This window comes from Arsenophonus apicola (genome assembly GCF_020268605.1).
Classification (GTDB): domain Bacteria; phylum Pseudomonadota; class Gammaproteobacteria; order Enterobacterales; family Enterobacteriaceae; genus Arsenophonus; species Arsenophonus apicola.
The window spans coordinates 1,730,147-1,960,832 of sequence record NZ_CP084222.1; the positions used below are offsets into that span (position 1 = coordinate 1,730,147).

At 37.3% G+C, this 230,686-nt stretch carries 240 protein-coding genes, 3 tRNA genes, 16 pseudogenes, 1 riboswitch and 1 other annotated feature (2 of these 261 cut by a window edge); of the genes and pseudogenes, 91 read left to right on the top strand and 168 right to left on the bottom strand.

All coding sequences use genetic code 11. The features are described from left to right. From hrpA to LDL57_RS08105, 4 genes are all read right to left on the bottom strand, one after another. Positions 1 to 566, bottom strand: the start of a protein-coding gene (hrpA, locus tag LDL57_RS08090) for an ATP-dependent RNA helicase HrpA (RefSeq protein ID WP_225505363.1). It extends 3,334 nt beyond the left edge of the window; 566 of the gene's 3,900 nt are visible here — the first part of the coding sequence; the start codon lies at positions 564 to 566; the stop codon falls past the left edge of the window. Between the two features lie 107 nt (positions 567 to 673). Next, complete coding sequence (locus tag LDL57_RS08095) at positions 674 to 1,009, bottom strand: YdbL family probable chaperone protein (protein ID WP_310740091.1); 336 nt, start codon at positions 1,007 to 1,009, stop codon at positions 674 to 676. Positions 1,010 to 1,017: 8 nt separating this feature from the next. Next, the gene (locus tag LDL57_RS08100; RefSeq protein ID WP_180559858.1) at positions 1,018 to 1,212 is read right to left on the bottom strand and encodes a YnbE family lipoprotein; all 195 of its coding nucleotides are present in this window, start codon (positions 1,210 to 1,212) and stop codon (positions 1,018 to 1,020) included. Then, entirely contained in the window at positions 1,212 to 3,833 is a 2,622-nt protein-coding gene (locus LDL57_RS08105; RefSeq protein WP_225505365.1) for a YdbH family protein, read from the bottom strand. The genes LDL57_RS08100 and LDL57_RS08105 overlap by 1 nt, the downstream gene beginning before the upstream one ends. Positions 3,834 to 4,052: 219 nt before the next feature. Here LDL57_RS08105 and LDL57_RS08110 point away from each other — a divergent pair, with 219 nt between their 5' ends. Beyond that, positions 4,053 to 5,051: a 2-hydroxyacid dehydrogenase gene (locus LDL57_RS08110; RefSeq protein WP_225505367.1), complete on the top strand. Its 999-nt coding sequence runs from the start codon at positions 4,053 to 4,055 to the stop codon at positions 5,049 to 5,051. A 299-nt stretch (positions 5,052 to 5,350) separates the two neighbouring features. On the opposite strand, the gene LDL57_RS08115 is transcribed toward LDL57_RS08110, so the two are convergent. The 5 genes from LDL57_RS08115 to LDL57_RS08135 are packed head-to-tail and all read right to left on the bottom strand — an operon-like array spanning position 5,351 to position 8,389. Beyond that, positions 5,351 to 5,803, bottom strand: coding sequence for a GNAT family N-acetyltransferase (locus LDL57_RS08115; protein WP_180559855.1), 453 nt, complete (start codon positions 5,801 to 5,803; stop codon positions 5,351 to 5,353). A 13-nt stretch (positions 5,804 to 5,816) separates the two neighbouring features. After that, positions 5,817 to 6,248 (bottom strand): YcgN family cysteine cluster protein, encoded by a 432-nt coding sequence (locus tag LDL57_RS08120; protein ID WP_180559854.1) that lies wholly within the window; start codon positions 6,246 to 6,248, stop codon positions 5,817 to 5,819. Between the two features lie 20 nt (positions 6,249 to 6,268). Continuing rightward, positions 6,269 to 6,928, bottom strand: a complete 660-nt coding sequence (locus LDL57_RS08125) for a fumarylacetoacetate hydrolase family protein (protein ID WP_180559853.1) — start codon at positions 6,926 to 6,928, stop codon at positions 6,269 to 6,271. 38 nt (positions 6,929 to 6,966) lie between these two features. Then, a complete protein-coding gene (locus LDL57_RS08130; RefSeq protein WP_180559852.1) occupies positions 6,967 to 8,049 on the bottom strand; it encodes a lytic murein transglycosylase in 1,083 nt (360 codons plus the stop codon). Positions 8,050 to 8,086: 37 nt separating this feature from the next. Further along, on the bottom strand, positions 8,087 to 8,389 hold the full coding sequence (locus LDL57_RS08135) for a YcgL domain-containing protein (RefSeq protein WP_180559851.1): 303 nt from the start codon (positions 8,387 to 8,389) through the stop codon (positions 8,087 to 8,089). 134 nt (positions 8,390 to 8,523) lie between these two features. On the opposite strand from LDL57_RS08135, the gene minC reads away from it, so the two are divergent. From minC to minE, 3 genes are read left to right on the top strand one after another with little or no spacing between them, the layout of a single operon-like run. Beyond that, positions 8,524 to 9,210, top strand: a complete 687-nt coding sequence (minC, locus tag LDL57_RS08140) for a septum site-determining protein MinC (protein WP_180560071.1) — start codon at positions 8,524 to 8,526, stop codon at positions 9,208 to 9,210. A gap of 22 nt (positions 9,211 to 9,232) precedes the next feature. Continuing rightward, the gene (gene minD, locus LDL57_RS08145; RefSeq protein ID WP_180559850.1) at positions 9,233 to 10,045 is read left to right on the top strand and encodes a septum site-determining protein MinD; all 813 of its coding nucleotides are present in this window, start codon (positions 9,233 to 9,235) and stop codon (positions 10,043 to 10,045) included. A 3-nt stretch (positions 10,046 to 10,048) separates the two neighbouring features. Next, positions 10,049 to 10,318, top strand: coding sequence for a cell division topological specificity factor MinE (gene minE / locus LDL57_RS08150; RefSeq protein WP_180559849.1), 270 nt, complete (start codon positions 10,049 to 10,051; stop codon positions 10,316 to 10,318). A gap of 278 nt (positions 10,319 to 10,596) precedes the next feature. Here the strand turns inward: minE and LDL57_RS08155 are convergent, their stop codons facing one another. The 7 genes from LDL57_RS08155 to yoaA form a co-directional block, all read right to left on the bottom strand. Next, complete coding sequence (locus LDL57_RS08155; RefSeq protein ID WP_180559848.1) at positions 10,597 to 10,953, bottom strand: hypothetical protein; 357 nt, start codon at positions 10,951 to 10,953, stop codon at positions 10,597 to 10,599. A 10-nt stretch (positions 10,954 to 10,963) separates the two neighbouring features. Beyond that, the gene (locus LDL57_RS08160; protein WP_180559847.1) at positions 10,964 to 11,668 is read right to left on the bottom strand and encodes a two-partner secretion domain-containing protein; all 705 of its coding nucleotides are present in this window, start codon (positions 11,666 to 11,668) and stop codon (positions 10,964 to 10,966) included. Between the two features lie 160 nt (positions 11,669 to 11,828). Continuing rightward, entirely contained in the window at positions 11,829 to 12,953 is a 1,125-nt protein-coding gene (gene rnd, locus LDL57_RS08165) for a ribonuclease D (RefSeq protein WP_180559846.1), read from the bottom strand. 80 nt (positions 12,954 to 13,033) lie between these two features. After that, a complete protein-coding gene (gene fadD, locus LDL57_RS08170) occupies positions 13,034 to 14,755 on the bottom strand; it encodes a long-chain-fatty-acid--CoA ligase FadD (RefSeq protein ID WP_180559845.1) in 1,722 nt (573 codons plus the stop codon). Positions 14,756 to 15,146: 391 nt separating this feature from the next. Beyond that, positions 15,147 to 15,749 carry a Slp family lipoprotein gene (locus LDL57_RS08175; RefSeq protein WP_180559844.1) on the bottom strand — a complete coding sequence of 201 codons (603 nt, stop codon included), beginning with the start codon at positions 15,747 to 15,749 and terminating at the stop codon, positions 15,147 to 15,149. A gap of 40 nt (positions 15,750 to 15,789) precedes the next feature. Then, positions 15,790 to 16,485, bottom strand: a complete 696-nt coding sequence (gene tsaB / locus LDL57_RS08180) for a tRNA (adenosine(37)-N6)-threonylcarbamoyltransferase complex dimerization subunit type 1 TsaB (RefSeq protein WP_180559843.1) — start codon at positions 16,483 to 16,485, stop codon at positions 15,790 to 15,792. 110 nt (positions 16,486 to 16,595) lie between these two features. Beyond that, positions 16,596 to 18,509 carry a DNA repair helicase YoaA gene (yoaA, locus tag LDL57_RS08185; RefSeq protein ID WP_180559842.1) on the bottom strand — a complete coding sequence of 638 codons (1,914 nt, stop codon included), beginning with the start codon at positions 18,507 to 18,509 and terminating at the stop codon, positions 16,596 to 16,598. A 173-nt stretch (positions 18,510 to 18,682) separates the two neighbouring features. Here yoaA and LDL57_RS08190 point away from each other — a divergent pair, with 173 nt between their 5' ends. Beyond that, a complete protein-coding gene (locus LDL57_RS08190; RefSeq protein ID WP_180560070.1) occupies positions 18,683 to 19,033 on the top strand; it encodes a RidA family protein in 351 nt (116 codons plus the stop codon). A 168-nt stretch (positions 19,034 to 19,201) separates the two neighbouring features. Here the strand turns inward: LDL57_RS08190 and LDL57_RS08195 are convergent, their stop codons facing one another. The 4 genes and pseudogenes from LDL57_RS08195 to LDL57_RS18155 all read right to left on the bottom strand — a co-directional run bounded on the left by LDL57_RS08195 (position 19,202) and on the right by LDL57_RS18155 (position 25,090). Next, positions 19,202 to 20,485: a M10 family metallopeptidase C-terminal domain-containing protein gene (locus LDL57_RS08195; RefSeq protein ID WP_180559841.1), complete on the bottom strand. Its 1,284-nt coding sequence runs from the start codon at positions 20,483 to 20,485 to the stop codon at positions 19,202 to 19,204. A gap of 459 nt (positions 20,486 to 20,944) precedes the next feature. Next, positions 20,945 to 21,094, bottom strand: a complete 150-nt coding sequence (locus LDL57_RS08205; protein WP_180559840.1) for a hypothetical protein — start codon at positions 21,092 to 21,094, stop codon at positions 20,945 to 20,947. Positions 21,095 to 21,171: 77 nt separating this feature from the next. Then, a complete protein-coding gene (locus LDL57_RS08210; RefSeq protein ID WP_225505376.1) occupies positions 21,172 to 23,358 on the bottom strand; it encodes a lytic polysaccharide monooxygenase in 2,187 nt (728 codons plus the stop codon). A gap of 566 nt (positions 23,359 to 23,924) precedes the next feature. Continuing rightward, a pseudogene (locus LDL57_RS18155) lies at positions 23,925 to 25,090 on the bottom strand (RNA-guided endonuclease InsQ/TnpB family protein). 118 nt (positions 25,091 to 25,208) lie between these two features. On the opposite strand from LDL57_RS18155, the gene tnpA reads away from it, so the two are divergent. Next, positions 25,209 to 25,613, top strand: coding sequence for an IS200/IS605 family transposase (gene tnpA / locus LDL57_RS08220; RefSeq protein ID WP_225505377.1), 405 nt, complete (start codon positions 25,209 to 25,211; stop codon positions 25,611 to 25,613). A gap of 165 nt (positions 25,614 to 25,778) precedes the next feature. Here tnpA and LDL57_RS08225 read toward each other — a convergent pair whose 3' ends face one another. The 4 genes from LDL57_RS08225 to zwf form a co-directional block, all read right to left on the bottom strand. Then, on the bottom strand, positions 25,779 to 26,225 hold the full coding sequence (locus LDL57_RS08225; protein WP_180560682.1) for a hypothetical protein: 447 nt from the start codon (positions 26,223 to 26,225) through the stop codon (positions 25,779 to 25,781). A 743-nt stretch (positions 26,226 to 26,968) separates the two neighbouring features. Further along, positions 26,969 to 27,301: a multidrug/spermidine efflux SMR transporter subunit MdtI gene (gene mdtI, locus LDL57_RS08230; RefSeq protein WP_180560683.1), complete on the bottom strand. Its 333-nt coding sequence runs from the start codon at positions 27,299 to 27,301 to the stop codon at positions 26,969 to 26,971. 1 nt (position 27,302) lies between these two features. Beyond that, entirely contained in the window at positions 27,303 to 27,713 is a 411-nt protein-coding gene (gene mdtJ, locus LDL57_RS08235) for a multidrug/spermidine efflux SMR transporter subunit MdtJ (RefSeq protein ID WP_180560684.1), read from the bottom strand. A gap of 425 nt (positions 27,714 to 28,138) precedes the next feature. Next, positions 28,139 to 29,614: a glucose-6-phosphate dehydrogenase gene (gene zwf, locus LDL57_RS08240; protein WP_180560685.1), complete on the bottom strand. Its 1,476-nt coding sequence runs from the start codon at positions 29,612 to 29,614 to the stop codon at positions 28,139 to 28,141. 340 nt (positions 29,615 to 29,954) lie between these two features. On the opposite strand from zwf, the gene LDL57_RS08245 reads away from it, so the two are divergent. After that, positions 29,955 to 30,623: an SIS domain-containing protein gene (locus LDL57_RS08245; protein WP_225505378.1), complete on the top strand. Its 669-nt coding sequence runs from the start codon at positions 29,955 to 29,957 to the stop codon at positions 30,621 to 30,623. Positions 30,624 to 30,860: 237 nt separating this feature from the next. Then, entirely contained in the window at positions 30,861 to 32,303 is a 1,443-nt protein-coding gene (gene pyk, locus LDL57_RS08250; protein ID WP_225505379.1) for a pyruvate kinase, read from the top strand. A 489-nt stretch (positions 32,304 to 32,792) separates the two neighbouring features. Here the strand turns inward: pyk and lpxM are convergent, their stop codons facing one another. The 3 genes from lpxM to znuA all read right to left on the bottom strand — a co-directional run bounded on the left by lpxM (position 32,793) and on the right by znuA (position 36,241). After that, positions 32,793 to 33,767, bottom strand: a complete 975-nt coding sequence (gene lpxM, locus LDL57_RS08255) for a lauroyl-Kdo(2)-lipid IV(A) myristoyltransferase (protein WP_225505381.1) — start codon at positions 33,765 to 33,767, stop codon at positions 32,793 to 32,795. 135 nt (positions 33,768 to 33,902) lie between these two features. Then, positions 33,903 to 35,249, bottom strand: a complete 1,347-nt coding sequence (gene mepM, locus LDL57_RS08260; protein ID WP_225505382.1) for a murein DD-endopeptidase MepM — start codon at positions 35,247 to 35,249, stop codon at positions 33,903 to 33,905. Positions 35,250 to 35,272: 23 nt separating this feature from the next. After that, a complete protein-coding gene (znuA, locus tag LDL57_RS08265) occupies positions 35,273 to 36,241 on the bottom strand; it encodes a zinc ABC transporter substrate-binding protein ZnuA (RefSeq protein ID WP_180560690.1) in 969 nt (322 codons plus the stop codon). 74 nt (positions 36,242 to 36,315) lie between these two features. Here znuA and znuC point away from each other — a divergent pair, with 74 nt between their 5' ends. Together znuC and znuB are read left to right on the top strand one after the other, a co-directional pair. Beyond that, a complete protein-coding gene (gene znuC, locus LDL57_RS08270) occupies positions 36,316 to 37,080 on the top strand; it encodes a zinc ABC transporter ATP-binding protein ZnuC (protein WP_225505383.1) in 765 nt (254 codons plus the stop codon). Then, on the top strand, positions 37,073 to 37,858 hold the full coding sequence (gene znuB, locus LDL57_RS08275) for a zinc ABC transporter permease subunit ZnuB (RefSeq protein ID WP_180560692.1): 786 nt from the start codon (positions 37,073 to 37,075) through the stop codon (positions 37,856 to 37,858). Before znuC ends, znuB begins: the two co-directional genes overlap by 8 nt. A 100-nt stretch (positions 37,859 to 37,958) precedes the next feature. Here the strand turns inward: znuB and LDL57_RS08280 are convergent, their stop codons facing one another. Together LDL57_RS08280 and LDL57_RS08285 are read right to left on the bottom strand one after the other, a co-directional pair. Continuing rightward, entirely contained in the window at positions 37,959 to 38,513 is a 555-nt protein-coding gene (locus LDL57_RS08280; RefSeq protein WP_180560693.1) for an Ail/Lom family outer membrane beta-barrel protein, read from the bottom strand. 279 nt (positions 38,514 to 38,792) lie between these two features. Further along, positions 38,793 to 38,993 (bottom strand): annotated as a pseudogene (locus tag LDL57_RS08285) (lytic polysaccharide monooxygenase); the annotation flags it as partial. A 492-nt stretch (positions 38,994 to 39,485) separates the two neighbouring features. Here LDL57_RS08285 and LDL57_RS08290 point away from each other — a divergent pair. Continuing rightward, positions 39,486 to 40,241, top strand: a complete 756-nt coding sequence (locus LDL57_RS08290) for a BRO-N domain-containing protein (protein WP_225505385.1) — start codon at positions 39,486 to 39,488, stop codon at positions 40,239 to 40,241. Between the two features lie 24 nt (positions 40,242 to 40,265). Here the strand turns inward: LDL57_RS08290 and LDL57_RS18295 are convergent, their stop codons facing one another. The 3 genes from LDL57_RS18295 to LDL57_RS08300 form a co-directional block, all read right to left on the bottom strand. Beyond that, entirely contained in the window at positions 40,266 to 40,346 is an 81-nt protein-coding gene (locus tag LDL57_RS18295; RefSeq protein ID WP_445661345.1) for a hypothetical protein, read from the bottom strand. Continuing rightward, on the bottom strand, positions 40,325 to 41,071 hold the full coding sequence (locus tag LDL57_RS08295; RefSeq protein WP_225505387.1) for a phage tail fiber protein: 747 nt from the start codon (positions 41,069 to 41,071) through the stop codon (positions 40,325 to 40,327). The genes LDL57_RS18295 and LDL57_RS08295 overlap by 22 nt, the downstream gene beginning before the upstream one ends. A gap of 183 nt (positions 41,072 to 41,254) precedes the next feature. After that, a complete protein-coding gene (locus LDL57_RS08300) occupies positions 41,255 to 41,713 on the bottom strand; it encodes a hypothetical protein (RefSeq protein ID WP_225505389.1) in 459 nt (152 codons plus the stop codon). Positions 41,714 to 41,750: 37 nt separating this feature from the next. Between LDL57_RS08300 and LDL57_RS08305 the strand changes: the two genes are divergently transcribed. Next, complete coding sequence (locus LDL57_RS08305) at positions 41,751 to 42,056, top strand: TonB family protein (RefSeq protein ID WP_180559771.1); 306 nt, start codon at positions 41,751 to 41,753, stop codon at positions 42,054 to 42,056. On the opposite strand, the gene LDL57_RS08310 is transcribed toward LDL57_RS08305, so the two are convergent. The 6 genes and pseudogenes from LDL57_RS08310 to LDL57_RS08335 all read right to left on the bottom strand — a co-directional run bounded on the left by LDL57_RS08310 (position 42,037) and on the right by LDL57_RS08335 (position 48,282). Then, a complete protein-coding gene (locus LDL57_RS08310; RefSeq protein ID WP_180559772.1) occupies positions 42,037 to 42,702 on the bottom strand; it encodes a hypothetical protein in 666 nt (221 codons plus the stop codon). The two genes, LDL57_RS08305 and LDL57_RS08310, sit on opposite strands and share 20 nt — an antisense overlap. A 68-nt stretch (positions 42,703 to 42,770) precedes the next feature. Then, positions 42,771 to 42,968 carry a hypothetical protein gene (locus LDL57_RS08315; protein ID WP_225505391.1) on the bottom strand — a complete coding sequence of 66 codons (198 nt, stop codon included), beginning with the start codon at positions 42,966 to 42,968 and terminating at the stop codon, positions 42,771 to 42,773. Positions 42,969 to 43,060: 92 nt separating this feature from the next. Continuing rightward, positions 43,061 to 46,166: pseudogene (locus tag LDL57_RS08320) on the bottom strand (TipJ family phage tail tip protein); the annotation flags it as partial. A 61-nt stretch (positions 46,167 to 46,227) separates the two neighbouring features. Continuing rightward, a pseudogene (locus tag LDL57_RS08325) lies at positions 46,228 to 46,835 on the bottom strand (tail assembly protein). Then, positions 46,832 to 47,545, bottom strand: coding sequence for a C40 family peptidase (locus LDL57_RS08330; protein ID WP_225505393.1), 714 nt, complete (start codon positions 47,543 to 47,545; stop codon positions 46,832 to 46,834). The pseudogene LDL57_RS08325 and the gene LDL57_RS08330 overlap by 4 nt, the downstream one beginning before the upstream one ends. Before the next feature lie 4 nt (positions 47,546 to 47,549). Further along, a pseudogene (locus tag LDL57_RS08335) lies at positions 47,550 to 48,282 on the bottom strand (phage minor tail protein L). A gap of 112 nt (positions 48,283 to 48,394) precedes the next feature. Here LDL57_RS08335 and LDL57_RS08340 point away from each other — a divergent pair. Then, positions 48,395 to 49,525, top strand: a complete 1,131-nt coding sequence (locus LDL57_RS08340) for an RNA-guided endonuclease InsQ/TnpB family protein (protein WP_180559779.1) — start codon at positions 48,395 to 48,397, stop codon at positions 49,523 to 49,525. A 48-nt stretch (positions 49,526 to 49,573) separates the two neighbouring features. On the opposite strand, the gene LDL57_RS08345 is transcribed toward LDL57_RS08340, so the two are convergent. The 4 genes and pseudogenes from LDL57_RS08345 to LDL57_RS08360 form a co-directional block, all read right to left on the bottom strand. Beyond that, entirely contained in the window at positions 49,574 to 49,915 is a 342-nt protein-coding gene (locus LDL57_RS08345; protein ID WP_180559778.1) for a phage tail protein, read from the bottom strand. A gap of 279 nt (positions 49,916 to 50,194) precedes the next feature. After that, positions 50,195 to 50,560, bottom strand: a pseudogene (locus LDL57_RS08350) (phage antirepressor N-terminal domain-containing protein); the annotation flags it as partial. Then, positions 50,557 to 51,408, bottom strand: coding sequence for a phage antirepressor KilAC domain-containing protein (locus LDL57_RS08355; RefSeq protein ID WP_225505394.1), 852 nt, complete (start codon positions 51,406 to 51,408; stop codon positions 50,557 to 50,559). The pseudogene LDL57_RS08350 and the gene LDL57_RS08355, both read right to left, overlap by 4 nt. Next, the gene (locus tag LDL57_RS08360) at positions 51,383 to 51,559 is read right to left on the bottom strand and encodes an Arc family DNA-binding protein (protein WP_225505395.1); all 177 of its coding nucleotides are present in this window, start codon (positions 51,557 to 51,559) and stop codon (positions 51,383 to 51,385) included. The genes LDL57_RS08355 and LDL57_RS08360 overlap by 26 nt, the downstream gene beginning before the upstream one ends. A 112-nt stretch (positions 51,560 to 51,671) precedes the next feature. On the opposite strand from LDL57_RS08360, the gene LDL57_RS18160 reads away from it, so the two are divergent. After that, positions 51,672 to 51,938 carry an Arc family DNA-binding protein gene (locus LDL57_RS18160; protein ID WP_375141944.1) on the top strand — a complete coding sequence of 89 codons (267 nt, stop codon included), beginning with the start codon at positions 51,672 to 51,674 and terminating at the stop codon, positions 51,936 to 51,938. A gap of 172 nt (positions 51,939 to 52,110) precedes the next feature. Here the strand turns inward: LDL57_RS18160 and LDL57_RS08370 are convergent, their stop codons facing one another. The 8 genes and pseudogenes from LDL57_RS08370 to LDL57_RS08405 form a co-directional block, all read right to left on the bottom strand. Beyond that, the gene (locus tag LDL57_RS08370) at positions 52,111 to 52,470 is read right to left on the bottom strand and encodes a hypothetical protein (RefSeq protein ID WP_225505396.1); all 360 of its coding nucleotides are present in this window, start codon (positions 52,468 to 52,470) and stop codon (positions 52,111 to 52,113) included. Between the two features lie 181 nt (positions 52,471 to 52,651). Beyond that, complete coding sequence (locus tag LDL57_RS08375) at positions 52,652 to 53,248, bottom strand: Ail/Lom family outer membrane beta-barrel protein (protein ID WP_225505398.1); 597 nt, start codon at positions 53,246 to 53,248, stop codon at positions 52,652 to 52,654. Positions 53,249 to 53,423: 175 nt separating this feature from the next. Beyond that, the gene (locus tag LDL57_RS08380; RefSeq protein ID WP_225505400.1) at positions 53,424 to 53,813 is read right to left on the bottom strand and encodes a phage tail tape measure protein; all 390 of its coding nucleotides are present in this window, start codon (positions 53,811 to 53,813) and stop codon (positions 53,424 to 53,426) included. Next, positions 53,797 to 54,321, bottom strand: a complete 525-nt coding sequence (locus LDL57_RS08385) for a phage tail tape measure C-terminal domain-containing protein (RefSeq protein WP_225505402.1) — start codon at positions 54,319 to 54,321, stop codon at positions 53,797 to 53,799. The genes LDL57_RS08380 and LDL57_RS08385 overlap by 17 nt, the downstream gene beginning before the upstream one ends. 214 nt (positions 54,322 to 54,535) lie before the next feature. Further along, the gene (locus LDL57_RS08390) at positions 54,536 to 56,389 is read right to left on the bottom strand and encodes a phage tail length tape measure family protein (RefSeq protein ID WP_225505404.1); all 1,854 of its coding nucleotides are present in this window, start codon (positions 56,387 to 56,389) and stop codon (positions 54,536 to 54,538) included. A gap of 91 nt (positions 56,390 to 56,480) precedes the next feature. Then, positions 56,481 to 56,855, bottom strand: a complete 375-nt coding sequence (locus LDL57_RS08395) for a hypothetical protein (RefSeq protein ID WP_225505406.1) — start codon at positions 56,853 to 56,855, stop codon at positions 56,481 to 56,483. An 80-nt stretch (positions 56,856 to 56,935) separates the two neighbouring features. Continuing rightward, a pseudogene (locus LDL57_RS08400) lies at positions 56,936 to 57,298 on the bottom strand (phage antirepressor N-terminal domain-containing protein); the annotation flags it as partial. Between the two features lie 88 nt (positions 57,299 to 57,386). Continuing rightward, positions 57,387 to 57,536, bottom strand: coding sequence for an Arc family DNA-binding protein (locus LDL57_RS08405; RefSeq protein WP_225505408.1), 150 nt, complete (start codon positions 57,534 to 57,536; stop codon positions 57,387 to 57,389). A gap of 107 nt (positions 57,537 to 57,643) precedes the next feature. Here LDL57_RS08405 and LDL57_RS08410 point away from each other — a divergent pair, with 107 nt between their 5' ends. After that, a complete protein-coding gene (locus tag LDL57_RS08410; protein ID WP_310740096.1) occupies positions 57,644 to 57,838 on the top strand; it encodes an Arc family DNA-binding protein in 195 nt (64 codons plus the stop codon). Between the two features lie 92 nt (positions 57,839 to 57,930). On the opposite strand, the gene LDL57_RS08415 is transcribed toward LDL57_RS08410, so the two are convergent. The 19 genes and pseudogenes from LDL57_RS08415 to LDL57_RS08505 form a co-directional block, all read right to left on the bottom strand. Further along, positions 57,931 to 58,203, bottom strand: a complete 273-nt coding sequence (locus tag LDL57_RS08415; protein ID WP_225505409.1) for a DUF1799 domain-containing protein — start codon at positions 58,201 to 58,203, stop codon at positions 57,931 to 57,933. 26 nt (positions 58,204 to 58,229) lie between these two features. Continuing rightward, positions 58,230 to 58,535, bottom strand: coding sequence for a phage tail assembly chaperone (locus tag LDL57_RS08420; RefSeq protein WP_180560424.1), 306 nt, complete (start codon positions 58,533 to 58,535; stop codon positions 58,230 to 58,232). A gap of 13 nt (positions 58,536 to 58,548) precedes the next feature. Next, positions 58,549 to 59,199, bottom strand: coding sequence for a phage tail tube protein (locus LDL57_RS08425; RefSeq protein ID WP_180560423.1), 651 nt, complete (start codon positions 59,197 to 59,199; stop codon positions 58,549 to 58,551). A 49-nt stretch (positions 59,200 to 59,248) separates the two neighbouring features. Beyond that, a complete protein-coding gene (locus LDL57_RS08430) occupies positions 59,249 to 59,650 on the bottom strand; it encodes a phage tail terminator-like protein (RefSeq protein ID WP_225505411.1) in 402 nt (133 codons plus the stop codon). After that, entirely contained in the window at positions 59,647 to 60,132 is a 486-nt protein-coding gene (locus LDL57_RS08435; RefSeq protein ID WP_180560421.1) for a hypothetical protein, read from the bottom strand. Before LDL57_RS08435 ends, LDL57_RS08430 begins: the two co-directional genes overlap by 4 nt. Beyond that, positions 60,129 to 60,488, bottom strand: coding sequence for a hypothetical protein (locus tag LDL57_RS08440; RefSeq protein WP_225505413.1), 360 nt, complete (start codon positions 60,486 to 60,488; stop codon positions 60,129 to 60,131). Before LDL57_RS08440 ends, LDL57_RS08435 begins: the two co-directional genes overlap by 4 nt. Before the next feature lie 147 nt (positions 60,489 to 60,635). Beyond that, positions 60,636 to 60,905: a DnaT-like ssDNA-binding protein gene (locus LDL57_RS08445; RefSeq protein ID WP_225505415.1), complete on the bottom strand. Its 270-nt coding sequence runs from the start codon at positions 60,903 to 60,905 to the stop codon at positions 60,636 to 60,638. A 74-nt stretch (positions 60,906 to 60,979) separates the two neighbouring features. After that, positions 60,980 to 61,315 carry an Ig-like domain-containing protein gene (locus LDL57_RS18165; RefSeq protein ID WP_225507504.1) on the bottom strand — a complete coding sequence of 112 codons (336 nt, stop codon included), beginning with the start codon at positions 61,313 to 61,315 and terminating at the stop codon, positions 60,980 to 60,982. 57 nt (positions 61,316 to 61,372) lie between these two features. Then, positions 61,373 to 62,235 (bottom strand): annotated as a pseudogene (locus tag LDL57_RS08455) (major capsid protein); the annotation flags it as partial. 12 nt (positions 62,236 to 62,247) lie between these two features. Beyond that, positions 62,248 to 63,018 carry a hypothetical protein gene (locus tag LDL57_RS08460; protein ID WP_225505417.1) on the bottom strand — a complete coding sequence of 257 codons (771 nt, stop codon included), beginning with the start codon at positions 63,016 to 63,018 and terminating at the stop codon, positions 62,248 to 62,250. A gap of 114 nt (positions 63,019 to 63,132) precedes the next feature. Further along, a complete protein-coding gene (locus LDL57_RS08465) occupies positions 63,133 to 64,257 on the bottom strand; it encodes a putative phage head morphogenesis protein (RefSeq protein WP_225505418.1) in 1,125 nt (374 codons plus the stop codon). Next, a pseudogene (locus LDL57_RS08470) lies at positions 64,254 to 65,622 on the bottom strand (DUF4055 domain-containing protein). The gene LDL57_RS08465 and the pseudogene LDL57_RS08470 overlap by 4 nt, the downstream one beginning before the upstream one ends. Then, positions 65,622 to 67,106: pseudogene (locus LDL57_RS08475) on the bottom strand (terminase). Before LDL57_RS08475 ends, LDL57_RS08470 begins: the two co-directional pseudogenes overlap by 1 nt. A 2-nt stretch (positions 67,107 to 67,108) precedes the next feature. After that, on the bottom strand, positions 67,109 to 67,621 hold the full coding sequence (locus LDL57_RS08480; RefSeq protein ID WP_180560413.1) for a terminase small subunit: 513 nt from the start codon (positions 67,619 to 67,621) through the stop codon (positions 67,109 to 67,111). A 514-nt stretch (positions 67,622 to 68,135) separates the two neighbouring features. Then, positions 68,136 to 68,339, bottom strand: coding sequence for an NUDIX hydrolase (locus LDL57_RS08485; protein ID WP_180560412.1), 204 nt, complete (start codon positions 68,337 to 68,339; stop codon positions 68,136 to 68,138). After that, on the bottom strand, positions 68,336 to 68,923 hold the full coding sequence (locus tag LDL57_RS08490) for a BRO-N domain-containing protein (protein WP_225505419.1): 588 nt from the start codon (positions 68,921 to 68,923) through the stop codon (positions 68,336 to 68,338). The genes LDL57_RS08485 and LDL57_RS08490 overlap by 4 nt, the downstream gene beginning before the upstream one ends. A 180-nt stretch (positions 68,924 to 69,103) precedes the next feature. Next, positions 69,104 to 69,550, bottom strand: coding sequence for a lysis protein (locus LDL57_RS08495; RefSeq protein WP_225505420.1), 447 nt, complete (start codon positions 69,548 to 69,550; stop codon positions 69,104 to 69,106). Beyond that, positions 69,520 to 70,002: a lysozyme gene (locus LDL57_RS08500; RefSeq protein WP_225505422.1), complete on the bottom strand. Its 483-nt coding sequence runs from the start codon at positions 70,000 to 70,002 to the stop codon at positions 69,520 to 69,522. The genes LDL57_RS08495 and LDL57_RS08500 overlap by 31 nt, the downstream gene beginning before the upstream one ends. Next, entirely contained in the window at positions 69,962 to 70,183 is a 222-nt protein-coding gene (locus tag LDL57_RS08505; RefSeq protein ID WP_180560102.1) for a phage holin family protein, read from the bottom strand. Before LDL57_RS08505 ends, LDL57_RS08500 begins: the two co-directional genes overlap by 41 nt. 126 nt (positions 70,184 to 70,309) lie before the next feature. Here LDL57_RS08505 and LDL57_RS08510 point away from each other — a divergent pair, with 126 nt between their 5' ends. Further along, positions 70,310 to 70,531 carry a hypothetical protein gene (locus LDL57_RS08510; RefSeq protein ID WP_225505423.1) on the top strand — a complete coding sequence of 74 codons (222 nt, stop codon included), beginning with the start codon at positions 70,310 to 70,312 and terminating at the stop codon, positions 70,529 to 70,531. Here LDL57_RS08510 and LDL57_RS08515 read toward each other — a convergent pair. Next, positions 70,503 to 70,748, bottom strand: coding sequence for a hypothetical protein (locus LDL57_RS08515; protein WP_180560104.1), 246 nt, complete (start codon positions 70,746 to 70,748; stop codon positions 70,503 to 70,505). The genes LDL57_RS08510 and LDL57_RS08515 overlap by 29 nt on opposite strands. Positions 70,749 to 71,089: 341 nt before the next feature. On the opposite strand from LDL57_RS08515, the gene LDL57_RS08520 reads away from it, so the two are divergent. Continuing rightward, positions 71,090 to 71,353 (top strand): hypothetical protein, encoded by a 264-nt coding sequence (locus LDL57_RS08520; protein WP_225505424.1) that lies wholly within the window; start codon positions 71,090 to 71,092, stop codon positions 71,351 to 71,353. 222 nt (positions 71,354 to 71,575) lie between these two features. On the opposite strand, the gene LDL57_RS08525 is transcribed toward LDL57_RS08520, so the two are convergent. The 4 genes and pseudogenes from LDL57_RS08525 to LDL57_RS08540 all read right to left on the bottom strand — a co-directional run bounded on the left by LDL57_RS08525 (position 71,576) and on the right by LDL57_RS08540 (position 74,128). After that, a complete protein-coding gene (locus tag LDL57_RS08525) occupies positions 71,576 to 72,067 on the bottom strand; it encodes an antiterminator Q family protein (protein ID WP_225507506.1) in 492 nt (163 codons plus the stop codon). Positions 72,068 to 72,134: 67 nt separating this feature from the next. Beyond that, positions 72,135 to 72,608 (bottom strand): hypothetical protein, encoded by a 474-nt coding sequence (locus LDL57_RS08530; protein WP_225505425.1) that lies wholly within the window; start codon positions 72,606 to 72,608, stop codon positions 72,135 to 72,137. Positions 72,609 to 72,879: 271 nt separating this feature from the next. Then, positions 72,880 to 73,197 (bottom strand): annotated as a pseudogene (locus LDL57_RS08535) (Rha family transcriptional regulator); the annotation flags it as partial. Between the two features lie 487 nt (positions 73,198 to 73,684). After that, the gene (locus LDL57_RS08540) at positions 73,685 to 74,128 is read right to left on the bottom strand and encodes a recombination protein NinB (RefSeq protein WP_225507508.1); all 444 of its coding nucleotides are present in this window, start codon (positions 74,126 to 74,128) and stop codon (positions 73,685 to 73,687) included. Between LDL57_RS08540 and LDL57_RS08545 the strand changes: the two genes are divergently transcribed. After that, positions 74,056 to 74,340: a hypothetical protein gene (locus LDL57_RS08545; RefSeq protein ID WP_225505426.1), complete on the top strand. Its 285-nt coding sequence runs from the start codon at positions 74,056 to 74,058 to the stop codon at positions 74,338 to 74,340. The genes LDL57_RS08540 and LDL57_RS08545 overlap by 73 nt on opposite strands. Before the next feature lie 22 nt (positions 74,341 to 74,362). Here the strand turns inward: LDL57_RS08545 and LDL57_RS08550 are convergent, their stop codons facing one another. The 8 genes and pseudogenes from LDL57_RS08550 to LDL57_RS08585 form a co-directional block, all read right to left on the bottom strand. Then, the gene (locus LDL57_RS08550; protein ID WP_225505427.1) at positions 74,363 to 74,575 is read right to left on the bottom strand and encodes a DUF551 domain-containing protein; all 213 of its coding nucleotides are present in this window, start codon (positions 74,573 to 74,575) and stop codon (positions 74,363 to 74,365) included. Between the two features lie 89 nt (positions 74,576 to 74,664). Then, entirely contained in the window at positions 74,665 to 74,805 is a 141-nt protein-coding gene (locus LDL57_RS08555) for a DUF1187 family protein (protein ID WP_225505428.1), read from the bottom strand. 38 nt (positions 74,806 to 74,843) lie between these two features. Continuing rightward, a pseudogene (locus tag LDL57_RS08560) lies at positions 74,844 to 76,732 on the bottom strand (bifunctional DNA primase/helicase). A 114-nt stretch (positions 76,733 to 76,846) separates the two neighbouring features. Further along, positions 76,847 to 77,020 carry a hypothetical protein gene (locus LDL57_RS08565; protein WP_225505429.1) on the bottom strand — a complete coding sequence of 58 codons (174 nt, stop codon included), beginning with the start codon at positions 77,018 to 77,020 and terminating at the stop codon, positions 76,847 to 76,849. Between the two features lie 102 nt (positions 77,021 to 77,122). After that, positions 77,123 to 77,590, bottom strand: a complete 468-nt coding sequence (locus LDL57_RS08570; RefSeq protein WP_225505430.1) for a helix-turn-helix domain-containing protein — start codon at positions 77,588 to 77,590, stop codon at positions 77,123 to 77,125. Beyond that, positions 77,583 to 77,756: a DUF2740 family protein gene (locus LDL57_RS08575; protein WP_225505431.1), complete on the bottom strand. Its 174-nt coding sequence runs from the start codon at positions 77,754 to 77,756 to the stop codon at positions 77,583 to 77,585. Before LDL57_RS08575 ends, LDL57_RS08570 begins: the two co-directional genes overlap by 8 nt. A gap of 72 nt (positions 77,757 to 77,828) precedes the next feature. After that, a complete protein-coding gene (locus LDL57_RS08580) occupies positions 77,829 to 78,125 on the bottom strand; it encodes a hypothetical protein (RefSeq protein ID WP_225505432.1) in 297 nt (98 codons plus the stop codon). Between the two features lie 176 nt (positions 78,126 to 78,301). Beyond that, the gene (locus LDL57_RS08585) at positions 78,302 to 78,538 is read right to left on the bottom strand and encodes a transcriptional regulator (protein WP_225505433.1); all 237 of its coding nucleotides are present in this window, start codon (positions 78,536 to 78,538) and stop codon (positions 78,302 to 78,304) included. A 177-nt stretch (positions 78,539 to 78,715) separates the two neighbouring features. On the opposite strand from LDL57_RS08585, the gene LDL57_RS08590 reads away from it, so the two are divergent. After that, positions 78,716 to 79,021: a helix-turn-helix domain-containing protein gene (locus LDL57_RS08590; RefSeq protein ID WP_255653810.1), complete on the top strand. Its 306-nt coding sequence runs from the start codon at positions 78,716 to 78,718 to the stop codon at positions 79,019 to 79,021. Between the two features lie 442 nt (positions 79,022 to 79,463). Continuing rightward, positions 79,464 to 79,775 carry a hypothetical protein gene (locus LDL57_RS08595; protein ID WP_225505435.1) on the top strand — a complete coding sequence of 104 codons (312 nt, stop codon included), beginning with the start codon at positions 79,464 to 79,466 and terminating at the stop codon, positions 79,773 to 79,775. Between the two features lie 154 nt (positions 79,776 to 79,929). Here LDL57_RS08595 and LDL57_RS08600 read toward each other — a convergent pair whose 3' ends face one another. Then, on the bottom strand, positions 79,930 to 80,157 hold the full coding sequence (locus tag LDL57_RS08600; protein ID WP_225505436.1) for a helix-turn-helix domain-containing protein: 228 nt from the start codon (positions 80,155 to 80,157) through the stop codon (positions 79,930 to 79,932). 141 nt (positions 80,158 to 80,298) lie between these two features. Here LDL57_RS08600 and LDL57_RS08605 point away from each other — a divergent pair, with 141 nt between their 5' ends. From LDL57_RS08605 to LDL57_RS08685, 19 genes and pseudogenes are all read left to right on the top strand, one after another. Continuing rightward, a complete protein-coding gene (locus tag LDL57_RS08605; RefSeq protein WP_225505438.1) occupies positions 80,299 to 81,009 on the top strand; it encodes an XRE family transcriptional regulator in 711 nt (236 codons plus the stop codon). A gap of 502 nt (positions 81,010 to 81,511) precedes the next feature. Continuing rightward, positions 81,512 to 81,853, top strand: a complete 342-nt coding sequence (locus LDL57_RS08610) for a hypothetical protein (RefSeq protein ID WP_225505440.1) — start codon at positions 81,512 to 81,514, stop codon at positions 81,851 to 81,853. 10 nt (positions 81,854 to 81,863) lie between these two features. Continuing rightward, entirely contained in the window at positions 81,864 to 82,388 is a 525-nt protein-coding gene (locus LDL57_RS08615) for a beta clamp domain-containing protein (protein ID WP_225505442.1), read from the top strand. A 50-nt stretch (positions 82,389 to 82,438) separates the two neighbouring features. Beyond that, positions 82,439 to 82,726, top strand: coding sequence for a hypothetical protein (locus LDL57_RS08620; RefSeq protein ID WP_225505446.1), 288 nt, complete (start codon positions 82,439 to 82,441; stop codon positions 82,724 to 82,726). A 108-nt stretch (positions 82,727 to 82,834) separates the two neighbouring features. Continuing rightward, a complete protein-coding gene (locus LDL57_RS08625) occupies positions 82,835 to 84,571 on the top strand; it encodes a DUF262 domain-containing protein (RefSeq protein ID WP_225505447.1) in 1,737 nt (578 codons plus the stop codon). A gap of 220 nt (positions 84,572 to 84,791) precedes the next feature. Further along, entirely contained in the window at positions 84,792 to 85,238 is a 447-nt protein-coding gene (locus tag LDL57_RS08630) for a pentapeptide repeat-containing protein (RefSeq protein ID WP_225505448.1), read from the top strand. Between the two features lie 15 nt (positions 85,239 to 85,253). Then, entirely contained in the window at positions 85,254 to 85,532 is a 279-nt protein-coding gene (locus LDL57_RS08635; protein ID WP_225505449.1) for a hypothetical protein, read from the top strand. A 42-nt stretch (positions 85,533 to 85,574) separates the two neighbouring features. Further along, a complete protein-coding gene (locus LDL57_RS08640; protein ID WP_225505450.1) occupies positions 85,575 to 85,859 on the top strand; it encodes a hypothetical protein in 285 nt (94 codons plus the stop codon). Between the two features lie 72 nt (positions 85,860 to 85,931). Further along, positions 85,932 to 86,066: a hypothetical protein gene (locus tag LDL57_RS17750; RefSeq protein ID WP_255498959.1), complete on the top strand. Its 135-nt coding sequence runs from the start codon at positions 85,932 to 85,934 to the stop codon at positions 86,064 to 86,066. A 9-nt stretch (positions 86,067 to 86,075) separates the two neighbouring features. After that, positions 86,076 to 86,225: a hypothetical protein gene (locus tag LDL57_RS08645; RefSeq protein WP_225505451.1), complete on the top strand. Its 150-nt coding sequence runs from the start codon at positions 86,076 to 86,078 to the stop codon at positions 86,223 to 86,225. Continuing rightward, positions 86,222 to 86,521, top strand: coding sequence for a hypothetical protein (locus LDL57_RS08650; RefSeq protein ID WP_225505452.1), 300 nt, complete (start codon positions 86,222 to 86,224; stop codon positions 86,519 to 86,521). Before LDL57_RS08645 ends, LDL57_RS08650 begins: the two co-directional genes overlap by 4 nt. A 2-nt stretch (positions 86,522 to 86,523) precedes the next feature. Then, the gene (locus LDL57_RS08655) at positions 86,524 to 87,204 is read left to right on the top strand and encodes an ATP-binding protein (protein ID WP_225505453.1); all 681 of its coding nucleotides are present in this window, start codon (positions 86,524 to 86,526) and stop codon (positions 87,202 to 87,204) included. Beyond that, positions 87,201 to 87,760: pseudogene (locus LDL57_RS18170) on the top strand (DUF669 domain-containing protein). The gene LDL57_RS08655 and the pseudogene LDL57_RS18170 overlap by 4 nt, the downstream one beginning before the upstream one ends. 197 nt (positions 87,761 to 87,957) lie before the next feature. Further along, a complete protein-coding gene (locus LDL57_RS08665) occupies positions 87,958 to 88,221 on the top strand; it encodes a hypothetical protein (protein ID WP_225505454.1) in 264 nt (87 codons plus the stop codon). 88 nt (positions 88,222 to 88,309) lie between these two features. Continuing rightward, on the top strand, positions 88,310 to 88,852 hold the full coding sequence (locus LDL57_RS08670) for an antA/AntB antirepressor family protein (RefSeq protein ID WP_255653812.1): 543 nt from the start codon (positions 88,310 to 88,312) through the stop codon (positions 88,850 to 88,852). Positions 88,853 to 88,872: 20 nt separating this feature from the next. Further along, the gene (locus LDL57_RS17755) at positions 88,873 to 89,034 is read left to right on the top strand and encodes a phage antirepressor KilAC domain-containing protein (RefSeq protein WP_255653813.1); all 162 of its coding nucleotides are present in this window, start codon (positions 88,873 to 88,875) and stop codon (positions 89,032 to 89,034) included. A 164-nt stretch (positions 89,035 to 89,198) separates the two neighbouring features. After that, entirely contained in the window at positions 89,199 to 89,441 is a 243-nt protein-coding gene (locus LDL57_RS08675; RefSeq protein WP_225505456.1) for an excisionase, read from the top strand. After that, on the top strand, positions 89,398 to 89,952 hold the full coding sequence (locus LDL57_RS08680) for a phage integrase Arm DNA-binding domain-containing protein (RefSeq protein WP_225505458.1): 555 nt from the start codon (positions 89,398 to 89,400) through the stop codon (positions 89,950 to 89,952). The genes LDL57_RS08675 and LDL57_RS08680 overlap by 44 nt, the downstream gene beginning before the upstream one ends. Positions 89,953 to 89,968: 16 nt before the next feature. After that, a complete protein-coding gene (locus LDL57_RS08685; protein ID WP_255653921.1) occupies positions 89,969 to 90,442 on the top strand; it encodes a tyrosine-type recombinase/integrase in 474 nt (157 codons plus the stop codon). A 56-nt stretch (positions 90,443 to 90,498) separates the two neighbouring features. Here LDL57_RS08685 and LDL57_RS08690 read toward each other — a convergent pair whose 3' ends face one another. The 7 genes from LDL57_RS08690 to aspS all read right to left on the bottom strand — a co-directional run bounded on the left by LDL57_RS08690 (position 90,499) and on the right by aspS (position 96,660). Beyond that, the gene (locus tag LDL57_RS08690; protein WP_225505462.1) at positions 90,499 to 90,942 is read right to left on the bottom strand and encodes a lytic polysaccharide monooxygenase; all 444 of its coding nucleotides are present in this window, start codon (positions 90,940 to 90,942) and stop codon (positions 90,499 to 90,501) included. A 401-nt stretch (positions 90,943 to 91,343) separates the two neighbouring features. Further along, entirely contained in the window at positions 91,344 to 92,360 is a 1,017-nt protein-coding gene (gene ruvB, locus LDL57_RS08695) for a Holliday junction branch migration DNA helicase RuvB (protein ID WP_225505469.1), read from the bottom strand. Positions 92,361 to 92,382: 22 nt separating this feature from the next. Beyond that, positions 92,383 to 92,997, bottom strand: a complete 615-nt coding sequence (gene ruvA, locus LDL57_RS08700) for a Holliday junction branch migration protein RuvA (protein WP_180560696.1) — start codon at positions 92,995 to 92,997, stop codon at positions 92,383 to 92,385. A gap of 71 nt (positions 92,998 to 93,068) precedes the next feature. Continuing rightward, positions 93,069 to 93,590 (bottom strand): crossover junction endodeoxyribonuclease RuvC, encoded by a 522-nt coding sequence (gene ruvC, locus LDL57_RS08705; protein ID WP_180560697.1) that lies wholly within the window; start codon positions 93,588 to 93,590, stop codon positions 93,069 to 93,071. Between the two features lie 89 nt (positions 93,591 to 93,679). Continuing rightward, positions 93,680 to 94,423 carry a YebC/PmpR family DNA-binding transcriptional regulator gene (locus tag LDL57_RS08710; protein WP_180560698.1) on the bottom strand — a complete coding sequence of 248 codons (744 nt, stop codon included), beginning with the start codon at positions 94,421 to 94,423 and terminating at the stop codon, positions 93,680 to 93,682. Between the two features lie 30 nt (positions 94,424 to 94,453). Beyond that, positions 94,454 to 94,891 (bottom strand): dihydroneopterin triphosphate diphosphatase, encoded by a 438-nt coding sequence (gene nudB / locus LDL57_RS08715; RefSeq protein ID WP_180560699.1) that lies wholly within the window; start codon positions 94,889 to 94,891, stop codon positions 94,454 to 94,456. Between the two features lie 5 nt (positions 94,892 to 94,896). Then, positions 94,897 to 96,660 (bottom strand): aspartate--tRNA ligase, encoded by a 1,764-nt coding sequence (gene aspS, locus LDL57_RS08720; protein WP_180560700.1) that lies wholly within the window; start codon positions 96,658 to 96,660, stop codon positions 94,897 to 94,899. Between the two features lie 272 nt (positions 96,661 to 96,932). On the opposite strand from aspS, the gene LDL57_RS08725 reads away from it, so the two are divergent. The 3 genes from LDL57_RS08725 (at position 96,933) to cmoB (ending at position 99,186) form a co-directional block, all read left to right on the top strand. Continuing rightward, on the top strand, positions 96,933 to 97,331 hold the full coding sequence (locus LDL57_RS08725) for an MAPEG family protein (RefSeq protein WP_180560701.1): 399 nt from the start codon (positions 96,933 to 96,935) through the stop codon (positions 97,329 to 97,331). Between the two features lie 128 nt (positions 97,332 to 97,459). Beyond that, positions 97,460 to 98,215, top strand: coding sequence for a carboxy-S-adenosyl-L-methionine synthase CmoA (gene cmoA, locus LDL57_RS08730; protein ID WP_180560702.1), 756 nt, complete (start codon positions 97,460 to 97,462; stop codon positions 98,213 to 98,215). Beyond that, positions 98,215 to 99,186: a tRNA 5-methoxyuridine(34)/uridine 5-oxyacetic acid(34) synthase CmoB gene (gene cmoB, locus LDL57_RS08735; RefSeq protein ID WP_180560703.1), complete on the top strand. Its 972-nt coding sequence runs from the start codon at positions 98,215 to 98,217 to the stop codon at positions 99,184 to 99,186. The genes cmoA and cmoB overlap by 1 nt, the downstream gene beginning before the upstream one ends. 42 nt (positions 99,187 to 99,228) lie before the next feature. Here cmoB and cutC read toward each other — a convergent pair whose 3' ends face one another. Beyond that, entirely contained in the window at positions 99,229 to 99,987 is a 759-nt protein-coding gene (gene cutC / locus LDL57_RS08740; protein WP_225505470.1) for a copper homeostasis protein CutC, read from the bottom strand. Positions 99,988 to 100,510: 523 nt separating this feature from the next. Between cutC and argS the strand changes: the two genes are divergently transcribed. Further along, positions 100,511 to 102,241, top strand: coding sequence for an arginine--tRNA ligase (argS, locus tag LDL57_RS08745; RefSeq protein WP_180560705.1), 1,731 nt, complete (start codon positions 100,511 to 100,513; stop codon positions 102,239 to 102,241). 116 nt (positions 102,242 to 102,357) lie between these two features. On the opposite strand, the gene cydH is transcribed toward argS, so the two are convergent. Beyond that, a complete protein-coding gene (gene cydH, locus LDL57_RS18355; RefSeq protein ID WP_510516328.1) occupies positions 102,358 to 102,441 on the bottom strand; it encodes a cytochrome bd-I oxidase subunit CydH in 84 nt (27 codons plus the stop codon). 266 nt (positions 102,442 to 102,707) lie between these two features. On the opposite strand from cydH, the gene purR reads away from it, so the two are divergent. Continuing rightward, entirely contained in the window at positions 102,708 to 103,733 is a 1,026-nt protein-coding gene (gene purR / locus LDL57_RS08750; protein WP_180560706.1) for an HTH-type transcriptional repressor PurR, read from the top strand. A 19-nt stretch (positions 103,734 to 103,752) separates the two neighbouring features. Here purR and punR read toward each other — a convergent pair. Then, positions 103,753 to 104,656, bottom strand: a pseudogene (gene punR / locus LDL57_RS08755) (DNA-binding transcriptional activator PunR). A gap of 120 nt (positions 104,657 to 104,776) precedes the next feature. Here punR and punC point away from each other — a divergent pair. Beyond that, positions 104,777 to 105,982 carry a purine nucleoside transporter PunC gene (punC, locus tag LDL57_RS08760; RefSeq protein WP_180560708.1) on the top strand — a complete coding sequence of 402 codons (1,206 nt, stop codon included), beginning with the start codon at positions 104,777 to 104,779 and terminating at the stop codon, positions 105,980 to 105,982. 381 nt (positions 105,983 to 106,363) lie between these two features. Here punC and LDL57_RS08765 read toward each other — a convergent pair whose 3' ends face one another. Further along, the gene (locus LDL57_RS08765; RefSeq protein ID WP_180560709.1) at positions 106,364 to 106,990 is read right to left on the bottom strand and encodes a riboflavin synthase subunit alpha; all 627 of its coding nucleotides are present in this window, start codon (positions 106,988 to 106,990) and stop codon (positions 106,364 to 106,366) included. Positions 106,991 to 107,187: 197 nt separating this feature from the next. On the opposite strand from LDL57_RS08765, the gene LDL57_RS08770 reads away from it, so the two are divergent. The 3 genes from LDL57_RS08770 (at position 107,188) to LDL57_RS08780 (ending at position 108,905) form a co-directional block, all read left to right on the top strand. After that, positions 107,188 to 108,561 (top strand): MATE family efflux transporter, encoded by a 1,374-nt coding sequence (locus tag LDL57_RS08770; RefSeq protein ID WP_180560710.1) that lies wholly within the window; start codon positions 107,188 to 107,190, stop codon positions 108,559 to 108,561. 165 nt (positions 108,562 to 108,726) lie between these two features. Further along, positions 108,727 to 108,803 (top strand) — tRNA-Val (locus tag LDL57_RS08775). 25 nt (positions 108,804 to 108,828) lie between these two features. Then, positions 108,829 to 108,905: transfer RNA gene (locus LDL57_RS08780), tRNA-Val, on the top strand. 137 nt (positions 108,906 to 109,042) lie between these two features. Here LDL57_RS08780 and murJ read toward each other — a convergent pair. Both murJ and rimJ read right to left on the bottom strand, forming a co-directional pair. Then, complete coding sequence (gene murJ / locus LDL57_RS08785; protein WP_180560711.1) at positions 109,043 to 110,578, bottom strand: murein biosynthesis integral membrane protein MurJ; 1,536 nt, start codon at positions 110,576 to 110,578, stop codon at positions 109,043 to 109,045. Between the two features lie 144 nt (positions 110,579 to 110,722). Further along, positions 110,723 to 111,301: a ribosomal protein S5-alanine N-acetyltransferase gene (rimJ, locus tag LDL57_RS08790; RefSeq protein WP_180560712.1), complete on the bottom strand. Its 579-nt coding sequence runs from the start codon at positions 111,299 to 111,301 to the stop codon at positions 110,723 to 110,725. Positions 111,302 to 111,424: 123 nt separating this feature from the next. Between rimJ and mdtH the strand changes: the two genes are divergently transcribed. Together mdtH and LDL57_RS08800 are read left to right on the top strand one after the other, a co-directional pair. Then, complete coding sequence (gene mdtH, locus LDL57_RS08795; RefSeq protein ID WP_180560713.1) at positions 111,425 to 112,630, top strand: multidrug efflux MFS transporter MdtH; 1,206 nt, start codon at positions 111,425 to 111,427, stop codon at positions 112,628 to 112,630. Positions 112,631 to 112,674: 44 nt separating this feature from the next. After that, the gene (locus LDL57_RS08800; protein WP_180560714.1) at positions 112,675 to 113,235 is read left to right on the top strand and encodes a lipoprotein; all 561 of its coding nucleotides are present in this window, start codon (positions 112,675 to 112,677) and stop codon (positions 113,233 to 113,235) included. 85 nt (positions 113,236 to 113,320) lie between these two features. Here the strand turns inward: LDL57_RS08800 and LDL57_RS08805 are convergent, their stop codons facing one another. Continuing rightward, a complete protein-coding gene (locus LDL57_RS08805) occupies positions 113,321 to 113,866 on the bottom strand; it encodes a TorD/DmsD family molecular chaperone (RefSeq protein ID WP_180560715.1) in 546 nt (181 codons plus the stop codon). Positions 113,867 to 114,087: 221 nt separating this feature from the next. Here LDL57_RS08805 and LDL57_RS08810 point away from each other — a divergent pair. Then, positions 114,088 to 114,177 (top strand) — tRNA-Ser (locus LDL57_RS08810). 44 nt (positions 114,178 to 114,221) lie between these two features. On the opposite strand, the gene mnmL is transcribed toward LDL57_RS08810, so the two are convergent. From mnmL to hemA, 6 genes are read right to left on the bottom strand one after another with little or no spacing between them, the layout of a single operon-like run. Further along, complete coding sequence (mnmL, locus tag LDL57_RS08815) at positions 114,222 to 115,124, bottom strand: tRNA modification radical SAM protein MnmL/YtqA (RefSeq protein ID WP_180560716.1); 903 nt, start codon at positions 115,122 to 115,124, stop codon at positions 114,222 to 114,224. A 10-nt stretch (positions 115,125 to 115,134) separates the two neighbouring features. Further along, a complete protein-coding gene (gene kdsA, locus LDL57_RS08820; protein WP_180560717.1) occupies positions 115,135 to 115,989 on the bottom strand; it encodes a 3-deoxy-8-phosphooctulonate synthase in 855 nt (284 codons plus the stop codon). A 46-nt stretch (positions 115,990 to 116,035) separates the two neighbouring features. After that, on the bottom strand, positions 116,036 to 116,845 hold the full coding sequence (gene sirB1 / locus LDL57_RS08825) for an invasion regulator SirB1 (RefSeq protein ID WP_180560718.1): 810 nt from the start codon (positions 116,843 to 116,845) through the stop codon (positions 116,036 to 116,038). Next, entirely contained in the window at positions 116,829 to 117,680 is an 852-nt protein-coding gene (prmC, locus tag LDL57_RS08830) for a peptide chain release factor N(5)-glutamine methyltransferase (protein WP_180560719.1), read from the bottom strand. Before prmC ends, sirB1 begins: the two co-directional genes overlap by 17 nt. Next, positions 117,680 to 118,762: a peptide chain release factor 1 gene (gene prfA / locus LDL57_RS08835; protein ID WP_180560720.1), complete on the bottom strand. Its 1,083-nt coding sequence runs from the start codon at positions 118,760 to 118,762 to the stop codon at positions 117,680 to 117,682. The genes prmC and prfA overlap by 1 nt, the downstream gene beginning before the upstream one ends. Before the next feature lie 29 nt (positions 118,763 to 118,791). Then, positions 118,792 to 120,054, bottom strand: coding sequence for a glutamyl-tRNA reductase (gene hemA, locus LDL57_RS08840; RefSeq protein WP_180560721.1), 1,263 nt, complete (start codon positions 120,052 to 120,054; stop codon positions 118,792 to 118,794). 244 nt (positions 120,055 to 120,298) lie between these two features. Here hemA and lolB point away from each other — a divergent pair, with 244 nt between their 5' ends. The 3 genes from lolB to prs all read left to right on the top strand — a co-directional run bounded on the left by lolB (position 120,299) and on the right by prs (position 122,829). Beyond that, positions 120,299 to 120,952 carry a lipoprotein insertase outer membrane protein LolB gene (gene lolB, locus LDL57_RS08845; RefSeq protein ID WP_180560722.1) on the top strand — a complete coding sequence of 218 codons (654 nt, stop codon included), beginning with the start codon at positions 120,299 to 120,301 and terminating at the stop codon, positions 120,950 to 120,952. Beyond that, positions 120,949 to 121,815, top strand: a complete 867-nt coding sequence (gene ispE / locus LDL57_RS08850) for a 4-(cytidine 5'-diphospho)-2-C-methyl-D-erythritol kinase (RefSeq protein WP_180560723.1) — start codon at positions 120,949 to 120,951, stop codon at positions 121,813 to 121,815. Before lolB ends, ispE begins: the two co-directional genes overlap by 4 nt. 66 nt (positions 121,816 to 121,881) lie before the next feature. Next, a complete protein-coding gene (gene prs, locus LDL57_RS08855) occupies positions 121,882 to 122,829 on the top strand; it encodes a ribose-phosphate diphosphokinase (protein WP_032115929.1) in 948 nt (315 codons plus the stop codon). Between the two features lie 199 nt (positions 122,830 to 123,028). Here prs and ychH read toward each other — a convergent pair whose 3' ends face one another. Further along, positions 123,029 to 123,286: a stress-induced protein YchH gene (ychH, locus tag LDL57_RS08860; protein ID WP_032115930.1), complete on the bottom strand. Its 258-nt coding sequence runs from the start codon at positions 123,284 to 123,286 to the stop codon at positions 123,029 to 123,031. A 295-nt stretch (positions 123,287 to 123,581) separates the two neighbouring features. Between ychH and pth the strand changes: the two genes are divergently transcribed. Then, positions 123,582 to 124,172: an aminoacyl-tRNA hydrolase gene (gene pth / locus LDL57_RS08865; protein ID WP_180560994.1), complete on the top strand. Its 591-nt coding sequence runs from the start codon at positions 123,582 to 123,584 to the stop codon at positions 124,170 to 124,172. A 118-nt stretch (positions 124,173 to 124,290) separates the two neighbouring features. Beyond that, positions 124,291 to 125,382 carry a redox-regulated ATPase YchF gene (ychF, locus tag LDL57_RS08870; protein ID WP_180560724.1) on the top strand — a complete coding sequence of 364 codons (1,092 nt, stop codon included), beginning with the start codon at positions 124,291 to 124,293 and terminating at the stop codon, positions 125,380 to 125,382. A gap of 277 nt (positions 125,383 to 125,659) precedes the next feature. Here ychF and LDL57_RS08875 read toward each other — a convergent pair whose 3' ends face one another. From LDL57_RS08875 to LDL57_RS08895, 6 genes are all read right to left on the bottom strand, one after another. Continuing rightward, complete coding sequence (locus tag LDL57_RS08875) at positions 125,660 to 128,899, bottom strand: type I restriction endonuclease subunit R (protein ID WP_180560725.1); 3,240 nt, start codon at positions 128,897 to 128,899, stop codon at positions 125,660 to 125,662. Between the two features lie 63 nt (positions 128,900 to 128,962). Continuing rightward, positions 128,963 to 130,051 (bottom strand): restriction endonuclease subunit S, encoded by a 1,089-nt coding sequence (locus tag LDL57_RS08880; RefSeq protein WP_180560726.1) that lies wholly within the window; start codon positions 130,049 to 130,051, stop codon positions 128,963 to 128,965. A gap of 32 nt (positions 130,052 to 130,083) precedes the next feature. Beyond that, positions 130,084 to 130,218, bottom strand: a complete 135-nt coding sequence (locus tag LDL57_RS17760) for a hypothetical protein (RefSeq protein WP_255499001.1) — start codon at positions 130,216 to 130,218, stop codon at positions 130,084 to 130,086. Further along, complete coding sequence (locus LDL57_RS08885; RefSeq protein ID WP_180560727.1) at positions 130,215 to 131,762, bottom strand: type I restriction-modification system subunit M; 1,548 nt, start codon at positions 131,760 to 131,762, stop codon at positions 130,215 to 130,217. The genes LDL57_RS17760 and LDL57_RS08885 overlap by 4 nt, the downstream gene beginning before the upstream one ends. Positions 131,763 to 132,014: 252 nt before the next feature. Next, complete coding sequence (locus LDL57_RS08890; protein WP_180560728.1) at positions 132,015 to 133,100, bottom strand: SGNH/GDSL hydrolase family protein; 1,086 nt, start codon at positions 133,098 to 133,100, stop codon at positions 132,015 to 132,017. A 735-nt stretch (positions 133,101 to 133,835) separates the two neighbouring features. Continuing rightward, a complete protein-coding gene (locus LDL57_RS08895; RefSeq protein WP_180560729.1) occupies positions 133,836 to 134,519 on the bottom strand; it encodes a PAS and helix-turn-helix domain-containing protein in 684 nt (227 codons plus the stop codon). 100 nt (positions 134,520 to 134,619) lie between these two features. Between LDL57_RS08895 and LDL57_RS08900 the strand changes: the two genes are divergently transcribed. Further along, positions 134,620 to 135,909, top strand: a complete 1,290-nt coding sequence (locus LDL57_RS08900) for a cytosine permease (RefSeq protein ID WP_225505471.1) — start codon at positions 134,620 to 134,622, stop codon at positions 135,907 to 135,909. A 67-nt stretch (positions 135,910 to 135,976) separates the two neighbouring features. Here LDL57_RS08900 and LDL57_RS08905 read toward each other — a convergent pair whose 3' ends face one another. The 8 genes from LDL57_RS08905 to LDL57_RS18310 form a co-directional block, all read right to left on the bottom strand. Beyond that, a complete protein-coding gene (locus LDL57_RS08905; protein ID WP_180560730.1) occupies positions 135,977 to 136,348 on the bottom strand; it encodes a VENN motif pre-toxin domain-containing protein in 372 nt (123 codons plus the stop codon). Between the two features lie 258 nt (positions 136,349 to 136,606). After that, entirely contained in the window at positions 136,607 to 141,034 is a 4,428-nt protein-coding gene (locus LDL57_RS08910; protein WP_225505473.1) for a DUF637 domain-containing protein, read from the bottom strand. Continuing rightward, positions 140,989 to 142,371: a filamentous hemagglutinin N-terminal domain-containing protein gene (locus LDL57_RS08915; protein WP_180560731.1), complete on the bottom strand. Its 1,383-nt coding sequence runs from the start codon at positions 142,369 to 142,371 to the stop codon at positions 140,989 to 140,991. The genes LDL57_RS08910 and LDL57_RS08915 overlap by 46 nt, the downstream gene beginning before the upstream one ends. A 289-nt stretch (positions 142,372 to 142,660) precedes the next feature. Continuing rightward, positions 142,661 to 142,798 (bottom strand): hypothetical protein, encoded by a 138-nt coding sequence (locus tag LDL57_RS08920; protein WP_225505476.1) that lies wholly within the window; start codon positions 142,796 to 142,798, stop codon positions 142,661 to 142,663. Between the two features lie 101 nt (positions 142,799 to 142,899). Next, positions 142,900 to 143,691, bottom strand: coding sequence for a phosphate starvation-inducible protein PhoH (gene phoH / locus LDL57_RS08925; RefSeq protein ID WP_225505478.1), 792 nt, complete (start codon positions 143,689 to 143,691; stop codon positions 142,900 to 142,902). Between the two features lie 456 nt (positions 143,692 to 144,147). Then, positions 144,148 to 144,324 carry a sunset domain-containing protein gene (locus LDL57_RS18300; protein WP_180560734.1) on the bottom strand — a complete coding sequence of 59 codons (177 nt, stop codon included), beginning with the start codon at positions 144,322 to 144,324 and terminating at the stop codon, positions 144,148 to 144,150. A 170-nt stretch (positions 144,325 to 144,494) separates the two neighbouring features. Beyond that, entirely contained in the window at positions 144,495 to 144,812 is a 318-nt protein-coding gene (locus LDL57_RS18305) for an endonuclease (protein ID WP_304488597.1), read from the bottom strand. 54 nt (positions 144,813 to 144,866) lie between these two features. Next, positions 144,867 to 145,157: an endonuclease gene (locus LDL57_RS18310; protein ID WP_304488598.1), complete on the bottom strand. Its 291-nt coding sequence runs from the start codon at positions 145,155 to 145,157 to the stop codon at positions 144,867 to 144,869. Positions 145,158 to 145,373: 216 nt separating this feature from the next. Here LDL57_RS18310 and LDL57_RS08940 point away from each other — a divergent pair, with 216 nt between their 5' ends. After that, positions 145,374 to 145,550, top strand: a complete 177-nt coding sequence (locus tag LDL57_RS08940; protein WP_180560735.1) for a hypothetical protein — start codon at positions 145,374 to 145,376, stop codon at positions 145,548 to 145,550. Here the strand turns inward: LDL57_RS08940 and LDL57_RS08945 are convergent. The 4 genes from LDL57_RS08945 to LDL57_RS08960 form a co-directional block, all read right to left on the bottom strand. Continuing rightward, entirely contained in the window at positions 145,547 to 146,017 is a 471-nt protein-coding gene (locus tag LDL57_RS08945) for a threonine/serine exporter (RefSeq protein WP_180560736.1), read from the bottom strand. The genes LDL57_RS08940 and LDL57_RS08945 overlap by 4 nt on opposite strands. Further along, positions 146,008 to 146,811 (bottom strand): threonine/serine exporter family protein, encoded by an 804-nt coding sequence (locus LDL57_RS08950; RefSeq protein ID WP_180560737.1) that lies wholly within the window; start codon positions 146,809 to 146,811, stop codon positions 146,008 to 146,010. The genes LDL57_RS08945 and LDL57_RS08950 overlap by 10 nt, the downstream gene beginning before the upstream one ends. A gap of 254 nt (positions 146,812 to 147,065) precedes the next feature. Next, positions 147,066 to 147,503, bottom strand: coding sequence for a universal stress protein (locus tag LDL57_RS08955; protein ID WP_180560738.1), 438 nt, complete (start codon positions 147,501 to 147,503; stop codon positions 147,066 to 147,068). 138 nt (positions 147,504 to 147,641) lie between these two features. Then, on the bottom strand, positions 147,642 to 148,070 hold the full coding sequence (locus tag LDL57_RS08960; RefSeq protein ID WP_026821621.1) for a universal stress protein: 429 nt from the start codon (positions 148,068 to 148,070) through the stop codon (positions 147,642 to 147,644). Positions 148,071 to 148,415: 345 nt separating this feature from the next. Here LDL57_RS08960 and LDL57_RS08965 point away from each other — a divergent pair, with 345 nt between their 5' ends. After that, complete coding sequence (locus LDL57_RS08965) at positions 148,416 to 148,637, top strand: DUF2594 family protein (RefSeq protein ID WP_180560739.1); 222 nt, start codon at positions 148,416 to 148,418, stop codon at positions 148,635 to 148,637. A gap of 40 nt (positions 148,638 to 148,677) precedes the next feature. Here LDL57_RS08965 and htpX read toward each other — a convergent pair whose 3' ends face one another. The 4 genes from htpX to msrC all read right to left on the bottom strand — a co-directional run bounded on the left by htpX (position 148,678) and on the right by msrC (position 153,614). Then, positions 148,678 to 149,562 carry a protease HtpX gene (gene htpX, locus LDL57_RS08970; RefSeq protein ID WP_180560740.1) on the bottom strand — a complete coding sequence of 295 codons (885 nt, stop codon included), beginning with the start codon at positions 149,560 to 149,562 and terminating at the stop codon, positions 148,678 to 148,680. A gap of 680 nt (positions 149,563 to 150,242) precedes the next feature. Next, positions 150,243 to 152,285, bottom strand: coding sequence for a carboxy terminal-processing peptidase (prc, locus tag LDL57_RS08975; protein WP_180560741.1), 2,043 nt, complete (start codon positions 152,283 to 152,285; stop codon positions 150,243 to 150,245). 19 nt (positions 152,286 to 152,304) lie between these two features. Beyond that, entirely contained in the window at positions 152,305 to 153,021 is a 717-nt protein-coding gene (proQ, locus tag LDL57_RS08980) for an RNA chaperone ProQ (protein WP_180560742.1), read from the bottom strand. A 95-nt stretch (positions 153,022 to 153,116) separates the two neighbouring features. Then, a complete protein-coding gene (gene msrC / locus LDL57_RS08985; RefSeq protein WP_180560743.1) occupies positions 153,117 to 153,614 on the bottom strand; it encodes a free L-methionine (R)-S-oxide reductase MsrC in 498 nt (165 codons plus the stop codon). A gap of 563 nt (positions 153,615 to 154,177) precedes the next feature. On the opposite strand from msrC, the gene LDL57_RS08990 reads away from it, so the two are divergent. After that, a complete protein-coding gene (locus tag LDL57_RS08990; RefSeq protein WP_180560744.1) occupies positions 154,178 to 154,411 on the top strand; it encodes a DUF1480 family protein in 234 nt (77 codons plus the stop codon). Positions 154,412 to 154,804: 393 nt separating this feature from the next. Here the strand turns inward: LDL57_RS08990 and LDL57_RS08995 are convergent, their stop codons facing one another. Both LDL57_RS08995 and ftnA read right to left on the bottom strand, forming a co-directional pair. Further along, on the bottom strand, positions 154,805 to 155,155 hold the full coding sequence (locus LDL57_RS08995; RefSeq protein WP_225505480.1) for a YebY family protein: 351 nt from the start codon (positions 155,153 to 155,155) through the stop codon (positions 154,805 to 154,807). A 176-nt stretch (positions 155,156 to 155,331) separates the two neighbouring features. Then, positions 155,332 to 155,835 carry a non-heme ferritin gene (gene ftnA, locus LDL57_RS09000; protein WP_180560746.1) on the bottom strand — a complete coding sequence of 168 codons (504 nt, stop codon included), beginning with the start codon at positions 155,833 to 155,835 and terminating at the stop codon, positions 155,332 to 155,334. Positions 155,836 to 156,097: 262 nt separating this feature from the next. Between ftnA and LDL57_RS09005 the strand changes: the two genes are divergently transcribed. Beyond that, positions 156,098 to 156,328 (top strand): DNA polymerase III subunit theta, encoded by a 231-nt coding sequence (locus tag LDL57_RS09005; protein WP_180560747.1) that lies wholly within the window; start codon positions 156,098 to 156,100, stop codon positions 156,326 to 156,328. 47 nt (positions 156,329 to 156,375) lie between these two features. Here the strand turns inward: LDL57_RS09005 and yebF are convergent, their stop codons facing one another. Together yebF and LDL57_RS09015 are read right to left on the bottom strand one after the other, a co-directional pair. Then, on the bottom strand, positions 156,376 to 156,753 hold the full coding sequence (gene yebF, locus LDL57_RS09010; RefSeq protein WP_180560748.1) for a protein YebF: 378 nt from the start codon (positions 156,751 to 156,753) through the stop codon (positions 156,376 to 156,378). Between the two features lie 97 nt (positions 156,754 to 156,850). Beyond that, positions 156,851 to 157,021, bottom strand: coding sequence for a YoaH family protein (locus LDL57_RS09015; protein WP_180560749.1), 171 nt, complete (start codon positions 157,019 to 157,021; stop codon positions 156,851 to 156,853). Positions 157,022 to 157,145: 124 nt separating this feature from the next. Between LDL57_RS09015 and pabB the strand changes: the two genes are divergently transcribed. From pabB to LDL57_RS09060, 9 genes are all read left to right on the top strand, one after another. Beyond that, entirely contained in the window at positions 157,146 to 158,507 is a 1,362-nt protein-coding gene (gene pabB, locus LDL57_RS09020) for an aminodeoxychorismate synthase component 1 (protein WP_180560750.1), read from the top strand. Further along, positions 158,507 to 159,082, top strand: coding sequence for a CoA pyrophosphatase (locus tag LDL57_RS09025; protein WP_180560996.1), 576 nt, complete (start codon positions 158,507 to 158,509; stop codon positions 159,080 to 159,082). Before pabB ends, LDL57_RS09025 begins: the two co-directional genes overlap by 1 nt. Before the next feature lie 168 nt (positions 159,083 to 159,250). After that, positions 159,251 to 160,615 (top strand): L-serine ammonia-lyase, encoded by a 1,365-nt coding sequence (locus LDL57_RS09030; protein ID WP_180560751.1) that lies wholly within the window; start codon positions 159,251 to 159,253, stop codon positions 160,613 to 160,615. Between the two features lie 503 nt (positions 160,616 to 161,118). Further along, positions 161,119 to 162,033 (top strand): PTS mannose transporter subunit IIAB, encoded by a 915-nt coding sequence (gene manX / locus LDL57_RS09035; protein ID WP_375141960.1) that lies wholly within the window; start codon positions 161,119 to 161,121, stop codon positions 162,031 to 162,033. A gap of 73 nt (positions 162,034 to 162,106) precedes the next feature. After that, on the top strand, positions 162,107 to 162,907 hold the full coding sequence (locus LDL57_RS09040) for a PTS mannose/fructose/sorbose transporter subunit IIC (RefSeq protein ID WP_180560753.1): 801 nt from the start codon (positions 162,107 to 162,109) through the stop codon (positions 162,905 to 162,907). A gap of 15 nt (positions 162,908 to 162,922) precedes the next feature. Next, entirely contained in the window at positions 162,923 to 163,780 is an 858-nt protein-coding gene (locus LDL57_RS09045) for a PTS mannose transporter subunit IID (protein ID WP_180560754.1), read from the top strand. A gap of 99 nt (positions 163,781 to 163,879) precedes the next feature. Further along, complete coding sequence (locus LDL57_RS09050; protein ID WP_180560755.1) at positions 163,880 to 164,338, top strand: DUF986 family protein; 459 nt, start codon at positions 163,880 to 163,882, stop codon at positions 164,336 to 164,338. Positions 164,339 to 164,478: 140 nt separating this feature from the next. Next, positions 164,479 to 164,619: riboswitch (yybP-ykoY riboswitch) on the top strand. A gap of 47 nt (positions 164,620 to 164,666) precedes the next feature. Next, on the top strand, positions 164,667 to 165,230 hold the full coding sequence (gene mntP, locus LDL57_RS09055) for a manganese efflux pump MntP (RefSeq protein WP_225505483.1): 564 nt from the start codon (positions 164,667 to 164,669) through the stop codon (positions 165,228 to 165,230). Between the two features lie 354 nt (positions 165,231 to 165,584). Next, a complete protein-coding gene (locus LDL57_RS09060; RefSeq protein WP_026821639.1) occupies positions 165,585 to 165,941 on the top strand; it encodes a helix-turn-helix domain-containing protein in 357 nt (118 codons plus the stop codon). A gap of 160 nt (positions 165,942 to 166,101) precedes the next feature. Here the strand turns inward: LDL57_RS09060 and lplA are convergent, their stop codons facing one another. The 18 genes from lplA to LDL57_RS09150 form a co-directional block, all read right to left on the bottom strand. Beyond that, entirely contained in the window at positions 166,102 to 167,097 is a 996-nt protein-coding gene (gene lplA, locus LDL57_RS09065) for a lipoate--protein ligase (protein ID WP_180560757.1), read from the bottom strand. A gap of 71 nt (positions 167,098 to 167,168) precedes the next feature. Then, positions 167,169 to 167,651: a C40 family peptidase gene (locus tag LDL57_RS09070; protein ID WP_180560758.1), complete on the bottom strand. Its 483-nt coding sequence runs from the start codon at positions 167,649 to 167,651 to the stop codon at positions 167,169 to 167,171. 138 nt (positions 167,652 to 167,789) lie between these two features. Continuing rightward, positions 167,790 to 168,182, bottom strand: coding sequence for a 4-amino-4-deoxy-L-arabinose-phosphoundecaprenol flippase subunit ArnF (gene arnF / locus LDL57_RS09075; protein ID WP_180560759.1), 393 nt, complete (start codon positions 168,180 to 168,182; stop codon positions 167,790 to 167,792). After that, positions 168,179 to 168,517 carry a 4-amino-4-deoxy-L-arabinose-phosphoundecaprenol flippase subunit ArnE gene (arnE, locus tag LDL57_RS09080; RefSeq protein WP_180560760.1) on the bottom strand — a complete coding sequence of 113 codons (339 nt, stop codon included), beginning with the start codon at positions 168,515 to 168,517 and terminating at the stop codon, positions 168,179 to 168,181. Before arnE ends, arnF begins: the two co-directional genes overlap by 4 nt. Beyond that, a complete protein-coding gene (arnT, locus tag LDL57_RS09085; protein WP_180560761.1) occupies positions 168,514 to 170,178 on the bottom strand; it encodes a lipid IV(A) 4-amino-4-deoxy-L-arabinosyltransferase in 1,665 nt (554 codons plus the stop codon). Before arnT ends, arnE begins: the two co-directional genes overlap by 4 nt. Before the next feature lie 6 nt (positions 170,179 to 170,184). Beyond that, positions 170,185 to 171,078, bottom strand: a complete 894-nt coding sequence (gene arnD / locus LDL57_RS09090) for a 4-deoxy-4-formamido-L-arabinose-phosphoundecaprenol deformylase (RefSeq protein ID WP_180560762.1) — start codon at positions 171,076 to 171,078, stop codon at positions 170,185 to 170,187. Continuing rightward, positions 171,078 to 173,078, bottom strand: coding sequence for a bifunctional UDP-4-amino-4-deoxy-L-arabinose formyltransferase/UDP-glucuronic acid oxidase ArnA (gene arnA, locus LDL57_RS09095; RefSeq protein WP_180560763.1), 2,001 nt, complete (start codon positions 173,076 to 173,078; stop codon positions 171,078 to 171,080). The genes arnD and arnA overlap by 1 nt, the downstream gene beginning before the upstream one ends. Continuing rightward, the gene (gene arnC / locus LDL57_RS09100) at positions 173,078 to 174,070 is read right to left on the bottom strand and encodes an undecaprenyl-phosphate 4-deoxy-4-formamido-L-arabinose transferase (RefSeq protein ID WP_180560764.1); all 993 of its coding nucleotides are present in this window, start codon (positions 174,068 to 174,070) and stop codon (positions 173,078 to 173,080) included. The genes arnA and arnC overlap by 1 nt, the downstream gene beginning before the upstream one ends. After that, complete coding sequence (arnB, locus tag LDL57_RS09105; protein ID WP_180560765.1) at positions 174,070 to 175,215, bottom strand: UDP-4-amino-4-deoxy-L-arabinose aminotransferase; 1,146 nt, start codon at positions 175,213 to 175,215, stop codon at positions 174,070 to 174,072. The genes arnC and arnB overlap by 1 nt, the downstream gene beginning before the upstream one ends. 405 nt (positions 175,216 to 175,620) lie before the next feature. Further along, complete coding sequence (ihfA, locus tag LDL57_RS09110) at positions 175,621 to 175,917, bottom strand: integration host factor subunit alpha (RefSeq protein WP_026821649.1); 297 nt, start codon at positions 175,915 to 175,917, stop codon at positions 175,621 to 175,623. 4 nt (positions 175,918 to 175,921) lie between these two features. After that, the gene (pheT, locus tag LDL57_RS09115) at positions 175,922 to 178,309 is read right to left on the bottom strand and encodes a phenylalanine--tRNA ligase subunit beta (RefSeq protein ID WP_225505484.1); all 2,388 of its coding nucleotides are present in this window, start codon (positions 178,307 to 178,309) and stop codon (positions 175,922 to 175,924) included. Positions 178,310 to 178,323: 14 nt separating this feature from the next. Continuing rightward, positions 178,324 to 179,307, bottom strand: coding sequence for a phenylalanine--tRNA ligase subunit alpha (gene pheS / locus LDL57_RS09120; protein WP_180560767.1), 984 nt, complete (start codon positions 179,305 to 179,307; stop codon positions 178,324 to 178,326). Positions 179,308 to 179,372: 65 nt separating this feature from the next. Then, positions 179,373 to 179,495, bottom strand: a sequence feature (Phe leader region). Beyond that, entirely contained in the window at positions 179,447 to 179,542 is a 96-nt protein-coding gene (gene pheM / locus LDL57_RS18180; RefSeq protein WP_180560768.1) for a pheST operon leader peptide PheM, read from the bottom strand. (Overlaps the previous feature by 49 nt.) A gap of 45 nt (positions 179,543 to 179,587) precedes the next feature. Next, on the bottom strand, positions 179,588 to 179,944 hold the full coding sequence (rplT, locus tag LDL57_RS09130; RefSeq protein WP_026821652.1) for a 50S ribosomal protein L20: 357 nt from the start codon (positions 179,942 to 179,944) through the stop codon (positions 179,588 to 179,590). Positions 179,945 to 180,000: 56 nt separating this feature from the next. Next, positions 180,001 to 180,198, bottom strand: a complete 198-nt coding sequence (gene rpmI, locus LDL57_RS09135; RefSeq protein ID WP_180560769.1) for a 50S ribosomal protein L35 — start codon at positions 180,196 to 180,198, stop codon at positions 180,001 to 180,003. Positions 180,199 to 180,289: 91 nt separating this feature from the next. Next, positions 180,290 to 180,829, bottom strand: coding sequence for a translation initiation factor IF-3 (gene infC / locus LDL57_RS09140; RefSeq protein ID WP_225507514.1), 540 nt, complete (start codon positions 180,827 to 180,829; stop codon positions 180,290 to 180,292). A gap of 3 nt (positions 180,830 to 180,832) precedes the next feature. Further along, a complete protein-coding gene (gene thrS / locus LDL57_RS09145) occupies positions 180,833 to 182,755 on the bottom strand; it encodes a threonine--tRNA ligase (RefSeq protein WP_180560770.1) in 1,923 nt (640 codons plus the stop codon). 445 nt (positions 182,756 to 183,200) lie between these two features. Then, the gene (locus tag LDL57_RS09150; RefSeq protein ID WP_225505487.1) at positions 183,201 to 183,749 is read right to left on the bottom strand and encodes a transglycosylase SLT domain-containing protein; all 549 of its coding nucleotides are present in this window, start codon (positions 183,747 to 183,749) and stop codon (positions 183,201 to 183,203) included. Between the two features lie 325 nt (positions 183,750 to 184,074). Between LDL57_RS09150 and LDL57_RS09155 the strand changes: the two genes are divergently transcribed. The 4 genes from LDL57_RS09155 to LDL57_RS09170 are packed head-to-tail and all read left to right on the top strand — an operon-like array spanning position 184,075 to position 187,620. Further along, complete coding sequence (locus LDL57_RS09155; protein ID WP_180560772.1) at positions 184,075 to 184,983, top strand: metal ABC transporter substrate-binding protein; 909 nt, start codon at positions 184,075 to 184,077, stop codon at positions 184,981 to 184,983. A gap of 2 nt (positions 184,984 to 184,985) precedes the next feature. Then, positions 184,986 to 185,870, top strand: coding sequence for a manganese/iron ABC transporter ATP-binding protein (locus LDL57_RS09160; protein ID WP_180560773.1), 885 nt, complete (start codon positions 184,986 to 184,988; stop codon positions 185,868 to 185,870). A gap of 3 nt (positions 185,871 to 185,873) precedes the next feature. Then, a complete protein-coding gene (locus LDL57_RS09165; RefSeq protein ID WP_180560774.1) occupies positions 185,874 to 186,764 on the top strand; it encodes a metal ABC transporter permease in 891 nt (296 codons plus the stop codon). Further along, positions 186,757 to 187,620: a metal ABC transporter permease gene (locus LDL57_RS09170; RefSeq protein ID WP_180560775.1), complete on the top strand. Its 864-nt coding sequence runs from the start codon at positions 186,757 to 186,759 to the stop codon at positions 187,618 to 187,620. The genes LDL57_RS09165 and LDL57_RS09170 overlap by 8 nt, the downstream gene beginning before the upstream one ends. A 493-nt stretch (positions 187,621 to 188,113) precedes the next feature. Here the strand turns inward: LDL57_RS09170 and LDL57_RS09175 are convergent, their stop codons facing one another. Next, complete coding sequence (locus LDL57_RS09175; RefSeq protein ID WP_180560776.1) at positions 188,114 to 188,653, bottom strand: YniB family protein; 540 nt, start codon at positions 188,651 to 188,653, stop codon at positions 188,114 to 188,116. 177 nt (positions 188,654 to 188,830) lie between these two features. Here LDL57_RS09175 and hxpB point away from each other — a divergent pair, with 177 nt between their 5' ends. The 3 genes from hxpB (at position 188,831) to LDL57_RS09190 (ending at position 191,803) form a co-directional block, all read left to right on the top strand. Next, positions 188,831 to 189,496: a hexitol phosphatase HxpB gene (gene hxpB, locus LDL57_RS09180; protein WP_180560777.1), complete on the top strand. Its 666-nt coding sequence runs from the start codon at positions 188,831 to 188,833 to the stop codon at positions 189,494 to 189,496. 187 nt (positions 189,497 to 189,683) lie between these two features. After that, on the top strand, positions 189,684 to 190,277 hold the full coding sequence (locus LDL57_RS09185; RefSeq protein WP_180560778.1) for a metal-dependent hydrolase: 594 nt from the start codon (positions 189,684 to 189,686) through the stop codon (positions 190,275 to 190,277). 161 nt (positions 190,278 to 190,438) lie between these two features. Next, positions 190,439 to 191,803 (top strand): L-cystine transporter, encoded by a 1,365-nt coding sequence (locus LDL57_RS09190; protein WP_180560779.1) that lies wholly within the window; start codon positions 190,439 to 190,441, stop codon positions 191,801 to 191,803. Positions 191,804 to 192,046: 243 nt separating this feature from the next. Here LDL57_RS09190 and thiD read toward each other — a convergent pair whose 3' ends face one another. Beyond that, a complete protein-coding gene (gene thiD / locus LDL57_RS09195) occupies positions 192,047 to 192,844 on the bottom strand; it encodes a bifunctional hydroxymethylpyrimidine kinase/phosphomethylpyrimidine kinase (protein WP_180560780.1) in 798 nt (265 codons plus the stop codon). 1,627 nt (positions 192,845 to 194,471) lie between these two features. After that, positions 194,472 to 194,795 (bottom strand): winged helix-turn-helix domain-containing protein, encoded by a 324-nt coding sequence (locus LDL57_RS09200; protein WP_180560781.1) that lies wholly within the window; start codon positions 194,793 to 194,795, stop codon positions 194,472 to 194,474. A 435-nt stretch (positions 194,796 to 195,230) separates the two neighbouring features. On the opposite strand from LDL57_RS09200, the gene LDL57_RS09205 reads away from it, so the two are divergent. The 7 genes from LDL57_RS09205 (at position 195,231) to LDL57_RS09235 (ending at position 202,086) form a co-directional block, all read left to right on the top strand. Further along, on the top strand, positions 195,231 to 195,530 hold the full coding sequence (locus tag LDL57_RS09205; RefSeq protein ID WP_180560782.1) for a phage holin family protein: 300 nt from the start codon (positions 195,231 to 195,233) through the stop codon (positions 195,528 to 195,530). 918 nt (positions 195,531 to 196,448) lie between these two features. Beyond that, a complete protein-coding gene (locus LDL57_RS09210; RefSeq protein WP_180560783.1) occupies positions 196,449 to 198,014 on the top strand; it encodes a trypsin-like serine peptidase in 1,566 nt (521 codons plus the stop codon). A gap of 275 nt (positions 198,015 to 198,289) precedes the next feature. Beyond that, positions 198,290 to 199,027: a DJ-1/PfpI family protein gene (locus LDL57_RS09215; RefSeq protein WP_225505488.1), complete on the top strand. Its 738-nt coding sequence runs from the start codon at positions 198,290 to 198,292 to the stop codon at positions 199,025 to 199,027. A gap of 84 nt (positions 199,028 to 199,111) precedes the next feature. Further along, on the top strand, positions 199,112 to 199,687 hold the full coding sequence (locus LDL57_RS09220) for a chorismate mutase (protein ID WP_180560785.1): 576 nt from the start codon (positions 199,112 to 199,114) through the stop codon (positions 199,685 to 199,687). Positions 199,688 to 199,748: 61 nt separating this feature from the next. Continuing rightward, a complete protein-coding gene (locus tag LDL57_RS09225) occupies positions 199,749 to 200,579 on the top strand; it encodes a hypothetical protein (protein ID WP_225505489.1) in 831 nt (276 codons plus the stop codon). A 206-nt stretch (positions 200,580 to 200,785) separates the two neighbouring features. Then, positions 200,786 to 201,100, top strand: a complete 315-nt coding sequence (locus LDL57_RS09230) for a PsiF family protein (RefSeq protein ID WP_180560787.1) — start codon at positions 200,786 to 200,788, stop codon at positions 201,098 to 201,100. A 440-nt stretch (positions 201,101 to 201,540) separates the two neighbouring features. Then, entirely contained in the window at positions 201,541 to 202,086 is a 546-nt protein-coding gene (locus tag LDL57_RS09235) for a DUF924 family protein (RefSeq protein ID WP_180560788.1), read from the top strand. A gap of 53 nt (positions 202,087 to 202,139) precedes the next feature. Here LDL57_RS09235 and LDL57_RS09240 read toward each other — a convergent pair whose 3' ends face one another. The 4 genes from LDL57_RS09240 to LDL57_RS09255 form a co-directional block, all read right to left on the bottom strand. Further along, the gene (locus LDL57_RS09240) at positions 202,140 to 202,736 is read right to left on the bottom strand and encodes a molecular chaperone TorD family protein (protein ID WP_180560789.1); all 597 of its coding nucleotides are present in this window, start codon (positions 202,734 to 202,736) and stop codon (positions 202,140 to 202,142) included. Positions 202,737 to 202,857: 121 nt separating this feature from the next. Further along, entirely contained in the window at positions 202,858 to 203,622 is a 765-nt protein-coding gene (locus LDL57_RS09245; protein WP_180560790.1) for a dimethyl sulfoxide reductase anchor subunit family protein, read from the bottom strand. Next, positions 203,615 to 204,241, bottom strand: a complete 627-nt coding sequence (locus LDL57_RS09250) for a DMSO/selenate family reductase complex B subunit (protein ID WP_180560791.1) — start codon at positions 204,239 to 204,241, stop codon at positions 203,615 to 203,617. Before LDL57_RS09250 ends, LDL57_RS09245 begins: the two co-directional genes overlap by 8 nt. An 11-nt stretch (positions 204,242 to 204,252) precedes the next feature. Then, complete coding sequence (locus tag LDL57_RS09255; protein WP_180560792.1) at positions 204,253 to 206,679, bottom strand: DMSO/selenate family reductase complex A subunit; 2,427 nt, start codon at positions 206,677 to 206,679, stop codon at positions 204,253 to 204,255. A gap of 587 nt (positions 206,680 to 207,266) precedes the next feature. Here LDL57_RS09255 and LDL57_RS09260 point away from each other — a divergent pair. Next, on the top strand, positions 207,267 to 208,070 hold the full coding sequence (locus tag LDL57_RS09260) for a glycosyltransferase (RefSeq protein WP_180560793.1): 804 nt from the start codon (positions 207,267 to 207,269) through the stop codon (positions 208,068 to 208,070). Between the two features lie 81 nt (positions 208,071 to 208,151). Here the strand turns inward: LDL57_RS09260 and LDL57_RS09265 are convergent, their stop codons facing one another. Further along, entirely contained in the window at positions 208,152 to 208,952 is an 801-nt protein-coding gene (locus LDL57_RS09265; RefSeq protein WP_180560794.1) for a glycosyltransferase family 25 protein, read from the bottom strand. A gap of 595 nt (positions 208,953 to 209,547) precedes the next feature. Between LDL57_RS09265 and LDL57_RS09270 the strand changes: the two genes are divergently transcribed. After that, positions 209,548 to 210,555, top strand: coding sequence for a glycosyltransferase (locus LDL57_RS09270; protein WP_180560795.1), 1,008 nt, complete (start codon positions 209,548 to 209,550; stop codon positions 210,553 to 210,555). A 103-nt stretch (positions 210,556 to 210,658) separates the two neighbouring features. Here LDL57_RS09270 and LDL57_RS09275 read toward each other — a convergent pair whose 3' ends face one another. From LDL57_RS09275 to gnd, 3 genes are all read right to left on the bottom strand, one after another. Next, positions 210,659 to 211,618, bottom strand: coding sequence for an aldo/keto reductase (locus LDL57_RS09275; protein ID WP_225505490.1), 960 nt, complete (start codon positions 211,616 to 211,618; stop codon positions 210,659 to 210,661). A gap of 143 nt (positions 211,619 to 211,761) precedes the next feature. Beyond that, positions 211,762 to 213,234, bottom strand: coding sequence for a DASS family sodium-coupled anion symporter (locus LDL57_RS09280; RefSeq protein WP_180560796.1), 1,473 nt, complete (start codon positions 213,232 to 213,234; stop codon positions 211,762 to 211,764). Positions 213,235 to 213,862: 628 nt separating this feature from the next. Then, a complete protein-coding gene (gnd, locus tag LDL57_RS09285) occupies positions 213,863 to 215,281 on the bottom strand; it encodes an NADP-dependent phosphogluconate dehydrogenase (protein WP_180560797.1) in 1,419 nt (472 codons plus the stop codon). A gap of 232 nt (positions 215,282 to 215,513) precedes the next feature. Here gnd and LDL57_RS09290 point away from each other — a divergent pair, with 232 nt between their 5' ends. Next, positions 215,514 to 217,094: a TerC family protein gene (locus LDL57_RS09290; RefSeq protein ID WP_180560798.1), complete on the top strand. Its 1,581-nt coding sequence runs from the start codon at positions 215,514 to 215,516 to the stop codon at positions 217,092 to 217,094. Between the two features lie 63 nt (positions 217,095 to 217,157). Here LDL57_RS09290 and asmA read toward each other — a convergent pair whose 3' ends face one another. The 4 genes from asmA to apbC all read right to left on the bottom strand — a co-directional run bounded on the left by asmA (position 217,158) and on the right by apbC (position 221,705). Beyond that, positions 217,158 to 218,981 (bottom strand): outer membrane assembly protein AsmA, encoded by a 1,824-nt coding sequence (gene asmA, locus LDL57_RS09295; protein WP_225505491.1) that lies wholly within the window; start codon positions 218,979 to 218,981, stop codon positions 217,158 to 217,160. A 140-nt stretch (positions 218,982 to 219,121) separates the two neighbouring features. Further along, entirely contained in the window at positions 219,122 to 219,724 is a 603-nt protein-coding gene (dcd, locus tag LDL57_RS09300) for a dCTP deaminase (RefSeq protein WP_180560800.1), read from the bottom strand. Between the two features lie 41 nt (positions 219,725 to 219,765). Continuing rightward, positions 219,766 to 220,407 carry a uridine kinase gene (udk, locus tag LDL57_RS09305; RefSeq protein ID WP_180560801.1) on the bottom strand — a complete coding sequence of 214 codons (642 nt, stop codon included), beginning with the start codon at positions 220,405 to 220,407 and terminating at the stop codon, positions 219,766 to 219,768. Between the two features lie 185 nt (positions 220,408 to 220,592). Further along, positions 220,593 to 221,705 (bottom strand): iron-sulfur cluster carrier protein ApbC, encoded by a 1,113-nt coding sequence (gene apbC / locus LDL57_RS09310; protein WP_225505492.1) that lies wholly within the window; start codon positions 221,703 to 221,705, stop codon positions 220,593 to 220,595. Between the two features lie 216 nt (positions 221,706 to 221,921). Here apbC and metG point away from each other — a divergent pair, with 216 nt between their 5' ends. The 4 genes from metG (at position 221,922) to sanA (ending at position 226,292) form a co-directional block, all read left to right on the top strand. Further along, positions 221,922 to 223,949 (top strand): methionine--tRNA ligase, encoded by a 2,028-nt coding sequence (gene metG / locus LDL57_RS09315; protein ID WP_180560803.1) that lies wholly within the window; start codon positions 221,922 to 221,924, stop codon positions 223,947 to 223,949. Between the two features lie 133 nt (positions 223,950 to 224,082). Next, positions 224,083 to 224,538 (top strand): CidA/LrgA family protein, encoded by a 456-nt coding sequence (locus tag LDL57_RS09320; RefSeq protein ID WP_370520704.1) that lies wholly within the window; start codon positions 224,083 to 224,085, stop codon positions 224,536 to 224,538. Positions 224,539 to 224,543: 5 nt separating this feature from the next. After that, positions 224,544 to 225,239, top strand: a complete 696-nt coding sequence (locus tag LDL57_RS09325) for a CidB/LrgB family autolysis modulator (RefSeq protein WP_180560804.1) — start codon at positions 224,544 to 224,546, stop codon at positions 225,237 to 225,239. A gap of 357 nt (positions 225,240 to 225,596) precedes the next feature. Beyond that, positions 225,597 to 226,292, top strand: a complete 696-nt coding sequence (gene sanA / locus LDL57_RS09330; RefSeq protein ID WP_180560805.1) for an outer membrane permeability protein SanA — start codon at positions 225,597 to 225,599, stop codon at positions 226,290 to 226,292. Between the two features lie 11 nt (positions 226,293 to 226,303). Here sanA and LDL57_RS17770 read toward each other — a convergent pair. The 5 genes and pseudogenes from LDL57_RS17770 to LDL57_RS09355 form a co-directional block, all read right to left on the bottom strand. Continuing rightward, a pseudogene (locus LDL57_RS17770) lies at positions 226,304 to 227,088 on the bottom strand (DUF418 domain-containing protein). Positions 227,089 to 227,450: 362 nt separating this feature from the next. Beyond that, positions 227,451 to 228,119 carry a GTP cyclohydrolase I FolE gene (folE, locus tag LDL57_RS09340; protein ID WP_225505494.1) on the bottom strand — a complete coding sequence of 223 codons (669 nt, stop codon included), beginning with the start codon at positions 228,117 to 228,119 and terminating at the stop codon, positions 227,451 to 227,453. A gap of 448 nt (positions 228,120 to 228,567) precedes the next feature. Beyond that, positions 228,568 to 229,077, bottom strand: a complete 510-nt coding sequence (locus LDL57_RS09345; protein ID WP_180560807.1) for a protein disulfide oxidoreductase — start codon at positions 229,075 to 229,077, stop codon at positions 228,568 to 228,570. Continuing rightward, complete coding sequence (locus LDL57_RS09350) at positions 229,074 to 229,796, bottom strand: DsbA family protein (RefSeq protein WP_180560808.1); 723 nt, start codon at positions 229,794 to 229,796, stop codon at positions 229,074 to 229,076. The genes LDL57_RS09345 and LDL57_RS09350 overlap by 4 nt, the downstream gene beginning before the upstream one ends. Beyond that, positions 229,793 to 230,686, bottom strand: a pseudogene (locus LDL57_RS09355) (protein-disulfide reductase DsbD family protein) (it continues 1,129 nt past the right edge of the window). The gene LDL57_RS09350 and the pseudogene LDL57_RS09355 overlap by 4 nt, the downstream one beginning before the upstream one ends.

The window sequence follows — 230,686 nt, forward strand, 5'->3', positions numbered from 1 at the left end:
GTGTCATATTGTAGTAATAATTTATCATTATGTAATTCTGCTAATAGAATTCCATCTGTCATTAATTTAATGAACGTATTATCGCCTATCTGATCATTAAAACGAACTTTATAACCAACAGCACTACCTAATGGAACATTAAGCTCTTCAGCAATCCTGTTAGCCACCGAGCGAGCAGCCAATCTTCGAGGTTGGGTATGGCCAATTAAGCCTTTTACTCCTCGGCCAAGTTCTAAACAAATTTTCGGGATCTGAGTTGTTTTACCCGATCCGGTTTCACCAGCAATAATGACGACCTGATGATCACGAATTGCCTGATAAATTGCCTGTTTTTTCTCAATGACAGGTAGATTTTCTGGATAAATAATCGCCGGACGAGCCCTTTGCCGGTCGGCGATTTTTTTTTGTCCGGTGACGATATCCGTTTTAACTAATTCAATAACCGATTGACGGGATTTCTCATTTTGTATCTTTTTTATCCCGGCTAAGCGCTTTCTTAATAACAATTGATCACGCAATAATAGCTGATCAATATCAGCATATAATGCTGTTAAATCAGATTTCACTTTTAATAAGACCTTACTGAAGGGGCTTGTTTGCTGAGTTGCCCATCAAAGCACGACATAACTGACACTTACACTTCTTCGCCTAAATATTAAAGTACTATAATAACTTATTTTTGTGTCCAGCGGCAATTTATACCTAACACATACTCACCCTCTTTTGCCCCGTCTATTAATTTTTCGCCAGCGATTTTTGCTATTTGCTCAGTCTTGAGTTGATTACTTTGCGCAATTTCAGCATATTTTTGTTCACGAGCCTGATTAATACTAGTAACCAATGAGTTAACTTCAGCATTATCTTTTACCACTGCTGCCAAATAACCGGTTAGTGTTTCACCGACCAGCCCACGCTGCTTAGCCTCGCTAATTGACAAACTCAACGCGGAAAAACTGACAACAATACTCATTAATATCAATAAAAAATGTAAAATATATTTTTTCATCATCTCATCTATTATCCAAAAAGATCGCTATTATTTTTTAATAACCCCTCAACCTGGCGATCAACTTTAATTTTAATTTCATGTTCAATTTTGACATTCATATTAATATTTATTGGCTTATCCGGTGTGGCTACCTCTAACCGAACACAACTTATTAATAAAAATGTCGCAGAGAACATCAGCATATACCAAATTTGCGTTTTCATTACTGGTTTTCACCTTTTTTTAGCGAAATATTTTTTTCTAACCAATCACCCAAATTATTACCAAACTGTAAACTACGCCACAATTGAAAGATATTTTCTTGATGGTAATAATTTAAGTGAACTTGCCGATTTTTGCTTTCTAAAGGATTAAAGCCATAAATTTGAGCGTTGATGTTAATATCACCCAGATTACTTAGGCTAATTTTGGCATGACTACGATTTATTTCCAAATAACGTAACCAGGCCATAGCAACTCTAGCAGATAAATTATTTTCACCGATAGAATCGACTAACTCTTTTCCTAATCTTAAAGTAATATTGCCTGAATTTGCTAACCACCCTTCTTTGACGATCCAATCAGGATTATCCAGAAAGAAAGGTAACTGGCCACTTATTTTGCCTGACATCGCAACCTGAGAAGTGGTTCTAAGGCGAGTTAATAGTTGACTTAAATCTATTCGATCAATCGTCAGTGTAGCCGGGGTTGTTTGTGGCCATCGTAATTTAGCCAATCGGACAGAACCGCCTAACAAATCAATGTTAACTGCCCGTAACACTAATGGAAATTGTGCCGTTGCCGGATAATAACCATTCAGATCAGCCGCGACATTACGCATATTAAACAGACTATTAATCTGTTTGATCCTAATTTTCACTGGCGATTTAGTGCCCAACTGCCAGCGACTATTTTGTAAACGCCACGGTAAAATAAAATCAATCTCATCAATACTGCCATCTTTTAACCATAATCCAGCATTATCAACCGACCAATGCCCACCAGCAATCACCCCCTGGCCTTGTGCCACCGAAAACGCAGCCTGAGCATAAAAATTACCCTCTCGCAATGTAATACCTAAATCTGGTGGGATCAGAGATTGAAAAGCTAATACACTCTGCTTTTGCCAACGGGCATTTCCTCGTAATCGTATGCCATCCCAACGGATAAAATATGGGATCGGACCGATTTGTTGGGCTGAAAGTGCACCGGTTAATTGGAAATCAGCTGGATTGCGGCCAACTAATTTAGATGTGATCGCTGAGGCAGGTAAAAAACTATCATTACCAAACCTTATTCTATTAGTATGTAAAATAAGTTCACCGGCAAAGTTAGCTTGCTCAGCATCGCGCTGCCATTTTAATGGTTTTAAAAGTGTTAAACGGGGTTGAATCATATTCACCATGCCATACTGAATTTTATCAAATCCGGTATTTAATCTGTTTACGACCAATAAAGAGTTAATCCAGTAACCATCTCCACTAAGATCCCAATTAGCCTTAAGGGGGTGCAAATGGGCATTTCCCCAATAATGCCATCGCCATTCACCTTGATCTGGTTTAAAATTATTGGCTTGACCATCAAAATGTAATTTTACTTTACCCCAATAGCTATCTGTTGTAGCTGCAATTGCCTGCAAACGCCCAGTTACACCTTGTGACGTCAAATAAGTGCCGGCTAGCGGCAAACGTAGTTCATCAAGGGTTAATGTTTTATTTATCTTGCCATACATTCTAATTAATGATGATGGTAAAAAAGTAATACGCGGCGAGAGCAATGGACCAGAAAGCAGGGTTGGTGTTCGCATATCAATAATCAGATCATTAATCTTAACCTGTCCCATTAATTGAAATGGAATATGGCTATTGAGCCAATCTAATTTACCCTGCTCAACTGTCAGCACTAAATTAGCTTTACCTTTCTCCCCTGTCGTCAACATATTAGCGCGACCACTAATACGCATATTCGCTAAACTGTCGCGCCAATTAGCTAAACGCAAATCAATTTTTCCTGATAATAATTGCTCACCATTTTGCCAACGCCATTTTCCCTGCTTAATTGTTAAATACTGATCATCTAATTGCCAGGGCAGATCGAGTAATGGAAATTGAGACTGTTGCGTTGTTAATTGTAAAGTCCCTGAGCGACTCGACCAATTTAATTGCGCAACCAACGGTTTAGCATAGCGATTAGTGATTAAAGTCGCGTCAATTTTTCCATGTTCTGGTATTAATGTTGCGCTCAACGGTAGCGCAACATTGCCAGTTAAATTAACCGTATCGTCATTTAGACGAAGAAAAAAATGCTCAATATTTAAATAGTCTGCCGCTGTTGTTCGTGCAACAAATTGTATATTTTGCCCTTGATAATTGATATCCAAGAGATGACTTTGGCTGACTTGTAACTCAAGTTTTCCAGCTAAAAATGGCCAAGGCTGTAAAACCAGTTGCTCAATAGTGAATTCTAATGCCGGAATTGCTGTTAGGATCTGTTTTATATCTATTTCAGCTGGTGCGGTTTGATTATCTTTTAACCGGGATAAGCAATTATTATCACTCACTAAAGATTGAGTATGAATTATCCATTTTGTTGGCCATTTAGCCCTAGTAGAAGCGGTTAATTGATTTACCTTGATCCATTCACAGTTGCCTAATGTGACTTTAATATCGGCCACCACAATTCCTTTACCTGTGATTTTTGGTACAGACAATGATAGTATGGCACCTTTGGGTAGCCATAGTTGACTGACTCTAGGTAGCCAATGAGGTATTGAAAGCCAGCTGGTAATAGTAATAAAAAGTAAGATAATGAATAGCAAAATAATATATTTTATTAATTTAGGCATTCTACTATTCCTTTGTTTTAATCAATCGCACTAAAACCATAATAATGGAATTTTGATATTCATCCATCATATTGATACTTGATCACTTGCACTAGCGATAATATCAACAATTTTTTATCCATCAATTCATATTATCCACTATTTGTGCCATTCTATTAACAGCCAGCACATTATCGCTACAGGTACAAAAGTTATACTCATTTTATATTGGAGCCTGCAATGAAAGTCGTTTCTTATAGTACAAAACAATACGACCGCATCCATTTCGATCAAATCAACAAACAGGGTAATTTTAATTTTGATATTGAATACTTTGATTTTCCACTCACACCACAAACCGCTAAAAATGCCGCTGGCGCTGATGCTGTTTGTATATTTGTTAATGATGATGCCAGTCTCGCAGTACTGAAAGAGCTGGCAAAGCTGGAAATCAAAATTTTAGCTTTACGTTGTGCCGGATTTAATAATGTCGATTTAGCGGCAGCAAAAAAACTGGGGATTCAAGTTGTGCGCGTACCCGCTTATTCTCCCGAGGCAGTTGCTGAACATACAGTGGGTTTAATGCTTTGTTTGAATAGACGTATTCATCGTGCATACCAACGTACTCGGGATGCCAATTTTTCACTGGAAGGATTAACCGGTTTTAACATGCATAATCGTACCGCTGGTATTATCGGTACAGGTAAAATAGGTTTAGCAACATTACGTATTCTTAAGGGTTTTGGTATGAAATTACTGGCTTATGATCCCTATCCAAGTGAGGCAGCATTAGAGCTTGGTGCTAAGTATGTTGATTTAGATACTTTATTAAAGCATTCAGATATCATTAGCCTCCACTGTCCATTAACCAAGGAAAATCATCATTTACTTAACGAGCAGTCTTTCAATAAAATGAAAGACGGGGTTATGGTGATCAATACCAGCCGTGGGGGCTTAATTGATTCTAATGCTGCCATTGAAGCACTAAAAAAACAAAAAGTTGGCGCCTTAGGTATGGATGTATACGAAAACGAACGTGAACTATTTTTCGAAGATAAATCGAATGATGTGATCCAGGATGATGTTTTTCGCCGTTTATCTGCCTGCCATAACGTTCTATTCACTGGTCATCAAGCTTTTTTAACCGAAGAAGCGCTCAATAATATTAGCGAAACAACCCTACAAAATATTAAACAGATCGCTCAAGGAAAGCCGTGTGTTAATGAAATTGAAGGTTAATTCTTAACATTACATCAATATTTATTAATACGATTTCTATTAGGTTATTGCCATGAGTGTTTTATAGCACTCATAGCAAAACTATGGCTGGTCAACCTATGGATAGTCCAAGGTGCCAAATACCATCAGCAATCGCTGATAACCTAATTCTTGCCTTTATACACTAGTAATCGTAACTACCATAATTGATAATTAATTTTTATTTAATTGAGCGAATTAGCAGCATTAACTGCTGTCACAGCAATCCTGTTGGCGCTGTAAATTTGAGGGTTATTAACTAGATAAAGAGATTGAAAATATTAATCAATCAACTTTTCAAATCGTATTTCTCCATTTTGTAAATTCTCAACCGGCAACCAACCCAGTTTTTGATAAAAACCGCAGGCACGGCTTGCCGCATCAGTCGTTAACCAAATTTTTTTATGTTGTTGAAAAAGAAATGTTTCAGCTTTGGTCAATAAAGTTTTACCAAAACCTTGCCCGGCAAACTCCGGACGAACAAATAAAGCAAAAATACTGCCTTGCTGCCTATTGGCCATAGAAAAGCCGATAGGATTGCCAGCCATTTCAGCAATCCAAGCACAAGGAGCCGCCAGCAAAATATCGCGTAATGTATCAGGCGTAATTCCTTTATCAATAAGTTGTTTTCTGGAAAGGTGATTTTCTTTTACGCTGGTTCGAATAGCAAAAAGTGACGCAATATCATTAACATTAGCTAATCTTACAAATTGCTCTAAATTATGGTTTGTCATTTTTTCTCTAACATCAAATGGTATTAATAATATGATCTTCCCAATCCATTACTTCAATTTCTCTAACCGCAATATGCCGAACAGAAATTTTAGCCTGATGCATAGCTAATTTTGAACCGGTTTTTAATGGATGCCAGGCTGGCAGCGATTTTCCTTCCGCAATTAAACGATAGGCACAAGTGAGCGGTAACCAACGAAAAGTTGCCAAATTATCCCGTGTTAGTTTGATACAATCCGGTTCATAACGAAATCTTTCTGCATAGTGTTTACACTGACAGGTTTTAAGATCTAATTGATCACATGCCACGTTGGTGAAGTAAATTTCATCGCTATCTGCATCAAGCAATTTATGCATACAACATTGCCCACAACCGTCACATAATGATTCCCACTCTTCATCGGTCATCTGTTCTAAGGTTTTGCGCTGCCAAAAAGGTTGAGACATATAAAATAAAAATCCTCTTATTAGATAACACGTGTTTTTAATACACGATCGTTTAAATGAAGGGTAAGTTCGTCATTAACTTTTAGCGGGCCGACCCCTTTAGGTGTGCCAGTCAAAATAACATCACCTGGGCGTAAAGTAAAAAAACGCGATATATAACTGATCAACGGTAATATGGTTGTCAGCATATCGGCAGTATTGCCTTCCTGTCGTATTTCGTTATTAACCAATAAACTTAAACACGCTTTTTGAGGGTCACCGAACTCATGAGCAGCAATAAATCCAGATATTGGGCAAGCACCATCAAAAGCTTTAGATTTTTCCCATGGCTGACCCGATGCTTTTAATGTTTGCTGTAAATCACGTAAGGTCAAGTCAAGTGCTACCGCAAACCCTTTAATTGCTGTTTTAATTCTCTCTTGATCATTTTCTTGTTTTAATGTTGTACCAATTAAAACAGCTAACTCGATTTCATGATGCACTGTCCCTAGTCCTTTTGGCAGTAAAATAGGCTGAGTAATATCACAAAGCGCGGTTTCCGGCTTAATGAAAATGACCGGCTTTTTATGCTGCTTTCCGCTCATTTCTTGTACATGTTCGGCATAATTACTACCAACACAAACCACTTTATTAGCGGATACATCAAGTAAAGCTCCCTGCCAATCATGATGCTGATACATAGACTTACTCCTATTTATAGTTCGCTATACTCAATTTATTAGATTTGTTGAGCAATACCGTCAGCCATTAAACAGACTGACAATGAAAAATAGTAAGAACGATTCCAGTGCATGATAGTGCGAAAATTATCCGTCACCAAATAGCTCCTGCCTTGCGGATCTTTTGGCATAATTAACCAAGTCTGGGTCGTTAACGCCAAATTAGCCATCACAGGAACTTCTACGCCAAGTTTTTTCCATTGTTCAACGGATTTTCCTTTTTTATTCACCCCCGCCAAGCCAACATTAAAACCTATTGGTAACTTAACCTGTGTCCCCCAAGGTAAAGAGGTTTGCCAGCCTTCATACCTGAGGTAATTAGCAATTGAAGCAAAAACATCTGCTTTATTGTGCCAGATATCAATCTGGCCGTTACCACTACCATCTATAGCATATTGTAGATAAGAAGTTGGCATAAACTGAGTTTGTCCCATTGCTCCAGCCCAAGAGCCTTTTAAACGACGGTTTTTTGGCACAGAGCCATTATCCATAATTTTGAGTGCAGCCATCAGTTGTTTACTAAAAAAACGTTCTCGGCGGCCATCAAAAGACAAAGTGACTAACGCGAAAATCACATCTTCTTGACCTTGAATTTCACCAAATTTACTCTCTAATCCCCAAAGCGCAACAATATATTGTACAGGAATGCCAAACCGCTTACTGGTTATATCCAATTGATGTCTATTAATATGGTATTGCTGTATTGCCATGCTAACACGTGATGGTGGTAAAACTTTTTGTAAGTAATTTTCTAAATTGACGTTAGCACGTCTTTCCGGTTGTCCGCGATCGGCAGCCACGATTCGCTGAACAAAATAAATATTGGCGAAAGCTCGTGTAATCGTTGCTTCGCTTATTCCGCGTTGCCTTGCCATGTGCTTTAAATAGGCAACATAAGCTGGAAATTGAGCCAGGCTACGTTTTTTATGCGGGAATGCCTTACTTAAAGAAATTTCACTGGATAGCGCAGCTATTGCTTGCGGTACTGATATTAATAAAACCACGTTAGGCAGCATTGCTATAAGCAAATTACCTATCAATAAGAAACTACCAATAACTGCATAAATAAGTTTGAGTCTCATACAGATAATCCTCAAAAATTTTTAAGTCAGTATTATCTTATTTTTGCTCTGCCAGTAGTTGAGTTTCCAATTTATCAATCAGGTAGCAATAATTTTCCATTATACTTTCAACCGGAGGAGGAAACTGGAGATAATAACCAACCTCAATGAGCTCCCTTTTAACTTTATCAATATCAGCATTGGCTAATTTTTTTCGTTTCGTCAAACAGAGGGCCATGACAAATCGCGGAGTACCAAATTGCTGTAATAATGGTTTAGGAACTCGTGAAAAATTATCTTTTTTTTCTACATAAAGATAAGTTTGTTCTCTTTTTGCACTACAATAAACTACACAAAACATTCAATTTAGCTCTTTTTTATTAACATGTTTGACTTGCCTGACTAACTAAGTAACTATAACATAATATTGTGTTTCCTAATATCATCATCCAAAATTCCACTATGGGTCAGTTCAATATGCTGAGTCGAATGCAGATGGCACAATCATCAATCGAACTAAAAGGCAGTAGCTTCACTCTAACCGTTCTTCATATTCATAATGAAGATCCGCAAGCTATTAAAAAAGCAATTCAGGAAAAAATTGACCAAGCGCCTGAGTTTTTGAAAAATGCCCCTGTTGTTTTCAATGTCACTGGTCTATTAGATGCAAATACAATTTTATCTTGCTATAAAATTATTAGTGAGGCAGGTTTAAAGATAGTCGGTGTCAGTGGATGTACCAATACCAAATTGCGCCAAGCTATTACTGATATTGGTCTACCTTTACTTAGTGAAGGTCAAAATCAAAAAACACAAAATAAAAAAACTGCCAATATAGCTGCCACTGAACATGGCAAGACCCGTATTATTACCACCCACGTTCGTTCAGGGCAACGCATATATGCGGCTAATTGTGATTTGATTGTTAACGCTAATGTTAGTGCTGGTGCTGAATTGATCGCTGATGGCAATATACATATTTATGGAATGATGCGCGGTAGAGTACTTGCCGGCGCATCTGGCGATAATAATTGTCAAATTTACTGTACCCACTTACAAGCTGAACTAGTATCTATTGCTGGCCAATTTTGGTTAAGTGAACAAATTCCTGCTGATTTTATCGGGAAAGCAGCTAGACTTTGTTTGGTAAATAATGAATTGACGATTGATAATATCATTTAGACCTTATTACAGGAATGACTCCATGGCACGCATTATTGTTGTAACCTCGGGTAAAGGTGGCGTAGGTAAAACCACATCCAGCGCAGCCATTGCTACCGGTCTGGCCCAAAGAGGAAAAAAAACCGTTGTGATCGATTTTGATATTGGTCTACGTAACCTCGATTTAATTATGGGATGCGAACGCCGGGTAGTGTATGATTTTGTAAATGTGATCCAAGGTGATGCCACGCTCAATCAAGCACTTATTAAAGATAAAAGGACTGAAAATCTTCATATACTTCCAGCTTCACAAACGCGTGATAAAGATGCATTAACACGCGAAGGCGTCGAAAAAGTGCTAAATGGACTGAAAAAATTAGATTTCGAATTCATTATCTGCGATTCGCCCGCAGGCATCGAAAGTGGTGCATTGATGGCACTTTACTTCGCCGATGAAGCAATTATTACCACCAACCCTGAAGTCTCTTCTGTACGTGATTCAGATCGCATTCTTGGTATTATCGCTTCTAAATCACGCCGTGCAGAACGTGGCGAAGAACCCATCAAGGAGCAACTTTTGCTTACCCGTTATAATCCCGGTCGTGTCACCCATGGTGATATGCTGAGTATGGAAGACGTACTGGAAATTCTATGTATCCCACTTATTGGTGTGATCCCTGAAGATCAATCCGTTCTACGTTCTTCTAACCAAGGAGAACCTGTTATTCTTGATCCTAAATCCGATGCAGGCAAAGCATACAGTGACTGTGTTGACCGAATTTTAGGTAAAAACCGCCCTATTCGTTTTATTGAAGAAGAAAAAAAAGGCTTCTTAAAGCGCTTGTTTGGAGGATAGAACATGGCCTTATTAGATTTTTTCCTGTCGAAAAAAAAATCAACGGCCAATATTGCCAAGGAAAGGCTACAAATTATTGTTGCCGAACGCCGACGTAATGACAGTGGACCGGCTTACCTACCTGCAATGAAACGTGATATTTTAAAGGTTATCTGCAAATATGTCCAAATTGATCCGGAAATGCTCACGGTACAATTTGAGCAAAAAGATGATGATATCTCGGTTTTAGAGTTAAATGTAACTTTACCGGAAATGGACGAAAAAACAAAATAGCCAGTTTTTAACACCAAAGTGCCCATCAATAGTGATGGGCTAATGCGATAAGAATTAATATTAATATGCAGTTTTGTTATTAAATATGATCCAATATCTAAAGTAATTTTGCCAACTTGGCTTGATTCGGGGGAGATAAATATATCATTGGTCATTAGAAGCATTATTCCCATTATAAGATGATAGGGAATAAATTTTAGAGCCATTTAAATGAATTATTTTAATACCGTAAATGTTTTATAATAATTGATTAAATTCTATCTAATTAATTAAAATAACTATCGACATTTTTTATATTCAATGTAAAATCGCCCATTTTGTTTGTTTTCTATTAGATTATGATCCATATAATATAGATCATCAAAGGTATTAGTAAAAATATTTCCTGTATTAATATAACTAGAATCTTTTGAGCCATAAACATCAAAATAGAATAATCCCTTATTATTGATTGTACCATGATTATTAAATGAACCCATAGATATGTACATACTTATGTTTTTTGCATTAATAACACTGTTTTCTTGATTATTAAATTCAGCACCTTTGAAAGAATATATAAATGGGACATAGTGACCAAAGTTGACATGCGCCATTTTATCATCAATATTGTTATAATCAATTGCAAGTGGCATATTACTAATTCTATAAACTATTTTTATCAGCCATTAAGCTAGTTTTACTGACAGTAGTATACTTACTTGCCACAATATTAACCGTATCAACATTAGTAAGAGGTATATTACCTGAAAAAGTCACCGCTTTATTTTTCGCTGGACTGATGATCGCATTATTTTCATTATTATAAGCAATATTACCGGCCAGTAAGGTTAAATTATTTGTGCGAGTAAATCCACAGGCCGAACATTCAATGCCATTAGGATTAGCAACAATAAGCACTGCTTTTTTGCCTAATATGCCCAATTTACCCGCAAGCTTGCTAGCCTTAGTATCATTCACCTCGGTAATAATCACTGAGGCAGGATTAGCTAAGTTGAGATTATTCAAATAAACGCCTAATTCACCAATATCCATTTGTTTAAATACCGTATGTGATATCCTTTTATCATTAGCCTTATTAATATTAATAACGGGTTTATAGCCATTACGTTTATTCGGTGCCAGGTTATTTATTTCACTATAGACTTCATAACTAATAATACTTGCTGTCAAATTTTTCTTATTATCTTTATCAATAATAATATTAGTTCCCAACTTATTATGATATTCATTAGTCCCCTTTAATCGTCGATCTTCAGTATTTACTTGCTGTGGTGGAAAAGATATATCATTAGCATAACCAGAAAAAGATGAGGTTATAAGCGATAAAAATATTAATTTCCTTTTCATTTTATTCTCCTTAATAAAATAATATTGTTTTTAACAATAACAATTAGATCACTTTAATTAAAAAGAAAGAAGATACATATAAAATATATCTTAAAATAAATGACTTTAAATAGATAAGGCATAACCATGCTATAATTTATTCTAAGCCAGAATAAATTAACTAAGGATATAGTTCTAATAACTTTTTTAAAGGATTATTCAGCAGCTGTCCACGCCATCCAGCAAGCAGATCTGGTGTATTATGGCTCTTTTTTAATCCCCAATGAACGGCCAATAACTGATTAATTTGACGCCGTGAGGCTAACAACTCACTATTCAATTTTTGTTGCTCACCAACTTGTTTGGTTAATTCTTTAATGGCCTTAAACGCTTCTCGATATTTAGGGTGATCGATAAGATGATAAAGTGGCGCTGGACACGCTTTTTCTTCCAGGTCATAACACTTGCTAACGATTCGCAATAGTTCCTGCCCATGACAACGGATCTCCTGTCCAGTTAACCCTATTGTCTGTAGTTCCGCTGAAGAATTAGGTAAGTAACGCGCTATTTTCCACAGATGCTCTTCTCTAACAACAAAATTAACCGCCAAATCACGTCGACGAGCCTGGTTAAGCCGCCAGGCAGCTAATTGTTTAAGACAGGCCAGCTGTTGAGCGCGCAGTTGCCAACTATTTTTGATACTTTTATATGCATCTTCCGGGGTTAATATCTCTTGCCGACGTAGTAAAATACGCTGGCATTCATCAGTTGCAGCCGGTAGATAACCTAATGTGTCAATAAGCTGTTGTAGTTTTTCAGCTAAAGGTAATAAAAAAAACACATCAGCGGCCGCATATTGACACTGTTTATCACTCAATGGCCGAACAAGCCAGTCTGTCCGTGACTCACTCTTATCTAATGCAATAGTCAAATATTCATTTACTAAGCTAGCAAACCCGGTTGAAATTGGATGGCCAACAAATGCCGCCATAATCTGTGTATCTAACATCGGCTGGGGAACACAAGCCAAATGATGAAAAAATACTTCTATGTCCTCACTACCCGCATGTAAGATTTTAGTAACTTTGCCATCGGTTAATAAATTTTTAAATGGATCCAAATTAGTAATGGCAATAGGATCAATTAATGAAACTTGCTCACCATCATATAACTGAATAAGACCAAGCTGTGGATAGTAAGTTTTTACCCGAACAAATTCTGTATCAAGTGCTATTTTGTTAGCTTTCGATGCTGCTTGACAAACTTCTTTAAGTTGAGCATCTGTCGTAATCAACTGATAATTCAAAACATCTTCTCTTTATGATTATTTTTTACAACACCGGTTTAGCTCACCAGCAACCGATGTTGTTTATTTGATTAGTTAAATTAACGTTCTAATGGCTGTGTTACTTGATGATTTTCTGAGGAATTTTTATATTTTTTCTGCTCTTCTTCTCTTAATTGTCGCCTTAGTATTTTACCTACATTCGATTTGGGTAATTCAGTACTACGAAATTCAAAAAATTTAGGTACCTTATAGGCAGTCAAATATTGACGACAATAAATTTTTAAATCATCGGCAGTCAAATTCGGATCACTTGATACCACAAAGACCTTTACTGCTTCACCTGTATGTTCATCTACCACGCCAATGGCTGCATTTTCAATGACCTTTGGATGATTAGAGATAACTTCTTCAATTTCACTCGGATAAACATTAAAACCAGAAACCAAGATCATATCTTTTTTGCGATCAACAATTTTAATAAAACCTTTTTCATCAATTGTCGCAATATCACCGGTCGCTAACCAACCATCCTGCAGCACTTCGTTAGTCATAATGGGGGTGCGCCAGTAACCCTTCATGACTTGAGGACCTCGTACCAATATCTCGCCTGGCTGGCCTATTGCAACTTCATTACCCTTGTCATCAACAAACTTAACATCAGTTGAAGGCATAGGAAAGCCAATACTACCATTATATCGCTTTAAATTGTATGGATTGACCGTTACTAATGGTGAGCACTCAGTTAAACCATAACCCTCCAGTAAACACTTACCCGTTATTTGTTGCCACTCTTCTGCTACTGCCTTATGTACCGGCATTCCACCACCAATAGAAACATGCAAATGAGAAAAATCAAGCTTTCTAAATTCTTCATTACTTAACCAGGCATTAAATAATGTATTAACGCCTGTAATACCTGTAAAAGGATAGCGAGCAAGTTCTTTAACGGTTGCTGGAATATCTCGTGGATTAGTGATCAATAAATTTGTACCGCCAATCTTTACAAACAATAAACAATTTACGGTTAAGGCAAAAATATGATATAGCGGCAACGCCGTCACAATAATTTCTTTACCTAACTGCATAGCCGGCAGGTAAGTTGCTTTGCCCTGCTCAACATTTGCCAACATATTATAATGGGTAAGCATTGCCCCTTTCGCTGCACCCGTGGTTCCGCCGGTATACTGGAGAAAAGCTAAATCTTCACCAGAAATTTCGGGCTTCACATATTGCATACGATAGCCCAATTGCATAACACGGCGAAAAGAGATCGCTTGTGGCAAATAATATTTAGGTACCAAACGTTTTATATATTTAACAACAAAATCAACAATTGTTGCTTTTGACCGAGAAAGTTGATCGCCTAAACGGGTTAGAATAACATGTTTAATTTGCGTATTAAAAACTACTTTCTCTAACGTATGGGCAAAATTTGATACAATAACAATTGCAATGGCTTCACTATCATTGAGCTGATGTTCTAATTCTCTTGGGGTATAAAGCGGATTAACATTAACAACAACCATTCCTGCACGTAAAATACCAAAAAGTGCAACCGGATACTGTAATAAATTGGGTAGCATAAGCGCTACCCGATCGCCTTTTTGCAGACCGAGACCATTTTGTAAATAGGCCGCAAACGCTCGACTACGTTCTTCCAATTTACGATAGGTCATTATTTCACCCATATTAATAAAAGCTGGGCGATCAGCATATTGCGTAACCATATTCTCTAATAAGTCTGCTAATGATGTTTCCGATACCGGTTCTATTTCTGCCGGAACATCAGATGGATAATTTTTTAGCCAGATTTTTTCCACTGTAATACTCCTGATTTGAAACTAAGTGAAGTACCGACAAAAATTAATTTGTTAACAAAATACTAACTCAGCATACTAGTTTGAGAACCGTTCTATGTTAATGCTGAGATATGTATCACTATTTAATTTCAAATCTCGAATAAGTTTAAACTAAGCTAACTTATCAACTGCTATGTTTTGATTAGTTTTAAAATAATTATAAAGGTTAGCAAAATAATTATATATAATATTAATTATAAACTGCTCTGCTTTTGCTCGAAAAAGCTAGCTGCCTTTTATCATTTTAATGCACAACCACTCTTTATAGCACGGCATAATTTTGCTCAGCATAAAAATTAATCAGGGTAAATATTTTGCCATATTTACCCTGCCTAATTGATAAAAATAACAATTATTCGGTTAGATAAGTGCGTATTTCAGCCTCACCAACAGGATAACCCCAAGGACCCCAATTCCAATAATAAGGCGAATTAGGATAATTTGGATACCATGGCGATCCATATCCCCAACCTGAAGGTGGTAATACAACTGATTGCATTTGATTCCAGCGTTGATAACCTGATACTGCAATTTTGACATACTGATAGGAAACTAAATCAATTTTTCCAGCTTCAATGCCAGTAATAGTTCCAACGACCGTAATATAGCGCCCGTTAAAATCGGATGGCTCTAAAAAACGACCGATATATGCATATATACGTCCAACCGATGGTGTATTTAATCTTGGTGCCGCGTCATATTTACTCAATGGCATTACTGCAATCTCAAGCCGAGTTTGGTTGTTACTATTTAAAACTGAGATCACCTTACCGCCAAAGCGCCCTTCTTGACCAATATAAAGCTCAGGAGCCTCGCGCACTGCTGATAAATTTTCAACTGGTGTTTGCGTGCTTCCTTTAATTGAAGCAGGAATTGATACACACCCAGTTAATAAAACAACACCAGCCAACAGAGCAACCTTTGTGGCAACCTGGTAGTTTAACTTTATTTTCATAAACCACCTCTTAAAACGGCATAATAATTTAAAACAACTATCAACGACCGGGTAACTTTTTCCAACTAACTTCATTACGTAAATAAACCGGCTGGGCTTCTTCAACCTGAACTGTTTTACCTTTTTGCCACGCTTGTAAGGCTAAAAGCAACATATCTTGCGCATCAGGTAAACAAATACCACTTTCCAATATATTTAAATTTGTCATTCTTAATATAGGATAGGCTGACCAACCTGTCCCGGCAATAGCCCACTGCCCACTTAAGCTATTTATTTTGGCTAAAAACTGTTCTGGTTTTAGTACCGCTTCCGTCTCTTCGCCTTGCCAATCACCATCTGGTTTAAGTTCATAGCAAGCAGAATAAATTTCTCCCATTCTTGCATCTATCGCTACCAATACTTTTTTTGCCCCTGATTGACGATAAGCGCCTTGCGCCATAGTTAATAAAGAAGAAATACCTACCATAGGCAAATCAGCCCCAAAGGCCAAACCCTGAGCAATACCTACCGCAATCCGGACACCGGTAAAACTACCTGGCCCACGGCCAAAAGCTAAAACATCGATATCTCGTAAATCCAGATGTGCATCAATGAGACACTGTTCTACCATTGGCAATATTTTTCTGGTGTGTTCCCGCGGTGAAACGGCAAATTGAGTAAAAATTTCACCATCGTTCCACAGTGCGACAGAACACGCTTCAGTGGCCGTATCAATCGCTAATATATGGGTTGCCATACTTTATATCCTGGCTATTTTCATGACTAAATAATTGCTAATACTAACATATTTTGTTGAATAAAATGGTGTTAGCAAGAAAAAAGCTATATGTTAATGGCACTATTTATTTAATTAGTTGATGGCGCTTTTGCTAAAAAGTTAATTGCCGCTTGCAAACTACGCGTTCTAGGCGAGGGTGGTAAACTATTCAAAAAAATTTCACCATAAGGTCGCGATACTAATCGGTTATCACAAATAATAATCACTCCAGAATCATTAACATCACGTACTAGCCGGCCAATCCCTTGCTTTAAATTAAGCACCGCATCAGGTAATTGAACATCATAAAACGCATTGCCACCATGTAGTTGACAATCTTGCATACGCGCTCGCAATAATGGTTCATCTGGCGATGTGAAGGGTAATCTATCGATAATGACACAAGAGAGAGCGTCACCTTTAACATCAACCCCTTGCCAAAAACTGTTGGTGGCTATCAACAATGCATTACCTGCTGCGGTAAATTGGGTCAACAATCGGGCTTTACTGGTCTCTCCCTGCATCAAAACAGGTAAGCTCAAACATTCACGAAACATGGCTGTTAATTCACGCATCATGTTAAGTGAAGTACATAAAAAGAAACAACGCCCTTGATTATGCTCAATAACTGGCTTTAGCATAACAACTAATTGCTCAGCAAAGTCAGCCTGATTAATATCTGGCAAATAACGCGGCACACAAAGTAATGTTTGGCTCTGATAGTCAAATGGACTCGGTAAGATTAAACTATTGGCTTTTTCCAATCCTAAACGTTGGCTAAAATAGCTTAATTTATCACTGACTGCTAGTGTAGCAGAAGTAAAGATCCAGCTCCCTTTTTCCGTCGTTATCATGTCATGAAATTTATCCGCCACCGTTAAGGGGGTCAATGCTAATAAAAAATGACGGCCAAAACTTTCAAACCAATAACTAAAGCCGGGGATAGTTGTCTCTTTTAACCGATTTAAACGATTACGATAAGTTGTGGTTCGATCAAAAATAGCATCTAAAGCGGCAGAACGACCCAGCGACAGTTTTATCACTTCGTAGCTAAATTCCAACGCATCCTCAAGACGCTGCAACGCACTACTAACTGACTGTTGATTAAGTAATTGTTGTAAATCACCCCTAAATCCATTTTCACCTAATGTTAATCGAAAATCTAAAGTAGCCTGGCTAATACTATCAGCGCACTTTTGTAATTGTATCTGATCACGAATTTCCGTTCGATAAACTAGGATAATATCACGAGCAAGTTCAAATAATTGGCGGCTGCTAAGCTGTTGGCCAAAATATTGACTGGCAATATCAGGGATCTGATGCGCCTCATCAAAAATAATTACCTCTGATGTCGGAATTAACTCACCAAATCCAGTATCTTTTACGACCTTGTCCGCCATAAATAGATGATGATTAATAACCACCACATCGGCTTCTAACGCTTTTTTGCGTGACTTAAGTACAAAACAACGCTGATAATAGGGGCAATGGCTACCGATACAGTTATCATTAGTGCTGGTTACCAATGGCCAAACAGCGCTGTCCTCTGCTACCTGATGACAATTACTTATATCACCATCCTCAGTTTCTATTGCCCAACGACGTAGGCGTACAATCTCTGCAATCATTTCAGCAGCAAGTTGTTCTCCTGCTAATGTTTGCTGTTCAAGCCGCTCTAAACACAAATAATTAGCACGCCCTTTTAATAAAGCAACATGACCTGAGTAGGCTAAAGCAGCTTTAATAATCGGTAAATCACGATAATAAAGTTGATCCTGGAGAGTTTTTGAACCGGTTGAGATCACAACTTTTTTATTAGAACGTAAGGCCGGTACTAAATAAGCATAAGTTTTACCCGTTCCTGTACCTGCTTCAACCACAAGCGCCTGTTGAGATTGAATTGCCGTCGTAATAGCACGAGCCATTTCAATTTGCGCATCACGTGGTCGAAAGCCAGGTATGACATCAAACAGTGGGCCTTTAATAGAAAAATCGTCTAACACTTTAATCTCATTATTTAAATTAGCTAAAATATTTTACTGATGGCTAGGTTAGTGGTAATAAAAGCCCACTTAGCACTCTTCATTATTAAATAAATAAACGCATACCATGACAAAAAATAGATTTTAGTAGACAATATAGCAATGACTTTATGTTTAAAAAATCAGGAACAATGATGTCTATTCAATATATTGATCCAGAAAATCGCTGGTCAGAAGCTACTCTATTTAACAATATCCTCTATTACACTAGTGTTCCTGAAAATCTTGAGGGTGATATTCTTCAGCAAACAACCAGTGCTTTGCAGGCTATCGATAACATTTTAACCCGCGTCGGTTCAAATAAAAGCAATATCCTTGATGCAACTATCTTTCTCGCTGATAAAGCTGATTTGGCTGGCATGAACCAAGTCTGGGATAGCTGGGTTGTACCGGGTAAAGCGCCTGTTCGCTGTACAGTGCAAGCTATTTTAATGAATCCTAAATATAAAATTGAAATCAAAATTGTTGCCGCAATCGCGGACTAATAATTTTAAAAGCATTTAATAGAGCCGGCAAGCCGGCTCTGTTTGCTTGATAAAGATAAACCATCATGTTGTTAAATAGAGAAATAATTTTATCTTAGTTATGTTGATAAACAATAGAGTGAACAAGTTGCTAATAACCGACTTTTGCGCCTATAACAAATAAGCGCTCTATTGATGTAAGATAAAGTCAGTGAGAGGATTAATATAACCATAAACATCAATAGCGAAATCAGCTATATCATCATTATTTACAGTGAGTAGCACCCTACTCCATTGACTGCTAGGTTCGTAAGTGATTTTTATTTGTCCTGGTTGGCCGTTAAATTCATTAACAAAAGTAAGGGAACTTTGACCATTAGAGTTATCATACAACTTTTTATTCAGATAAGACAGGTCAATTTTATCTTCTCCTGTTTGAAAATCCATGATCCTATCAGATCCACTCAAGGTTGAATCTTCAAACGACAGATAAACAAAAGTATTTCTTTCTGCTGGGCCAGTTCTCAATGGTGAGGAATGCGTTTGCTGGTCACTATTTTCTACCTTATCAGTATAATAACTGTAAAACGAAGACGGATTGGCAGAACGATTATTCGTTGCTATCATCTGCCTTACTGTTTCATCTCTACCCCAAAGTATGTCTTGCCCTAAACCGCCATAAATAATATCTTCGCCAGCACCACCTTTAATTATATTATCGACACTATTACCAATTATAGTGTCTTGCCCATAACCACCGAGCGCGTTTTCAATAACCGTATTTTTAGCGATTGAGACATTCTTTATCCATCCACCCACATTTGAAAATGTACCCGAATTTAAATTAATAAGTTGCTGATGAGAGTAACCAGAAAAATCTAATGTATCATTACCACCTGCGTCCCATACCGAGAAAATACAACCGATACGTGGGTCGCTAATTGTGTACCAATCTTTATTGGTAGTTGAATTGAAGCCATAGACATCATCGCCAGTTCGTGTACGCATATTCGCGCCATACAGCGCTTGAGCCGCAGCAATATCATCGATAAGCGGCGCCGAAGCATAAGAACCATAAAAATAACCTCCAGTATTGTTTTCTGGCCAGTAACTCATGACACTAAATTGACGACTATCTTCTTCATATGGCGCGTTGTTTGCATAACCAAACTCTTCTTGGGCATTGGCATTCCAGCCAAGTGTCTGGGTTTGCTGATTAATTGATGCTGCATTGTAGTCACCCGGGTGGGAAAGCCCTATTGCATGACCTATTTCATGTACAAGTACTAATCTACCGTAATTTCCCGGATAAGGAGCTAAATTTTCATGATTTTGCGCATTAAACCAGCATTGCCCTGCAAGTGGCCCACTATCAGGTAAATAAGCAAATGCCTGACCTTTAATGCTGTGAAAATTACCAAAATTAATATTTGTTGTTTGCGTGGCATCTTCAGTAAAAGTGATATTAGCCACATCAGCCCAGCTATCCAGTGCAATTTTGCCTGCAACTGCTGGTATTCTGTTAGTTGGTAGTAAGCATTATAATACTCATGCCATCGGCTAAAAGAATAAGTAACCGCTGCGGCTTGCCCAATCTGATGCTCACTATTCCAGGTAGCATGTTGACGTATTATTTGTTGAGCGGCTTGATCGATATCATAAGAATCTTTCCACTTTTTGATTTTATCTTTGCCACGTATATTTTCACGCAAAGCATTATTTACCCATTGCGATAGATCTGAGACTTGAAAAGGTGGTAGGGATTGAGATGATGATGATGATGATGATGATGATATTAATACAGTCCCATTCTGTTTAAAATAGGTATGTGCCCCTTGGATTACCGTCATAATCATCCCCCCTTCAATAAATATTGAAAAAATAAATTATTTATTAAATTTATGCTTATTTTTTTATTTTTTCCAATTTTAGTTATATTTTCTCGATTTGTTGTAGGGTTGACGGCAAATTAATTCCTAACAACACATTGTTTTGCCGTTGACAATTACGACACTCAGGGAACAATTTAATATCAAATAACATAGTGACGGTACTAAGTAAATCAGCGACCTTTATTGTCAATGAACACCATATAAAGGTAGCTATTTTGATATATCATTACTCATTATTGCTCTGTATCAAGTCATCATCCCACCTCCTCACATAGAGTAATGAGGCAGGATATCTATTTCATTATCATCTAAAGTAAGAACAGAATTATTAGCCGTAGCCGGTGCAACAGTTGGTGTTGTATTCGCTAAGGTATTCAACGACGTATTCGAACCCGAATTCAGTGTGGTGTTCGAACCGGTATTCAGTGTGGTATTAGAACCGGTATTCAGTGTGGTATTCGAACCGGTACTCAGTGTGGTATTCGAACCAGTACTCAATGTGGTATTCGAACTAATTGTTAGTGTAGTATTTGAACTAGTTGTTAGTGGGATAACTGTTTCAGTTGGTTGACTAGCTGTCGTTACTGTCGGCTGTGTAACTACCGATCCGGTTGACGGTTTGGTGCCAGTTACTGCCGTATCCGTGATAACCGGCTCATCCGGTTGATTGGCTGTCGTTACGGTTGGTTGCATGACTACCGATCCGGTTGCCGGCTTGGTGCCAGTTACTGTCGTATCCGCCACAACCGGTTCACCCGGTTGATTGGCTGTCGTTACGGTTGGTTGCGTGACCACCAATCCGGTTGCCGGCTTGGTGCCAGTTACTGCCGTATCCGTGATAACCGGCTCATCCGGTTGATTGGCTGTCGTTACGGTTGGTTGCGTGATCACGGATTTGGTTGGCGACTTGGTGCCAGTTACTGTCGTATCCGCCACAACCGGTTCACCCGGTTGATTGGCTGTCGTTATGGTTGGTTGCGTGACCACCGATCCGGTTGCCGGCTTGGTGCCAGTTACTGCCGTATCCGTGATAACCGGCTCATCCGGTTGATTGGCTGTCGTTACGGTTGGTTGCGTGACCACCGATCCGGTTGCCGGCTTGGTGCCAGTTACTGCCGTATCCGCCTCAACCGGTTCACCCGGTTGATTGGCTGTCGTTACAGTTGGTTGCGTGACTACCGATCCGGTTGCCGGCTTGGTGCCGATTACTGCCGTGTCCGCCACAACCGGTTCACCCGGTTGATTGGCTGTCGTTACAGTTGGTTGCGTGACTACCGATCCGGTTGCCGGCTTGGTGCCGATTACTGCCGTGTCCGCCACAACCGGTTCACCCGGTTGATTGGCTGTCGTTACAGTTGGTTGCGTGACTACCAATCCGGTTGCCGGCTTGGTGCCGATTACTGCCGTGTCCGCCACAACCGGTTCACCCGGTTGATTGGCTGTCGTTACAGTTGGTTGCGTGACTACCGATCCGGTTGACGGTTTCGTTACGGTTACTGTCGTATCCGCCACAACCGGTTCACCCGGTTGATTAGTTGTCGTTACAGTTGGTTGCGTGACCACCGATCCGGTTGTCGGTTTCGTTACGGTTACTGCCGTATCCGCCACAACCGGTTCACCCGGTTGATTGGCTGTCGCTACGGTCGGTTGGGTGACTACTGATCCGGTTGGCGACTTGGTGCCAGTTACTGTCGTATCCGCCACAACCGGCTCATCCGGTTGATTGGCTGTCGTTACGGTTGGTTGCGTGATCACGGATTTGGTTGGCGACTTGGTGCCAGTTACTGTCGTATCCGCCACAACCGGTTCACCTGGTTGACTGGTTGTCGTTACAGTTGGTTCTTTAATATCTGGTTCGGTAGGTTGCTTCTTATCATTATCAGGAAAAATCGCATCTATCACTTGATAGAAACTATTACGCGTATCAGCAATCTGCCAAACACCATAAATGATATGATAACCAATACGATCAACAGGCACTTTACAAATTATGCTAACGTCTGCTTTGGGTATTGCGCCACCATCATATTGGGTACAGAAAGGTTTTAAATCAAATGCCGCACGGGCCAATGGTACATTAGGATCCCAACCATTCTTGGTAAGATAAAAACGCCAATTAGCTGTACTGTGTCGAGCGTTAAGATGCCAAGAAAAAATATTGTCTCCCACTTGCATTTGAGTTTTATGCCATCTGTTTTCACCCGCTTCATCTAGTTTACCAAATCGTTTAATACCCCCACTGGCTAATTTACCATCCTGTGGGAAATCCTTATCAGGAAATCCGGAGCGTTGTTCTACACTATGCGGTTCATATTTTATATCACCACATGTTTTATTTATTCCCTGTGCGCATTTATATGCTCGGCTTGCCGGCGATTTTATATAGCCATGAGCCCATAGACTTGAAGATACAGTTAATATAAAGCTCATGATAAAAAAATTTTTTAATTTCATATGTTTTCCTATTTAAACATTAAATTATTTTTATATATTAATTAATAAATTTTTTTACCAAAAATATTATCATTAACATATTGGCTTTAAGGTTTTTAAAAGAAATCCCCATAAAATTCACAACAAAAAAATTATTAATCCGTCATAAAATTCCCATCCAAAAATTTTATTTATTTTATAGAATAATTTTTTCATTTAATCATATTATAGCCTAATTATTTTAATTGGTGTCATAACACTATTTCCTCGAATAAAATATTCGCTGGCAATCAATTTATTATTGGACAATTGTTATTCTCATGATGACAAATATTTTTTATAATCTTCAATTATTTTTTAATTCAAACTTAGTAATAAAAAATATTTTTTGCCATAACAATTGGTGATTATATAAAGTTAGCGGTATAGCTGATTTATTGTATTAAATGAATATGGAATAGGGAGCATCACTGATATAATTTATAAAAATGACAAATAAAATAAAAACCCTGACCATTATAATAAATTTATACTTTTTGACATCCTCCCCCACCTTCACACTTCGTGACTCAGGAGGGGGATTCCCGTTAGTCGGAGACTATCTGATCGCTCAGAAGCCTGGTTCCTGCTGCTGACGGCATTACTGCACCGTTCACTTCACAGGCTAACACGGCATGTCCTGCCGCTAAAATGTTACGAGCTCCGTTGATATCTGCGTTCTCTGTATACCCGCACTCAAGGCACTCGAATCTACTTTGTGATTGACGATTTTCTTTCGCTGTATGACCACAACATGCACACCGTTGACTTGTATATGCCGGAGGCACAGCTAATACCTGACCACCGCGCCATAGCTGCTTGTACTCAAGCTGACGGCGCATTTCATACCAACCCTGATCCAGTATCGAACGGTTAAGTCCTGATTTTGCCCTGACATTCCGTCCGTGCTGCTCTTGTGTACCTTTTGCCGATTTCGACATGTTACTGACCTTTAAGTCCTCAATGACGATCATCGCGTGGTTTTTGCTGATTTCACTGGTGACTTTGTGAAGGTAGTCTTTGCGGATATTGGTTATATGCGAGTGGAGACGTTGGATTTTTCGCTTCTGTTTTTCCAGTTATTGCTGAATTTAACTTTACAGCTTAACTGACGCTGGAATTTCGCCAGCTTTTTTTGGTTGGTTTTAAAACTGTTTACAGGTTCAAACACTGTGCCGTCTGACAGCGTGGCGAGTCTGGTTACACCTGCATCCAAACCAATCATTGTTGCTGACGAATGAGGCTGAATGTCCATTTCCAGTTCGACCTGAAACGATATATACCAGTGTCCCGCATGTTGGCTAACGGTTGCGTTTTTAATCTTACCGTACAGCTTTTGCGACTGCCGGAACTTTACCCATACCAAACCTGACGGTAATCTCACTCTGCCATTATCGAGCTGACAATATTTATCAAAATTAACAAAACGAACTGAATCACGCCCGTCATTTTTTCCTTTTAAATACAGGAGCTTTTGCTGCCAGTTTTTTATCAAAGCAGCGTTTCCATGCCCCGTGCAGATCTTTGAGTTTCTGCTGAAGATTATCCGTGTAGGCTTCTTGCAAAAGGAATGTTCCGGCTTTTTTTTCCATTCTGTGAGCATCCGATTTAGTTCAAACGCTGACGGTAGTTTACCGCCGGATTCAATAATGCGTTGCGTCTCTGCTAGCCCGTAATTCCAGATAAAACGAGCGCATCCGCACAACTGCCGCAAACGTTGCGACTGTTTTTCGGTTGGTTCGAGTCTGAATTTGTAGGCTTTTAGAATTAGCATTATTACTCAGTGTGTAGTAAATTATCTCACTATCTTACCGTATATCCGGTTAATTTCAATGCAAAAATATAAAATCAACCGTTCAAGACATTCAGCGTTTCTTTTACATGTTCACCTTGTCTTTGTGACTAAGTACCGAAAGAAAGTACTCAGTGGCTTGCACTACAAAGCATTTCATCAGTATGCAGGTGAAGTGTGTCGCGACTTTGGGGCTGATTTAAAGGAAAGTAACGGAGAGTCCGATCACGTTCATATGCTGATCGAGTACCCGCCCACAGTGCAGTTGTCAGTACTAGTAAACTCGCTGAAAGCGGTAACGTCTCGTCGTCTGCGTAATGAGTTTCTAGACTTGCGTGGGGCTTACGGCAAGCCAGTGTTGTGGTCTCGATCATACTTTGCAGGTTCGTGCGGGGGAGCACCGCTGGAAGTTGTTAAGCAATACATTCAAAATCAGCGTGGCTGATCATTCTTCGGGCTTTTCAAGCCCGACCAAATTCCCCTCCCACCTTATGTCGGTGGGAGTACCCTTTGGAGGTTAAGATGGTCAGGATTAATTATGATACTGATTGGTATCTTATATTGTTATAATAGTAAAATATTATTATTTATTAATATTAGATTATATGCTTTAGCATGCAGTTATTGTCATTAAAAAATCCCAGTTAGGATCTTGATCACTACCTTCAAACAGTGGTTCTAAAACCAGTTTAAGTCCACTATTGGTATCGTATTTGAAATCAATAATTTCAACTTTATCTGAATCTTTATTTTTAACAGATGTGTAGCTGCCGGTAATTAAGTCATTACCATTTGGATTATATTCTGTACTGATAGAAAAACTAAAAGATGCCACTTTACTGTCTTCAATAGTGAATGTATGAAGTACGGTTGCACTGGTATCTTTTTTAGGTTGCGCAATAAAATCGTGTCCAGGCGTCACACTTCCATCTCTATGTATTTTTACGCGAAATCCTTGCCAAATATTTAATGCATAATCATAAACTGCCATACCTACATTATAGTGTTTAAAACTATTATTACTAATTTCTTTTTCTTGTATATATATTTTTTCCATCGATAAAATCCTATTTAAAATTTATTTATTAGTAATTGCATACATGAGTAAAAATAATTTAAACCTTTTATATTAGCCTATTCTATTATTGAACTCACACATTGATTATATTATAAATAAAGAGTTATAAAACATATTATTGCTTATATTTAAATAATATAAATAAAAAAAGAACCAATCTAAGTTATAAAAAATTTTCAAAACAATATTAAATATTATAATAAAATCATATTATTATTTATATATAATTCAAACAAATAACAAATTAAAATAACATATAATGATAAATATAATATTATAATAACATTGAAATAATAATTAATATAATAAGAAATTATAATAATAACAAAGAAGATAGTTGCCAAATAAGCATAATAAATAACAATTAGATTTGTTATCCATTCAAGAATAGAAAATATTTTAATTAAAAGATTGAGAATAAATAACTAAAATTTATTAAATCTCTAAATAATTGAAATCATAAGGGCAATCAAAATCTGACAGAATAGAAAACAACTTGTTAAACCTGCGTAAAAAATTAGTCTGCTATTATCTTCTCGCAGATAAATTTCAATACTAAATTGTATCTATAGAGTTTTAACTAATAAAAATAACCCCGCAATAGCAGGGTTATTTATTGTTATAAATGGCCAATATGTAGACAGCGGTAAAAATAAATCCTCTACATTTATCAGCTATCACTAAACCGTATTCTGTCCTATGTCCTAGCAAATGAAATAAGATTATGCCAGTTTGATAACGACCATGCCGGTGATTAATAGAATAATACCGCCCCAACCTTTGTAATTTAACCGTTGATTAAATAAGATCCAACCAGCGGCAACCGTAGCTACCACACCAAAAGCTCCCCAAAGTGCATAAGCAATGGAAAGTTCAATTCCATTTACCGCTACAGCTAATGCACTAAAGGCACCCAAAACGGCAATTAAAGATAAGACGCCAATCCAAAGTCGCTTGAATCCATTTGAAAACTTTAAAAAAATATTAGCTACTATTTCTAAAATAACGGCTAGAAACAGAAAGGCACCATGCCACCATTGATATTCTGCTAACATGTTATGCCTCCTTTACGACTTTAGTCATTCTATTTAATGGCATTTTTGGCGTAATTTTTTTTTCCTGCTTAATCGCCTGTAATGAACTTGCTTTTTTTGTACCTGATTTTATAAGCGCTATCCCCACAATAAGTAACGCTAATCCAATAATTTTCATTGGCGATAATGATTCATTAAATAACAGAACACTAAATGCTGTTATAAAAATTACTCCAATACCTTCCCAAAGAGCATAAGCCACTCCAAGAGCAACCTTTTTTACCGCCATCGCCAGTAATATATAAGATGACGCAATCATAAAATACATTACCAATAAACCAGTCAGATCACCGCTGACGCTGGAATGTTTCATTGATAAAGTACCAATAACTTCTGTGACAATAGCTAATGCTAAAAATATCCAATAAATCATTATATTCTCCTTTTATTGGCAATCATCAAAGCAATAGATAAATACCTAAGTTGCCAATAACTAAGTGATGATTTAAATTAAAAACCAATTATCGATAAAACCGATTAGCGACAGGAGACGCTACAAAGCACCACACCAGTGATGTTCACTAGAAATAATGGATATATTTGATAAGAAAAGATGATAGCTACTACGTTGATTTTTGACGCTTTTGGCGCTAGACATAATATTTTATTCATGCATCACACGGCCCATCCGTATGATATACTATGAATCCTCACTATTGATAGAATAAATACTAAGCTATTTATATCATAACCATTGTATTTACTCAAATAATTATAATAAATTCCAGCTAAAATGCAAAAATCCTACCACTGTAAGGGTAATAAACCTCAGCATATTACCCTACAAATAGATAAAAACTATTCAAACGCATTCCATGAGCGATCATCTTTGGTGATCATCACATCAGAAGCATCCGGCCCCCAGGTACCAGCTTGATAGGGTTTAGGCGGTTGATTATCCTTTGCCCAAGCCTCCATAATAGAATCTACCCATTTCCATGCTTCTTCTACTTCATCTCTACGGACAAACAGTGCTTGAATGCCCCGCATAGCTTCTAGTAATAAGCGTTCATATGCATCAGCCAAGTGGATTTGATTAAAAGTTTCAGAAAAACTCAGATCTAATTTTGTCGTCTGTAAATGATGTTTATGCTCAAGTCCCGGCGCTTTATTTAAAATTTCTATATCTATTCCTTCATCAGGCTGTAACCGAATAGTTAATTTATTTTGTGGTAGATCCTGATAAGAATCAGAAAAAATATTTAACGCCGGTTTTTTAAAATAAACCACCACTTCAGAACATTTTGCCGCTAACCGTTTGCCTGTTCTTAAATAAAATGGTACACCCGCCCACCGCCAATCATCAATATCAACCCGAATGGCCACAAAAGTTTCGGTTTTACTTGATGTATTTGCGCCTTCCTCTGCAAGATAGCCGACCACTTTTTTGCCTTGAACAGAACCTGATGTATATTGACCTCGTACGGTTTTTTCACGCACATTACTATAATCAATGCGTCGTAATGAACGCAATACTTTAACTTTCTCATCCCGTATACGATCTGCAGTTAATTCCGCAGGCGGTGACATAGCAATCATCGTCAGGATTTGTAATAAATGATTTTGAACCATGTCACGCATCTGCCCAGCCTGGTCAAAATAACCCCAACGGCCTTCAATACCAACCTCCTCAGCAACGGTGATCTGTACATGATCAATCGCGCGATAATCCCAATTATTGATAAATAAAGAGTTGGCAAAACGTAATGCTAATAAATTGAGCACTGTTTCTTTACCTAAATAGTGATCAATACGATAAATTTGACTCTCTTTAAAATATTTAGCAACTTCATTATTTATTTGTTGGGAAGAGGCAAGATCACTACCTAAAGGTTTTTCCATGACCACCCGATTGGGTTTTTTATTAAGGCCAGCATGTCCTAGACCATGGCAAACAGCACCAAAAGTTGTTGGGGGCATAGCAAAATAATAGATAGCTGGTTTGTGATCGCCCTTAAGATATTTTGCTAGTGAATTAAATTTGTTCAAATCCTCAACATCTAAATTAAAGAAATCAAGACGTTCACTTAATTTTTGCCATAAACCAAGCTCGATTTTCTCATTTAAAAAAGTTTCTAACGCTTCTCTAACTTCCTTTATATAGGCAGCAGCATCCCATTCAGCTCGGCCAATACCTATAATACGTGTATTAGGATGGATATAACCCGTTTTTTCCAATTGATAAAGGGAAGGCAATAATTTGCGGCGAGCCAAATCTCCTTTTGCGCCGAAAATAATTAAATTACATGCCTGAACAGCTTTATTAATCGCCATGGTAAAGAATTCTCCTTAAACACCAATTTTATAGTGCTGTGATAACTTCAATCGAGAAAATTAATGTACCTTTTTGACTCGATCAGGTAAACAAAACCACGATATTTTATTTTGCTCAAAAAATAATTCGCAATAAATTTGATTAGTTATATATAATTTTTACTTTTTCATATTTATTAAACTAAAATGCCAAGTAAATTAGACGCCCGTCATATTTTTAATAAAATCCAGTTAATAACTTTCTTTTTTTCATTACTGACCAAACAACGCGTAGTATATTTTGACTTAAGTAACAAGACGCCACTTTTTTGCAATATTAGTAAAACAGGTCGCTTTCCGTATGAACATATTAGAACCAATAAATAATAGCTTTGAATATCTCAGAAAATTAGAAAAGAAAGTTGCCAATTCAATACCTACAAGCCCGCAAAAAGCTATTCACCTCAGTATTGCAACCCTAACTAAATTGACTAATGTGAGCAACCCTGCTGTAAACCGTTTTTGCTGTAGAATGGAAACTAAAGGTTTTCCTGATTTTAGATTACGATTAGCACAAAACCTTATCAATAGAACATCTTATGTTAGCCGTCTGCTTGATCCAGATGATACTTACATTCCCTTTAGGCAAAAAATCGCTGAATCAGTCATCATTGAATTAGGTATTTTAAAAGATAACCTAAATACCTCAAGCATTAATCGTGCTATAGCTCTATTCACCCATGCAAAAAAAATGGTTTTCTTTGGTTTAGGTTGCTTAGTAGCAGTTGCTCATGACAAGATGGGTAAATTTTTACCTTTTAATATTACAGTGATCTATTTCGATAATGTCATAATACAACGCCTATATTGTATCAATTTTCGAGATAGCGAAGTTGTGATTTTCATTTCTCATACTGGACATACTAACAACTTGATTGAACTAGTTAAACTTGCTAAAGACAATGATGCTGTCGTCATTGCTATTACCACTTCTAATTCCATCGTGGGGAAAATTTTAGCGATAACCTAAAGCGCGTAAAGATATATTACATGATACATGTCCTGATAAACTCTAGTGCTATTTACATTTAGCAAAGCAGATCAATATCAGCAAACTATAAATTTGTTCGTTTTATTACAAAAAAATATTCTCTCTATCTAAGGCATTTAAATGATACAACAGCACACTTTAATAAAGGGATTGATTTCATTTCTATGTAATAACCTATCAACCAACACCAATTTTAATAAGTCAACGGAGTTATAAATGTTGAGACGACTTAGAAGAACAAAAATTGTTACTACTCTCGGTCCTGCAACTGATCGTGATAATAATTTGGAAAAAGTGATTAAAGCCGGTGCAAACGTTGTACGTCTAAACTTTTCTCATGGTTCACCGGCAGATCACTTACAACGGGCAAAAAAAGTACGTGAACTTGCAAAATCGTTAGCACAACATGTCGCTATTCTTGGTGATTTGCAAGGACCTAAAATTCGCGTTTCAACATTTAAAGAAGGAAAAATTTTCCTTCATATCAGCGACAAATTTATCTTAGATGCCAATTTAGCCAAAGGTGAAGGTAATCAAGAAAAAGTCGGCATTGACTATCAAGGTTTACCCAATGATGTGGCATCAGGCGATATTCTGTTACTTGATGATGGACGTGTTCAATTAAAAGTACTTACGGTAAAGGATCAGCAAATTCTAACCGAAGTGACGGTTGGTGGACAACTCTCAAATAATAAAGGGATCAATAAACTCGGTGGAGGCCTATCTGCAGAGGCATTAACAGAAAAAGATAAAGCCGATATCTTAACCGCATCGCAGATCGGTGTCGATTATTTAGCGGTTTCTTTCCCCCGCTGCGCTGAAGATCTAAACTATGCTCGTCGCCTGGCTCAAGAAGCCGGTTGTGATTGTCAAATTGTCGCTAAAATAGAGCGAGCTGAAACGGTTGCCAGTGACAAAGTTATCGACGAAATTATTTTAGCCTCAGATGTGGTGATGGTTGCTCGAGGCGATTTGGGCGTTGAGATTGGTGATCCGGAATTGGTCGGTGTACAAAAGAAACTGATACGCCGAGCACGTCAACTAAACCGTATCGCCATCACTGCTACGCAAATGATGGAATCAATGATCACAAATCCGATGCCAACTCGAGCTGAAGTGATGGACGTTGCTAATGCTGTGCTGGATGGCACTGACGCAGTTATGCTATCTGCCGAGACAGCAGCAGGCCAATATCCAGCTGAAACCGTTGAAGCCATGGCTCGAGTTTGCCTTGGCGCAGAAAAAATGGCTGGTATCAATATTGCCAAACATCACCTCGATGATCTATTTGACAGCATAGAAGAAGCAATTGCTATGTCAGCTATGTATGCAGCCAATCATTTAAAAGGGGTAAAAGCAATTATTGCCATGACAGAATCAGGTCGTACTGCTTGTATGATGTCTCGGATCAGCTCAGGTTTACCGATTTTTTCTATCTCTTATCATGAAAAAACATTAAATCAGTGTGCACTTTACCGTGGCGTAACACCAATTTATTGTAATAAGGATACTAATACAATTAATGCTGTAAAAAATGCCATCCAATGTTTGCGGGAAAAAAATTATATTCAATCCGCTGATTTAGTTTTAGTCACACAAGGCGATCAAATGGGTCAGATTGGAAGTACCAATACCTGCCGAATATTAAAAGTCGAATAATTATATGCTGTTAATATATTTAACCCCCGTTATATATACGGGGTTTTTATTATCTGAAATTATCACTATCTTGATTTTACTGGTAAAGGGATCAAGCCTGGCGAAAAAATAGTAATAAAATTTACCATCGGCAAAGGCAGTCAGATTTACGTTAATAAATTGACTTTTTTAATGGTCAGAGTTTAAGTTTACATAATCGAGGTTCAATCGCACGCATAATATTATGAATGTTAATGTGGATCATATTATCAATGAAGCTAGCATGATGGCATATAAAAACACTAATACATCACATCCATCGGGTAGATATATTTCTATTAAACGTCTGGTTAATTATTATAATGAAAGGCTTAGCGTAACTAAAGGCGAAATCAGTTTTTAACCGACCTATTCGCCATTAGGTTAGCAGGATAAAAATATAAAGATAACGAAATTAACTTACTAAAACAGCAACAATTTAACCGCTTGATAGTTTATCAAGCGGTATCTTTATCGATAAAGATCATCGCGACAATATGGCTCTATTTCATCGGCTTTACGTGTTTTTAATAATTTTAATATCCAGGTATATTGCGCTAGATAAGGTTTAACTAAATATTCCAACTCTTCGTTCATGCGCCTGGCAATATAGTGATTACTCTGCCCGGCAATATCGACCATTGGTTGACGGATATAAATATGTAATTGATGAGTTTTATAATCATAAACCGGAAATAACGGCACAATCTCTGCTTGGCATACCTTCTTCAACCGCCCTAATGCCGGTAAAGTTGCTTTATAAGTTGCGAAAAAATCAACAAATTCACTATGTTCTTTACCATGATCTTGATCAGGTAAATAAAATCCCCAATAACCTTGCCTAACACTAGCAATAAACGGTTTGATACCTGCTTCGCGAGAGTGCAAACGACCACCAAAATGATGACGTGCTTTATTCCATAAATAATCGGCCACTGGATCATTTTGATGATGAAACATGGCCGCCATTTTTTGACCTTGAGTTGCTAATAACATGGCTGGTATATCAACCGCCCAACCATGAGGTACCATAAAAATGATATTACGCTGTTGTTCTTTCAGTCGTTCAATAATTTGCATATTATGCCAATGCGTTCGCGATAAAGTTTTATCTACACCGCGTAAAACTAATTCGGCCAATATAGCAAACGCTTGCGGCGCCACAGCAAACATTTCATCAATATATTTTTCTCTTTGGTGCTCTGTCAATTCAGGAAAACAATAGAGTAAGTTAATTTTTGCCCGCCTACGGGAGCCTGTTGCTAATCTACCAATTAACTTGCCTATTTTTGCCAGTAATGGATCGCGTATCTTAAGAGGTAAATAAGCAGTAATTGCTAATAGCAGCGCACCCACCCACATCCCCCAATATTTGGGATGTAGGTAAATACGATGAAAGGTAGGAATATAACCAAGTTTACTATCTGTATCCTGTTCTTTATTCATTAGTACACTCAAATACAACGTATAAAAATCTAAAGTCTAAGACACATTATAATATTAACCTTGTGATTTATAGAAAAATAATTACGGCAGTAAATAAAATATCATTTCACAACCTAATTAACTCACAAAATTAGATTAATTGGTTGCCAGTTTCGATTTATTCTCTTTAACCGATGCCAGAAAAAGTTGGCGATCTTTCCCTGCTAAACCACCTGAGTGAGGTAAATTAGCCGTTAATGGATTAACTGCGCGCTGATTAAACCATAATTCATAATGAAGATGGGGTCCGGTAGTACGTCCAGTATTGCCAGATAATGCAATGCGTTCACCTCTTTTGACTTTCTGACCTGGTTTAACCAATAATTTACATAGATGCATATAACGAGTGGTATACTGACGCCCATGGCGAATTGCAATAAAATTACCGGCCGCTCCACTATATTTCGCCACAATAACTTCACCATCACCAACCGCTAGGATCGGTGTCCCAACAGGCATAGAAAAATCTACGCCCTGATGAGGAGCAGGACGTCCTGTTACTGGATTGACACGACGCAAGCTAAAAGGAGAAGAGACTCTAAAAGTTTTAGCGGTAGGATAACGTAGGAAACCTCGCTCTAGGCCATTAGCTTCACTATCATAATAACGACCATTTTCAGCTCGAAAAGCATAGTAATTCTTACCATTAGTTAATAAATGAACACCCAACAAGCGACTTTGTTCACTGTGCCCATCAAGCATTTCGCGACTTAGTAAGACTGAAAACTTATCGCCAGACTTTAGTTTACGTAAATCAATCTGCCATTGTAGTGCTTTAGACACTCCACGCGCTTCGTTATAAGTTAAGCCTGCATTAACTGCACTGGAGGTAAAATTACCGTTTATTTTACCTTGGATAATCTTATCAGCCCAAACGCCTTGACGAATTTGTTTCTCTTCATTAAAAGTACTAGAGCTACCTTGACGAGTATAGACGTGTGTTTCACGCTGCGAAATAATCCATGTAAGTGTCTGTAATTCGCCATCTTTATTTAATTCCCAGCTTAACGTCTGCCCTATTTGCAAATTACGTAAAGCTCGGTGTTGATTAGAAAGTGCCGCAACATCACCAGCATCTAAACCATACTGAGTTAAAATACTAGTCAGATTATCACCGTTTGAAACAACATGCTCATCGGGTGTATCAGCCCCTTTCTCATCAGTTACCCCTTCATCAGGTAACTGTTCGCTGCTATCGGTAATAATATCATCAGTATCTGAGTTATCGACCTGGCTGCTATTAGTTTCACTATTATCTTTATTACCAAGAATTATACCCGGTTTTATTGGCGATTCTTGTGAGACATTTTCATCTTTATCATCGGGCTGAATAACAACTGGCCGCCAAATTGCGACAGCCAAGGTTGCTATGGTCAATGTGCCTAGCATAATTTTATGCGGTTTAGGCAAATTGCCATATACCTGAACGATAGTCTTCGCCATCTGCTGCACGTATTACATTCCTTCTAGTTTTTATCCAGGCAGCTCTTAAATTGATTAGATAACGCTGTTAAAAATTCTACATAGCTATCCTTATTTAATCCGATGCCACTCCCTAATGGATCTAATGTCCCCATTCGTACATCGGTATCTTTTATAACAGCTTTAATCACCGCTGGCCTGAATTGTGGTTCAGCAAAAACACAAACTGCTTTTTTCTGAGCCAACATTGTTCTTATTTGATATAGTCTTTGGGCGCCCGGCTGAATGATAGGATTAATAGTAAAATAACCTAATGAGGCTAAATGATAGCGCTTTTCAAAGTAACCATAGGCATCATGAAAAACAAAATATCGCTTATCTCCAACCGACTGTAACATCTTAGCAATATTTTTATCAGTTTGCGTCAATTTCTCATCGAATTTACGAAGGTTTACGTCCAACTGTTTTTTATACTTAGGATATAAAGCCACTAAATGATGGTGAATAATGTTAGCGGTAATCCGCGCAATCTGTGGTGACAACCAGATGTGCATATTATACTCACCATGTGAATGATGGTTATGAAGTGCATCATGATGGTGACCATGAGCGTTTTTATTATTTGCCGGTGTAGTTTCATCACTACTTTTCAACAAAAGTGCTTTAATAGCCGGATCATTGGTTAATGCGATCCGTTTTTGAATGGGTAACTGTGCTAATGGTTTCTCTAAAAAAGTTTCCATGTCTGATCCCACCCAAATAAAAAGATCGGCGGTTTTGATCTTTGCCAGATCGGAGGGTTTTAAGGAGTAATCATGGGGTGAAGCACCATCAGGCAATAATATTTTTACATTAGTGACACCATCGGTAATCGCTGCGGCAATAAAACCTAACGGACGAATTGAAGTAACAACATCAGCATGAGCAGTAGATAAGAAACTGAGTAACAGTCCAGCAAGAATGCGTTTTTTTCCCATAATTTTTTGAACAATTTTTTTTGTTTTGTGTAACATAGGATAGTTTCCATAGACTAATTTTGATAATGTTATATTATAACATTTTAACCATCCTGCAAGAATTATTTATCATGCAAACGCTATTAAGCCTAAAAAATATTGCTGTGAGTTTTGGTACACACCAAATTGTCGAAAACATCTCCTTTGATTTACATACGGGAGAAATATTAACATTATTGGGGCCAAATGGTGCTGGTAAATCTACGCTGGCAAAAGTAGTCCTCGGCCTAATTACTCCCAGCGAAGGAGAAATAATTTACCAGGCTAAATTACGCATTGGTTATGTACCGCAAAAATTGTCACTAGATAGCACGATGCCATTGACAGTTAAACGTTTCATGACATTAAAACCGGGGGTAAAAACCACTTATATTATTCCTGCTTTAATCCGTGTCGGTGCCGATCATCTTATCGAACAACAAATGCAAAAATTATCAGGTGGTGAAACTCAACGTGTTCTCCTTGCTCGTGCCCTACTTAATCAACCACAATTACTGGTTTTAGATGAACCTACGCAAGGCGTAGACATCAATGGTCAAGTCTCTTTATATAATCTGATTGATGATATTCGCACTGAATTAAATTGTGCGATTTTTATGATCTCACATGATCTCCATCTAGTAATGGCAAAAACTGACAAGGTATTCTGTATTAATAAACAAATATGCTGTTCTGGTCGACCTGAGGATGTGGCTTTAGATCCCGAATTTATTGCCATGTTTGGCCATCGTGGAGTAGAACAAATAGGTATCTATCGCCATCATCATCATAATCATCAATGCGATTTAGATAATGATATTGATGATAAACCTACAGGGAGCTGTCATCATGATTGAACTATTACTACCGGGTTGGTTAGCCGGTATGTTGTTGGCCATTGCCGCAGGACCACTTGGCTCTTTTGTTGTCTGGCGGCGTATGTCATATTTTGGTGACACTCTCGCTCATGCTTCATTACTGGGTATTGCGTTTGGCTTATTACTCAATGTAAATCTGTTTTATGCTGTTATTGCTATCACGCTTATTCTTGCCATCTTATTAGCCTGGCTAGAAAAGCGGCCACAACTGGCAATTGATACCCTATTAGGCATAATGGCACATAGTTCCCTGTCACTTGGATTAGTAGTCGTTAGTTTAATGGCCAATGTGCGTATGGATTTGATGGCATATTTATTTGGTGATTTGTTATCGGTAACCACGGAAGATATTTTTTCAATTGCGATAGGTGTTGCTATTGTATGCTCAATTATTATCTGGCAATGGCGTAATTTACTGTCAATAACGGTTAATCAGGATTTAGCTTTTGTTGATGGAGTAAAAATACAGCAGCTTAAAGTACTATTAATGCTGGTTACAGCCCTTACCATAGGTATTGCCATGAAATTCGTTGGCGCTTTAATTATTACATCATTATTAATTATTCCTGCCGCTACTGGCAGACGATTTGCCAAAACACCAGAGCAAATGGCAGTAGCCGCTATAATTATCGGTATGTTTGCTGTGACAGCAGGATTGGGATTGTCTGCCTATTACGATACACCAGCTGGTCCTTCGGTTGTGATCTGCGCAAGTGTTTTATTTGTATTAAGTTTATTTATAAAAATAAAAAACTAATCTATTAATGAGTTAAATCAATCGTAAAGCACACTTTCTCACTATAAATCATTTGGGGATAACTTATAGTGAGTTTTTGTTTTGCTAACTAGATTCCAAATTAGAACCGGTAACCAACACCAAGCATCCAGGTACCGAATTTGATATCTCTTAAATTAGAATGTTCAAAAGATAATTTGCTGTATTCATAAGCAACATCAATAGCGATGTTTTTTACCGGATTAATTTGTAGACCAACCCCGTAAACTAATTCAGTTTCCGTATCTTTAAAAGTAGAAATTTGGGGTGATTTTGCCTCAATTCTAGCACGAGCTGCACCAACTAACCCATAGATGCTAATATTTTTATTAAAACGATAGCTTGGACCAAAATTCAATGAAGAATAAAACATATCTACATCAGCGAGCGTAATATTATTTCGTTTTAAATAATCTTCTTGATGGGTATAAGTCAATGAACCTATAAAGCCCCAATGATTATCAATTTCATGACGATATTTAATATTAATACCTTTTGGTCTATCTTTAAATTCTTCATCTTTAAATTGCAAATGACTTTGCGCATAATCCAGTGATAGAGTATTTTTATCTGCAGCATAAACAGTTATATTGGTAAAAATGGTGACAACAACAGCAGCAATTAATATTTTTTTCATTTCTCTTCTATTCCCTGAAGCAATAATTATTTTTATTAAAAATAACACGAACTTAATAGTCGTCGAATATAGTGAATAAATTGATTCTGTGATATATAAAATCAAATAACTTTTTGTCAAATTTTATTTATCTAGCCAAAATAAATTATTTTATAAAAATAAAAAAAAATTCTCTGATACTCGTAACAGAAAATAACATGGAGGCAAATTTTCACTTGCCTCCAACATAATTAATACTGTCATTAAATATGATGATATTTAGTTTTTTGTAAAAAATAACTAAGGTTTCATATTAGCATCTATCACTTGGTAAAATGCATTTCCGGTATCGTAAATTGTCCATACACCTAAAATAACCTGATAACCAGTGCGATAGGGTACATTACAGTCAATTGTTACTTCAAATGAAGGCATTTCACCACCATCTGTTCGGCTACAAAATGGTTTCAGATCAAATGAGCTACGGGCTAAAGGCGCATTAGATGACTTTAAATACAAAAAACCATAAATATCAATCATTTATAAAAATATAGCTCATTTAATATACGCATTTACACGCGAAAACAAACGATTTCACTCACTATAAATCAATTAGTTACGGCTTATAGTGAGTTCTAATTTTAGCTCATTTCGGCTAAAATCTCAGTCTAAATTCACACTCATTTTCAATTCCAAAAACACCCTAACCATTCGTTTAACTACGAATACAAAATACCCATTGACGAAAGAAGAAATCATGCGCTATAGTTTGTGTGCATCTGCAAAATCAGATGTCGGGTTTGACAGCCCAAAAGCTTAGGCGCACGACGCCATTAAGAGGCGTTTTTTTATGCTCAATTATGGTGGATCGTGCGTGGGAGAGTATAATCTCTGCCGGATCCCTAAGCTCCGGTCTGTCAACCCGCGTACGGTCTACCGCCCATCGTTTGACAGCGATTTTGGTAGGCTCCATAAAGCTTAGGAGTCAAAATAATGAAAAATTTCGGTCCTGTTTTATTTAATTTTCATAATAACAATGTTCGTGTTTTATTGATAAACGATCAACCTTGGTTTGTTGCATCTGATATTTCAAATTCCCTTAATTATCTTTCAGCAAAGGATATGGTACGTAACTTAGATGATGACGAAAAGGATAGGCATATTGTGCCCACCCTTGGAGGTCATCAAGAAATGTTAATAATCAATGAGTCTGGACTATATTCATCTATACTGCGTAGCCGTAAGCCAGAAGCTAAGCTTTTTAAAAAATGGGTAACAAATGAAGTCCTTCCATCAATCCGCAAAACGGGTAAATATGAGCACCCAAAATACCAACCCGAAGCTCACGAAAAGTTCAGCAGCAAAGATACCCAAAATCTCGCCCGTATCATTGCACTGATGACACAAAACTTTCGTTTCAAACAAGCATGGAATAATGCTATCTGGTATGCATTGAGAGAAGTCACCGGCATTCCCTCACCTTATCCAATGGAAGTCAGACTGGTCCCTTCTATAGCTACAGAGTGTGAACGTATCTGGCATGTCACGGAAGCGCTTCAAGATGTAATAGCCGATGCAGAGAAGTTAGCAATTAAACGTATTATTCGCAAACGTGAAAATGCAGATAGAGTTATCACTGAGATTGAAAATTTACTATCTCAGACTACACAGGATAACCAGCTAATGCTTAATGGGGCGCTATCAAACTGGCATAAAGCGGAATTGACCCATTTCCTCCAACGCTGCTAATAGGATGCCCCTGTCATGGGGCTATTAGTTTTGCGCATGCTGCCGATTCCAGATTGAATCAACGGGCATTTCTACACGGATATCTAGCCATGTTGAAGGTGGAATATCAACTTGTTCACCGTCAGCGTAATAAACTGGTTTTCGTTAATAATTTCTTTAACTCGCCAATTCTGAAAATCTTCTGGCAAATGACTGTGCTGACGGTGGAATGTTTGTATTTCAATATTACCGTCAGGTAGGATTTTATCTTTAATATAAATAAGCTCCAAACCATTATTATTTTTAGGTACTGATGCGCCGGAGTTTGTACCCCATCCACCATCCGAGTTATAGCCCATAACACCTGAGATGAAATAGACTCCTAATCCAGTTCGCTGGACATTGACTCCTGCTGATTCTTCGTTAGTTTCAAAGCTTCCGGATGGATGGATTTTGACTATTGGCGATGCTCTTTTTAAAAACCCATTTGCATCAAATGTTGTATTTGCTTTAGTTAAAATATTTACCCATGCAGACCATACGTTTTTTTTCTTAATGCGCAACTTCAAGTCATTAGTTAAATTTTCCTTTCCTATTTGAAAACAATAATTATCACCATTGGACTGTATGAAATTTGTTCCGCCTGCGCCACTCGGTACACCAGTAGCATTTCCATTAGCACTATAAAATCCTGCTTCAAGTGTTACATTTATATCTTTAAGGGAGGCTGGATTAACAATACCGATGCCAAAATCTCCGACATGCATCAATGTACCGTTCTTATCTTGAAAAACATGATCAGTAACATTGTTTGCATTCTTTGCTTTTATTTTTCCTGTGTTTAATTGCACATCGCCGGTTATCTGACCGCCAGTTTTATCATACTTTTTATCTAAGTTTTCGCTAATTTCAGTAACACTACTCGCATCAGCTTTTCCTTCTACTGCTGTTTTATCTCTTCAACACTACTCGCATCAGCTTTTCCTTCTACTGCTGTTTTATCTCTTCAACACTACTCGCATCAGCTTTTCCTTCTACTGCTGTTTTATCTCTTCAACACTACTCGCATCAGCTTTTCCTTCTACTAACTCTTGTAGTGCTTTAATCGACTCTAACTTGACTGTTTTACCGCTCGGTAACGTTATTTCAACGACACCGTTGTCCCCCATCCAGGTATCCATGTTTTGCAGAAAGTAAAGGATGTAAGTGTTAGCTGCAACTAGTGCTCTTGCCGCATCAGAATTATTATTGGGTTCAGTGAGATTAATGCTGTAAGTGGTATCTGTTGCGCTAAAAGTCGGCTTATCTGCTAACGTTAATTCAGTGTCACTATTAACTGCCAATATCATGTAAGGATAGTTTATATCGCCGTTTTTAATCAGCATTAACATGCCTGGTGATACGAGTGGATTATTACTATTCCATTTCGTGCCTGTGCCTTTGACAACAGAAGACCCTGACGCGGTTGTAATTGTGCCTGTGTTGTATATCATGTTACATATCCAAATATATTTAGAAAAAGGAAAGTCTATGAAATCAGTTTTGATCTTGTTAATAGCGTATTTATACCACTCTTTTTGCACTGCCATTGAAGTTGACTACCCAGATAGAGCATGGCATTTAAACCAGAATGGATATGTTAAGGTTGTTTACGATATTGACGAAAATGGCTCAGTTGAGAACATAAAGATTTTAGAATCTAAACCAGCATTTATGTTTGATCAGGCTGTGAAAAAAGCTTTATACAAACAAAGATTTGAAAAAAACAAACCAAAAAAATTTGTTAATTTAACTGTTGTTTTTGATAAAAAAGACATTAGTAATCGTAATTACTAGCTTTTATATAGTAGTAATTGTTAGAGTAAAATTGATCATAACCTGAGCTAGATGAATTAATATTGTCAACTATGTATGATGATATAACATTTCCATACGCCTTCCAGGCGTTAGTAATCCATATATAGACTGGGGGTTTACCGGGGATAAATCCTGCTGTGTAGGATGCAGAAAAATAAGGCGCAACTGCACAAGTAAATCCTACATCAACCTTGTAATTACTATCGTTAGGAGCTACTCCAGAATAAACTTCTAAAGGTATCATGTCTCCAGTCCAAGTTAGCTCTCCTTTCGCATTAAAGTATTGAATACCCCAGTCTGAACTTACATCTTTAGGGACAAAATTACTAAATATGTAAAACCTTATTTTCACTGATTCCGTTGTACCTTTTGCATTTCTTGCGGCTCTTATTTCTAAGCTCCATTGCCCATTACTATTGAGTGGCACTGCTGCTACTCCTATTTTGTCAGAGAAGACACGAGTAAAAAAAACAATGGGTCTATTATTTGGTATTTCTGTTTTTATAATTTGACCGAATGTGCCAGTTGTAATAGTCAAATCAACGCGTTTTACTAAATTAAGGGGCGTTACATCAGGCGATATCCACACTGTGCCTTTTTCTGAAATTATCTTTCCTCCATACATAATTTACTCCGCAATAACCAATAATGGTCTTTCTTCTGATGTGTTTCTGTAAGTTATTTTATTTCCTTTTATATCTGCTTCAGTTTTTTAGCGCTACCATCACTAAAAGTATTTGAATGCAAGACTTTAAGGGATCGATTTTCTGGTATTGTGTATGTCTTTTCGCCATTTCCATTTGTTATAAGGTCTAAAAAGAAAATGGGCACGACTAATGTCTCTATGTTAGCACCATTTTTTAAAAAAACTTGGCAACCAAAATTACTCATAACTTACCTATCCTCACTCTTAGCGCACCAGATCCATCAAACACATCAATTTTATTATTATTAATAACCATCCGACCCTGCCCTTCTTCATAACTATTCATCTCCATAATCCCATTAGCAAAATCAATTTTTATTCCTTTTTTGTCTTTCTCATAATTATCTGATTCTAACGACTCTACTATTTTGGCTCTTGTGATTGCTCCATTTTTAATTTTTGCATTTGTTATCGTTCCATCACCAATAAAAACTGAACTCATAACAACCTGACCGTTTTTGATGGCAAAAACCGGCTCCATCTTGCCATTGGCCGGATTGTATACGATGAATGTTTGGGCGCTAAAGCCAATCTGTGTACTAACTTTACCGTTTTTGAGCTCAGCGCCAATCACCATTCCTGCATCATAAGAGACGCCGTCATAGTGAATCTTGACTAACGATGTCCAAGTTGCAGAAGCCTCACCCTTTTTCATGTCGTACTTAGCTTGTAGTGAATTCTGAGCGGCTGCCCATGACTTATCCGCTGTCGCTCTGACCTGATGGATAGACTCGGCTAAGGCTTTAGTCTCGGTTACCACATAATTATCAACCCTGACAATTTCCGCTTTCATTTTGCCGTTTTGACGCATGAAATACTGCGTATTGCCGTTGAGTCCCTTCGCGTTTTCCAGTATCGCTTCTGTGCTACTGTCTATCCCTTTCTTTAACTGCTTAATCGCTTCCGTATCGTTAATTTTTTTGTCTATTTCATCAATGATACTGCTAGCATCAAATTCTGCCTCACCCCGCACAAATTCTGTCCACGGTGACTGGTTACCGGATTTATCAACCAGTCTTGCGCGAAAATAAAAGTCTGTCCCTGCGGCCAACCCTGACATTTCATGGCTTTTTGAAGGATAAGGTATATCAGCCAGTAACATCAAACCTTCACCGTCATTGGTTTCGCTGTACTGAATCTCTGTTTTTAACGTGTCTTCCGTATTTTCGTTAAATCCCCAGTCTAATTTTATCCCAAACACCAATGTGGAAGCCCTGAAGTTAACAGGTGCAGGAGGTTCGCCTTCCTTACCTTTCAGTATTGTCTCAGGAGCATTCGCCCAGATAGATGAGATATCCGATGAGTTTATGGCTCTTACTCTTACCTGATAGCGTCCGGCATATATCCCTTGAACTTCAAAACTCGGTGTTGACGTTCGAGGTATACTTACCCAGTTATTATTCCCTCTTCGCCATTGTGCCTCATAGGCAATCGCATTTTCTGTGGCATCCCAGTCAACTCTTAACGTTGTAACAGCAATCCCTTGATTGATATGGGTATAAGCAGAGATATGTACGTTCTTTGGAGGTAATTGGACACCAGGGGGGATGACAGTAATGGGTCTTTTATCAATCCTGGCTCCAGCATCAATATGCGCATATTTATCTGGATTATGGAAAGTCCCCGTGATGGTATAGGTATTATCGGCATTGTCCTGAATGCTAATTACGCGATAAAGCTGAATTGCCAGGTCGTTGGCATCTATTGTCCAAACCGCATTTTTTTCAATGGGTTGAGAATAACGGGCTGTTACAGTGATAATATTGTCGTTAACCGTCTGGACTGTTCTTGCTTCTGATTTTCCATCAGGTAAGTTAATGATAAGTCTGTCACCCGATTTAATATCTGCCTTCCTGTCGAGCGTAATTTTTCTCTCATCAACAGATGAAATCCTGCCACCAATAATACGGCCAGCAAGATTTGCGTCTGCCACGCCAATAATCTGCCCAGGCGTTGGGATAGCACCTTCCAGCCCAGTTGAAAAGGTTATCGTCCTGTCATAAGCATTCGTTAATAATATCCAGCGTCCGCGTCGGTTTGCTTCTGATTGTCGAGTGCAACCAATCGCCGAAATATCCGTTTTACGCACACCATAACGACGCTGCAGTTTGCTATCAGAGACCGCCTCAATAGCATCATGACTGTGATTATCGGCATCCGAATAGGAAACCAGTACCTGCGTATAACGGTTTTGCTGACTACCGCCTGAATAGGTCACCTTTCCATCGACGATATTTGCTTGCGTGAAAATCCGAAAGATATCCGATGGCATATCAGCCACCGCTTTGACAGAATTATCCGCCCAAAACGTCATACCCCTAAAAATACCCGCAATATCACGCAATACCTGATAAGCCGATTCCTGAGACTGAATATAAATATCACATAAAAAACGAGGCTCTTTACCTGAACCACCCTGACCGTCAGGGACGTATTCATCGCAATACTGGGCTATCTGGTATAAATCCCACTTATCTATCTGTGTGCTATTAATCCGTTCTCCACAACCGTAACGGTTATTTAAAACCAAGTCATAAAAAATCCAGGCTGGATTGTTCGTCGCGGCTAGCTTGAAAGTTCCATTCCAGACACCCGAATAAGTTCGGTTTACAGGGTCATAGTTTGAGGGTACTTTTACCAGTAAACCACCTTTGGGACGCAAGCTGACTTTGGGGATGCGATTATTAAATTGTCTTGCGTCAAAGGTGATAAACAATAAAGCGGTATTAGGATATCTTAATTTTGCGTCAATCACCTCAGTAATGGCTGCAACAACCACTTTATCGGCAATTCGCGCCGTATTTTTGTTAGGAGTGAGGCGACGAACACGCAATTGCCAGCCGGTTTTGGCTACAGGCAAATCGATACGGTGCGTCCGCTGATATTCGCTGGTTGTTTTTCCATCAAAGGCAGCCCGCAACACTTCTTTGTAGCCACTCCCATCCGCTGACAGGTCAATGGCATAATCAATACGGTAACCGGAGGTATCGCCATTATCGTGTTGTTCTAGAAGTTGTGGTACAGAGAAACGTAACCGAATAGCTGACAGCTGGATATTATTTATCGACCTGATATACAGTTGTTCATCTTTTAATTCCCTGCTTATGCTAATCTCATTGTCAACTGACGGAATGCCTTTGATGTATTCTTGTTGCTCACTGCCCGGTCGAAACTCCCACGTCACGCCCTCGAAGTTTTTACTGCCGTCAGCATTACCAATAGGCGTACCATCAAGAAAAAATACGGGTAGCATCTAGTCCGCCAGCAATTTCTCCCTCAGAGATAGCAAAGAGTAATTTTGCGGTTGATTCTGATAGCAAGCTATCGGGTGACTCTACGGGGTTATGCCCACCGCCATCACCACCTTTTGCCCCAAAAAATAAGGTTTGTCATATTTTACCCATAGAAAAAGCCGCCTCAGCGACTCAAAGTTCTTGATTAATGCTATCTTTGGTCTTCGGTGTAAATCCCTGCGGATATAATTGCCCCACCTATCTCTTTTCTATCCAAGGTATACAGCAACGGCACTGGATTACCCTGGGCAGTCGTATTCACTGCACCACCAAACGCATAAGACGGTTTATTATCGGCATCCTGACGAACCGAAGCTCCTGGCGGTTGCGGTGACAACATTTGTGCTATACCGCCTAATGCCATTGATGCCCCACCTAACGCTAAAGCACCGCCCATAAAACCGCCTGCCCCAAAGGCTGCCCACCCAACAGGCCCCAACATCATTGCTGCGCCTATCATGGCTACCCCTAATATAGTTTGGAACAGTCCTCCGTTTTGCTTCCCTTAATTATCGGGGCAATACGAATATCCTGTGTTGTATCAAGGTGAAACTCATCTTCGCCGATATTATGCTTTCCCTTGAAGACCGCAAACTCGACGCCTCTCAAATGGGCATCAGCCAGATAACGCTCAAAACCTGAGTAAAGCACACATAATGCTTTAATGGCTTCTTTTGGGGAGCTGATGGCCAGTTGATGGACGCGTCCATATTTTGTGCCCAGTTTTCCATATAACCTGACGGTTCTCAGTTCACTCATGCCCATTCTTTCCTTCTGACAATCTTGACGGTTCGGTCACGCCAGTAATCACTGTAGGGCGTGACACGGCTTAATTGCCCGTACAAATGATGCAGTAGCATGCCGTTATCCAGCAAAATACCTGCATGATTGGCGACATCAGACTGAACCTGCATAATGACCACATCACTGACTTTGGATATGTCATTAATTTCAACAAAACCTTCTTTGATGAAATTCTCCATATAACGATTTTCACCTTGCTCCCACCAAGGATAAGTGACACTATAATTATTCAATGTAATACCGTGTTCTTGCCGAAAATAATCAACAATCAGCGTCCAGCAATCGGAGTAACCCAAAACAAACGTTCTTCCCGTTAATTCACGCTCACCTCTTGGTTGAATTATACGCAAATCCCCCTCAGGCCACGACACAATTACCCACGGTAATTCACTAGCATCGCATTGCAGATTATCTATTTCACTTGGGTGTGTTGTCACGCCATCGCCACAATGAGAATGGACGATAGCAACCGGCAGTCCCCAGTCTTCCGCATTGGCATAGTCTTCTGGTGATAATTCGAATTGTTCAGTGGGATTTGCAGCAAGATTACGGCAAGGAAAATAGCGTTTCACACGACTCTTTTGGCAAATTACCCCACAGGCTTCCTGCGGAAATACCTTTTTAACGTGGTTGAATATTGCTTCAGTAAGACTTTTTGTTATCATCTTATCAAACCTGCCGCAGGAATCCGCCAAAATCCAAGGGCACATTTTCACCAAATCGTTTTTTACAATCGCTCATCAGACCACCACAAACATCTAAGGCGGGGTCATCCACCGAATTGCCTTTCTCATCAAAATAGCGTTTACCATTATAGGCACACCCATTACCTGAACGATACCAACCCCGCATGCACCAGTAACAGAGATTATGAATTTGACGTACTGGCAACATAACGCCTTGTAAATCAAACGGGCAAGCCAGTTCAAACTGAATAATTCCCCCCGCTTCTTCATGACTTTTTCGGTCAACATAAAATACTTGCTTAAAGCATTCATCAGGATTCTCAGTAGGATTATCATCAGGAAATTTTTCCTATCCAGATAATGCGAAAAGGTCTCATAAATGGTTACTTTTGCCTGAACCATATCATCAAATTCCAGGCACAGTGATGATATCAGACTATCAATATTACCCACTTTCAGTATCGGTCTGGCTTGGCTGCCTTCACTACTTTTGATAAACCCGAAATTTCATAAGGCCATGCGCCATATTCGTTACCTTGCCACCAGATAGGCTTCGGTTTTAATTTATCTTCTGCCTTTTCAATTTCCTCGGGTGTGTAACGAAGGTTGTAAGCATGAAAACGCAAAACAGGGCCACCAAATGCATTGCCGTCTACTTCCACCAACTGGATTTTTTCACCGGGTTCTAATTTTTGCACATCTGAATGGATTATCATCAATAATGCCCTCTGGAAACCTTGCCCTTCAGGGGGAGGAGGAAAGAGGGAACTAACATTACTTTTACTATATACATTTACAACCTCACATATTTAATGTGATAATGTGAATATGAAGCGCGCCTATAAATATCGGTTTTACCCAACATCTGAACAAGTTGAGCTTTTAGCTAATACGTTCGGCTGCGTGCGTTTTGTCTATAACTCAATTCTTCGCTGGCGCACCGATGCCTACTACGAAAGAAAAGAAAAAATTAGCTATATTCAAGCCAACGCACGATTGACTGCCTTAAAGAAAGAAACGGATGTACAATGGCTTAACAGTGTTTCTTGCGTACCGTTACAGCAGGTTTTACGACACCAACAAGCAGCTTTTTCTAACTTCTTTTCAGGGCGCGCCAAATACCCGACCTTTAAAACCAAACACCACAAACAATCTGCTGAATTTACCGCTAGTGCGTTTAAATACCGTGACGGCAAGCTGTACATAGCGAAAAGTAAAGAACCTTTAGATATTCGCTGGAGTCGAGAACTACCTTCAGCACCTTCAACTGTTACCATCTCTAAAGACGCATCTGGACGATACTTTGCGTCCTGTTTGTGTGAATTTGAACCAATATCACTACCTGTTTCTGAAAAAATGACAGGTATTGATATTGGCTTAAAAGACTTGTTCGTCACCGACACCGGATTAAAAACCGGCAATCCCCGCCACACCACTAAATATTCGAAACGATTAGCTTTACTACAACGCCGTTTGAGCAAAAAGAAAAAAGGTTCAAACAATCGTACTAAAGCACGTTTAAAAGTTGCAAAACTCCATGCGAAAATAACTGATTGCCGACTGGATAACTTGCATAAGCTATCCCATAGACTGATTAACGAAAACCAAGTTGTCTGTGTTGAATCCCTGAAAGTAAAAAACATGATCCGAAATCCTAAGCTATCTAAAGCGATAGCTGACGCAAGTTGGGGCGAATTTGTTCGCCAAATTGAATATAAGGCTAATTGGTACGGGCGCACTATTGTTGCCATCGATCAGTGCTTTCCTTCGTCAAAACGCTGTAGCGATTGCGGATATACACTATCTAAATTAGCGTTAAATATTCGGTCGTGGCGCTGTCCTGAATGTGGCGTTAATCATGACCGAGATATTAACGCTGCTAAAAACATAAAAGCCGCTGGTCTAGCGGTGTTAGCCCTTGGAGAGCCTATAAGCCCTAAATCGCTTAATGCGGCTTAGGTTAGGCTCTGTGAATTGGGAATCCCCTTCCTTTAGGTAGGGGAGCAGTCAAGCTGAGAAAGCCTCCTCAAACGTGGCTGATATTTTCATGACATCACGCGCAACCGGAGTCATCTTGATCGAATCAGCTTTTACCCGATACACTCCCTTGACACCAAAAGGGGGAATCCAGATAAAAGACTTTGAAGTGTGTTGGCGAATAAAATCAAAGATAGGCATCACTTCGGCTTTTTTACCTAAATAAGAAAATGGCCAGGATTGCGATTCGGGATGAATGCCATCGGCTGCTACCTGTTTGTAACCATCACCAAATTCAACTTCTTTGATTCGGTGCCTGTACTCGCCCGTTGGGCTGTCTTGTATCTGGGTTCGCCATCTAAATTCATCCATTAACTTGACTCCATAAAAAAAGGCCACCTGAGCAGTGACCTGTAAATTATACGATGATTGATTTGTTACGTATTACCACTCATTGTGCAGTGACAACAGTTTATCCTTACGAATAATTAAGTACCCTGCACGATGAGCCAACTCCAAGAAAGAGTCCAGTGTTAACAAATGCTCATTTTCGAGCACCATGTCCGTGCGATAAATTTGATTATTTTTTATCGTAATCAAAATTCTACCACTTTCTCCTGAAAAGCGATTAAGCACCAATAATTTATCTTCTTTTTTCCTGACTTCTCCGGTCATCCAATACTCATAGAGAACATCATCACACTCATCCTGATAACGGACAACTTTATCCCTGATTTCTGCTTTTACTTTATTCGGGCTAATAGTCGATAGCCAGCCCGCAAGTTTACGAAGAGCAAGACAAATCATACTCCGTTCTTTGCCATCTCCAGCAACCATGGTGATTTCCACCATAGTTGATTTGAAACGCTGTTTAATCTTAACAAACTGACTTTTCCAGTCTAATCCCATACCTTCAACAATGGGCTTCATGGGTACATATGGCTCGTTATTGTAATTCACCACATACAAATCATCACCGTAAAATGAGACATTAATTGTAGAGAGAGCGTTATTCATGCTGCCACCTCCACGCTTAACAGTTTTGCCAATTTAGCAATTCCTTTTGGTGTGATACGAACCTGTGTTTTAGTTTCATCAATCCCATCATTTCGGGTAATCATTGTCACTTTATGCTCAATCAACCCCTGTTGAATCTTTTCCTGATAACCAATCCACGGGCTGCCTAATCGTCTGTAAATCCATTTATTTTCACTTAAGAAATCAAACAGGGCTTTGGGACGTATTTGTAGTTGCTTGGCTGTATCAGTCACACACATAGCACCATCGGATTTTGCTATACGTTCTAATGCTTCTACATCGGGCTTCATTACTGCTATTTGATGATCACGCTCAAGGATTTTTTCACTATAATTTAGCAATAAGCCTCTCATTACGGCCGGATCATTTAATGCAACCATAGGGTCTATCACAACAGGCGCTAATTTTCCCGCTTTAAAATCTAAAAAAGTTTGATTAACTTTGATACGAAAATCAGGACGTATCCATCCAGCATATTCAATAGCAATAATTTCATGGGCAAACGTACCACCATTTTTTCCCTCAAAGCTAACTAGACAAATTTGTCCAGTTTGTTTTTCTAATTCTAAAATCAATGCTTTGGCCGTTTTATTACGCAGAAATTTAGCAGGAGCTTTCTCTTCTCCTAAACCACTCGCTTTGTGTAATGCATTCAAATTAAAACGACCTTCGATATCAGTACTAATTTCAACTCCAGAAATGACAGGAAGATTTTTATTTGCTATAGTCATAGTGTTGATCTCTTCATTCGTGGTTAACATTTTATAAACCCCAATGGTTGCCGCCGTTGGGGTTTTTGCTTTATTTCCCAAACATTTTTTTATCATAATTAATGCTCCAAACAAGTCTTTGAATAATTGCTGAATTTAAAGACAAACCTTCTTCTTTTGCTTTTCTTTCAACTTGAGCTTTTACTCCCTTTGGTAACCGTAATGTTAACTTTTCTGTTGCTCTTTGAGTATATAGTGAATCATTCATTTCTTTTCTCCTTTATAATGGCTATTTGCCATTAGAGTCAATTTAACACGATTGACAATAAAGTCAAGTAGCCACCATACTATTTTTATTAAAAATGCTATTGGTCTAAAAAATGAAAAAATTCCCAAGTCAAACTCAAGATAAGTTTACAGTCAGATTTCCTGATGGAATGCGAGATGCTATAGCTAAAAGAGCTGAAGCTAACGGACGTTCAATGAATTCAGAAATAATCAAAATCTTGCAAAATACATTAGATAATAAAAATCAAATTAATTTTTCTGAAGATACGGTAAAATTCGTTGCCATTAATATAGGAAATAAAGGCGAGCATTTGTTAACTATTGATTTGGATAAAATAAAAAAGTTTATAAAAAAATAAACGCACATGTGCTCCAGATATTCTGTAAATGAAACTTACAGATTGGATTGAAGTTTTTTAATCAATAAGTGAGTTATTTTTATTTTCTCAAAACTTTCACTCATCCTGAAATCAGGTTAATAATACAATTTATTAACAATAAAACTTTTCTATAAATATCCACTTCAAAAACCTACTTACAAAGTTTAATGACTTCTTTTCTATTAATTTCTAAAGCGTATGCCCCGCCAGTTGTTTTATACATTTTTGCTAATGATCCTTCTTTTAACTTTGTTATATCAACAAAAATTATATCGTGCCAACTAAAGACTGTTATAATATCTCCAAAATTTTCAGTATGAGTCGTATTGTCCCTTTCCATTAGCGTCCTTGTATTTGTCCAACCATCATAAATACATTTTGCTAATTCTTGAGGAGATTTATTGCTATAAACTTCAAACAAAGGCTTATCTAGCCTCACTTCATTTGGTGTTGACATACATCCATTCAAGGCTACGATAGAGATAAATCCAATAATTAACTTTTTCATCATTCCTCTATTATATGTTCATGTTCATTTTTCAATTTATAGTCTTCTTAGAATTTTCATTATATTGTTGCTAAAAAAATAAACAACTTAGCGGGTAAAACTTATAATGTAGGTAACTTTGTTGCCTTAAGTTAACCTGACAGTTATCACATTAATAGCGAGTAACTGTCAGGTGAGCTACAGCTTAAAACTTATATCCTAAACCAACCGTGAATGCATCCGTCTTCCACTCGCCACTGCCTGAACGTTCATAGCCTACATCAACGGTAACTCCCTCGTAAACATTCACTTGCATACCAACGCCGTAGGCCAGGTCATTTCTACTGTCACTATTTGAGCGTTTTTCGTCTTTAATTAACTTACCGTTTTTAAAAGCATTCCCACCAAATTCATAAGACATTTTTTTGTTTGCCAATCCGACTAGCGCATAAACGTTAATATATTCATTAAATCGATAAGTAGGACCAACCATCAATGAGATATATTTTCCCTTCACGCGCCCATCAACTCTAGAATTGTCTTTCCCTTTATTTGTGGTTCCAAACGCTGAAGTACCGAAATCACTCTCAGAGTAAGATGCTGAACCAATAACACCGAACCCATCATTTAACTCATACGTGTAGCGTATAAAGGCACCGCCTGGATTAGAATAATCATCAGAATCAACTCTAGCTGAAACCCCTAAACTGTTAGAAATAGCATCACCAGCAAGTTTGTTTGACTGATTTAATAAATTAACATCCTTTTTAAGTCCATCTGATTTAATCTGTATGTATCCCATCGAAAGCGTACTCTCACCACCCTTTGCGATTACAGCGCCAGAAAATAGGGTTGGGATTAAAAACAGTAACGTTTTTTCATTGTTTTTCCTTTGATTTTACGTTTGGCCAATACTGACTTAGTCTAAATTGATGCCAAGCATAACAAAAGTGAAATTTTTTCCTATCAAAATGCGCTCATCGATTAATACCCCGCCCATTGACTGCCTTGATAATTTTATGCAAATCACCTCCATCTCGACTCTCTGCCACTAAGACCGATTTGATTTTCTGGGTTAAGGATTGCTCCGCTGCGCGCATATCGACATTGGAAGGGCTGGACTGCTGCGGTTGACCGTCAACATGAATACCGCCTAAATTGACATTAACACCGTTTGTTACGGGTTGCATGCCGTACATGGGCGTTGAAGATGTGCTCACATATCCGCCAGACGCATAACCTCGCTTACTTCCATCCATCAGGCGATACAGGTTAGCGATACCTAACCGCTGAGTCGCTTCTTTGGTAAATACAAATTCCCCACCGTGAACGATACCTTTCGGGTCATATTTACCCCCACCGCCCACATATCCGCCTGATGAAAAACCAAAATATTAGCAATCGCTCCTCCAACTCCGCCTGTTTGTCCACCAAAGCCGCTTTCATCGCCTGAAGCATCGCCATTTGCGTCATTAACTTCACAATCATCTCAAGTAATGATTTAGTGAAGTCAGCAAAATTAGACTTCCCCGTCACTAAAAAATCCGTCAGTGATTGACTCATTCCTTCAAAGGCAAATTTGGTAACATTCGCAACATTGCCATAAGCATCCCTCGCTTGTTGTTCAAAATTTGAAAATCCTTGCTTAATCCCTGCTTCCCAGTTTTTCCGCAATGACTCCTCATTTTTGTATTTCTCATCAATCAGTGAAAGTCCTCGACCATACTCAGGATTTTCTTGCTCAATCCCTTTACGGGCCATTTCTTCACGATATTTCTTTAGTTCTTGCTCCTTCGCTATTTGAATCTCGGTTTTGCCAATGCTCTCCAGCCTGAGTCTTATTTCTTCTTGCAATCCATCATTCGATAACCGCAAGGCATTGAGTTGTTTTGTTTCTCAATTTTATCGCCTATCTGTGCAGCTTCACGCTTCTCAGAGAGAATGGCTTCTTTTTAATAATAATGACCGCTCATCTTCACTCAGACGGCGTTTGTTTGTGCCACTTTTGGCCTCTTCAAGAATGACTAGCTGGTTTTCTGTTTTGAAAAGTTCCCTGCGTTGCTGGCTGATAATCCCAACATATTGACTTTCATCCTGTAATGTTCGTAATTCTGCCTGCAGTGCTCTGTTTCTGGCTTGCGCTTCTTCTTCCCAACGTGTTGCCTAAAGATGGGCGGTATGCATCAGCTTTTGAGTCTGAACTTGATTTTTCTTTCGCATAACGGGCATTTTCACGCCTTATCGCTTCATCGATAACGGATTTTGAACCACCCGAATTTCTTATTCTTTCAAGCTCACTTTGATGCTTTTCTTCCGCATTTTCAAATTTGTGTTTGAGCTCCTGGTCAACCCTAAAACGTGCTTTCTCTGCCTCTTGAGCCCTTACCGCCGCTTGTTTTCTCTGATTTTCAATATCCTGTTGATATTTTTTCTCTTTCAGTAAATCAAGTTCACGCCTTAAATCTGTCGCTGTTTTCCCTGAGGCATTATAATAATTTAATCTTGCAACCGGATTTACCTGGAATGCAACTAATTTTTCCTCGTAATCACGTATCTTCTGGTCTAATGTGTGTTCACGACCAATATCTAACATGCTATCCCAAGCGAGTCTTGCTTTATCTTTAACCACTGCCCAGGCTGACTCAAGATAACCTAAATTCGCTTTTATCTGCTGAGTTCTATTTTTCGTTGCAGTCGCATAGGCTTCCATGGCAACTTTAGCGGCTTCATGCTTTCTTCCCTGTTCCTGTAATGTCGATATTTGCGCTAGTTGCGTTGTAGTCAGAAAATGTAGGCTTTTGTCAAGTTCGTTAATCGCTTTAACTGGGTTATCTTTAATGCGCTGGAACTGTTTTATTGTTTCATCAACAGATTGACCCACCAATTTTTCCATTCTGGCAGCGACATTGGCAATATTATCAATTTCATTGCCAGAAAATGAACCTGACCCCACAACTTTAGTTATTACATCCGCCATTCCACCTTGTGTTATGCCATCTGCTGACAACTGTTTGGCCAACATAGCAAGTTGCCCTGCCGTTTTCCCTGCATACCCACCCGTTAAAATGAGTTTATTGTTAAATTCACTAAACTCTTGTGAGCCTTTATAAGCGGCGATGGCAACAGCTGCCGTAACACCTGCCAATCCTCCCATCAACAATCGGGTAGGGGTTAATATTGAGCCTATTGCTTTAAAGGCATTACCAACACCACCAAACGAGTCTTTAATCTGTCCACCTTGCTGCACCAATACCATCCAGGCCGGTATACCGGAAGCCAATGAGGTCACCACATCGGTCATCTGCATAGGTAACATACGCATTGCATGACGATATTGCCCCATCGTTACCGCGCCATTCATAAACGCTTTTTCTTGTTCTTTTAATTTGGCAATCATCGGCGCTGCCTGTTGAGAAATGCCCATCTGCGCCGCTTTTAGTTCAAGAACTTCAGTTCGCGTCTTGCCTATCGTGTCTGATTGCTGTTTTAATGTGTTTAGAAAATTATCAGCGGCTAACTTCGCTCGTTTTGAAGCTTCTTCCTGTGCAAGTAGCGCCCTCCCTTCTGCGGTCAGCGCCAGATTCATCCGGCTTAGCTTATCTCTCGACTCTTCTAGTATCGTGTTGTAATCAATAAACTGGTCAAGGGGGAGTAAACCTTTTTGATGTGAAGCGGCGAGTTTACGGCTAATTTTATCCAGTTCATCAAACGCTTTATTGGTGGGATTAATTCGATTTAACAGGTCATTAAGTTCACTTTTTTGCGTCTTAATGGTTTCAGTATTTCTCAGTGAGGCCAGGCTGACTTTTTTTAATCCGCCTTCCAGATTTGAGGAAGCCTTTTCAACCTTTTCCGCTGTTCCCTGAAAGGACTTTAACTTCTGTTCACCTCTTTCCAAATCCGCCGTGTTTACTTTTAATGAAATCGTGGCGATATCGGTCATACCGGATTCCTTGCAACAAAAAGCCAGCACAGGGCTGGCGTAGTAATTGATTTATACCTTAAGGTGCTCAATTGATTGATGTATCGTTTTCTCAGTTGATTAATCGCAAGAGATTCTCTTTGACAAAGTTTCGGCGTTCCGTTTCATCAGCAAGCACGACAACCCCGCGTCTTTCTAAATATTCCATTAATGTCTCAATATCCCCGATAAAATAATTAGAAGGGACGACTTCTGTCCGAGTTACACTACCGTTTTCATAGTCAAGAATAATTCTTCCACAAATAGCGGGTAAATTATTTTGCAAAGGAGCTTTGCCGATGAACTCACCCTCAATCGGTACACGAGCAGCAAGAGACAGTGCCTCAGTAAATTTTTCTTCGGCGATTTCTTTGTAGCTGCAACCAAAATGGCTTTTCAATGCTGACCAGAGTGTGATGGTTGCCTTGCCCTGATGTTCATGTGGCACGCTTTTACCACGCGTAAGCACCAGTTGTTTGATGGTCTCTTGCTGTTCTACTGTAATACATCCAGCAATTTGCTTAACTTTTTACGTGGTTTAGCTTTAACCTCACCCGTAGTCCAATACTCATAGAGCACATCATCACACTCTTCTTGATACTGAATAACTTTGTCACGGATTTCTGACTTAACTTTGTTTGGACTAATGGTTGCCAACCATCCAGCAAGTTTACGCAGAGCTAGGCAAGTCATATTGCGCTCCTTGCCATCCTCAGCAACCATTGTGATTTCCGCAATAGTTGAATTAAACTTTTGTTTTAACTTAGTAAATTGGGATGCCCAATCCATTCCCATGCCATCAACAATAGGTTTCATTGGCACGTACGGTTCGCCATTATAATTTACTACATATAAATTGTTACCGTGGAAAGGTACGTTAATTGTTGATATAGTATTCATAGTTCGTTTCTCTAAAGTTTCGGACTAAAACTGAAGCCCTGACTACCACTAATAGTTGGGGCTTCGACCATTTAAGCAATTACAACCCTTCTTTCTTCAAACTCTCTTTCAGTCTTTGGACTATTTCTGAGTTTAGCGATCTTCCTTGCTCTTTTGCTACTTTCTTTAATGCCTCTTTTACTTCTGACTGCATCCTCACGCCTATCGGCGCAATATCTCTTGTTTTCATAACCATTAATCCATACACAAAGATATCATTATAGTAACACGGTGATAATATGAAGTCAATTTTTTATTGGCTACACTGTGCATTCAATTCACAATATAGGTGGAACTATGAAAGGAATGAGAAGCATTACTCCATTTGGTGTAAGAATGCCAGACGATCTTAAAGAAAAGCTAACAGTAAGAGCTGCCCAAAATGGCCGTTCCTTAAACTCTGAAATAGTTATGATATTACAGTCAGCGGTAAATGAAACCTCTACAAGTAAAACGATTGAATCTATAGCAAAACAGAAGCAGATAAAATAAAAGAAGCTTTAGAAGAAACTTTAACTAAATTATATAATGATAAAAAATAACTAGCATAACGATTAATAACTTATGGGTATTAGTAATCAGGTTTATTGGTGCATTATCGCTAAGGCTTTCGCTTCCATCACCCGTATATCATTAAATAAAGCGCCTTTATCCTGATTAATACCCAAATAATCGATGACGTCGGATAACACGCTGTAATCCAGCCCTGTGGGGCCATTCGCCCCCATTCGCCACTGAGTACGAAGCGCATTAAAAGTAAGATAAGCCTCCCAGACATCTGGCCAAACTTCGACCTCGCTGTCTTCCGGCGTAAAACCAAAGGCAGCTTCAAAGTTGCGGATATCGGTCTCGGTCATGCCGCCATACATGGCCTCAACGACCGCTAGAAGTTTTTTTCGCGTTGGCCTAATAGTTCGCTATAATACGTTGTACTAATGGCGCTGGCAGCTGAGGGATAGTTGTCAAATAGCAGCTTTAAATTATCAGCGTGATAAGGCTCTTCAATCGCCCAGTCAGCAATAATCTGCTGGTAAAACTCATCAATCGGCATTTCACGCATGGTTTCCAGTTCACTCATGGCTTTGTGATTAAAGGTGAAGGTCACCACCTCTGGCTCTTTTTTGCCTGCCACCGGAATGAGGACATTGGCTTTAAACGTTGGCTTGGGTATCAATGTAAATTTCGCCATGCTGCATCCTTAATTATACTGCATAGATTTGCAAATCAGATTTAAGTGAGAAACGGGCTACCACGTTTTCAACCTCGTTGATGGCCGTATTGGGCACGCGCTGGAAAGAGACCGAAGCAGTAAAATAACGATCCTCACTGGCACGTTTATTGAAAAAACGCATTGCCGTAATTTGCTTGCTGTCATCCAGTTTCATCAATAACTTACGAATAGGTAATTTTGCATCATGTGCAAAGGTATAAACCTGCGTGATACCGTTTTTAAAGGTATCAACGGTTTCTGCCTGTTCATCTTCCAAAAACTGAATTTCCTGCGTTTGCTGCTCACCGCCCTCCGTCGATAATGTCATGACTTGCGGCATCGCCTCCCATTCTTCCACTTTCTTCAAGCTTCCTTTAGCCCCACCAACGGGAAAAACGGCTTTATCGGTGGTATCGATTGATTCCAGTGTAATACTGGTATCAGCTGCTTTTTTCACTTTGAAAGCGCCTGACATTTTTTTCCAGCCACAATCAATCTGGACAATATCGCCCGTTTTAATACTGCCAATCGAATTGACAGTTAATACCGCCTCTGTCGCATTGGTAGCCGCCGTAATTGTTATCTCATCCGCATATTTACTAGCTACATAAACACGCGAACCATTAGGAATATTATATGCCATGATAAAACCTCATTATTGGCTGTTGAAAAACCACCATATGGCGGCAATGTTATATTGTAGAGTGACAACGATAAGGAACGCTGACAGGAAGGATATAATTTACCTGATCACAGATTGCTGGAAATAAACATGGCTCGCCGTTTAAAAAAAGATTATCGGTCAACGAAAAACCGTTTGTTAGAAAATTTATTAAACGATTAGCGACATTCATGACCAATGCGTCGCCCGTTCCTGCTTTGCCAACTACATTTATCTGTATGACACCGCTAAATACAGGCATATCGAGCGATAAACTCAAATTATTCGTTGTCGCTGGCATGGTGTGTAGTTGTAAATAGGGTTCATTGATATCATCGAATTCACAATTTGGCCAGGCAACCTTGATATTTTCAGACTCAGCAAATTGAGCAATATGTGCCCGTATCGCGGTATTAATGGTTAATGGGTTCATCCTTTACGCTCTGCGATGGCCTGATGAAAAAACTGCTGAAATTCTTGTGCCGTGAGCCGTACCATACCTTTCGGTGCCTGTTTTGAATGCCCCATCTCAAGTCGATAAGCATAAGGAACCACATTGGAAAAATAGACTGACTTCATGCCCACTTTAAACTGACCAATAACATGATTGCCCTCAGCTTGTGTTACCTCGCCACTTTTATCTATTCGTCCCGTTTCTTTCATTGGTACTTCATCAAACGTCACTTGCCAGTTGCCACGAAACCTTCCCCCCGTATACCCTGCAGGCTTCCTTTCTTTTCCTTTTCCCTTTCCGGCTATTTTAGCATTCACTTGCCAGATAGAAGGATTACCGACAGGCGACATCATGACTAACCTTGCAAGTATCTTAATGAATGTCACCTTTGTAACCACTTCCATTTTTTCTTCTGCTTTACTGACAAACGCATTAATGGCGGCTGTAAAATTGTTTGTCATATCAAGCTCCTCAATTGTGCAATGAAACAAATAGTTTGGCGTTGGGGCTTTATCTCTTTTACAGCAATCACTCGATGATTTCTGTTATCGATGATAATGATATCCCCCTGTTGAATATTACTCTTTGCATGCGCAATGAATTTAATATCACTGGTTAAAACGAGGGAATTGTCCACTTCATTGATAGCAAACTGTGTCTTTACTCCGACCGCCTTTAATACCATATCGGGTTCGATAATTTCCTGACCCTTTTTATCAACATAAAATTTGCCTTTTCTTTTTAAGACATACTCCATGCCGTACTGCTTTATCAAGCGCTCAGTCGTTTTACCCATTCGAGTATAAAGATTCATCATCACCTCACCGAAAAGGTGTTGATGGCAAATCCAGAACGTATATCTAACAAGCCATTAAGCAAACCATTTAACCAGGCAAATTTGGGTAAACCCGAATTTGTCCCCGAGGCATATTGGACCGTGATAGCCCCTCAATACGTTCTGTGGTCACTTCGCCCCTAACGTTGGCTGTAAATCTTCGTTCTCTGACTCAATCGCCAGCCGACACTGGGCCATAATGAGTTGCTTAGGGATGGCGTCATTCTCAATAGGCACACCGTCATAAAATAACCCTGTGCGTGGGAAGGATAGCGGTTGGGTTAAGTGGGTTCGTTTTCCTAACCATGGCTGTGACGTTAAATAGTCCATCGCACTCCACCAGCATCGACTCAATATGTGAGCCATCAGTGGGTATATCAATTCCTCTTTCACGGGCATAGCGCTTTAGATCCTCAACGCTGGCATAACTATTAAATGTTGGCGAATTTTTATCCGAATCAATCATATTCACCTCAAAAAAGGGACAAAAGTCCCCTTAACTTTATTTTTTCTTTATGAAAAGTGATACTTTCTGTGGTGCGCATCTCACCATCTACTGTCGCAGTGACGGTAAATTGTCCTGCTGTACTGGCGGTTAATTTGACGCTGGACTTACCCTTTGCATCGGTTTTAGTCGCCGCTTTACTCAATTTTCCACCTGTGCTTGACCACTCAACATTGCCACCCTGAACAGGTTGATTATCTTTTGAGTAATCAAGTGAAATGGTCACCGCATCGCTGTTATTGGCTGTCGCGGTGGTTTTATCCACAGATAACCCTAAACTCGCTTCATGCTGCAATTTTATCATTACGCCTGCCGTTAATTTGTTACTGGTGAAATGTTTCTTCCAGTTGCCAGCTGTGCCCAATTTTGTCAGATCAGGATTAGTCCCTTTTGATTCATCCCAGCTGTAACCGAGCACGCCCACATTTACCACGCCTTCACCCCGATAGCCAACGCCTAAATTTTCCTGATCGTTGATTTCATAAGAGCGAAAATTAGGTTCCTGTGATTCCGTGATAGTGATAGCCCTGGGACTAACCCAAATATAGCATCAACAGGCGCAGTATCGGTGACTAATACGGGTTTACCTAGCGTTCCAGGTTGGCCGCCGTAAATTACCACGCCTGCTTCTTCATAAACCTTGTTATCAATCGCCTGATCAACAATGTCAAAATAGGTTGTTGAGTGCATGACAAACAGATTGACACGGTTGAATTTATCCCCGTATTTGCGTAACCCCTTAGTGAGGGTCTTCTTGCCATCGGTAGCAATATTAGCTGTGACCATCATATCCGTATTAGCGCCAATCGCAGCCCCCAATGCTGCTAGGGAATACTTGATATAGCCCTCAAGCGAAGCATCAGCAGCATCCGTACCCACAAGCTCAGAAAATTCTGAAACATCCCTGCCACGTCGTTTAAATGACTCTTCGGTGATTTCATAGGGCCATATTTCCAAGGGGCTTTAACGTCAACGGATTCTCCCGCACCAATTTTTCTTACCGGTAACTTTATCCGTAGAATTCACGTCACGATGTTCAATCGAACCGCTTATCTGATAAAATGCCCGTTTACGTAAATCGCCTTCAATAAAAACATTATCCAGTACAATTGCGCCATTTGATGCCTGATTAAACACCTCAAGATTATCTTGTCTGCGCTCTAAAAATGCGGTTTGAGCCAAATCATTATAAATAATTAAATCACTATTAACCGTCGTTGCCATTATATTAATTCCTTACTTTGGTAATCCCAGATAAGCTTCACGACCGAATCGCCGGATATATGCGGCCTTATCAGATGAAGACATCTGAGAACGTTTAAAATGTGCGCCCCCTGACTTACTATCCCCTGAACCTGTACCGGATGCAGAAGGAAATAAATGGGGGGCACTTTCTTTTAGCGAATCAATCCACTCAGCGGGGGTTAAAGGTGTACGGCCATCTTTACCCATAATCGGATTGTTTTCCTCATCAACAGCGACGGCCTGACCTTCGTCATTGATTTTAAATATGCCCTTGGCACGTAATATTAAATCTTCCTGAGCACTGGCTAACGCGCCGGATTGACTTGCAGCTGCACGAATTTCATCGCCTAAAACCCGACTGCGGAATTTATTGGCAAATTCTTCTGCCTTTTCCGCCCGTCGCTTCTCAGATTGTAGTTTTTTTTCTACATCATGGCGCAATCGTTCCGTGCGCTTATTGATAACCTCGTCAATCTTGCCTTCGGCAATCAACTTCGCTTCTTCATCATTGTCAAAACGTTGCAAAATGCCTTTGACCTGTTCAGGATCGATTCCTTCAAAGCGCTTTAAATTATCAGTTTGCTTTTTGAGCAAACCGAGTAATTCACTATTTTTTGCCTTTAGTCCTGTCACCTGCTCATTAATCTGCTTATCAATAATAGCCTGAACTTCCGGTGTGATTGCTGTGCCGCTAGCCCCGCCACCACCATTCGGGTCTTCTACTGATGAATGATAGTTGCTACCGATGTTTAAAATGCTCATTATGTCCCCTTGGGATTTTATCTATGCGCCTTGCGCGTTAAATTACCTCAGCCCTAGGCCGAATTTAGCAAACAAAAAGGCCACCGAAGTGACCTTGATTGCTATGTATACTGGTTAAATTCCCATCCCAGCTTCTTTAAATGCCTGTCCATCTATCTTTCGTAATTGTGCCAAAGTAATAAACTCACCTTTATCGCTATAAAACTGGGCCGGATGCATGCCACCCTCTTTCATTAGCCGGTAGCGTACTTCACCAAATACCTGCTTTTGTCGCCAAGCGGATTGTCGTTGTATCCATTGAAGAAAGGTTGTCTCGGCTGGTGTTTGTCCATCCATCGAGGCCCGAGTGTTTTCGTCCATTTCATCAACATCAATTCCCAATTGACGCCATGATTTAGTGATCAATGTTTCAGTCGAACGACAATTCCAGTGAATTTTTCCTGGTCCTTGCAAATAGGGCACTTTATGGCCGATTGGCTTACTTTCAAGGGTATATTTCAATCGATCGCGAACAATACAGGCATGAGAGGTTTTGTTGTCCAGCGTCGATAACCACTGCTTACCCTCAAGGAGTTTTTTATTAGCCTCTGCAAACTGATTTCGGGCGGTGGCTTGTAGGTGATTAATTGCGGTTTTGGCAATACTGGTTGCATTTGCCCGACTGATTTGTAGTGCACCGTCTTTATAGCCTTGCTTGACATTACCACGTATTTTACGACCCATTTCTACAGCGCTATCGCCATTCAAATACCCATTGCGAACGGTATTATTAATGCGCGTCATGCGGTCTTTTTCCAGACCCTCAGCCCACTCAGATAACAGTTTTCCCTGCAATGGGCGCGCCATCACCGCTGCATAAAGCATATCTGTGGTGAGACTCATCAATGGATATTGACGAAGAACAACCTCTGGCATTAGAAAATCAAATAAAGCGGGATAATAATCTACCTCATATTGTGCATGCGCCTTCATCTCGCCCTTTAAAAGGAAAACGCGTTGGCTACCGCATTTTTTATTAATAGCCTTAACACTGGCGAGCAAAGATTCTAATCGCCTGACAGTAAAACTATCAGCATCGATATTGGCATCATCCAGTGCCACAATTAAGGATGCACTGAGCTGAGCGTCAAATGCATTCAGGGTGTTAACCATCTTTTTAGCAACCCCACTAGCATAACGACCAGAAAACAGCGAGTGAGCAAGTAATTCATCCATCAGGCGCTCATTCACCGTTCTCATCGCTCACCTATCATAGTGGGTTGCTGATTATTGAGTTCATCCACCACCACATCAACCTCATCAGCCGGATTGATAATGTCAAATTTTTGCAAGTTACGCACCAGGTCAGATTGACGAATGGCGCTAGATTGCCAGGCTGACACTATCTCACGTATCATCGTGCTATCGGCAATGTGATTGACCAAGTCCCTATTAATTTCAAATACGCATTTATCAGGTTCAGCACCCGCATATTCAGCGCACCACTTTAACCCTTTAGTTAAACCTTCTGAGACATTCGCGCAACAGATACTCAGGACAGATGTTTGTGCACTTAATTCACCCACTGATTGAATAACGGTTTTCACTTTATTATCAGCAGAAACTAATTGAGCGCCCAACCCCACCATATAATCACGCTTACTGTCCATCGCTTCTTTCGCTAGCATGTTAGGCTGTGCTTGAATGTAACCACAGGAACCTTGCTCAGGTAACAAAATGGGTGAGCGGGAGCCGACTAATATACCCTTTTCTCTAACCAGTCACGCCATTCATCTTTCAAGCCGCTAATATAGGGTTGCACCTGACCACAGAAAAAAACCGAATCTTCATAATCGGCGGAATTTCGATAATGACCCAAATTGATTTTGGCGAGTCAAGTAACGGCGCTTCATCAATAGTGTGATCATTATTTTGAGCACCTATAAAGGTAAACGGGATCTCCTCCCAAGCACCTGAGCCACCGCGATCAGGGATATATTCAACATCTATTTGGTAAACACTGTTTCCTGCAGGTTTTCGATAAACGCGACAGATAAATTTCCCTTTTTCAATAGCCAGAACACGATATTGAATGGTATCCTTGAATCCAAAACCGTCTTGTTCTTCTACTGTTTCACGTAATACCACCAGAGTTAAGCGATTACGACCATTAATGCGTTGCATTCGCCAGTTGATAATATCTTCGGCTTTGTATTGAAAAAAATAGACTTGCTTTGACTCGTTATTATAATCGACATATAAGCCATGTCGTCCCACTTCCAAGACGGATTCCAATGACGATTGGGCTAACTGATAAAGACTTGAACCCGCTCCATCAGCATCCTCTTTCAGATAAGCCAGTCTTTCATCAATCTCAACCAGCGGATCTTTTTTAAAAGCCATTCCTATCATCCCATTACGGGTATGACCGGTTATCGGATAAAACACCGCACGATCTTGATAATCGCTATTACGTTTCCTTTTGCGTTCTTTATTCGATTCTTCTAATATCGGCAGATAGTTTTTTACTGAATCATCCCCTTTACAAACTGTCCGAACTAATGCCCATTGCAACACAAACAATTTATATTCAGGACGGGTAAAATCAACACTAGACATACTCATTAGAATGTGGTTCCTAAATTAATCTCAAAGGCGGGACGCTGTTTATTTTTCGGCTAATCGCAAAATATCGAAATGCATCAGCATCATGTGACGTAAAATCATGTAGGGGTTTATCTTTCCAGCAACCCAGCTTGTCATCCCACTCTTTGCGATAAGCTTCTAAATGAGCAACTCCATCGGCACATCGATGTTCATCAAATACACAATTTGGCAATATTTCACGTACCGCCTCAATCCCTTCATCAATGGAAAGTTTTGGCACTACATCAAATCGTATTGCATATTTCTGCCCATCAATCTCATAGCCTTCTCTGGCAATTTCACGCCTGGATTTTGCGTCAGAACCAAATTCACGATTATCAATATCATGAGGTGCATTGTGACTGGCGTAGGTATAGCCTTTATCTTTCAGTATCTTCATGTAATGCCGCAACCCTTCACCACTATTTGAGTAATGATCAATAATATGAAATTCATTTCCCACTTCACGTACAAACCATATTGACGTTGAATCACCTACCCCAATATCCCAATATGTATGTACTGGCAAATGGCTGTTATTAGGCAATGTCCCAATGCGTTTATTTTGATAAAGATAACGAAACTGCCTGGCATAGTAGGCGCCTTCTACTGATTGTTGGAAAGCTTCAGCGGGAAGTGAGGGATATTCCCGCTTCATATCATCACCAAGCGTTTTCTCTTTGCGTAATACCAGGCTTTCTGTTTGTCGGTTAACCAAATGCCATGTTTGCCGGACAGCTCAGTGAAATAATCAATTAGCCGCTTTGGAATGGGCTCAACCGGATCAATTGCATAATTATTGTTTTCCCACCATGGGAAGAAAAAGAATTTCCAATCGAGCTGTGAAAGTTTTTTTACTTGAAGTTGTGCTTTTCAGCAGACTGACAATAATCATAAAAGTAACCAGATCTTCCCTCGCCCGTGCTTTCTATAGTGACAAAGCAATCATTGGATACCGCTTCAAAAGCACCAGTTACAATTTCACGTGCCTTATCAGGATATTTTGCACAAATCTTGCCAAATTCAGAAACATGCAGATAACGCAATGTACCACCGCGAAATGAAGTACTAATGTAAAGTGAACCCCCTTTATGGAATACCAGCTCACCCGCTGAATCATTACTGGCTGGGTTAGCCGCTTTTATTTCATCCGGTAGTCGCTCATAAGCGTATTTGGTTTTTTCTCTGAATAATCGCCTAGCATCATTAAGAGTATGCGCAATTAATGCACACCTGGCAGATTCAAATAACGCCGCATCAAGCTGAATAATACACACTTCAGTCGTAAACCCTAGCTGACGCGCCTTTAGAATGATATTTCTGGTATGCATTCCTTCAAAATAGAATAACTGCTCAGGGGTCATGTCAAATCGAATTGGTTTTCCGGTTTTATCCGTTATCCAATAAAGATGATTTAGTCGCCAAAGCTTATCGCGCAATAAAGCTAAATGTTGTGGCTTCATAGTTATTTTTGTGAAAGTTCGTCCATAAGATTAGATAACGTTCCGACCACATCATGCTCATTTTTTACTTGTTCTCTAAAAGCCTGTACTGAGACATGCTTGCCAAGTAACTCAAGGTTTTTAACTTTATCTGGCCACTTTACTTTTTTGAGCAATGCTTCTGCACCATCAACTCGTATGGCTGCAATATCTAAACCGCTTAATGTTGTCCGCCAAACTTTAGGCCAATCTTTGATCGGTCTTAAATCGCCAGAATCGGTCAGAATATCGAGTACATCCATTTGGTCGATCTCAACCAGCCGCTTAAGCACGTAGTCAGCATTAACCTCAATGCGATTCTTACGTTCTTCCATGAGGGTTTGTATGCGTTTTTGAATGTTGAGTTTTGCTAAGTTTTGGCATGCGATATCTTTTGCTGTTTTTTCACTGTACCCGGCTCTAATTGCTGCCTGAGTCGCATTCAAATCAATCAGGTACTCGCGACAAAATGCTTCCTGCTTGTCTGTGAGTGCCATATCTTTACCTTGTTTGTTTTAATTTAAAAAATTTCACAATATGATCAGTGTATTTAATGAATGCCAATAAGAATATTATGCTGGTTTGATTTGTGTAACATCGGGAATATTTGAGACAGCACATCGAATAAACTTACATAAAATGCTGATAATTTCACTTTTATAGAATTTTTATTATTTTACAAAAAAGTTATTTAAATGTTAAATTAAAGAGATATTATTAGTAATAATATTCATTTTCTTCTGGGGGATAAAACATGAAATCATTATCCAATGCATTGATTATTTCGATTGGTTTTTTAAGCATTAGTCCTTTTTTTTGCTGTAACCCAAGAGCCAATAATCGATTATCCTACTGAAGGTACAAATAACGCTGAATGTTTAAAATTATATCATAAGAAACATAAGTGCTTTCTTTGTCCTGAAGGTCACGGTTATTGCGCTAGCCCATCTAGACAGAAACAATAATAAACCAATCATAACTATTCTTACTTTGAAGAGGTTCATCACAAATCTACCACTGTTTTACTGAATTTCTTCCCACCCACTGTTTAGCTACATCAAGACAGTTGGCCATCATTTTACCGCGTTGTGTTGATTTAGATTGTCGATAGTATCTAATAGCTTCATTTGTTGCTAAACTGGCTACAGATAGAGAAAAACCAAGCTTCATTAACTCGGCCTTGACATTCGTCTCAATGAATTGTTCAGGAGTCATGCTTGACTTTCTCCATTTGGCGTATCATCAAATCCTGGTAGTCTTAATTGAGAAAGTGCCATAATTGTTTTTTCTGCTTTACGTATCTTATTCAGATGACGCTTACGTAGGTTCATTAAGTCGCTTCCCTTTCTACCAAAATTGTCAAACGACCATTTATTTGCAGCAACCAACCTGTTTTGCATTTCGCCAATCGTTAATGATTTCAATCCTTCCATATCTAACAGAGCAAGATTTGCTGGGTGGCTTTCTTTTTCCGCTAAATCCAGTAACCACTTACGCAGTGCTTTAGCAACTTTGGTTTTAGATAACATTCCGATTAGATGAGCGCCACGTAAAGAAAATATCCTAACTTCCGTTTCCCAATTATCGTAACCCTTTGATTTATCGCAGGTGGTCATTTTGACCACCCGAGACATCTCATCAGTAAACTCATCTTTGTTTCTGCTATAAATCTTACTCACTGACTTAACGTCTGCATATTCGAGTAGGGATGCTAGCGATGTAGAAGTAAACCAGATTTTTCCATCCCTATTATCAAATGGCATAACTTCAATGTTTTTAAATACTAATGTTTTAGACATAACGTATTACCTTCTTTATAAAATGAACCTTTGACGAAATAGGAATGCCAGCCCACCGAGGCTCGCCAGCTCTGCTGACACCCTCAAAGGCTCATTTCTATAAAGTCAGGTTCGGTGGAGTATTTAGATGCGCTTTCGTTGCGCTAGAATTGTTAAGATTTGAACCTGCCAATGACCGATTCATTGACATTGTGTATTGATGTACTGCTGTAGATATTCCGTCTGCTTCTCATTCTCAATCATCATCGCTCTGAGACGGAAATAATCTTGTCTAGCTGCTTCGCCAAATTGTGGGGTGGCTTCATCATATCGGCTCTTGGCGGTAGTGGTTTTGGATGTATGACACACGGCGTTGACCCGCAACCGCTTAGTGCCAGCACGAACAGCATCATTGAGCTTGGTAATTTGAGCTTTTGCATTATTGAGTTCCTCGGTGTGTTCAATATCGAGTTGGTGCAAGGCATCTATCTTCTGCTGCTGCAATTTCAACGCTTCAATTTGCGCTTGATATTGCTGTTTTAGCGTGTGGTAGTTTTGCTTGACGGTTTGATAACGGCTGTTGGTGAAAATGAGTGATAAAACCAATCCAATAATCGCTACGCCAAATGCGTAAGGTCTCCATAACATATTACGCTCTCTATTTCCCGACGGGTCATTAATCCTTTCCACTTTCTGCCATCGACATAAACCCAGCGTTTCATTTCTTCACAAGCGCCTTTTCGGTCATCAGCGTTGAGCTTTTTGAGTAATGTCGATTTGGCAAAATTTCCCACACCCACGTTGTAAGCAAATGAATAAAGCGCTGCTTGAGTCAGTGTGTTGATATTGACCTTGACCAGCGGGTCAACATACCGTTTAACCACCTTCAAATCGTCATCAAGCCACTTATCACAATCTTCTTGTGTGTAAGTCCGGTTACGGTGAATATCGTTACCTGTGTGACCGTAACAAACAGAAAGCACACCGCCACCATCGAAATAGGGCTTAAGTCTCAGCCCTTCGAAATGGGTTATCATGCTTGACGCTAAAAGCAATGCACTACCGCCTGTTGCCATCAATATTTTTTTCGGTATTTTCATATTGACGCTCCTTAAGTTTGTACTCCTTTTTGCGGTAGTACACGTTGATTAAAAATGTCCCTATCGTGCAGACAATACCGATTACTGCCACCCACTGCTCAAGGGTAAAGAAACCTAGAACAGTCGTCATGATGCCCCAAAGGTAGGCGGTAGGTGTTGAGTATTTTTCAGACATACGCATATACCCTCCTATTGAGGGTTCCATTGCTTTGAATAAATGTTAATTTGATTAAATTAAGCTAAGATTGCGATACAGCTAATTGATGAATTAGCTGATACTTAAATTAATAAACTAGAGAATGAAAAAATGATTGAGAAAAAATTTTACCCATTTAAATTTAACATGAATAAATCTATTCCAGAACCCATTGCACACGAGCTTGTAGCTATTAAGCAAGTTTTATTGGCGATAATTGCAACTGACTATGAGAAAAGACAAGTTGTGTTAGATGGGCTGTCAGAGATTAACTCACCAATAATGAAAGACGTAGTTAAAAATATTAAGCTGATTGACGCAAATCAGCTTTAATACACATCCCCGCATCGACACTGTGTTGATAATTGACTTTACAATTTGTTTTAAAATTGGATGTAGCCTTTTTTACTCGGGTTAAATCTAAAACGTTTTGAACAATAGCATTAACACCATGTTCTGATTTAGTACAGCAGTTCACCTTATTCATCTCTGTGAACTGTTTTTCCAATTCAGCTATTCTACTTTCTAATACTTCTATACGTTCGTCCATACTTTAACCTCATGTTTAACAATTAAACAGGAAGACAGCCGCCTTACTTGTTTAAGCTATTTGAACTGACAGTTTTGCGGCGGCGTAAACGAAATGCCCCACCATCAACAAGGGGTGTTTCTTCGTAAGTCGATCTTTTCGTTGATCTTTTTTTGCTCAAGAATATAATAACGACATATAGTATATGTTTTGAATACTAAATACTATATATAGGAATCCCTGATAGCGACAACTATCAGGGACGGAAGATAAAACGACAAGGTTTTACATGTGATCACGCATTTAGTTTATTTCACTTGGTGATCTGTGTAAAGCCCTGTTTATATACAGGACTGATTTTAATGAATAAGAATATTTGTCAAAAGCCTCATCGCTACAACCAGTTATTTACATCTCTTTCTAATAATCAAGGTCAAAATAGTCGTCATAAATGTGCGGGATGCGCCTATGAATTAGGTCGTCACCATGCGCTTACTGGAGCGCAAAAAGCTTATGACGACTCAGTTTTAACTCAAATTTCAGATAGTCAAGCTGGCGCTGTTCGTCATAAAGATGCTTTTGAGTCATATAATCACGGCTATCAATCCGTTTTCAAAATAGCATAAAAAGTAAAACCCCACGCTTTCACGTGGGGCTATGCACTACTGCCTTATTTACCTATATGTACCATACGAGCTTACAAAAAGTAGTGCGTTGATAGGATATTATTATTTGGTTAATGAAGCAACAAAAAACCCCGCAAAAGCGAAACTTTATGATTTTTTTATACAACTACATCAGCTTACCTTGAAATTGTTGCTCATTTGCTCATTAAAGTCAAGCCATAATTAGGTATAATTAATCATTTTATCAACAGTGTTTGGATTTTTCATGACTGTTATTAGCCGATTGTGTATTAAATACACGCTGGCATTGAGAATGTCATCAATCTCCCTTCGACATGTTATGCGTGATGGCTTTTTCCACCTGCCCCCCGCTCTGGTCTTCATCCTTCTGGGTTTCGCTATATTATGATAATAGGTGGCTATGCTTAATTTTGATTTTCCGTAAACGTAATAACTTAATAGAATTTGGTAGGCTTTTTCATCAATACGCATGACAGCATCAACCACTTGAGAAATGAGCAATCCTTCATCATCGTTACACATTGGCCTGGAAGGTATAACTTCCCCTTTCGCTTTTTGCATGAATCGCCAGATAATATTGAATTGCCGTTTATCAAGCTCTCCTGAGCTTACCCAAGCCCCCCATAACTCAAGCCAACCATTTACCCAGTCATGCTGTGCTTTGGTTAGTTCCAGTGACTTAACCGCTCTCATCTCTCCTCCGGCAAAAACAGGAATAGGGGCATGGTTTAAATGCCCTGCGTTGAATAGTAATGGTGGTTTAAAGTGTGTGGGCTTTTTCTTCGCCCATTCGAAAGGTAATGCCTGCCTGATACCAATCCGGTAAGAAAAACTCAATGCGCCCTATAAATCCATCAAGTCGCATCGTTTTCATTCTTTTTAGCTCACTTTTCATTTGACGGTAGATTTCATCCATTTCACCCACCTTGAACCTTACAGGGGTATTTGCTAGCATCGCTATTTTGGCAATGGTCATCTCACCATAAGTTATCTCTGCATGCGCGGTAAACTCGTAAGGGTCTTCGCCTAATTTACGATGACAGCCTTGACAGTGCGAAAAACTATTTAAGGGGTGATAACGGGTGGCTTTATGTCGTCTTGATTTGAAGTGTGAGCAGTGCAGCTTAGCGCGTTCATGCTGAAAATGTCGTCCGCAATAATCACATATCCAGTTTGTTCTTTCGCGAACTAATTCAGAGAACACAGCATCGTATTTATCCCTTTTTAGTGCCATTAAAATTATTTCTCCCAATAAAAAACCCCTCATTTGAGGGGCTATAAATGATGATTAAATTTAGGGTGATTGATTATTCAGAGAGTTTTTTGATTAATTCATCTTTGTGAATAATCATGTAACCAGCACGACGACCAATTTCGAACAATGACTCTAGTGAAGCGACATATTCATTATCATGAATCACTCTTGCGCTATCTACTTTGCCATTGGGTAGTAAAGTGAGAAGAACTTTATTGGATGCTCCAGTTACAGCGATCGCACTATTGAGTTCTGATTCCATTTTATCAAACTCAGCAATGTATGCCTCTTTAAATTGGGCTGCCTTTTTGCCTGTGAATCCCATCACCAAGAAAATAAAGCCGTTTTTTGTCATTTCATAAGCATCATAAGTATTACCTTTGTGTTCAAATTGAACCCGCCAAAAATTGCGGGTTAAAAATTGCTCAGAACAATCAAGGTTAGATATTTTTAAAACAACTTTTTGATGCTCTTTACCAAAGTAATCAGCGACGTCTTTAGACGTGGTTACAGCTTTATTATTGTTAATAGTAACTTTAGGGGTGATAGTAGAAAGCTGAAGTGTCATATGACCTCCGATGGTTTCGTCTGTGAAACACCACCTGAGAGGCTAATCTCGTATGGTGGTGAACTGAACAGGGTTAGCCTTACCAGTGAAACCAACTGGCGGATCTTTACGATCCCCCCATCCAGCCCACCATTGAGATGTAACTGAATTTTATCAATAAAAAACACGCTCACGGCGTGTACATTGACGTGGTCTCACTTATCAGGAGGCTAACCCTGACATCTGATTTTGCAGATGTACTGAAAATATAACCTGAACTATTGATAACGTCAAATTGAATACTCACTGCTCCTATTTTGTATTGCATAAAAGTCTTTTCCTGCTAACATTGCTAATGTCTCCTGCGTTAATCAGATTGATGATTAGCTGACAGGCTCCAAGACTACTCTACGGTGCGTCCATTGTAGCCAGCGTGACAGAAAGCGATTGCAAACGAAGTCAACGCTGAGAATAAGCCCCCTTTCATGGGGGTTTTGCTTTTGACTGCTCACTGTTCCTGCCCCTGTTTTAATTTCATATACTCCGAGCTTTCCGGTACTGTCACGAAACAACGTATGCCAATTGCCCAGCATTCCACTTTTTGCATAAAGATATGCATCTCACCCGTATCTAACTTTGATGTCCTCCTGAGCGTTCTGACGCGCTCTGGCTGCTGTGTGGTCACATCGATACGCTCTACCACTTCATAGCCTAAGAATGTATGTTTCAGCATTTCCTTCACCTGCTCTGGAGTGTAATTAGCGTCATTTGCACACAGATATTTACTTATCTCAGATGTCCACAAATGAAAAAGTGCATTTTGCGATAGGCTTCGAGTCTGCTTGAAGGGCTTGATAATAAGTTGATGCGGTTGGTTTGTTGCAAGAACAGCTTTTAGTGTTTGCCAGACGGATTGTTTCGTTGATTCGTGTAAGAGTAATTTGTCTTCCAGATATACCTCCTGTTCTTTTTCATTTCAAGAAAACATGGTTAAACAAGAAAGAAAGGATATATACCATTGTGATAGCTAATGATGTGACTGCCACTATTGATAAGAGCCTCAAAGAAGCAATAAACCACGTACTGTTGTCAATTTTGATAGTCAACATTATCATTGATATCACAACACCTAAAAAACAAAAGATATTCATGCTAATTTTGTAAATAAAGTTAATTATTTCATGCATTACCAGTCTTCCTTAGGCGGCTCAGGTAATGGCATCCAATAATCCGGCTCGAAAGTTAATTTTTCATCTTTATTACAATGATAAATGAAAGTACTATTCTCATTCTCTCGCCAGCCAACTTCAATTTCAAAGTCATCATTACAACGCTTACAAATTAAAACCAGTTCGTCTACTAATGGCAATCGTTCTTCACATTTAATCCACTCCATCATTAATCTCCTTACAGATAAAATTTATCAACTTGATTTGAGCTTGCTTTCCAGCTTTTACATTGATAGCAGTCCAGTAGTAACCTATCTCGCTAAATTGCATTTTGAACATGGACGGCTGGGATAACATTTTCAGGCAATCTTTTTTCTGATAGTGCTTTGTCGCTAAAGCGCTGCCAATGCACAGGTTCGCCGCCATCCTTAACAAGGGTTGCTTCAATTTGGTATTTCATTGGGGTGTCCTGATTATTTGAAGATGTTAAAGCTGAGTTTAATCTCTAGATACATTGTTATTCATCCAAACCTGGTCATAATCACTGTTTGGCATGTTGGCGATGTAATTATAAGGGCTTGTATTTTCTTCTGCTAAAATTGATGCGCCTGTTTATCCAGATACAATGAGATTTTTCCTTCCCACCCCTCACCATTGCGCTGTTTTTCTAAACACAATATGGAAGCTGGCTCTTTTAGATATTCCTGCTCTTTTTCAGTTAATAGTTGACTGGCTTCTAGCTTCTGTAGCGCTCGCTCTCTGCGTTTATTTCGCCAAATAATGAAAAGGTTATCGGCAAGGTCGGTGATTGAACCTGAGCCTTTTACGTCCATTTTCCCTGTGGGTTTCTCCTCACTTTCCGATTTACGGCTGTGTGTCACTAGAATAACGTGGCATGAGGTTTTGTTTTTAAAATCACATAGTGCATCCATGAAGGCTTTTTGCCCGTTGTAATCATCATCTGCAAGCCCACACTTCATCAGGCTGTCAATGATAAACAGGTTGATACCATATCGGCGGTTAGCATATCTGAAGATTTCCAATAATCGTGATGATTTCGCTGTCCCTGTTAAGCCAAATAACCAGAGCCTATCTTCATAAAACTTAAAAGCGGACTCAATTTCTAATTGTGAGGGTAATTTAGCACATGTCGCCTGACGGGTCAGACGCTTTAAAAACGTTGCGGGTTTTAACTCAAACGAAGCAACACAGGCTCTCATTCCCTGACGCATTGCTTCACACAGAACATGCCCCAAAATTTCACTCTTACCGTGCCCATTGACTCCATTAAGTAGCGTTAACTCAGATTCACGATAACTGAAATGCCGATTTAATGACTCCCAAGGTGTTTTGAACAAATATTCCTCTTTGCCGTAAAATGCATCAAGCGTGCTTTGATAAAAATCTCGCGCTGTGCAGAGTTCTTCTGGGTCAAAATAAGCTGCTGTTTCAAGGCAATGTACAATTTCCTGCTGCGTCATACCAGCCTGTAAACATTCGTTGATGTCCTTGTGGGGCAGTTTAACTAAACGACACCGATATTCTCCTAATCGACGGGCGATTTCCAGGGCTGCCTGTTGTCCCACTTCGTCATTGTCCATCGACAACCAGATTTCAGTAAAGCGGTCAAGGTTGTGAAATTCATATTCAATCCACTGTTGTTTGGCTCCGCAGCCACCGCCAAAAGGAACCGACAATGCACTCAACCCATACTGGTGATAACTCATGCAGTCAATTTCACCCTCGCACAATATGACTGCACGGGTTGCTTTGGGTAGCGCTTGCCAGCCGAACAAACACGGTTCACAATCCGCTTCAACTGAAATAACTTTCTTCCCATCAGGTCTTGCTGTGCTAATGCGTTTAACCTGTATCAGCTCGCCATCTCGCTTGTAAGGGAACGCGATAGCGGGTAATTCCCTGTTATCTTCAGGTGACCAGACAATCCCATCACTGACCTGAAATTCTTTCGCCGTTTTTCGGCCTATGCCTCGTGATTGAAGATATTCGTAACAGTCTTGTGGTTTTACGGACGGTTTTTTTAGTGATGCGGGTTGTGGACGTTTAAACTGTTTTTTCCGTTTTGCTTCAAATGTACCCGATTCATCCGCTATCCCTAGAAACTGCTTTGCTTCCGCCATCGCCTGATGCAAACTACAGCCCCTGACCTGAACCCACAAATCGAGTAAATCGCCCCCTGTTCCCTCTGCAAAATCTGACCAGACCTTTTTGCCAGAGAGATTAACTTTTAAACTTTTTCCCTGCTCACCATGCACAGAGCCAGCCACCCACTCGTGCCCCTCTTTTTTGCCTTCAGGTAAAAGATATTTAGCCACTCTGACAACATCAAGCCACAACCTCTCAGATAATTCCGTAATGCTAATCATGCTTCCCTCAGATTAAATTTGTCAAACCCGTATTGTACAATGCCCGCGCTCAGCCAGCCGTGGTTGTACCCACGGATGAGTATTGATTTGATAATTGATTTCATGATGATTTTGTTAGAAAAATACCAAGCCGTTTTTAGCGATGGTCATTGTTGATTGATTGGGTATAGGTTGTCTTTGCTGCTTGCGTTTGCGTGCCGTCTCGTTTTGATAATTCAATTTTGCACTCAGTGCTGAAAACCAGTTTTTAGGTTTTTCTTTGCTGAATTCAACATCAAACCGTTTCAATTCCTGCAATAAATCAATATCTGAAAATATCGACGCCCATTGTTCAAAATCTTTTGGTTGAGTCGAATCACTTCACCTTCAAACGCATAACGAGATATTTTTTCAATCGATTTTTTTTTGAACAGTTTTTTGGGTGTTAAGATCTTTAGATTCTATGTTAGGTTCTACTGATAGATTCTGAGTACCGTTTTTGGGATCCTTCAAAGTACCGTTTTGGTACTGTTCAAAGTACCGTTTTGGGATCGTTACCAATTTCGGTACTGTTCCCATTTTGGTACTGTTTATCATCCCGTTTTGGTACTCTTCTTCGGTTATATTTAACCGTAAAACTTTAACTTGTTTTGTTGCTCCTTTTCTCTCTCCAGTATCGATTATTAACCCTTCAGCTATCATTTGGTTAATTTGTCGGCAAATAGTTTTTCTATCTAACCCAGTATCATTTGATAGCCTCTGAATACTGGGATAGCAACAATGATGTTCATCAGCTCTGTCAGCTAGAGCTAGTAATAACAACTTCTGAGAAGCTTTTAAATTAATTTTCCATACCCAATTTGTTGCTATTCTACTCATACTGATTACCTCTAATGGATTCTTCGCGATGTTTAAGCCTTAATTTTGCATTTTCTAATGCGGCTTTTAGCTTCTTGGCGGCTAACTCTGTGAAAGAGCGATTGACTCTCTCTCTAATAATGTTTTTATGAATATTTGACTGGTAAAATCGGCGTTTATTTGCCATAATGACCTCGCTGAAATTGAAAGAAAAAAGGGAAAACTGGCGTTTCCCTTCTCCTTGAAAGGTAACCCAAACTTAAAGTTGGATATGATGTTTGCAGGCTCCATTGTTTTTTAACTCTGGAGCTTCTTTTTTTGGCAATCTCAAATGTTCCAGCATATCTATCAGCTTGCGTATCTCTTCACCTGAGATATTTGTGATGACCACTTCCTGCGTCGATGAATTAGGCACACTCACCACATGCTTAGGCAAGCCGTATTCTGAAACGACCTGACAGGCTAATTTAAATATTCTGGTTTTATCCCGACTCGCTGTTGATGGGTGAATTCCTAGTGATTTGGCAAACCCGTTATTACCCCCTTCTGATGCCATCTTCTGGTAGAAGTAAGATTCTAGATGCTCTGGTTTGCAAGTGATTTTGATAGTATTTGAATATTCCATGGTTATAATCCTTAAATAATAAAATTCCCTACCTCGATATTCCTATGAGGTTGTGGTGGCTCTAACGCTTATTCAGAGCGAGTCAAAATGTTAAAGAACGGTGTTACTCAGATAGTATTTTGCTTATCAGCAGGGATACCATCTGTTGGGTTTGGGTAAAGATCTGGCCTAATTTCATGTGGCTTTATGCCTGTAAGTTTATAAATTGGTAATAAACGCTCAGGTGGAGCTTTACCAGCATTCTTTTTGACCCATCTATTCAAAGAAGCTGGTGTAACTCCTAAAGCAATAGCCAATTTTCGCTGGCTTCCAAATTGTTTAATGGCTTTATCAAGTCCGTTCATAAGCACTCCTTGATTCTTAAAGATTAACAATTGTAAGCATTTGGCTAACTAATGTCAACAATATGCTAGATTGAGTGATGTTAGTATCTTGCTTATACTTTAATTATGAAAAAAATGAATATCGAAAAAGAATCGTTGATAACACAACGTCTTGATGAATTATTAAAAACTAGGCATATGTCTAAATCTGACATGGCCAGGATTACTGGTGTAAGTCGTGCTTCAGTCAATGGTTGGTTCAAACGCGGCAGTATAAGCAAAGAAGCAGCATTAAAACTATCATCTGCAACTGGGGTGTCATTAGCATGGATATTGGGAGAGGACGCTAGTAACTTGGTCGAATTATCACAAGATGAAATGAAACTCTTAGATCTATTTCGAGAATTACCTAATGCTGAAAAACTGAATATGTTATCAGCATTTGAAATGCGCTTAAAAGAGTTAAAAGAATACTACAATCGTTATGTAATTAAAAACAATTAACCCTTTTACGCATAAATACACTTACTAAATAATAAGCCGCATCAAGCGGCTTTTTTTATTTATCATACATTAATTGCTTGCTTTAAGTTGACAAATGTTAGCTAGTTGCTTACACTCATTTCCATCAACTCACTGCAACAGGCAAACGCCAGACAATACCACCAGTTATCTGAAACTTTGCCAAACGTTGCTAAGTAGCCAGCCCGAGGCATATGAACATGAAGGCAAGTGTAGTTCATCAGTAACTAAGTCATTCGCTCTTTAACATATTGGAATCACCGCTCTGAATAAGCGTTAGAGCAACCCCACCAAGTGAGTTTTGGGGTGTGTGAATATAACAGAACAGTCAAATCTCGTTTTTACATCAGGGAATAAACAGACTGTGAGTAAAAACCGTAAGCATCCCGGCACACACCACTAAAACTTATTTAGGAGAAACAAAATGGCAACCATTATCTTTAAACCTAAAAAAGACAATGCTAAATCCCGTCGCCTGGCAAAACAAATGGCATTCTGGGATAGAAAACGCGCTGAATACGAAGCGAAACCTAAGCCACGTACTACAGAGCAAATCCTTGATTCCATATTCAACAAGCAAGATGACACCGTTAATACCATTGCATCACTCACTCTCAATCTAAAAGACAAAAAGCTTCAGCCTTCATTTGATAACTGTTGCTTACCGAATACTTATCTCTATTCTGCGAGAAGATACTCAAAAAACCGCAAATCAAATAGCATACAGACAAAATGATTTGATAGTCTTTGCAGCAATCTTATCCTACACTTAATTCCATAAGTTTCAGATAATAGTATTCCCTCCCGATGGGCTGGGAATTTATAAATCTCCCAATTTCAGGGAGGCCAAGTTGTTAAAGAGCGGTGGTGTTAAAAATCGTAATTATTTATTATTCACTTTCAGGATGAGGGAATAACTTTGGTAAATCAGGTCTAAAAAGGTAAGCTGGAACTTTACCTTCAGTAGCTTCAACTAAATCAGGTACGTACTCTGGCGATATTCGCTTTTTACCACTTAACCAATCGCAGATAGTCGATTGAGCTAAACCGCATTTTTTTGCTAAGGCTTTTTGGGTGCCTACAATTTCAATTGCGGTTTTGACTGCAATATTTTTCATAATATCACCTTATCTATTTAACTTTGGTGATTTTATTTATCACAATGGCGAATGTCAATAGCTATAGGCTCTTTGCTTTTATATCGCTTAAGCGATAAAATTGGAATAAATTTAAAATATTACTTATAGAGGTTATTGACGTTGAATTTTTCAGAGCGATTGAATTTTGCTATGCAAAAAGCAAAAGTTACTCAAGGAGCTTTAGCAAAGTCTGTTGGTATGGCTCAATCTAGTATTTGGAAATTAACATCAGGAGCAGCAAAAAGCTCTACAAAAGTAGTTGAAATAGCAAAGGTATTAGGTGTACGACCAGAATGGCTCGCCAGCGGTATCGAACCAATGACTGATAATAATAATAAATTAAAGCATTCAGAATTAAAAAATACGCGGTTAAAACTAAACATTTTCGAAGAAATGAAGAATCAAGATTTAGAAGAATTTGTCGAAATTCCTCTTTTAGATGTAAAATTATCAGCAGGTAATGGATCCTATGAGACTGACGAAAGATCAAAAATTTGTTTATTATTTAGACGTTATTCACTGAAGAAAATGGGAGTTCATCCTCAATCTGCTAGATTAGTGAGAATTTCTGGTAATAGCATGGAACCAGCCCTAAATGATGGCGATGTAGTTGGAATTAATACCGACAAGACCTCTATTGAAGATGGAAAAACATATGCCATATCTCATGATGATGTGCTACGAGTAAAAACTTTAATATCAGCTCCAGGAAAAATAATTATCCGATCCGTAAACAGAGAAGAATACCCTGATGAGATTATGACGTTAATAGATTTTAAACAATACATTCGAATTATCGGCCAAGTATTTTGGTCTTCTCACGCTTGGTAGCTATTTTAGTACCATAACATATTCCTTTCTTTTTAATTTTTTTAAATTAATTTCACCTACCCTAAAGCTATTATTTGTTACTACATGTCTTGTTTTTTTAGTCTAAAAATCACTATATCTAATAATTAAACCCCAAAATAAATCACTTTAGGCTTGACTTAATTTATCGCTATAGCTATTATTCATCCCATCAACTCACTGCAACAGGCAAACGCCAGACAATACCATGAGTTATCTGAAACCTTGCCGGACGTTGCCAAGTAGCCAGCCTGAGGCATATGAACATGAAGGCAAGTGACGACAGTTGAATACTACCGCTCTTTAACACTCTTTCGCTGAAAAAGCGTAACCACAAAACACCCAAACAGTCGGTTTTGGGGTGTGTGAAATTGCCAAAATACAGTCATTCTTCTAATGCCAATACCAGGGTACCACCAAGATGACTGTAAATTTGACGCTTAGCCCTATCACACACCACCAAAACTTATTGTCAGGAGGTAATATGTGTAACTTTCATGGTTATGATAATGCTCGTCGTCGTAGAAATGAGCGTAGAAGAGCCAGGCAAGCAGCTTATGAATATAACAAAGCACTTAATATGGCACTGAAAGCAGCCTTAAATCGAAGCAAACCCTCTCAGCAACAAACACCAACAAACACTAAACGCCCTATCCTTTCACTAAAAAGAAAAGTGATAAATCGTGTAGAAAAAGCAATATCAATTCGTCCTACTAAAGTTTATGACGCATTTAATAACTGCTGTTTGCCTATAGCAGCTTTGTATACTTCTAGACGTTTTCACAGTAAACCTAAATCCAACTTTGGAGTCACTGCTAACTGTTAAAGGTATAAAAATGATTTTGACGGTCGATAAAAAAGCACTTCTCAGTGCAATGATTTTTCAGGCTAAATGTGATATCAGATATTATCTAAACGGCATTTGTTTTGCCCCTGATAAAAAGCTGTATGCTGCTGACGGTTATCGAGTTTTTATTGGTGAGCATGAGACTGAATCGCTACATGAAAGCGTGATAATTTCAATTAAAGGCGCAAAATTTACTCGCTTTGACAAGGCACAGATTGATACCCAATATAGAATTGTGACCTATCTTGATAAAGACGGGTTACGCGTTGGTGCAGCAATCTGTGAGGTTATTGAAGGGAAATATCCTGACATTAACAGAGTAATTCCTAAAGAAAGCAAGCCCGTTTCAGAGATTGGCTTCAATGCCAGCTATCTTGCGGATATCGAGAAAGTAGCAAAAATTTATAACCCGAAATATAAATCAATAAAAATTAAACCTAACGGTAATGACAGTGCCGCAATTGTCGAGTTAAACAAAAACACATCCGTAATCATCATGCCGATGAAGATCTAATTACCGTTTGACATCTTCCTCGCCCTGGACGACAGGATTTTACGGCATATATGATAAACCTGAATCACATTTTGGAGTCACCGCTAATGGATGAAAACAAAAAAATAATACAAGTTCAAATTGTTGCTGATGTTAGCGCAAAATGTAACTATATCGTAGATATGACCGAAGAAGATTATAGAAAATTTGAAAAAATTATTGATTCACAAATGACATCCAGAGAGATGAATAATGCAATTCTTGATATAGCCTGCAAATATGGAATTTATGACAATATCGACTTCAACGAACCTGAGGACACTGAATTCCATCGGATTGGCGCATCAACAATCTATTAATATTTTGGAGTAACATCAAAATTATAAATTTGAGCCATTGTTATTTTAGCTCATTGGTATTGATAAAAATTATTGCATGAGTGATTATTAATATTGTCAGGTGAAAAAATGAGTAAAAATATGCCAACAATGAATTTTGATACTAAAAATCAATCTTTTAATGAATTATTAAGTCCTTCATATAACTACATTGTCCCTCCTTTTCAACGTGATTATTCTTGGGAAGAGTCTGACTGGAATGAACTTTGGCAAGACATAGTAAGTTTACTAAACGATGAGCCATATTCTTTTCATTATATGGGTTACCTGGTACTACAAAGCGAAGATACAAAAAATTTTAAGATTGTTGATGGGCAACAAAGGATTACAACCATTAGTATAATAATTCTAGCTGCATGTTCCATATTTGATGATTTAATAAATAATAATATTGATACAGAACAAAACAAAACAAGGAAAGAAAAATTTATAAGTAGTTATATAGGTTATACAGATCCTGTTCTAATCTGTGAACATACTAAATTACAACTAAATAAAAATAATGATAATTACTATCAAACTTATTTAGCTACATTAGCAAAGTTACCACAAAGAAACTTAAATAACTCAGAGCATAAATTAAGGAAATCATTCTTTTTCTTCAAAAAAGAAATGGAAAATTATTTGTCTGAAATTCATGATAAAGGAACAGGATTAGCAAAATTAATTGTTTTTATAACAGAAAAGCTTTGCTTTACAACAATTACGGTAAGTAATGAAATCAATGCATTTAAAGTTTTTGAAACTCTAAATGCCAGAGGAGTAAAATTATCATCTACTGATTTATTAAAAAATTATATATTTTCAATTATTACTAACGAAAGTACTCATAATAATGAACTACGCCACTTAGAAAATAGATGGGAAAGAATTGTATCTATATTAGGAAACGATGAACTTACAGAACTTGTTCGCATTTATTGGAATAGCAAAAATAAATTAGCAAGAAAAAAAGAATTATTTAAAACGATAAAATCAACAATCAAAACAAAAGAGGACGCCTTTAATTTATTAAAAGAAATAGATAATTGCGCAGAAGTATACTCTGCTTTAAAAGATACTAAAGACTCCAATTTTTGGGATGATGAAGAAAAACATTACCTTGAATTACTATTCAATATATTCAATGTCAAACAACCATTTTCAATGCTTATTGCCTGCTATAATGCATTTTATAACAATGACAGGAAAGGATTTAAAAAAATATTAAAATATATAACAATAATAACATTTAGATATAATATAATTTGTGGAATGCTTCCTCATGAACAAGAAAGATTATATAGTTCAATATCACAAGGAATTTCATTAGAAAGTTATGGTGTTTCAAAAGTATTGAAAAATTTAAAAATTAAATTATATCCATCAGATGATACATTCAAAAATGATTTTTCAAATAAAATAATAAAGACTGGTAATAATAGAAATACAAAACTTATAAAATATATACTTACTGAAATAGAAAAAAGTATAACAAATAGTACATCATACTATGATTTAAATACGGTAACTGTAGAGCATATTTTACCAAAATCTCCATCTGATGAATGGAATATTGGAAACGATTATCATTTTGATAACCTAGTACATAGGATAGGTAATATGTGTTTATTAGCTAGCAATGACAATAAAAAGATAGGAAATAAATCCTTTGAGTATAAAAAACCATCCTATATCAATAGTAAATTTGATATAACAAAATACATTGGGAGTAATTATGAAGAATGGAATGAAAATTCAATAATAGAACGCCAAAAATTCTTAGCAAAAAAAGCATTAAATATCTGGTCACTGAATGACGAATAAAATAAATCATCCTTGTACTCAGTTAACACAAAACGCCGCCGCCCTATTCTGTTCTGGGGACAGTCAAGACTATAAATTATCTTTCAAATAGCTAAATATAGTTTGATTGCGTTTACCCGTCCGTGATGACTGTAATCGGACACCAAGAGGCACTTGGGCACACGTCCTAACTCATGCATAAGACCTAATTAGGTCTTTTTTTTCACCTGAAGGTAATTAAATGAATAACGATGAATTAAGAAAAATTCTTGATGAGCATAAATTTTGGGTAGATTCGATGGGCAAGAATGGTCGTAAAGCCAATCTAAGTGGTGCCAACTTAATTAGAGCAGACCTACAGGGAGCAGACCTATGGGGAGCCAATCTACGTGGAGCAGACCTATATGAAGCCAATCTACGTGGAGCAAACCTATGTGGAGCTGACTTACCCCATGATACATTCGTTATTATGGGTGAACCCTATCCAATAATGATTACAAATGGAGAAAATCTTCGTGCAGGATGTCAACATCATTCGGTAGAAAAGTGGCGACAATTTAGCAAAGAAGACATCGTGAACATGGATGGCAGAAAAGCGCTTGAGTTCTACCCTCGCTTACTGGATATGCTGGATTTTTACCTGGGAAAAGGTGAGCGCCCTGACTGGTTAAACCAAACGGCACAATAAGAAGGATTAAACACGATGAGATTGGACAATCCACGCATTGTAACAGCAAAACACCCTAATATGGGTAATCTGGTTGGCGTAACTAATGGCAGTCGTGATTTGAGCGATTCAATATACTTAAGCAGTATTGATATTCGTGATGACGATGACAGAGAAGTACGCACTTTTAAGACAATCATACAGTGCTTAACAAATGAAAATGATCGTCTTAAGAAAGAGAACCGGAGACTGATGAAGATATACCGTGAAATTGACAAAAAGCGAAATAATTTTTCTTTTATCAATTTAACTTAAATTAACGCTTATTTTAATAATTCAATCTTAAAGGAAAATATAATGAACATGAAACTCATCGAATTAGCTATTCCAGCTAACCGTAAATTTGTACTCTATTTTGGTATTAAAATGTCTATCAATGAAGACCATCACTTTATTGCAACAGATGAATGGGGAGACGTGATGTCTTTCAAAAAAAGACCCATAAAAAAAGATTTTCGCTTTGGTTGGGAAAACGATGGAACTGATGATAGCGAACTACCTGAACTCGTTGCTAAAGTTGATTTGAATGGAATCGACTGGAATAACACGCTCAAAACAGTTGAAGAGTGTCTGTTCACTTAAATACCCATCGAAAAACCTTCCGCCTAAACCCCTTTTTTTAATTCAATCTTCAATTAACCAGGAGCTAAAAACATGAACCAGCTTAAACAGCAGGAGCTGCGCTACGTCTTAAATAGTGACAGCTTCGCCCAAAAAGACAGCTTAAAAATTATCCCCACCGTGCTAATCATTGCGTTGGCAAGCCTCGTTTTATTGTTAGCAAGATAGGAATAACTCATGACTTTATTTGAATTAACTCAGTTGGTTAAGAAGCAAAGAAAAAGCAATGAGCTTAAGGAACATAACAAATATGAACATCAACGTGAGGTACTGGGGCAACAAAATGTTCCTGTTAGCTGGCAGGATTTTCGAGGAGATTTTACATGAAAATGCCGAGGCTAACGGATAAAAGGAGATGCCAATCAAAAGAAGACGCTATTGCCTATGCAATACAACAGATGGAGGCAACCAGGCAAGGAAAAGAACCATTGTCGCCATCGATGAAAGAAAAGCGTCAGGCAATGGAAATGTACGATAAAGAAGCAAAGGAGCTAGAAAAATTAATAATTCAATCCTCGCCAAATACTTACAATCCTATATATGTTCAAAATAAAGAATACAATCCTTTCCTTGATCAAGAACTAAGAGATGGACCGTTAGGTGGAAAAATAAGAGGTGATTAGATATGGCGACCGCAACACTAATACTGGGTGAGTCAGGGACAGGAAAATCCGCTAGCCTTAGACATCTAAGCCCTGAAGAAACTTTATTAATCCAAACTTTAAAAAAACCTTTGCCGTTTAAATCAACTCAATGGCGAAATTGGGATCAAAAAGATGCCACAACCTCAATATTTGTCAGTGACTGTTGGCAATACATCATGAAAGCTATCGAAAAAGCCTCTAGTTACAGGAAGAAGATAGTTGTTATTGATGATTTTCAATATCTGATGGCAAATGAATTCATGCGCAGATCAGATGAAAAATCTTTCGATAAATTTACAGAAATAGGCGCTCACACATGGAATGTGATCAATGCGGCAGTAAAATCATCATCAGATGATCTAAGGATATATTTTCTCTCGCATACCGAAGAAACACCATTAGGTAAAGTCAAGATGAAAACAATTGGCAAAATGCTTGATGAAAAAATAACCGTTGAGGGCATGTTTACTATTGTACTGAAAACGGTAGTTAAGGATGGTCAATACTTATTTTCAACACAAAACAGCGGTTATGATACCGTCAAATCCCCAATGGGAATGTTTGAAACACCCGAAATTGAAAACGACATAAACGCAGTTGATACAGCGATTTGTGACTATTACAGCTTAAAAAAAACTAACATAACGGAGAAAACAGCATGAACCACAACATTATCTTTACCTACAGCGAGGAGTCAGCCTTATTAACCTATCAAGGGGGTTCATTAATGAATCAGGCGCGTATGTGATCACAATTGCAGAGGCAAAATTAAGCAAAAGTGATAAAGGCGCTGAGTTTATTGAATTCTCAGGTGAATCGGAGGATGGCAGAAAAGTTAACTATCTGAGTATTTGTTGTAAGAAAAATGACGGCACGGTAAACCCTTTCGGTCAAAATATGGTCAATGCCATGATGGGATGCATTGGAATTCAGCGAGTAACCTCGGTTGCCCACAACAATAACCTGGTTGCGCCAGAATTCCATGGCAAAAAAAGTAGGACTTGTTTTGCAAAAAGTTCTAAGAACGAAGAAAAATGGCGATGAAAGTTACAGCTTTGATATCCGTATGCCATTTGTAGCAAACACTGGACAAACGCTTTTAGAAAAAGTTGAAAACAAACCCGCACAAGCAGTTAAAACTTGTTGCGCACTCTAAAAGATAGAGACGAGCGTAGACCAACCCATACGCCAGTAAATAATGAGTTTAATCCTTTCTAGACAAGGAGTTCCTACCATGTGGGTTTTAATCCTATCCATGTACGCCAGCCCTTACGCGTCAAATGACTTTGCAAGTGTTCATACTCAGGAATTTGACACTGAGAATATGTGCCAATTCGCCGCTAAACAGTTTGAGCGTGAATTTGAAACTTTCAAGGATATCAACGCAAAAGCAATTTGCATTAAGAAATAATCCAATGTTAAAAGGTTCAATCATGAAACTTAACATCATTAATTTACTAATCACAACATTTTTGTTTATCGGTGCAGCGTTTGCCTTTGAACTCATTGTTGGACATCTCGCGCACGCCGATGCCGTCATTGACCCGCAAATCAGGTTTAAACGTGGTGAATTAGGCAATATTCATTTAGGCGGACAAGAGCTACTGGTTATTGGTGTCATGCTGGTGCCAGCACTTATGATCATTTTGGGGGTGTTCCTTGATACCTTGAAGAAGTAGTTGCAACACAAGAAATCTTTACCCACCTAACCTATTCCACTTAATCAACTAAGTATGCATTCATCAATTAACTTTGAGGAATCATTATATGCAAAATTTAATCAACATCGAAACAAAAAATATCAATGGTGAATTAATACAGACGGTTAATGCGCGAGATTTACATTCATTTTTGGAGATAAAAAACCATTTTAAAGATTGGATAAAAGACCGCATTGAAAAGTATGGATTCATTGAAAACGAAGACTTTGTGACTTTTGCGGAAAAAACCGCAAAAGGTAGACCTTCGATAGAATACGCAATCTCTATCAATATGGCGAAAGAGCTATCCATGGTTGAGCGCAACGAAAAAGGGAAACAGGCCAGACAGTATTTTATTGAATGCGAAAGAAAAGCATTGGAAGCTGTCAACCCTGTTGAAATACTAAATAATCCATCAGCAATGCGAGGGCTGCTACTCAATTACACAGAAAAAGTTATTGCACTAGAACACAAAATCGATGAAATGAAACCGCAAGTCGAAGCACTAAAACGAATCAGTTATTCAGAAGGATCGCTTTGTATCACTGATGCGGCAAAATCACTCCAAATGAAACCCAAGGCACTTTTTTTCATGGTTACAAGGACATGATTGGATTTATTGGCGTGTTGGTGGAAAAAAGTTGGGTTGGCTATCAGGATAAAATCAAGCAGGATTTAATTGAGCACAAAGTGACTGTCGTTGCTAGAAATGACGGTTCGGAAAAGTTAACTGAACAGGTAAGAATTACGCCAAAAGGACTTGGAAAATTATCCATTCTTATTAGTGAATAATGCTACTAAAAAAGACACGCGCAAGGCGAGCCAACACCAGGGAAAATGTTGTGGATACAAACACAACAGCAACAATCTTACCACAGATAATTCATAACTGATCATATTTCAACACATAACAATGTGTGCTTAGGCTATCTGTTTTTGAATGAGGATAAATAAACATGATTACTTTAGCGGAATGGAATGCAAGGAGGGATAGACCAAGAAGAATGGACACAGTCAGGGGTTGGGTTAGAAATGGGCTAATTCAACCTCCCCCCATCAAGGATGGAAGAGAATATTTAGTTGAAGAGTGTGCAATCAAAGTTAACAGCATTAACGAAGTTAGTCATAAAAGTATGTTGCTGCAAAGGATAGGCCATGACCAGAATCAGAAAAACAAAAAATCGGGATTTGCCCCCTAACCTGTACAAAAGAAACGGGTATTATTCCTATAGGGACCCACGTACACGTAAGGAATACGGTTTGGGTAGAAACAAAGCCTATGCAATTAACGAGGCTATTAGTGCAAATCAGTTATTGATGAAAGCAGAGAAAGTAAAGCCACTAACAGAAAGGATCGACGGACAGGGAACTGTCTATTTTCATGAGTTTTTAGATAGATATGAAGAAATATTGAAAACAAGAGGATTAAGAGAGAAAACATTAAAAGACTATAAGCAAAGAATAGGTGTGATCAGAAAAGGATTTGTTAATGCGCCGATTCAAAACATAACCACGAAACAGATTGCGGATTTTCTTCAGTTATCAATTAATGAAGAAAGAATGACAACTGCGAAACTAATGCGCAGTTTATTAAATGATTGTTTTAGAGAAGCAATATCATTAGGACTAATAGAAATAAATCCAGTGACATCAACAAAGACGCCAAAAATAAAAAATTCAAAGAGCAAGATTATCTTTAGAAGATTTTAATACTATTTTAGGTTTAATAAATAATGACCATCATTGGTTAACTCATGCTATGAAATTAGCGCTAGTTACAGGGCAAAGAGTATCTGATGTCTCTAAAATAAAATATAAAGATATTCATGATGGGAAATTATGGATAATCCAACAAAAAACAGGAGCAAAAATAGCAATCCCTCTTGATATTGAACTTTACGGAATTAAATTATCAAAGACTATTGCAGATTGTGTGAATAATTCAGAGTTTGTCATTAACAATAATGGAAATAAAATTACAGTAGAAAGAATATCAAAAGAATTTAGAAGGTTCAGAGATATTTCTCAATTAAATTGGGTAGGTGAGCCACCCTCTTTTCATGAAATTAGAAGCTTATCTGCTAGACTCTACACTGAAACAATGGGTAGCAATTTTGCGCAAAAGCTGCTAGGACATAAGTCGGCCACAATGACAGCAAAATATCAAGATGATAGAAATAATAGTTGGATTGAGATTTAAATTTTAATGGATGAATAGTGACTTATAGTGATAATTTTGTTTTATCATATTGATTTTTAAGGATAATTAATAATAGCAACTAAAGGCGCATTAGGATCCCAATCTTGTTTAGTAATGAAATACTCCCAGCCAGTCGTTCTATGAGGAGCAGTTAACGTCCAATAGAAGGTATTTTTACCAGGCGAAACATCAACTTTAGTCCAGCGAGTTGCGCTCTGCTCATCTAACTCACCAAACCAACGATGACCAGCACTTGCGATTTTCCCATCAGCTGGCCCACGACGAGGAAAACCCTTACGGCCTTCAACGGATTGAGGTTCAACCATAACCGCACCACAATTACCATTTTTACCCAATGAACACAGATAAGGCCGACTAGCAGGAAAATCGATATAACCATGCATAGGAGTGGGGAGAGTAGTAGCGCCAGCAAAACTTACAACACTAATTAATACTAATATTGCTAATGATAACATTGCAAATGATAATTTTATTTTCATTCTGTTTATTCCGTAATTAGCTAATTTTATTTATTAAAAAATAGTTAGTAGACATAATGAAAACTACCGTAAAATTATCATTTAACAACGACCATAATATCAATGAAAATAATATAATTAATTAATAAAAAAGAGTTAATTATAAATTGCATTAATATTAACTCATTATTGTCTTATTCGAACTAAATATCACTAATTTACATTAATAGCACTGTAATTAAATAAGTGATTCATTAAAAATAAAAATAATTCAGCAAAATAAAAAATGCTAATTAGCAATAAATTATTCTTTAGCTATATATTATTAATAGCAGCTTAACCTTAGGTTAAGCTGCTATAAAAAATAATTAGCATAATTATATTAAAAAGTTCCAAGCAATAAATTTAAACCACTAATAAGGTTAGCTAGCGTCATCATGATCTCTATTAAGCCCAAAATGGCGATATGCATGATCAGTCGCTATTCTTCCACGGGGAGTACGCTGAATAAACCCTTGTTGAATAAGAAAAGGTTCAAGAACATCTTCTATAGTTTCCCTTTCTTCACCAATTGCCGCCGCCACATTGTCTAATCCTACCGGGCCACCCATAAATTTATCAATAATCGCTATTAATAATTTACGATCAAGATAGTCAAAACCGGCTGAATCAACATTAAGCATATCTAATGCCTGTGCAGCGATCGCACTATCAATATTACCATTGCCTTTTACTTGAGCAAAATCTCTTACTCGCCGCAACAAACGATTAGTTATCCGTGGCGTTCCTCGCGAGCGCATCGCAATCTGTCTCGCACCGCCATCAGAGATTTCTAACCCCATAAAGTGAGCACTACGTAAGACAATTGTTTGTAAATCATCAACATTATAAAATTCTAGACGCTGGACAATACCAAAACGATCTCTTAGCGGAGATGTTAATGAACCGGCTCGGGTTGTTGCGCCAACTAAAGTAAAGGGGGGTAAATCGATTTTAATCGAACGCGCAGCAGGCCCTTCACCAATCATGATATCTAGTTGGTAATCTTCCATTGCCGGATAAAGAATTTCCTCTACAACTGGCGATAAACGGTGAATTTCATCAATAAACAGCACATCATTTGGCTCTAAATTGGTTAACATTGCTGCTAAATCACCCGCTTTTTCCAGCACCGGGCCAGAGGTGGTGCGTAAGTTGGAACCCAATTCATTTGCTACAATACCGGCTAAGGTTGTTTTACCAAGCCCAGGTGGGCCAAAAATCAGTAAGTGATCAAGCGCTTCAGCGCGTAATTTAGCCGCCTGAATAAAGATTTCCATCTGTTGGCATACCTGAGGCTGCCCGACATATTCAGTAAGTAATTTTGGCCGAATGGCGCGATCTATCACCTCTTCATCAGGTAAATTCTCAGCAGAAACTAAACGATCAGCCTCAATCATAGATTTGTCCCATACTTGTTATTTATAGAGCGGCTCGTAATGCTTCACGGATCAATGCTTCACAGTTAGTAGCTCCATTAGCAACTCTGCCAATCATACGGCTTGCATCTTGCGGTTTATAGCCTAAAGAAATTAATGCGGCAACGGCCTCTGCTTCAATATCGTGACTATTTTGTTTTGCAACTGACGAGCCAGGTAAATCTATCGCATTTTGATTAAATAGATCGCCATTAAGTCCTTTAAAGCGGTCTTTCATTTCAACCACCAGCCGTTCTGCGGTTTTTTTGCCAACACCAGGTAATTTCACCAAACTAGTAATGTCTTCTTGCTCTATCGCAGAAACAAATTGATAAGCCGACATACCGGATAAAATGGCCAGGGCTAATTTAGGACCTACCCCATTCACCTTAATTAATTCACGAAATAATGCCCTTTCTTGCTTATCATTGAAACCATAGAGAAGCTGCGCATCTTCACGCACGATAAATTGAGTCAACAAAATCACTTCCTGACCAATTTCAGGTAATTCATAAAAACAGGTCATTGGCATATGAACTTCATAACCTACACCATTTAGTTCGAGTAAAACAATAGGCGGCTGTTTTTCCAAAATAGTGCCTCGCAAGCGACCAATCACATCGATTTCCTCTTTTAGGTTATTCTGTTAATGCTTATATTATAAAAAAATACTGGATTTATATCCAGTTGTTAACGCAAGCGTCCTTTGGCCAATAATAGCCGAGGATCACCCATTCGCACCAAATTTTGATTAAAATGACAATGTGTAATCGCAATAGCTAAAGCATCTGCAGCATCAGCTTGAGGATGCGATGACAGTTTTAATACTGAACACACCATATGCTGAACCTGTTTTTTTTCAGCCGCTCCAGTGCCCACAACAGATTGTTTTACTTGTCTGGCCGCATATTCAAAGACCGGCAATTGGTTATTAACCGCAGCTAAAATCGCCACTCCTCTTGCTTGACCTAATTTTAGAGCAGAGTCGGCATTTTTTGCCATAAACACCTGCTCGACAGCAAAACTATCCGGTTGATACTGAGTAATGATTTCAATAACACCAGCATAAATCCGCTGTAAGCGTGTTGGCAGATCGTCAACCTGAGTACGTATACAACCACTACCTAAATAGATCAATTGTCGACCTAGTTGCCGAACAACGCCATAACCGGTAATCCGAGAACCAGGATCGATCCCAAGAATAATTGCCATATTCTTGACTCACAAAGTAGGTTAAACATGCAAAGAAAAAGCATACTGATAATCAGCATGCTATCTCTTAATATAAAAAGTTGATTTAATTATAGCTGAGCCGCAACTTCATCTGAAATTTCCCCATTATGATACACTTCTTGTACATCATCAGAATCTTCCAGCATATCTATTAAACGCAGAAGTTTAGGCGCAGTATCAGCATCTAAATTTGCTCTGGTTGACGGGATCATGGTCACTTCAGCAGCTTCAGCCTTAAAACCGACCGCATCTAAAGCATCTTTTACGTCACCAAAGTTTTCCAGCGTAGTATAAACATCGATTGCACCATCATCATAAGATTCAACATCTTCTGCGCCAGCCTCTAATGCCGCCTCCATCAAGCTATCTTCATCAATACCAGGCGCATAAGAGATCACGCCACGTTTAGTAAATAAATAAGCAACAGAGCCGTCGGTACCTAAATTACCACCGCATTTAGTAAAGGCATGGCGTACATCAGAAACGGTACGATTACGATTATCACTTAAGCATTCAACCATAACCGCCGTACCGCCTGGGCCATAGCCTTCATAAATGATCGTTTCCAGATTGTCATTTTCATCACTACCTACCCCACGTGCGATGGCTCGATTTAACGTATCTCGCGTCATATTATTAGATAACGCCTTATCAATCGCCGCACGCAATCGTGGATTTGATGCAGCATCACCGCCACCTAAACGAGCCGCTGTTACCAGTTCACGAATAATTTTAGTAAAAATTTTACCACGTTTAGCGTCTTGCGCCGCTTTACGGTGTTTGGTATTGGCCCATTTACTATGACCTGCCATGAAATATCTCCCAAAATACGTCAATAAAAATCATTTTAGAACAAATTTTTCAATCGCCTGACGGTTACTCCATGACTTGGTCAATGCTGCAGCTTGAGCGGCGGGTAACCAACGAAAAGCCAAATGTTCTATCAATAAAATATCCTGCTCTTGCGGCAAGGCCAAAGAAAACCAATGCTCTTTACATTGGGTTACACCTGGCGCATAACGATGGCGAAATTTTAAAAAAATATCAAAATAGAGACTGTGTTGCAGATCAACTAACGCTAAATGCTGTTTAATAATATCAATGCCTATCTCTTCTTTAACTTCACGTAATGCTGCCTCTATTGGTGTTTCGTTATCCTCAAGACTACCGGTAACTGATTGCCAAAAATCCGGATCATCACGCCGCTGTAGCATCAGTACTTGGCGACTTGATTGCACATAAATCACAACTAATACTGATTCCGGCCGTTTATATTGCATAATATTTATTTAGTTTTCTCACTAACAGTTATCGCCAACTCCGCTAATGCGGCCGGATTTGCCACACTGGGGGCATCGGTCATTAAACAGGCTGCCGCGGTAGTTTTTGGAAACGCAATCACATCGCGAATGTTTTCTGTTCCCGTTAACAACATAACAAGCCTATCTAAACCAAATGCTAAACCGGCATGGGGCGGCGTTCCATATTGTAATGCCTCCAATAAGAAACCAAATTTGTCTTGCTGATCTGACTCGCTAATATTGAGAATTTGGAAAACAGCTTGTTGCATCTTATTGTGATGAATACGCACTGAACCGCCACCCACTTCATAACCATTTATGACCATATCATAGGCATTCGCAACAGCCGCTAAAGGATTGGCTTGCAATTGTTCAGGCGTAAAATCTTTTGGCGCAGTAAAAGGATGATGCATAGCATTAAGTTTACCGTGCTCATCTTCTTCAAACATCGGAAAATCAACAATCCATAATGGTTTCCAACTGTTATTTTGGGTAATTGCTAAATCACGCCCTACTCTCAACCGTAACGCTCCCATCGCATCATTGACCACATTTTGTTTGCCGGCACCAAATAACAAAATATCGCCTGCCTTAGCTTGGGTAAGGGCTAATAAATTATCAATCACATGTTGTGGCAAAAACTTAGCGATTGGGCTTTGAATATCTGCCTGATCTTCAGCCAGTGAATTGACTTTCATCCAGGCTAACCCTTTTGCGCCGTAAATAGCAACAAATTCAGCATAACCATCCAGTTGTTTACGCGTGAGTGTCGCTCCCCCTGGAACGCAAAGTGCAGCCACACGCCCTTTCGGATCATTGGCAGCCTCAGCAAACACTTTAAATTCCACGCGGTTGACCAAATCAGCAATATCAATTAATTCTAAGGGATTACGTAAGTCTGGTTTATCTGAGCCATAACGCTGCATGGCCTCAGCAAAAGTCATTACAGGAAAAGTACCTAACTCAATACCTTTATTTTCCTGCCACAAATGACGGATCAAACGTTCCATCACCTCACGAACTTGCTCAGCCGTCATAAAAGAGGTTTCTACGTCTATCTGAGTAAATTCAGGTTGACGATCAGCACGTAAGTCTTCATCACGAAAACACTTAACTATTTGATAATAACGATCAAAGCCGGACATCATCAATAATTGTTTAAAAAGTTGAGGTGATTGTGGCAAGGCATAAAATTCGCCTTTATGCACACGGCTTGGGACAAGATAATCACGCGCCCCTTCCGGTGTTGCTTTCGTCAGAATAGGGGTTTCAATATCAACAAAACCTTCCGCATCCATAAAACGACGCACAAAACTGGTAATTTTAGCCCGTTCTCTCAAGCGCGTTGCCATTTCCGGCCGCCGCAAATCAAGATAACGATATTTTAATCTAATTTCTTCGGAATTTTGTTGATTACTATCTATCGGTAACGGTTCAGCACGATTAATGATCGTCAATGTTTCAGCAACAATTTCTATCTCACCGGTCGGTATTTCTTTATTGATTTGTTCACGTTTTCGTACCATACCTGTGATCTGGATACAAAATTCGTTACGTAACTGTGACGCTTGAGTAAAAAGTTCGGCATGATTTTCCTGTACAAAAATAACTTGAACTAAACCTTCGCGATCTCTCATATCGACAAAAATTAATTTACCTAAATTGCGCTGACGGTTCACCCAGCCACAGAGAGTTACTTTTTGTCCGATGTGAGCAACACCTAATTGCCCACAATAATTTGTCCGCATACGATATCCTTTTACTCATCATACTTAACTTGCAGAGTCGCTTGCACTAGTCATTTTAGTGCTATTTATTTAAACGCAACCAAAAAATATTGCTATTATACAGAAAATTCCATTGGGAAATAAGTACGCCTAACCATATTGGATAAATAACTTTTAGCGTTTTGCCAATCTCAAAGCTTTTTATTGATTTAAATACTATATTTATGGTAACAGTTGCAGCTTTGAGATGTATCATTATTTCGCTGTTTTGCTTAATAAAATTGGGGAAAAAAATGGTTAGTTCTCTGTACATTGTATTTAGCGCTTTAATATTGCTTAAGTTATCTTTGGAAGTCATTAAACTCAGAACTCAGTATCAAGTTACTTACGGTGACGGTGGTTTTTGTGAATTACAAACAGCAATACGCGTTCAGGGTAATGCAATTGAGTATATTCCTATCTCTATGTTGTTATTATTAATGATGGAGATGAACGGCGCGCCTGTTTGGGCTATTCATTTTTGTGGATTAATTTTTATCATCGCCAGAATTCTTTATTACTTTGGCCTAAAACATAGAGAACGTACTTGGCGCTATTTTGGTCGAATAACAACCTTCAGTTCTATGATTTTAATGATTCTGGTTAACATTTATTATTTGCCTTGGATACAAATTTTCTCATTTGATCTTTAAGACTAGTGCTTATTTCATTAACATGGGCATACTTAACGGCTTTGCCATGTTAATGAGATTTAATTTATGTACTAACACAAAATCTGTTAGAATAAATTACCGTTTGCAATTTAATTGATCCACAAGTTATGCCCAGCCATATTTTAAATAAACAGAGAGACACCTTATTTGCAACTCCTATCGCTAACTTAGGTGACTGGCAATTTGATGATAAAGTTGCCGAAGTCTTTCCTGATATGATCAAACGCTCAGTTCCTGGCTATTCAAATATTATCACTATGATTGGCATGCTCGCGACGCGTTTTGTCACAGCCAATAGCACAATTTATGATCTCGGCTGTTCATTAGGCGCAGCAACATTATCCATTCGCCGTAATATCAAGGCTGAAAATTGTAAAATAATCGCTATTGATAATTCAGCCGCGATGATCGAGCGTTGCCAGCGAAATGTTTATGCTTATAAAGCAGATACGCCGGTTGAAATCATTGCGGGTGATATTCTCGATATCAACATGCAAAATGCCTCAATGGTGGTATTAAATTTTACCTTACAATTTATTGCTCCAGCCGCTCGACAGCAATTAATTAACCGTATTTACCAAGGTTTAAACCCTGGTGGTGTCTTAGTACTATCGGAAAAATTTAATTTTAGCGATGGGGAAATTGAGTCTTTACTGTTTAATATGCATTATGATTTTAAGCGCGCCAATGGCTACAGTGAACTAGAGATAAGTCAAAAACGTAATATGCTAGAAAATACCATGTTACCCGACACGATCGACAAGCATAAAACCCGTCTGCGTACTGCAGGGTTTAATCATTATGATTTATGGTTTCAATGTTTTAATTTTGGTTCACTTCTCGCTATCAAAGGTCAAGATTGATGATAGATTTTGGTCATTTTTATCAACAAATCGCAATCGGGCCGCTGAGTCACTGGCTAGAAACACTGCCCTGCCAAATTAAGCAATGGAAAAAAACCACTCAACATGGGAAATTCAACAGTTGGCAAAAAATAGTGCAAAATCTGCCCGACATAACGCCCACTAACTTAGATCTAAAAACCGCAGTGATGGCTAAAAACCAATGCCCACTGTGTCCAAAAGAGAAGCAACGGATCATCCAACTGCTAAAAAGTCTGATGCCGTGGCGTAAAGGCCCGTTTTCTCTCTACGATATTAACATTGATTGCGAATGGCGATCGGATTGGAAATGGCAACGTATCCTGCCTTATCTTTCACCATTAACGGATAAATTGGTACTTGATGTTGGCTGCGGTAATGGCTATCACATGTGGAGAATGGTTGGTGAAGGTGCAAAAACGGTCATCGGTATTGATCCTACCCAACTATTTTTATGTCAGTTTGCTGCGGTACGTAAATTAATTGGCAATAATCAACAAGCTCATCTATTGCCCCTAGCTATTGAGCAACTACCAATGCTCGCTGCCTTTGATACTGTATTCTCAATGGGAGTGCTTTATCACCGGCGTTCACCGTTAGATCATCTCTATCAACTAAAAAATCAATTAATTTCCGGTGGTGAGCTGGTATTGGAAAGTTTAGTTATTGAGGGTGATGAAAACCAATGCTTAATACCTAATGATCGTTATGCTCAAATGCGTAATGTCTATTTTCTCCCATCAGCAAAAATGCTTAAAATTTGGTTAGAAAAATGTGGTTTTTGCGATGTGCATATTGTTGATCAAACAGTAACAACCCTACAAGAACAGCGAAAAACCGACTGGATGGAAACCGAATCATTAGCAAACTTTCTTGACCCCAATAACATTCATTTGACAGTAGAAGGTTATCCGGCTCCTTTACGCGCCATTTTAATTGCTAGAAAAAGGTAAACATGACGGTATTTAATACCGTCATTGTGCTAAGCTTACCTATCAGTCATTATTAGTAATCGTTAATAAATTTTTCATTGCTTCGACTACATCACGATCTACACAATAATGGGTAAATTCATCCATCTCCATATTGGCACTCATCGTAACCCCTGCTTTGCGGTAGTTCATGCTTGATGGCATCACTTTTCCAGCAGAGGTATGTACTTCCGGTAAACCGGCATCAATAAATTTCTGTAAATTTGACAATTTCACCCCAGCACCTGCCATGATAATCGGCCCATTTGGGGTTTTACCAGCTAATGCATTTAATTCTTTCAATAACGGTAAGCCTAATTCCGCATTCTGCTGTTGCCCTGAAGTTAATATACGCGCAACACCAAGTTCTGTCAGCTGTTCGTAAGCTTGTTTTGGGCTAATGCACATATCAAAAGCGCGATGAAACGTAACGGCCATATCACCAGATAAGGCTTTTAAGATACGCATGCGGGGTATATCAATATGTCCTTCTCGATTTAATATGCCATATACGACACCAGAAAAACCTAATTGCCTGATAAAATTAATATCATGTTTAATAGCTTCAAACTCGCTATCACTGTAACAAAAATCCCCACCTCTGGGACGTACAATGGGATGAACGGGAATACTTACTGTATCTATAGTTTGTTTTAAACAACCATAACTTGGTGTTAAGCCGCCTTCAGCTGGACTAGAACAAAGTTCAATACGATCTGCGCCAAATTCTTGCGCAATTAGGGCACATTCCGCCCCATAGCAGCAAATTTCAAGGGTTATCATAATACTGCCACCTCTGATTAATTATTGTTATTTCTATTTTTTAGTTATCAATTAATAAGCATACTATTCTGCAAATAAAATACCCATTTTTCAAACAGTAATTATGACAAGTAATTAATTTTAATCAAAAAGGATAATATTTTATTCTGACCAGTTATTAACTTTTAATAACAAATTTTCAATATAACTTTAACTTTTCATGAAGATAAATTTTAATCTGGAAAATAAAGAGACTTAACATAGCCTATTTTTTAAATTAATATTTCTAATCAAAATAGCAATTTTTGAACCAGTACAATTTTTAAAGTTAGATAAAGCAAAAATCCTCTATGGTCATTTAGCAAGATGATAAAAAAGATCCTAGCTGATATTATTTTTACAATAGAGTTATCGATCAAATAGTTGATTAGTAGCATGTGAATAGCTAATTATGGTATAAAGCCAGCTATTTTTTATCTCGTCTCTCATAGCTGTAGCTTACCAAGTCGAAAACGACAGCTATCTTCATCATTAAGGTAATCAGGTGAATATTCAGGCTCTTCTTTCAGAAAAAATTAGTAATGCATTAATTGCCGCAGGAGCTCCTAAAGGTAGTGATGCACATATCCGCCCTTCAACAAAAGCCCAATTTGGTGATTACCAGGCTAATGGCGTCATGTCTGCAGCTAAAAAAATCGGCATTCCTCCCCGTCAGTTAGCGGAAAAAATGCTACCGCTACTGAAGCTGGAAAATATTGCCAGTAAAGTTGAAATAGCGGGGCCGGGTTTTATTAATATTTTTCTTGATAAGCAATGGATAGCCAAACAGATCGAACTTACTTTACAACATGAAAAATTAGCTATTAGCGCCGTTACGCCACAAACCGTCATTATTGACTATTCGGCTCCTAATGTTGCCAAACAGATGCATGTGGGCCATTTACGCTCTACTATCATTGGCGATGCTGTCGCTCGCACATTAGAGTTTTTAGGTCATAAAGTAATACGTGCTAATCATATTGGTGATTGGGGCACCCAGTTTGGTATGCTAATTGCGTACCTAGAAAAAGTTCAACAAGAAAATGCTGCCGATATGGCTTTAGCTGATCTGGAAAATTTCTATCGTGAAGCTAAAAAACATTATGATGTAGATGAAAATTTTGCTGAACTGGCACGTAATTATGTGGTTAAACTGCAATCTGGTGATGAATACTGTCGTAAAATGTGGCGCAAATTGGTTGATATTACCTTGGCGCAAAATCAGCAAACCTATCAGCGTTTAAATGTCACACTAACTGAAGACGATGTGATGGGTGAAAGCTTATATAATAATATGCTGCCTGATATTGTCGCTGATTTAACAGCTAAAGGATTAGCCGTTGAAAGTGATGGCGCTATGGTTGTTTATCTGGATGAATTTAAGAATAAAGATGGTGATGCCATGGGGGTGATCATCCAGAAAAAAGATGGTGGCTATCTCTATACGACAACAGATATTGCCTGCGCAAAATATCGTCATGAAATGCTTCACGCCGATCGGGTGTTGTATTATATAGACTCACGCCAACATCAACATCTCATGCAAGCTTGGACTATTGTACGTAAAGCCGGCTATATCCCTGATACAATGTCATTAGAGCATCACATGTTTGGTATGATGCTCGGTAAAGATGGTAAACCGTTTAAAACTCGCGCAGGCGGAACGATCCGGCTTGCAGATTTACTTGATGAAGCGATTGAGCGGGCAGATCATCTTATCCGGCAAAAAAATCCAGCTATGCCAGAAGAGGAGTTACAATCAATTATTCAGGCGGTTGGTATTGGGGCAGTAAAATATGCCGATCTATCGAAAAATCGTACGACTGATTATATTTTTGACTGGGACAATATGTTAGCTTTTGAGGGTAATACCGCGCCTTATATGCAATATGCCTATACCCGAGTGGCCTCGATTTTTAAACGGGCTAATATTAATCCCGCAACGCTAACCGCGCCGGTGATGTTAGCTAATGAGTATGAGCAAGCTCTAGCGACGCGTTTATTACAATTTGAAGAGACAATACTAACCGTTGCGCGCGAAGGTTTACCACATATTATGTGTGCTTACTTATTTGATCTGGCTGGTTTATTTTCAAGTTTTTATGAGCATTGCCCAATTTTGAATGCAGAAAATAACGCTTTAAAAGAAAGCCGATTAAAACTGGCGTTCCTGACGCAAAAAACCTTAAAAATTGGTTTAGACACATTAGGCATTGAAACGGTAGAAAGAATGTAATTCTCAACTAACCGATAGGCTGCCAATAGCGCAGCCTGCTGATTACATTATACTGGTTAAGCCAAAAACCATTATCGTTGTAACGATCCGAGCAGACAGTTAAGCCAACCTAATAGTCAGAAAATAAAAGAAACAAATGATACAATCATTAACAATGCAACAATCGCAGTACATAAACCATACTTAAAATCAGTATCCATAACCTCACCTCACTATTCTCACTGCTTTATTCATAAATTAGCGAATGAAAAATCATTAAATGTCATAACATCATACAACAATAAAAACTATTTTCTATTATATCATCGAGGAAATATTGATTAACACTTTTGTTTTTATGACAAATCAGACAAAATGGACAGTTTACTGATAACTTAATTATCAAATGGTTATTTTTATAGTTCAATAATAGTCGTTTTTAAATAATAGTAATAGAATTGAGAATGGTTCAGGAGTCTTTTTAATCATGGCAACAATTAAGGATGTGGCAAAGTTAGCGGGTGTTTCGACTACCACCGTATCTCATGTAATTAATAACACCCGTTTTGTCGCCAAAAAGACAAAAACGATTGTTTGGGCAGCCATTAAAACACTTAATTATTCTCCTAGTGCCGTCGCTCGTAGTTTGAAAGTTAACCATACTAAATCCATTGGGTTACTGGCCACAACTAATGAAGCCCCTTATTTTGCAGAAGTCATCGAGTCAGTAGAAAACAACTGTTATAGCCAAGGGTATACATTGATCCTGTGCAACTCACATAATAATCTGAATAAACAACAAGCCTATTTACAAATGTTAGCGCAAAAACGGGTTGATGGTTTACTGGTAATGTGTTCAGAATATCCAAAACAACTACTCGGAATGTTAGAAGAATACCGTAATATTCCAATGGTAGTGATGGATTGGGGGCAAGCACATGGTGATTTTACCGATGTCATTATTGATAATGCGGTTTATGGTGGTTATCTTGCCGGACGCTATCTGATTGAACGCGGGCATCGTGATTTAGGGATCATCTCTGGACCTTTAAAACGCAATACCGGCAGTGGTAGGCGGCAAGGTTTTCTCAATGCTATGAAGGAAGCTAACATCCAACCACATGATAAATGGATTGTCGAGGGTGATTTCGAGCCATCTTCTGGCTACGATGCGATGAAACAAATTTTAAATCACCAACAAAGACCGAGCGCCATTTTTTGTGGCGGTGATATTATGGCGATGGGGGCTATCTGTGCAGCAAATGAATTAGGCATTCGTGTTCCCCATGATATCTCTATTATTGGCTATGACAATGTGCGCAATGCGCGTTTTTTTACACCAGCGTTAACCACCATTCATCAACCCAAAGAACGTTTAGGCCAAATGGCTTTTACTATGCTGCTTGATCGCATTATTAATAAACGCAAAGATGCACAAACTATTGAAATACATCCTGAGCTTATTGAACGTCGTTCAGTTGTCGATGGTCCGTTTATTGATTACCGCAGATAATCACTAGATTTGAACATTATCAATTAGTCAGCCACTCGGCATTGAGCGTTTCACTATTACCTAAGTAATCCAGTAACCAACTCAAGGTTGGAGAACGCTTTTCTTCATTCCATATAACACAACATGGACTATCAGGTAAGGGTTGCTTAATTTGCAATGTTTTTAATTCATTTATGCGGCAAAGTTGCTCTACCCGATGTTTAGGCGCAAATCCTAAACATAATCCATTTTTTAAGCAAGCCAGACCACTTTCCCAATCTGGCACAATAAGCCGTTTTTTGTTATCTAATGCCCAAGTTTCTCGCTTTGGCAAGTAACGAGAGGTATCTTCTAAACATAAACTTGGATAATGACGTAATTGTTGATCGTTAATTAGACCGCTTATTTGTGCTAAAGGATGATTTATGCTGACAACACATGACCAGGGCATAAAGCCCATATCACGAAAACTATATCTATCGCCAATTGGCGACGCGCGCGTTGCACCAATAGCAATATCTACTCGCCCATCGACCAACGCCTCCCATACCCCATTATAAACTTCCTGCTGAATAAAAAGTTCAATATCAGAAAAGTGGCGATAAAAATCTAATATTAATTGCAATATTCTTTCTGGTTTAACTACGATCAATAGCAATACTAAATTGTCCATGCCAACCATTGGCAATCTGTTGACATTGATGGCGTGTATCACGCATGGTCTTGATAATATTGCGCGCATTTTTAACGAAAAATTTACCGGCATCGGTAAGTACAACATCACGATAACGCCGTTCAAACAAAGCAACAGCCAGCCACTCTTCCAATTGTTTTACGGTATAACTTACCGCAGAGGGAACTCTATGTAACTCTGCGGCAGCGGCACTAAAACTGCCCGTTCTTTCAACGGCATCAATTACTTCAAGGGAGTACTCTGACCACATAGCCTTTAACCTGTCAAAATATTTGATAACAATATGCAAATAATAACGCTTCACAACAAAAATTCATCTCTTATACAATAAAAAGCGATATTTGATATTATTTAATTTATTGATACCAATATGAATAAAAATAACCCCAATCAACACAATTTTGGCTTTATGCTTTATCTTGCTGGCTTAAGTATGCTCGGTTTTTTGGCCATTGATATGTACTTACCTGCTTTTAGTATTATGCAACAACAACTTAATACCTCAGCAAATACCATCAGCGCAAGTCTTAGTCTATTTTTATGTGGTTTTGCCTTCGCTCAACTTAGTTGGGGGCCGCTTTCCGATCGTATTGGCAGAAAACCCGTTTTATTAATTGGACTAGCGCTATTTATTACTAGCTGTCTGGCCACACTCGGTATCACCAATGGCAGCCAATTGCTTATTTTGCGATTTATTCAAGGTATTGGAGTTTGTTCAACAGCGGTCATTTGGCAAGCTTTGGTAATTGATCGTTTTAGTGGCCTATATGCTAGACGGGTATTTGCCACCATTATGCCTTTAGTTGCGCTGTCGCCGGCCTTAGCCCCCTTATTAGGTGCCTGGATCCTTACTGGTAATAGCTGGCAAATAATATTTTTTAGTTTAGCTATCATCGGAATATTGCTTTTTCTGGCCACCCTTTTATTACAGGAAAAAAAACGTTTAGAAAAAACTCACAAAATAAAATCCACTCCTACTTTTATCACCTTTCTACGTTCTGCCATTTTTAGTGGTAATGTATTAATTTATGCCGCCTGTAGTGCCGGATTTTTTGCCTGGCTAACCGGCTCTCCGTTTATTTTAACTAAAATGGGATATAATCCGCAGGATATTGGTATCAGTTACGTACCTCAAACCATTGCCTTTATGTTCGGTGGCTACGGGGGACGTTATTTAATCGCCAAAATAAAAAACCAAATCCTGTTGCCAATCATTCTTATCGGTTATGCAATAAGTGTATTGGTTATCTTCATTCTTGCTATCTATTCCCAACCTAATTTATTTGCCCTGTTACTACCTTTCTGCTGTATGGCTGCGATGAACGGTGCTTGCTATCCTATTGTGGTGTCAAATGCCTTAAGTGTTTTTCCTAAAGACAGTGGTAAAGCCGCCGCTTTACAAAATACTCTCCAGCTAGGTTTGTGTTTTACGGCAAGTCTGGCGGTATCTAGCCTAATTGCCAACCCTCTGCTAGCAACTAGCACTGTTATGGTTTCTACCATTATTCCACTGCTAATAGGCTACTGGCTGCAAAAAAGTAAAAATTCAGCCAATACTGCGGAAACATTAGAATAGTAAAAAATCTTTAAACAAACGCTGGTGAGATGTAGGATGTCGACTAACTAAGCATGTTAAATTGTCATTTTTCAGTAAGTAATTTATCAGTTGTTTTACCTGTCAAGCGGCCAGAGAGCGAAAATCTTTGCCATAAACGTTTCATTATATTAATTAGGCGAGTTTTGTTATTGGCGACGCATTTTTTAGTAGGGCTATTCTTGTTTATTTATAGCGCTTATTGGCAGATTTAACTTAGCCACAAATTAGTCAATTAAACACGGAAAACCACTTTTGCCATTAACCTTATTCTAATAAGAAGAAACCTTTGCCTATTGTTAATCAGATCCTGTTTCTTCTTTTAAAATTACTTAACCTAATTAAAATTGCGTGGCTACAGGCTTAACACAGCTGATGATTATATTTTTGTGCCATTACCCGCTCAACAGTATCAACTACCGCTTGGGTGTGGGCATCAACTTCAATATTAACTTTATCTCCCAGACGCTTTTCTGCAATCGTGGTACGCGCAATGGTTTCTGGGATCAGGTGGACACAAAAACGATTATTAACCACATCGCCAACTGTTAAACTAATTCCATCAACGCCGATAAAGCCCTTGTGCAGAATATATTTCATTAATTGTTTATCATGTAGATAAAACCAAATTTGGAGATTATTTTCAGCTTTAAAAATCTTGGCTACTTCGGCGGTCGTAATGATATGACCCGACATAACATGACCCCCAATTTCATCACCATATTTTGCTGATCTTTCTAAATTAATCATATCGCCTAGTTTTAAACTGCCTAAGTTTGTCAGTCGCAAAGTCTCCTTCATTAAATCAAAACTCACCTTATCCCCATTAATATGGGTTACCGTTAAACAACAGCCATTATTAGCCACAGAGGCGCCTGTTTCTAAACCAGCGAGTAATTCACTAGGAAATTGAACAGTATAGGTACGAAAATTAACGCTATCTTCCACCGCAATTAATATTCCTTTTCCTTTCACAATGCCTGTAAACATATATTGAGTTCCCAACTTTAATAACAGATTAGTCATCATTCTACGCCAGTTATGCTAGATAAGCACTCTAGAAACAATAAATATGGCAGCTTTCTATCTATTTATAGCGATAACTTTACCAAATCGATACAATAAGCCAATTTTTAACGGATCAATTCCTTTTCCGGCTTCTGTTCATTTTTTATAAGGTATGGTGGGTGAATAAATATTTTAAAGAGGCACAAAGCCTATTAGCATTGGGTATTCCGATTATTCTTGCTCAATTCTCACAAACCGCTATGGGTTTTGTCGATACAGTAATGGCGGGCAAAGTCAGTGAAACAGATATGTCTGCAGTTGCGGTAGGAACCTCTATCTGGTTACCTGCTATTTTGTTTGGCCACGGCTTATTGATGGCTTTAACTCCGGTGGTAGCGCAATTAAATGGTTCAGGCCGACGTCAAGTTATTGGCAATCATATACAACAAGGCTTATGGCTAGCTTTCTTCTTATCACTTTTAGTTATGGGTGTTATTTATAATGCCCATCATATTATAAATAATATGCCTAATATTGATCATGAACTGGCAAATAAGGCTGTGCGGTTTCTGCATGCCATTATGTGGGGAGCACCAGGCTATCTTTTTTATCAAGTTTTACGCAGTCAGTGTGATGGGTTATCTAAAACAAAACCCGGTATGTTCATTGGTTTTCTTGGTTTATTTATTAACATACCAATCAACTATATTTTTATTTATGGTCATTTTGGTGCTCCGGCTCTTGGTGGTGTCGGTTGTGGTGTAGCCACTGCCTCGGTATATTGGGCAATGTTCTTTTTTATGCGTTGGTATATCCGCCATACCCCTTCACAACGAGACATCCGTGCTAATAAACAATTTGCTTTACCTGACTTTTCATTATTAAAACGTCTGTTCGCGTTAGGATTACCTATTGGTCTTGCTTATTTCTTCGAAGTAACTCTTTTTGCTATTGTCGCCTTACTGGTCGCGCCATTAGGTATTATCGCTGTCGCAGGACATCAAGTAGCATTAAATTTTAGTTCGTTAATGTTTATGTTTCCTATTTCTCTTGGTATCGCAGCAACCATTCGCGTCGGATATAATTTAGGCAGTTCTGCAACTGAAAACGCGAAAACATCCGCCTATGCTAGTATCATGGTCGGTCTAACAGTAGCTTGTTGCACCGCACTTGTGACAGTGTCACTTAGAGAGCAGATCGCATTAATGTATAATCGCAATCCAGAAGTGGTGCTTTTGGCGTCACAATTAATGTTATTCGCTGCTATTTATCAGATTTCCGATGCCATCCAGGTAATTGGCGCCGGTATATTACGCGGCTATAAAGATACCCGTTCGATTTTCTTCATCACTTTCATTGCTTACTGGTTACTCGGCCTACCGACAGGTTATCTACTTGGTTTAACAGATTTTATTGTACCTCATCTGGGACCTAAAGGTTTCTGGATCGGTTTTATTATTAGCTTAACTGCATCAGCTATCATGATTCTTTCTCGCATACTATGGCTTCAACGCCAACCAGACGAGTTTGTATTACGGCATTCAACTCGATAACTATTTTGTCAAACGGGTACAAGGTATAAAAAAAGAAAAATTGCTGTTTAATGCTAAATAGCATTAAATACGAGCAGTTAGATGTGAAATTTTATTTTTCCCTTGCCAGAATGGAAACGACCCGTTAATATTCGTTTCCACATTGTCGCCATAGCAATTCTTATTGCGTCCGTAGCTCAGTTGGTTAGAGCACCACCTTGACATGGTGGGGGTCGGTGGTTCGAGTCCACTCGGACGCACCAATTGTTAGCGATATATTTATCTTGTGCGTCCGTAGCTCAGTTGGTTAGAGCACCACCTTGACATGGTGGGGGTCGGTGGTTAGAGTCCACTCGGACGCACCAAATCTATCTGTTCCCAATTCTCTCTTTTGATTGTAAAGCCAGTGAGCTTACAGTTTCGATAAGCAATCAAAAAGCGCGTTAACGCTTTTTCACCCTACTCATGATCACTTAACCAAGACTATTTGTCGCTTAATTAACTAAATAGCCCGCTGTGAAAAGTCTCGCAAACGAAAACCAAAAACAAATAATGCCGCAAAATAACTTATTGCACCGGCAAAAACCACCAATAATAACCGCGTAATCCTCATCAACATATTGCCTTGCTCCCAGGCCGGCATAAAATTTAATACCAGCAATAATACCGCGACCATAACAATTAAAGCGGCGACTAATTTAAACAAGAATTTTCCCCAGCCAGCTAATGGGATAAAAATTGCCTGGCGACGTAATTGCCAATAAAGCATCAAAGCATTAAAACATGCCGCTAAACCGATTGATAAGGCCAAGCCAGCATGTTTTAGCGGGCCAATAAAGGCAAGATTCATTAATTGTGTCAAAATTAAGGTAATAATGGCAATTTTGACCGGTGTTTTAATATCTTGTCTCGAATAAAACCCAGGCGCTAATACTTTAACGACAATTAACCCCATTAAACCGACACAGTAGGCAATTAACGCTCGCTGAGTCATTACCGCATCGTAGGCACTAAAATTACCATACTGAAAAAGTGACACCGTTAATGGCTGAGCTAAAATAGCCAATGCAATAGCACAAGGTAACGCTAATAAAAAGCAAAGCCGTAACCCCCAGTCCATTAAACGCTGATATTCTTGCTGATCACCCATGGAAAAACTTTTCGCCAGAGAGGGTAATAAAATAGTACCCAATGCCACCCCTAGAACACCGGTAGGAAGCTCCATTAATCGGTCAGCATAATACATCCACGACACAGAACCTGATTGTAAAAATGAGGCAAAAATAGTATTAATAATTAACGAAATTTGGCTTACTGAAACACCAATAATCGCCGGCGCCATTAACTTCATTACCCGCCACACACCGCTATTACGCAAAGAGATACGCGGTAAAACTAACATACCTATTTTTTGTAAATAAGGTAATTGATACAACAACTGTAAAATGCCACCAGCAAAAACCCCCCACGCTAACGCGATAATAGGTGGTGTACAATAGGGCGCCAACAACAGTACTGACATAATCATACTGATATTAAGCAAGGTAGGGGCAAAAGCAGGAACAGAAAAACGGTTCCAAGTATTTAAGATAGCTCCCCCCAACGAGACTAAAGAGATCAACAAAATATATGGAAAAGTGATTCTCAATAAACCAACGGTTAAATCGAATTTATCCGGTGTATCAGTAAAACCGGGTGCGGTAATATAAATAATCCAAGGGGCCGCTAATATCCCTGCCAATGTAACGATGGCTAAAATCAAGGTCAATAAACCAGAGACATAAGCAATAAAGGTGCGAGTGGCTTCATCACCCTGCTGATTTTTATATTCAGCTAAGATAGGAACAAATGCTTGGGAAAATGCGCCTTCGGCAAAAATTCGGCGCAAAAGATTCGGTAATCTAAAAGCAACAAAAAAAGCATCTGTCGCCGCACCAGCACCAAAAAAACGGGCGATAATCGCATCACGAATAAATCCTAATATTCGGGAAAACATTGTCATAGAGCTTATCGCTGCTAACGATTTTAGTAGATTCATGCAATATCTTTATTAATGATGACCATAATAGATTGATAAAGTGTATCAGCGACCGGTAAGCATGACCATGAATTAAAATAACTATTTTTACTAAATCAGCAGATAAAAATCGATCATTATTATGCTGGTTTTATTTAGCAAAAATTATTCCTGGTTATTTTTGCTAATTAGTGACATTAAAATATGATCGCGCCACTCACCATTAATTTGTAAATAAGCTTTCGCATATCCCTCTGGTTTGAAACCTATCTTTTTCAGCAAATTACCACTGCGATGATTATGTGGCATATAATTTGCCATAATTCTATGCATTTGCTGCTGATATTGCATAAAATCAATCGTCGGCATTAAAGCTTCATACATCAATCCCTTTCCTTGCCACATTTCACCCATTGAATAACCTAGATAACAAGCCTGAAAAGCCCCTCTGATAACGTTACTAAAATTAATCACTCCGATAACTTCAGTCTCATACTTATCTAACAACAGAAAATGAAAAGCACTTTTTCGACGATGCATCTCTGCCATAATGTGCAAACGTTTAGTCCAGGCAGAAGGCTGATAATAACTACTATCACGAATGGGTTCCCAAGGTTTTAAAAACTCTTTGTTGCGGCAATAGTAATCAACCAGACGAAAAGCATCGTTTTCACAAGCTAACCGTATGATCAAACGTTCAGTAATAAAATAACATTCAGGCTCTCTGGTTCGATATCCAAACATCGCAGCCAACTCCAGGATATTTGTGCTGAATATAAATATATTTGATTTTTACAATAGTAAGTATATCTAATCTACTAGTATTATATTTACAAAATATCACTATGCGATACCCAATGGTGCTAAATGTCTCCAGTAACACAAGCGCGAAACCTCGGTAAATATTTTCTTTTACTCGATAATATGTTAGTCGTATTGGGCTTTTTTGTCGTATTTCCACTAATATCGATTCACTTCGTTGAACAATTAGGCTGGCCTGGCTTAGTGGTTGGTTTTGCCCTTGGCCTCAGACAAATATTCCAACAAGGTTTAGGCATTTTCGGTGGCGCAATAGCCGATCGTTTTGGTGCTAAACCAATGATAGTGCTTGGCATGCTGTTACGTGCAATCGGTTTCGCCTTAATGGCAATGGCTACCGTTCCCTGGATTTTGTGGTTATCTTGTATTCTGTCCGCCTTAGGCGGAACTTTATTTGATCCTCCTCGTATTGCCTTAGTCATTAAGCTTACCAAACCCCATGAACGAGGACGTTTTTATTCTTTATTATTAATGCAAGATAGTGCCGGCGCTGTTCTCGGTGCCCTACTCGGTGGTTGGCTTTTACTGTATGATTTTCAGTTTGTTTGTTGGACGGGTACAACAATTTTTATTATTGCAGCCATTTCAAACGCCTGGCTATTGCCTGCTTATCGTATCTCAGCTAGTCGGATACCAATTCGTGCCGGTATGAGTAAAGTATTTCGCGACCAACGCTTTATAAAATACATCCTTACTCTGACTGGCTATTTTATTTTGTTCGTGCAAGTTATGTTAATGTTTCCAATTGTTGTTAATGAAATAACCGGCACACCAACTGCCATTAAATGGATGTATACCATTGAAGCCATTATCTCTTTAACCTTACTTTATCCAATCGCTCGTTGGAGTGAAAAGTATTTTCGCCTCGAGCAACGGTTAATGACTGGTTTACTTCTTATGAGCCTGGCCATGCTTCCCATTGGCTTTACCCATTCACCGACGCTACTTTTTGCCCTGATCAGTCTGTTCTATTTAGGTACTATCACTGCTGAGCCTGCACGTGAAACATTAAGTGCTTCACTGACAGATCCTCATGCTCGTGGCAGTTATATGGGTTTTAGCCGATTAGGCCATGCTTTAGGGGGTGCAATAGGCTATATCGGTGGTGGCTGGCTATATGATATCGGATATCAGTGGGATTTACCGGCACTACCTTGGCATCTATTAAGCATAATAGGATTATTAACCTTATGGGCTTTGTACCAACAATTTAATCAGCAGCAAAACAAAACTATTATTATTAACGATGAATAGTTGGGTACAATCTTGCTATAAAAATTACAGGAGAAAAAACAAATATGAAGCATTTTTTTACCGCAGTACTATTGTTATTATGTGGAATGATAGCTGGATGCGATCAATTAACCGAATTCAGTATTAGTGAAGATACCATTAATAACTATCTGACCAAACATACCCACTATAGTAAAAAAATAGGTATTGCCGGACTGGCAGATGCGGGTATCGATTTAGCCAATCTTACTGCTCAAATAGGTCGAACTGAGCCGAATAAAATTACCTTAATGGGCGTAGCCAAAATTAACCTTGAAACGCTATTTGGTTCAACACAAGCAGAAGTGTCCTTAGCTATCACTTCACTGCCCTATTTTGATGTAGAGAGCGGTGCCATCTATTTAAAACAGCTGGAAATTTCTGATCACAAAATCACACCTGAAAAAATGGCCAGCACAATTAGCCCAATACTGCCAATTGTTAATAACTCCTTAAAAGCCTATTTTGAAAAAAATCCTGTCTATATATTACAACCAGAAAAAAGTACAGCAGAAGCATTAGCCAAAAAAATTGCCAAAGGGCTTGAAGTCAAACCGGGTAAGTTAGTTATCCCATTAGTAGAATGAGCAAATTAGTCACCATCAAGCGCCAATAAGGTATAACAGGCGCTATATCTCGCCTGTTAGATTTCAACCTTAAGTGACAGCGTCACTAATTATCAGCCAACTCTTCGCGCAATGCTACTAAAGCTTCACGCGTTATCATGACTAAAGTAGGATAAAAATTACTTACTGCATGGGTTTCTACTTGGCTAAAAAATAATTCGCTGGCAGGTAAAATAAACTGATCAAATAACTGAATTTGAGTCAATAGCGGATCCTGCGGCGCATTATCTTCCAACCAAGATGCTGCCAATAACAAAGCTGCAAAACGATCAGTTTTTTCCGCTGATAGCGGTATGCCATTTGCTAGTAAAAATTCATTAACTGCCGTGGCGGATATTTCACTATATTGACTAATACCATTAGCAATAGCTGAGGTAGGATCAAGAAATAGTTGCTTAAAATCTTTAATCACTAGCGCTAGATCCTGACTGCTAGCGGCTAATTGGGTTAACAATTCATCTTGCTCTAACGGCCAAGACATTTTCAATTTATCTTGCATAATCAATTCAAATAGAGGTTTAGTAACCGGATCCTCTGGCGAACGATTAAAGAGTGTTCCTAGTATTCGGCAAATCACGGAAAATTCATTCATTATTATTTCCAACTTATGCTATACATTTAATAATTTTACTTCTTAGTAAGGACAATAAAACATTGACTAGCAATATCGAATATATTTTCAACAGATTGGTCTTTATTTATCTGGTTAACTGCAAAAAGAGGCAAAAGTTGCAATATATTATTGACGGTCAGTCTGCTTTTTCCTATAGTAGCGCCCCGTCATTCTAGTATCGCTATATTAGCATGATAACCGGTGAGGTGTCCGAGTGGCTGAAGGAGCACGCCTGGAAAGTGTGTATACGTGAAAACGTATCGAGGGTTCGAATCCCTCCCTCACCGCCATATAAAATGTCTTTCTGCAACTTTTTAAATTCCCCACCACACATTTATAGCGCAGAGCGCTGACCGCCATTGTGACAAAGATATTGATATAACGCATTCATACCTAACCAACGATTGGCACACCAATCGGGCGCAAGTAAAGTGGGCTTGCGGGCATTGGCACAGATCCGATGGTAAATAATATTTTTTGGGGTATGACGGATCATTTCACCGGCCATTTCAACGTATTGAGTTAATTCAAGTGATAACAAACGTCCTGCTCGCCAAGCTTTCGCCATTATACTTCCATCAACAATATGTAATGGATGCAATTTAATACCATCAACACCGGTATCAATGACGCGAGATAAGGTTTGCAGATTTTCTTTAGTAGTTTCGCCTGGCAGTCCAACAATTAAATGAACACAAACATTTAATCCCTTTTTGCTAGCAATTCGAGCTATTTTTTGATAGCAGGCAAAATCGTGGCCGCGATTAATTCTTTTTAAGGTTTTATCATGGGAAGTTTGTAAACCAAGCTCTAACCAGATTTCATATCCTTGCTGCTGATATTCGACTAATAAATCCAATACCGGTTGCGAAACACAATCCGGCCGCGTACCGACACAAAGTCCAACAATATTAGCCTGATTTAATGCCTGTTGATATAGTGTTTTTAAAATAGCAACTTCAGCATAGGTATTGGTATAAGCTTGGAAATAAGCCAGATAACGCTGAGCACGATGAATTTTTTTCACTTTTAGCGCGATCTGTTGCTGGATGGAAAATTGCTGTTGTTGTTCATCGGAAAAAAAGGCAACATTGCAAAAGGTACAGCCGCCACGCCCTAATGAGCCATCCCGATTAGGGCAATTAAAACCACCATGCAAACTGATCTTATGAATTTTTTCACCGTAGCGGCGCTGAAGATCAGCGCCAAACATAGTAACAACATCATTTAACTGCATAAAATCACAATTAATTAGCGGTATCTAATGGGGCAAAACTTTTCACCAAATCATCGATGGCTTTCACCTGTTCAAGAAAAGGCGCTAATTTTGCTAATGGTAGTGCCGATGGTCCATCACATTTAGCGTTAGCGGGATCAGGATGCGCTTCCAAAAATAATCCCGCCAAACCGACTGCCATACCCGCTCTCGCTAACTCAGCAACCTGTGCACCACGACCGCCGGAAGCAGAACCAAAAGGATCACGGCATTGCAATGCATGAGTAACATCAAAGATAACTGGCGAACCTTTTGATACATTCATCATAACGTTGAAACCTAACATATCGACGACCAAGTTATCATAACCAAAATTTACTCCGCGATCACAGAGAATAACTTTTTCATTACCTGCTTCTTTAAATTTATCAACAATATTCCCCATTTGACCAGGGCTGATAAATTGCGGTTTTTTAATATTAATAACCGCACCGGTTTTTGCCATCGCTTCAACTAGGTCAGTTTGTCGCGCTAAAAAAGCCGGTAGTTGAATAACGTCGACCACCTCGGCAACCGGTGCGGCTTGCGCTGGTTCATGTACATCAGTAATGACCTTAACACCAAATGTTTGTTTGATTTCTTGAAAAATTTTCATTCCTTCTTCCAGCCCTGGGCCACGATAGGAATGAATTGAAGAGCGGTTCGCTTTGTCGAAGGAAGCCTTAAAAACATAAGGAATATTAAGCTTGTCTGTCACGGTGACATAATGTTCACAAATTTTCATTGCCAGATCGCGCGATTCAAGCACATTCATCCCACCAAATAAAACAAATGGTAGATTATTTGCCACTTTAATATTATCAATGGCGACAACTTTATATTGCATGCTCTTACCCTTTTTATGACAGCAAATTAATTACCATTTTTGATCATCAATGCAAGGTAACCTGCTGGCCTTTTATTGAATAGATTTGCATTTTTATCATTTCAGAAACAGGATCTCCTGGGCATTGTTCAACAAAATAATTTAAATCAGAAATAGCGACATGATTACATTCAAGATGAGCAAAAATAAGCCCTCTATCACGTATTTCATATGGGTCTTTCGGATCCAAAATTAATAATGTTTCACAAACTCTTAGCGCTTGTTCCATTTTCTTTTCTTCCATCAACGCCGCTTTTATTGTATCAAACATTTTGCGTATGATAGTTCTATGCGCAGTTTCTTCTATATCTTTTCGCGTCAGATGAGCAAAGGGGCTAATTGTTCCTTTGACCCATAAATCAAGCATCTGCTCGGTGAGCGTTTCACCATTTATTGGGTTAATATACCAATAAGTGCCATCTTCTCGACGAACGCATAGAATAAGTTGAGTCAGAAAAATAATTGGCATTACCGGCAACTGCAATTGAGTGGCAACATGCAAAAAAATCGTCCCCAATGAAACAGGTGCCCCCTTTCTTGCTATTAGCACTTTATCCAGCCAAAGCGCCTCAGAAAGCGAATAAACCCCCGTTACACCGCTAAAAAGCCAGTCTTGATAAAATAATTTTAGTAATATAGATACTTGCGTTTCTATATCATCATCAGCTTGTATTGCTTGCCTCGCTTCGGCAACTAGAAGCCTAAGTTGTGCATTAACTTGTTCAACAGGAAAATCTGGCCGAATAATCCGTGAAACAAGTATAATACCTTCGCTCAGTGGTGCTTTATTAAATTCAAAATCAGCTATGGTTTTCATCACATTTCCATTGACCTACTGTAATACGATCATTACCACCATAATCCTGAAAAGTTACTACCTGTTGATACTGATGACAGGAAAATAACTGCCTTACTTGCTCTCCTTGCAACCACCCGTGTTCGAGTAAAAGCCATCCTTTATTAGCTAAATAGTTACGTGATTGTTCAATTATCAATTGAATATCAGCCAACCCTTGATTAGCCGATATTAATGCTGTTTTGGGTTCAAAACGCACATCACCTTGCTGTAAATGAGGATCATATTCATCAATATAAGGTGGATTACTGACAATCATATCAAATTGCTGAATTGGTAGTGAAGTAAACCAATTACTTTTGCAAAATTTGACATTATTAATTAGCAAATTATCAGCATTAAGTTGGGCTAATGCAATTGCAGTATCACTAATATCAACACCGACTATCTGCGCTTGCGGGCACTCAGATGCTAAAGCTAACGCCACAGCACCACTACCTGTGCCCAAATCTAATATTTTTACTGCTCGTTTATCTGATAATAATTGTAATGCTCGCTCAACTAAACATTCTGTATCCGCACGCGGGATTAATGTAACAGGTGAAACTTTTATTGCTAAAGACCAAAACTCTTTTTCTTCGACTAAGTAAGCGATAGGCTCACCCTTAGCACGACGAGCTAAGAGATGTTCAAGCTGTTGTTGTTGCTTAATGTTTAATTCTGTTTCGCCAAAGGCGATAAGGAAAGTTCGTGTATGTCCTGTTATATATTGCAACAGAATTTCAGCATCACGTTTTGCACTATCACTATGGCAAAGCTTATTAGCCGCATAAGTTAACCAATGCTGATAATTCATTAATCCTGCTCTGATAAAGCAGAAAGTTGATCTGCTTGATATTCGTTAATAATAGGCTGGATCAGCATATCTAATTTTCCCTCTATCACTTCATCTAAACGATAGAGCGTTAAGTTGATACGATGATCAGTGATGCGGCCTTGTGGAAAATTATAAGTTCTGATCCTGTCGGAACGATCACCTGAGCCGAGTAGATTGCGGCGCTCTGAGGCTTCCGCTTCACGGCGTTTCTGCATTTCCGCTGCGCGAATACGGGCTGCTAAAACCGACAGTGCTTTAGCTTTATTTTTATGTTGTGAACGTTCATCCTGACATTCAACCACAATTCCGGTTGGAATATGGGTAATACGGATAGCAGAGTCAGTGGTATTAACATGTTGTCCACCCGCTCCTGATGAACGAAAAGTGTCAATTCTTAAGTCACTCGGGTTAATATCAGGTAGTTCGGTTGCCGGAATTTCCGCCAGAATAGCAACTGTGCAAGCAGAGGTATGAATACGCCCTTGAGATTCTGTTTCCGGCACCCTCTGGACACGATGTCCGCCTGACTCAAACTTTAGACGGCCATAGACGCTATCACCAGAAACTTTAGCGATAATTTCTTTATAACCCCCATGTTCACCCTCGCTCGCATTCATAATTTCAATGCGCCAACGACGGGATTCAGCATAGCGGTTATACATTCTAAAAAGATCACCGGCAAATATTGCCGCCTCATCACCACCGGTACCGGCCCGAATTTCTAAAAAACAATTCTTCTCATCATCTGGATCTTTTGGTAATAGCAAAATCTGCAACTGTTGTTCAAATTGCTCATTACGCTTTTTCGCTTCTTTCAATTCTTCCTGAGCCATCTCGCGCATTTCAGGATCATGCAGTAATATTTCAGCCGTCTCAATATCTTGCTGAACAGCGCGCCATGACTGAAAACATTTAGTTACATCAGTTAACTGCGCATACTCTTTAGACAATGCCCGGAAACGCTCTTGATCTGCGATCACTTCAGCATCGACCAGGTGAGCTTGAATTTCTTCGTAGCGTTCCTGTAATGCTTCTAACTTAGCAATTATTGAAGACTTCATTCGTTATGTTAGACCTTACTTAAGGTAGTTTAATTTTGCTCCAGTCCTAAGCTATCTTTTAAAATATTAAGACGGTGAATATCACCATCTGTCGCTGCTTGCTGGAGTGATTTGGTTGGTGAGTGGATCAGGCGATTCATTAATTGATAGGTCAATTGATTGATCACTTTCTCACTATCTGCACCCTTTCGCAACGAAGCAAGCGCTTTTTCTACCATTTCAGCCCTAATTTGCTCCGCCTGACTACGATAATCACGAATTGTATTGACTGATGACTGAGAACGCAACCAATCCATAAAATAAGCACTTTCTTGCTCAACAATAAGTTCTGCCTGAACTGCCGCCATTTTCCGCTGTTCCACATTGTGTTGCACAATAGCGTGCAAATCATCAACACTATAGAGATAAATATTATTCAGTTTGTTAACATCCGGTTCAATATCTCGCGGAACAGCAATATCAATTAGCAACATAGGCTTATTACGCCGGACTTTCATTGCCCGTTCAACCATTCCTTTACCAATGATCGGTAAAGGGCTGGCAGTAGAACTAATAACAATATCCGCTTCTGCTAAACGAGTATCAATTTCAGCTAACGTAATAATTTCCGCCCCTACTTGCTTGGCAAAACGCGCAGCGTGTTCACGCGTTCTATTAGCGATAATCAAGTGCTTAGCACGATGTTCACGCAGATGACGCGCAGCCAGTTCGATTGTCTCACCGGCCCCAACCAGTAAAATATGCAATTCAGATAGTGACTCAAAAATCTGCCGAGCAAGCTTACAGGCTAAAAAAGCAACCGAAACCGCACAAGCACCAACTTCTGTTTCTGTACGAATACGTTTAGCCACTGAAAATGAGCGTTGAAATAAACGCTCCAGCTCACTGGATAATTTTTTATAGTGCTGAGATTTAGAAAACGCTTGCTTAACTTGTCCTAAAATTTGCGGTTCACCTAAGACCAATGAATCTAATCCACTGGTAACTCGCATTAAATGGCTAACAGCGGCATTATCCTGATGCCAATAAATACTCGCTTTAACTTCGTTTGAATTTAAACGATGATAGCTGCATAACCAATCAATTAATTGATCTTGCAGGGATTCTTCTGAGTCAACACAGAGATAAAGCTCAGTACGATTACAGGTAGAGAGCACAACGCCACTATGAACAAACGGCTGCTGGAGTAAATTATCCAGTGCATGTTCAATCCTTTCCGGCCCAAAGGTTAACCGTTCACGTAACGTTATAGGCGCGGTTTTATAATTTATACCGAGTGCAAGTAATGTCATATTCACTAAATCAAGTAACTAAATGGATTTTAAACATCTGTTAAGCACACATAAATAAAACCGATAACTTTAATAAGGAAATTTTGAGGTAGTATTCTACTTTATGCAACTAAGCAATTAAAGATGTTAAACTAAGCAAATGAATAAATCGGGGCATTTTCCCCAATTGTAGTTACATTTACCTTAGTAACATTCTGATCGATAGCAAAAAATTGATACCAACCGAGTGAATAGGAAATATTTAATGATACTCTTTGCCAAGCAGTTTGCCAGTTTACGTCACGTTTGTTGCAAATTTATTCCGCTACTTGCTATTTTTTTGACTGCCTGTACATTTAATCAACAATTAACAACTGAAAAAGACGGCTCAATAACCAATCCTTTATGGATAAGCCACCAGCAACAACTGGCCAAGCTGACAAAATTTCAAACACGTGGTGCTTTTGCCTATATTGGCCCAGATAATAAAACCTATGCCAAATTCTTTTGGCAGCAATATAGCCTGACTAATTACCGCCTGTTGCTAACCAATCCTCTAGGAACAACAGAACTAGAGCTCAATGTAACACCAAGTGTTACTCAACTAATGGATCGAGACGGTAAAAAATATGTTAATAATCATCCAACACAGATGATTTATCAATTAACAGGGATGGAAATTCCAATTGAAAACCTGCCCTATTGGTTAATCGGCTTACCAACCAATGCTACCTCATTCACATTAGACGAAAATGGACTGTTAAAAACTATCAAATATAGGCAAAATGGCGAAACTTGGCAGTTAAACTACCTGGCTTATCATCAAGATAGCCAGCCTAAACTACCTAGTCGTATTGAATTAACGCAAGGTAAACTACGCATCAAATTAAAAATGGACAGTTGGACGCTAAACGAATGACATTAACCTGGCCTTCACCAGCAAAGCTTAACTTATTTCTCTATATTACCGGCCGTCGGGCTGATGGTTACCATCAACTGCAAACTCTGTTTCAATTTCTTGATTATGGTGATCAAATCACGATCGAACCACGTGAAGATAATCAAATTCGGCTGCTTACACCCTTTATTAATTTGCCAGCGGAAAATAACCTAATTGTTAGAGCGGCGCATCTATTACAGCGGTATTGCCAGGAAATAGACCGTGCTGATAATCAGCTTGGTGCGAATATTTATGTTAATAAAAGATTACCCACGGGTGGTGGTTTAGGGGGTGGTTCCTCTAACGCAGCAACCACCTTGATTGCCTTGAATCACCATTGGCAAACGGATATTGATGATAATATACTAGCCGAACTTGCTCGTCAGCTGGGCGCCGATGTTCCGGTATTTGTAAAAGGTCACGCCGCTTTTGCACAAGGCATCGGTGATCAACTTTTGACAGCCAATCCGGCTGAAAAATGGTATTTAGTGGCTCACCCTGGAATAAATATTGCTACCCAACAAATTTTTGCTGATCCTGAATTAAAACGCAATTCAGTAAAACGCTCATTAAGCGCATTATTACAAGGGCCATATGCAAATGATTGTGAACCAATCGCAAGAAAACGTTTTCCTGAGGTTGAAGAGCTTATTTCATGGCTGCTAGAATATACATCATCACGTCTTACCGGCACAGGTGCTTGCGTTTTTGCTGAATTCGAAACTAAAGTAGCTGCCCGTAAGGTGTTAAATAAAGCCCCAGAGTGGGTGCAAGGTTTCGTTGCGCAAGGCGTTAACCAGTCTCCTTTGCATACATTCCGCGCTGGGATTTCCAGATATTGAAGCCATTAATATAATAATATTTTTGGTCGATAATATCTTTATAGACGCAAGCCTGAGGTTTTTTACGTGCCTGATATGAAGCTTTTTGCTGGTAATGCTACACCGGAACTTGCTCAACGTGTTGCCAATCGTCTGTATACGAGCCTTGGCGATGCTGCGGTTGGTCGTTTTAGTGACGGTGAAGTTAGTGTACAAATTAATGAAAATGTGCGCGGTGGCGATATTTTCATCATACAATCAACGTGTGCCCCAACAAACGACAATTTAATGGAGCTTGTTGTCATGGTTGATGCACTACGCCGTGCATCGGCCGGTCGGATCACTGCTGTCATTCCCTATTTTGGTTATGCACGCCAAGATCGCCGCGTACGTTCAGCTCGTGTGCCGATTACCGCTAAAGTAGTGGCCGATTTTCTTTCCAGTGTTGGTGTTGACCGTGTCTTAACTGTCGATCTCCATGCCGAGCAAATCCAGGGTTTTTTTGATGTTCCAGTAGATAACGTTTTTGGTAGTCCGATCTTGTTAGAAGATATGCTACAACAAAATCTAGACAATCCGATTGTCGTGTCACCCGATATCGGCGGAGTCGTCCGTGCCCGCGCCATTGCTAAATTATTAAATGATACCGATATGGCCATTATTGATAAACGTCGGCCACGAGCAAACGTTTCCCAAGTTATGCATATCATTGGCGATGTCGCTAATCGAGACTGTGTACTGGTTGATGATATGATCGATACTGGAGGTACCTTGTGTAAAGCGGCGGAAGCACTTAAAGAACGAGGTGCTAAACGGGTATTTGCTTATGCTACCCATCCCATTTTTTCTGGTAATGCTGTCGCTAATATTAAAGATTCTGTCATTGACGAGGTGGTTGTTTGTGACACTATTCCCTTATCAGCTGAAATCAAACAGCTCAATAAGGTTCGCTCTTTAACGCTGTCAGGCATGCTGGCTGAAGCCATTCGAAGGATCAGCAATGAAGAGTCGATCTCAGCCATGTTTGAACACTAAATAATAAATTATCCTGAGTTAAATTTTTAGCGGCTGCATTTATTAACTTAGTATTATCAAAAACCCTTTGATACCTATCACGGGGTTTTTATTTGCTATAAGATAATAACAGCATAACCTTACAATAAATGGGTTAATTAAAATACGATCAAATTTATTTTGACCGGATATCTTGTTGCTTAAGCTAAAGCGTTAACGATTAGCGGCGATGACGTTCATCAAAATTTCTTAGCCACCAATAACGATCAGCAATGCCTTCATGCCCACTCACCCTGGCACCGGCTAACCAAATCAAAGCACCAATAAAAAGACTAATCAGTGATATTTCTGCTAAATATTCGGGTAGATCTAACTGAAAAACATGATTGCAAATATTATAGGCAATACTGATCACCATAATTGCCATCCCAGTAACCATCAGACAATTACCTAATAAAAAAGACTGTTTTCTTTTCATATCATACCCTCCAGCATACTTATCTCTATGTACAATATTGAATAATAAAAATAGCGACTCTTTTGCTATATTATAGTAATAATTTTCTGACAGAGATTGAGGAAGTGATCACACTAGGTAAGATTTTATTCACAAATCTATACATAAAACTATTTTTATTGAAAAAATAGTCACCGTCATGCCGCTAACCTGATTAACCGATTTTACTGTCATCCAATTTAACTTTTTGTACTCCATTGTCAGAAAAGGTAAGCTATGTTCTTTAATAAAATCGGCTAAATAGTGAAACAATATGGTGAGTAACATAAAACTGATCGTCGGTCTGGCTAATCCAGGTGCTGAATATGCGCTAACCCGGCATAATGCAGGGGCCTGGTATGTCGAATTATTAGCCAAACATTATAATCAATTACTGAAAGAAGAGAGTAAATTCTTTGGTTATACCGCCAGGATCAACTTGGCAAATAATGATGTTCGCTTACTGATACCGACAACCTATATGAATCTTAGTGGAAAATCCGTGTTAGCATTGGCCAGCTTTTATCGTATCAAGCCCACTGAAATTCTTGTTGCCCATGATGAATTAGATTTAATGCCCGGGACAGCCAAAATAAAATTGGGCGGTAGCAACGGCGGACACAATGGCCTTAAAGATATCCAAAATAAACTGGGCAACAATCCTGATTTTTACCGTTTACGTATTGGTATTGGTCATCCGGGTGATAAAAACAGCGTTGTCGGATTTGTATTGAGCAAACCGACCCTAGCGGAACAAAAATTAATTGATGACACCATTGATGAAGCAATACGTTGCACACCTATCCTGCTTAATGAAGGGGTTAATAAAGCAGTAAACCGCTTACACGCGTTTAAGGCAGCAAATTAATATAAGCCATCATCGCTTCGGCAAGAACATTTTTAGGTGTATAATCAACGACAAATTTATTCATATATATCAATTAGCGATACGCGGTTGAACAGATAAAAATTAAGGTAACATATTTATGGGATTTAAATGCGGTATCGTTGGTCTGCCCAATGTAGGAAAATCAACGCTCTTTAATGCACTGACGAAAGCCGGCATCGAGGCTGCAAACTTTCCTTTTTGTACGATTGAGCCTAATACGGGTGTGGTACCGATGCCCGATCCTCGTCTTGATCAATTAGCGCAAATTGTCAAACCACAGCGAGTATTGCCGACCACAATGGAATTTGTTGACATCGCCGGATTAGTAAAAGGCGCGTCTAAAGGCGAAGGTTTAGGCAATCAATTTTTAACCAACATCCGTGAAACTGAAGCCATCGGCCATGTCGTTCGCTGTTTCGACGATGATAACATCGTCCACGTTGCCAGCCAGGTCGATCCACTAGCGGACATTGACACCATCAATACTGAACTGGCATTGGCCGACTTAGACACCTGCGAACGCGCTATTCATCGTATTCAGAAAAAAGCTAAAGGCGGTGATAAGGATGCAAAAATTGAATTAGACGTTTTGACTAAATGTTTACCCCATCTTGAAAAGGCAGAAATGCTACGGACTTTAGCCTTAAGTAAAGAAGAAAAAGCTGCCATCCGCTATCTCAGCTTTTTAACCTTGAAACCCACCATGTATATTGCCAATGTTAGTGAGGATGGTTTTACAAACAATCCCCACCTAGATGCAGTCAGTGCCTTTGCTGAACAAGAGGGCTCGGTTGTGGTGCCAGTCTGCGCCGCCATCGAAGCCGATATCGCCGAACTGGATGAAGATGAACGCGACGAATTTATGACCGAGCTGGGTATTGAAGAACCGGGACTAAATCGCGTGATCCGCGCCGGTTATCAGTTACTCAATTTACAAACTTACTTCACGGCCGGTGTTAAAGAAGTTCGCGCCTGGACCATTCCGGTTGGTGCCACCGCGCCGCAAGCAGCCGGCAAAATTCACACCGACTTTGAAAAAGGTTTTATCCGCGCCCAAACAATTTCCTTTGCCGATTTTATTCACTATAACGGCGAGCAAGGCGCCAAAGAAGCCGGCAAAATGCGCGCCGAGGGTAAAGATTATATTGTGCAAGATGGCGATGTAATGAACTTTTTGTTTAATGTGTAAGCCTAAAATTCTAATATCAGATTGTAGTACTCAGTAGCAAAACTATAAAAACAGTATAAAATCCATGCAATTAATTTGGTTTTTATGCTGTTTTTATTTCATTAGATATCGCAAAAGCCTAACATAAAATAAATATAAAGATGAATACAACTGGATTATCTTCTCTTTCCAAATGAGTATAATAAAGTTCACTTACACAACCAGTTGAATTTGTTATCCTTACTGATACTAAATGTAAAACAGCAAAAGTTAATCACTTCACACTAAAAATAATTCACTAATTTGATTTTAATAGTTCATTTGATAACAACTCGGCCTGTGCTAATACCGTTTCTGTTGCCAATAAAGACATATCTGGTGGATAGCCATAACGATTAAGCAATCTCTTCACTATGACTCGAATTCTAGCCCTTGCCGACTCTTTGATTGTCCAGTCTAAGGTAACATTATTACGGATCTTTTCTGTCAAAACGACCGCCAGCTCCCTAAGCTTGGCTTTTCCAATTAATTCTTGGGCACTATTATTTTCAGCTACTGCGGTATAAAAGGCGTATTCATAAGGCGATAAACCAAGCTCGTTAGCCTCAGAATCAACTTTATTGATGTCTTTGGCTAATTTAATCAATTCGTCAATAACTTCAGCAGCGGTTAAAATTTTATTCTGATAATTTTTAATCGCACCCGTGAGCATGTCCATCAGCTTTTTGCCCTGTATAACGCTGGTTTTGGTTCTAATATTAATCTCATCTGCTAATAATTTCTTTAGGGTTTCCAGTGCAATATTCTTATGTTGGTAATCTTGCATTTCCATTAAAAACTCATCAGAGAGGATCGAGATATCCGGTTTCTTGATACCTGTCGCGTCAAATACATCCACCACTGTATCAGTAACTAATGCTTGGTCGATAGTCTGCTTAACCCTAACCTCCATACTTTTATTACTGGTTGTTACCACTGCTGTAGCGTCAAACTTGACTAACCTTGCCTTTACCGCTTGGAAAAAAGCAATTTCAGCAGCCGATTCCATTGCATCAGGATGTGGAGTTGCCAGAGCAAAAGCTTGAGAAAGTGCTGTTACCGCTGTTAAAAATCGTGTTTTCCCCTTACCTTCATCAAGCCCTAAAATAAAATCTTCAGCTGCTAAAATAATGGCTAATTTACGCGAGGTTGAAGCCGAAAAGTATTCATGGTAATCAAAGTCATACAACATTCCTTCAAGAACTTCTAACTTTTCCTGCATCAAGACTACCGCTTTCTCTTGCGTAAGCGCAGGCTCACCTTTCCCGCCGGCATCTGAATAAAATGAGAGTGCGGATTTTAAATCAGCAGCAATCCCTAAGTAATCGACAACCAAGCCACCTGATTTATCTTTATAAACGCGGTTAACTCGGGCAATAGCTTGCATTAAGTTATGTCCTTTAATCGGTTTATCAATATATAGCGTATGCATACTAGGCGCATCAAAACCGGTTAACCACATATCACGCACAATCACTAATTTCAGCTTATCGTCTTCATCTTTCATACGATTAGCGAGTAGTTGCCTTTCTTTCTTCGTTGTATGATGCTTTGCCATGCTAGGGCCATCAGATGCTGAAGAAGTCATTACCACTTTGATGACACCATCCTTAAGATCATCGCTATGCCATTCAGGTTTTATTGCAATAATTTCTGCATAGAGATCTGCAGCGATCCGACGGGACATCGCCACAATCATGCCTTTCCCTTGATTAGCATTAGCCACTAAACGTTTTTCAAAGTGTAAGACTAAATCTTTGGCAATCGCTTTGATACGCTGTTTACTACCGATTATACCTTCAACTCTCGCCCATTTAGCGCGCTGCTGCTGGGTTAGCGTTAAATCCTCTTCACTGAAATCTTCATCAAAAGCTTCGATAAGCTCTCGTCCTTCCGCGCTAATTTTAACTTTGGCTAAGCGGCTTTCATAATAGATAGGTACCGTTGCACCATCTTCAATCGCCTGGGTAATATCGTAAATATCAACATAGTTCCCAAATACTGCTGGCGTATTCACATCTGTTTTTTCAATCGGTGTTCCCGTGAAACCAAGATATGTCGCATTAGGTAACGCATCGCGCATATATTTGGCAAATCCATATACCGTACGCTTACCAATCACCTTGCCTTGATCATCTTTGACATCCACTTCTTTAGCAGAAAAACCATATTGAGAACGGTGCGCCTCATCGGCAATCACGACGATATTACTACGATCAGAGAGTTGCTCATAAACGCAACTACCGCCGTTGGGTTGGAATTTCTGGATCGTGCTAAATATTACTCCACCAGCCCCCACCTTAAGCAGTTCTTTTAATTCTTGTCGCGTCTCCGCTTGCTTAGGTGTCTGTCGCAATAATTGAACCGCAGAGGAAAAGGTACTAAAGATTTGGTCATCCAAATCATTGCGGTCAGTGAGCACTACAACTGTCGGATTATCCAAGGCCAACACTATTTTTCCTGTATAAAACACCATTGATAATGATTTACCTGAACCTTGAGTATGCCAAACAACCCCTGCTTTTTTATCGCCTACTTTCTGTTGTTGCACTAAATGCTGCTGGCTTCTTCCTTGTTGACGTATCGCCACCTCAGCAGACGGTGAGTCCGAGTTAACATTTGCTGCGCGGATGGTTGAAAGTACGGCCGCATTGACGGCATAGTACTGATGATAGGCAGCCATTTTTTTGCTAGTTTTTATAGAAATAATACCGTTGTTATCTTCCTGCTTGCTCGATTCGAACACCATAAAATGGCGGATCATATCCAACAAAGTGACTGGATTTAATAGTCCTTGTATTAATACCTCGAGTTGCGGCTGGGTATTTTTCGCTTCGGTCATGCCATTATCGGTTTTCCATGTCATAAAGCGGCTCTGGTCAGCCGAAATCGTTCCGGCCTTAGCCTCTAAGCCATCGGAAATTACGCTAAATGCGTTGTAAGTAAATAGTGACGGAATTTGCTGTTGATAGGTTTTGATTTGGTTATATGCCCCTTCAATAGTGGCATTTTCATCAATCGCATTTTTTAATTCAATAACTACCAACGGTAATCCATTAATATAAATAATGACATCAGGACGACGCTCTTTACGCTCTTCTCGGATAGTGATTTGATTAACCACTAAAAATTCATTATTATCCGCTTGATTAAAATCTACCAGCCAAACATATTCTCCTTGCGTAGCACCGCTTTTACTGACTTCGATGTTTATCCCTTCAGTTAATAACCGATGAAAGCGCAGATTATTGCTCATTAAGTCAGGGGAGTTAATCTGTGTCACCTGTTTTAGTGCTTCTTGACATTGTTCACCACTCAAATGTGGATTTAAGCGTTTTATTGCCGCTAATACCTTTTCCTGAAGAATGACCTGGTTATAAGCACGCAGTGGCTTGATGCCAGATGGTTCAATATCTGGGCCATAGACATACTCGTAGCCGATAGCCTGCAACTGTTCGACCGTCATTATTTCAATATCGGATTCTGTCATTTTTGACATGTTTATCATCCTTCAGCAAAAGGTAATAAAAAAGCAGCGCCAGTTGCACGCTGCTTATTACAATCATTGTTCTACATGTTCAGGTGTATATTTTACTCGTACTTCACCACTTATTAATTTTGGTAGTAAGGTGTCACGGAGTTTTTGTAGGGTTTGGATTTGCAATGCATTACTAACCAACTTTGGCTCAATAGATGCTAGGGTTTTATTGAATTGAATAATTACATCATTACTTGGTAGATTAAGAGTATACATTGATAGATGAGACACATTAACTCGTTGTCTACCACTTGAACCTTCCATACAACTTTCTGCATATTCTTTAAAATCCTTATTACGACATAATATATATGCAAATAATGGATGAAAGTCAGATTTAGGTCTTAATACAATAAACTCTGTTGAACCCCAACCTACGTTATCTTGATATAAAAAGTGAATATAGCCTGCTTTGCCATTTTCAAGGCAAGGAGTAATACGAGCCAATAATGTATCCTGATTTATAAATTTTTGTCCTGATGTAAAGTCTCTATTATAATAACCGGATGCAGAAAATGTATTTGTATTAAGACCTGCCATCTCTAAATATATTGCATTTGAACCTTTAAGCAAAATCCTTTTAGGATTGAAATTAATGATTTCATGTAATTCTACTTCTTTACAATAATCATTGCTAGTTTCCACAAACCACTGACGAAAAAGGGTTTCAGCCATCGCTTCTAAGGTTTTATTTTGGCGATGGAGTAAGTCAATTTTGTTATCTAACGAAGATAAGACTGAGGCAATGGCTTTTTGTTCTACCAACAATGGAACTGGAACATACATTTCTTTCAACGATGTTAACGGGTTGCTTATTGATGGGACTCCAACTTGAGCTTCATATTTAAGTATTTGATACTGACCATAATCAGATTTGAAAAAATAGAATAAAAACTCTGAATTAATAATTGACTGATTAACAGTCAACTTCATCCCTGACTGGGAAATAACATAGCGAGGATATTTATTATGAGGAATCAATGCAACTTGTCCAATAGTTCCTCTATGCGTAAAAACAAGATCATTAGGCTTACAATTACTGCCAATTAACTCATCTGCTTTTTCATTTGTAAGATAAACAAAGTTACCATCAACATATTTCGCATAATCCATGTTAGTGCCACGTATAACTGGCACTCCAGCATCTACAAATTATCTGTTTTAATATTAGACCCAAAAGGCCCCATAGCTATCGCACGTTTATCATCAGATTTAATATCTATAATTTTTTTGACTTGCCAATCAACAGGAATATCCCCAAATTCAGTTTGTTGTTTCATACCATCACCTTTGCCAAATTCTCAGCAATGGCCTGATTGAGTTTTGCTTCTTCTTCTAACTGGGCTTCAAACTCCGCTTTTAGCTGAGTAAAACGCTGTTTAAAATCAAAATCATCTTCTTCGTCGGCCAGACCAACATAACGCCCCGGCGTCAGGACATAATCCAGCTCAGCCACTTTCTCAACGGCTACCGATGCACAAAAACCGGCTACATCTTCGTATTCACCGCTTTTATTGCGCCAGTTATGGTAGGTCTCTGAAATTAGTTTAATATCCTCATCAGATAACACTTTGGTGCGACGATTAATCAAATGACCTAAATTACGGGCATCAATAAACAAAATTTCACCACTGCGGTTTTGATAGTGAGAGGAGTTGTGGCGGTCACGGCGCATAAACCATAATGCCGCTGGAATTTGGGTGTTAAGGAACAGCTTAGCTGGTAAGTTAACAATACAGTCAATCACATTGGCATCTTTCACTAAGGCAGCACGAATATCCCCTTCACCAGAAGTCTTCGAGGTTAACGCGCCTTTCGCCAATACTACGCCGGCTTGCCCTTTAGGTGACAAGTGATATAAAAAGTGCTGCATCCATGCAAAATTAGCATTACCAGCTGGTGGTACGCCATACTGCCAACGGGCGTCTTTACGCAGCTGTTCACCTGACCAATCAGATACGTTAAACGGAGGGTTGGCGATAATAAAATCAGCACGGAGGTCTTTGTGGGCGTCATTTAGGAAAGAGCCTTCACTATTCCATTTTACTTGTTCAGAGTTAATACCCCGAATCGCCAAGTTCATTTTAGCCAACCGCCATGTGGTTTGATTAGATTCTTGACCGTAAATCGAGATGTTATCAATATTGCCCTGATGAGATTCAACAAACTTCTCTGACTGAACAAACATACCACCAGAACCGCAGCAGGGGTCAAAAATACGCCCTTCATATGGCTCTAACATATTAACCAGTAAAGAGACTATCGATTTAGGCGTATAGAACTGGCCGCCTTGCTTACCTTCTGCTAGGGCAAATTCACCTAAGAAATACTCAAATACGTGTCCTAACACATCGGCGGAGCGCGATTTAGCATTGCCCAGTGCAATATCCCCTATAAGATCAATCAGCTCACCTAAAACTGTCGCATCTAGGTTTTGGCGGGCGTAGACTTTAGATAAAACCCCTTTTAATTGCGGGTTATCTTCTTCGATGGCTTCCATGGCTTTATCAACTAATTTACCAATATTCGGTTGCTTAGCATGACTCAGCAAAGTCGCCCAACGTGTCTTCTCTGGCACAAAAAACACATTATAGGCAAGGTATTCATCACTATCTTCTGGATCTGCACCCGCAAACTCAGCCTGACCTTGGTTGAGCTTTTCATAGTGAGACTCAAACGAATCAGAAATATACTTTAAGAATATCAGCCCTAGTACAACGTGTTTATATTCAGCCGCATCAATATTTTTACGCAATTTATCCGCAGCTTTCCACAGAATAACCTCTAAGGGCTCTGATTTAGTTTCTTTTGGTCTTCTGGCCATAGTTCAATTACTTGTATCAATAAAAAATAATAGAACTATTGTTACCTATTTATAAACAGAAATCTAATAGATCATCCTAATAACTTGTGATGGTTATCAAAAGGATAAGTCAAGTGTAAAGATAAAGATTAATGTTTGATTCATCTTACTGTTTTATGGCCTCAACCGATAAAGACCATAAAACACTTAACGCCCACGCAATTTGCGCGGGCTTTTCTATTTATTGAGCCCCAATTTTTTATGATTGCCCAATCAAAGCCTTGTACAGAAATGAGTACAATTAGTTCCCCTAGCGACAGGCAGGGTGCCGAAGGTGTAACCTCTTTCCCACAGCGCCTCACAAATTTTCTGCCATACCACACGATAGACACGATCCGTTGGATGGGCTTTATCAGAAGTGGACACTTTAGTTTTATTACCCATAATAATATCGTAATTACAACTATCAATAAATTGGTTACTGGTGCCGGCGGCTTGCACCCCTTCTAATAGATGTAACTTTTCATACAAATTAGTCATCGATTCTGGTTTCAGTAATGACGCCATATCGACATACATATCGCCATTACGTTCGGTTATCTCTCTTAGCGTGTGGTTAAATAACATGGCTCCACTTTCAAAGTTATTAATTTGTTGCCTGACATTATCAAAAATACGCTTAGCTTTATCCTCGTTAGCAGATGTTTGATATTTCTCATTGGCAGAATTAACCATCTCCTGATAACGCGCAGCCGATAGTGGAAGTCCCATATTTATATAGATAAAGTGAGCATTACTTGCACCTACGATATTAGCCAGCTCTGTTCTACGTTTTTCAGCAATTTTAATTGCTACTTCGCTCATCCTATTGGCAGGCATACCAGCCGTGTATAGGTCGTTAGCGCCAAACCAAACAATAAAAAGAAAATTTTCATCTATTATCCCTAATGATGAAAAATCTTTTCTAAACGCATTGACCTCATTTTTCATGGTAGTGAGTGAGCATTTGTGAGCAATACCGTGCGGTATCCCTCCTGTAGCGCCACCGACAGCATAATTAGCATAGCGAAACCATAAATCGGAACTCTGCCCCCAACCGGAGTCTTGCGAAAATGATTGATGCTTGCTAGTTAATTTTTTTGAGATGCTAGCATTAGCCATCACCAGTGATTCTCCACCAGTTGCCGCCTCAAACATATGATCTGTCCAGTTACGGCAATCACTGTAACGGCCTGTCGGATTGACCGTCATGGCACCGAATGCGCTCGCTAGCTTACCAATAATGGAACCGGCCATCAGACCTGTATCAGATAAACTGTCGCCGAAGACAATAACATTACGAAATCGTGTGGATTGCATTCCTTTTCCCTCGCTTGCATTTTAGCGTCATTAAATGGTTTCGTAGTTTAAATAAATATTGCTCGTTAATGGTAATAACGACCAAGCAATTACTGTTTTACTAATTTGTTTGTCATTTCTTAGCTTTCTTGCCGTTAGTTTTATACATCCAACTGGCAAAAATTGAGTGACTTTATTAAATAAATAGAACTATTACGAAAAAACGCGTTAACCATTGCCGAACTTTTACACTTTAGTTAACTAACCCTTGTTTTAGCTAAACAAGGGTCAACAGGCCGGCAATATGAAGCAGTAGTTTGCAACGCTAGCTGCAATATCAATAGTTGGCCAAGCGGTTACTGAGGGGATAATTAAAACCATGCTGATGGAGAGTTAAGTCAAGCAAACGGCTGTGAAAATCAATCAAAAAAGCGGGTGATAGGGATAAAAAGATAAGTAACTCAGCAATGCAGTGATGACAGTCGGCTACCTGCCATCACTGCTAACCACGCAACTAATCGGACCAGTCACGATGGCCAGAAGCGATTATAAAGTAAAATTTCAGACGGCGAAAGAACCGACTGTAAAATCAAGATGCTAAGCAGTCGGTTATTGACCTAACCAATAAGAGCCTGGCCCAGCTGGCAGCGGTTTATCAGTGGGTAACTACTTGAATATATTAAAATTTTAATCTGCCAGCATTTCACTATCAGTTACCAAACCAGACAACGCATTTCGGGCGCTAAGAGAGAAAAATCATTCATCAATTAATTGCACACCTTTGCGAATAAAATCCATCGGAATATATCTATCAAGTCCAACATGTTTACAATATTCAATAAGCTGAAAAATACTATGAACATCTGCTTTTTTATAAATTAGCTTCAAATGTCCTTCTACAGTTTGAGGTGAAATCCCTAACCGTTTAGCTATTTCTTTCGCTGTTAGGCGCTGTTGTGCCCAAAAGATCACTTCTAATTCCCGTTTACTGAAAATATCATTTTGTGCGTCAAATTCAATTTTTTGTATACTTAATCGGTTCATATAATGCAATAACGCGGCATTATCAAGCTCAATGCCGTAACAAACAACTCCAATTATTTTATTGTTATCATCATAGAGCGGTGTTTTTTCACAATAGTTTGCAATTATATTGGCTGATGAGCTTGAATTATATTTATGAATTTCAATCGCAGCGATTTTTTTATTTTTTTCTATTACTTTTCGATCATGTGCTATAAATTCCGGCCAAAGATCTTGGCAACGTTCGATCGGTATTTCTTTGTCAGACTTACCTTCAAAATCTATTTTATTAAAACCATAGTAATCAATTCCCTTTTTATTCATAAATATATAATCTGAGTTTATATCTTTAACACACCAATTTCCTAAGCTTTTTTCCATAAAAGACAGAATGTTTTTTTCGGAAAAAATATTCATATCAAATCTCCTATTATCTTAATTTCCATACAAAATCATATAGTTAAATATATTTAAGTATAGTAATATATTAATTCCATCTTATTTAAAGGAATTAAATATGACTGAGAATGATTATGCTTCTAATAGAGTTCCGATGCAATCTAGGATCAGAATAATTAAGGTCACTTTAGTTAGAATCGGATATTTAACATCACTAGGTCAATTTATGCTTGGGGCAACATTAGGTCATTCTATGACATTCAGGGATGCTATCTTAGCAACTTTTTTTGGCAGTTTGATTTTAGAGTTTGTTAGTTTAGGATTAGGTTTAGCCGGAATGAAAGAAGGTTTATCTACTTCTATTTTGGCCAAATGGTGTGGATTTGGAAAAATTGGTTCGGCAATAATAGGATTAGCTATTGCTACTAGCTTATTAGGTTGGTTTGGTATACAAAATTCTGTTTTGGCGGAAGGAATACAATATACATTTGATTATAAGATAAATTTCACATTAACTTCGGCTCTATCCGGTTTGTGCCTTACCTTTTTAGTGGCTTTTGGTTTTCGTGCTTTAAGCTTTACCGCGTTAATATCCGTGCCATTATTTTTTATCGTAATTGGTTATATTTTTTTTATTCTTACAAAAGATTTTAATATTATTGATGTTTTTAATAAAATACCAAACGGAAATCGATTAACTATTAGCGAGGGAGCAACAATAGTTGCAGGCGGTTGCATAGCGGGCACTTTAACGACACCAGATATTAGTCGTTATTGTAGAAATACTAAAGATGTCATTTTGATGAGCACAATATCAATAATAGTAGGACCATTCATTGTAACTGGAATAGCAATATTAATTGCCCACGCGTTAAATACGGCTGATGTAGTAAAAATAATGACAACCAGTGCCGGCGTAATAGGCCTATTAACGGTTATATTATCTGCTATTAAAGTCAACGATGTTAATCTCTATTCTTCATCTTTAGGCATCGCTAATACCATCGAAATTTTTACCGGTAAAAAATTTAAATATTTTCAGTTAACATTAATTGTCGGCTGTATCGGTACCCTTTTGTCGATGCTTGGTATTTTAACTCACTTTACTAATTTTCTTTCTTTACTAGGAACTATTTTTCCACCCATTACTGGTGTGATGCTAGTTGATTATTATATTTTGCGAACCAGCCGGAAAATATTAGATGCAAGCAGAGAAAATGGCATGTTACCGAATGAATTATCTACACCATTAATTGGCTGGCCAGCGATTATGGCATGCATTCTAGGCGCTATTGTCGGCATAGAAGTTAAGGTAGGGATACCGTCATTAAACTCTATTTTAATGGCCAGCATAGTTTATTTTTTGTTAATGAAAACTAAGATTTTTATTTTTGAAAATAAAAACTAACTACTGAAAACTGTCTCTTGAGTACTTGACATAGACAAGAGACAGAACGAATAACTATTTATCAACATTATTCTGCTAGCCTAATGAGTCGAGTGTTTTTTTCAGCACTGAGATCAGCAAAAATAGTAGCCCATTTCAATGAATCCGCTACATCAACACCGCCGTTTAATTCTTCCCATACCCCTATCACATCGAATGGTGTGCCATTTTGAACTAGTGCTGTTGCTTTATCTCTATTCTCTGCGCTAATTTTGCCATATTTTTGATAAATCGCTTCTTTCTCCGCCCCAATTCTCTCTGCCTCTTCAAGCTCTTTTTTCATGTCAATGACATTCTTAGCACTCAAAAAGTTATTTTGCACCGCAATAACACCGGCATCCGCGCCACTATAGGCACCTTCGGCTGTGCCCGAGGCCAGGGCGATAAACCACCAAGTCAATTAGGTTAGTTAAGAGCATGTAGGATTTTTAGACATTTTTGTAATAAAAAAACCATAAAATACTCCCTATAAAAGGCCCTAGCCATAATAATTTTAAACATACAATAAAATCTTCTATCGAATAGGGAAAATCACTACTGCCATACCAAGATAACCATGCTCCAAATAATTGTGCCAGCGTTACCAAAAAAAAGATCATAAATGTCATTGAAATACACATGTACACAAGATTGAGCAATGAAGTAATATTATTTTTTTTCATTGTTCTTTTCTCGGCATATTTTTTAATTTATCTTGAACTACTTCTGACATAACAGAATCACCAATATTACCTGCTATCGATGGTATTGAATTTTGTGGGGCTGGTTTAGTTATAGTCCAAACTCCTGTTGGAACCCATTCATACTGTTTCGATATAGGATTTAATTTCTTATTCATCGGTACCTTAATAATATTACCAGTTGCATATCCACCAGATGCTCCAGCTTTACTTAATAATGCAGAAATAAACGGATCATCACCTTTAATTTCAGCAGTGTAATAACCTCCTGCCGCATTCCAGGTTACTGTTGGATTGTATCCTTTTCCTGTTGTAATCGAGCCAATAACCCCTGCGCCAATAACATCAGACAGTTTAACTTCTCCGGTTATACCATATTGGATCCCTGCATTAGCCGCACTAGATACTCCTACTGCGATTAATTGCTCTTTACCTCTTGTAACACTATTGGTAACTATCGCTTTTGCTCCCATCACGGCGACAGGCCAAGAGCTCGGATCCATTATCACTACCAGCGTTCTATCACCTTGCGTGATATTTTCTTGCAAAAATTTCAGATCTGTTCCATTAAGATAATTCACTAAAGCAGCAGCATCTGGATCTTTTAATCTTTCGCCAAATCGAATTTGCAATGGATGCGCATCTTTGGCTTCATTGGTATACGCGGTAATCAGTTCTTCCCAAGTCACACAAGATACGCCACCGCCAGTACAAGCTTCTATCAGTGCTTGGCTATTCTTATTACTAATATCAATGTACTCTTGAATAACTGAACGACAATCCCCACCCGTTGCTTTACAAGCGGCTAAATCTTTCTCTAATCGTTGAGATTCCTTAGCCGTCAGATAATTATTCTCAACCGCGATAACCCCCGCATCCGCGCCACTATAGGCGCCTTCGGCGGTACCCGAGGCTAGTGCGCCGGCCAGGCCGCCTATTACTCGGCTGGTGTCAAGGATTTTTTGCTGTCTATTTGAACTATCAACATAGTAATTATCGCCTAATCCGATTGCCGCCAATTCCGCGGCAAAGGCGCCGGCCGCCGCTGCTACTTTATCACTATCGGCTATCTCTGCACTTAAAGCCGCCATGGCGCCATGACTGAGCAGTTTGCCCGGGTTGCCAAGTACCTGACCATTTTTAGCGATTAAATGTGCCCCTTCGGCATGTAATTGACGACTGGTCTGGCTGACTAACGCGGCGGCCAGTTTATCTTTAAAACTGCCGCCATTAAGTGCCGTGTCTACACCTGAGGTAATCAGTGATTGCGCCGTCACCCGCTGAACAGTATGTTGCCATTCACCATCACTAAATCTCGGAAAGGTTGGGTTATAGTGTTGGGCGCTGTGCGCAACGCTATCACCGTTACTTAATACTGTCGTATCTAAACCCGCCAGTGACCCTTCGATGGCCATCGAAGCAATAATCGATTTGACCGATTGGCTGCCGCCAAGCTCTTTGAGGGTCGCTGAAATATCCCCCTGATTATTCGCCAGTGAAACGGCCGCTTTAGCGGCAATCGCTCTTACACCGGCTGAGACTGCCCCCTGCATCACAATCGCACTCGTGCCGCTCAAGCCGGCCGCCGAGGCCGCGCTTATTCCTGCCGGTATCGCCAAGGCCGAGGCGGCCGCACCGGTCGCAATCGCTATCACCGCTGCGCTGACCGGGTGAAGTTGTTGTTGCGTGATATCCCAGCTTTTATACTCATTTTCCACTTTATGCCAATTAACGTCCGGCTTGTCTTGCAGTACTTTCAACCATTGAGACTCAGGCGAGTCACCTAAACTGGCGATAACCTGTTTAAGCGTTTGTCCTTTTTGACCGTTGACATCTGCTTCGATCCCTTGTGCGGCATTTACTGTTAGTTCACCACCATATTGAATCGTCGGTAACTGCCACACTGCTGAATACGACCCTTTATCAAGCCGAGTAATGAAGATATCTTGTGAGTTACTAATGGTTTGATTCAAGGTTTGGTTCTGCACCGCCTTAAATAGAACACGGCCATGGGTACTAGTTAATGTCGCGTTACGTTGGGTATTAATTTTTGTCGCTTCATAAATACTGTCATTATAACTCAACAAACTGATATCATTACCGGCATGAAATTCAGTCACTCTGTTTTTTACTGCATGATAGGTACGATGCTCACTATTTTTAGTTAAACACAATGTCCAACGATTACAACTTTTACGTTTTTCTTCATAGTGTTCAGTCTCTTCCATCGCCTGAGCGTAGAGATAGCCTCCTTGCGCAGCAATATCCATTATCCGCTGTGCCTTAAGCTTAGCGGCCTGAAAAAGCAGATGGCCACCAGCGAGGATGTTAAGCGCGCCACAGCTTTCAATTTCAACCCCTTGTTGATAGGTTTTATCAATTAATTTGCCATGCTGCCAACCGTGATCGCGATTTTTTAGCGCTTTTAATTCTGTATTGCCGGCCGATACCAGCGTAATATCGCCAGTTGCCAGTAGTTGAGCGCCTTTGATAAGCAAGTGTTGTTTACTGAATAAATCTAAACGACCACCACTGTGTAGTTGCGTAGTTAGGTGACGAAGTTTTTCATGATAGCCATCGGATTCGATTTCTGCTCGATAAGGTACGTAATCAATGACAAACTCATTGCCGGCGGTCAGTGCCATTGCCCCACCACTTTTAATATTGGCGGCTTGTAAAAAAAGATTTTCACCGGCCACCATATGTAATGCGCCACCCGAGTGTACCACTGGCGTGAAACTTTGTGGTTGATAAGTCTGTTGAAGCTCTTTTTGGGCGATTAAATCGGTTGTCAGGATCTTGACAGAGAGATCAATGTTACGTCCAGCAAAGAGATGGGTGGCTTGCTTAGAGGATAATTCGGCGGCCTGCAAGTTAAGATCGCGACCTGCATTGAGCAGTAAAGTCCCCTCAGAGGTCAAATAAGATTTAAATGCTTGGGTTGTGGGTGATTTTATATTACTACTCAAATCAAAAGGCGATTTAAGCTGTGGGGAATAAAACGATGCCGCTAAGGTATCCAAATTGGTAAAACGACGTTTTAATAGCAGATAAAAATTGTCTTGTAGCTTAAATGGCGCGGGTGCTAACTGAATATCGTTACCAGCGAAGACTTCTATCCCTTGCTCAGCCTGTAAGTCTACGCCATTAAAAACAATATCTTTACCGGCATTAAGTAAAATATGGCGCGCTTTTTGCCATTTAGGTTGATATTGCTCACTCGTTTCTAAGTCGCGTTGATGATATTCTTTATCATGGAAATCATAGATTGATTTTAAGTTCAGTTCTAATCGATCATAATGCAGCGGTTTGTTAAACAACGCTTTTTCCGGGCGATTGAAATAAATACTGCCATTAGTGGTAATATTGATTATTGGCACATTTAACGCCACTTTGTTATCAATTTGTATATCCTGGCCGGCAATCATATCCAACCGGTTTTTCGCCGCAAGCAATTTATATTTTGGCGCTATATCAAAGTAAGGAAATAAGTCTTCATCTGGAAACAAATCATACTGCCAAAAATCATCGTCATCGTAGCGGTGATATTCAGCTGCCTGATAGCTGATAGCCCCATTTTTACTCAGTAGCAGCACATTATGGCCTGCTAATCCGGTATCCGTTAGTGCAATGTCATTCTTAGCGATCAGGTTAAGTTCGTTGTTAGCGCTAAGCTCGCTATTATTGAGTAGAATATTTTCACTGCTAATAGACAGGTTATTTTGTGCCTGGGCTGATAATGAGCCAGTGAGCTGTTTACTATTTAGGGTAATATTTTTGCCGACTAAAAGTTGTTTATCATCGAACTTTTCATGTAATTCAGCCACGGAATTAAGCGGCTGTGGATAGATCTTATTGAATTGTATGTTATCCGCAGTGATAACCAGGTTATTGGTCGCTGAAAATCTGGCCGCTAAAAAATCGTGATCCCGCCAAAGGCCTATTTCTGGCTGGTTAACGGGTATTAAGTGAGTCGCGCTGTCATAAATGAATGACTCATAAGGTGCTTTTTCTGCTATGTCTGCCGGTATAAATGACAGATATTGACCATAATCGACAAAATAACGAATGCGAGCATCTTCATAATCACTTTTTTGATAAGCATGATGAGCTGGTATATAACCGAATATTTGATGTAAAGATCCTTGCAGTAAAATATAATTAGCCGATTGATCTAACGCATTGTGCATAGCTACCCAGACGGATTTTTCACCCAGTTTTTGGCTAATGGCAGTGATATTCTTACTGTGCAGATAACTATCATTGCGGGACTCAATAATCGATTTATCATTAACTAATTGATCACTTTTAATATAGAGATTGTTACCGGCAGAAATGCGCCCAACGACTAGCGGGGAAGCTAATGTGTAACTCGTTTTCTCCAATTGCACAAATTGCGTAAACAATGGATCAATTTCACCAAACCAGCGCTGTTTACCATTGATCTGATAATTGGTTTTAGTTTTTTGCTGAGAACAACACCGTGGCCATACGCTCTGACAACATACTCTTTAACTTTATTACTGTCCGGTGTTATTAATTGTTGCGTGATGTTAGGGTTATTAGTTTGGTTAATTACATGCTTGGCTCTCAGGAACAGATCACCGGTTTGCGTTGAGATAGTGGCCGCGCTATTTTCAATCCTTTCACTGAGCTCACCTCGGGCATTTTTTTGCAGCCAGAGATTGTTATAGGCTTCAATTTTAGCGCTTTCACCTTGATTACGGATGATATTACTAAATAGATGCATATTTTGTTGAGCGGTTATTTTACCTTGATTAATTAGGCTATCGCTTTCAACTAATAGATCTTGTTGAGATAAAATTTCACTGGTTGCTGGGATTATAACTGCTGGCGCTTTGGCGGTTAAATGTCCTTTAGTGGTAATATGACCTAGCGTCAGTTTACCTTTAGCAGAAACAAATAAATCTCTTTCACTGGTTTTAATATTGTCCAGCTTCACCTCACTGTCTGGCTCGGTAGCAATTATTTTAACTTGATTAGCATAGATGCCACCTGGTGCGGTAATGTTAACGGCAAATTGTGGTTTTAGGCTCGGGTTAGGTATTTGGGAAATCTTTCCAGTCTGATAGTCAATCGCATTAGTGCCTTGCAGTAAGCTAATAGTTTTGCTGTGAATACTGGCATTGATCGTAGCAGTCTGACTGATCATCTCAGTATAATTTTGACTACCACTATTGAGCCCTTTATTAAGGATCGTAATATCACCTTTATTAACCCTCAAATGGTTAAATTCGCCTCGTTGATTCAGTGTCGGCTGGCCCGTTGTTAAGGTTAATCCGCCAATATTGTTGAAACGACAACCATCACAGCTGATGCCATTAGGATTAGCGATGATCAAATCCGCTTTCCTACCTGCGATTTCCAATTTGCCATTAAGTTGTGAAGAAGATGAGCCGGTTACTTCATTAATGATCAAGCTTGCTGCCCGCTCAACCAACTGTTCATTTTTAGCCAGTTGACCAGCTAGTTCACTATGAGTGGGTCGGATAGCGTTGTTCAAGACCGCACCTTGCGGCGATATATTGAATTGCTGATAGTGATTATGAGAAATACCGGCCTGATTTGGCGCTGCTATATTGATAATAGGAATTTGATTTTTAACCGTTAGTTGAGTTTTGTCATTCGCCGGTTGAATAGTGGAGCTAAAAACCGGCAACAGAGGATAACTGGCAATGAGATAAACTATTTTGCTGCTATAACTAATATTTTTATTTTTCATAGCATTACCTATATTCTATATTTGAATAAATATGAGGATGAAAGCTATCGTCTCCAAAATAGAAAGGAAAAATTTAATAGGCAATATATAATAATCAATAAGTTAATTAGTTATTATTATAATGATCAATATTTTTATTTGTAATTCAAGATGTTAAATTTAAGTGATGCTATTTTGTTTTTATTCCTAAAATTAAATACAATTTTTATAATTTTATATTTAATAAATAAAAGCCAGTGATTAAATTACCACTATCTTTGATAGGATTATTGATGTTAATTAAATTCAGTTAACGACTTGCTGTGACAAAAGCCTGAGCAATATGTTGAACACTATATTGCGTTATTGCGTTATTGCTTTGTTTACTGCTATTCACCACAGCATAAAGCAAAAAACCTACTTTACTATTTACTGATAATATGGCCATCAGATGGGCATATCTAGAATAGATTAAATAGTTTTGTTTGCTAGGCAAAAACAAATAGCGCCCAGATTGTCTGGGCGCTATGCAAATAAACAATCGATTAATTACAGTTCATAGGCTAATAAGGCTTTATGGCAGAGCTCAGAGCGGACACAATCGCCAATGGTAAATGTCACGACAGAAACCAAATCGTCGCAATTAAAACGTCGTAACGCATCTTCCAGACCAGAAATGATCCCTAACGGTAAATCACATTGGGAAACATCACCATTGACAACTACAGTTACATTTTCTCCTAAGCGAGTTAAAAACATTTTCATCTGATTGGCAGTCACATTCTGCGCTTCATCCAGGATCACAAAGGCGTTTTCAAAGGTTCGACCACGCATGTAAGCAAAAGGCGCGATTTCTACTTTACCTATCTCAGGCCGTAGGCAGTACTGGAGAAAAGAGTGACCCAATCTTTTGGCTAAAATATCATATACCGGCCGAAAGAAAGGCGCGAATTTCTCTGCCATATCACCTGGTAAGAAACCCAAATCCTCCTCTGCTTGTAGAACCGGACGAGTTACGATAATTTTATTAATTTCTTTATTAATAAGGGCATCAGCAGCCATTGCAGAACTAATGAACGTTTTACCACATCCTGCTTCACCATTTGCCAAAATCAATTTTTGCCACTTAATCGCTTCAATATATTTTCTTTGTGCTTCACTGCGAGGCATAATGGGAGAACGATCACGAGTTTCACATGCCATACCAATGGTTTCAATACCTGTAAAATCAGCAAAAGATGCCACATTGTTGATCTCTTTTAAACGAGACGAACGGCTTTCTTTTCTTAAAGATCTTCTTAATTCTCGGCGTGCTCTTGTTGCAGCTTTCTGTCTACTCATAGTGTTACCTTTCGATAGTCTATATTTCGATGGTAATAATATTTGAATATCTACACAAAAAAGCTATTTAAAACAGAAAATTGACTCCAATTTTATGATGTGCATGAAAAAACCGGTTACAAATTTCTCCATTTTGCATGTTATGGATAACTTATAACCGGTTGACGTCTGAAGAGTATTTTTTAAACATTTTATCATCTATATCCCCTATGTTGAACATCATCAAACACAGAACTACGACTATAAAACATCTTCAACAACTTAATATTATTTTATATTCATTAATTGATTATAAAAAATAATTTAACATCTCTGATACAAAAAATATTGTAGATTATTGCTTGCCTGTCAACTTTATTACGCAAACAATCGCCTCCAGTCACTTGATAATCTATTCATAGCCGAGTTAATAAGACTAGCGTGATAATATGCTATTTATTTGATAATAAATGTTTTTTATTGCCGCTGGCAATTTTTTGCTAACCGATAACCCGCAGCAATCGCTGCCTGCTCATTTTCGAAAACAATACTATTTTTTGCTGATAAAACCTTGTATCCCTGACAATGAGAAAAGTGATATATTTGACTGATTTGGTTACCTTTAATTACCGAGGTAAGATAATTGTTCGCCATATCGGAAATATTAGGTTTTATTTTATCTACTTTGTTGTCTGTTTCAGCGGTGATCGCTAATAGACCGGCTGCCTGATTTTTATGGCCTGATTTTTATGGCCTAATTGCCAGGTTAATTCACCGGTTACAAACGGGTTATAGTGGCCGGTAATTTTACCAATGCGCTCATTTTACAACTTTTCCCAACCATTAACTGGATATTGTCGATCCCAGGCAATTAATAGCTGTTGTTGTTGCTTTGACATATTGAGATTATATCGGTCATACATATAAAACATAACCCGGGCAACTTGGCCTTTTACTTCATTTCTGGGCTCAAAAATACGGTTTTTAAAGTCCACCCGACTTTGACATTGACCATAAGAAGTTAACACTGAAGATGGGAGTTGACCATAATTAAAGTTACTTCTATCACCATTGACTTCACCAATTGAAGGTGCAATGTTATACAGATCGGCTTCCATGGCGCGAAAAACCGGATCTGTCATTACACAATTCTTTCGCCCGCCATTTTGCCAACATTGGCGTTGATGACCAAATACTCATGCCGGCACAATATGTTCCCACTCTATCCGCTGAGCTCTATTTATCTGTTTTCTGACTTGGTAACCACAGCTAGTTAAATCTACCCTACCACCACTTTTTCCCATCCATTGCCATCGGCATCCGCAATAAAGCGTGCCTTGATTTCCAGCAGCTTGATCAAAGTAAACTTCATTACGGGCAATTTTTTTTGCTTCGTCAAAACTAGTGGGTGTCGCTGATAAATTAAATGGTGCACAAAAAACTACTGTCACGGTAATGATTACCGCTAAAGAATGGATTAAATTCAAAATTAACATCCTGGTTAAAATTAATATATAAATTGAACATTTTAGGCATATAATTTTTTCATTATTAGCGCAACTGCATGAAAAAATTTAATTTTATTTTCTTATTTTATATGATGAATATCTATAAAAAGAATATCTTTTTTTGTATAAAAATATAATTAACACTTTAAAATACATTACACAAAAATAAAATTTAATTTTCATTTAGAAAATAAAATGTATACATTAATAAAACTCTTAAAAGAAGAATTAATTGATGTGACTAAAAAACATGCTCAAGAAAAAGATGCTAAAGTGATTATGACTAAATTTTCAGCAGATGAACTAAATATTAAAATCATAATATCAGGTAAGCAACAATTTGATATTACCTTAAATTCAGTACAAAACTAAACTCGTGGACGCTTACGATATAACCATAACCCAGGAATAGATAAACCAACAGATAAAGCGCCGACTATAAATAAGGTTTTAATAAAATGTGTTACTAATGTCTCAAGTAACTCAGCGTTATAACCCAAATGAGCAATTTTTACTAACGATATCATCGCAATATAAGCACTTATCCCTGGGAACATCGGAATAATCGCCGCAACGGTAAACACTTTTGGATGTGCTAACCACCAGCGTGACCATTGAATACCAATGATACCAATTAAAATTGCAGCGCAAAAACTTGCCCATTCAATACTAAAGCCCATTTCCATTAGTATCATACGAAAACCATAACCTGTAGCGCCAAGTAAAGCACAATATTTTAACGCCCGTACTGGTACATTAAAGACCATGGCAAAACCAGCTGCTGGTATTGCAGCTAATAACATTTTTTCAATTAAGGTTAATAAAAATATTATGCCCAATTTCTTAATCCCCAAACAGCCATCGCCATGGTTATACCAATACAAGTCGCTAATGTCAGCAAACTTGCCATTGCCCAACGCGCTAATCCAGTATTGATATGGCCTTTAAACATATCTGCCACAGAATTAATTAATGGAAATCCAGGAACTAACAGTAACACACTGGCTGCCATAGAAACCGTCGATGCATTAGAAAAATAAGGGATCTTTAATACAAAACCAGATACGGTGGTAGCCACAAAGGCGGTTATACAAAAATTAATCAATGGATTCATATATTGGGCTGTAAGAATTTGTCGAATATACATTGCACAACTACTGGCAATAAAAGTGACCAAGCAACCATCCCAGCCGCCGCCATTTAGCTTACAAAAACAGCCACAAGATAATCCAATCATAAAAACCAGTAACCAACGAGGATAACGTAGTGGTTTTATTTCGGCCAGGCGTTGTTGAACCTTATCGCTATCTAATAATTTATATTCAGCCAATATCACCGTGTGCTGAACCTTAGTCACTACATGCATATTTATGCCATGATCAATATTTTTGCGGGTAGACGTCATACAACGACCGTTAATAACGGTTGTTAATACAATGGCATTAGAAGAAATCGCGCTATCAACTTGATCCATCCCTAAAGCAATACCTAATCGAGTTGATAATTGCTCCACTAACATACTTTCAGCGCCGTGTTGAAAAAGCAACTGAGCACATTGAATACATAAGCGAGTAATTTTTCTTTGCCTTTCAGTTTCAGTTTCAGTATGAAAATTAGATGCAACATATTCCATTTTTTGGCCTATACCTACAAAATTTTATTGATAGTAATTGATAGCGAATCAAGTTGTTGACCATATCAGACAACATGATTAATAACCCTCTCTTTAGATCAAAATTAGTCATACTTTTCCGTCAATAATCTAATTTACAACGACTAATAATTAAGGCGATTTCTTTCATTTAATATGATTAAAATAAAATCATATGATTAACCCAACCTGAAAACAGGAAAATTAACTAAATTTTTGCATTAAAATAATATTAACTACCGAACTATCAATATCGAAATCGGGGCATTAGAAACAATAGCTGAAGCATTCGAACCTAGCAAATGGGTGGCAATATTGGGTCGGCGGGAGCCAACTATTATCAAATCGGCGCCAATTTTTTCTGCTTCTGATAAAACCTTATCTCTAGGTGAGCCCATTTCCACAGAATAAGAAATTTTTTCTTTAGGATAATCAATATGTTTGACTATTTTTTCTAATTGTTTTTCTGAACTTTCAATCGTCTTTTTGGCAAAATTAGCTAATAAATCATAGTGATAACTATAACTCATTGAATAACGGGACATATCAGGGGCAACATGAAAAAAATGCAATTTAGCATCAGATAATTTAGCAATATATAGTGCATGTTTAAGTGCTTTTTTTATTAGTTCCTTTTCTGAAATATCAATTGGAACAAGAATGATTTTATACATATTTACTCCTTAAAACGGTAAGCATTAAATCTTAATTTCCTTACTTATCAATATAAAATACCCTACTAAAGCAATAAATTGATTAAACTAGCCGTTAAAATAATAAATAATTAAACTTTTAATTTTGATTATTAATTTTTATCTCACCACTAATACAGATGTTTTTGCATAACGTACCACACCTGCCGCCGTCGAACCTAAAAGATGAGTTGTTATGTTAGGGCTTCTTGAACCAAGAATGATGATATCAGCGTTAATTTCTTCTGCTCGACTGACAATTTCATCACGCGGTGAGCCAAAAGCAATGGTATAACCCAGGCGATCCGCGGGTAAATCGATGGGTTCAAGTAGATTTTGCATATCATCTTCTGCTTTTAATGTGGCCCGATCCTTTATTTCCATATATCCCAATGCATAAGCATTTATAATCGCCGATGAAATAGGCAATACATGAATAAAATTGAGTTTAGCTCCTGAAACTTTTGCAAACTGTACTGCCTGTCGTATAGCTTTACTTGTTAATTCTTCTTGTGCAATATCAACAGCTACTAAAATAACCTTATACATACACACCTCCATCTAAATGTTTTATTCCAACTTTTAAAGTATAAGATAAAAGTGATAAAATAATTGTGAATATCTTTACGTAGATAAATTAAATATTTTTACCTAAACTGCAATAACTTCCGCACTTATCAGCAATCCTGTTTTTATTCCTTTTCTTCGCCATTTATAGCTGCAAAACAGAAGCGATAAAGAAATATTATAAAAACAAAAATCAAATAGTTAATATTATATTAAATAGATTTTTTAAATTAAAAAATTTGTATAAAGTCTTATATTAAATTCCACAACTGTGTAAAATACGCCATAGTAACTATTGCTTTATTTTTAATTGATTGAGGCAAAAAAATGACAAATGATTGTTCGAGTACTCCTGATACGGAAACCATTGCTACTGAAATTGGTTGCTTGAAAACTTTTATAACCTATATATTAAAAGCACTAAATCAAGCTGATGCGGGAAGAGCTATACTCAGTATGGAAAAAGAAATGCTTACTATGCAGGATCCTAAACAAGCCGAAGTTTTTAAAAGAATAATCGAACAAATCAAAACTGCCTATCGTAGTTAATAAAAAAATCCCACCTCATTTGGTGGGATTAGCTAGGGTGTTATCGATTAAGATAAGTGCCCATACGTAAAGCTTCAATGCGTTTATCGAGAGGGGGATGAGATAAAAACAACTCACTAAAAGACTTAGAACGGCCGTTAATACAAAAAGCCATCATACTGCCAGCTTCCTGCGGTTCATAACTTGTTTTTAGACGCTGTAGCGCAGCAATCATTTTTTCTTTACCCACTAAATGAGCCGAACCAGCATCTGCGCGGAATTCACGATAACGCGAGAACCACATAGTAATAATACTGGCCAAAATACCAAATACAATTTCTAACACCATTGATACTGCAAAGTAAATCATTGGGTTGCCCTGGCTACTTTCGCTGTCATTATTGTTATTTGACAAAAATCCAGACGCCAGCTGAGCGATAATGCGTGAAATAAAAATGACAAAAGTATTTACTACCCCTTGTAATAAAGTCATTGTTACCATATCACCATTAGCAATATGACTGATCTCATGAGCAATAACCGCTTCGGCTTCATGACGATCCATATTTTCTAGTAAACCAGTACTAACAGCAACCAATGACGCATCACGACGAGCTCCAGTAGCAAAAGCATTAATATCGGGGGCCTGATAGATAGCAACTTCTGGCATCTTAACACCCGCCTGATCAGCCTGACGCTTGACGGTATTTAACAACCAATGTTCCGTTTCTGTTGTCGGACTTTCAATCACTTGCCCTCCAACAGAACGCAATGCCATCCATTTTGACATTAATAATGAGATAAATGAGCCACCAAAACCAAAAAGACCAGCCATAATCATTAGCCCGGGAACGCTTTGTCCCTGGATACCAGTCAAACTTAAAATAATCCCAAATACAAACATGACTGCCAAGTTTGTAAGTAAAAACAAGGCGATTCGCATCATAAAAATTGCTTTCCTTTAATTAATTAATAACGATTAACATTAAATTAGTAATATAAATAATGTTTTTTAACTATTTTTCAAGCCCTTTGTTGTGCAGATATGAAAAAATCACGCAACTTTACATTTTTACAAAAAAGCCAGCATAAGCTTGCATTTTTATTGATGGTAAAATAACAACTTGTTGATATAACTTATTGTTTTCAATAAAACTACTATAGTTAAAAACTATACAAAATAACCGCAAGCGGGTCAATTATGGCTTCATTTTTTGCTTATTGAGTTAAAATTATTTGTTTGATTATGCGCAAAAAAACTTACTGCTCAGCAAAAAAATATAATAGTCATATTTTATGCAAGAGTTATTAAATTAATAATAAATTATTAATAAAACACTAAAAAAATCAAACATTCTTATACAATAGACCTGATTATATATAAGAATAAAATAAAAATAGGTAGTTCAAGCAGCAATAAATTATAAACTTAATATCTCTTTAAATAGCCGTATTTTAGCTATAGCACAGATAACATTGTTATCGCTTAAAAAGAGAGGAACTTCCAGGTTAAATTATAAAATAATGAACCTTGAATTGATGTAAAAAATTTTCATTAAATATTAACAAAACTCTATATACAAAAAAACCAGCAAAAGCCGGTTTTTGTTTATAAGTGAATTTTAATTATTGTTTAGCCTGATGCTGTACTTCCAAATCGGCAAGATCTACGGCAATTTTCACCGTTTCATCAAGGTATGGATCAGGCAATTCATAATTTTTAGGTAAATCATCTATCGTTTTTAATGATGCTTTACCTTCTCTAGCAAAACGTTCATTAACACGACGTAATTTAATAGCGTCAACTTCTTTATTTTCCTTTTCTCGCTTAACATAATTAAGCGAAATAATATTTTTATTGGCTTTCATTGCACTATAGCGGGCAATATCTTCCTCAATATATTTAAACTCAGGATTTTTCGCTATACGTTCCTTATGATTAGCAATCAAATTAGCCACATATTGGCTAATATTACCAATAACACTATAGCTAGCAGGTGCAATACTATCCCAAGGTAAGGCATTATCCTCAAAACTTTCACCTGTCTCAGCTGGATCTATACCTGTTGGCATAATAATATCCGGTGTTACACCTTTGCGCTGAGTACTTCCACCATTGATACGATAAAACTTTTGAATAGTGTATTGGACAGAGCCTAGAGCAGGCCAATCTGGGCGTAACATGTGATCATAAACACGACTCAAAGGATGGTATTGTTGAACAGTTCCCTTACCAAAGGATGATTCTCCAACAATTAATGCGCGACCATAATCTTGCATCGCCGCAGCGAAAATTTCTGACGCTGAAGCACTAAAGCGATCAATTAATACTGTAAGTGGGCCCTTATAATAAACAACATCATCATCATCCATATCCTGACGAATTTTGCCGTTGTTATCACGCACCTGAACAATTGGACCACTTGGGATAAATAAACCCGATAATGATACTGCTTCGGTTAAAGCACCACCGCCATTACCTCGTAAATCAATTACAAGTGCCACGACATGACTTTTAGTCATTTTTTGTAACTGTGCTTTAACATCATTGGTTAATCCAACGTAAAAACCGGGAATATCAAGTACACCTACTTTTTTCTTACCAACATTTTTGATCGTGAGTTTCACTGCTCTATCTTCCAGTCGAATATGCTCACGAATTAATGTCACGGTATGTGGCTTGGCACCTTTTGAATCTGAAATTACTTCAAGACGTACCTTACTGCCTTTAGGGCCTTTGATTAGAGCAACAACATCATCCAGTCGCCAGCCAACAACATCTGTCATCGCCTTACCCGTTTGGCCTACACCAATAATCTTATCACCAACCTTTAATAATTTACTTTTTGCTGCCGGGCCACCTGCCACCATGGAGTTGATAATAATATAATCTTCATCTTGCCGAAGTACTGCGCCTATCCCTTCTAATGATAAACTCATCTCTGAGTTGAACTGTTCCGTATTGCGGGGAGAGAGATAGTTAGTATGCGGATCTATTTCTCGTGCAAAAGCATTCATAATCAACTGAAAAACATCTTCACTTTGCGTTTGTGCTAGACGTTTTAGTGCAAAATTATAGCGTTTGGTTAATATTGGCTTAATTTCTTTGTCATTTTTACCTGACAGTTTCAGATTCAACCAATCAAACTTAACCTTCGCGTCCCACAGTCTATTTAGCTCCTCAATGGTTTTAGGCCAAGGCGCTTTACTTCTATCAACTTCAATGACATCGTTACTAGCAAAATCTAGCGGCATATTAAGCCGTGATAAAGCGTATTGAAAACGTTCATAACGCCGCTGTTGTGCTAAATTAAATATCGCATATAGCTCATTCAAATGACCGGTTTCAAGCTGTTGTCCTACTTTGCTTTTTTCACTAGCAAATTTATCAATATCCGATTGTAAAAAAACATTGTGGCTATAATCCAACAGATTTAAATAGCGATCAAAAATCTTGCTAGAAAAGTTTTCATCCAAATCAAATTGACGATAGTGAGAACGCGTAAAGCGTGAAACAACTCTTTCGCTAATAATGGCATGCTGACGTTCCTGGTGAAGCTGAGGAAGCTTCTGAGCTGTTAATAGTGTTGGAGGCGCTACAGTATCTGCGAATGAAGTAGCCAGTGTAGTTATACCAAACACAAAAGCCAGTTTAATATAATTATTCATGCAGTGATTGGCCTCCGTATCAGAACTTTAAATGCTCAGCGCGTACAATCATTGCCAGTCCTGTGGTCAATTGTACCCGAACCCCATCCTTAGCTATCTCAAGCACTGATGCATCTACAATACTTTGGCCAACCATAACCTTTAAAGCTTGACCAACTTTTAATGTAGAAATATCCGTTACCGACTGTAATTTGGTTAGATTGGCCATTTTACTATTATGGGCTTTTTTAGCTTGATTTTTAGAGTAAGAAGAATGTTTATTTTTTTTATTTATTTCCTTAGTCGTTGAGCGCGAGGCCTCATTTCTTTTGCTTGAAGTTGCCGGTAAGGCTTTTTCGTTCTCTGTATTCTGTGCTTTCTGTTGTAATTCCCGTTTTCTTAATTTTTGCTCTGTACGTTGAGCCTGAATACGAGCCTTCGCTTCTATCAGCTGTTGACGGGCGTACTCCACATGTTCTGATTCCAGATCACCACAATCGTTGCCATCTAAATCAACACGTTTAGCACCTTCTTTAACGCCATATAGATAACGCCAACTAGAAGTATACATCCGCAAAGCAGATCGCAATTGAGTTTTACTGATGCCATCCTCTTCGGTCAGTCTCGCCACAATATCCTGAAAGATTCCAATCTTCAGTGGACGAGCCTCACCTTCAGCAATAAAGCAGTGAGGAAAACGCTTAGCCAAAAAAGCAATTATTTCTTTACTACTATTCAACTTAGGTTGATTTTCCATGAAATTTCCTGATTACAACGGTTTTGCCAACCAACGCAGGCATGAACAGGCGATATTATAATAGCGTTGCAGACAATTGCCACGCAAACCAACTGTTAAATTACATTAATTTGTGGATATTTTGCTATAACACACGCTTTCATGTAGTTACAAAGTATTACAACTAAGGCTCTTAGACCATTTTCATCCTCTTCATCAAAACGATTAAAAATAGGACTATCAATATCTAATACCCCAATTAACTGTCCATTGACTGCCAGCGGCAAAACTATCTCTGATCGGCTGAAACTATCGCAAGTAATATGGCCGGCAAAAGAATGAACATCGGCAATACGCTGTACTTTATTTTCCATAAAAGCAGTCCCACAAACACCTTTTCCTTGCGCTATACGCACACATGCAACTTTACCCTGAAAAGGCCCAAGCACAAGCGTATCACGACTTTTCAGATAAAACCCTAGCCAATTAATATTATCTAATTTTGCAAAAAGTAGAGCACTGGTATTGGCAAGTGTGGCAATAAAATCATATTCACCAGCAATTAAGCTAGTTAAATCACATGAAAGATCATGATAAAAGGCTTTTTTTCTCATAACATTCCGTTTGTCAAATTTTACATATACGCGTCTTGCAGATAAAAAATCATCGATATGGTAATTGTTTTTATCTCTTAAGGTTAACAATTCGCTATATTAATCGTGATATTTTTTAACTTATTGTAATTTAATTGCTCGGTCAGATCACACAACAAATGAAAACTAATTCAAATTTTAGCTAATTATTAATTATGAAAAAAGTTTCAATAAAAAAATTATAAACATTTTTAGTAATAACATATAACAAAAAAACCAGCGATAATTATTCGGCCATCCCTTTTATCCTCTTAATCTAAGAGCTAATTCTATTTTACATTAGCAATATTGACCCAAAGCAACTTATCTGTAAGTCGGTATCTTTTTTATTTGGTCTAAAGCAAATTTTCAATCAATATAAAAATTATTTAAATTTGTTAATTTTCAATAAATAATAGTAAAAAAAGCCGCTAAGCCACCACCGCAGCAATAATTTTGGAAAAGAGTTCCATCTATACTATTCTAAGAGCTTAAAGTACCTATAGCGATTTATTAACATTTTGAATAATTAGTGGGGATCACTTATGAAAAAGGCAAAACTAAAAATTTCCACCTATGTTATTGATGATGCACTCTTGTCTGACGCAGCTGAAAATACTATCAGTATTCCATGTGAATCAGATACTGAATTTTGTATGCAACTTGATGGCTGGGATGAAAATACGAGTATTCCTGCCACATTAGATAATAAACCTGTTCTTCTCTATCGCCATTACTATGATAAAAAAAAACATCATTGGGTTATGAGAATAGTTTAATCACAGTGGTATTAAAAAAGAGACCGAGCTAATTCCAATACTCGGTCTTGGGAAATGGCTCTAGAGAGCCGTGCGCTAAAATGTGTCATAGAGACGTAACAAAATGCAATTTAATACTAGCTGTCAGTTACAAAATTAGCCAGCAACAAAAACATATTTATTACATTAAATTAACATTAATTGTTTTTATAGAACAAAATATTTGTCTAGCCGAAAATTAAATTTGAATAACCCATACTTTTTATAAAGATCGAAATATACCCGATATGTTTTGTTAAAATTTTAGGTAGCAACCAAAAATTAACAAATTTTTAAAGTTTAGGGATAGCCTTTATTTAAATAATATCGCCGCCAAAACTATTTTGATAGATATTATGAATCAATAAATAATTTTTAATTAGTTTTACAAAGATTTTGCGCGGTTTTAAGTATTGGTGTGATATCTATTTTTTGCTGTGATAAATTTGTGGGTTTCAATAAAATAGCTGAAAGTGGAGATGCAATAATTTCACGTTTTTTCATCTGCTCTACCGCTATATTATTGAGAGGATACTGCATTAATGTACTAGGATTTATAACAAATAATGCGCCATTAGTACGGCACTCAAGCATTACTTCCTCACGTTTAAAAATCCATTTGTCACCAAACTGTTTTTTACTAACAGTTACAATTGGTGGCGCTGAAATGACAGGAAAAGAGACTGTTATTGTTAATAGTAATACTAATCTACTAAACTTTACCATATCCATATTTCCTTATAATTTATAATCATGAAATACTATTACTTACAATATCATTCATATTATTGAAAATAATTTATATAGCCGTTTTTTATTTTTAGATTGATCAAAAAAGTTAAAACAAAATGCTAATAGAGAAAATAAACTTCCCACTGGTATTCAAAGTGGGAAGCTATCAATTAAACATGCACAACGTTAGACATGCCTTTCAACTCTTTATCTAATAAAAATAGTGACTTACCATCTTCTCCAACTAGCTCAAACTTATCCAAAATTGATTTGAATAACTTCTCTTCTTCATGCTGTTCAGCAACATACCACTGCAAAAAATTAAATGTCGAATAGTCTTTCATCTCCAATGCAAGATCTACAAGAGCATTAATTTCATGTGTAATATTTTGTTCATGTAGATAAGTTTTTTCAAAAACCTCTTTTATTGAATTAAATTTCCCAGTTGGCGCATCAATTTGACCTAATATCGGCATTTCACCTGTATCACTAAGATAATTGAATAACCGTTGCATATGCCCCATCTCTTCCTGAGAATGGGCTTTTAAAAACATCGCAGCACCCTCAAAACCTTTATAATTACACCATGCGCTCATTTGAAGATAGAAATTAGCTGAAAAAAATTCTAAATTAAGCTGTTTATTTAATTTATTAACCATCTCTTGCTGTAACATTGTTCACAATTCCTATGCTATTAAATAAAAATTCAATTTTATTATCTCCAGTAATATGAATAATAAAGGTGTTGTAATAAAAATAAAATTAAAATTAATCGTTATTTGATCAAAAACCAGGTTAAAACCGCTCATTTTGATCACAAACAGTATTAAAATATTATAGTAATAATAAACAGTTACATATTTATTCAAGACAAACCGTGTCTCGTTGACTAAAATTTATTTAGTAGTCAGATTTGATGAGGTTGGAAATACGAGTATGAGTTATAATCTTGCCGAATTAGCAAAAGAGGAGAGGGAAAAATTAAACCTTGATCTTGCCGCTGCAAGTGTCGCTTTTAAAGAAAGGTATAATATGCCGGTTATCGCGGATAAAGTTGAAGCAGAGCAAGCTCCTTATTTACGAGAACATTTCCGTAAGCGACTTACTCTATTTCGCAAAATTTCGCTTACTCTCAATCGATTACCTTACGACCCGCGAAAGGGATAATATAAACATTACCATAGTGACAACTTTTGCTGTTAATTTATCAATCTTTAATGACTATCTATCTGATAACTAATGGTCTCATTTTGGCAATTAACAATGACCTGGTAGTTAAGATCTTTTCTCGCTCCTCGAACAGTCAAAAGGATTTTATAACCATTTTTAATTGGTGTAATGCTATTGTTATTAATCCACACCACTACCTTTGGGCCAAGTAGTTTTTTATCTTCATCCCAGTATGGCAAGCGAGTTTGAATAAAATCATTTTTCACTTTTGCGCCAATTTGCTGTTGGCTTAAATTATCACAACTGATAAATTTAGCCGTTCTTACCTCATTAATTTCAATTGACTGAGCAGTCATTGAAAAAGATACTAACGTGAACAATATCATAGCAAGCAACATAAAAAGCCTATTCATCACTTTCATATTTACTCCTAAATATTTTTTAAGATTAGTAAGTGTAAGTAGTGGTGTAAAGCCGTATCCTTCACATCAACAATATGCGATCACGTAAAAAAGTTTTTTATTTAAGATCGTTATAAACTTGCTCTTTAGTGGCATGTTTTGCACGTATTTCCTTTGCGACCAAAGCAATTGCTTCTCCACTACTCATTCCTTCAGCCATCAATTGATGAATGCGCTCAGCCGCTTCTTGTTGCTCTTGATGATTTAACGTGGGCATTTTTGAAAACATTTATTTTTACTCATTTTTAATTTAAACATCATTATCAATATAACATTAGCATAGTTTAGCCTATGAAAAACGTTATTTTATGATAGTATATTCGTTAATAACCTTTATCGTTGCCTAATTAAATATGCGCCTGCAAAAAATTCAATTACCTTATTCATTAGATGCGGCTTTAAATTATTTTAATGCTATCGCCAACCAACCATGGGCGATGTTGTTACATTCAGGTAACGCCAACCACCCACATAACCGTTTTGATATTGTGGTCGCTGATCCAATAACCACCTTAGAAACAAGAGACAATATCACGCAAATCAACCGTGAAAATGAAAAAATCAGCTCAGAACTTGATCCTTTTGAGTTATTAAAAGGTGAAATGCAACATTTGAATGTCACTTTCACAGCGAATAGTGACCTTCCTTTCCAAGGCGGTGCTCTAGGTATATGGGGTTACGATTTAGGCCGGCGAATCGAAATATTGCCCGAACAGGCAAAAAAAGAATTAAGCTTTCCCGATATGGCAATCGGTGTTTATCTTTGGGCATTAATCGTTGATCACCATAAAAAAATAGTTACTTTGCTTAGTTATCAAAATGTCGAACAACGCTTAGCTTGGTTAGAAAATCAAACAAAAATACCTGCTAAACAGTTTCAAATGTGTGAAAAATGGCAAAGTAACATGTCCGAACAGCAATATCATTATAAAATTGGCCAAATTCATCAATATTTACGCAATGGTGATTGTTACCAAATTAATTTAGCGCAACGTTTTAAAGCCAAATATCAAGGTAATGAATGGGAGGCCTTTCTTAAACTGAATCAAAATAATCAAGCCCCTTTCTCTGCCTTTATTCGTTTAGAACAACATTGCGTATTGAGTGTATCCCCTGAGCGTTTTCTTTGGCTGCACGACGATTCAATTCAAACTCGTCCAATTAAAGGCACATTACCCAGATTAACGGATGTTAAAGAAGATCAAGAACAGATAAAACGTTTACAATCATCAATCAAAGATCGCGCTGAAAACGTCATGATAGTTGATTTATTGCGTAATGATATTGGTAAAGTCGCAATACCAGGGACAGTCAGTGTACCAGAACTTTTTGTTGTTGAATCTTTTCCAGCTATTCATCATCTAGTCAGCACTGTTATTGCACAATTACCCTCTCACTATCATGCATCTGATCTATTAAGAGCCTGCTTTCCAGGCGGCTCGATTACCGGTGCACCGAAAATACGCTCGATGGAAATTATTGATGAGCTTGAACCTCATCGACGCCATAGCTACTGTGGAGCGATTGGTTATATCAGTTTCTGCGGTACGATGGATACAAATATCAGCATACGTACTTTATTAACTGAAAATCAATACCTTTATTGTTGGGCTGGCGGCGGAATTGTGGCGGATAGTACAGCTGAAAAAGAGTATCAAGAGACTTTCGACAAGCTGAGTCGAATATTACCTGTATTAGAAAATAATCCATGTTAATGAATACATTAGATAATTTTATTAACCGATTTCAATTAATATTACCTGAACCCATTGGCTCCGTCCAATCTATCAATGTAGATCGCGCCAAAAAAAGTGCGGCCGTGCTATTAGCCATTATTTGTAAACCTGAACCCACACTACTATTTACCAAAAGAACGGATAACTTACGCCTTCATGCGAGTCAAATCTCTTTTCCTGGTGGAGCTCGAGAACGCAATGATCATAGCCTAATTGAAACAGCATTACGCGAAACTTACGAAGAAATCAATATCTTGCCAGATCAAGTGCAAATCCTGGGAAAAATGCAGCCAATAAAAAGCCACAGTGGCTATTTAGTAACGCCTATTGTTGGATTACTATCAGCAAAGGTCTCTTATTACCGAAATCCAGCGGAAGTAGCCGCTATCTTTGAAGTACCATTGGAACATGCCGTCTCTTTAACTCATCATCATTCCATTATGATTAATAATGCCGGCGATAAAAAGCGTCTGTTTTTTTATCGGTATGAGCAATATCTAATTTGGGGTTTAACTGCAGCTATTCTCAATAAGTTAGCATTACAACTCATTTAAAATCGGCAAAAAATAAAAAGTCTTTTTATTTTACATTTTGTTCACTAGCACTAGTAAATTTCAAAAAAAACGATAAACTGGCACTCCATTACAATACAGTAATATTACAACTATAACATTTAGTATTAAGTGATTATTTTATCGTTTTTATTTTCCAAGGGGTTTTTAGTGATCAGTGTTTTCGATATGTTTAAAGTAGGTATTGGCCCATCCAGTTCTCATACCGTTGGACCAATGAAAGCAGGTAAAGAATTTGTCGATCAATTGATCGAAAAAAATCTACTTTCCTTCGTCACGCGTATCGCTGTTGATATTTATGGCTCCCTTTCATTAACCGGCAAGGGACATCATACTGATATCGCTATTATTATGGGTTTGGCGGGTAATTTGCCAGCAACCGTTGATATCGAATCAATAGCAGATTTTATTGCTAATGTTGAGCAAACTGAACGTTTACCTTTAGCAAATACAAGCCATTATGTTGATTTTCCACGTCAAGGCGGAATAAATTTTCATTATAATAATTTACCATTACACGAAAATGGCATGACCATTACCGCTTTCAATAATGATAACAAAATTTTCAGTAAAACTTATTACTCGATAGGTGGGGGCTTCATTGTTGATGAAGAACATTTTGACCAACAAACCTCTACTAATAAAACAGTAGCTTATTCTTTTAACTCAGCAACTGAATTGTTACTTCATTGTAAAAAAACCGGTTTATCAGTTTCTCATCTTGTGATGAAAAATGAATTAGCGCTGCATACGAAAGAAGAAATTGATCACTATTTTGCTAATATTTGGCATACCATGCAGGCCTGCATTGAACGAGGACTGAATACTGAAGGCATTTTACCCGGCCCTCTTCGCGTTCCCCGCCGCGCTCCGGCATTACATCGTATGTTAACGGTATCTCAAAAACTGTCTAATGATCCAATGGAGATCGTTGATCTGATCAATATGTTAGCATTAGCGGTTAACGAAGAAAATGCAGCCGGTGGTCGTGTGGTAACAGCACCAACTAATGGTGCCTGCGGCATAATTCCAGCTGTCTTAGCTTACTATGATCACTGTATTGAACCTGTTACCCCAGCACTTTATAGCCGTTACTTTTTAGCTTCAGGAGCGATTGGTATTCTTTACAAGATGAATGCCTCTATATCAGGTGCTGAAGTCGGCTGCCAAGGGGAAGTCGGTGTCGCCTGCTCAATGGCCGCTGCTGGGTTAGCTGAATTACTGGGTGGCAATCCTGAACAAGTCTGTATAGCGGCTGAAATTGGTATGGAGCATAATTTGGGGCTCACCTGTGACCCGGTTGCAGGACAAGTTCAAGTTCCTTGCATTGAACGTAACGCAATTGCGTCAGTAAAAGCGATTAATGCGGCAAGAATGGCACTACGTAGAACGAGTGAACCACGCATTTCTTTAGATAAAGTTATCGAGACTATGTACGAAACAGGTAAAGATATGAACGCTAAATACCGTGAAACTTCTCGTGGAGGTTTAGCTATTAAAGTACATTGTGATTGATGCAGGACACATCTTAAAATATATTCCTTTTCATTTAATAACCCTTAATATAAAAAGGGTTATTTTTATTTATCACCCATCTTTATATTCAATTAGTCAAAAAACTTCCCCTGTATTAAAGTACAGTTTATATTCATAGAATTACTAATTAAAATTTATTATTATTTCACACAAGATAATAACAACTATAACAAAATTAAATTGTTTGATGAAATTTATCTTTCTCTAAATATATTGATACGTATTTTAAATTTTCTGATCAGTGGCATATTTTTTCTTATATTTAAATGATAATCTATAAAATGATTAATTAGTTACAATTATGGTTAATACTTTATAACATGAAAAACTATTCATACTAGTGATTATTTGATTGTATTCATCTGTCAACGGAGAGTACACTCTAATAATCATTTTTATTATTTAACCTACTTCTAAGGGGAAAAGTAGTGAGTGTAGCTATTATAATTAGCACTCATGGTGTTGCTGCAAAACAGTTGCTCATGACCGCTGAAATGTTGATTGGCGAACAACAAAATGTCGTTTATATCGATTTTGTTCCAAGTGAAAACGCTGATACATTAATTGAAAAATATAATCAAAAGCTTAATGAGCTCGATGTTTCTCAAGGTGTGTTATTTTTGGTAGATATGTGGGGAGGCAGTCCATTTAACGCCGCTAGTCGCATTATCGAAAGTAAGGATAAAGACAAATATGATATCGTCACCGGTGTTAACGTCCCCATGTTGGTTGCGACGTTACTATCCCGTGATGATGATCCTACTTTTAGTGAATTAGTCACCACTGCTATAGAAACGGGTCGCAGTGAAATTAAAGCGCTAAATAGTCTACAAACTAGCAATAAACCGCAAAATTTACCGACGCCATCCCCCTCATCTCAGGCAGCCAATTCAACCGCACAAGGTCATATGTTCATTGCCCTTGCAAGAATTGATGACCGTTTAATTCATGGTCAGGTGGCTACTCGCTGGACTAAAGAGACAAAAGTTAAGCGTATTATCGTAGTGAGCGATGAGGTTGCAAAAGATCATGTTCGCTCAACTCTATTGAAGCAGGTAGCGCCACCGGGTGTCACAGCGCATGTGATCGATATAGCAAAATGTATTCGTGTCTATAATAATCCTAAGTATGCCGGTGAACGCGTTATGCTGTTATTTACCAATCCAACAGACGTTTTACGTATTGTAGAAGGCGGCGTCGACATAAAGTCTGTCAATATCGGTGGCATGGCCTATCGTGATGGTAAAACACAGGTTAACAATGCTATCTCGATCGATAATGAGGATATTAAGGCTTTTAACCAATTATCTAAACGGGGCATTGAACTCGAAGCACGTAAAGTTTCTAGTGACAACAAACTGGATATGTTAACTCTCATCAAAAAAGCAAAAAGATGAGTTTTCTTTTTTGGTTATACATTCACGACTTAAAAATAGATTCACCAACGTTGTTGGTTACAGGAGATAAACAATGGAGCTTACCGTTGTTCAAATCATACTCGTTTTCCTTGTTGCCTGTATTGCAGGTATGGGTTCTATTCTAGATGAATTCCAATTTCATCGTCCGTTAATTGCTTGTACTCTAATTGGCCTTGTTCTCGGTGATCTAAAAACAGGCATAATTATTGGTGGTACACTGGAAATGATTGCTCTTGGATGGATGAATATCGGGGCAGCTGTGGCTCCTGATGCTGCACTCGCCTCAATTATTTCTACCATTCTTGTTATTGCCGGCGGACAAGATATCGGTACCGGTATTGCTCTGGCGATCCCGCTAGCTGCCGCAGGTCAAGTATTGACTATTATTGTTCGGACACTCACGGTTGCATTCCAACATGCCGCTGATCGCGCCGCGCAATCTGCTAATTTACGTGCATTAACAACAATTCACATCTCTGCCCTGTTACTACAGGCGATGCGTATTGCTATTCCTGCTTTAATTGTTGCTATCTCTGTTGGTACCTCAGAAGTCCAACACCTACTGGATTCTATTCCTGAGGTTGTGACTAAAGGATTGAACATTGCTGGCGGTATGATCGTTGTTGTCGGTTACGCGATGGTGATTAACATGATGCGCGCAGGTTATCTGATGCCATTTTTCTACTTGGGCTTTGTAACTGCGGCATTTACCAATTTCAACCTAGTTGCTTTAGGCGTTATTGGTATCGTAATGGCGATCCTCTATATTCAACTCAGTCCAAAATACAACCAATCACAAGTTGCTAATTCGCAAAATAATGGCAATAGCGACTTAGATAATGAATTAGATTAATTAAGGAATGGAATAATGGCAGATACAACTTCAGCAAACCAGACAAATCAAAAAAAGCTTACTGCTGGTGATATTCGCGGAGTTTTCTTACGTTCCAATCTTTTTCAAGGATCGTGGAACTTTGAACGCATGCAAGCACTTGGTTTTTGCTTTTCCATGATCCCTGTGATCCGTCGTTTATATCCTGAAAATAGTGAAGAACGTAAACAAGCAATTAAACGCCATCTAGAGTTTTTTAATACCCATCCGTATGTTGCAGCACCGGTTTTAGGGGTTACCATGGCAATGGAGGAACAAAGAGCTAATGGTGCAGATATTGATGATGGTGCCATTAATGGTATTAAAGTTGGCTTAATGGGCCCTTTAGCAGGTGTTGGAGATCCTATTTTTTGGGGCACAGTACGTCCGGTTTTTGCGGCATTAGGTGCAGGAATTGCGATGTCAGGTAGTCTACTAGGACCACTACTGTTTTTTATTTTGTTTAATTTAGTTCGTTTAATAACACGTTATTACGGTGTCAGCTATGGCTACAAAAAAGGGCTCGATATTGTTCATGATATGGGAGGTGGCTTCCTACAAAAAATGACCGAAGGCGCCTCAATTCTGGGACTATTTGTGATGGGCGCATTAGTCAATAAATGGACTAATGTTAATATCCCCTTAGTTGTTTCCGAGATAAAAAATCCAGAAACGGGCGAAGTAACGATTACCACCGTACAGACTATATTAAATCAATTGATGCCTGGTCTGGTACCTTTACTATTAACCTTTGGCTGTATGTGGCTATTGCGGCGTAAAGTCAATCCACTATGGATCATTGTTGGTTTCTTTATCCTTGGTATTGTTGGCTACTGGGCAGGATTTCTAGGCTAAGATACTTATAGATCTTAATTGTCAATTGCGGGAGGTTGCAGCCTCCCGTTTTTAATTTTATCTTTACAGCAGAATAATAATCGATCGGAGTGTTTGCTCATGAATATGAACAATAGTGTATTGACTATCTTAATTCTACTAATGCTAACTTATGCTATCTATGAAGAATTTATTGTTAACTTGTTAAATGGAAAAACAAAATTAAAAATAAAGTTAAGGCGTAGAAATAGAATTGATGCCGTTATTTTTATTATACTTATCGCGATTGTTATTTATCATAATATTATTCAGCATGGAAGCCAGCTAACAACCTACTTATTAATGATCACCGTTCTTATCGCTATTTACTTAACATTTATTCGTTATCCTAAGCTTTATTTTAAAAATAAAGGTTTTTATCACAATAATGTTTATATATTGTACGATCAAATTAAAACAATTAATTTATCTAAGGATGGAATATTAATAGTCGGTTTAGCCAAAAGAAAAATTTATATTGCTGTTAAACAGTTTGATGATTTAGATAAAATTTACAACTTTTTGATCAATAATAAATAAATATAAACAATATTGTTAATGGTTTTTATGTAATTAATTAACGATAATTATTATTTTTATTAAAACATTAAATAATATTAATTTTTTAAATTAATTGAAATTTAAATAATTGCCTTTTATTATTTTTATGATATCTTTTGCTATAAGTCATTGGGGAGTAGCCTGTTCTAAATAAAATTGTTGTTTAGAATTTCATGTCAACATACTCGTTATGTTACCGTAACGTGGCATGAATACCTGACAAGGTTGGCAAGACCATAGACATATTTTTACTTAAGGTTGGAAGTAAAAATATGTGTATGGGTAACTATCCAACTGAGACAGTATAATGAATTTATACGCAACCCTAGCTTTATCTCTCGCGTTATCCATGGTTGCTTTTGCTGCATCAGTTTGCAAAGGTGCCACCTTATTTAATCCCTCTTTACGTGAAGCAATAAGAACTGGCTTTATCTTTGGCATAATTGAGTCCATAACCCCCATTATTGGCTGGAGTTTAGGGCTATTTGCCAGCCAATATGTTATAAAGTGGAATCATTGGATAGCGTTTGGTTTATTATTTATATTGGGTATGCAGATGATATATCAAAGCTATCATCGTGCAAAAAACAACAACAAACCTCCCCTTATTCACTATCACAATTCTTTTACCCTTATTACTACCGCCCTAGCAACTAGCCTGGATGCAATGGCCATTGGGGTCAGTCTGGCCTTTTTGCAAATTAATATCATCCATACAGCGATGACAATCGGACTAATGACCATGATTATGGCAACACTTGGAATATTATTAGGCCGTTATATTGGCCCATTATTAGGAAAAACAGCCGAAATAATTGGCGGTGTTACGCTAATCATTATCGGATTTAGTATAATTTATCAACATATTTAATTTATTAAATAATTAATTCACTTGTATATTTAATTTTTTTATTTACGTTAAAAAGAAATAATTGAAAAGGAAAACTAAATAATAAGAATTTTTACTATTTCTAACAAAAATTATTAATTGAAAACTCTTTAATGTATAATATTCATTAAAAAAATGATAAGCTATTTAATTGATTTATTTCATTATCTTAAAATGAAACATAATATATTATAGACTAATGATAATAATTATTATCAATTACAAATGGCATTTTTTGCCTATCTATAAATATCAAAAATCATAAAATAGAACTTATAAATAAATGAATGATTCTTTACAGCTAGGCTATTTACCCACTGATTGTGGAAGGTGAACATGTCGGAAAATGTAATCAATGATATTGTTAATTGGTTAGAAAGCCAATTACAACGAAATGAAGGCATTAAGATTGATACCATTGCTAATAAAAGTGGTTATTCTAAATGGCATTTACAACGGATCTTTAAACAATTAAAAGGTTGCACCCTAGGGGAATATGTTCGTAAACGTCGTTTACTTGAAGCAGCCAGGCTATTACGAGAAGATAAATTTTCTATTTTGGATATAGCGCTACAATACGGTTTTAGCTCCCAAGCAACATTTACCCGCATTTTTAAAAAACATTTTAATACTACACCGGCTAAATTTCGTCAAAATGGGCAGTTACCCGATTTTAATCAATTTATGGACTAAACTAAAAAAAATAATTTTTAAATATTCCTTGTTATCTGCCAGTCTAAATACTGGCTTTATGGTCAATTTACAATAAAATTCGCTTGAATATTTATCCAGCCAGCAATGCGTGCTAATAATTAATAATGACTTACTTTATTCATGTTATTTCATTAACCAATCAATTTTCTAATTGTAAAAGCTGCTGATTAAAATCTGGATATTGAAGCTTTATCTCCGCGACTAATTCCTTAATTGTCGCTGGCTGGTATTTTTTCCCCATCAACTGTTGACTAAAAAGCTCCAATGGCGATGGTTCTAAACTATCAGTATAAATTTTACTAGCTGAAATTTTACCTTTATCAATATCAAAATAAAGTTCAACACCACCCCATGCAAATCTGGTTTCAAGTATATGACTAAAAGCTGGCGCTTGGCCAAAATTCCATTCCCAACTGGATTGCTTAGCATAAGTGTCAATAAAACCGGGTAAATCAGGCAAGTTAGTTGGTGAAATTATTTCTGCCTTCACTTGCTCACCATAATAGTTAAAAAAATGGTTTACTAAAGCGTTACAAACTTTTTGATGGGTGATATCAGCATCAATTTCAGCTAAATTCATTACTCTCGAACGAACAGATGTAATACCTTTGCTAATCAATTTTTTTGCATCTGGATTTAAATAACTGGCTAACCGGTTTAAATCTGTATTAATGAGCAAAGTGCCATGATGAAAACCGCGATCAAGAGTTTCAAAATAAGCTGATCCTGAAATTTTACGATCACCATGTGGGGAATGAATTACTAAATCATTTCGACCGGAAACTTCAGCACTAACCCCAACCTCTGCTAACGCCGCAATAATAATTTGGGTTGAAACGGTTTTATCATAAGCGGGTTTACCTGCCATAAAGGTAAAACAAGTATTGCCTAAATCATGAAAAACCGCACCACCACCACTGCGGCGGCGAGCTAATTTAACTCCATCTTGAGCCATCTTTCGGGTATTACACTCTTTCCATGGATTTTGTGCCCGACCAATAACGACAGTATCATTATTGCGCCAAAGAAACATAACCCGTTGCCTGACTGACATTTGACGAAAAATAGCCTCTTCAACTGCCAAATTAAACCAGGGATCAAATGATTCAGAAATAAGAAGACGTATTGAAGCCATAAAAATTTTGCCAGCCTATATTTATTTTGCTACCGCTCAGGAAGAAAAAAAATTATAACTAAAAAAGACATTTAAAAACGACGTGCCTGCCAGAAAACCTTGCGCCAGTAGATATTATTTAATGAAGAGCGGATAACGCCTTTACTGGTTGATGCATGAATAAAAGTATTATCTGTATCATAAATACCAACATGTAAACCATTTTCACCTGAGCCGGTTTTAAAAAAAACCAGATCGCCCGGCATAAGATCCTTAATATCGATACGGGTGCCATATGTTGTTTGAGCCACTGTCGTACGTGGTAATTGAATGGCAAAACGGTCACTAAAAGTCCGATAAACAAATCCGGAACAATCAATTCCACTTGATGCTAAACCACCATACCGATATGGCGTGCCATGCCATTGGAATAGTTGCTCTTTAAGTTGAGCGATGGTCATAATAGGATCAGAAAGTTGGCTTTTTAACGGCGGAGCTATTCTATTTACTGAAGAAGAACAGCCCATTAAAGTTAGATAGAATAAAAAAAGAAGGTGTTTAATTCTGATTAACATAAAGCACCTTTATCGCTTTAAGATAACTAACTGACTTTAATTAGAGTTTAATAAAAAAACAAGTTTTTATTAATGGGTGATCTTTATTTTTAGTAAACTCTGGCGTTAAAAAATAAATATCCTGCTCACTTTTTCACTTTATAATCGCTTTATTTCAGGCCGAGAAATGATCCAAATACCTAGCAAAATAAATACCACTCCCACAACTTTAACTAATGTCGCCGATTCATTAAACCAAGGCAAAGTGACTGCTGATAAATAAACTAATACATAGCTTAAACTAATGAGTGGATAAGCTTTACTTAATGCTAAAAATTTCAAGGCAAATAGCCAAAAAAACATAGAAATAGCATAGCCAATCAAACCGATAAAAATCAGCCCAAACGCTTGCCGATTTTCAAATAACCAATTAACATCCATCCATTGATGGTTTAATTTAAACTCAGGTAATAAAGTTACCCCAGCTTTAAGACAAAGCTGAGCGAAAGTGATCAATATTACACTACTGATACCCCAAAAATAACCTTTCATAAATTTAATAAAACAATACCCAGCATGATAATAAATACGCCTACCCAATGTTTTATACTGATCTTCTCTTGATAGATAAATTGGCCTATCAGTGTCACAATAACAAAATTAATACTTAACATCGGATAAGCAATACTAAGTGGTAAAATTTGTAATAATTTAAGCCAAAATAGCATGCCTAAAGCCAGTAAAATAATAGCGATTACCAGCCATTTAAAGGCTAAACTTTTTTTTGATGGCAAAACACTTTGCCAATATACCACTGCTTGCTTTTGACAAACTTGTCCAAAGCAAGTCAACAGGCTAACAATTATCAATAATAAAAAATGTGTCATGGTTGCTGATAATAAGTCATTATTGCCATTCGTGTATTGCGAACCACATGATCAGGCTTAGGAATATCATCAGGCAGACCTTCATTTCTACGCAATAAAAGAACCACTGAAATTTGTCCCTCTTTCCGGGTCTGGCTAAGCCATTTAGCAAAATTGCCTTGTTTAATTAAGCGAAATTGACTATCAGGATAATTTAAACCATATCTTAATTCACCTGATCTTTCATATAAATAAACATCACCTCGATGTAATTCCCATGCCAAACCCGCACCAACTCCAACATTATCCGCCAGCACAAATTTACTTTGTTGCAACAAAGAGATATTTTGCCGAATTAATTGCTGTGGTAATTTAGAATCGATAGTATCTTGCGGTAATGCATAACCTATCGATAAGCTCAAGGCTATCGAACAGGCCGCCCCCCACAACCAATACCTAGCTTTGGATATCAGACTAAAATAGCCAATAATCAGCCAAATACAAAAAACAGTGATACCTAATGCCAGTTTGGGCCATTCCTCTGTAGTATATAAAGGATGATCAACAAATAACCCCATGATAATCAAAGTAATAATTGCCAGTATGCCAAAGGCAATATTGGTAAATCCGTTAAATTTAAGTGGGGTTAGATTGCAATTTTTAACACAATCAACCGCATATTTTGCCATCATTAATGCAAGCGGTGCCATCACTGGCAACATATAAGTGAGTAATTTACCTTTAGCAATACTAAAAAATAGGAACGGGACAATAAACCAGCAAAGCAGAAAAAACATTTCCGGCTTGTTTTTTCGTTCCTGCCAACTCTTTAATAATGTCCCAGGTAAAAGTCCTAACCAAGGTATCACACCAAGTAAAATGATTGGAATATAAAACCAGAAAGGGGCTTTATGTTGAGCATCTTCTGATGAAAAGCGCTGAATATGTTCTACCCAGAAAAAGTAATGCCAATAATCAGGTTGATATTTATTGACAGCTAGTGCCCAGGGAAGGCTTATCAATGCCGCACTGATTATTGCTATGCCACCAAACTTAAGCATTTCAGTAAAACGTTTTTGATATAGCATAACTGGCAGCATCACGATCACCGGGATAGCTAACGCTAAAAAACCCTTAGTCATGAAGGCCATACCACAGGTAAGCCCCATGACGGCCCAGGCAAGTAACTTTGCAGCAACCGTTGGTGCTTTTAATAACCAAAAACAGCATAGCATACAAGCAGTAAGCCACATGGTAAGCATCGGATCGAGTACGCTATACGTGCCAACCGCAAATACCAAAAACATCGAAACATACATTAAAGTAGCCACAAACGCGACATTTCGATTACGCCACATTATCATCGCCAACCAGTAAATTAAGCCGGCGCTGATCATAGTTGAAAACACAGCACCGAAACGGACAGCAAAATTAGTATCACCAAATATCATTTGACTGATATTATTTATCCAATATCCGGCCACTGGCTTTTCAAAATAGCGAATATTAAGCAAATAAGGCACAATCCAATCGCATCGCAGCAACATTTCTCGACTAATTTCAGCGTAACGCGTTTCATCTGGCTGCCAGAGCAATCGACCATTTAACGGCACTAAATAAGTAAAAATGAAAAAAAGTGCTAATAAAAAATCACCTATTTTCTGTAACTGTTTAGTTAACATCAAGCACTATACCTCGTGTTGACACCCTAGCCAGCCTTCACGACCGGGAAAAGATGAACGAATAATTTTTCCTTGCGGTAAAGAATCTATATCATTTGGTATTAATTCACGCAACGGACAAAATACCATTTGCTCTGCAATCATTCTCTCTAATAAATTTTCAAATTGCATCGATTTAGACATACCTTCCACTTCAGTATGAATAGTATGAACAGGTGTTCCTACATCTTCCTGCATCGCGTTAATAATAAAATCATTAAAGTTTTCATCTTTAACCAACGTGCCAACAACTTCATCATAAGTTGGTAGTGTCACTGGAATTTGTATGGTACCAATCGAACCATCAGTTAAAATAGGACGAAACGGATGTGTACCTCGGCAATCACTATTATAGTCAAATTTAAAATTTTCTTTTGCTGTTAATACGCGTTCATCGGCTCGCCAACCTGCTACAGCTGAACATTTTACCCTAGCGCCCGTTGCAGCCTCAAGCGCATCTACGCCTAATTTAATTTGCTCGACCAATTTAGTTCTCGGCCATTTCCCTACATTAGCTTGCCAGCCTTGATGATCCCATGCATGTAACCCAACTTCATGACCTTCATTCAATGTTTGTTTCATTAAGTAGCCTAGATCATTGGCAATTTTTTTACCTGACCAGGCTGTACCGGCTAATAAAATATCCCAACCATACAGTGAGGCGGCATTCGATCTTAACATTTTCCATAAAAATTTAGGTCGAAACAGGCGCCATAAATGGCGCCCCATATTATCTGGCCCGACACTGAAAAAAAAACTGGCTCGAATTTGATATTTAGCGAGCACTTTAAGTAACTGTGGCACACCTTCTTTAGTACCTTGGTAGGTATCTACATCAATTCTTAAGCCAATTTTCTTCATTATTTTTTACCTAATTCTTCCGCGGCAGCTTGCAAGAAGAAATCTAAAGTTTCATCAATAGTCTGCTTCATATCAATAGTTGGCTCCCAATCGAGCAAGCGACGCGCATTTTCAATGCTCGGTCTACGATGCTCAACATCTTGATACCCCTTACCATAATAACTACTACTTTCAATCTTTTTGAGACCAGCAAATGGAGGAAAGAGTTTACGTAACGGATGTTTTTCAAAACTGTCAAGTAACATATCAGCTAATTGAGCAATACTTGCTTCATTGGTTGGATTACCAATATTGATAATTTGACCATCGCATTTTTCATCTTTATTTTCAATAATACGAAATAATGCTTCAATACCATCTTTAATATCGGTAAAACAACGCTTTTGAGCACCACCATCAACTAATTTTATTGGTGAACCCTCGACCAAATTTAAAATTAATTGGGTGATTGCCCTTGAGCTACCAATACGGGCAGAATGTAAACTATCTAGTCGTGGACCCATCCAATTAAACGGTCTAAATAGAGTGAATTTCAACCCTTCTTTAACACCATATGCCCAAATAACGCGATCCAATAACTGTTTAGAAACAGAATAAATCCAACGCTGTTTGTTAATTGGCCCTACAATCAAACGAGAGGTATCTTCATCAAATTCTTTATCATCGCACATCCCATAAACTTCAGAAGTTGATGGGAAAATAATACGTTTATTATATTTTACACAATAACGCACTATCTTTAAGTTTTCTTCAAAGTCTAATTCAAAAACTCTTAATGGATTACGGGTATATTCAATCGGTGTTGCAATAGCAACCAGGGGCAGAATGATGTCACATTTTTTAATATGATATTCAATCCACTCAGTATGAATACTAATATCACCTTCAACAAAATGGAAACGCTGATCATCACCAAAACGGGGATCATTAATAAAACGTGAAACAGCAGAAGAACTAATATCCAAGCCATAGATATCATAGTGTCCATCAGCTAATAAACGTTCGGTTAAGTGATTACCAATAAAACCATTAACCCCCAAAATTAAAACGCGCTTACGGCGTTTCACCTGTGCAGTCGGTTTTGCCCCCACCCGCACACCCGTCACAATCCCCATTTCAGCCGCTAAACGCGATCCTTCAACATATAAACCCAATCCACACTGGCCAGTTAGGATCTCAAGCACGTCTTGACCACAAGCTATTTGCAATGGCTCAGTAGAAATGATTGTACCAGGTAATTTATCATGTGATTTTTCTAACACTCGGCCACGCCAGACAATCATTTTACTCTCAGCTAAATAGGTAAATGCACCCGGATATGGCTCGGTCACTGCTCGTATTAGGTTATTCACTTCAGTAGCAGATTTAGCCCAATCAATTAAACCATTTTCAGCGCGGCGACGGCCAAAATAGGTTGCCTGACTCTCATCCTGTGGTGTTGCTGAATAATCACCCATTTTAATTAACGGTAATGTATCAGCTAACAGCTGTTCGGAGGCGTGACGAATTTTCTCATGTAACACTAATGCGGTATCAGTTGCATCAATGGCAACTTTTTTCTGCGCAATAATATCACCCGCATCGGCCTTAGCTATCATCTTATGGAGCGTGACACCAGTCTCTGTTTCGCCATTTAAAATAGCCCAATTAATCGGCACACGACCACGATATTTAGGCAGTAAAGAACCATGTAGGTTGAAAGCACCTTTAGGGGCTAGTGCCAATAACTCTTGACTCAGCATGTGACGATAGTAAAAAGAGAAAATGACATCAGGTTGCATTTTCTCAATACGCTCAATCCAAAGTGAATGATTGACATTTTCTGGCGCAAATACAGGCAAGCCCATCTCAGCTCCCAAGCGTGCAACTGAGGAAAAGAAATGATTCTCTTTTGGATCATCTGTATGTGTAAAAACAGCCTGAATTTCAAAACCCGCCTTCTTTAGCGCCTTTAATCCCACACAACCAATATCATGGTAAGCAAAAACAATAGCTTTCATTATTTTTTTTCCTGATTTTCGTTAGTATCATGATGAATACCAACTATCTTTTGAATGAAGTAACGGGGTCGGGCACGAACATCATTGTACATCCTGCCAATGTATTCACCGAGTAATCCCATGGCAATAAACTGCGCACCAATAAATATAAATAGAATAGCAAACAGGGTAAAAACACCCTCTGCAGCCCACATGGAACCAAATATAAGACGTAAGATAATTAGCAGAACCGCCAGAAAAAATCCACTTGCTGCAATAAAACTACCAACCACACTCAATAAACGTAATGGGGTAGTCGTTAAACAAGTAAGTAAATCAAACATTAAATTTATTAGCTTCATAAAGCTATATTTTGAATCACCAAACTCACGTTCTGCATGGGCCACATCGATTTCGATCGTTCTTCGAGCAAAGGTATTTGCTAAAATGGGAATAAATGTACTACGTTCATGACACTGTAGCATCGCATTAATAATATTACGCCGATAAGCCCGCAACATGCAGCCATAATCGCCCATGGTGCGCCCTGTTGCTTTGGTGATCATGGCATTAATAATTTTCGACGCCGTTTTACGAAACCAAGAATCTTGCCGATTCATCCGCCTAGTGCCAACTACGTCATAGCCCTGCTCGGCTACCTGTACCAAATTGGGGATCTCTTCAGGTGGATTTTGTAAATCAGCATCTAATGTGATCACAAGATCGCCAGTTGCCTGTTTAAAACCCGCCATAATGGCAGAATGCTGTCCATAATTACGATTTAAAATTACGGCAATAACATGATTTGCCGAATTTTCTGCAGCCTCTATTAGCAAGTTAGCGGAATTATCAGCACTACCATCATCAACTAAAATTAATTCATATGGCTGTTTCAATCTCTGACAAGCAGCCAATGTTCTTTCCAATAATTGGGGTAAACTTTGCTTTTCGTTATAAATAGGGATAACGATAGAAACTTTCTTTATTTCTTCAAAATCATTTTGAACAGGCACTATTTCAGCTCCGAAAAAATTTCATTAATAGCAGCAACAACGCGATCAACATCTTGAGCACGCATATCAGGGAATAGTGGCAATGAACATAAGGTAGCCGAGTTCCATTCAGAATTAGGTAGAGAAAGTGATGGATAATGTTCTCTATAATATTTCTGCGTATGAGCCGCTCGAAAATGCAGACCTGTACCAATATTCTTCTCTTTTAAGCGTTCCATAAAACTATCACGGTTAATACCACAGATTGTTTCATCAACGCGCACCATAAACAGATGATTGGCATGCAAATGAGGATAATCAGGCACATCCAGCATTTTTAACGGCAACTTGGCTAGCGCTTGTCGATAGTAAGCAACAAGTTCAGCACGACGTTTATTTATTTGGGTTAATTTTTTTAATTGAACAACTGCAATTGCAGCATGAATATCAGAAAGATTATATTTAAATCCAGGTTCAACAACTTCAGCCTGTGGTTTACGGCCTTGTATTTGTCGATCGAAGGCATCCACACCTAAACCATGAAATTTTAAACATCGCAAGCGGGTGGCTAAAGCATCATCATCAGTAGCAACTAAGCCACCCTCGGCGCAAGTAATATTTTTAATCGCATGAAATGAAAAAATAGCCGTGCCTTGTTGACCAATCCATTGATTTTGATACTGAGTACCTACGGCATGAGCAGCATCTTCGATCAATGCGATATTATTTCTTTGTGCAATCTCACGTAACGCATTAAGATCGCATGGTGCACCGGCATAATGTACCGGTATAATCGCTTTTGTCTTAGGGGTAATTGCCTTCTCAACGACATCAGGCTGAACCATTAAAGTATCACGATCAACATCAATCATGATCGGTTTTGCCCCTAACAAGGTAATCATATTAATGGTTGACACCCATGTTAATGAGGGGGTAATAACTTCATCTCCAGGACCAATTCCTAAGGCCATAAGCGTTATATGCATACCTGCTGTTGCCGAACAAAAAGCAATTGCATGCTGACAACCAAACTTATGGCGAAAGTCTTCTTCGAGTTGATGATTTTGCGGTCCAGTGGTGATCCAACCAGAACGTAATACATTTTCTACCGCCCGGATCTCTTCGTCACCTATTGCTGGGCGAGAAAAAGGAAGAAAATCATTCATGAGATTAACCTACTAACAATTCGTCTAATATTTTTTAGAGTTAGTTGTCTATAATATCATAAAATAGCTTAACTACACATCAACATGACAATAACTTTCCAATATAATCAGTTAGAAAGCGTTCAAATAATAAATATATAAAGCTCAAACGCTGACTTAAGTGACTCAAGTAGAATAGAAAACTCATTAATTGCCAAAAAATTCTTATCACTAAGAAAGTAACCCAATAACAAAAATAAGGGAATTTAAAAGCATTATTAGCATAACTTTCACTAATAAAATTGTTTGGCTTACAAAATCTCGTATAACTAATCTATTAAAGGTATCTTTATTTTTTAAGATTATTTTGGCATTCGTAAATAATAAAAAAGCCGCTTTAGCGGCTTTTTAGCATATAATAATTCATTATTTATGAGGCTTTATCTTTTCAACCCGGCCTTTCAACTTTTGCCCTGGTCTAAAAGTCACCACTCGGCGAGCAGTGATGGGAATATCTTCTCCAGTCTTTGGATTTCGACCTGGGCGTTGACTTTTATCACGCAGATCAAAATTACCAAACCCTGACAGTTTCACCTGCTCCCCATTTTCTAATGAACGACGAACTTCTTCAAAGAAAAGTTCAACTAGGTCTTTCGCATCACGTTTGCTTATACCCAGTTTTTCGAACAGACTTTCTGACATTTCAGCTTTTGTAAGCGCCATAGGTTTAGTCCCTCAAGGATGCTTGGAATCGCCGTTTTAACGCAGCAACACATTTATCAACAGTTGCGGCAATCTCTTCTTCTTCCAGAGTACGGTTTGTATCCTGCAAGATTAAGCTAATAGCAAGGCTCTTATAACCTTCCGCTACACCTTTACCACAGTACACGTCAAACAAGTTTATGCCAACTATATGATTTATGCCAATTTTCTTGCATTCAGCCAATATATCCGCTGTTGCTACCTCTTGTGGAACTACAACAGCAATATCTCGTCGATTGGCAGGGAAACGTGAAATCATATTTGCTTTAGGAATAACACGTTCTGCAACGGAATCCCACAACAATTCAAAAACCAGTGTCCGACCATGCAAATCTAGCTTATTTTCCAGTTCTGGATGAATAACACCTACATATCCAATATAATTATTATTCAGATAAATCCCAGCGTTCTGTCCAGGATGAAGTGCAGGATTAGAGTGAGCCTTATAAATAATATTGTCTAATTTTCCGGTTAATTCCAGTATTGCTTCAACGTCACCTTTTATATCAAAAAAATCAACCGCGCGTTTTTCTTGTGACCAGTGCTCTTCATAGCGATTGCCAGTGATCACGCCTGCTAACATCAATTCTTGCCGAATACCCTGTTCTGCTGATACATCCGGTACAAATCGTAATCCAGTTTCAAACAATCGAATACGATTTTGTTGGCGGTTTTGATTGTAAATTACTGTCGCTAATAAGCCAGGTAATAAAGAAAGCCGCATTGCTGACATATCAGTTGAAATAGGATCAGGTAAAATCATTGCATCGGAACCTGGATGCAGCAGTTGCTGAATTTTAGGATCAACAAAACTATAGGTAATCGCTTCATTGTAACCACGATCAATTAATAACGTTTTCACCCGCTTTAATGGCAGAATTGACTCACAACGAGGGGTCATGACTAAATCAGCATGTAACGGTACATTGGGTATATTATTATAACCATAAACACGGGCGACTTCTTCAATCAAATCTTCCTCAATTTGCATATCAAAGCGCCAAGATGGAGCAACCACTTGCCAACTATCTTGCTCACCAATCACTTGGCATCCTAAGCGCTGAAGGATCTGAGTGACCTTGATATCCGGGATACAATGACCTATTAAACGATCAAGCTTTTGCCGAGTCAGTGTTATGTTTGCCATTGTTGGTAAGCTAGTTTGCTGGCTAACATCAATAATATTTCCCACCTCTCCACCACAAATCTCAACAATTAATCTGGTTGCGCGCTCCATGGCTTTATATTGCAGCTGTGGATCGACACCCCGTTCAAAACGGTGTGAAGCCTCAGTATGAAGACCATAATTACGGGCCCGACCAGCAATTGCTAATGGAGCAAAAAAAGCACTTTCTAACAGGATATTAGTGGTATTTTGATGGACACTGGAATGCTTGACACCAAAAATACCGGCAATCCCTAAGGCACCATTGTCATCGGCAATAACTAAAGTATCTGGTTTCAAAGTCACCTCACTGTCATCAAGCAAAACTAATGTTTCATTCGGTTTTGCCATTCGAACAATTATCGCGCCATTTAAACGATCCAGATCATAAGCATGTAAGGGCTGACCTAACTCTAATAATACAAAATTAGTAATATCAACCACAGGATCAATTGCACGGATCCCCCCACGACGTAATTTTTCTCTCATCCAGATAGGGGTTTGTACTGTAATATCAATGCCTTTTATTACTCGCCCTAAAAAACGTGGGCACGCCATAGGCGCTTCCACCCGTATAGGAAGAACGCTAGCATCACTGCCTTTAACCGGTTCAATCTTTTCCGTATTTAATGCAAGGCTATTGATAGCCGCTATATCGCGTGCGATACCTAAAATACTTAAACAATCAGCACGATTCGGCGTCAAACTCACTTCGAAAATGTGGTCATCAAGTTGCAAGTAGTTACGAATATCGATACCAATAGGCGCGTCTTGTGGTAGCTCAATAATGCCTGTATGGTCATCAGAAATGGCAAGTTCTGAATAAGAACAAAGCATACCCTCAGAAAGCTCACCGCGTAGTTTTGTTGCTTTTATTTTAAAATTATCGGGTAAAACTGCGCCAATGGTTGCCACAGCGACTTTTAATCCTTGACGGCAATTGGGTGCTCCACAAACAATATTGAGTAACTGTTCTGTGCCAATATTGACCTTAGTCATGCGCAATTTATCTGCATTAGGATGTTGCACACATTCTACAATCTCGCCAACTAACACACCTTGGAATTGACCGGCAACAGGTTTAACATCATCAATCTCCAAACCTGCCATCGTCATTTGCTCTGATAAGGCTTCACTGCTTATTGCTGGATTTACCCATTCACGTAACCAAAATTCACTCAATTTCATATGATAATCCTGCCTTATCTAAATTGTTTAAGAAAACGAAGATCATTTTCAAAAAAAGCACGTAAATCGGTCACGCCATAACGTAACATTGTTAAGCGCTCCATTCCCATTCCAAAGGCAAAACCAGAATATAAGTCAGGATCAATACCAACATTGCGTAATACATTTGGATGTACCATGCCACAACCTAACACTTCTAACCATTTACCATTTTTAATCATCACATCAACTTCAGCTGAAGGTTCAGTGAATGGAAAATATGATGGTCGAAAACGAACGCGGGTTTTTTCTTCAAAAAAATGATTTAAAAAGTCATGAAGTGTACCTTTTAAATTGGTAAAACTAATATTTTTATCAACAATCAAGCCTTCTGTCTGATGGAACATTGGCGTATGGGTTTGATCATAATCATTACGGTACACACGACCAGGAGCAATAATACGAATTGGTGGTTGTCTACCTTTCATAGTACGAATTTGCACACCTGAAGTTTGTGTACGTAATAGCCGCGTAGTATCAAACCAGAAAGTATCATGTGAAGCTCGAGCAGGATGGTGTGCTGGAATATTTAAAGCATCAAAATTGTGATAATCATCTTCTATTTCCGGGCCAGAAACAACAGAAAAACCAAGTTCACCAAAGAATTCTTCAATACGATCAATGGTACGGGTTACAGGATGAAGACTACCATTTTCGGTTTGGCGACCGGGTAATGAAATATCGATTTTTTCTGCCGCTAATCGAGCATTTAAGATTGCATTTTCTAACTGCTCTTTACGCATATTCAATGAATGCTGAACTTCTTGTTTTGCCTGATTAATAATCGCTCCTGCTGCAGGGCGCTCTTCTGCAGGTACATCACGCAACGTTGACATCTGTAGTGTTAAATGGCCTTTTTTACCTAAAAACTCAACACGCACTGAATCCAACGCAGCAACATCCTGAGCTTTTTCTATGGCTGCTTTTGCCTGCGCAACCAACTCGACGAGATGTGGCATTGTTCCCTCTTCTTACGACCCTTTGGCCTAATCATTGTTGAAAATAAAATTTTTTAGCAATTACTAACAAAAAAGCCTCCATTTGGAGGCTTATCGCGGTTTTTCGTTTCTTTTCTTAAATACGCGAAAGCCCCAAATTTTAGGTGCTAAAATAAAAAAAGAAACGAAAAAAAACAATTTTCATCTTTAAGCAGCTATTCATGAAATAACTCTTATTTATAATACACAGGGTCATCGATAATAAAAAAGAGGGAGCTAAGCCCCTCTTAATTTAACTGATTTAAGCTAATGCACTTTTTGCTTTCTCGACTAATGCTGCAAATGCAACTTTATCAAAAACAGCAATATCAGATAAGATCTTACGGTCAATTTCAATTGAGGCTTTTTTCAAACCATTAATAAAGCGACTATAAGACAAACCATTCTGACGAGCAGCAGCATTAATACGTGCGATCCATAATTGACGGAACTGACGCTTACGCTGACGACGGTCACGATAAGCATACTGACCGGCTTTAATTACCGCCTGGAAAGCAACACGATAAACACGCGAACGAGCACCATAGTAACCTTTCGCTTGCTTTAATATTTTTTTGTGACGTGCGCGGGCTATTACACCACGTTTTACGCGAGCCATACATTTCTCCTATCACTTCGAATTAAATTCGATAATCTTAAACTAAAAAACCAAACTTATGCGTATGGCAAACAAGCCACAACCAAACCCAGATCACCTTTAGAAACCATGGTCTTTGGTCGTAAATGACGCTTACGCTTAGTTGACTTTTTAGTCAGAATATGACGAAGGTTAGCATGCTTACGCTTAAAACCACCACTGGAAGTTTTTTTAAAACGTTTTGCCGCACCACGTACTGTTTTAATCTTTGGCATTATAAATATCCACTTCGCATTGTTAATTATAACTAACTAGCCAGGCGAATAGTTTTCCACCTAAATAGAACACTATTACTTGGTTGCCTAACTATTTCTTTTTCGGTGCAAGCACCATGATCATCTGACGGCATTCGATCTTAGATGGAAAAGATTCGACGACTGACATGTCATCCAAATCGTTTTTGATACGATTAAGCATATCAATACCGATTTGCTGGTGCGCCATTTCACGACCACGAAACCGTAACGTGATTTTGGCTTTATCACCATCTTCCAGAAAGCGAATCAGGTTGCGTAGTTTGACCTGATAATCACCTTCATCTGTACCAGGTCGGAATTTAATTTCCTTTACCTGAATAACTCTTTGCTTCTTTTTCTGCTCTTTGAGCGATTTACTCTTCTCATAGAGGAATTTGCCGTAATCCATGATACGGCAAACCGGCGGCTCGGCATTTGGACTGATTTCGACTAAATCAACACCAGCTTCCTCGGCTTTTTCAAGAGCTTCTTTTAGACTGACAATACCAATCTGCTCACCATCTAAACCAGTTAAACGAACTTCAGAAGCCCGAATCTCCGTATTAATACGATTCGGGCGCGCCGTTTGAATTCTTTTTCCGCCTTTAATACCTTATTCCTCCAGTTGATAAATACGACGAGTGCGAATTTCATCAAGCACTCTTTCTGCAAATTCTGTGACGTCAAATGTTCCTAAATCCTTCCCATTACGGGTTCGAACAGATACCTGATTCGATTCAACTTCTTTATCACCACAAACTAACATATAAGGAACACGACGCAAAGTATGCTCACGAATTTTAAAGCCTATTTTCTCGTTTCTCAAGTCTGCTTTTACACGAATACCAAAATTACTCAATTTTTCTACTACTTTTTGTACAAAATTTGCCTGTGCATCCGTGATATTAATTATAACAATTTGTAATGGCGCTAACCAGGTTGGGAAGAAACCAGCATACTGCTCAGTTAAAATTCCAATAAAACGTTCAAGTGATCCTAAAACAGCGCGATGGATCATCACAGGCACCTGACGTTCATTATTTTCATCTACATAGGAAGCACCTAAACGACTCGGTAATGAGAAATCGAGCTGTACAGTACCACATTGCCAAGCCCGATCCAAACAATCATACAGAGTAAATTCAATTTTAGGCCCATAAAATGCCCCTTCACCAGGTTGATACTCAAATTCAATATCCTCTAGTGCTTTAGCCAGATCGCTTTCTGCACGATCCCACTGCGCATCAGTACCTATCCGTTTTTCTGGTCGGGTTGACAATTTAACGGCAATTTTTTCAAATCCAAAGGTTGCATAAACATCATAAATCATTTTAATGCAACTTTTCACTTCAGCTAAAATCTGATCTTCAGTACAAAAAATATGCGCATCATCTTGGGTGAAACCACGTACGCGCATCAAGCCATGCAAAGCGCCAGATGGCTCATTACGATGACAACTACCGAACTCTGCCATGCGTAATGGTAAATCACGATAAGATTTCAAACCTTGATTAAATATCTGTACATGCCCTGGGCAATTCATCGGTTTTATACAATATTCTCGGTTTTCCGATGATGTGGTAAACATATTTTCTTTATAGTTTTCCCAGTGACCTGTTTTTTCCCAAAGAATGCGATCCATCATTAATGGACCTTTTACTTCCTGATATTGATATTCAGTCAATTTACTTCGAATAAAGGTTTCCAATTCACGAAATATTACCCAACCATCATTATGCCAAAACGCCATACCTGGTGCTTCTTCCTGCATATGATAAAGATCAAGTTGTTTACCTATCTTACGATGATCGCGCTTGGCCGCTTCTTCTAAACGCAATAAATAAGCAGCTAACTGTTTTTTACTAGCCCAAGCTGTTCCATAGATCCTTTGTAGCATTTTATTGTCGCTATTACCGCGCCAATATGCACCAGCTACTTTTTGTAATTTAAAGTAATGACAAAAACGCATATTAGGCACATGCGGCCCACGACACATATCAATATATTCTTCATGATAATAAAGTCCTGGATGATCATTTTTATTAATATTTTCATCCAAAATTTTAACTTTATAATCCTCAGCTCGAGCAACAAACGTATCCCTCGCTTCCTGCCAACTAACCCGCTTTTTGATAACATCATAGTTCTTTTCAGCAAGTTCGTGCATCCGCTGCTCAAGTTTTTCTAAATCTTCCTGGGTTAAAGCGTGTTCCAAATCAACGTCATAATAAAAACCATTTTCAATGATAGGACCAATTGCCATTTTAGTCGTTGGCCATAATTGCTTAATTGCATGGCCGAGTAAATGTGCGCATGAGTGACGAATAATCTCTAACCCTTCGAGATCTTTACTGGTAATAATAGCTAATTGAGCATCATTATTAATCAATTCACTCGCATCAACAAGTTCACCATTAACACGACCGGCTATACAGGCTTTTGCAAGGCCTGAGCCAATATCATTTGCAATATCCATGACTGAAACAGCATGCTTATATTGACGTTGACTTCCGTCAGGAAGAGTAATAACTGGCATTTAAAATCCTTAATTTACAGTGGTGACCCATACGCAAGATCACATGTATGTATAGAAATATATTTTTATTAAATATGAGTTAAAGCAATTTCTTACTTCACCTTGTAAGTGATGTACGTGATAAATAGCCAAAATAGGGCAAAAGGAATACGTACTTGCATTAACTTAGCCGCGCATATTACCACTATAAAGGTCTAATTAATAGATTAAATCTTGGCTAATAAGAATAAAATGCTAAAAAACCAGTGACAAAATAATTGTCAGCTAGTTAAATTTTGATTAATTAAGCTAATTTAAAATTATTTTTTATTATACAATGGAATAGCAATAAAAAACTAGATTAGTTTATCGCTAAAATTTTTATTCGTGTTGGTAGCACCGTGTTTTTTAGTAAAAATCGATTGTGGTAAAAAGTATTATCAATTTTTTTATGATAAATCAAAAATTAATCTATCATGGCTATTGAATTGTATGCGTTTTTAATTTTCCAAAGATAGCGCGGTGCTTGTGCATTTGGGTGTTTTGTTTGAATATGTTGATAAAACTCTTCTGCTGACAACTTATTAATTTTATCGATCGCAATATGACGATTTTTATCAAAAATCCGTAATAATGCGCCAGCACCATTAACATAAGCAACCACAGTTGCATAATAAAGTACTTTAGGATCATGAATACCGAATAAATGATTATCTTGAATAAAACGAATATAGGCTGTTCCCACATCAATATTAATTGCCGGATCTTTAAGTTGACTGGTGGTAGGTTGCCCCGCTTTACCTTGTAAGCGATACGCTTCACGACCAGCAGTAGAAGCCTTAACTTGCATTAAACCTATCGCATTGGATTTACTCACTGCATTAACACGAAAATTAGATTCCACTTGAATAATCGCTCTAATTAAGTTTTCATCAATAGCATAGCGTTGCGCCGCTTGTCTAATTACAAGATCGTAAGGCGTTTTTAACGGTACACTTTCGGTTTGTTCCTCCATGAAATAGCGTAGATAATCGTTCTGATAGACTGTTTTTGGGCTATTAGATTGTTTGCTTGAGCAGCCTATTAATAAAATAATCAATACGAGCCCACAACATTTAAATTTCACCTTGCACCAATCCTCTAATGGCATGATTCTCTTTAGCATAGCCTAATAGGATAAAAATAAAAATTACCCCCTTTAACATTGAGTTGTGAAGAGGCTCTCATATCTGCTATCAACATTATAATTACAATAATTGATCTTATTGACATCTTTCATATATAGTTGATAATCATTGTCATTAAAGTGCAGTTTACTTCTTTATTACCGGAAAACACTTATGTATAAAAGATCCAAACTTTCATCTAAGCACACTTTTACTGGTTTAATAATTGCTATTCTTATTCTTTTTAATCCAATCGCATACGCAAAAAAATTTACCGTCGTCACTACTTTTACTATTATTCAAGATATTGCGCAAAATGTGGCCGGTAATGCAGCCATTGTCCAATCAATTACCAAACCTGGAGCAGAAATTCATGAATATCAACCAACTCCTAAAGACATATTAAAAGCGCATAATGCTGATTTAATTTTATGGAATGGATTAGGACTTGAAACATGGTTTAATCGTTTTTTTGAAAACTTCAAACATATTCCTGCCGTTACTGTGACTAAAGGAATAAAAGCGATGGCTATCCGAGAAGGTGAATATCAAGGTAACCCTAATCCTCATGCCTGGATGTCTGCCCAAAATGCATTGATCTATATCGAAAATATTCGAGCAGCACTGGTAAAATATGACCCTAAAAATGCAGATATTTATAACCAAAATGCGAAAATATATGCCAGTAAAATTAGTAAAATTGATGCACCATTACGGAAAAGACTAGCACAAATTCCACAGCAAAAACGCTGGTTAGTTACTAGTGAAGGTGCTTTTAGTTATCTCGCTAAAGATTATGGTTTTAAAGAAGCTTACTTGTGGCCAATTAATGCAGAAGAACAAGGTTCACCACAACAAGTTCGTAAAGTTATTGATATTGTAAAAAAATACCATATTCCAGTCGTATTTAGCGAAAGTACCGTCTCTGATAAACCAGCGAAACAAGTGAGTCGAGAAACCGGGGCGCAGTATGGTGGTGTACTTTATGTTGACTCTCTCTCTACTTCAGATGGCCCGGTTCCTACATATATAGAATTATTAAAAACTACCGTTGATACTATTGCAAAAGGTTTTGGTCAATAATAATGCGCGATAATATTTTTTACGAAAAACCTAACTTAATTGTTGATAATGCTACCGTTACATACAGTAACGGGCATACTGCCATTTATGATGCCAGCTTCAATATTACTGGTGGAACAATTTGCGCACTAGTAGGCGTCAATGGTAGTGGTAAATCAACGCTATTTAAAACAATAATGGGTTTAGTGTCACCAACAAAAGGACGCGTTACATTAAACAATGCTGCAATCAAAACAGCACTTAAACAAAATATTATTGCTTATGTACCACAAACTGAAGAGGTTGATTGGAACTTTCCGGTTCTCGTTGCCGATGTCGTCATGATGGGCCGCTACAGTAAAATGGGATTTTTACGTATTCCAAGCCAGCAAGATAAACGAATTGTTGCTGATGCTATAGCACGTGTTGATCTGACGGGTTTAGAACAACGCCAAATCGGTGAGCTTTCTGGTGGTCAAAAGAAAAGAGTTTTTCTTGCACGAGCTCTGGCCCAAGAAGGAAAAGTACTACTCCTTGATGAACCTTTTACTGGTGTCGATGTAAAAACAGAAAATGCGATTATTGAGCTTTTACGTTCATTACGTAGCAATGGCTATTTAATTTTGGTTTCTACTCATAACTTAGGAAGCGTACCTGAATTTTGTGATCAAGTTATTTTAGTAAATCGAACTATATTAGCTAGCGGACCTATCGAAACAACGTTTACTCAAAAAAATCTTCAACTTGCTTTTGGCGGTGTACTACGTCATATTAATCTGTCTGGTGCAGATCTTCACGATGACGATGACCCTCGTTCATTGACTGTTATTACTGATGATGAAAGAGCCGCGGTTTTTTATGGCCACCATGAACAAACATCTGTTATTAAAAAGCAACCGGAGAAATAAATCATGTTGGATCTATTACTTCAGCCCTTTGAATATAACTACATGGTCAAAGCAATTTGGGTCAGTGCTATTGTTGGCGCAGTCTGTGCTTTTCTTTCTGCTTATCTAATGTTAAAGGGCTGGTCGTTAATGGGCGATGCCCTTTCTCATTCAGTTGTTCCTGGTGTGGCAGGCGCCTATGCACTTGGTTTTCCCTATTCTGTAGGGGCGTTTTTTACCGGTATTCTAGCTGCACTCTCTATGACCTTAGTACGCCATATTTCAAGCCTGAAAGAAGACGCAATAATTGGTTTTATTTTTTCCACATTCTTCGCCAGCGGATTGCTAATCCTTTCATTAAATCCGATTTCAGTGAATGTACAAACCATTATCTTTGGCAATATTTTAGGTATTGCAGATGAAGATGTACTACAAGTTGAAATTATTATTGCCATTTCTTTTATTGTACTTATGTTTATATGGAAAGATTTACTTGTCGTATTTTTTGATGAAAATCATGCCCGCTCTATTGGACTAAATCCGCTAAAATTAAAAATTATCTTTTTTACCCTATTAAGCGCATGTACGGTTGCTGCTTTACAAACAGTGGGAGCCATACTTGTCATTGCAATGGTGATTACACCTGGTGCAACAGCTTATTTACTCACGGATCAATTCAAACGGTTACTTATTATTGCCGTATTGATTGGATTTACCTCTAGTGCGCTTGGCGCTTACATCAGTTATTTTATTAATGGTGCCACAGGCGGAATTATTGTTACCTTACAAACGCTAATTTTTCTTTTTGCGTTCTTTTTTGCGCCTAAATATGGTTTATTCGCTTCCCGCCAAAAAGCACGCCAAGAAATTGTACACCTCAAACAGTTAGAACAAGAGGTGAGCAACAATGAATAATCTGATGGAATTATTAATAACACCTTTTATTTTTCCTTTTATGCAAAAAGCCCTCATTACCGCCCTTGTAACCGGAACAGTATGCGCTATTCTGTCCTGCTTTTTGATACTTAAGGGTTGGTCTTTAATGGGTGATGCTATTTCACATGCTGTATTACCCGGCATCGTTATTGCCTTTGTTATTGGTATTCCTTTATCAATTGGCGCTTTTATGTCAGGAATTTTTTGTGCAGTTGCGACCGGTTATTTAAAAGAAAATAGCCGTATAAAAGAAGATACTGTCATGGGGATTGTTTTTTCTGGTATGTTTGCTTTTGGATTAGTACTATTTGCACGGATTGACACAGATCAACATCTGACTCATATTCTTTTTGGTAATATCCTTGGCATTACTACAACAGAATTTAAACAAACACTTTGGATTTCAGGTTTTACTATCGCGATTATGCTATTAAAACGCAAAGATTTTATGCTCTATTGTTTTGATCCTAATCAGGCAAAGGTTATTGGTTTACCCGTTACACTTTTACATTATGGATTACTCTCTTTATTAGCGCTCACTATTGTTGCATCTTTACAAGCAGTAGGAATAATATTGGTCATTGCCATGCTTATTTCGCCTGGAATTATCGCTTTTACACTATGCCAAAATTTCAATCGAATGCTAATTATTGCCGTTATTGCCTCGACCACATCCTCTTTAATTGGCACTATTCTGAGTTTTCATATAGATGCAGCAACTGGGCCTTGTATTGTATTAACTCAAGCAATTTATTTTATATTTGCATTAATCTACAATTTTATTAGTAAAATAAAAAAACGTTCTTTTTCCAATAAAATTTCAATACGCTCTTAAGAAATATATTAAAAAAATAATTAGCAAAAATTAGGACTATCTTATTTATTACAGGATATGATCCTATTTTTTATTAGACTATTTATTAACTACAGACTGTAATAGTAGGAGTTCAGAAATTGAAATTAATATTGAAATAACCAGAACGCAAATAAGTAATAGTTGATTGTTGAAATTAATATTTTACTATCATAAAGCTTTTAACTAAAGCTAAATTAAAAAAACAATATATCTAACAATCGCAGCGGACTATATATTGTAATTAATTGATGTTAAAAATTAATTAAACGGAATTTTGTCAAATCTGGTTAGTAAAGTAGTTTAGCTTTCCTTATAGACTGTAATAAGCGCCAAAAAATATCAACGCCATTATTTGTTAAATTACTATAATCACACCAGCAATAATAGTTTTATTGCTAGATAAGTCATGATTAATAATCTTCGTGCAACTGTTTAATAAAATTATTTTCCAATTGATTATAATATAAGAAAACTACCAGCCCAAGATATTCATCATAAAATAAAGTATTCCCCCTATTATAAGCGGTAATATATACAGAATAAAAAACTGCTGGAAAATAGTATGACGAGGAATAGTAATTTTGGCTTCTATCTCTTCTTTTGATACTTCAACCCCTTTTGCTCTTTCAAAAATAAGGTGATCTTCAATACTCTCTTTAATAAATTTCAATTGACGATTCATTCTGTTACCTGAAGCACTCAAAGCTTGACCAACAAACACTAAGAAAAACAGCAAAATAAAACCGACATTAGCTGTTGAAAACCCCATATGGGTACTGGGAATTGGTGAATGATGCCAAAAAAAGTCTAAAAAAGCTGTGTTTTGTCGTATGATATGAGCCATAATTTTAATAAAGTCATTGGCTACAGCATTTAAGCCATCCCCCTGCAAACCTTGCTTTTCTGCTAGCAAAACTAATGAAACTAATGTAGACAACAGTGCTAATGAAAAAACTATCCACCCTAAAACACGCTTTCCAATAGCGATATAAAATGCTGTTTGATAATTCATCCATACTCCTCAAATTTCTATATTATGTTTATACTAAATGACAAAATATTATCAAAAATATATAAATGTTATTTTATCACTAATCAAAATTAACCTTCATTTATCTATATTAAAAGATTTCTTTATTTTAAGTTGATAGAATTAATCAGCAAATTATGAATAATAGGAGTGCTTTTAATGTCTCATAAGCTATCTATCAAAGCTGCTATTTTTGACATGGATGGGTTATTAATTAATTCTGAACCCCTTTGGAGCCAAGCAGAAAAAGAAATTCTTAGTAAACTTGGCGTTAATACCTCAATTGCCAATCAACTCCCTGACACACTTGGATTACGTATTGATCAAGTTATACAACTGTGGTACTCAGTTGCCCCCTGGCAAGGAACCTCATTAGAAGAGGTTGAACAAAAAATTGTTAAACGTGTACTTGAACTTATAGAAGAACAACGAACTTTATTACCGGGTGTTAAACATGCACTTCAACTATGCCAAGATCATAATTTAAAAATTGGTTTAGCTTCAGCTTCACCAAAGCATATATTAGAAAAAGTACTCACTATGTTTAATATACGCGATTACTTTTCAACCGTAGTATCAGCAACGCCATTACCCTATAGTAAACCCCATCCAGAAGTTTACTTACAAGCAGCAAAATTGCTAGATATTGAACCAACCCATTGTGTGGCTTTTGAAGACTCTTTCCATGGCATGATTGCTGTTAAAGCTGCACGTATGCGTAGTATTGTTGTCCCCCACAAAGATTACTTCGCGGATCTACGTTGGACATTAGCTGACTTCAAGCTCACTAGCCTGGTTGAATTAACAACAAAGCATATCGTTTAAATTTCATGGATTGGCAGTAATTTGCTACATCAGTATACTGCCAAACTGGTGTATTATCATTTTTCTTACAAAAAATTACTCTTATTATTTAATAAATAAGATATTTTTTTCGATTACACTACTCAAACCAAGCCAAAACTATTATACTTTGCAAACTGTATAAATAAACAGTTGGATATTATCTGCTATGACTGCCACCGGGCATCTGCTTTTTTCAGTATCATCATTGATTCTTGTGCATAAACTAGCAATTACACCCGAGTTTGCACATGGTGATTGGCTTCATTTATTAGCCGGTGCATTACTTGGCGCTCTGCTACCCGATATAGACCATCCATCATCTCATCTAGGACGTTTATTTCGTTTTATTTCTGTTCCAATTTGTCGTTTATGTGGCCACCGCGGTTTTACCCATAGTTTACTTGCATGGTTGCTCATTATGTTATTATCAACTCAACTTCCCAATAGTTACTGGCTTTCTGAAGCGCTGGTTCAAGCATTTTTATTGGGTTATTTCAGTCATTTAGTTGGGGATATGTTAACCGCAAAAGGGATTCCTTTGCTATGGCCATTAAAAATGTCCTTCTGTTTTCCTTTACTAGGTAATAATTCTAATCAAAGAGCAGAACATTCTATCGCCATCTTATTAGCTATTTGTGCGATATTAATTCCATCGAATTTTCAATTACCATTACAACCGCTATTGCAAGAAACGAAAAAAAACGTTATTACTTATGTAGTTAATGAACTAAACGATTTAATTTTATCACATTCTCCCTAAAACATTATGAATATATAATTGCATTTAGTTATAACAAATTTATTTTTATTGCTGATAATATATAAGGGAAAAGAGTTTCATTGGAAGTTTTTCATTATCTTACTTCACCAATGACAAAGTATCTTATACCTAGAACAAGAAACCGGAGCTGGAGAGTGGGTATGAATTTCCCCGTAATTCTTAATATACTTATCTTTACCATATTATTGCTGTTATTGGCCAAAGTAAGTGCAAATGGATGGAGTCTATCAAAAAAAGTCTTTGTCGGTCTTCTTATCGGTACTGTTTTTGGGATTGTTTTACATTTAGCATATGGTACGAATAATCAAATAGTGCATGATTCATTATCATGGTTCAATATTATTGGCAATGGTTATGTAAAATTACTTCAAATGGTTATCATGCCGTTGGTATTTGCATCAATACTTAATGCTATAGCACGCTTACATCGAACATCTTCATTAGGGAAAATCAGTTTTTTTACGATCGGTATCCTTCTTTTTACAACAGCCATTGCCGCTCTAATTGGGATCGTTGTTACATGTTGGTTTGGCTTAACTGCAGAAGGTTTAGTACAAACTAGTCATGAAGCTATTCAACTTGAGATTATAGAAAACAACTATATTCACAAGGTTTCTGATTTAACAATACCTGATTTAATATTATCTTTTATTCCTAAAAATCCTTTTGCTGATCTGGCAGGTGCTAATCCAACATCTATTATTAGCGTTGTTATTTTTTCTAGCTTTTTAGGTATAGCAGCGCTTCAATTAGCCAAAGTTGATCCACAAAAAGGTGAAAAAATATTATCAGCTATTGATATTTTTCAATCCTGGATCATGAAGCTGGTTCGTTTAGTTATACGGCTTACACCATATGGAGTAATGGCTTTAATGATTAAAGTCGTTGCTAATTCAAACCTTCAAGATATTATTAAGTTGGGTGGTTTTGTTATTGCTTCTTATTTAGCATTATCCTTAATGTTTATCATCCATGGCATACTTCTCTCTTTCTCTGGCATTAATCCAATAAAATTTTTTAAAAAAGTTATTCCAGTATTAATTTTCGCATTCACTAGTCGTTCTAGTGCTGGCAGTATTGCATTAAACGTTGAAACACAAACTCAACAATTGGGTATTCCTGAATCAATCGCTAATTTTTCAGCATCCTTCGGTACAACAATTGGTCAAAATGGATGCGCAGGTATTTACCCTGCAATGCTGGCTGTAATGGTTGCCCCAACAGTTGGAATCAATCCGCTGGATCCTATATGGATCGCTTCTCTTGTTGGTATTGTTACTATTAGTTCTGCCGGAGTTGCTGGCGTTGGTGGAGGAGCAACTTTTGCTGCTTTAATGGTTTTACCCGCGATGGGGTTACCTATAACTTTAGTGGCGTTACTTATTTCCATTGAACCACTTATTGATATGGGAAGAACTGCATTAAATGTTAATGGCTCAATGGTTGCTGGCACAATTACTAGCCAATTGATGCATCAAACAGATAAACGCATTTTCAATAAATAATATATCAAACTTATAATCTCTACTCAAAAGTCCTATTAGAAATCTATTTAGGACTTTAAACTACAATCAAGTTTATGGAATAGATTATTTTTATTATTAAATACCATTAACAATAATAATTATTACTTTAATTAATGATTTTATTATAAATACACTAGATAACAAATAAATACAAATTATCAAATCAATATTCAATTTATAAAAATTATAGTATCACTAACAATTATTTTACTGGATAAAAAATTACCACCATGTATAAAAATGGTGCACTGGCCCAGCACCTTTTCCGACATTTAATCTATTGGCATGTATTAAAGAATTTTGCACATAATTTTTTGCTGCAATAATTGTATCATGCCAGTTGTTAAAACAAGGGCGCAGTGCCGCCAACGCTGCAGATAATGTACAACCGGTACCATGAGTATGTCTTGTTTTTACTTTAGGTAATGAATATCGCCATTCACCACTATGGGTAACAAGCCAATCTGGACTTTCTTTATTATTAAGATGTCCACCCTTCATAAGTACAGCTTGGCAACCAAATGATAAAAGTTTTCTTCCCTGAGATACCATCTCCTGTTCACTTTTAGCCACAGTGCAATTAAGAAGTACTGCAGCCTCCGGTAAATTCGGCGTGATAAGTGACACTTTAGGTAACAACATATTGATAAGAATATCAATCGCATCAGTATTTAATAATGGTACCCCACTTTTTGCTAGCATAACGGTATCAAGCACCGTAAAAGATAATGAATATTTTTGTAATGCGGCTGCTACTATGCATATATTTGTAGTATTTGATAACATACCAATTTTCACACTATCAATATGAACGTCGGTCAATACTGATTCAAGTTGTGAAGCAACAATTTCACCAGGAAGATTATGAATTGACTGTACTGAGCAAGTATTTTGCGCGACTAATGCTGTTATCACAGCTGCACCATAATTTCCTAATGCTGAAAATACTTTCAAATCAGCATTAATACCTGCCCCGCCTGTTGGATCTGTTCCGGCAATTGATAACGAATTATAAATCATAAATTTCCCTAATGTTTTATATAGTAAACAGAATAATTTATGCAACCTTACTTGACTTATTAGATGAAACCAATAGTTTTTTTATATCATAGCAAATGAATTTATTGCTTTTACTCGCCACTCTAGCTCTTTTTTTATTTAACATTAAATATGTAATAAAAACCATTCTCATTATATATATTTTATTAATTTTATATTTTAATTAAATAACCTAAACACAACTAATTTTATAAAACTTAAACATAATATTATTACTTATCAAAAAAGTCCCTCAAATTAAAAGTTAACTCATTGTGCTTTATAAAATTAAATAATTTATCTATCAATAACACTCATTGACAATAAACAAAACTAGTCGGTATCACATGTTATTATCTTGCTTTAACATAAGAATAGTATTTCATAATGAAATGGTTATTAATAACGACTTCATTTACTGATAATGTGATTATAAAATCAATTTTTATAAACAAAAAATTAACACTCTTATTAGATTATATTATCCTTCAATCTTTAAATATAATAAATTATGTAAGAATTTTTATTTTCATCAATTTCAATAAAAAATTTATATAGACAACAATAGATAATAAATTGGATATCTAATACTTATTAACAAAAACTATTTATAAATAAAATGATTTAATTATATAAAAATTTAATGTAATGAATATAAATATGCATTTAATATACATTTTATTAAATCAAAATTGAATAATAAATAGCTAATTAAAGCCTGATATAGGATTAAGTAATCTATTGTTTTCACAATCAAGCTTAATTTTAAAAAGAAAAAAATGGTTTCATTTAAAAATTATTTTATAAAAAATCAGAAAAAATGGGTGCAGCAATCTTGTTGTTAGTACTAATGCCCTTTGTTTGAAATGCAAAGTCACAACAACGATTTAATATTCAACTAATCTTATTGTAAAATTTTTTATTATTTACCCTTTATTTAATTTTCGATTGAGAAATATATTTAAAACATTTGCTATACATAATCTAGTATCATAAACACTTCAAACATAATAAATATTTAACTTTAGCAATTCATTTTGTCGCGAAATACCCCACTTAAAAATTAATATATAACACTTACTTTCACTATCTAAAAAATATAACTGAAAACTATAAACATATTGATTAGCATATAAATCGATAATTATAACTTTACTGTTGAATTTGGCATTAATAATTCTATCGTCTTAGTTAAATTATTTGATAAATTAACAATGCTATTTGATAATTTATTTAATTCATTGTTAGTTTAATTTTATATTTTAAAAATCTTTTACACTATAAATAGTTAATAAATTTCAAACTTAAGCAATAATAGACTATTTTGCCAAATTGAATATATAAATAAAAAACATTTAATTAACATAATGATGTAATTTTCATACTTTATTTAACGTTTGTGTTTTTTAATAAAAACAAAATATAATCAATCTTAGATACATTTAAGCTACCGTGATTTCCCTGGTGTAATAAGGCGATTTGAATTATATACTATAAAATTCTACTATTTTAATTTTAGATAATAATTTGAGATAAATTATAATTTAATTTGTAATTTTTTTAAATAATTGTAGATATGACTAATAAGAAGATATCTTTTAGGGGGCTTTTAATTCCATAATATTTCTGTACAATCTTTTATAATTGCACAAATCATCCCGTTGGGCATTCTTTTCAAATCAAGATAGCCACTAACATTGTAAAGTTTTTTTCGTACTCTAGAAAACAATTGGCTAACGTTATTTGCTGTAATACTCCTATATCTATCCATCCACACATATTGAATAAGGTGTTCTAAATCCATCGTATCCTTGCCATGAGAAAAATTGAGGATAACTTCAAGCATAAGAAATTCTTTAGGGGTTAATTTCACAACTTCATCTTCTACTTCAACCGTCCTACCAACGCTATTGATAACTATATACGACTTCATAGCTCCCTCCTCCTGATAAAATATAAATAAACTAATATAGTTATACTTATATCAATAAAGAATACAAAACTATACTTTTTTATTGAGCTAATGTTCAAAATTTTGATAATAATTTTTTAAAGACTAAATTAACTAAATTCATTTTACAGCAATAACAGGTTTAATTAACATAAATTTTATTTCATTTAATGAATTTTAGTTCCTAATAGTATCTAAATATTATTACTAATTATGGAAAATTTTAAAGTCATCTTTATCTCTTTTATTAAAAAAAATCAATTATATCTTTCCAAATAGTATATTTGTAAAATAAAATAATGAGCATAGCATTATGGTAATCATAATGATTGTAACAATAAAGTTTAATATTTGTCTTATTTTTGTTTCAATGAAATTGTTTAAAAAGTAAATCTAGAATCTGGGGGTTATACCCATATGCCTAAAGAAAATGATGTTCTTTTATGGTGTCTTATAGGTTTGTTTTCTGCATGGGGAGGTGCTACTAGATATATACTAAATACGGAAAAAAAGAAATCAAAACGACGATGGATAGCGATGATATTTGAAATGATTATATCTTGCTTTACTGGATTTATTGGCGGTTTATTAGCTATGGAATATGGCTCTAGTGATTATATTGCACTAGTAGTCGCAGGTTTACTCGGATCTATGGGTGGTACAGGATTAAAATTACTATACCAAAAAGTTTTCAATTTTAAGATTGATAAAAAATAATTTACTTTTATAACTACCATAATTATAAACACTTAATTATTACTAGCTATGTTTTCCTTTTACTATAAATACCACTAAGGGTAGTTTTGAAATAATATTCTACTTTTAGTGATATCAACTCTATCATTCTGATAACTAAATTATTATATTCACAGCTTATTTACTAAATAGATAATATTATTTAAATACAATGTTAACTTTATTATATTATGTGCTTTAAAGATAATAATTATTAAACTATTGCATTTAAATAATGGAAAGAAATTGTAGTTGTTAATATCATTCCTACTTAATATTAATAATGTATTATAAATCATAAAATATACAATCTATTATATTCATTTATTAAAATTAATAAGTAAAAAAGATAAAATAAAAAAATAAAACTTATAATATAAAAAATTTAATTTTATATATTTAATAATATTAAGTAAAATTAGTTTCATTTTATTCTGAACAAATATTAAGATCCTTAATCATTTTTTGGATCATATTAACAAGTAGTAAATTAGACATAAGTAGGAAAAAATGAATATAAAAAAATATGCAGATAATAGTAAAATAATACATGTCAATCATAACTTTATGCAAGACAACCAAAGCTCCTTAATTAGAACTTTTGTTATTGAAGAAGTTAATGTTGAATTTATCCGATTGATGTTTAGTTTAGCCAATATGCCATCTGGTTCATATATATAAATTACTGATCGTAAGAGACAACATACACGTATATTTCCACTAAATAAAGGGGCTACGCTGGATGTAACTTTTTATACTAATTGTATCGATATCAAAGTTATTTTACCCAAAAATTATTACTATAATGAAAATCAAATAGCAGAGCTTACTTATTATGAAGCACTTCCTCAAGATCTAACGCAAATCGTTGAAGATAGTCATGATGGGCGGCAACCTTACATGTGGTATAAAAATACACCTTTTTTTAATCCAGTTCGCGCTGTCCATTTTGCTGCATTTAATGGTTATGGTGGAAGTTGCTCATTTATAGGTTCGGCTAATCACGTATTAACAAATCGCCATGTTGCTTTAGGCCCCAATAGCCAAATTGATCCAGAAGCAATAAATTCCAGCGAAATGTGGGTTAACTGGCACAATATTACTAACGATTTTTCATCACCGATTACTGATATTATCAATTTTGATGTCGATAAGGTATTAACCTATGGCAAAGAAATTGGTGGGGTTGAGGATTATGCCTTATTTACTATCACGGATTTTGATTATCAAAATGCTCACGTTAAAACTTTATTTGGTGGTCTAAAGCTTCAAGAAACTATAAATGACGAGCACGAAAATATTTATATTCCGCAACATGGTGGAGCAAAACCGTTACAAATCAGTGCCCGGCTGGTGAGTTCTATGCATCCTTTTGCATCAATAACCACTCAGCCAGAGTATGGTGATTTATTCATTCTAGGAGATATGGAACCAGGATCCTCAGGCGCTCCTCTAATTGGTCGCGAAACACACAATATATTAGGAATTTTATGGGGACGTCTTTTATTTACCCAACATGGCATTTCATCACCATACCTTATTGATAAGCTCAAAGATTTTATTTCTGATAGTAATATTCATATCAAAGCACAAGATAATATTGTGTCACATAATATTGAAGCAACACCGGTCGATAATGCTGAAATTAAAGTGATATTAGGTGATAAAGAACAATTAATTCCTTTTGATACCATTCTTGTTGAAAACCATGATGGCTACTCTATTGTCGAAATGGCTGGATTGGATCTTACAACCAGAAAAACAATGCCAGTAAAATATAAAGTCTTGGCAATTATGTCTAATCACCAGGTAAGCCATCTTAATGATCCTGCGTTAATTGGTGAAGTAACGCTGAGATTTATTCCTTACCAACATCCACAAGAAACTGTTATTAAAAGCTGGTTTGTTGCTCGAATAGAACGAGATGGTGAAATTGTCAACAATTACATTACTCGCATCTTAAGCTATAACTACGATGTCTTCGAAATACCATTTGATGTTAACAATGCAGATTGCATGCCATTAATATTTGATGCCAAACAAGCTAATACTATTCTACACCCATTTACCGAAACCAATCCTAATTTATCATTTTATACTCTACGCCATGGGCAAGGACCAGAAAATGTTGGTGAAATTAGTGATGGTTACTCAATTTTAAAAACACAAGTCATTAATGAAAAAGGTGAAAAAGAGCTAGTTACTTTCCAGGCATATCGGATTAAATCAGTAACCGAAAGTGAGCCTTACCCTTTGATCTATTCACCAAGCAGAATTAATGTAAAATGTAATTATGACTTTAAAGGACCATCATATTTAAGAATCTGTTATTACCCCGAGGATAATCTGCATTTAATTGGTAAAGGAACATTTAAGGGGATTATTGCGCTTCATGGCAGTGATGAAAGTGGTTCTGCAGATCGTTTATGTAAAAATATTCTATTGGATATTACAATAAACGGATAATTTAATAATATTACGAAAATAATAGATAAATAGTAATACTCTTTTTAATAAAAAAGGTATTACTAATAATTATTTCTATAATAAACCATAATATTTAACATTGGATATTCGATCAGTTTCAATCGGTAAAAAAAGCTATTATTAATATCATTCAGTTATATTTTTTTGCTATTAATAAGACAAACTATTTAAGATTAATAGTAAGAAAATAAGTTAACTACATCATAATAGTAACTTAGCATTTAACTTTTTAATGGAATTAAATAGGCCATAAGATGAATAAAGAAAAAATTACTAGCGAGAAAAAAAATTTAATTTTTGCATTTGTCCTTTTCCCTGGAATGACACCATTAGATATTATAGGGCCTGCCACTCTATTGCAAAATCAAGGGTTTACTATAGAATATGTTTGGCATAATAAACAACCTATCTCAACAGAAATTAATTGTCTAACGCTTACACCTACCACAACTTTTGATGAATTAGATGCTGTCGATATATTATGCATTACCGGTTCACATAATCCATTTCCCGCACTTAAAGATATTAAAATGTTAGAATGGATACATAAGGTTGGACAGAATGCTAAGTATATTACTAGTGTATGTAATGGTTCTATGTTTTTGGCCGCAGTAAATCTTTTAGATAACTATAAATCTTCAACACACTGGAGTTGTAATGAGTTTTTAGCTAAGTTAGGTGCTACTGTTTCAAACGAACGAATTACCATTGATAGAAATAGAATTACAGGTGGAGGCGTAACCGCTGGTATTGATTTTGGGCTACATATATTATCAATGATAAAATCAGAAACCGATGCCAAAGTAATGCAACTACTTACCCAATATGATCCACAACCCCCTTTTCAGTCAGGAAATCCTGAAACAGCTGAACCGGAAATAATTAATATAGCGTGTGATAATATTAAAACATCATTTGCAACAGAAACGCCCGATTATCTAGAAATACTAAAGCGTACCATTGAAAGAAAAAAAGACTTTATGAAGAATTAAATTAATGTATCTAATATTGTTGAATATTATTTAATTTATTGATACATTTAGGTTATTTTGACAATATAAGCATCCGGATGCATTATGATTAATAACCTTAAGCGCTATAAACCCTGTGCAGTTATATTGAAGTACTCCTTATCTACGCTTTTTTTCATTTCATTTACAGCGACGGCTCATCAATACCAAAAAATCGCTGTTCTGATTGAACAACGTCTCTCTTATATGAAATATGTTGCTAAGTATAAATTTGAAAAACACCTTTCGGTAGAAGATCATACACAAGAAAATAAAGTTATTTTAAATTCTATTAATAAAGCAGAAACTTTAGGCTTGGATAAAAAATCAATAGAGCCTTTTATGATATCCCAAATAAATGCAGCTAAAGCAATTCAGTATCGTTATAAGGCAGATTGGCTATCCATGCCAGAAACTATAAATCAATATGATGACTTGAAGGACATTCGTTTAAAAATTAGTAAATTAAGTGATGACATCTTACTATTAATTGCTAATGAATTAAAAAGAAACGGCCAAATAAAAAATCAGATCTGTTTATATATAAATAAAATCCAGCTACATAATCTTAAAGACGCTGATAAAAAAATAATCTGTTCATCACTGAAGCAAATATCTTTAAAAAATAAAAATTCTAACTAGCAAAACTAATAAAGTCATTAGCAAAATTTTCTATTTAATTTATATTCTTGAGAAAATTAATATGCGTATATCCCCATTAACTGTTTTGCCAGCATATTCATCTGAGAAACTAAGCAATAACGAATATAATACTGACAATTTTAATAATCAATTATTAGAATTTGATGAAATAATTACTTATTCAAACGATATACCATTGAAACAAAAAATAGATTTTAACAGTAAAATTATGGGGTTAATTAATGAAATTGAAAGCTTACATGATAAACATATCAAATCATATAAAAATATTAACCACACTTTTATAAAAGAATTACAAATACTAAAAGTAAAATTTGGTATGGTTGCTATGAAATATGGTGATACTGATTGGGAAAGTCTTGGTCTTTCTCAAGAAATACTTGAAAATAATAATAAATTTTTTAATTCTAATTTATGTTTATTATCATCAGATGAGCAGCAATTACAAAAAATAACGGAAGAAAATAGAAATTATGTCTGGTATTGTTGTTTATATAACTTTGCCCATCAATTAGCCTATGAAAAGGTTGAACCTCCCGCTGATAAGAATAATGCAGAATATTATTCCATTGTCGATGAGTTAAAAACAAAAAATTTGCCAGAAGATACAGTATTTGCAATAGCAAATGCACGCTGTGCGCTAATCCTATGTGAGAAATCTTTTGCTGGTGAGTATCCTAAAAATAATACTTTGTATATACAACTTAAAGAGGTTAATCTTTTTTATAATAATTATTTAGCCAGAAATAAAAATAGTCATGTTGAACAATTAGCTAGAGAATGTGATGTGCTAACGGAAATCAAATCACTCTATATAGCCGAATCGATAATACAGGAATTTAAAAAGTTAGAGTCAAGCAGTCAAATATAGAAGTAGCTAAATCTTACATTACTATAACTATTATATCTGCCAATACTCCAGCTTATACAAACAAAGAAGCATGATAATTTAGCCTAACAAAAAGCAGAAAGTACCTCATAGAAAAGATTATTCTAATTATTTAATAACTATTTTCTCCACAAATCATGATTTGCTGCTATTGTTGTAGTGATATCTTGCAAATTCGGAGTTTTATTATGAAATTGAAAATATTTTTTGTTACATTAATAGGCGTTTTACTTGTAAACCCGGTTTTAGCTGCCGAAAAAACGACGAAAAAAACCATGTCATCTCAACAAATTAAAATGAAGGATTGCAATATTCAAGCTAAGAAAAAATCATTAGAGGGTCATAAAAGAAAATCCTTTATGCAATCTTGTCTTAGCAGTAAACCGTCTAAAAAAAGTAACTCTCAAAATGAGAAAATGATCAAGTGTAATGCCGAAGCTGGAAAAATAAAATTTAAAGAAGGTGAACGGAAAATATTTATGAGCAAATGCCTACATGGTTAATTTAAATATACAAATAAGGCCATTTTCTTTTTATTAGCCTTATTTTTTATTTTAAGTAGAGTGTTTGATTTTTTAATTAAATAATTTAAATTGAAATCATACCACTATATATTTATAAAAAAAATAACATAGTCTATTATTTATAAAAAACTGACATCACTAACATATAAAAAATAATAATTAATATTTTAAAAAATTAACATTTCCAAATTCAATATAATTTAAAATAATAACCTTATTCGTTTTATCCATACTAATCTAAAATATAAGATAACAGTATCATTACATATCAAATAATTTTATATAATAATTTGCTTCATTTAACAGAATTTTTCTTATAAAGTAGCTATATTATATTTTCATCTTCATTTCATTTTTACCTATTCAGAATTATAGATGGTCTACAGCGGTAAAGTTGCTAACCTAAAGAGATAAATATAATGCATAATGAATGGCAAGAAGTTTTTGATTTTTGGTTTAAAGAATCTACCAATAAACAATGGTTCGAAAAAAAGCCACAATTTGACGCTATCATTCGGGATAGATTTAAACTCACTACTGAGAAAGCTAGCCGTGGTGAACTTGCACATTGGCGCTGTTCAATAAAGGGTAGATTAGCTGAAATTATCGTGCTTGATCAGTTTTCTCGTAATATTTGGCGTGATACAGTAAAAGCATTTTCACAAGACAATATGGCATTAATGTTAGCTCAAGAGGCAATTAAACAACCAGATTACAAGAACTTACCAACAACACAACGAAAATTCATTTTAATGCCATTCATGCATTCAGAATCACCTTTTATTCATCAACAAGCAGTTCCTCTTTTTACTGCATTAAATGATAAAATAACACTTGAATTTGAAATGCGGCATAAAGAAATTATTGATCATTTTGGCCGCTATCCACATAGAAATAAAATTCTTAATAGAATTTCTACGCCTGAAGAAAAATTATTTTTAAAAAAATCGGGTTTAAGTTTTTAGTTTATAAATAAAAAGTAGAGTATATGTTTTCAACATATGCTCTATTGACTACATTAATAAAACAATTGTCTTGTGGGAACCTTTAAATTAAGTTGTTGTTCAATTGTTTTTAAATATGTCTCTGAAATCACCGCAATATTTTGATAAAAAATGTGTTCTAACTTTGTCATTTGTATTAAAGATAAATAACGATATGCCCAAGGTAGTAAATGCTGCTCTATTAATTCAATTGCTATAATTTTTTTATTTGTTTCTAATAAACAAACTGCCGCCAATAACATAAGTCCAAATTGATCTGCTGGTTCATTCTGATCACTTTCTAGAGATATAGAATGTAAAGATAGAAAGTGTTGATATGCTTGAGTTGAAATTCCCATTACAATTTTTTCGGGATCTAAATAAACTGATCCCCAAGGCGGTGCTGGCATATTACCTTGCCCTTCAAATAAAATAGAAAAATCATAATATAATAATTCAAAATCTTGCTTTGCTATGTCTTTTGTTAATTGTTTAATTTGCTGCCTATCTGGCCATGGAAACAATTCAACCAAAAAAGGCATTACAGGAATTAATGATTTTACTGCGGGTGAATCTGGAGAATAATAAAAGCATGCCCCGAGAATACGCAAAATTGAAGTATTTAATAACATAAATTGTATTTCCAAGCCAAAATAATATGTAATTTATTAGTAAAATAATCAATTAATTAATTGATATTGAAAGCAAATCACTCTGTAAAAAAGTTTTACAGAGTAAATAATAAAACATATCTTACATAGTAATTTCCCATAAATTATAAAATGCGATACGGCCGGAAAGTTCAGCTACAAAAATAATAACGGTACATGCAACTAAAGTCGTGCGCGGTACATTATCTTGCAATACTACCGCTGCCATCACAAATAACGATAAACCAAGTATAACTAACTGTATTCCCCAAAACCAAGTTTGATCAATCGCTTTGGCGTTAAGTAAACTAATATATTCGGCTTTAGTAGCCAAAATAACCATTGCGCCAATAATAAAAAACAATGCCCCTAATTTATGTGCTCCAATTAAAGTCGCTAATGCTCCACCACCGATAAAGCAAGTCATCCACATTTGTAATGCAGTATAATGTGTGTTCCAATTAGCTACGCTATCAATACAATAAACTTGTGGAATTGACCAAACAAAGACTAAGCCAGCAACAACCCCAGCTAAATTACAAATTTGTTTCAATTTAGTAAATTTTTCAAAAAAGGAAAAAACTACCGTCCCAACTGCCAATGCCATGAAAATACCGCTAAAAAAAGCTTCATTGCTCATCGGCGAACGACCAATTCCCAACAGCATATTAAAAAAACGTATTGGTTGCCCAACATGTAAACCACCAATAGCTAATCCAAAAAACATGACTACCATAGCAAGCAAATTAGCAACATTGTGTTGATTGTTATTAATTAGGTTAAGTTTATTACTCAAATAGGCAACAAAAAATAATCCTGCTGCTGACTGACCCAATACCGTAAAAAAAACCAGTGGGAGTTCATGCATATTTAACCTCCGGAAGATTTTGTAATTTGCCACTTTGATCATTAAATGGTTTAGCATCTCTATGGGGTTTGATCACAATATTCGGTCGAGTCAAACTAGGATCAGGCATCGGGGCAATGCCATTTTCGTGGCCATGTCGCTCACGTAATAAAGTTATTTCATCAAAATCCAGCGCTCGTTGGGGACATGAATCAACACACACAGGCTTCATACCTTTAGCAACGCGTTGGTAACAGCCATCACATTTACTCATCAACTTTTTACTAACATCAAATTGAGGAGCACCATAAGGGCAACGAAGTTCACAATAACGACACCCCACACACACATCTTGATTTACTACCACTAACCCATCTTCTGGTCGTTTATGCATCGCACCTGTTGGACAACCCGCAACACAAGTTGGTGAATCACAATGATTGCAAGCAATTGATAAATAATAGTTATAAATATTCTGTTTCCAAATACCATCTTGTTGTTGCCAATTACCCCCGCCATACTCATAAATCCGACGAAATTTAGGGCCTAATGTCAGATCTTTTTCATCCTTGCAACTAACCTGACATGTTTTACAACCCGTGCACTTAGTCGAGTCAAAGAAAAAACCATACTGTTTCATAAATAAAATCCTTATGCGCATTTAACTTCAACTAAATTGGTATGTTGTGGGGTACCTTTAGCAAAGGGAGAAGGATGTAGTGACGTTAGTGTATTAATACACCCTCCCACATCAATTCCTTGCTTATTAACATTGCGCCAGGCACCTTGTGGAACAGCAATTACACCTGGTAAAACCCGATTAGTAATTTTAGTTTTAATATATATGCGACCGCGATCATTATAAATTTCGGCTATATCACCCTGTTTCAAACCTCTCATCTTTGCATCAATTGGATTAATCCAAAACTGATGAGGAATAGCTTCACGTAACATTGCAACACTGTAATAGCTTGAATGAACATGACCTTTGTTATGAAACCCGGTCATCAGTAAGGGATATTGTTTTTTGCGGGCTACATTTTCAACACCTTCACGATTAGCGCAATATTCAGGTATAGCGGGAATACGATCACCGTCAGGTAATTGCCATTCTTGCGCTATTTTATTTAACTGCTCAGAGTAGATCTCAATTTTTCCTGACGGGGTTTTTAGTGGATATTTATCTGGATCTTGACGAAAATCTTTAAGGGCAATTTGTTTATCACTATCGGCTAATCGCCGATCAATAATCCCTTGATCATCAGTTTGCTCAAAAGGTGGTAAATGTGGCATAGTTTTACGAGTTTTATTATAACAGTATTCGATCCACTGTTGATAAGTACGTCCTGCGGTAAATTCAGCAGCAACACCTAATTTTTCAGCAATCTCGGCTAACACATCATAACATGGCCGATTTTGCCATAGTGGTTTAATAGCCTGTTGTAAGCGCACTAAGTAATGATAGCTACCACTTGCATATGAGTTATTGATTAAATCATCTGTTTCCACCGGGGTAACATCGGGCAGCAACAAATCCGCATATTTGGCTGAAGCAGTATTATGATTATCCCATACCAAGATAAACTCACATTTGGATTCGTCAGTAAGAATTTGATGCGTTTTATTTAAATCTGCATGCTGATTACCAATTACATTACTGGAATAACACCACAAAAATTTAATACCAATATCTAATTTATCTTTACCTCTGATACCGGCGTTTTTAGCCGTTAATTCAGTACCTCGAACTATAGCTTCACTCCACATAAATGTCGGGATGGTTGTTTTTACTGGATTGGGTAGCGAAAAACTAGCAACAGGATAAGTAACGCTACCACCCCAAAGCCCGGTATTAGTACCTGGACGACCGATATGACCACTCATCAATGGTAGCATCATAATTGAACGGCAGGCTTGCTCACCATTCGCCGTACGTTGTAGTCCCCAGCCTTGTGAAATCCATGCCGCTTTTGCATTAGCAATTTCACGCGCTAACTGAATAATACGTTGACTTGAAATACCGGTTAGTTGACTTGCCCATTCCGGTGTTTTAGCAATACCATCTGCCCCATTACCTAAAATATAATCTTTATAAGCCGCATTCGGTAACGCCGATGACGGTAACGTCGTTTTATCCCAGCCTATACAATATTTTGCAAGAAAAGCTTCATCTGTTAGTCCTTCATGAATCATGACATAACCCAACGCTGCGACTAATGCTGCGTCAGTGCCAGGATAAATAGGAATCCATTCAGCGCCTAATGTGGTAACACTATCGGTATTACGTGGGTCAATAATAATGACTTTTGCTTGGCTTTTTTGCAGCGCATTTAAAGTTTCATAAAACTGACCACCTCCAGACATGCGCGTTTCTGCTAAATTATGGCCAAACATGACAACTAAATCAGAATGCGCAATTTCACTTAATAAACTTTCTTCAGCACTACCATAAACAAATGGGGTAATTTCAGTTAATTGAGCATAAGAATAGGTACCATAATCTCCCAGAAAGCCGCCAATAAGTGCTAACAAACGTTTGCAAGCGGTACGGCCATGTAAATTTGCTCCAGTTGAACCGGTACCATATTGATAATAGATAGCTTCGTTACCATATTTCTCAATCGTTTCCTTTAACTTCTGCGCAATAAGTGTTGTAGCTTCATCCCAACTAATCTTTTTGAATTTACCTTCACCTCGTTTACCCACCCGTAGCATGGGATATTTTAACCGATCTGGATTATAGGTTTTCCAACGAACTGAGCGGCCACGCAAACAAGGCCTAATCTGATGTTCGCCAAATTTGCTATCATCATAGAAGGTTTCATTTGAAATACGTTGAATAATATTATCCTTCACATGTACTTTGAGTGTACAACGGCTACCACAATTAACCAAGCAAGCGCTATATTTAATTATTTCGTCTGTTTCATCATGCATAATACCGGTCGATTTGGCCTGAACAGAGAAAGGAAGTGTTATGCTGCCAGCAATGGCTGCAACACTGGCAATCGTCGCTGAAGTTTGCAAAAATTCCCGCCGATTCATTTGCACCAAATGTGTTGTTTTATTTTTAGTCATTGACATTACCCAATAGTAAAATAACAGCAAATTATCGTTATTGTTTTATGTTAAAAAATAATGACAAAATAGATTATGATTTAAATCAATGATGGGTATTTATCAAATTTGCAGTAATAGGCACTAGTTTGCCAAATAACGGCGATAAAATTATTGCGTTTTATCGATTATTAGCTAGCTAGTTATATTTTCCAATAATCAAAAACACTATCTGAACTATTTGATAAATGACAAAGTATTTTCTTTATAGTAGGCGAAATTAACAGGCATAATTTAACCTAAAATTTAATGAGACTAATAGATGATGCCAAGCAAAATTTTGATAACTAGCTACAACATTAGTGGCTTTGGCGGTATGGAAACCGTTTGTCGTGATTTTATCAGGTTATTAAAACAACGGCGACCAGATATAACTGTCAGCTTTTTTTTTTAATGATAAACAGACTCAACCAAATGATGATTGGTTAGACAATATAAAATATACACGACTCTATTCTCGCATTAGAAACGGCAAGCTACGTCGTATTCATTATGCTTGGCAACTGCGACAATTACTTATTGAGCAGAAAATCAACGCAATTATCACCTTGGATGCAATTGCCTGTTATAACTCAAACATCAGTAGAAAACTTATCTTAGGTAGAAAAATACCGCTAATTTGCTGGCCACACTTTTCCATTGTTGGAAGCTATAAAAAAGAATATCTTTTAAAAGCAGATTACTATTACGCCATAAGCACGGGTATAACGAGACAATTAATTGCCCTCGGCGTCGATGAAAGTCATATTTTCACCTTATTTAATCCAATAAAAAAACACGATTTTGTCATCCCGCGCCCTAAAAATAAAACCTCCTTTCTTTATTTAGGTCGGATATTCTTTGATGGGCAAAAACAACTCGCGTTTCTTTTTACTAGCCTGGCAAATATTAGCGGTGATTGGCAATTGGATATTGTCGGTAGTGGCGAACAAAATGAAATCAATCAATTAAAACAGCTAGCGAAAAAACTAAATATTGAAAAAAAAATTAACTGGCATGGCTGGCAGCCAGATCCATGGTTTTATATACACGATAATATAAAAACAGTTTCCGCTCTACTCCTGACTTCCAGCATAGAAAAACTGGGTATGGTTCTTCTTGAAGCCATATCCTACGGTATTTATGCAATAAGTTCAGATTGTCCAACGGGACCGGAAGATATTATTAAAAATAATATTAATGGAAAATTATTTCCCGTTAATGATATGCCATATTTTGTTAATATATTACAAGCTATCGTTAATAATAAAACCTTACCCTCACAGATGAACATAAAAAACTCTATCTTAGATTTTTATGAAAATAGCTATATTGAAAGAGTGAATTTATCTCTTAAAAAAATTCTAGCGTAAAAGCATTTAGCGGATTAATCATTATGATTAATCCGTATTAAAAACAATATTAGCTTGCAACGTCCCAAAAAGATATAAACACTATTTTTGCCAAAAAATTAATGAACGTAAAAAACGCCTAATTTGTAGCAAAATAGAAGCAAAAATAGACTCAAAACTACCTCGCTTCCGTCTCTCGGCCTTATTACTATACTTTCTTCTATCCGCCTCCAAATTACTATTTTCAACGGTGACTATCGGATGCTTTATAATTTCGGCTAAATAATAGCCTTTTACTGCTTGTTTTTTATATAACAAACCCCACGAGTCAGCAACAAAAAATTCCCTGGCAAACTCAGCGATTATTCTTTCACAGGTGCTACGATGAATTAAGTAACAACAGGCACGAAAAATTTTATCTGGGCTATATGTTAATAGACGAAATGTCACATTAGCGATGGTTATTTTATTAAAAAAGCTTAACGAAATTCGTTTTCTTGAGCTCAGCCCTTCTTGACCACCGAGCAGATAAACATAATCTTTTTTTAATAAATCACTTTTACCCTGCTCCAATGATTTGATTAAACAGGCTAATTTTTTATCAATAATAACATCGTCCTCGAGAATCAAAGCCCATTCGATATCCTTTTTTATAATATATTGATGAATTGATTGATGGCTCAAACTACAGGCAATTTCATTCACCCCACTTGCCTTCACTTCAAATTTGCTAGAATTAGGCGATTTAAACCAAGGCATGTCATCTTTAGTCAATTTACTCCCTTCAATGGCGTCAACCATCGTAAAAGGTAAAGCTTGTGACGACAATGCATTACTAATTTGTGTTCTTCTATCTGTATCCTTTTTTAAAGAAATAATAAAAATAGGGCAAGATTTATTCATTGACGCCACCAAAACTTTATATTTAATAATATTTTAACATAAATTATAACTAATCAATTTTATTTTACGACTATTTTTTACTTTCAAAACTAAACCGCAATCAGCATGATTTATTCTAGTATTCATTACAAAACTAGCATAATAATTTTTAAAAAAAAATTAAAACAATTTATTATGTTGAAACTTAATTAAAAATGTTATTTATCATGTGTAATAAATTATTAAACAATAAATTTAATTAATTAAATGCATACAAAATAATATTAATTTAATCACTATATTTACCTATCATGATATTAATTATCATAAAAATAAAATGAGAGACTAATTTATATTATTTAAAAAAAATACTTAATTTGACGTAACAAACTGATTTCAAACAGATAAAAAATTATTTTAAATCATATAACCATTACAATATATTATCTTTACTTTCAACAAGGTATAAGTTTTTATTCATTTCTAAAAATATAATTTTTATTGATCAATTTTTATAAAGTATAATAATGATAGTGATGGTTTTTTCTTTCCACTAACGCTAAAATCAGTAACTGTTTACAATAAAATTAATACTTCTTTGCCAAAAGGAAACTTAATGTATTTCAATAGTAAGGAGATCATACTAACAAGCTATGAATTCTCATCTGCTGCGGCAAAAAATTGCCAATATCATATTGCTTACGGCGCAGATATGAATTTCTCCCTTGGCACAGCGATTTCAATCTGTTCGGTGCTACATTTTAATAAAAATTATACCTTTCACTTCTATATCTTCACTGATATGATTTCTGAATGCGAACTAAAAAAATATGATCAACTAACAAAATCTTATAATACAAAAATAACAATATTTCTCATTGATACGCTACAGTTAAAAAAATTACCAACAAATAAATTATGGTCTAATGCAATCTATTTTCGCTTTATCATTGCAAATTATTTTCATAATAAAACCAATAAAATATTATATTTAGATTCAGACATTATTTGTTCGGGTGATATATCAGAATTATTCGACATCAATTTAAACCAGCATATTATTGCTGCTGTCGCTGATCGCGACCAATACCTGTGGAAAAAACGGGCTGAAATGTTAGCAACACCAGAAATAGCTAATGGTTACTTTAACTCAGGTGTTATGCTAATTGATACTGATAAATGGCACAAAAATAAGATAACTGAGAAAACAATAAATATATTACTTGATGACAAGACAAAAGCAAAGTTTATATTTTATGATCAAGATGCATTGAATATATCGCTGGTAAATCAAGTTTTATTTTTAGATAAAAAATTTAATACCCAATTTAGTATTAATTACGAGTTAAAAAATAAAACATTATTTCCTGTAATTGATAATGTAAAATTCATTCATTATATTGGCCCGACAAAACCATGGAATAATTGGTCAGAATACCCAAGTACCCATCTCTTTATCACAATAAAAGAAAATTCTCCTTGGAAAACTACCCCGCTCATGGCAGCATCAACATCTAACCAATATAGATATGCTGCGAAGCATATGTTTAATAAGAAAAAATACTTTAAATGGCTATTAAATTATCTCTATTATTTTATTAATAAAGCCTATAAAAAAAAATAGCGAATGACAAAAGCCCAAAAAATGGATAATTGCTATTTGATAATTAACATTCATCCATTTTATAGTTAACTTTTTCAATTAATTAGATATAAAAAAAATATTTTCAATTTAATTTACTTTCTGAATCTATATATTCAAATTGCGCTTTGGTCAATGTTAAATGAATGGCTTTCACAAAACTTTCAACTTGAGCAATGGTAGTTGCACTAGCAATTGGTGCGGTGATCCCATTAAAAGCCATTAACCAGGCAAGCGCAACTTCCGCTAATGTAGCTTGATGATCATCAGCAACTACCTGCAATGCCTTGAGAATTTTTTCGCCTCTTTGATTAAGGTATTTATCGATATCATTTTTCCTAGGACTATTATTTAAATCACTTTGACGACGATATTTCCCAGTTAAAAAACCAGATGCCAAACTATAATAAGTGACAACACCAATATTTTCTTTGATACAGAGTTCCTTCAACTTATCATCAAAAGCGGCACGATCATAAATATTATATTCCGGTTGTAATACTTGATAACGCGGTAAACACTGATTATCCGCCACTTCTAACGCCGTTTTTAATTGTTCTGCATCCAAATTTGAAGCGCCTATAGCACGAATTTTACCCGTTATTAAAAGCTTCAGATAAGCATTTAACGTCTCTTCATGAGGGGTATTTATGTCCGGCCAATGGCAAAAATAGAGATCAATGTAATCTGTTTGCAAACGCCGCAATGAGTCCTCAACCGCGTTGATAATCCAGCGAGCAGACAGACCTCGCTTACCGGGTGAACCTAAATCTGCGTCCACTTTGGTAAAAATAATTAATTTATCTCTGGCAATGGAATGTTTAGTCAGCCAATTACCAATGATGGTTTCCGATTCTCCACCTTGATTACCGGCTGCCCAACGTGAATAAACATCTGCCGTATCAATGGCAATTAAACAATTATCATAGAGAGCATCTAAGATGGTGAAACTCTCTTTTTCATTGATAGTCCAGCCAAAAACATTACCACCAAAAACAAGGGGTGGAATAACAAATCCTGTTGAACCTAACCTACGCAATTGCATATTTCCTCACTTATTTATTAAATAAAGCGAATATACTCACTAGAAGATTGTAATGGTGCTCTTACAACAAGATTATATTTAAAACGTTACCGCCTATTTAACTTACAGATATACTACTACAAGTTAGTTATATTGATGATTTCTTACCAATAACCTAGTAACTTCCACCATAAACTACCGATGACAAACCAAATAAGAAGATTGACCACACTTAATATAAAACCAATTTTCCACCATTCAGCTAAAGTTGTATAACCCGAACCAAAAATAATCGGCGCGGTACCTGTGGCATAATGTGTTAACGACATCATTAATGATGAAGAGAAAGCCAAGATCAATGCGAGCAAAATAGGTGGAGCGCCCAATGCTAATCCAGCAGTGAAAAATGCCGCAAACATTGCCATAATATGGGCGGTAGTGCTGGCAAAAAAGTAATGAGAATAGACGTATATTAAAACAAGTAACAGCATGCCGCCAATCCAGCCGATGCCCATATGATCAATAGCATCACCAACTGTTTGAGAAAACCAGTTAGTCAGTCCAAGCTTACTTAGAAAAGATGCCATCATAACCAATGCCGCAAACCAAGTAATTGTGTCCCAGGCTCCCTTGGTTTTCAAAATATCATCCCAAGCTAATACGCCTGTACACAGTAAAACGGAAAGACCAATGAATGCCGCAGCCGTAGGATTAATAGTAAATGCGCTACCAAAAATAAGCGCAGGCACGCCAGCCCACATCAACAATAGCATGGCAAATACCGCTAAAGTAATTTTTTCTGCAGTCGAAATAGGCCCAAGCTTATGTAATTTTTGCTTAGCAAAATTTGGCGCATCTGGTGTTACTTTGATTTCAGGTGGATAAATCCAATAAATAATTAATGGCATAATGAATAACGAAATTATGCCTGGTATAAAAGCGGCTATTGCCCACATTCCCCAATTGATCTCAAATGGAGGGGTGGTATTTTCCATAATCAAACTGACAATCAATGGATTAGGTGCAGTTGCCGTAATAAACATCGCTGATGTAATTGGATTGATATTAAAATTAACCAATGAAAGATAGCGGCCAATTTTTTGTGAACTACTTGATTCGGGATTAGAGCCAAAACTATTTGAAATTGAGCGCATAATAGGATGAATAATTCCACCACCACGCGCAGTATTACTTGGTGTAACTGGCGCTAATATTGTCTCTGCGATCGCTAATGAATAAGCAATACCCAAGGTCTTTTTGCCAAATAAAGAAATAAAATAATAACCAATACGAGCACCTAATCCTGTCTTATTTAGACTAACAGAGATCATTATTGAAATACCTATCAACCAAATAAGTTGATTTGAAAAACCACTCAATGCGTCATTAATTGCTGCCGTCGGATTATTGGGATTCGTTACTCCAGTAATAGCAATTAAAGCAATAGCGATAATGGAGATTGCACCTATAGGTAAAGCTTTACCAATAATAGCGGTTATAGTTCCAATAAAAAGCGCAAATAATTGCCAAGCATTAACATCTACACCGTCAGGAGCGGGAATAATAAACCAGATGATCAGAGTGATTGTAATAGCAATTATGGTTGGTAAAGGTTTGAATGGGGTCAATTTATCCATATTGTATTATCCAATTGGTGAAACATATTTAGACAAGAAATAATTAACAACTTATAAATGAACAAAATCACGCTAACAAATCATACAACTACTTATTATATAAATTTATAGATTAGTAACTATATTTATTTTTATCAAGCTTACTAATAAAGAAATATTGATTTATAATTTTATTAAATTATCTAACTTATTCTTTTAATTTTCACCTCTTTATTATAAGAATAAGTTATTTTTATATGTTAAAACTGTGATATGTATTACAAAAATTACAATTAATTTTATTTATTAATTTACTGTAACGAACTATTTCTATTTTTTACTCTTAATGATATTCTTAATATAGAAAATTAACTATAATTAGTAATGGTTTAATTATGTCAAAAAACAAACAGTATTTATTATTTTATAAAAAAAGTAAATCCATTTAAAAATAAGAATTACTTTATAAAAAATAATATATTTTATATTACAATATAATGTATAAATCTATTTATTTTGAATAGTGCTAAAATTAAAGTGACAAAATACAGCAGCAAATAAATTTGTCCATCTGTACTAACTTGAAGCCAATAAAAATGGCCTTTAACATTACTGGTAAAGACCATGCAATAATTTTATATCAGTTAAGCTACTCTTTTTTCTCTAACCATTCAGTATGAAAGATACCTTCTTTATCAATTCTTTTATAAGTATGAGCGCCAAAATAATCACGTTGTGCCTGAATTAAATTTGCCGGTAAAACTGCAGAACGATAGCTATCATAATAAGAAATTGCTGCCGTAAGTGTAGGTAACGGAATACCATTTTGTATACCAAAACAGACAATATCGCGTAATGATTGCTGATATTCATCAGTAATGTTTTTAAAATAAGGCGCTAACATTAAGTTTGCTAAAGACGGGTTTTGGCTATACGCATCGGTAATTTTTTGCAAAAATTGCGCCCGAATAATACAGCCTGCGCGAAAAATCCTAGCAATTTCACCATAATTTAGCTGCCATTTATATTCATCCGATGCGGCCTTTAATTGCTGGAAACCTTGTGCATAAGACACAATTTTACCTAAATAAAGTGCACGGCGAACCTTTTCAATAAATTCCTGCTTATCACCTTTAAATGAATTAACAACCGGCCCAGTCAGAATTTTTGCCGCTGCCACCCGCTGCACTTTCAAAAAAGAAAGATAACGTGCAAATACCGATTCAGTAATAAGCGTGACCGGTACTCCCAAGTCTAATGCACTTTGACTGGTCCATTTTCCGGTTCCTTTATTTGCAGCCTCATCCAATATAACATCAATCAAATAATTACCAGTTTTATCTTCTTTCTTACGAAAAATATCCGCCGTAATTTCGATTAGATAACTGCTTAATTCACCTTTATTCCATTCAGTAAAAATATCGGCTAATTCTTCATTATTTAACTTTAATGCGTTTTTGAGAATTGAATAAACTTCAGCAATAAGCTGCATATCACCATACTCGATGCCATTATGTACCATTTTTACATAATGACCTGCCCCATCAGCACCAATATAGCTTACACAAGGCTCTCCATCGGCCTTGGCAGCAATTTGCTGTAAGATAGGTGCCACTAAGTCATAAGCTTGTTTCTGCCCACCAGGCATGATAGAAGGCCCCTTTAATGCGCCTTCTTCACCGCCAGAGACGCCGGTGCCAATAAAATTAAACCCTTGCGCTGAAAGTTCTTGATTACGTCGAATAGTATCCTGAAAATAAGTATTACCACCGTCGATTAGGATATCACCTTTATCCAGATATGGTGTTAATGAAGCTATAGTTTTATCTGTCGCCTCACCCGCTTTTACCATTAATAAAATACGACGTGGTTTTTCTAATGAATCAACAAATTCCTTAATCGTATGACAGGGGATTAATTTTCTACCTGGATTTTCTTTAACCACTTCATCGGTTTTTTCTTTAGAACGATTAAAAATCGAAACCGAATAACCCCGGCTTTCAATATTGAGCGCCAAATTACGCCCCATAACAGCCATACCAACTACACCAATTTGTTGTTTTGACATGAAAAACTCCTGCCTGACAATTCATTACCCACAGTTAACGAGCAAATATATTTTTACGTATTGATATATTAACTTACTCTATAGTTTGGTGATAGTATTTCATGCCGTTAACAACACGATATTTAGGCTAAAAACGATTAAAAAAACGTTATTATATTGAAATTTTTGTTCAAAGTGCCCATTATTCTAAAGGTCGGCATAAGCCGTCATATTAGAGGGTAAAATAAATTTTATGGAATGGATCGCTGATCCTACGATGTGGGCGGGGCTTCTTACTCTTATCGTACTCGAAATCGTGCTTGGCATTGATAATTTAGTTTTTATTGCGATCTTAGCGGATAAATTACCAGCCAAGTTACGTAATAAAGCAAGAATAACTGGTTTAACATGCGCACTATTTATGCGTGTTATCTTATTGTTTAGTCTTACTTTACTCGTTTCCTTAACCAATCCTATTATTAACATTTGGGATCACCCATTTAGCGCGCGCGATATATTAATGCTTGGTGGTGGACTTTTTCTGCTTTTTAAAGCCACTATGGAGCTTAATGAGCGGTTAGAAGGTAAAGATAAACAATCTGGCAAACAACGCAAAACGGCAAAATTTTGGGCTGTTGTAGCACAAATCATTGTATTAGATGCTATTTTTTCACTTGATTCAGTGATTACTGCCGTTGGTATGGTTGAACATATTGGCATTATGATTGCAGCAGTCACTATTGCAATGATCTTAATGATTATTGCTAGTAGACCATTAACCATGTTCGTTAATACCCATCCAACTATTGTTATTCTCTGCCTTAGTTTCTTACTTATGATCGGTTTTAGCTTAGTGGCTGAAGGATTCGGTTATCAGATACCGAAAGGCTATTTATACGCCGCTATTGGTTTCTCTATTATAATTGAATCGCTTAATCAATTTGCTTCCTTTAATCGACGCCGTTTTTTAAAAGGCACCAAATCACTACGCGAAAGAACTGCTGAAGCAGTATTGCGGGTTTTAGATGGTCAACATGAACGCGCTGAGTTAGATCATCGTACCTCTGATTTAATTTCTGATAATAATGGCATTTTTGATCCGCAAGAACGTCAAATGATTGTTCGTTTATTAGGATTCGCTCAACGTAATGTTAGTAGTATTATGACTTCACGCCATGACGTTGAATATATTGATATCAACAAACCTGCGGATAAGCTACTTTCGTTGTTAGAAAAAACACCCCATACACGTCTTGTTGTTACGGATGAATCAATAAGCGATGAGCCTGTCGGGGTTATACATGTTATCGACATATTAAATCAACAATTGAAAAAGCAAAAACTTAACTTACATGCCCTAATTACTCAACCACTAATTTTCCCTGAAGGTTTATCACTACTTCAAGCATTAGAGCAATTTCGTAAAGCGCATACCCATTTTGCCTTTATTGTTGATGAATTTGGCTCTGTTGAAGGAATTGTTACGCTGACAGATATTATGGAAACTATTGCCGGTAATATGCCAATCAGTGAAGAAGAGGTGGATTCTCGTCATGATATTCAACAATTAGAAGATAGTCGCTGGGTTGCTAATGGCTTTATGCCGTTAGAAGATTTGACCCTTTATGTGCCAATAACGCTTGATGAAAAACGTGAATATGAGACGATTGCCGGATTATTGATGGAGCACCTACAACGAATGCCGGTTGTCGGTGAACGTATCAAAATTGAAAACTGGATTTTTGAACCGTTAGAAGTAACCAGTCACCGCCTTAAAAAGGTGCTGATCACCCCCCTGCAACTGGCTAAAAAAGAAGTTAAAACAAAACATTAATCTAACATAATCTTAACGCGCTTAATTTAGCGCGTTAAATTTACTAGAAAGATTTAGCTTAAACTAATTTTGCGATTGAGCTTCTTTTTCTAACCAACTATCTAATGCTTTTTTAGCTTGAGATTGAAGCTCATCACGCAGCAATTTTTCAATATTCAATTGATATTGTAAATTTTGCCATTTACCATAAATACGCAGAGGAATTACCAATTTTTTCAATTTATTAATAAAATTATCATCCCCATGCCAGCCTTTATGAATATTAACCTGCAATTTTACGTCTGCTGATTTACTCGCTAAATTTAGCCAACCGTTACCATCGAGATTGATAGCGTCAGAAGAAGCAACCAAATTTGAGAACGATAACAGACCTTTGTTAAGTTTTGTATCAACGTTTAAATTTTCAATTTGAGTATTATCTGCCTGATTTTGCGGAGTATCAACTTTATCAGTAAGACGTGAAAAAGCGTGTTGGATCAGTGAAGCTATATTTAATCCTGTTAATTGCGCCTTGGATAACGTCACATTAGCAGTACCGGACCAAAAATTTAGCACCGCAAATTTACCATAACCAAGCCCTGATAATTTCGCAGCTAGCACCAGAGAACCATCTAGTTTAGTAGGCATGTTAAATGCTTGAAGTAAAGGAGCCAACTTAACCTTATTAAATCTGGGTTTAGCCGTGACAATAACCGGACTATTTTCATAATTCAAACTAATAGGTAGCTCAAAATTGCCACCTAATAATCCACCTTCTAGCTGACTAATATTTAATAAAGTTTTTTTATTGGTTATCTTAGATTGGAAGCCATCTATAATTAAACCTCGATATATAAGTTTATCGGCAGAAATTGTCGCTTGAAATGGAAATTGTTTTAAATAACTTAAATCATAACTATCTGTTTTAGCTGTCGCAATAACAGGCTTAGTACTTGTTTGTGGTATTATCTTTATCTCTGCCAAAGGCTGCAATAGGGGTTGCCAACCTAAAATTTTATCTAGATCCAGTTTAGCGGAAGCAATATTTAATTGATAATCTGGCGATTTACCTAAATGAGCAACTAGACTGCCAGTTAAATGATTATCGTTAATATTAATAGCTAAATTAGAAAGGGTTAATACGGGTTGCTGCTCACGCCAATAATCAAACAATAAAGTTGCATTACCACTAATTCCATCTGTTGGTAAATTAATACCACTCATCTTATATTCTAATTGATTAATTTCGCCAGTGATTTGATGCGGATAATCTGTAATATTTAGCTTACTTTTTAAAGAAAAAGTTAGATCTTGCTGATCCTTACTCACATTGCTACTAAAGTTAACTTTAATGAAATGATCATCTTGCCTACTCAGTGACAACATAATATTACGCATGTTTAACTGGCTATCATTATTCAACTGCCAAATTAACAGACTATCGGTCAATGTAATTTTATTAATCTCAAATAACCTTTTATTATCAATATTATTTTTTCTACTAATATGATCAAGGCTTTCTGGTGCAATGGGAGCATCTTGATTTAATTTTGCTTCACTATCAGGAGTTGAGCGCAAAACTGCACCACTAATTACAATCTCTTCAACCGAAAGTTGGTGGGAAATTAATGGCCATAACGAGACATCAAGCCGCATGTTATCTGCACTAATTGCTGGCTTAGTCGCGCCTGGCGCAGTGAGTGAAATCGGCCCAGTAATAATACTTAACCTGGGCCATACATGCCAACGCATTTCGCCTTGAAAAACCAAATGATAGCCACTTTTTTGTTCAACTTTATCAATTAAATAGTGCCGAAAATCATTGGGATTAACAAGCAACACTAGCGCCGTTAATCCTGCAAAAATAACCACCATCAGGATAACTAATGTTGTCAGAAATCGTTTCATCACTGTCTCCATCAATGGTACTCAAGCAACCAATTAATGACTTCATCTTTAGATAGCTTATTTCCCGTAAGCTGAGAAAATAGAATTATTTTGGTTATAGCATGATCTTAGGAAAACAACGAATTAATTAACTTAAAACATCACAATTTATGATTGTTTTTACCCTCCTCGCTAATTCTACTCCCTACTGCACCTTGTTGATTTTTATATTTTGCGTCCTGACGACGATTATAGGGACGATCAGCCGAACCGGATAATGCTTCAAAACTTAATGCGCCAATAACCATACCTGGTCGTAACGCCAATGGCAGTTTACCTGAATTATAAAACTCTAGCACAATTTGACCACACCAGCCGGGATCAATACGGTGAGCAGTGACATGCACCATTAATCCCAAGCGAGCAAGAGAGGAACGACCATCAAGCCAACCAACTACATTATCAGGTAAGGTAACTGATTCTAAAGTGACCGCCAATGCTAATTCACCTGGGTGTAAAAAAAACGCATCATAATGGTTTAAGGTAATTTCATCACTCATCACCCGATCCAATGCAGCATTAACTTCATTTTTTGGCCCACTAAGATCGATATAAGGTGCAGTATAGCCCTGAAATACTCGAAATTTATTGCCTAAACAAACATCAACTGTTGCCCCATTGATTCGTTCGATTGATGGGCGTGGTTCAATAACCAATTTCTTTTCATCAAGCCATTTGACTATATCGCGGTCACAAAGTCGCATTTTTCCATCTCCTTGCGAGAATGCCTAATCTGTTTATAGATTTACTGGCAGAACTCCCCTATTTTAGCTTTTAGAATATCAATCGCCACCCGATTTTTTCCGCCTCGAGGGACAATAATATCTGCATACTGTTTTGATGGCTCAATAAACTGAAGAAACATTGGACGGACTGTTTTAGTATATTGTTCAATAACAGAATCTAATGTTCGCCCGCGTTCATTTACATCGCGTTTAATTCTTCTTACTAAGCAAATATCCAATGGCGTATCAACATAAATGGCAAAATCCATATTCTTACGTAAACGCTTATCCGTTAATAATAAAATACCTTCAATAATAATAACTTTTTTAGGCTGAAAAAAAATAGTCTCACGCTTACGTGTATGCTGAGTATAATCATATTGCGGCAGATCAATGCCTTTTCCGCTCTTCAACAATTGAAGATGATAAAAAAGCAGATCATGATCCATTGAGTTTGGGTGGTCATAGTTTACTTTCACTCGTTCTTCCATCGGAATATCATGTTGATCTCGATAGTAACAATCTTCAGTAATCACCCCAATATTGTGGTCACCCACCTGAGTACGTAATTCATGATAAAGCGTTTTCGCAATAAGACTTTTACCCGATGCTGAAGCACCTGATATACCTACAATAGCGCACTTATGTGCTGTATCAGCCATTTTAAATAACCTGAATTTGAATAAAGAAATTAATATAATTAAATATTATGATCGCCGGAATTATAAGGGGTTATTTTAGTATCTTCCAGCATTTAAAATTAGGTCTAGCTAATTTTATAACAAGACCTAACAATAATTATCACCTTACCTCTATTTTCAATCAATAAGTCATGGGATTAATCAGTTTAAATAGTGCGAAAAGCAATCTCTGTGGGAATTTTTTCCCCAGCCCAGAACATTTGAGCAGAAATCGCCGAGGCTATTTCCCGATAGATATCAGCAAATTCCCCATCTGGATCTCGAATAACCGTTGGTTGACCTTGGTCTAAATCCTCACGCAGCGAAATATGTAACGGTATCTTACCTAATAGCTTACACTGGTATTTTTTCGCCAATCTTTCTGCTCCACCAAAACCAAAAATAGGCTCTATGTGACCGCAATTGCTACAAATATGGAGACTCATATTTTCAACAATTCCTAATACCGGCACTTTTACTTTGTCAAACATCGCAATGCCTTTCATCGCATCAAGCAAAGCAATATCTTGTGGTGTAGTAACAACAATTGCAGCCGTAACGGGTATATTCTGTGATAATGTTAATTGGATATCACCGGTTCCCGGAGGCATATCAACGACTAAATAATCTAATTCTGGCCATTCGGTATCCTGTAACATTTGCATCAAAGCTTTGCTAGCCATTGGACCACGCCATATCATCGCATTATCATCATTAACCAAATAACCAATTGAATTAGTTGCCAGACCATAAGCCATTATAGGTACCATATGATGCCCATCTGGTGAGGTGGGCCGCTGATTTTTAGTTGCCAACATAGTCGGAATAGAGGGACCATAAATATCCGCATCCAGAATACCTACCTTCGCGCCTTCTTGCGCCAATGCTAACGCTAAATTCACTGTCGTGGTTGATTTGCCAACTCCCCCTTTACCTGAGCTGATCGCAATAATGTTGCGCACTCCATTAACGCCTGGCAAATCATTCACTCTACGTAATGTACTGATATTATGACGTAATTTCCACTCTACGGCTTGCGCACCGGCTATTTTTCGTAATTGTGATGTTTTCTGTTCAATTAATAGTTTAAAAGGTGTTTTCCAGGCAAACGGCATCACTAATTCAATATGCAAAACATCTTCCAATAACACACAATGATATAATGCTTTTAATTTACTCAGATTACTTTGCAGTGTAGGATGGGAAAATGTGTCCAAAACCTCAGCGACTTGCTGAGTTATCTGTTCTGGCTTTATCTGTTCGAAGGATCCTGAATTCATCGCAGCTCCTTTTATTAGTATTAAATTATCAACAATTGATCACGGCATCATACCAGAGAACAATTTAATTAAGATAAATAGATAATGAAAACGACACTTATCAAGCAAAATTACGATAAAATAATGATAGATTAGTCATGTTTAGGCCTAGCCGGAAAAAACACAATCGGTTAACATCAATTATTGTTCAATTTTTATGGAAGTTAGATCCTTATTATGTCTCAAGTCGCGAAAAATCTTTTGGTAACCTGTGCGTTACCTTATGCTAACGGTTCAATTCACCTTGGCCATATGTTAGAGCATATTCAGGCCGATATTTGGGTTCGTTATCAACGAATGCGCGGCAAACAAGTTTACTTTATCTGTGCCGATGACGCCCATGGCACGCCAATCATGCTAAAAGCTCAGCAATTAGGTATAACGCCTGGGGAAATGATTAGTAAAGTAAATCAGGAACATCAACACGATCTTGCTGACTTTGCTATCAGTTATGATAATTATCATTCAACTCATAGTGTAGAAAATAAAACTTTATCTGAACAAATTTATTTGACACTAAAAAAGAACGGTTTTATCCAAAGCAAAACAATCTCACAACTTTATGATCCTAAGCAAGGAATGTTTCTACCCGATCGCTTTGTTAAAGGGAGTTGCCCCAAATGCCAGGCTGCTGATCAATACGGTGATAATTGTGAAGTCTGCGGTGCTACTTATAACCCAACGGAGCTAATTAATCCCCATTCGGTGATTTCGGGTGCGACGCCTGAAATGCGCAATACAGAGCATTTTTTCTTTGATTTACCTGCATTTAGTAATATGTTGCAAACTTGGACGCGCTCAGGTGCTTTACAGCCACAAGTGGCGAATAAAATGCAAGAGTGGTTTGAGGCGGGTTTACAGCAATGGGATATTACTCGTGACGCCCCTTACTTTGGTTTTGGAATTCCTAATGAGCCTGGCAAATATTTTTACGTCTGGTTAGACGCACCAATTGGTTATATGGGAACATTCAAAAATCTATGTGAAAAACAACCGAATATTGATTTTGCTAGTTATTGGCAGCAAGATTCTACTGCCGATCTTTATCACTTTATCGGCAAAGATATTGTCTACTTCCATAGTCTATTTTGGCCAGCAATATTAGAAGGTAGTGGTTATCGTAAACCTACCAATATCTTTGTTCACGGTTATATCACTGTTAATGGCGCAAAAATGTCCAAATCACGAGGTACTTTTATTACCGCGCGCGCCTATTTAGATCAACTGGATGCTGATTGTTTGCGTTACTATTATGCTGCTAAGCTTTCTTCGCGCATTGATGATATTGATCTTAACTTAGAAGACTTTGTCCAACGGGTAAATAGCGACATTGTTAATAAAGTTGTCAATCTTGCAGCACGCAATGCCGGATTCATCACTAAACGCTTTCATAGTAAGTTATCATCGCGCCTTGCTGCTCCCGAACTTTACCAGCAATTTATTGCCGCCGCAGACAAAATTGGTCAAGAGTTTTGTCAACGTGAATATAATAAAGCGATTCGTGAAATTATGTTACTTGCCGATTTGGCCAATCGATATATCGATGAGCAGGCACCCTGGGTAGTTGCCAAGCAAGAAGGACGCGAACAAGATTTGCATGACATATGTTCTATGGGTATCAATTTATTCCGTGTGCTAATGACTTATTTAAAACCCATATTACCGGGACTTACCAGCCGGACAGAAACTTTTTTAAATATTTCACTCAACTGGGATGATATCAGCAATCCATTGTTAAATCATGAAATTACGCCATTCAAAACCTTATTCCAGCGAATTGAAATGAACAATATAACCGCGATGTTAGCGGCATCTAGCGAAAATATAACGGCACAAACAATGACTAATCAATTAGATGCAGAAAATCCTAGCCAAGATGTAATTAGTTTTGATGACTTTAACAAAGTAGACTTACGAGTGGCTCTAATTAAGCAAGCTGATTTAGTCGAAGGCTCCGATAAGCTGCTCAAACTACAATTAGATTTAGGTGATAGCTGCCGACAAGTTTTTTCGGGTATTCGTACAGCGTATCCGGATCCTAAAGTATTGGAAGGCCGCTTAACGATTATGGTCGCTAATTTAGCGCCAAGAAAAATGCGCTTTGGTGTTTCCGAAGGAATGGTATTAGCAGCCGGACCTGGTAACAAAGATATTTTTCTATTAAGTCCTGATGCTGGCGCCAAACCTGGTATGCAGGTAAAATAAATTAATAATAAATACATTAAATAAAAATGGCGACAATACTATTTTCGCCATTTTAAACTCACTTATTACACCAGCCTAACCCATTAAATGGGTTAATTGTATTAGCAGTATGTTTTGTTATAGGACTGGTATTATGTTGTTTGTTAAAAATATTCTTTATATTAGTTGGCAGTATCTACGTGCTTTTTTACTCATTTATCTCTGCCTAATAATAGGAAACCTAATTTCAACTCTACTGCCTTTTTCTTTGCCAGGTAGTATAATCGGTATGCTGATCTTATTTAGCATGTTAACAATACAGATCATACCGGTAGAATGGATACAGCCGGGTTGTCATTTATTACTAAAAAATATTACCATGCTATTTATTCCTATCGGAGTAGGCATAATGAATTATTATGATAAGCTCAGCCAACAAATTATCCCTATTTTGCTTTCGTGCATTGTTAGTACATTGATTATTATGATTATAGTTGCTTATAGCTCACATTATATTCATCGTGAAACTAACATAAATACCTTGGATAATTATAAACAACAGAGAAAAAAACAAAATTCAGCCCCAAAAAATAGGCCAAATAACGAGTAATAATAATGATAAATCATATCTGGTGGTCACTACCATTTACCATTATTGTTTTCTTATTAGCAAGAAGATTATTCCAAAAATATAAACTGATCATTCTAAATCCTTTGCTGATTTCAATCAGCATCATTGTTCCTATTTTATTAATAACGCAGACTTCTTACGACCATTATTTCTCTGGTAGTCGTATTCTGAATGATTTGTTACAGCCGGCAGTTGTTGCCTTAGCTTTGCCATTATATGAACAGTTACATCAGATTCGCGCCCAATGGAAATCCATTATTAGCGTTTGTTTTATTGGTAGTCTTATTGCCATGGTAACCGGAACCGCAATTGCCTTATGGACAGGAGCAACCGTCGAAATGGCCGCTTCAATACTGCCAAAATCAGTGACAACACCCATTGCTATGGCTGTATCAGAGGCCATTGGCGGCGTGCCTGCCATCAGTGCCGCTTGTGTGATCTTAGTTGGTATTTTTGGTGCTATGTTTGGGCAGTTACTGTTTAATCTATTGCGGATAAAAAACCCTATTGCTCGAGGATTAGCGATGGGAGCAGCCTCACATGCCGTGGGTACGGCGCGCAGCGCCGAGATAAACTACATTGAAGGTGCATATAGTTCTCTTGCATTGATGACTTGTGGCATTATTACTTCATTAATTGCGCCTTTTATTTTTCCTTTACTAATGGAATTATTAAATTAAATTATTATCGATAAAACGACTCAGCAAAACTATAAACACTTTCGCTATTTTTATAGGCAAGAAAATCTAACCTCACTAGCAAGCCCTAACTTTAATTTTAGGCTTTATAATAAAGTCGAATAAATTAAAATCAAATCTAGCGTATAACTACAGCGATCTTGGACAAGGCGTTCGATCAATTTATTGACGGTAATTTCTGCTCGTTTGAATATCATATTTACAAACTTACTCCCTTCTGACTATTATAAGTCTTATCTAACAATAAACTGTTAAATTAATCAGGAAGCCGCATGATCATAAGTAAAATAGTTAGAGTTGAGCAGTTTTTCTCTATCCTTTAATCTATAGGCATAGGTGATGAGGAAATTTCTTATTTATAGTTTACTTATTATTATAGTGACAGCAATTGTTGCCACTCTGGCATTCGATCGGTGGATTAGCTGGAAAACTAATGATTATATCTATGATGATGTAAAAAAATTGCCGCCACGTACTGTTGGCATGATATTGGGCACCGCAAAATATTATTCCGCCGGCTTACCTAATGAGTACTATAAGTATCGAATTCAAGGCGCCATAAATGCTTACAATAGCGGTAAAATAAAATACTTACTCGTTAGTGGTGATAATGCACATTACAATTACAATGAACCGATCACCATGCGCAGAGATTTGATCGCTGCTGGTATACCGGCTGCAAAAATTGTACTGGATTTTGCCGGCTTTCGAACATTAGATTCGGTTATCCGAACTCGCCAAGTGTTTGCCACCAACAACTTTACTATTATTACCCAACGTTTTCATTGTGAAAGGGCACTCTTTATCGCTATAAAAAAAGGGATAGATGCACAGTGCTATGCAGTTTCTTCACCTAAAAAAATCATTAAAGTTCGTTTACGCGAAGTTTTTGCCCGTATTAATGCTCTGATTGATCTTTATATATTAAAAAGTGAACCCCGTTTTTTAGGTCAACAAGAGTCTATTCCTGCACCGATAAAAATGCCTGAGGGGATCAAAGGATATCCGGCCGTTTTACCTGATGAACTCAAATAATATTAGCCAGTTCAATTAGCACATTTATTGGTTAAATAACCCCATAACCACTCTATCGGGCCTTGAGTAAAATACTTCAACCAACATACAGCAAATAAAATATTAATCAGCCAATCAGCGATACAAAAAGAAGTAATTCAATGCGACTAAATTGAGCAAAAAAACCTAGACGATAAAAAATAGTTGTACAGATTAATGTCTGTAATAAATAGCTAGTTAAAGCCATACGACCTATTGATTGTAGCCATCTAATAATAAAGATATTTTTTATTTGCGGCCAAAAACCATAAATAATAGCAATATAACCAGCAACTTGAATCGGAATAATTAGCTGATTAATAACAAATCCTAATAGGCCAGTGGCTATATAATTCCACTCATAGTAATACTGAATTGCTATAGAAAATAATTGAATAATAATAGTTACCGGGATTAACCAATATGCAACATAGCGATAATGAAATAAAGAAAAATGCCCAGTCAACCATCCGTTTCTTATTAATGCTGACCCCATTATCATGAGTGCCAATAACTGCCAACCATAGCCGATCACTAGCAAAATTAATCTCTGTGCGACCGATTCAGCCCGATATAAAAAAGCTTGCCATCCACCAGCTATTTTAATGTTAATTTCTTCAATAAAATTATTTTCTGCAAAATACCAAAAGGACGAGGCATCAGTAAAATAACTAAAACTGGAAAAAATAATTAAGCCAGATAAATAGATAACAATAGATTTATAATATAACTGTCTAAGGCTATTAAAATAAATAATTTTTATGGCTAATAGCCCCATCAAAGCATAAGGCAAGAGAATATCACCATCCCATAATCCAATGCCATGTATTAAACCAATAATAGCCAACACAAATAGCCGGATTTGATTCCAATATAAACCCTGTTTAGACAAAAATTCTAAGCTTGCACCAAATAACAAACTAAAAATTGCCAGAAATTTTCCCTGAACAAATATATGTAAATACACCCAGCACCAAATATCGCCGGCCGTCGTGCCAGCAGATAAACTGGATTCACATAAGCTAATTGAGGTAGTGCAAAGCCAAAAATATTTATCAATAAAATAGCTAAAATAGCGCTTCCGCGCAGCAGATCAATTTGCTTAATCCGCTGCCAGTTAGCTGTAATAACAAACATTAATTAGCCGTTACGCAGGCGAGAAATGTTACGTAAAAATTCCTGACGGGTATTTTGACTAGATTTAAATAAACCGCCTAGCGAGGTTGTCATTGTGCTACTGCTTACATCACGAACGCCTCTAGCTTTAACGCAATAATGAACGGCATCGATTGTAACAGCAACATTAGCTGTGCCTAATAAAGTTTGAAGCGCAATTAAAATTTGTTGAGTTAAACGCTCCTGAACTTGTGGGCGGTGAGAAAAGAATTGAACAATGCGATTAATTTTAGATAAACCAACTACCTTATCCTTGGGAATATAGGCCACTGTCGCCTTACCATCGATGGTAACAAAATGATGCTCACAAACACTGGTTAACGTAATATCACGAACCGTAACCATTTCGTCGAAATCCATTTTGTTTTCGATCAAGGTAATCTTAGGGAAGTTATTATAATCAAGCCCGGAGAAAATTTCGTCGACATACATTTTAGCAACGCGCTTCGGTGTTTCTACTAAGCTATCATCGCTAAGGTCGAGATTAAGTAAACGCATAATTTCACCCATATGCGCTTCAATCTGTTGTTTACGCTCATTTACACAAAGAGATTGGCCACAAAGTGGAGTTTCAAGACCACGAGCTTCAAGTGCTTGACGAACAAGATGCGCTTCTTGACTTAGCGATGACATGCATTTCTCCAACAATAAAATTCAACATTTAACCAACTATATATTCAACCAATGGATACCATTATCCCTCGACAATAACCTATCCTAACAAAATATTTTTTATATCGCGCTAATTTTTCATATCAGAGTCACTATTTATCTTTTTTTACTAACCATTTATATAAAAATATCTATTTATTTTACTCTAAATAATCAATTTACTAACTATATCCTCATTTTAAACCCACTCAACGACGATTAACTTTTTGTTATAACATATGTGAGTTTTAACCAAAAAAATCTATTGCTGTAATATAACAGACAAAAATAGCTGTTATTGTCTTCGTTAACTTATTTGATTTGTTATTCACTTAAATAGCGTTAATTAAACAACTGTTGGTTAATCAACAGTTGTTAAGTCAATTATTTTGCTAACTGAAATAGATTTCATCATTAGATAGCAATTTATTTAATTCATGTAATTACTCCACCAAAGACGAAACTTCAAACCAATTAAACTACTCCAGCCAGTAGTGGTACTAACCACTTTGCCTTTATAAATAATGACAAAAGTTGGTGTTACACTAATGTGCCATTGAGCAGCATGGGCACCGGTTGGATCATTAACAGTTGGCATCATAAAGTGCTTTTGCCTCAAATAGTGCTGTACTTTAGCGTCATCGACTGAACGAAAGGCGACTGTTAATACATTACCACCGTTAGCCGCATAGTCCGCTATTTTTGGGCTAGTAAAACGACAAATGCCACACCAGCTAGCCCAAAAATAGAGCAATAGTGGTTGTTTGGCACTTAACTCTGCCAATGTTACTTGTTTTTCCGCTAGCGTTATTACGGTGTCACTAGCAAAATTATAGGGCGCTTGAGGAGCACGGAAATTATCCAGTAATAGAATAAAAATGACTAGGATCAACAAAAAAAACAGCCCCTCACGCAACCAACGATAAAATTTATTTGTCATTTAAGTTTTTCCAATTCTATTTTAACTATCCCTTGCAACTGTTCATAACTCACCGCACCACTCAGCACTTGAGAGCCAATCAATGTAGCAGGCGTACCTTGCACGTCGAGCTGTTGTGCTAGAGCCAAATTGTCGTTAATGGTATCCAGCGTTTGGCTATCAAACTGCATTAAATTAATACCAATTTTTTGCTCTGCTGCTTTGATACTGGCGTTATCATGATAACCTTTCTTGGCCATCAGACGATGGTGTAACAACCAAAACTTTTCCCTATCCTGTTTCCACAGGGAAAGCGCACTGCGCGCAGCTGTCACTGAACTTTGCGCTCGAAACGGTAGTGGTTTGATAATCAAAGCAACTTGCGGTTGAGACTGGACAATTTTTATCAGTAACGGATCAAATTGTTTACAAAAAGAACAGTTATAATCAGTAAAATAAACCATCACTAATTTAGCCTCAGCGGCGCCAAGACGTGGGCTATTCGGATCGTTAAATAGCCTATTTTGGTTTTGTTTAATTATTTTTTTCAACTGTTGCTGTCTTTGTTGTTGTCGCTGTTCACGATAAGCATTAGCCGCTTGTAACAGTATTTCCGGATTATTAACTAATGTTTCGCGAATCTGTTCTTGCAAAAAAGCTTTCTGTTCTAATGTAAACAAGTGATTATTAGCTAATGATGGCGTCGTCATTAGTAATAGCAGCAAAATGAGTTTTTTCATCTTACATTTCCTTTTGCCTGCTGCAAAATTTGCAATAAGTCATCTTTGTTCAACAAAGGCGATAGAATTTTCCCCTGCGTCAATCCAGGGCCATAAATCTGGTTGTAGGGAACCGCCAGCATACCGCGTTTTTGTAAAAATTGATTAATGGCGGCTGATGGCTGAGTCCAGTCACCACGCAATGCGACCACATCTTCAGCCTGTAGAGCTTTTTGCACATCGCTACCTAGCAAAACATTAAATTTGTTAGCTTTACAAGTAACGCACCAGTCAGCAGTTACATCGATGAATACCCGTTTATTCGCCGCTAGTGCCTGGTTAATTGCTGCTTCGGTTAATGGTTGCCAGCGGATCTCATCTTTCAGTGATTGCTTGCTGTAGTGTAAAGTAAGCATAACTAACCCAATAGCGAGCGCAGCACTTCCACACACAGTGATTGCCCAACGTAATGAATAATGACGTGCACAACTGAACAATAAAGCCGCTAGTATTAAAAAGCCCAAAAACAATGTCCAACTTGTACCGATAAATGCAGTGAGCAAACTAAGTAACCAGAGACAGGATGCCAGCATCATAGCAGCCAGCCCCTAGACGCAATTTATTCATCCAACGGCCAGGTCGAGGTAGCCGGAAAGCTAGCGTAGGTCTCACGGCAATTAATAACCAAGGTAAACTCATACCAATGCTCATTGCGATAAATAGTCCCCATAATTGCGGTAATGGTGCTGCCAGTGCAATAGCAACTGCAGTACCAAGAAAAGGAGCCGAACACGGTGTTGCTAGTAGCGTCGCAAATGCACCGTGTAAGAAATGGCCCACTAACCCATCAGCCTGCAAGTTTGCTAATCGTGTATTAAAATTAGTGGGTAAGCGGAAATAGAACAGTCCAA

Excerpts from the sequence above, each read along its gene's own strand:
- LDL57_RS08095 (WP_310740091.1), bottom strand. The coding sequence starts at position 1,009 with ATGATGAAAAAATATATTTTACATTTTTTATTGATATTAATGAGTATT.
- LDL57_RS08100 (WP_180559858.1), bottom strand. The coding sequence starts at position 1,212 with ATGAAAACGCAAATTTGGTATATGCTGATGTTCTCTGCGACATTTTTA.
- LDL57_RS08105 (WP_225505365.1), bottom strand. The coding sequence starts at position 3,833 with ATGCCTAAATTAATAAAATATATTATTTTGCTATTCATTATCTTACTT.
- LDL57_RS08110 (WP_225505367.1), top strand. The coding sequence starts at position 4,053 with ATGAAAGTCGTTTCTTATAGTACAAAACAATACGACCGCATCCATTTC.
- LDL57_RS08115 (WP_180559855.1), bottom strand. The coding sequence starts at position 5,803 with ATGACAAACCATAATTTAGAGCAATTTGTAAGATTAGCTAATGTTAAT.
- LDL57_RS08120 (WP_180559854.1), bottom strand. The coding sequence starts at position 6,248 with ATGTCTCAACCTTTTTGGCAGCGCAAAACCTTAGAACAGATGACCGAT.
- LDL57_RS08125 (WP_180559853.1), bottom strand. The coding sequence starts at position 6,928 with ATGTATCAGCATCATGATTGGCAGGGAGCTTTACTTGATGTATCCGCT.
- LDL57_RS08130 (WP_180559852.1), bottom strand. The coding sequence starts at position 8,049 with ATGAGACTCAAACTTATTTATGCAGTTATTGGTAGTTTCTTATTGATA.
- LDL57_RS08135 (WP_180559851.1), bottom strand. The coding sequence starts at position 8,389 with ATGTTTTGTGTAGTTTATTGTAGTGCAAAAAGAGAACAAACTTATCTT.
- minC (WP_180560071.1), top strand. The coding sequence starts at position 8,524 with ATGGCACAATCATCAATCGAACTAAAAGGCAGTAGCTTCACTCTAACC.
- minD (WP_180559850.1), top strand. The coding sequence starts at position 9,233 with ATGGCACGCATTATTGTTGTAACCTCGGGTAAAGGTGGCGTAGGTAAA.
- minE (WP_180559849.1), top strand. The coding sequence starts at position 10,049 with ATGGCCTTATTAGATTTTTTCCTGTCGAAAAAAAAATCAACGGCCAAT.
- LDL57_RS08155 (WP_180559848.1), bottom strand. The coding sequence starts at position 10,953 with ATGCCACTTGCAATTGATTATAACAATATTGATGATAAAATGGCGCAT.
- LDL57_RS08160 (WP_180559847.1), bottom strand. The coding sequence starts at position 11,668 with ATGAAAAGGAAATTAATATTTTTATCGCTTATAACCTCATCTTTTTCT.
- LDL57_RS08175 (WP_180559844.1), bottom strand. The coding sequence starts at position 15,749 with ATGAAAATAAAGTTAAACTACCAGGTTGCCACAAAGGTTGCTCTGTTG.
- tsaB (WP_180559843.1), bottom strand. The coding sequence starts at position 16,485 with ATGGCAACCCATATATTAGCGATTGATACGGCCACTGAAGCGTGTTCT.
- LDL57_RS08190 (WP_180560070.1), top strand. The coding sequence starts at position 18,683 with ATGTCTATTCAATATATTGATCCAGAAAATCGCTGGTCAGAAGCTACT.
- LDL57_RS08210 (WP_225505376.1), bottom strand. The coding sequence starts at position 23,358 with ATGAAATTAAAAAATTTTTTTATCATGAGCTTTATATTAACTGTATCT.
- tnpA (WP_225505377.1), top strand. The coding sequence starts at position 25,209 with ATGCAAAAATATAAAATCAACCGTTCAAGACATTCAGCGTTTCTTTTA.
- LDL57_RS08225 (WP_180560682.1), bottom strand. The coding sequence starts at position 26,225 with ATGGAAAAAATATATATACAAGAAAAAGAAATTAGTAATAATAGTTTT.
- mdtI (WP_180560683.1), bottom strand. The coding sequence starts at position 27,301 with ATGTTAGCAGAATATCAATGGTGGCATGGTGCCTTTCTGTTTCTAGCC.
- mdtJ (WP_180560684.1), bottom strand. The coding sequence starts at position 27,713 with ATGATTTATTGGATATTTTTAGCATTAGCTATTGTCACAGAAGTTATT.
- zwf (WP_180560685.1), bottom strand. The coding sequence starts at position 29,614 with ATGGCGATTAATAAAGCTGTTCAGGCATGTAATTTAATTATTTTCGGC.
- LDL57_RS08245 (WP_225505378.1), top strand. The coding sequence starts at position 29,955 with ATGAACATATTAGAACCAATAAATAATAGCTTTGAATATCTCAGAAAA.
- pyk (WP_225505379.1), top strand. The coding sequence starts at position 30,861 with ATGTTGAGACGACTTAGAAGAACAAAAATTGTTACTACTCTCGGTCCT.
- lpxM (WP_225505381.1), bottom strand. The coding sequence starts at position 33,767 with ATGAATAAAGAACAGGATACAGATAGTAAACTTGGTTATATTCCTACC.
- mepM (WP_225505382.1), bottom strand. The coding sequence starts at position 35,249 with ATGGCGAAGACTATCGTTCAGGTATATGGCAATTTGCCTAAACCGCAT.
- znuA (WP_180560690.1), bottom strand. The coding sequence starts at position 36,241 with ATGTTACACAAAACAAAAAAAATTGTTCAAAAAATTATGGGAAAAAAA.
- znuC (WP_225505383.1), top strand. The coding sequence starts at position 36,316 with ATGCAAACGCTATTAAGCCTAAAAAATATTGCTGTGAGTTTTGGTACA.
- znuB (WP_180560692.1), top strand. The coding sequence starts at position 37,073 with ATGATTGAACTATTACTACCGGGTTGGTTAGCCGGTATGTTGTTGGCC.
- LDL57_RS08280 (WP_180560693.1), bottom strand. The coding sequence starts at position 38,513 with ATGAAAAAAATATTAATTGCTGCTGTTGTTGTCACCATTTTTACCAAT.
- LDL57_RS08290 (WP_225505385.1), top strand. The coding sequence starts at position 39,486 with ATGAAAAATTTCGGTCCTGTTTTATTTAATTTTCATAATAACAATGTT.
- LDL57_RS08300 (WP_225505389.1), bottom strand. The coding sequence starts at position 41,713 with ATGATATACAACACAGGCACAATTACAACCGCGTCAGGGTCTTCTGTT.
- LDL57_RS08305 (WP_180559771.1), top strand. The coding sequence starts at position 41,751 with ATGAAATCAGTTTTGATCTTGTTAATAGCGTATTTATACCACTCTTTT.
- LDL57_RS08310 (WP_180559772.1), bottom strand. The coding sequence starts at position 42,702 with ATGTATGGAGGAAAGATAATTTCAGAAAAAGGCACAGTGTGGATATCG.
- LDL57_RS08315 (WP_225505391.1), bottom strand. The coding sequence starts at position 42,968 with ATGAGTAATTTTGGTTGCCAAGTTTTTTTAAAAAATGGTGCTAACATA.
- LDL57_RS08330 (WP_225505393.1), bottom strand. The coding sequence starts at position 47,545 with ATGATAACAAAAAGTCTTACTGAAGCAATATTCAACCACGTTAAAAAG.
- LDL57_RS08340 (WP_180559779.1), top strand. The coding sequence starts at position 48,395 with ATGAAGCGCGCCTATAAATATCGGTTTTACCCAACATCTGAACAAGTT.
- LDL57_RS08345 (WP_180559778.1), bottom strand. The coding sequence starts at position 49,915 with ATGGATGAATTTAGATGGCGAACCCAGATACAAGACAGCCCAACGGGC.
- LDL57_RS08355 (WP_225505394.1), bottom strand. The coding sequence starts at position 51,408 with ATGATAAAAAAATGTTTGGGAAATAAAGCAAAAACCCCAACGGCGGCA.
- LDL57_RS08360 (WP_225505395.1), bottom strand. The coding sequence starts at position 51,559 with ATGAATGATTCACTATATACTCAAAGAGCAACAGAAAAGTTAACATTA.
- LDL57_RS18160 (WP_375141944.1), top strand. The coding sequence starts at position 51,672 with ATGAAAAAATTCCCAAGTCAAACTCAAGATAAGTTTACAGTCAGATTT.
- LDL57_RS08370 (WP_225505396.1), bottom strand. The coding sequence starts at position 52,470 with ATGATGAAAAAGTTAATTATTGGATTTATCTCTATCGTAGCCTTGAAT.
- LDL57_RS08375 (WP_225505398.1), bottom strand. The coding sequence starts at position 53,248 with ATGGGATACATACAGATTAAATCAGATGGACTTAAAAAGGATGTTAAT.
- LDL57_RS08390 (WP_225505404.1), bottom strand. The coding sequence starts at position 56,389 with ATGACCGATATCGCCACGATTTCATTAAAAGTAAACACGGCGGATTTG.
- LDL57_RS08405 (WP_225505408.1), bottom strand. The coding sequence starts at position 57,536 with ATGAAAACAAGAGATATTGCGCCGATAGGCGTGAGGATGCAGTCAGAA.
- LDL57_RS08410 (WP_310740096.1), top strand. The coding sequence starts at position 57,644 with ATGAAAGGAATGAGAAGCATTACTCCATTTGGTGTAAGAATGCCAGAC.
- LDL57_RS08415 (WP_225505409.1), bottom strand. The coding sequence starts at position 58,203 with ATGACCGAGACCGATATCCGCAACTTTGAAGCTGCCTTTGGTTTTACG.
- LDL57_RS08420 (WP_180560424.1), bottom strand. The coding sequence starts at position 58,535 with ATGGCGAAATTTACATTGATACCCAAGCCAACGTTTAAAGCCAATGTC.
- LDL57_RS08425 (WP_180560423.1), bottom strand. The coding sequence starts at position 59,199 with ATGGCATATAATATTCCTAATGGTTCGCGTGTTTATGTAGCTAGTAAA.
- LDL57_RS08430 (WP_225505411.1), bottom strand. The coding sequence starts at position 59,650 with ATGAACCCATTAACCATTAATACCGCGATACGGGCACATATTGCTCAA.
- LDL57_RS08435 (WP_180560421.1), bottom strand. The coding sequence starts at position 60,132 with ATGACAAACAATTTTACAGCCGCCATTAATGCGTTTGTCAGTAAAGCA.
- LDL57_RS08440 (WP_225505413.1), bottom strand. The coding sequence starts at position 60,488 with ATGATGAATCTTTATACTCGAATGGGTAAAACGACTGAGCGCTTGATA.
- LDL57_RS08445 (WP_225505415.1), bottom strand. The coding sequence starts at position 60,905 with ATGCCCGTGAAAGAGGAATTGATATACCCACTGATGGCTCACATATTG.
- LDL57_RS18165 (WP_225507504.1), bottom strand. The coding sequence starts at position 61,315 with ATGATAAAATTGCAGCATGAAGCGAGTTTAGGGTTATCTGTGGATAAA.
- LDL57_RS08460 (WP_225505417.1), bottom strand. The coding sequence starts at position 63,018 with ATGAGCATTTTAAACATCGGTAGCAACTATCATTCATCAGTAGAAGAC.
- LDL57_RS08465 (WP_225505418.1), bottom strand. The coding sequence starts at position 64,257 with ATGAGAACGGTGAATGAGCGCCTGATGGATGAATTACTTGCTCACTCG.
- LDL57_RS08480 (WP_180560413.1), bottom strand. The coding sequence starts at position 67,621 with ATGGCACTCACAGACAAGCAGGAAGCATTTTGTCGCGAGTACCTGATT.
- LDL57_RS08485 (WP_180560412.1), bottom strand. The coding sequence starts at position 68,339 with ATGACTCCTGAACAATTCATTGAGACGAATGTCAAGGCCGAGTTAATG.
- LDL57_RS08490 (WP_225505419.1), bottom strand. The coding sequence starts at position 68,923 with ATGTCTAAAACATTAGTATTTAAAAACATTGAAGTTATGCCATTTGAT.
- LDL57_RS08495 (WP_225505420.1), bottom strand. The coding sequence starts at position 69,550 with ATGTTATGGAGACCTTACGCATTTGGCGTAGCGATTATTGGATTGGTT.
- LDL57_RS08500 (WP_225505422.1), bottom strand. The coding sequence starts at position 70,002 with ATGAAAATACCGAAAAAAATATTGATGGCAACAGGCGGTAGTGCATTG.
- LDL57_RS08505 (WP_180560102.1), bottom strand. The coding sequence starts at position 70,183 with ATGCGTATGTCTGAAAAATACTCAACACCTACCGCCTACCTTTGGGGC.
- LDL57_RS08510 (WP_225505423.1), top strand. The coding sequence starts at position 70,310 with ATGATTGAGAAAAAATTTTACCCATTTAAATTTAACATGAATAAATCT.
- LDL57_RS08515 (WP_180560104.1), bottom strand. The coding sequence starts at position 70,748 with ATGGACGAACGTATAGAAGTATTAGAAAGTAGAATAGCTGAATTGGAA.
- LDL57_RS08520 (WP_225505424.1), top strand. The coding sequence starts at position 71,090 with ATGAATAAGAATATTTGTCAAAAGCCTCATCGCTACAACCAGTTATTT.
- LDL57_RS08525 (WP_225507506.1), bottom strand. The coding sequence starts at position 72,067 with ATGAGAGCGGTTAAGTCACTGGAACTAACCAAAGCACAGCATGACTGG.
- LDL57_RS08530 (WP_225505425.1), bottom strand. The coding sequence starts at position 72,608 with ATGGCACTAAAAAGGGATAAATACGATGCTGTGTTCTCTGAATTAGTT.
- LDL57_RS08550 (WP_225505427.1), bottom strand. The coding sequence starts at position 74,575 with ATGATGGAGTGGATTAAATGTGAAGAACGATTGCCATTAGTAGACGAA.
- LDL57_RS08555 (WP_225505428.1), bottom strand. The coding sequence starts at position 74,805 with ATGAAATACCAAATTGAAGCAACCCTTGTTAAGGATGGCGGCGAACCT.
- LDL57_RS08570 (WP_225505430.1), bottom strand. The coding sequence starts at position 77,590 with ATGAGTAGAATAGCAACAAATTGGGTATGGAAAATTAATTTAAAAGCT.
- LDL57_RS08575 (WP_225505431.1), bottom strand. The coding sequence starts at position 77,756 with ATGGCAAATAAACGCCGATTTTACCAGTCAAATATTCATAAAAACATT.
- LDL57_RS08580 (WP_225505432.1), bottom strand. The coding sequence starts at position 78,125 with ATGGCATCAGAAGGGGGTAATAACGGGTTTGCCAAATCACTAGGAATT.
- LDL57_RS08585 (WP_225505433.1), bottom strand. The coding sequence starts at position 78,538 with ATGAACGGACTTGATAAAGCCATTAAACAATTTGGAAGCCAGCGAAAA.
- LDL57_RS08590 (WP_255653810.1), top strand. The coding sequence starts at position 78,716 with ATGTCTAAATCTGACATGGCCAGGATTACTGGTGTAAGTCGTGCTTCA.
- LDL57_RS08595 (WP_225505435.1), top strand. The coding sequence starts at position 79,464 with ATGGCAACCATTATCTTTAAACCTAAAAAAGACAATGCTAAATCCCGT.
- LDL57_RS08600 (WP_225505436.1), bottom strand. The coding sequence starts at position 80,157 with ATGAAAAATATTGCAGTCAAAACCGCAATTGAAATTGTAGGCACCCAA.
- LDL57_RS08610 (WP_225505440.1), top strand. The coding sequence starts at position 81,512 with ATGTGTAACTTTCATGGTTATGATAATGCTCGTCGTCGTAGAAATGAG.
- LDL57_RS08615 (WP_225505442.1), top strand. The coding sequence starts at position 81,864 with ATGATTTTGACGGTCGATAAAAAAGCACTTCTCAGTGCAATGATTTTT.
- LDL57_RS08620 (WP_225505446.1), top strand. The coding sequence starts at position 82,439 with ATGATAAACCTGAATCACATTTTGGAGTCACCGCTAATGGATGAAAAC.
- LDL57_RS08625 (WP_225505447.1), top strand. The coding sequence starts at position 82,835 with ATGAGTAAAAATATGCCAACAATGAATTTTGATACTAAAAATCAATCT.
- LDL57_RS08630 (WP_225505448.1), top strand. The coding sequence starts at position 84,792 with ATGAATAACGATGAATTAAGAAAAATTCTTGATGAGCATAAATTTTGG.
- LDL57_RS08635 (WP_225505449.1), top strand. The coding sequence starts at position 85,254 with ATGAGATTGGACAATCCACGCATTGTAACAGCAAAACACCCTAATATG.
- LDL57_RS08640 (WP_225505450.1), top strand. The coding sequence starts at position 85,575 with ATGAACATGAAACTCATCGAATTAGCTATTCCAGCTAACCGTAAATTT.
- LDL57_RS17750 (WP_255498959.1), top strand. The coding sequence starts at position 85,932 with ATGAACCAGCTTAAACAGCAGGAGCTGCGCTACGTCTTAAATAGTGAC.
- LDL57_RS08645 (WP_225505451.1), top strand. The coding sequence starts at position 86,076 with ATGACTTTATTTGAATTAACTCAGTTGGTTAAGAAGCAAAGAAAAAGC.
- LDL57_RS08650 (WP_225505452.1), top strand. The coding sequence starts at position 86,222 with ATGAAAATGCCGAGGCTAACGGATAAAAGGAGATGCCAATCAAAAGAA.
- LDL57_RS08655 (WP_225505453.1), top strand. The coding sequence starts at position 86,524 with ATGGCGACCGCAACACTAATACTGGGTGAGTCAGGGACAGGAAAATCC.
- LDL57_RS08665 (WP_225505454.1), top strand. The coding sequence starts at position 87,958 with ATGTTAAAAGGTTCAATCATGAAACTTAACATCATTAATTTACTAATC.
- LDL57_RS08670 (WP_255653812.1), top strand. The coding sequence starts at position 88,310 with ATGCAAAATTTAATCAACATCGAAACAAAAAATATCAATGGTGAATTA.
- LDL57_RS08675 (WP_225505456.1), top strand. The coding sequence starts at position 89,199 with ATGATTACTTTAGCGGAATGGAATGCAAGGAGGGATAGACCAAGAAGA.
- LDL57_RS08680 (WP_225505458.1), top strand. The coding sequence starts at position 89,398 with ATGACCAGAATCAGAAAAACAAAAAATCGGGATTTGCCCCCTAACCTG.
- LDL57_RS08690 (WP_225505462.1), bottom strand. The coding sequence starts at position 90,942 with ATGAAAATAAAATTATCATTTGCAATGTTATCATTAGCAATATTAGTA.
- ruvB (WP_225505469.1), bottom strand. The coding sequence starts at position 92,360 with ATGATTGAGGCTGATCGTTTAGTTTCTGCTGAGAATTTACCTGATGAA.
- ruvC (WP_180560697.1), bottom strand. The coding sequence starts at position 93,590 with ATGGCAATTATTCTTGGGATCGATCCTGGTTCTCGGATTACCGGTTAT.
- LDL57_RS08710 (WP_180560698.1), bottom strand. The coding sequence starts at position 94,423 with ATGGCAGGTCATAGTAAATGGGCCAATACCAAACACCGTAAAGCGGCG.
- nudB (WP_180560699.1), bottom strand. The coding sequence starts at position 94,891 with ATGCAATATAAACGGCCGGAATCAGTATTAGTTGTGATTTATGTGCAA.
- aspS (WP_180560700.1), bottom strand. The coding sequence starts at position 96,660 with ATGCGGACAAATTATTGTGGGCAATTAGGTGTTGCTCACATCGGACAA.
- LDL57_RS08725 (WP_180560701.1), top strand. The coding sequence starts at position 96,933 with ATGGTTAGTTCTCTGTACATTGTATTTAGCGCTTTAATATTGCTTAAG.
- cmoA (WP_180560702.1), top strand. The coding sequence starts at position 97,460 with ATGCCCAGCCATATTTTAAATAAACAGAGAGACACCTTATTTGCAACT.
- cmoB (WP_180560703.1), top strand. The coding sequence starts at position 98,215 with ATGATAGATTTTGGTCATTTTTATCAACAAATCGCAATCGGGCCGCTG.
- cutC (WP_225505470.1), bottom strand. The coding sequence starts at position 99,987 with ATGATAACCCTTGAAATTTGCTGCTATGGGGCGGAATGTGCCCTAATT.
- cydH (WP_510516328.1), bottom strand. The coding sequence starts at position 102,441 with ATGGATACTGATTTTAAGTATGGTTTATGTACTGCGATTGTTGCATTG.
- purR (WP_180560706.1), top strand. The coding sequence starts at position 102,708 with ATGGCAACAATTAAGGATGTGGCAAAGTTAGCGGGTGTTTCGACTACC.
- punC (WP_180560708.1), top strand. The coding sequence starts at position 104,777 with ATGAATAAAAATAACCCCAATCAACACAATTTTGGCTTTATGCTTTAT.
- LDL57_RS08765 (WP_180560709.1), bottom strand. The coding sequence starts at position 106,990 with ATGTTTACAGGCATTGTGAAAGGAAAAGGAATATTAATTGCGGTGGAA.
- murJ (WP_180560711.1), bottom strand. The coding sequence starts at position 110,578 with ATGAATCTACTAAAATCGTTAGCAGCGATAAGCTCTATGACAATGTTT.
- rimJ (WP_180560712.1), bottom strand. The coding sequence starts at position 111,301 with ATGTTTGGATATCGAACCAGAGAGCCTGAATGTTATTTTATTACTGAA.
- mdtH (WP_180560713.1), top strand. The coding sequence starts at position 111,425 with ATGTCTCCAGTAACACAAGCGCGAAACCTCGGTAAATATTTTCTTTTA.
- LDL57_RS08800 (WP_180560714.1), top strand. The coding sequence starts at position 112,675 with ATGAAGCATTTTTTTACCGCAGTACTATTGTTATTATGTGGAATGATA.
- LDL57_RS08805 (WP_180560715.1), bottom strand. The coding sequence starts at position 113,866 with ATGAATGAATTTTCCGTGATTTGCCGAATACTAGGAACACTCTTTAAT.
- mnmL (WP_180560716.1), bottom strand. The coding sequence starts at position 115,124 with ATGCAGTTAAATGATGTTGTTACTATGTTTGGCGCTGATCTTCAGCGC.
- kdsA (WP_180560717.1), bottom strand. The coding sequence starts at position 115,989 with ATGCAATATAAAGTTGTCGCCATTGATAATATTAAAGTGGCAAATAAT.
- sirB1 (WP_180560718.1), bottom strand. The coding sequence starts at position 116,845 with ATGAAAACCATAGCTGATTTTGAATTTAATAAAGCACCACTGAGCGAA.
- prmC (WP_180560719.1), bottom strand. The coding sequence starts at position 117,680 with ATGAATTATCAGCATTGGTTAACTTATGCGGCTAATAAGCTTTGCCAT.
- prfA (WP_180560720.1), bottom strand. The coding sequence starts at position 118,762 with ATGAAGTCTTCAATAATTGCTAAGTTAGAAGCATTACAGGAACGCTAC.
- hemA (WP_180560721.1), bottom strand. The coding sequence starts at position 120,054 with ATGACATTACTTGCACTCGGTATAAATTATAAAACCGCGCCTATAACG.
- lolB (WP_180560722.1), top strand. The coding sequence starts at position 120,299 with ATGATACTCTTTGCCAAGCAGTTTGCCAGTTTACGTCACGTTTGTTGC.
- ispE (WP_180560723.1), top strand. The coding sequence starts at position 120,949 with ATGACATTAACCTGGCCTTCACCAGCAAAGCTTAACTTATTTCTCTAT.
- ychH (WP_032115930.1), bottom strand. The coding sequence starts at position 123,286 with ATGAAAAGAAAACAGTCTTTTTTATTAGGTAATTGTCTGATGGTTACT.
- ychF (WP_180560724.1), top strand. The coding sequence starts at position 124,291 with ATGGGATTTAAATGCGGTATCGTTGGTCTGCCCAATGTAGGAAAATCA.
- LDL57_RS08875 (WP_180560725.1), bottom strand. The coding sequence starts at position 128,899 with ATGTCAAAAATGACAGAATCCGATATTGAAATAATGACGGTCGAACAG.
- LDL57_RS08880 (WP_180560726.1), bottom strand. The coding sequence starts at position 130,051 with ATGGATTATGCGAAATATGTTGATGGTAACTTTGTTTATCTTACAAAT.
- LDL57_RS17760 (WP_255499001.1), bottom strand. The coding sequence starts at position 130,218 with ATGAAACAACAAACTGAATTTGGGGATATTCCTGTTGATTGGCAAGTC.
- LDL57_RS08885 (WP_180560727.1), bottom strand. The coding sequence starts at position 131,762 with ATGGCCAGAAGACCAAAAGAAACTAAATCAGAGCCCTTAGAGGTTATT.
- LDL57_RS08890 (WP_180560728.1), bottom strand. The coding sequence starts at position 133,100 with ATGCAATCCACACGATTTCGTAATGTTATTGTCTTCGGCGACAGTTTA.
- LDL57_RS08895 (WP_180560729.1), bottom strand. The coding sequence starts at position 134,519 with ATGAATATTTTTTCCGAAAAAAACATTCTGTCTTTTATGGAAAAAAGC.
- LDL57_RS08900 (WP_225505471.1), top strand. The coding sequence starts at position 134,620 with ATGACTGAGAATGATTATGCTTCTAATAGAGTTCCGATGCAATCTAGG.
- LDL57_RS08915 (WP_180560731.1), bottom strand. The coding sequence starts at position 142,371 with ATGAAAAATAAAAATATTAGTTATAGCAGCAAAATAGTTTATCTCATT.
- LDL57_RS08920 (WP_225505476.1), bottom strand. The coding sequence starts at position 142,798 with ATGGCCATATTATCAGTAAATAGTAAAGTAGGTTTTTTGCTTTATGCT.
- phoH (WP_225505478.1), bottom strand. The coding sequence starts at position 143,691 with ATGAGTAGACAGAAAGCTGCAACAAGAGCACGCCGAGAATTAAGAAGA.
- LDL57_RS18300 (WP_180560734.1), bottom strand. The coding sequence starts at position 144,324 with ATGGCGAACAATTATCTTACCTCGGTAATTAAAGGTAACCAAATCAGT.
- LDL57_RS18305 (WP_304488597.1), bottom strand. The coding sequence starts at position 144,812 with ATGACAGATCCGGTTTTTCGCGCCATGGAAGCCGATCTGTATAACATT.
- LDL57_RS08940 (WP_180560735.1), top strand. The coding sequence starts at position 145,374 with ATGTATACATTAATAAAACTCTTAAAAGAAGAATTAATTGATGTGACT.
- LDL57_RS08950 (WP_180560737.1), bottom strand. The coding sequence starts at position 146,811 with ATGGAATATGTTGCATCTAATTTTCATACTGAAACTGAAACTGAAAGG.
- LDL57_RS08955 (WP_180560738.1), bottom strand. The coding sequence starts at position 147,503 with ATGTATAAAATCATTCTTGTTCCAATTGATATTTCAGAAAAGGAACTA.
- LDL57_RS08960 (WP_026821621.1), bottom strand. The coding sequence starts at position 148,070 with ATGTATAAGGTTATTTTAGTAGCTGTTGATATTGCACAAGAAGAATTA.
- LDL57_RS08965 (WP_180560739.1), top strand. The coding sequence starts at position 148,416 with ATGACAAATGATTGTTCGAGTACTCCTGATACGGAAACCATTGCTACT.
- htpX (WP_180560740.1), bottom strand. The coding sequence starts at position 149,562 with ATGATGCGAATCGCCTTGTTTTTACTTACAAACTTGGCAGTCATGTTT.
- prc (WP_180560741.1), bottom strand. The coding sequence starts at position 152,285 with ATGAATAATTATATTAAACTGGCTTTTGTGTTTGGTATAACTACACTG.
- proQ (WP_180560742.1), bottom strand. The coding sequence starts at position 153,021 with ATGGAAAATCAACCTAAGTTGAATAGTAGTAAAGAAATAATTGCTTTT.
- msrC (WP_180560743.1), bottom strand. The coding sequence starts at position 153,614 with ATGAGAAAAAAAGCCTTTTATCATGATCTTTCATGTGATTTAACTAGC.
- LDL57_RS08990 (WP_180560744.1), top strand. The coding sequence starts at position 154,178 with ATGAAAAAGGCAAAACTAAAAATTTCCACCTATGTTATTGATGATGCA.
- LDL57_RS08995 (WP_225505480.1), bottom strand. The coding sequence starts at position 155,155 with ATGGTAAAGTTTAGTAGATTAGTATTACTATTAACAATAACAGTCTCT.
- ftnA (WP_180560746.1), bottom strand. The coding sequence starts at position 155,835 with ATGTTACAGCAAGAGATGGTTAATAAATTAAATAAACAGCTTAATTTA.
- LDL57_RS09005 (WP_180560747.1), top strand. The coding sequence starts at position 156,098 with ATGAGTTATAATCTTGCCGAATTAGCAAAAGAGGAGAGGGAAAAATTA.
- yebF (WP_180560748.1), bottom strand. The coding sequence starts at position 156,753 with ATGAAAGTGATGAATAGGCTTTTTATGTTGCTTGCTATGATATTGTTC.
- LDL57_RS09015 (WP_180560749.1), bottom strand. The coding sequence starts at position 157,021 with ATGTTTTCAAAAATGCCCACGTTAAATCATCAAGAGCAACAAGAAGCG.
- pabB (WP_180560750.1), top strand. The coding sequence starts at position 157,146 with ATGCGCCTGCAAAAAATTCAATTACCTTATTCATTAGATGCGGCTTTA.
- LDL57_RS09025 (WP_180560996.1), top strand. The coding sequence starts at position 158,507 with ATGAATACATTAGATAATTTTATTAACCGATTTCAATTAATATTACCT.
- manX (WP_375141960.1), top strand. The coding sequence starts at position 161,119 with ATGACCGCTGAAATGTTGATTGGCGAACAACAAAATGTCGTTTATATC.
- LDL57_RS09040 (WP_180560753.1), top strand. The coding sequence starts at position 162,107 with ATGGAGCTTACCGTTGTTCAAATCATACTCGTTTTCCTTGTTGCCTGT.
- LDL57_RS09045 (WP_180560754.1), top strand. The coding sequence starts at position 162,923 with ATGGCAGATACAACTTCAGCAAACCAGACAAATCAAAAAAAGCTTACT.
- LDL57_RS09050 (WP_180560755.1), top strand. The coding sequence starts at position 163,880 with ATGAATATGAACAATAGTGTATTGACTATCTTAATTCTACTAATGCTA.
- mntP (WP_225505483.1), top strand. The coding sequence starts at position 164,667 with ATGAATTTATACGCAACCCTAGCTTTATCTCTCGCGTTATCCATGGTT.
- LDL57_RS09060 (WP_026821639.1), top strand. The coding sequence starts at position 165,585 with ATGTCGGAAAATGTAATCAATGATATTGTTAATTGGTTAGAAAGCCAA.
- lplA (WP_180560757.1), bottom strand. The coding sequence starts at position 167,097 with ATGGCTTCAATACGTCTTCTTATTTCTGAATCATTTGATCCCTGGTTT.
- LDL57_RS09070 (WP_180560758.1), bottom strand. The coding sequence starts at position 167,651 with ATGTTAATCAGAATTAAACACCTTCTTTTTTTATTCTATCTAACTTTA.
- arnF (WP_180560759.1), bottom strand. The coding sequence starts at position 168,182 with ATGAAAGGTTATTTTTGGGGTATCAGTAGTGTAATATTGATCACTTTC.
- arnE (WP_180560760.1), bottom strand. The coding sequence starts at position 168,517 with ATGACACATTTTTTATTATTGATAATTGTTAGCCTGTTGACTTGCTTT.
- arnT (WP_180560761.1), bottom strand. The coding sequence starts at position 170,178 with ATGTTAACTAAACAGTTACAGAAAATAGGTGATTTTTTATTAGCACTT.
- arnD (WP_180560762.1), bottom strand. The coding sequence starts at position 171,078 with ATGAAGAAAATTGGCTTAAGAATTGATGTAGATACCTACCAAGGTACT.
- arnA (WP_180560763.1), bottom strand. The coding sequence starts at position 173,078 with ATGAAAGCTATTGTTTTTGCTTACCATGATATTGGTTGTGTGGGATTA.
- arnB (WP_180560765.1), bottom strand. The coding sequence starts at position 175,215 with ATGAATGATTTTCTTCCTTTTTCTCGCCCAGCAATAGGTGACGAAGAG.
- ihfA (WP_026821649.1), bottom strand. The coding sequence starts at position 175,917 with ATGGCGCTTACAAAAGCTGAAATGTCAGAAAGTCTGTTCGAAAAACTG.
- pheT (WP_225505484.1), bottom strand. The coding sequence starts at position 178,309 with ATGAAATTGAGTGAATTTTGGTTACGTGAATGGGTAAATCCAGCAATA.
- pheS (WP_180560767.1), bottom strand. The coding sequence starts at position 179,307 with ATGCCACATCTCGTCGAGTTGGTTGCGCAGGCAAAAGCAGCCATAGAA.
- pheM (WP_180560768.1), bottom strand. The coding sequence starts at position 179,542 with ATGACCCTGTGTATTATAAATAAGAGTTATTTCATGAATAGCTGCTTA.
- rplT (WP_026821652.1), bottom strand. The coding sequence starts at position 179,944 with ATGGCTCGCGTAAAACGTGGTGTAATAGCCCGCGCACGTCACAAAAAA.
- rpmI (WP_180560769.1), bottom strand. The coding sequence starts at position 180,198 with ATGCCAAAGATTAAAACAGTACGTGGTGCGGCAAAACGTTTTAAAAAA.
- thrS (WP_180560770.1), bottom strand. The coding sequence starts at position 182,755 with ATGCCAGTTATTACTCTTCCTGACGGAAGTCAACGTCAATATAAGCAT.
- LDL57_RS09150 (WP_225505487.1), bottom strand. The coding sequence starts at position 183,749 with ATGGAGGAACAAACCGAAAGTGTACCGTTAAAAACGCCTTACGATCTT.
- LDL57_RS09155 (WP_180560772.1), top strand. The coding sequence starts at position 184,075 with ATGTATAAAAGATCCAAACTTTCATCTAAGCACACTTTTACTGGTTTA.
- LDL57_RS09160 (WP_180560773.1), top strand. The coding sequence starts at position 184,986 with ATGCGCGATAATATTTTTTACGAAAAACCTAACTTAATTGTTGATAAT.
- LDL57_RS09165 (WP_180560774.1), top strand. The coding sequence starts at position 185,874 with ATGTTGGATCTATTACTTCAGCCCTTTGAATATAACTACATGGTCAAA.
- LDL57_RS09170 (WP_180560775.1), top strand. The coding sequence starts at position 186,757 with ATGAATAATCTGATGGAATTATTAATAACACCTTTTATTTTTCCTTTT.
- LDL57_RS09175 (WP_180560776.1), bottom strand. The coding sequence starts at position 188,653 with ATGAATTATCAAACAGCATTTTATATCGCTATTGGAAAGCGTGTTTTA.
- hxpB (WP_180560777.1), top strand. The coding sequence starts at position 188,831 with ATGTCTCATAAGCTATCTATCAAAGCTGCTATTTTTGACATGGATGGG.
- LDL57_RS09185 (WP_180560778.1), top strand. The coding sequence starts at position 189,684 with ATGACTGCCACCGGGCATCTGCTTTTTTCAGTATCATCATTGATTCTT.
- LDL57_RS09190 (WP_180560779.1), top strand. The coding sequence starts at position 190,439 with ATGAATTTCCCCGTAATTCTTAATATACTTATCTTTACCATATTATTG.
- thiD (WP_180560780.1), bottom strand. The coding sequence starts at position 192,844 with ATGATTTATAATTCGTTATCAATTGCCGGAACAGATCCAACAGGCGGG.
- LDL57_RS09200 (WP_180560781.1), bottom strand. The coding sequence starts at position 194,795 with ATGAAGTCGTATATAGTTATCAATAGCGTTGGTAGGACGGTTGAAGTA.
- LDL57_RS09205 (WP_180560782.1), top strand. The coding sequence starts at position 195,231 with ATGCCTAAAGAAAATGATGTTCTTTTATGGTGTCTTATAGGTTTGTTT.
- LDL57_RS09210 (WP_180560783.1), top strand. The coding sequence starts at position 196,449 with ATGTGGTATAAAAATACACCTTTTTTTAATCCAGTTCGCGCTGTCCAT.
- LDL57_RS09215 (WP_225505488.1), top strand. The coding sequence starts at position 198,290 with ATGAATAAAGAAAAAATTACTAGCGAGAAAAAAAATTTAATTTTTGCA.
- LDL57_RS09220 (WP_180560785.1), top strand. The coding sequence starts at position 199,112 with ATGATTAATAACCTTAAGCGCTATAAACCCTGTGCAGTTATATTGAAG.
- LDL57_RS09225 (WP_225505489.1), top strand. The coding sequence starts at position 199,749 with ATGCGTATATCCCCATTAACTGTTTTGCCAGCATATTCATCTGAGAAA.
- LDL57_RS09230 (WP_180560787.1), top strand. The coding sequence starts at position 200,786 with ATGAAATTGAAAATATTTTTTGTTACATTAATAGGCGTTTTACTTGTA.
- LDL57_RS09235 (WP_180560788.1), top strand. The coding sequence starts at position 201,541 with ATGCATAATGAATGGCAAGAAGTTTTTGATTTTTGGTTTAAAGAATCT.
- LDL57_RS09240 (WP_180560789.1), bottom strand. The coding sequence starts at position 202,736 with ATGTTATTAAATACTTCAATTTTGCGTATTCTCGGGGCATGCTTTTAT.
- LDL57_RS09245 (WP_180560790.1), bottom strand. The coding sequence starts at position 203,622 with ATGCATGAACTCCCACTGGTTTTTTTTACGGTATTGGGTCAGTCAGCA.
- LDL57_RS09250 (WP_180560791.1), bottom strand. The coding sequence starts at position 204,241 with ATGAAACAGTATGGTTTTTTCTTTGACTCGACTAAGTGCACGGGTTGT.
- LDL57_RS09255 (WP_180560792.1), bottom strand. The coding sequence starts at position 206,679 with ATGACTAAAAATAAAACAACACATTTGGTGCAAATGAATCGGCGGGAA.
- LDL57_RS09265 (WP_180560794.1), bottom strand. The coding sequence starts at position 208,952 with ATGAATAAATCTTGCCCTATTTTTATTATTTCTTTAAAAAAGGATACA.
- LDL57_RS09270 (WP_180560795.1), top strand. The coding sequence starts at position 209,548 with ATGTATTTCAATAGTAAGGAGATCATACTAACAAGCTATGAATTCTCA.
- LDL57_RS09275 (WP_225505490.1), bottom strand. The coding sequence starts at position 211,618 with ATGCAATTGCGTAGGTTAGGTTCAACAGGATTTGTTATTCCACCCCTT.
- LDL57_RS09280 (WP_180560796.1), bottom strand. The coding sequence starts at position 213,234 with ATGGATAAATTGACCCCATTCAAACCTTTACCAACCATAATTGCTATT.
- gnd (WP_180560797.1), bottom strand. The coding sequence starts at position 215,281 with ATGTCAAAACAACAAATTGGTGTAGTTGGTATGGCTGTTATGGGGCGT.
- LDL57_RS09290 (WP_180560798.1), top strand. The coding sequence starts at position 215,514 with ATGGAATGGATCGCTGATCCTACGATGTGGGCGGGGCTTCTTACTCTT.
- asmA (WP_225505491.1), bottom strand. The coding sequence starts at position 218,981 with ATGAAACGATTTCTGACAACATTAGTTATCCTGATGGTGGTTATTTTT.
- dcd (WP_180560800.1), bottom strand. The coding sequence starts at position 219,724 with ATGCGACTTTGTGACCGCGATATAGTCAAATGGCTTGATGAAAAGAAA.
- udk (WP_180560801.1), bottom strand. The coding sequence starts at position 220,407 with ATGGCTGATACAGCACATAAGTGCGCTATTGTAGGTATATCAGGTGCT.
- apbC (WP_225505492.1), bottom strand. The coding sequence starts at position 221,705 with ATGAATTCAGGATCCTTCGAACAGATAAAGCCAGAACAGATAACTCAG.
- metG (WP_180560803.1), top strand. The coding sequence starts at position 221,922 with ATGTCTCAAGTCGCGAAAAATCTTTTGGTAACCTGTGCGTTACCTTAT.
- LDL57_RS09320 (WP_370520704.1), top strand. The coding sequence starts at position 224,083 with ATGTTGTTTGTTAAAAATATTCTTTATATTAGTTGGCAGTATCTACGT.
- LDL57_RS09325 (WP_180560804.1), top strand. The coding sequence starts at position 224,544 with ATGATAAATCATATCTGGTGGTCACTACCATTTACCATTATTGTTTTC.
- sanA (WP_180560805.1), top strand. The coding sequence starts at position 225,597 with ATGAGGAAATTTCTTATTTATAGTTTACTTATTATTATAGTGACAGCA.
- folE (WP_225505494.1), bottom strand. The coding sequence starts at position 228,119 with ATGTCATCGCTAAGTCAAGAAGCGCATCTTGTTCGTCAAGCACTTGAA.
- LDL57_RS09345 (WP_180560807.1), bottom strand. The coding sequence starts at position 229,077 with ATGACAAATAAATTTTATCGTTGGTTGCGTGAGGGGCTGTTTTTTTTG.
- LDL57_RS09350 (WP_180560808.1), bottom strand. The coding sequence starts at position 229,796 with ATGAAAAAACTCATTTTGCTGCTATTACTAATGACGACGCCATCATTA.